The organism is Actinomycetospora straminea, assembly GCF_028737255.1.
Lineage (GTDB): Bacteria > Actinomycetota > Actinomycetes > Mycobacteriales > Pseudonocardiaceae > Actinomycetospora > Actinomycetospora straminea.
Window position 1 is genome coordinate 1 of record NZ_JAQZAN010000003.1, and the last position, 227,676, is coordinate 227,676.

Below are 227,676 nucleotides of genomic sequence, written 5' to 3' on the forward strand. Positions count from 1 at the left end.
GCCCCCACCCCACCAGCCCCTGCCGCCCCACGCGCCGCCGTACTGAGCGCCGACCGGAGCAGCGAGGGACGCCTCCGCTGCGCCGGACGCAGCGAGGGACGCCCTCGCTCCCACACCCGGCCCCGCGCACGGGCGGTCACGAGCGGGCGTGAACCCGCTCACCGCGGCGGTCGCGGCGCGCGCGGAGGGTTACCGTGGGCGCCAGTGATCGTCCGGTACCCGCGCGAGCGGGACGGGAACGAGCCGAACGAGTGAGGTGGCGCGTGGGCACCGACGCCGGCGAGGACGCCGGGCGGTGGGAGCAGACGTCCGGTGAGCCCGGGCCGTCCCCCACCCCTCGGGAAGGCTCACGACTCGCGGTGGGCGTGGTCTCCGCCGGCCGGGTCGGCGCGGTGCTGGGCGCCGCGCTCGCGCAGGCCGGGCACCAGGTCGTCGCCGCCTCCGCCGTCTCCCGCGCGTCGCGGGCGCGCGCCGAGGAGCTCCTGCCCGGCGCCGCGATCCTCCCGCCCGACGAGGTGGTCCGTCGCGCCGACCTCGCCCTCCTCGCGGTCCCCGACGACGTGCTCCCCGGCCTCGTCCGCGGGCTCGCCGCGTCCGACTGCCTGCGCCCCGGCCAGATCGTCGTCCACACGTGCGGCGCCGCCGGGGTCGGCGTGCTCGCCCCCGCCGCCGAGCACGACGTGCTGCCGATCGCCCTGCACCCCGCGATGACGATCACCGGGCGCCGCGAGGACGTCGCGCGCCTGACCGGCGCCTGCGTCGGCGTCACGGGCCCGGAGCCGACGACGGAGGACGCCGACGCGGCCTGGTTGGTCGGCGAGGCCCTGGTCGTCGAGATGGGCGCGGAGCCCGTGCGCGTCCCGGAGGCCGTGCGCCCGCTCTACCACGCCGCCCTCGCCCACGGGGCGAACCACCTGGTCACGCTCGTGCGCGAGGCCGCCGACCTGCTCGCCGGCGCCGGGGTCGAGCCCGCCGAGCGGGTCCTCGCCCCGCTGCTGTCCGCCGCGCTCGACAACGCCCTGCGCCACGGCGACCGGGCGCTCACCGGTCCCGTCGTCCGCGGCGACGCCGGCACGGTGGCGATGCACCTGCGCCACCTCGACGACCGCGCGCCCGCCGCGGCCCCGCTCTACCGGGCCCTGGCCCGGCGCACCGCCGAGCGCGCCCGCGACGGCGGACTGGTCGACCCGGCCGCCGCCGCCGACGTGGTGGCCGCCCTCGAGAGGCACTCCCCGTGACCCGACCCTCCAGCCTGCGCACCCACGACCTCGTCGGCCGCGCACGCCCGCAGTACGACGCCGGGCGCCTCACGGTGCACCGCGACCCGAACACCTTGCGCCGCGTCACCAAGGCCCTCCGCGGCGGCGGGCGGCGCGTCACGCTCGTGCCCACCATGGGCGCCCTGCACGAGGGCCACCGCGAGCTGATGCGCCGCGCCCGCGGCGTGCCCGGCGCCGCGACCGTCGTGTCGATCTTCGTGAACCCGAAGCAGTTCGGGCCGAACGAGGACTACGGGCGCTACCCGCGGGCCTTCGAGGGCGACCTCGAGATGTGCCGCGAGGAGGGCGTCGAGCTGGTCTTCGCGCCCGAGGTCGAGGACATGTACCCCGCCGGGTTCGCGACCTCGATCCACCCCGGCCCACTGGGCGACGAGCTCGAGGGCGCGATCCGCCCGGGTCACTTCGCGGGGATGCTGACGGTCGTCAACAAGCTCTTCGCGATCACGACGCCCGACGTCGCGTTCTTCGGCGAGAAGGACTACCAGCAGCTCACGCTCATCCGGCGCATGGTCCGCGACCTCGACATGGACCTCCACGTCGTCGGCGTCCCCACCGTCCGCGAGCCCGACGGCTTGGCGCTGTCGAGCCGCAACGCCTACCTGTCGGCCGACGAGCGCCACGCCGCCGTCGCGCTGTCCGCCGCCCTGTCGGCCGGCCAGCACGCGGGTGAGCAGGGCGCGGCGGCCGTCCTCGACGCCGCGCGCGCCGTGCTCGTCACCGAGCCGTCGCTGCAGGTCGACTACCTCGAGCTGCGCGACGAGGACCTCGGTCCCACCCCCGACATCGGTCCGGCGCGGCTGCTGGTCGCCGCCCGGGCCGGCACGACCCGTCTGATCGACAACGCCGCGGTGTCCCTCGTGAGGAGAGTCTGACGTGCAGCGCACGATGCTGAAGTCCAAGATCCACCGGGCGACGGTGACGGACGCGGACCTGCACTACGTGGGGTCGGTGACCGTCGACGAGGACCTGATGCGCGCCGCGGACCTCCTGCCCGGCGAGCAGGTCGCCATCGTCGACGTCACCAACGGCGCGCGCCTCGAGACCTACGTGATCACCGGGCCCGCGGGCTCCGGCGTCATCGGGATCAACGGCGCGGCGGCCCACCTCGTGCAGCCCGGCGACCTCGTCATCCTCATCTCCTACGGCGTGATGGACGACGCGGAGGCCCGCACCTACCAGCCGCGGGTGGTGTTCGTCGACCAGCACAACCGCGTCCTCGACCGCGGCGCCGACCCGGCCCACGTGCCCGACGCCGCGCCGACGACGTCGCTGCTGCGCCCGGGCACGGAGGCGACCGGCGCCCGTCCGGCCCGCCGGCACGAGGCCGCCGCCGGCCCGGCGATGACGACGGTCGGCGGGAGCTGGGGCGCCGAGCCGGCCCGCGACGAGCGTCCCGCCCGGCGCCGCGACGCCGCCGAGACCACCGACGCGCGACGGCTCGACGCGCTGCTCTCCGCGGACCACTGAGGGCCCGGGCAGACGCGATCACCAGTGCTCCTCTGCGTCGACGTCGGCAACACGCAGACCGCGCTCGCCCTCTACCCGCCCGAGGGGCCCGCGGTGTGGGACGCGCGCCTGCGCACCGAGCCCCGGGCCACCGGCGACGAGATCGCGCTGCTGGTCCGGGGCCTGCTCGGCGCCCGGGTCGGCGACGTGTCGGCGGTCGCCGCGCTGTCGACGGTGCCGGCGCTGATGCGCGAGCTGCGGGGGATGGTCGCGCGGCACTTCGCGGGCCTCGACCACCTGCTCGTCGAGCCCGGTGTGCGCACCGGTGTGCCGCTGCTGGTCGACAACCCCAAGGAGGTCGGCGCCGACCGCGTCGTCCAGGCCCTCGCCGTGTTCGAGCGCCACGGCGGGCCCTGTGTCGTCGTCACGTTCGGGACGTCGACGACGGTGGACGGGGTGTCGGCGCGCGGGGAGTTCCTCGGCGGGGCGATCGCGGCCGGGGTCGCGGTGTCCGCCGAGGCGCTCGCGGTGCGGGCCGCGGCGCTGCGCCCGGTCGAGCTGGTCGTGCCGCGTTCGGTGCTCGGGCGCAACACCGTCGAGAGCATGCAGGCCGGGCTGGTGCTCGGGGCGGCCGCGCAGGTCGACGGGCTCGTCGCCCGGGTGGGCCGCGAGATCACCGCGCGCGACCCCGAGGGCCGCGCGCCGGTCGCCGTCGTCGCGTCGGGCGGGCTCGCGCCGGTGGTCGTCGACGAGTGCGCGACGATCACCGACCACGTGCCCGACCTGACCCTGCTGGGCCTGCGCACGGTGCACCGGCGGTGGCAGGAGCGCCGCGACGACCGCGCCGCGAAGCGGGCCGCGCGGTCCTGAGGCGTCTCGGGCGCGGTTACTGGCCCGTATCGCTCGGTGGGCGAGCGATACGAGCCGGTAACCGCCGGGAGGCGCGCTCAGACCGCCAGCTCGTCGCGCCGCGGGTCGCCGGCGGGCAGGAGGTGGCGCAGGCGCTCGGCGATCTCCGGGTCGTCACCGGCGTCCACCTGCGCCAGCGCCCACAGCGCCTCGGCGTCGCCCCGGCGCAGCACCGCCCCGCGCACGGCGACCTCGAGGTGGTCGCGCTCCTCGCGCACGCCCGGGGCGTCGGAGGCGGGCAGCAGGGCGCCGCGGCGCAGCACCTCCGGCGGCGGCAGCCGGCGCGCCCGGAGGGCCTCGCGGACGTGCAGGAAGTCGGCGTCGACGCGGGCGCGCAGCCGGTAGGGCTGGGTGCTGATGATCGAGGACCCGAGCGCCGCGCGCAGCCGGTGCACCTCGGAGCGCACGGTCACCGGGTTGCCGGCGTCGCCGTAGAGCGCCTGGGCGAGCCCGTCGGCGGTGAGGCCGTCGGGGTGCAGGGCGAGCACGACGAGCATCTCGGCGTGGCGCAGGCTCAGGCGCACCGGACGGCCGTCGAGGCGGGCGACCGGGCGCTCGGCCCCGAGGAACGGCAGCACGAGGCTCGGCCCCGACGACGCCCGCGGCGCGAGGCGCAGCAGCCACCCCTCGGCGAGGGGCTCGAGGACGCCCTCGCCGCGCTCGCCGAGGTCCACGCGCCCGCCGCCCTCGGGGATCGCGACCCGCTCGCCGAGCCAGTCGGCGGGCTGCGCGTCGATCACCCGCCCGCCGGGCGCGAGCAGGGCCCCGGGCTCGCCGCGCAGGCCGTCGAGGTGGGTCCGGTTGCGGGTGCGCAGGCGCTCGTCGCGCTCGACGAGGCGCGCCCGCAGGTGCACCTCGGCGAGCTCGGCCGCCGCCCTCACCAGGGCCAGCGTGCTCGGGTGGAACGTGCGCAGCGGGCCGGTGAGGTCGATGGCGGCGACGACCTCGCCGCTGTCGGGGTCGTGGATCGGGGCCGCCGCGCACGTCCACGCGTGGTAGAGCCGCACGAGGTGCTCGGCGGAGTGGATCTGCACCGCCCGCCCCGAGGCGAGCGCGGTGCCCATCGCGTTGGTGCCGATCGAGTCCTCGCTCCAGCGCGTGCCCTCGACCAGCGCGACGTCGTCGGCGCGGCGCAGGACGTCGGCGTGGCCCTCGCGCCAGAGGATGTGCCCGCGCGCGTCGGTCACGATCATCATGTGCACGGCCTCGTCGGCGACGTCGAGCAGCGTGCGCCGCAGCAGCGGCAGCACCGGCGCGAGCAGGTGCCCGCCGCGGACGTCGTCGAGCTCGTGGGTGCCGAACACCTGCCGCGGCCGCCCGTGGTCGGGGTCGACGTGGGCGTCGAGCGAGCGGCGCCAGGACGCCGACACCACGTCGCGCGGCGAGGCGGGGCTCGCGGTGCCCGAGAGGACCGCGTCGCGGATGCGTTCGAGGAGGTGGGCGCGCTCGACCGGGTCGGAGGGTCCGAGCGGCAGCGTCCCCGGCACCGTCAGGCGGGGCGTGCCGCGCGCACGACGCTGGCTCCCCGGCATCGGCGCCCCCTGCGACCCGTCGACGGGAGGTGCCGCCGTGGCACGCGGCGTCCCGCCGGGGACGCGAGTCCCCGTCGGTCGATCGTGCTCCATCGTCCGGGGTAAGGCAACCCTACACCGAATCCTCGTGTGCGCCCTGCGAGGTCCGAAAGTGCCGCGGATGCGTTGCAACGCCCGTGCAACCCTCGCGTCCCTAGTGTCCGCGCTCACGTAGCCCACGACGTGGAGGGACACAGATGGCCACCTACGCGGCCCCGGGACAGGCGGACAGCGTCGTCTCGTTCAAGCCCCGGTACGACCACTACATCGGCGGCGAGTACGTCGCGCCCGCGAAGGGCCAGTACTTCGAGAACCCCACGCCGATCACGGGGCAGACGTTCACCGAGGTCGCCCGCGGGACGGCCGACGACGTCGAGAAGGCGCTGGACGCCGCCGAGGGCGCCGCGCCGGCGTGGGGCAGGACCGCGGTCACCGAGCGCGCGAACATCCTCAACCAGATGGCCGACCGGATCGAGGCGAACCTCGAGAAGATCGCCGTCGCCGAGAGCTGGGAGAACGGCAAGGCCGTCCGCGAGACGCTCGCCGCCGACATCCCGCTCGCGATCGACCACCTGCGCTACTTCTCGGGCGCGATCCGGGCGCAGGAGGGCCACCTCTCCCAGATCGACGAGGACACGGTCGCCTACCACTTCCACGAGCCGCTGGGCGTGGTCGGCCAGATCATCCCCTGGAACTTCCCGATCCTCATGGCGATCTGGAAGCTGGCCCCGGCCCTCGCCGCGGGCAACGCCGTCGTCCTCAAGCCCGCCGAGCAGACCCCGGCCTCGATCCACGTCCTCCTGGACGTCGTCGGCGACCTCCTGCCCCCCGGCGTGCTCAACGTCGTCAACGGCTTCGGCGTCGAGGCGGGCAAGCCGCTGGCGTCGTCGAGCCGCATCCGCAAGATCGCCTTCACCGGCGAGACGACGACCGGGCGCCTGATCTCGCAGTACGCCTCCGAGAACCTCATCCCGGTCACCCTCGAGCTCGGCGGCAAGAGCCCGAACATCTTCTTCGACGACGTCGCCGCGCAGCAGGACGCGTTCTACGACAAGGCGCTCGAGGGCTTCGCGATGTTCGCCCTCAACCAGGGCGAGGTCTGCACCTGCCCGTCGCGCGCGCTCGTCCAGGGCGGCATCTACGACGAGTTCGTCGCGCAGGGCGTCAAGCGCGCCGAGCAGGTCAGGATGGGCAACCCGCTCGACACCGAGACGATGATGGGCGCGCAGGCCTCGAACGACCAGCTCGAGAAGATCCTGTCCTACATCGACATCGGTCGGCAGGAGGGCGCCAGGGTCCTCACCGGCGGCGAGCGCGCCGACCTGGGTGGCGAGCTCTCGGGCGGCTACTACGTCCAGCCGACCGTGTTCGAGGGCCAGAACTCGATGCGGATCTTCCAGGAGGAGATCTTCGGTCCGGTGCTGTCGGTGGCGCGGTTCAGCGACTACGCCGACGCGATGGCGCAGGCCAACGACACGCTCTACGGCCTCGGTGCCGGCGTGTGGTCGCGCGACACGAACACCGCCTACCGCGCGGGCCGCGACATCCAGGCCGGCCGGGTGTGGGTGAACAACTACCACGCCTACCCGGCCCACGCGGCGTTCGGTGGCTACAAGCAGTCGGGCATCGGCCGCGAGAACCACAAGATGATGCTCGACCACTACCAGCAGACCAAGAACATCCTCCAGAGCTACTCGAACGACGCCCTGGGGTTCTTCTGATCGGTCCGCGGGTTCCCCGGAGGTGGAGGTGGTCGCCATGACCGAGATCAGCACCAGCACCGACGTCACCGAGCAGGTGCCGGAGGTGCCGGGGTCGGGCACCGGGCGGGTCGCCCTGTCGCCGCAGGCCGCCGAGCTCCTGGTGTCGCTCACCGCGGTCCACGGGCCCCTGATGTTCCACCAGTCCGGCGGGTGCTGCGACGGCAGCGCGCCGATGTGCTACCCGGACGGGGACTTCAAGATCGGGGGCTCCGACGTGCACCTCGGTGACCTGGTCGTGGAGGGCCTGGAGAGGCCGATCGGCTTCTACATGTCCGCCTCGCAGTACGAGTACTGGAAGCACACGCACCTCACCGTCGACGTGGTGAAGGGTCGCGGCAGCGGGTTCTCGGTGGAGGCGCCCGAGGGCGTCCGCTTCATCATCCGCTCGCGCCTGTTCACCGACGACGAGCTGCGCGAGCTGGGCGACCGGTAGCCGGTCGCTGTACGGGCACGATCCGACCGAGTAGGACCGAGGGGCGCCCCGGCTGCGTGCGACGCAGCGGGGGCGCCCCTCGCACGTCAGCCCCCGACGGCCCCCTGACGAAGGAGCTCGACGATGAGCACCCCCTCGACGACGCCCTCGACGACACCCTCGACGACCCCCTCGACCACGCTGCGCGAGCTGACGGGCATGCCCGCCGAGCCCGCGTCCCTGCGCGAGTCGGCGCTGGTCATGATCGACCTGCAGAACACCTACACCCGCGGCGTCATGGCCCTCGAGAACGTCGAGCCGGCGATCGACGAGGCCGCCGTCCTGCTCGACCGGGCGCGCAGCGCGGGCATCCCGATCGTCCACGTCCAGCACGACGCGGGGGAGGGCTCGCCGTACGACGTGCGGGCCGAGATCGGGGCGATCGTCGACCGCGTCGCGCCGCGCGAGGGCGAGCACGTGGTCGTCAAGAACTTCCCGAACTCCTTCGTCGGCACCGACCTCGAGGCGCACCTGCGCGGCGTGGGCGCGTCGAACCTGGTGCTGGCCGGGTTCATGACGCACATGTGCGTGAACTCCACCGCGCGCGGCGCGTTCAACGCCGGATTCGCGCCCTCGGTGGTCGCCGGCGCGACGGCGACCCGCGCCCTTCCCGGACCGGACGGTACGGTTTCGGCCTCGTCGCTGCAGCGTGCGAGCCTCGCTGCACTGGCCGACGTGTTCGCCGTCGTCGTTCCGGACAGCGCCGCGATCCCCGACTGACGCGGAATTGTCGGTATGCGCCGGGCATGAGGTGGTGAAATCGCGGCGTGGATCACTCGACAAACGCGTCGTCGCACAAATAAGGTCCGGCCACATTCCCGGTCGGTGTGCGGAGGTCGCGTGATGGCGCAGAAAGTCGTGGTGTCGCTCGTCGACGATCTGGACCAGTCGGAAGCCGACGAGACGGTCGAGTTCGGGATCGACGGCGCCACGTACGAGATCGACCTGTCCGAGGCGAACGCCTCGGCGCTGCGCGACGCGCTCGCCGACTACGTCGCGCACGCCCGGCGCAGCGGGGGCCGGCGCCGGTCGTCGTCGGCGTCCTCGTCGGGCTCCACCGGCGGGCGGCGGGGCAGCGGTGGCGGCGGGGGCCGGGCGGCGGTCGACCGCGAGCAGAACCAGGCGATCCGCGAGTGGGCCCGCAAGCAGGGGATGACGGTCTCGGAGCGCGGGCGCATCCCCAGCGAGGTCAGCGAGGCGTACCACAAGGCCCACTGACGTCCTCAGGCGTCGCCCGCGTAGGCGCCGAGCGCGGCGCGGTCGAGCGTCACGCCGCGCCCGCCCGGGTGCACGGTGACGAGGCCCCGGTCGGCCAGCGCGCGCAGGGCGGTGTTGAGCGTCTGCCGGGCGATGCCGAGACGCTGGGCGAGCAGGGTCTGCGGGCCGCCGAAGTCGACGACGTCGCGGCCGGCGGCGAGCTCGAGCAGCAGGGCGGCGAGGCGCCGGTCGACGGGCCGGCGCAGCTCGCTGCGGGCGCGGTTCTGCAGGCTCACGATCCGGACGAGGTCGCGGGCGAGGGCGAGCAGGGTGTCGGGGCTGGACCGGAAGGCGCGCAGAGCCGCCGCGGCCGGGACGACGACGACCGTCGAGTCGCGGACGGCCACCGCGTCCTCGGTGCGCGGACCGGGCCGGAGGACCTCGAAGTAGCCGAACGCGTGCCCCTCCGCGGCGACCCCGAGGTCGATGACGTCGCCCGCCACCGAGCTGAGCCGCGCGACGACCGCGCCCTGCCGCAGGACGAACATGGCGTCGCCGGGCGCGCCCTCGAGGAAGACCGGCTCGCCGGCGGCGTAGTGGCGGACCACCGACGCCGCGCCGAGCGCCCGGACCGTCGCGTCGTCGAGGCCCCGCAGCTGCGGGCACGCCCGCAGGACCCGTTCGGCGCGCGCGTCCGGCGCGGAGACCGTCACCGTCATTCCTGCGACCCCCTGTTGCTTCGGCTCGATGCTGTTCACCTGTCCGGCGCAGCCGTGCTGTCGTCGCCATGACAGCGCGTCGATCATGTGGCGCCCTACCGTCCGCGTCGACGGTCCGGTCGGAACCCCGACATCTCGGGCCGCGTCGGTCGAGCCCCGGGAGACGGCAGTGGGCGTGCGCAGAGGTGGGCGGGCGGCGGTCGTGGGCGCCCTGATCGCGGCGGTGACGGTCCTGGCGGCGTGCGGCTCCTCGGGTGCGGGGGCGGCACCACCGACGACACCGCCCCCGTCGGCGTCGCCCGCTGCCGGCACCGCGGCCGTCGAGGGGCCGTTCGGCGGGCCGTCGGCCGCGGACTCGGCGGCGGGCGGGCCGTCGGTGTTCACGCCGGTTACCGCGTCGGTGCTCCGGGCCCCGATCCCGGTACCGGCGACCGACGGCCGCGTCCACCTGGCCTACGAGCTCGAGCTGACCAACGTCCTCTCCTCGCCGGTCACGATCAACACGGTCGAGGTGGTCGGCGACGGCCGGTCGCTGCTGCGGCTGGAGGGCGACGCCCTCGCCGAGTGGATCAAGCCGTTCGGCGGCAGCCCGGGCACGCGCGACCTCACGGCGGGGCAGGGCGGCCTGGTCTGGCTGGACGTGGTGCTCGCCCCCACCGACCCCGTCCCCGCCCGCCTCGAGCACCGCCTCGACCTGGCCTTCGCCCAGCCGTCGCCGCCGCTCGTGCCGCCGACCCTGACCGCGACGCTCGCCGCGTCCGCGGTCGACCGGACCCCGCCGATCCGCATCTCGCCGCCGCTGCGCGGACCCGGGTGGCTCGACGGCGACAGCTGCTGCCGCCTCGGTGCGCACCGGGGCGCGGTCAGCCCCATCGACGGGCAGCTGTGGGCGCCGGAGCGCTTCGCCATCGACTACGTCCAGACCGACGCCGCGGGCCGGATGATGACCGGGCCGCCGACCGACATCGCCAGCTACCCGTACGTCGGTGCGGACATCCTGGCCGTCGCCGACGGGCCGGTCGTCGGGCTGGTCAGCGACCTCCCGCAGCAGCCGCCGGGCGCGAACCCGGGCGGTCTGACGCTGCAGCAGTACGGGGGCAACCACGTCGTGCAGGACCTCGGCGGCGGGCGCTACGCCTTCTACGCGCACCTGCAGACGGGGAACCCGCTGAACCTCGCGGTGGGGCAGCAGCTGCGTCGGGGCCAGGTGCTCGGCAAGCTGGGCAACTCCGGCAACAGCGATGCACCTCACCTGCACTTCCACGTGATGGACCGCCCGGACCCGCTCGCGTCCAACGGCGTGCCGTTCGAGTTCGACGCGTTCACCCTCGACGGGCGGGTGGTCTCCGAGGAGTCGCTGCAGCAGGGCACCGCGGGTCCCGTGCCGTTCGGCATCGACCGGGCCGGGGCGGGCCCGCGGGCCGGGGTGTCGCCGCTGGGCCTCGACGTCATGAGCTACCCGGCCGCGCCGTAGCACGGTGCCGCCGGCCCGCCCACCCGACCGGGGGGAGCCCCGGTGGACCGACCGGCCTCCTCGGCCGGGTGGTTCACCGGTGGCGAACACCTCGGCGGGATGACCCGGACGTCGGGGATGGTTGGACAGGACGGAAACGGGGAGGACCCACGACGGTCCGTCGCCGCGTGTCCGCCGTCACGGTGGTGCAACCGTCACCGTCCCGTGACGTCACGCGCGACGACTAGGATGGCCTTACGGTGCAGTGGCAGTTCGGGCACCGTGGGGGTCCCGATCCGTCATCGGGCACCAGCCAAGGGGCCACCGGGGCGTTCCTTCGGGGACACTCGGTGGCGGACCGCCGGCGCAGCAGTCAGGAGTGACGAATGTTCGAGAGGTTCACCGACCGCGCGAGGCGGGTGGTCGTCCTGGCCCAAGAAGAGGCCCGGATGCTCAACCACAACTACATCGGCACCGAGCACATCCTGCTCGGTCTGATCCACGAGGGCGAGGGCGTCGCCGCCAAGGCCCTCGAGTCGCTGGGCATCGCCCTGGAGGGCGTGCGCCAGCAGGTCGAGGAGATCATCGGCCAGGGCCAGCAGGCGCCCTCCGGCCACATCCCCTTCACCCCCCGCGCCAAGAAGGTGCTGGAGCTGTCGCTGCGCGAGGCGCTGCAGCTCGGGCACAACTACATCGGCACCGAGCACATCCTGCTCGGGCTCATCCGCGAGGGCGAGGGCGTCGCCGCCCAGGTGCTCGTCAAGCTCGGCGCGGACCTCAACCGTGTGCGCCAGCAGGTGCTGCAGCTGCTCTCGGGCTACCAGGGCAAGGAGCCCGCGGAGTCCGGCAGCCAGCGCGGCGAGGGCACCCCGTCGTCGTCCCTGGTGCTCGACCAGTTCGGTCGCAACCTCACCCAGTCGGCCCGCGAGGGCAAGCTGGACCCGGTCATCGGCCGGGAGAAGGAGATCGAGCGGGTCATGCAGGTCCTCTCCCGGAGGACCAAGAACAACCCGGTCCTCATCGGCGAGCCCGGCGTCGGCAAGACCGCCGTCGTCGAGGGCCTCGGCCAGGCCATCGTCAAGGGCGAGGTCCCCGAGACGCTGAAGGACAAGCAGCTCTACACGCTCGACCTCGGGTCGCTCGTGGCGGGCTCGCGCTACCGCGGTGACTTCGAGGAGCGCCTCAAGAAGGTCCTCAAGGAGATCCGCACCCGCGGCGACATCATCCTGTTCATCGACGAGCTCCACACGCTCGTCGGCGCGGGTGCCGCCGAGGGCGCGATCGACGCCGCGTCGATCCTCAAGCCGATGCTGGCCCGCGGTGAGCTGCAGACCATCGGCGCCACCACGCTCGACGAGTACCGCAAGCACGTCGAGAAGGACGCCGCGCTCGAGCGCCGCTTCCAGCCGATCCAGGTGGGGGAGCCCTCGGTGGCCCACTCCATCGAGATCCTCAAGGGGCTGCGCGACCGCTACGAGGCGCACCACCGCGTCTCGATCACGGACCCGGCGCTGGTCGCGGCGGCCACCCTGGCCGACCGCTACATCAACGACCGCTTCCTGCCGGACAAGGCCATCGACCTCATCGACGAGGCCGGCGCCCGCATGCGCATCCGCCGCATGACCGCGCCGCCGGACCTGCGCGAGTTCGACGAGAAGATCGCCGACGTCCGTCGCGAGAAGGAGTCCGCGATCGACGCGCAGGACTTCGAGAAGGCGGCGCGCCTGCGCGACGAGGAGAAGAACCTCATCGGGCAGAAGACCGAGCGCGAGAAGCAGTGGAAGTCCGGTGACCTCGACGTCGTCGCGGAGGTCGACGACGAGCAGATCGCCGAGGTGCTGGCCAACTGGACCGGCATCCCGGTGTTCAAGCTCACCGAGGAGGAGACCACCCGCCTGCTGCGCATGGAGGACGAGCTCCACAAGCGCATCATCGGGCAGGAGGACGCGGTCAAGGCCGTGTCGCAGTCCATGCGGCGCACCCGCGCCGGCCTCAAGGACCCGAAGCGTCCGTCGGGCTCGTTCATCTTCGCCGGCCCCTCGGGCGTCGGGAAGACGGAGCTCACCAAGGCGCTCGCGGAGTTCCTCTTCGGCGACGACGACGCGCTCGTCCAGATCGACATGGGCGAGTTCCACGACCGCTACACCGCCTCGCGGCTCTTCGGCGCGCCCCCCGGGTACGTCGGCTACGAGGAGGGCGGCCAGCTCACCGAGAAGGTGCGCCGCAAGCCGTTCTCGGTGGTCCTCTTCGACGAGATCGAGAAGGCCCACTCCGAGGTCTACAACACGCTGCTGCAGGTGCTCGAGGACGGCCGCCTGACCGACGGTCAGGGCCGCATCGTCGACTTCAAGAACACGGTCATCGTGTTCACGTCGAACCTCGGGACGCAGGACATCTCGAAGGCGGTCGGCCTCGGGTTCCAGTCCGGGCAGGACTCGGGCTCGAACTACGAGCGCATGAAGAACAAGGTGACGGACGAGCTCAAGAAGCACTTCCGTCCCGAGTTCCTCAACCGCATCGACGACATCATCGTGTTCCACCAGCTGCGCGAGGACGAGATCGTGCAGATGGTCGACCTGATGATCGGTCGCACCGAGAAGCAGCTGCAGAACAAGGACATGTCGATCGAGCTCACCGACGCCGCGAAGAAGCTGCTCGCGCAGCGCGGCTTCGACCCGGTGCTCGGCGCCCGTCCGCTGCGCCGCACGATCCAGCGCGAGATCGAGGACCAGCTCTCCGAGAAGATCCTCTTCGGCGAGGTCGAGTCCGGCCAGATCGTGCTCGTCGACGTCGAGGGCTGGACGCCCGAGCCCGACGAGAACGGGGTCACCAAGCCCGCGCCCGAGTCGGCCACCTTCACCTTCCGCGGTGAGGCCAAGCCGACCCCGGTGCCGGACACCCCGGAGGTCGCCGCGGCGGAGTGATCCGCCCGCCGCACGTCACCCGGAGCCCCGGTCCCCTCCCGAGGGGGCCGGGGCTCCGGCGTGTCTAGCCCCCGTACATCCCGGCGAGGGCGTGGGCGACGCCGGCCATCTGCTCCCGCAGGGCCAGGGGGGCGAGCACCTCGACGTCGGCGCCGAGGGCCAGCAGCTCGTGGCGGGCGTGGGCGATCGACTCGATCGGGATGACCGCCTCGACCCAGCCGTCGGCGTCGGCCGGCCACGTGCCCTCGGTCAGCGCGCGGGCGGTGTGGGGGGTGAGGACCACCGACGCGAGCTCGAGGGCCTGCGGCGAGAACCGCACGGTCGCCTCGGCCTGGTAGAGCGCGTCGGTGAGCTCCTGGGTGCGCTGGTGCCAGTACTTCCACAGGTCGAAGCCCTCGGGCCGCTCGAAACGGACGTCGAGGGTCTCGAGGTGGAGGATGCGCGCGACGCGGTAGGTGCGCGGCGTGGCGCCGGGCTCTCCGCTCGGCACGGCGACCAGGTACCAGGTGCCGGCCTTGAGCACGAGACCGAGCGGTTCCAGCTCGCGCTCGACCTCCGGCTCCCGCCCGCCGGTCGCCCAGCGCCGGTAGCGCACGCGCAGCACCCGCTGGTTCCACACGGCGTCGGCGACCCCGGTCAGGGTCGGGACGTGGTCGGCCTCGCGGAACCAGCCGGGGGCGTCGAGGTGGAAGCGCTCGGCGATGCGGCCGGCGCGGTCGGAGAGCTCGCCGGGCAGCGCCGCCTGGACCTTGAGCTGCGCGGCCGCGAGCACCCGCCCGAGCCCGAGCTCCGCGGCCGCCTCGGGCATCCCCGAGAGCGCGAGGGCGTCGGCCTCCTCGGCGGTCATGCCGGTCAGGTGGGTGCGGTAGCCCTCCAGCAGCGAGTAGCCGCCGTCCGGGCCGCGGTCGGCGTAGACGGGCACCCCGGACGCCGAGAGCGCGTCCATGTCGCGGTAGATCGTGCGGATCGAGACCTCGAGCTCGTCGGCGAGCTCCCGCGCCGTGAGACGGCCACGGTTCTGCAACAGCAGGAGCACGGAGAGGAGCCGGCTGGCGCGCACAGGTCAGTGGTACCCCATGACTGACAGGTCCTGTCAGGCACGTCCCCCGTCCGGCGCGACGGTTTCAGCCGGTTGCTCGGGTTGGAGCTCGTCGGGGATGCCGTCGGCGTCGTCATCCCGCAGCAGCGGGTCGCCGATGCCGGCCCGCGCGCCCTCCAGCTGCGCGGCGACCGCGACCCCGAGCAGCAGCGCGATACCCGTCACCGTCGCCCACAGCAGCAGGGCCATGATCCCGGCGAGCGGGCCGTAGGTCTGGCTGAAGTCGCCGGAGACCGCGACGTAGAGCGCCACGCACCCGGACGCCGCGAGCCACAGGATCACCGTCAGCCCGGCGCCGAGCGCGAGCCACGACAGGCCCGGCTGGTGGCGGCGGGGCGCGTAGCGGAAGAGCACGGTGACGGCGACGACGAGCGCGGCCAGGCCCACGGGCCAGCGCAGGACGTCGAACACCGTCTCGGCGACGTCACCCCAGCGGTAGACGTCCTCGACGGCGTCACCGAGCGGCCCACCAGCGATGATGAGCACCAGGCCGACACCGAGCGCCGAGCCCGCCGTCAGCGTCAGCACGGCCGCGCGGGCGTACTTGCGGACGAAGGGCCGGTCGCGCTCGGTGCCGTAGATGCGGTTGGTGCCGCGCTCGAGCTGGGCGATCGCGGACGTCATGGCCAGGAAGGCCGTGATCAGTCCCAGGGCGACGGCGATCTCGCCGACGTTCTCGCTGGGCGAGTCCTCGACCTCGCCGTCCTCCTCGGGCAGCTCCGCGGGGCCGCGGGCGACGACGTCGGCGAGCAGCTGGTCGCCGGCGCCCGGTGAGACCGCGACGACGGTGCGCGCCACGACCTGCGCCACCGACTCGGCGCCCACAGCTGTCGCGAGCCCGCTGCCGGCGATGACGAGCGGGACGACGGCGAGCGCGAGCTGCAGCGCGAACCCCCGCGCGTGGCTGAAGCCGTCGCCGAACCGGAAGCGCATGAGGGCGTCGCGCAGCAGTGTCACGAGCCCGATCCGGCGCGCGGTGTGCCACGCGTCGTCGGCCGACAGCAGGTCACCGTCCATGTCCGTGGTGACGGGGACCGCGCGCACCGAGCTCACGCCGTCATCTTCCCCGGATCCTGACCGGAGATGTCAGCAGCGGTACGGCAGGCTCACCGCATGGTCGAGACGCTGACCCGCGAGCAGGTCCTGGCGCACCGCGTCGCCGCGCAGGGCCTGCACCGCGACCGGCCGCTGGGGCCCCTGTTCTCGCTGGGTCTGCAGGACGCGGGGCCCACCGCACGGCTCGCGATCGCCGCACGGTCCGACGGCGACCCCGACCCGGTGGCGCTCGGGCTGGTCGACGGTTGGACCCACCGAGGCGCGCCGCACCACCACCCGCCCGCCGAGCGCCCCGCCATCGCCGCAGCCGCGCGTCCCTTCGACGACGCCGACGCGGCGGCGCGCCTGAACTGGAGCGGACCCGAGCAGCGCCGGGTCGGCATCCCCGCCCGCGAGGCGATCGACCGGGCGGCGGACGCGCTCGCCGAGGTCGTCACCGAGCCGATGACCAAGGGTGCCGCCAGCGGCGCGGTGACGGAGCTGCTGCCCGACGCCCTGCTGCGCGACTGCCGCGGCTGCGCCACCGTCCACGTCAACGAGCAGCTCTTCCGGCTCTCGGCGTTCCCGGTCGGCGTCGGCCTCGACCCGACGGGCCGGACGCTGCTGCTGATCCCGCCGCCGCCCGGCTGGGAGCGCCCCGTCGAGGGCGACCCGGCGCGGGCGGCGCGCCTGGTGCTCGACTACCTGCGGGTGCTGGGGCCCGCCGGGCCGCGCGAGGTCGCCGACTTCGTCGGGACGTCGACGGCGGCGTTCGCGCCCGCATGGGAGGCGGCGCTGCCAGAGCTGGTCGAGGTGGCCGTCGAGGGGCGGCCGGCGTGGCTGCCCGCCGACGACCTCGACGCCGCCCTGGCCGCCCCGGACCCCGACGTCGTGCGGTTCCTGCCTCCGCTCGACCCGATGCTGCAGGCCCGCGACCGCCCGCTCCTCGTTCCCGACGAGGCGCTGCGCAAGGACCTCTACAAGATCATCGGTAACCCCGGGGCGCTGCTGGTGGACGGGGAGATCGTCGGCACCTGGCGGCCCCGGGCGTCGGGGAAGAAGCTGACGCTCGAGGTCGCGCCCGTGGTGCCGCTCGCCCCGGACGTGCGGGCGCGCCTCGACGACGAGGCGGAGCGCGTGGCCGCCGCCCGGGGCCTGCGGCCGGCGGGGCTCACGGGGGTCTAAGTTCGCAGCGAACGTGGCGTTCGCTGCTCCTAAGCGAGCAAAGCCCCCGTTGATCATCCGGGGAGCGCGGCGTCGATCACCCGGGAAGCACGGCGTCGACCGCCTCGAGCGTCGCGCGGGCGCCGGCGGCGAGGGCGATACCGCGGCCGTGGCGGATGTCCGGCTCGCGGACGTTGATCCGCACGAGGGCGCCCGACGCCGCGGACGCGAGCTCCGCGTGGCGCCGCACGGTCGGCACGGCGGTGCCCGCGCCCAGCTCGAGGACGACGAGCCGCGACGCGTCCTGCGCGCGCAGCCAGGCCCGGTGCTCGGCCGCCTTCTCGCCGTGGTGTCCGGGCACCCAGGCGCCGTCACCGAACATGAGGATGTTGGGCCGCGTCACGCGCCCGCACCGGGGACACGCGGGCAGCGGCGGGCGGGCGCGCATCGTGTCCTCGTCGATGACGACGTCCACGTCGTCGGCGGGCCAGGTGCCGTCGTGGCAGGGCCGGGTGCACTGCAGCATCCCGATCGCGCCGTGGCACTCGGTGACGACGTCGTCGGCGAACCCGGCCGCCTGGAACGCGCCGTCGACGTTCGAGGTGAACACGCGCACTGGCCGGCGGTCGGCCCACCGCCGCAGCACCGCGAACCCGGCGTGGGGGACCGTGCGCCGGTAGAGGGCCAGGCGGTGGCCGTAGAACCCCCACGCCAGCTCGGGGTCGGCGTCGAAGTGCTCGGGATCGGCGATCTCCTCGAACCGCAGCCCCAGGCGCCGGTAGGGCGGGTAGGCGCGCCAGAAGCCCTCGGGCCCGCGGAAGTCGGGCAGCCCCGAGTCGACGCCCATCCCCGCCCCGGCGCAGACGAGCAGCGCCCCGGCGCCGGCCACCGCCTCCGCCGCGGCGGCGATGAGGGCCGGATCCGGAGCCTGGGGGCTCAGGACTCGCCGCCGCCCTTGCCGACGGACAGCGCGACCTCGAACTGCAGCAGGTCCGCACCCGTCACGACGGGCTGCTGGCGCTGCCCGGCGTGCGCGGCCTCGGCGGCACCGCCACCGCGCCACGCCTCGAACGCCTCGTCGGACTCCCAGCGCGTGTAGACGAAGTAGCGGTGCTCACCCTCGATCGGGCGCAGCAGCTCGTAGCCCAGGAAGCCGGGGGTGTCGAGCATGCTGTCGCCGTGCGCGGCGAAGCGCTTCTCGAGCTCGGGACCGCTGCCCTCGGGGACGTGGATGGCGTTGATCTTCACGACGGCCATGGCCGTCAGCCTACGTCGCCCGCCTCGCCCGGCAGCGCGAAGCGACCGTCGGCCAGCTGCTCGACGAGGCCGTCGACGAGCAGCGAGTCGAGACACCGCGAGCGCTGCGCCGGGTCGGTGAGCCAGGCCTTCTCGAGGGCCTCCGCGGTGACCGGTCCCGGAGCCCCGCGCAGGACGTCGAGCAGCCGCCCGCGCACCTGCCGGTCGGTGCCCGCCCAGGTCTGGGCCTTGGGCACCGGGCCGTCCCACGCCGGGCGCCCCAGCCGCTGCCAGGCGCACAGGCGCACCACCGGGCAGCCGCCGCACCGCGGCCCGCGGGCGACGCACACCGTCGCGCCGAGCTCCATCAGCGCCGCCGACATCGTCGCCGCGTCCTCGTCCCGCGGGGCGGCGAGGGGAGCAGCGAGGGTCACGTCCGCTGCGTCCGACGCAGCGGACGTGACCCTCGCCCCCGGCAGCAGGGCCTCGACGTCCGCGAGGTCCCGCGAGGCGGCCGGCCCGGCCCCGGCGCGCCCGTGGACGGCGCGGGCGACGACGCGGCGGACGTTGGTGTCGACGACCGGCACCCGCTGCCCGTGGGCGAACGCCGCGACCGCGCGGGCGGTGTAGGTGCCGATCCCGGGCAGCGACTCGAGGGTGTCGACGTCGGTGGGCACGACGTCGTCGTGGTCGGCGGCGATGGCCTGCGCGGCCGCGTGCAGGCGCAGCGCCCGGCGCGGGTAGCCGAGCTTGCCCCAGGCCCGCAGCACGTCGGCGGCGGGCGCGGCGGCCATCGCCGAGGGACGGGGCCAGCGCTCGAGCCACGCGCGCCACGGCTCCTCGACCCGCGCCACCGGCGTCTGCTGGAGCATGATCTCGCTCACGAGCACGCCCCACGGCGTCGTCCCGGGGCGGCGCCAGGGCAGGTCGCGGGCGTGCGCACGGAACCACGGGACGAGGACGTCGGCGAGCGGGGTGTCGTCGGCGGCGGGTGCGGCGGCGGCGGACGTGGTGGTGCCCATCGACCGCCGATCCTGCCCCGACCGCCCGCCGTCGCCACCGTCGGGTGAAACGGGCCGGCGACCGCGTGGTGGAGGATCGCCCTGCGCAAGGGCGAACCTACTTTCCGTGACGTGTGGGAGCCGGTCGGACCGCTCGCGCCGTCGGTCTACTGGCGGCGCCGGTTCCTCGCGCTCGGCGTCGTGACCCTCGTGCTCGGCGGGTTCGTCTGGGCCGCGATGGGTCTGGCCGGCGGTGAGCCGGAGCCGGCGACCGTCGAGGCTCGCGCCCGGGCCGCCGCGATGGCCGGGGCGGACCCCGGGAGCAGCGCCGCGGCGGCCGCCTCCGGCACGGACGCGCCGGGTCCGATCGAGGCGGCGCTTCCCGACGCCTCGGTCGACGGCCCGGTCCTGCCCGACGCCTCGGCCCCGCCCGGCGCCCTGCCGGCGCTCCCGACCGCCGGGGCGCTGCCCTCGGAGCCCGGCGCGCCCACCGTCGTCCCGCCGGGCGACGGGCCGGGTCTCGTGCCGACGCCGGTGCCCGACGGCGCGCTGCTCGTGCCCCCGGGCGGCACGGGGTTCCGCGGCTTCCTGCCGCCCGGCGTGCCGACGGGCTCCGCCGGCCCCCTGCTCGCCACGCCGACGACCACGCCGGCCCCGAGCACCCCGGTGCCCTCGACCACCACGCCCCCGACCACCACGCCCCCGACCACCACGCCCCCGAGCACGACGGCCACGACGCCCCCCGAGCCCCCGACCGCCGCCGTCCCCGAGCCCGGCCCGTGCGCCGACGGCGACCTGCGCGTCACCGCCCGCACCGACGCCACGAGCTACCCGGCGGGCAGCAAGCCCGTCCTGAGCCTCGTCGTCACCAACACCGGCGGCGTGCCCTGTGTGCGGGACCTGGACGCCGCGAAGCAGGCGGTGGCCGTGGTCCGCACGCCCGGCGACGGCCTGTGGGGCAGCAACGACTGCTCGCCGGGCGACACCGACGACGTCCGTACGCTCGCGCCGGGCGAGGAGGCCGTGTTCTCGGTGCGCTGGTCGGGCAGGACGTCGATGCCGGGCTGTGCGGGGGAGCGGACGGTCGTGCCGCCGGGGACCTACCAGCTGCTCGCGCGCCTCGACGGCATCGTCAGCGACCCGGTGTCGTTCACCCTCGCGGGCTGAGGTCCGGGTCCTTCTCCAGGGTCGTGCGCATGAGCGCGCCGCGGAGGTCGTCGACCGGGGCGGCCGTCAGCCCCTTCGGGGTGCGGACCTCACCGGGCGGGACGATCGCGCGGCTGATGCCGAGCCGGCCGGCCTCGGCGAGGCGACGCTCGAGGGCCACCACCCGGCGGACCTCGCCGCCCAGCCCGACCTCGCCGATGGCGACGAGCCCCGAGCGCACCGCCTCGCCGTGGTAGGCCGAGGCGATCGCGATGGCGACCGCGAGGTCGGCCGACGGCTCGCGCAGCTTCATGCCGCCGACCGTCGCGACGAAGACGTCCTTGTCGTGCAGGCGCAGCCCGCACCGCTCCTGGAGCACCGCGAGGATCTTGGCGACGCGGCCGCTGTCGAGGTCGGACACCACGCGGCGCGGCGGGGTGTCCGACGGCCGGGTGGCGACGAGGGCCTGCACCTCGGCCATCAGCGGGCGGCGCCCCTCCATCGCCACCGTCACGGTCTGCCCCGCGACCGTGCGCTCGAGGCCACCGGTGAACAGCCCCGACGGGTCGGTGACCTCGGCGATCCCGCGGTCGTTCATCTCGAAGCAGCCGACCTCGTCCGTGGCGCCGAAGCGGTTCTTCAGGCCGCGGACCAGGCGCAACGGCGAGTGCCGGTCGCCCTCGAAGGAGAGCACGACGTCGACGAGGTGCTCGAGCGTGCGGGGACCGGCCACCGCGCCGTCCTTGGTGACGTGCCCGATGAGCACCACGGGCAGGTCGCGCTGCTTGGCGAGCGCGACGAGCGCCGTCGTGACCGTGCGCACCTGAGAGACACCACCCGGCGAGCCCTCGGCCGTCGCGGTGCCGACCGTCTGCACCGAGTCGACCACCAGCAGCTCGGGGTCGACGGCCTCGACGTGGGCCGCGATCTCCTCGAGGTCGCCCGTGGCCGAGAGGAACAGGTGCGGCGCGAGACCCCCGGTGCGCTCGGCTCGCAGGCGCACCTGGCCCGCCGACTCCTCGCCCGTGACGTACAGCACGGTGGCCCCGTCGCGCGCCCGGCGGGCCGCGACCTCGAGCAGCAGCGTCGACTTGCCCACCCCCGGCTCGCCCGCGAGCAGCACGACCACCCCGGGCACGAGACCGCCGCCCAGCACGCGGTCGAGCTCGCCGACACCCGTCCGACGGGCCGTCGCGGTCTCGAGGTCGACCTGCCCGATCTGGCGGACCGGGCTGGCCGGGCGCGCCGCGGGAGTCGGCGCGACGCCGGGGCGTCCGCTGCGCCCCGCGGCTGGGGACGTGTCGGGGGCCTCCTCGACCGTGCCCCAGCCGCCGCAGTCGGGGCAGCGGCCGACCCACTTCGCGGCGGTGTGGCCGCAGGCGGTGCACTCGAAGCGGGCGGCGCGGGCGCGTGACGTCACGGGGGGCACCGTAGGACGGACCCCCGACAGTGCCGGGACGCGCGGCCGAGGCGTGCGCGGTTGTCGGCCCGGGGATCAGCCCACGGACGGGCCGGCGCCGACGACGATCGTCGGCACGGTGACGGCCCCGGCGCGCTCGAAGGTGAAGGTCACGGCGTAGGTCGGGCCGGGACGCAGCTGCTGGGTGACACCGGTGAGCGCGATGCGCATGGCGCCGGCGAGGCGGGTGTCGAGGCTGCCGGGACCGATCGGCACCGGCTCGGCGCCGACCATCCGCACGGCGTTCTCGGCGGGCAGCGCGAGCTGGCCCTCGGGGCGGGCGCCGACCGCGTAGGGCGTCGACACCGACACGAGACGGTCGGCCGTGGCGCCCTGGTTGATGAGCGTGCCGCGCACGAAGATCTCACCGCCCGCCGGGACGGACTCGGCCGGCCCGGCGTCGAGGGAGACGTCCTGGAGGACGATGTCCCCCACCTGGCCGCGTGCACCCGCCGCCTGGGAGACGATCGTGTCGGTCTGGGTGACGGCCCCGGCGCTGCACCCGGCGAGCGCGAGGGCCGCGGTGAGCAGGGTCGCGACGACGATCCCGGGTCGGGGCCCGCGCGGGCGGCGGCTCATGGGTCCGGGTGTCCTCTCGGGTGGGGGCGGTCTCCAGACGGCGTGCGACACCCTAGTACCCGCGGGGCGTCCCGGCCGTCCGGGCGACGGCCCTGACCGGGAAGCACGCGCCCCGGCGAGTTGTCAAGTCCCTGACCTGCGAAGACGGCGCAATCCCCTGCAATGCCCGTGCGTCGGACGTGTTAATCTGGATGCAGCGAAAGGGGCTCGGGACACATGGTTTTCAAGGTCGGCGAGACCGTCGTCTACCCGCACCACGGTGCCGCACTCATCGAGGCCATCGAGACCAGGACGATCAAGGGCGAGGAGAAGAAGTACCTCGTCCTCAAGGTTGCCCAGGGCGACCTGACCGTCCGGGTCCCCGCGGACAACGCCGAGATCGTCGGTGTCCGCGACGTCGTGGGCCAGGAGGGTCTGGACCGGGTGTTCGAGGTGCTGCGTGCGCCGCACACCGAGGAGCCGACCAACTGGTCGCGCCGGTACAAGGCGAACCTCGAGAAGCTCGCGTCGGGCGACGTGAACAAGGTCGCCGAGGTCGTCCGCGACCTGTGGCGCCGCGAGAAGGACCGCGGCCTGTCCGCGGGCGAGAAGCGGATGCTGGCGAAGGCGCGCCAGATCCTGGTCAGCGAGCTGGCGCTGGCGGAGGGCACCGACGAGGTGGCCGCCGAGTCGCTGCTCGACCAGGTCCTGGCCTCCTGAGGGGCGTCCCGGGTCGGTGACCGTCGCGGCGATCGTGCCGGCGGCGGGACGCGGTGAACGGCTCGGCCTCGGCCGGCCGAAGGCGCTCGCGGTCGTGGGTGGTCTGACGTTGGTGGCGCGCGCCGTCGACGGGCTCGTCGAGGGCGGGGTGGAGACGGTCGTCGTCGTCGCCCCGCCCGGTGACGAGGACGCGATGCGTGCGGCGCTCGGGTCGCGGCGCGCCGTGGTCGTCCCCGGCGCCGACGACCGCGTCGGCTCCGTCGCCGCGGGTCTCGACGCCCTGCCCGCCGACGTCGACGTGGTGCTCGTGCACGACGCGGCGCGGTGCCTGTGCCCGCCCGAGGTGGTGCGCGCCGTCGTCGACGCCGTCCGGGCGGGCCACCGTGCCGTGGTGCCGGTCACGGCCGTGGCGGACACCCTCCGGCGCACCGACCCCACGGGCGTCGTCACCGGCCTCGTCGACCGCACCGGCCTCGCGGCCGTCCAGACGCCCCAGGGCTTCGACCCGGCGACGCTGCGGGCCGCGCACCGCCGCGCCGGTGAGCGGCGCGCCGCGGGCGGACCCGTCGTCGCCACCGACGACGCCGGCCTCGCCGAGGACCTCGGCGTGGGCGTCGTCACGGTCCCGGGCGACCCGCGCGCGTTCAAGGTGACGACGCCGCTGGACCTCGTGATGGCGGAGGCGCTGGTGGCGACGGTGGAGCACGCGTGAGGGTCGGCATCGGGACCGACGTGCACCCGGTCCGCGCCGGCGTGCCGTGCTGGGTGGCCGGGCTGTTCTGGGAGGGCGTCGACGGCTGCGCCGGGCACTCCGACGGCGACGTCGCCGCGCACGCCCTGTGCGACGCGGTGCTCTCGGCCGTGGGGCTCGGGGACCTCGGCGCGGTGTTCGGCACCGGGCGCCCGGAGTGGGCCGGAGCGTCCGGGGTGCGGCTCCTGGAGGAGGTCCGCGCGCTGGTCGGCGCGGAGGGTTGGGTGCTGGGGAACGCGGCGGTCCAGGTGATCGGCAACGCGCCGAAGATCGGCACCCGCCGCGACGAGGCGCAGGCGGCGCTGTCCGCGGCCCTCGGCGGGCCGGTGGCGGTGTCGGGAACGACGTCCGACGGGCTGGGGCTCACCGGCCGCGGCGAGGGACTCGCGGCCGTCGCGACGGCGATGCTGCGGCCCGCCTGACTTTCCCGGAACCGCACCCACGCCCCGCTGCGTCTTCCTACGATCGCCGCGAGGAGGTGACCGGTGGCCCAAGGCGCCCCACCGTTCGGGACCAACTGGTACGGCGTGCCGCACCAGGTGATCTGGGACGCCCTGAGCGCGGGTCCCGGCTCGCCCGGCTTCCACGACGCGGGCGCGCGGTGGAACGAGCTGGCCGACCGGATGGTCGCGGTCACCGACGCGGTCGGCCGCGCCAACACCACGCTCGGCGTCGCGTGGACCGGGGACGCGGCGCTGTCCGCGCAGGAGCGCGTGGAGCCCCTGCGGCCGTGGATCGACCAGGCCCGGGGGCTCGCGACGGCGGTGCGGGGGATCGGCGACCAGCAGGGCGCCCACCTGCAGGCCGCCCGCGCCGAGATCGTGGACGGCAAGGAGCGGCCCGCGGACGGGTCGGCGTGGGACGCCGCGGTCAGCGGCTACCTCGAGGGGCCGCTGCTCGCGCCGGTCCCGGCGGTCGGGGGCGGCGCGCTGCCGGGCGGGGGCGTCGACGTCCTCGCCCGGGTGGTCGAGCAGCAGGCCGCCCAGTTCATGGCGCAGCGGGCGATGGAGACCTACCAGGGCGCCAGCGGCGACGCGATGAGCACGCTGCCCCAGTTCGCCGGCCCGCAGGCCACCGGTGTGACGCCGGCCGCCCTGCCGCCCGCGCCACCGGTGACGGCCGGCGCCGAGGGCGTGTTCGGCGTGCCCGGCGGGGTGGGTGGCGGCGCCGGCGTGCCGGGTGGCGGCGGGGTCGGCGGTGGCACGGGTGCCGTGCCCGGCGGCGTTCCCGGTCCGCTCCCGGGCGGTGGCGCGGGTGCCGGGGGTGGCGGTGCTGGCGGCTCGTCTCCCGGGTCCACGACGGCGACGGGTGTGCCCGGTGTCCCGGGCTCGCCGGGGAGCCCGGCGACGGGTGGCGCCGGTGCCGGCGGCGTGCCGGGCGGGGCGGGCCCCGGGGGTGTTGTCCCTGGTGGCCCAGGTGGCGCGGGGACGGGTGGTGCGGGCGCCGGGGACGGCGTGGTGCCTCCCGCGGGCGCCGTGCCGGGCGGCGGCGCGGGCGGTGCGGGACGCGTGCCGCCGGGGACGAGGCCCGGGTCGACGCCCGGCTCCGTCCCGGGCTCGACGGGCGCGGGTCGCGTCCCGGGCGTCCCGGGGCTCCCCGGCGGCCCGGGCGCGGGGCGGGCCGGGGGAGCCGGTGGCGTCCCGGGTGCGAGCGGCCTGCCGGGACCGAGCGGCGTGCCCGGCTCGAGCGGTGTGCCCGGCTCGAGCGGACTGCCGGGCTCGGGCGGTGTGCCCGGCTCGAGCGGAGTGCCGGGGTCGGGCGGGGTGCCGGGCTCGGGTGGCGTCGGCGGTGCCCGGCCGGGCACGGCGGTCGGTGCCGGGGAGGTGGGCAGCCGGCCGGGTGGAGGTCTCGGCGGCGGAGTCGGCGGCGGTCTCGGCGGCGCACCCGGGGGTGGTCTCGGCGGCGCGGGCGGTGGTGCCGGGAGTGGTGCCGGGAGTGGTGGCGGGAGTGGTGCCGGGAGTGGCGGCGTCGGGGCCGGTGAGCCGGGTCCGGGCGCGCGGGTCGGCGCCGGTGGGGGGGCCGCCGCGGAGGCCGCGGTGGCGCGCACGGCCGGGGCGGCGGCCGCGGCCGAGGGCCGCGGCGGCGCGGTGCCGATGATCCCGCCCGCGGGCATGGTCGGCGGTCCGGGCGGCGACGGCCAGCGACGGCGTCCCGACTACCTCGCCGAGGACGACCCCGACGCCATCGCCGGCGCGCTCCCCGCCACCACGCCCCCGGTGATCGGCGAGTGAGGGGCGTCCTGCCGATGACGCTGGGCTCGCGGTTCGCGGGCGCCCGGCTCGACGTCGGTCAGTACGTCGCGCTCTGGCGCCACCTCGGGTTCGACGCGCGCCCGGCCGCCCTGCACGTCCTCGACCACGGTCGCACCTACGCCGAGCGCGACGCCCTCGACGCCGCGGCCTGGCGGCGCCTCGCGGCGCAGGGGCTGCTCGACGACCGCGGCGCGCCCGACCCGGGTCTCGCCGACGCCCTCGGGGTCCTCGCCCGCCCGGCCTGCGAGCTCGACGTCGTGGTGCTCGCCGACGGGCACGCCGCGCAGCCGACGCTCGCGGCCGCCCGCGGGACCCTCGGCGTCGTCGCCCGCCTCGACACCGAGGGACTGCTCCTCGAGACCGTCGACCCGCACGACCTCGCCGGCGCCCTGCTCGCCCGCCTCCCCGACGCGCGCGCCGCGCCCGGGGTGCCGATGTCGCTGCCCGCCGACGCCCTGTTCGGCCCGGGCCTGACCCTCGACGACCGCTGCCGCCGGGTCCGGCGCGCCGGCGCGTCCGCGCACCACGTCGAGCGCCTGCGGGCGCTGTGGGCGCGCACCCCGGACCGCGCCATGACCTTCGGGGTGACCGCCCGCGACGCCGACGGCGTGCCGCGCCGGGGTCCGCGCACCGTCACCGTGCTCGACACCGAGGTCGGCCGCGTCGCCTGGGGTCTCGACGCCGGCGGTCGCCGGGTCCTCGTCCACCCGATCGACCGGCCGCGGCTGCGCCACGAGCTCGCGGCCCTGCTCGACGGCCACGCCACCGACGTCGTGCGCCGTCGCGGGTCGGCGTAGCAGCCCCCGCGGACCGCGACGATCCGGCGAAGGGCACCCCTCGCCCATCTCTCCGACCGACGGTGCCCTTCGCTCAGACACCGCGTCCGCCCCTACCGCAGCACCGCGCGCACCGCCGCCGGGGCGTCCGAGGGCTTGAACAGCGGCACCGACCGCCCGCCCCCGGCCGCGGCGAGGCGCGCGCAGGAGATCCGGGCCTCGTCGTCGTCGACCGTCACGAGCGTGTGCACCCGCGCCGGTCCCGACGCGCCGGCGACGGGCGCGGGGTCCTCGCCCTCGTTCCACGCCCCGTCGGTGAGGACGATGACGTCGGCGTGCGGCACCCGCGCCGCGGTGGCCTGGGCGAGCGCGGTGCGCAGGCCGAGCGCGAGGTCGGTGGTGGAGCCGCCGCGCAGGTCGAGCAGCGCGTCGAGCACCGCCGACGCGGGGGCGGGGGAGTGCAGGTGGCGCAGCAGCACCGCCCGCGACCAGAACGCCACGACGGCGAGCTCGTCGTCGGTGCGCAGGCCCGCGGCGAGCGCGCCGGCCGTCGTCACCGCTGTCGTCAGCGGCTTGCCGGCCACCGACCCCGAGGCGTCGACGAGCAGCACGATCGCCCGCCCCGGGGAGCGCCAGCCGCGCCAGCGCAGGTCCTCGGCGCGGATGGGGCGGTGCTCCAGGGACCGTTCGAGGGTGGCGTCGAGGTCCAGGTCGAGGCCGTCGCCGGCGACGGTCGCGAGCCGGCTCGACCCCCGCCGCTCCGTCTCGCCCGCGCGCGCCGGCGGCACGAGCAGGCGCACCGCGAGCCGCCGGGCCGCCGCGCGCAGGGCGGGGTCGGTGGCGCGGGCGAGGTCGGCGAGGAGGTCGACGGTGGCGTCGGGGTCCTCCTCGTAGGCGCCCGACACCGCGGCCTCGTCGAGCACCCCGACCGTCGGGGTGACCTGCTCGAGGTCGTCGTGGCGTCGCTGCAGGTCGGCGCGGGTCTCGGTGCGCCGGGACTGGTCCCGCAGGAGCTCCTCGACCTCCTTGGGGTCGGTGACGACGCGCGGCGGTGCCCCGGGCGAGCGGCCCGACCCGGGCGGGGGCGGCGCCGCGTCGGGGCTCAGGCTTTTCCCGGGTCACCGTCCTCGGAGCCGAACTCGTCGACCGGCGCGCTCGCCGCCCACAGCTCGGCGACGACCTCCTCGACCGTGCGCGTCGAGCCCTCGAGCAGCTGCACCCGTCCGGACAGCGCGGCCAGCGCGGCGTCGGTGCCCGTCGTCTCCGCGGCCGGGGCGAGGCGGCCCGCGAGCGGCACGTCGCGCAGCTCGGCGAGCGAGGCGGCGACGGCGACGAGGTCGAGCGCGCCGCGCACCGACGAGCCCAGCCGCAGGTCCCGGTGCTCCCGCGTCGCCCGCGTCGCCCGGACCGCGCGCTCCACGAACGCCGCGTCGACGACGCCGTGGTCGCGGCGCACGATCGCGGTCTCCTCCTCGGCGCTCTGGTGGGCGAACCCGACACGGCAGGAGCGGTCGTAGAGCGCGGGGGTGATGCGCCCGGTGCCGACGGCGTCCGAGGGGTTCATGGCCGCGACCAGCCGGAAGCTCGGCGCGGCGTCGACGACCCCGAGGCGCGGCACGTGCAGGCGCCGCTCGGAGAGCACGCCGAGCAGCACGTTGAGCGTCTCCTCGGGGACGCGGTTGAGCTCCTCGACGTAGAGCAGGGCGCCCGTGGTCAGGGCGCGCACGAGGGGGCCGGGCACGAAGTTCTCGGGCCGGTAGTCCTCGGTGAGCACGCGGGAGGGGTCGTGGTGGCCGACGAGGCGCGCCGGGGACAGCTCGGCGTTGCCCTCGACGAGCTCGAGGCCGACGCCGGCGCCCTCGGCGAGCGCGCGCAGCAGGGTCGTCTTGCCGGTGCCCGGCGGGCCCTCGAGCAGGATGCTGCGCCCGGCGGCGAGCGCGGCGGCGATGACCTCCGACTCGCGCACGCGCCCGACGACGCGCGCGCGGGACGCGTCGATCATCGCGCGCACCGGGAGGGGGCCGGCGGTGGGCAGACCGGGGACGGCCCCGGCGTCCACGAGGGACACCGGGGCCGCGGAACCGTTCGTCACGGGTGTCGGATACCTCGGATCGGGGTTCAGTCGAAGACCACGACGCCGCGGATGTTCTTGCCCGCGTGCATGTCCTCGTAGCCCTGGGCGATCTCGTCGATCTTGTAGCGCTTGGTGACCAGCTCGTCGAGCTTGAGCTTGCCGGCGTTGTAGAGGTCGAGCATGCGCGGGATGTCGGCCTTCGGGTTCGACGAGCCGAACAGCGCGCCCTTGAGCTGCTTCTCGAACAGGGTCAGCTCGCCGATCGGGATCGGCACCCCGATCTCGGTGATGTCGCCGAGGCCGGTGACGACGACCGTGCCCTGCTTGCGGATCGCGGCGAACGCCTCGCCCACGTGCTCGGGCTTGGTGATGCCGATGGTGACGAGCGCGGAGTCGGCGCCCTGGCCGTTGGTGAAGCCCTTGGCGATCTCGGTGGCCTCCTCCATCGACTCGACCGCGTGGGTCGCGCCGAGCTCGAGGGCCTTCTCGCGCTTGAACGCGACCGGGTCGACCGCGATGACGTTGGCCGCGCCCGCGTGCGCGGCGCCCTGGACGGCGTTGGCGCCGATGCCGCCGATGCCCTGGATGATCACCGTGTCGCCCGGGCTCACCGCGGCGGCGTTGACCGCCGTGCCCCAGCCGGTGCCGACCGAGCAGCCGAGCAGGCAGGTGACCTCGAGGTTGGTGTCCTGCGGGACCTTGATCGCCGAGTCGACGGCGACGGTCGTGTACTCGCTGAAGGTCGAGATGCCGCACATCTGGCCGACGTTGCTGCCGTCCTCGAGGTGCAGGCGGGTGGAGTCCTCCTCCCAGCGGGTGCCCGCGAGGAGGTTCGCCCCGAGGTCGCAGAGGTTGGAGTGGCCGGTCGCGCACCAGCGGCAGTGTCCACAGGCCGGCAGGAACGAGAAGAGGACCTTGTCGCCGACCTCGAAGCCCTTGGTGTTCGGGCCGACCGACTCGACGATGCCGCCGCCCTCGTGGCCGCCGGCGAACGGGTAGGTGCCGACGGGGATGTCACCGGTGGCGATGTGGTCGTCGGAGTGGCACAGACCCGAGGCGACCATCTTCACCCGGATCTCGTCCTGCCGCGGGTCGTCGACCTGGATCGTCGCCGTCTCGTACTTGCCGGGGGCCTGACGGACGAGAGACGTCCGGCACGTGATGGACAACGCTGACCACTCCTCGCGTAGCGAAACCGTCGAATGACTGGCGCGACTCTATGTCTGTCCTCACACCTTGGGAAGGGGCTTCCCGAACGATCGATCGGTTGGCGAGGAGGCGAGTCCCGACGTCTCGGCGAGGGCGGATCCGGCGTTCCGTAGGATCCGGGCGGTGAGCCTGCACCTGTACGACACCGCACGACGCGAGCTGCGGGAGTTCCGTCCGCAGCGCGCCGGTACGGCGTCGATGTACGTGTGCGGTGCGACCGTCCAGGGCGTGCCCCACGTCGGGCACGTGCGGTCGGGTCTCGACTTCGACGTGCTGCGCCGCTGGCTCACGCACACCGGCTACGACGTGCTGCTCGTCCGCAACGTCACCGACATCGACGACAAGATCCTCACCAAGGCCGAGGCCGCCGGCCGGCCCTGGTGGGAGTGGGCGGCGACGCACGAGCGCGCGTTCGCCGCGGCGTACGACGCGCTGGGCTGCCTGCCGCCGTCGATCGAGCCGCGCGCGACCGGTCACGTCACCGAGATGATCGAGCTCATCGAGCGGCTCATCGAGCGCGGGCACGCCTACGCGGCCGGCGGCGACGTCTACTTCGCGGTGTCGACGTGGCCGTCGTACGGCGAGCTGTCGGGCCAGCGCCTCGAGGAGATGGAGCAGGGCGAGGGTGCGGACCCGCGCGGCAAGCGCGACCCCCGCGACTTCACGCTGTGGAAGGCGGCCAAGCCGGGCGAGCCCGACTGGCCGACGCCCTGGGGTCGCGGGCGCCCCGGCTGGCACCTCGAGTGCTCCGCGATGGCCACGCGCTACCTGGGCCCGCGCTTCGACATCCACGGCGGCGGGCTCGACCTCGTCTTCCCGCACCACGAGAACGAGCTCGCGCAGTCGCGCGCCGCGGGCGACGGGTTCGCCGAGTACTGGCTGCACAACGCCTGGGTGACGATGGCCGGGGCGAAGATGTCGAAGTCGCTCGGCAACACGCTGACCATCCCCGCCGTGCTCGAGCGGGTGCGCCCGGTGGAGCTGCGCTACTACCTCGTCGCGCCGCACTACCGCTCGACGCTGGAGTACTCCGAGGAGGCGCTGGGCGAGGCGGCCGCGGCGTACCACCGCATCGAGTCGTTCGTGCACCGCGTGCACGACCGCGTCGGCGCCGTGCCGGTCGGGCGGGTGAGCGACGCGTTCGCGGCCGCCCTCGATGACGACGTCGCCACGCCCGCGGCCCTCGCCGAGGTCCACGAGACCGTCCGCCGGGGCAACGCCGCGCTCGACGCCGGGGCACGCGACGAGGCGCTGGCGCTCGCCAGCGCGGTCCGGGCGATGACCGGCGTCCTCGGGCTCGACCCCGTCGTCTGGGCGGAGGCCGCCGGCGCCGGCGGAGCGGGGGACGCCGCCCGCCAGGCCCTCGGCTCGCTGGTCGACGCGCTGCTCGAGCAGCGCACCCGCGCGCGGGCCGAGCGCGACTTCGCCCGCGCCGACGCCCTGCGCGACGAGCTGACCGCCGCCGGCGTCGTCGTCGAGGACACCGCCGACGGACCCACCTGGACCCTCAAGGACGGTGCGTAGCGCCATGGCCGGCAACTCCCGCCGCCCCGGGGCCCGTCGCAACCCGGGCTCGAAGAAGGGTCCGACGAAGGGCTCGGGCGGCAAGGGCCGTAGGAGCCTGGAGGGCAAGGGCCCGACCCCGCCCGCCGAGAAGCGCCCGAACCACAAGGCCTACCGCTCGGACGGCGCGTCGTCCTCGACGTCGCGGAGCTCGGCGACCCGCCGGCCCGCCGGCGACGAGCGCGGCCCCGCCCGTCGCGGCCCGTCGCGGCGCGAGGACCCGGACGGCCCGCAGGTCGTGCTCGGTCGCAACCCCGTGGTCGAGAGCCTGCGCGCGCACAGCCCGGCGACCGCGCTCTACGTCGCGCAGAACATCGACGTCGACGACCGCGTGCGCGAGGCGATCAAGATGGCGTCCGAGCGGGGCATCTCGGTGCTCGAGGTCCCGCGCGGCGACGTCGACCGGATGGCCGACGGCGCCCTGCACCAGGGGCTCGCGCTCGCGGTGCCGGCGTTCGAGTACCTGCACCCCGACGACCTGCTCGAGGAGGCGCGCCAGCGGGCGCACCTGGCGCGGGTCGAGCCGCTGCTCGTGGCGCTCGACGGCGTGCAGGACCCCCGCAACCTCGGTGCGGTGCTGCGCTCGGCGGCGGCGTTCGGCGCGCACGGGGTGCTGCTACCGCTGCGCCGCTCGGTCGGCGTGACGCCGGTGGCCTGGCGGACCTCGGCGGGTGCCGCCGCGCGCGTGCCCGTCGGGCGCGCGACGAACCTGTCGCGGACCCTGACCAGCTGGCTCGACGAGGGCCTCGTCGCGGTCGGGCTGGACGGCGAAGCGGGCACCGACATCGACCACCTCGACGACGTCGCCGGCCCCGACGCCGCCCGCGGTCCGCTGGTGCTGGTCGTGGGCTCGGAGGGCAAGGGCCTGTCGCGCCTCGTGCGCGAGACCTGCACGGGCGTGGTGTCGATCCCCATGGCGGGCGACGTGGAGTCGCTCAACGCCTCGGTGGCCGCCGGCGTGGCCCTGGCCGAGGTCGCGAGGCGCCGGCGCGGCTAGGGAGTGGCAGCGAACGGGCGGCTCGCTGCCTCTACGCGCCGGAACTCCCCGTTCGCTCGCGGACCTCCACGAGCGGGGTTCTGGCGGCGGGCGCCCCTCGCCCGTCTATCCGAGCGACGGGGCCCGTCGCTCGGCATCCTGGCGCGCGTCCCCGTGCCGCGCCTCGGCACCCTCGTCCGAACCCGGCCCCGCGCCCGACCCCGCGCACGCGCCGGCATGCTCGCGCGGCACGGCGAGGTCGGTCTCGCCCTCGCGGCCGCGCAGGACGCGGGCGTCGATGACCTGCCAGCGGTCGGCCTCGTCGCCCGCCCGGGACAGCGCCGCGCCGGACGCCAGGACGCAGCCGTCGATCTCCTTCGCCGCCTCGGTGAGCCGGGCCGCCTCGTTCACCGGGTCGCCGATCACCGTGTACTCGTAGCGCCGCGTGTCGCCGATGTTGCCCGCGACCGCCTCGCCCGCCGACACCCCGATGCCCGCGGAGATGCCGTCGAGCTCGGTGGCGATCCGCCGCGAGAGCTCGCGCCCCGCGCGCAGGGCGCAGCCGGCGGCGTCGTCGAGCGCGGTCGGCGCCCCGAACACAGCGAGCGCGGCGTCGCCCTCGAACTTGTTGATCCAGCCGTCGTGCTGCTCGACGACGTCGATGACCACGGCGAAGAACCCGTTGAGCATCTCGACGACCTCCTGCGGCGGGCGGGAGGCGGCGAGCCGCGTCGACCCGACGAGGTCGACGAACAGCACGGCGACCTCGCGGACCTCGCCGCCGAGCTCGACGTCGTTCTCCAGCGCGGTCCGCGCGACGTCCTCGCCGACGTGCCGCCCGAACAGGTCGCGCACCCGCTCGCGTTCCCGCAGCCCCGCGACCATCGTGTTGAAGCCGGCCTGGAGCAGCCCGAGCTCGGTGGTGTCGAAGACGGGGACCTCGGCGTCGTAGTCGCCGTCCTCGACCCGTCGCTGGGCGCGGCGCACGGCGAGCACGGGCGCGGCGGTCGAGGCCGCCGTGAGCACGGTGACGAGGAAGCCGACGACGAGCGCCACCCCGCCCAGCACGAGCACCACCAGGGCCAGCCGGTCGGTGGTGTAGCCGCCGAACGCCAGCGACGCCACGGCCGCCAGCAGCACGCCGACCAGCGGCACCGCCGTCCCCACCGCCCACGAGCCCACCGACCGCAGCGCGACGCCGGGCAGCACGCGGCCCTCGGGCGGCTTGTCGTTGAGCACCCGGGCGACCTCGCGGCGCAGCACCCGCTCGACGAGGCGGTAGGTCACCGCGACGGTCGCGACCCCGCCCAGCCCGACCGTGATCCCCACCGACACCCCCAGCCGCGGGCTGGAGAAGACGTTGATGAGCACGAACAGCACGAGCGCCGCCAGCCACAGCACCGTCTGCACCGTCGCGAGCCGCAGCGGCCCGCGCAGCACCACCCGGCGCACGCGCTTGCGGTGGCGGCGCACGGCGGCCTGGTCGGCGCCGGGCCCGGGCGCGCGCGGCACGCGCATCCGGAAGTGCCCCCAGACCGAGCCGACGACCACCGCGGCGAGCAGGTAGGCCCCGAACGCGACGAGGTTGCGCATCAGCGCGCCGGGGTCGTCCTCGACGAGCTCACCGAGCGGGAGCACCCAGGCGGCGACGACGAGCACGACGCCCGCGCCGACGATGTTGGGGGTGACGACGACGAGCGCGAGCGCCACCCGCGTCACCAGGCGCAGGCCGCGATCCTGGGAGCGGTCCTGGGAGCGGTCGGGGGTGTCGGCGTCCTCGGCAGCCCTGCCGCGCTGGGACATGCGCGGACTCTAGCGTCGCCCCGTCACCCGGACAGCGCAGCTCACGCGGTGGTGACGGCGACGCGTCGCCGGGTCCGCAGCGCGCCCAGGGCCCGGCAGACCAGGTAGATCGCGAAGGCGATCGAGGCGACGAACGGGCTGATCGGCAGCCCGGCGTCCAGCGACGCGACGATCCCGCCGATCACCGCGACCTCGGCGAACACCACCGCGAGCACCGAGGCCAGGGTGGGCGACGCCGTCACCTGTGCGGCCGCGGCCGGCGGCGTGATGAGCAGGCAGAGCACGAGCAGGGCGCCGACGATCTGCACGCCCAGCGCGACCGTGACGCCCAGCAGCACCGCGAAGACGATCGACAGCGCCCGCACCGGCACCCCGCGGGCGGCGGCCATGTCGGGGTCGAGGCTCGCGAACAGCAGCGGCCGGCGGACCACCGCCAGCACCCCGAGCACGACCACCCCGACCACGGTCAGCGTCAGCACGTCGCCGACGTCGACCCCGACGATCTGGCCCACGAGCAGGCCGAACTTGTTCGCCGACCGACCGGTGTAGAGCGCCTGGAACAGCACCCCGAGCCCGAGGCCGAACGACAGCAGCACGCCGATCACCGAGTCCCGCTCCCGCTGCGCCCGCCCGAGCGCACCGAACAGCAGCGCGACCAGCACCGCACCGACCAGCGCGCCCCACCCGATCGCCTCGGTGCCGAACACCAGCAGCGCGCCCGCCCCGCCGGCGAACGCGAGCTCGGCGGTGCCGTGCACCGAGAACGCCATCCCGCGGCCCACCACGAGCGGCCCGAGCAGCCCCGCGAGCACGGCCAGCACGACGCCCGCGACGAGGGCGTTGCGGACGAAGTCGAGCGCCAGCAGGTCGAGCAGGGAGTACGTCACCGCGGCCCGCCCCCGGTGTGCACGAGGCGGTCCTCGGCGCCGACGACGACGATGCGGTCGCGCACGCGCACCACGTCGACGTCGGTGCGGTAGAGCTCGGAGAGCGTCTCGGAGGTCATGACCTCGTCGGGCGTGCCGATCCGGAACTGCCCGTCGACGAGGTAGAGCACCCGGTCGGTGACGGGCAGGACCGGGTTGAGCTCGTGGGTCACGAACACGATCGCGGTGCCGCGGTCGCGGCGGCGGCGCTCGAGCAGGTCGACGACCGCCCGCTGGCGGGCCAGGTCCAGCGAGTGCAGCGGCTCGTCGGCCAGCAGCAGGCCGGGGTCCCCGACGAGCGCCTGTGCGATCCGCAGCCGCTGCTGCTCGCCGCCGGACAGCGCGCCCACCGGCGCGTCGGCGAGGTCGAGGGCGTCGACCTGCAGCAACGCCTCGCGGACCTTCCGGGCCCGCTCGGCGCGTCCGCGGAACGGCAGGCCGAAGCAGTGGCCGTCGAGACCCAGCCCGACCAGGTCGCGGCCACGCAGCGGGGTGAGCGCGTCCATGCTCGTCTGCTGCGGGACGTACCCGACGTCCGCGCTGCCCCGCCGCGGCGCCCGCCCGGCCACCTCGCACGTGCCCGCCGCGAGCGGCAGCAGCCCGAGCAGCACGGTCAGCAGCGTCGTCTTCCCGGAGCCGTTGGGGCCCAGGACGGTGACGAACTCGCCGGGCGCGACGTCCAGGTCGAGCCCGGTCCAGAGCGTGCGCCCCCCGCGGCGGACCTCCGCACCGGACAGGCGGATGGACGGCGTCATCCCTCGAACCTCACGCAGGGGCCCCCAGGGCACGGGCGAGCTCGGCGCGCGTGGCGTCGAGCCAGGTCAGGTAGTCCTGCCCGGCGGGCAGTGTCTCGGTCACGTTCACCACCGGCACCCCCGCACCCGTCGCGGCGTCGCGGAGCTGGGTCGTGATGGGGGTCTCGGTCTGCGGATTGAACACCAGCGCGTCCACGCCCCGCGACGCCACCAGCTGGTTGGTCTCCGCGAGGGTGGCGGCCGGCGGGTCGGTCTCGTTCTCGATCGCCTCGCTGAACGCCGGCGGGGTGGCGTCGGCGACGCCCGCGGTGGTCAGCAGGTACTGCGCGATCGGCTCGGAGGCGAGCACGCGGGCGCCCGGACGGGCCTGCCCGATCGACGCCAGGCGTGCGGCCTGCTCGTCGACGCGGCCGGCGAACGCGGTCGCCCGCTCGCGCAGGGCGGCGGCCTGGGCGGGCTCGACGGCGGCGAGGCGCTCGGCGACCTGGCTCACGACGCCCTTCACCGCGGTCGGGTCGAACCACACGTGCTCGTTCTCCTGCGCCTGGTCCCCGCGCAGCGCGAAGGCCTCGATCGTGCGGGACTGCAGGGCCGGGTCGGCCGCGAGGATCTGCTCGACCCAGTCGTCGTACCCCCCGCCGTTGACCACGACGAGGTCGGCGTTCGCCAGGGCCGCGGCGTCGGCGGGGGTGCTCTCGTAGGAGTGCGGGTCGGAGGCCGGGTCCTGGATGATCGAGCGCACCTCGACGCCCGGGCCGGCGATCGCGCTCGCCACCGAGCCCCAGACGTTCGTCGTGGCCACGACCGTCAGCGTGCGCCCCGGGCCCGGCGCGGGCGACGGCGGGGTCGCCGCCGGCGCGGGGGCGGCGGCGGGGGTGCCGCCGGAGCCGCCGGACCCACCCCCGCAGGCGACCAGCACCAGCAAGGCCCCGAGCAGTGCGGCCACCAGGGACACGGGACGGGCACGGACGGGCACGGAGCGGCTCCTCGGGAGTGGGACGGGTCGGTCGAACGCGTCGGCTTCGACCGCAAACGATAACGGTTATCGATTGCGAGTGGGAGCGTCGGTGTCCTCCGAGCAGGTCACACCCGGCGCTCGGGGACACCCATCGGTCGCGTGGAGTGGCCCTAGATCGAAACAGTCGATACGTTCGGGAGGTGGGTGAGGCACTCGAGGGTCGCCGGTCGCGGCGGACCGCCACGCTGGCCTCGCTGGCGGCCGAGCTGGGCGTGTCCCGCACGACGGTGTCGAACGCCTACAACCGCCCCGACCAGCTCTCGCCGGCGCTGCGGCGCCGCGTGCTCGACACCGCGCGCCGCCTCGGCTACCCCGGCCCCGACCCCGTCGCGCGCTCGCTGCGCACCCGCAAGGCCGGCGCGGTCGGTCTCCTGCTCACCGAGGCGCTGTCGTACGCGTTCCGCGACCCGGTGGCCGTCCAGTTCCTCGAGGGGCTCGCGCTGGCCTGCGAGGACAACGGCTCGGGCCTGCTGCTCGTCCCGGTGAGCCCCGAGGCCGACGACCCGGGCGCGGTCGCGCGGGCCGGCGTCGACGGGTTCGTCGTCTACTCGATGCCCGACGACGACGACAACTTCCACGCCGTGCTCGAGCGCCCGGTCCCGGTCGTCGTCTGCGACCAGCCGACCGCGGTCCAGGACGTCGACCGCGTCGGCATCGACGACCACGCCGCCATGGTCGACATGGCCCGCCACCTCGCGGGCCTCGGCCACCGCAAGGTCGGCGTGCTCTGCATGCGCCTGTCGACCGAGCGCAACGACGGCTTCGCGAGCGTCGAGCGCCAGCAGCGCGCCCGCTACGAGGTCCAGCGCCGGCGCCTCGCGGGCCTGCGCGAGGGCTTCGGCGAGGCGGGCGTCGACTGGACGAGGGTCCCCGTCGTCGAGCGCTACGACCACAGCGAGTCCGCCGGCGCCTCGGCCGCCGAGCAGCTGCTCGCCCAGCACGACGTCACCGCCGTCGTCTGCACCTCGGACATCCTGGCGCTCGGCGCGCTGCGCCACGCCCGCCAGACCGGTCGCTCGGTGCCCGAGGACGTGACCGTCACCGGCTTCGACGGCGTCCCGGCCGCCGAGCGCGCGGAGCTGACGACCATCCGCCAGCCGACCCTGGACAAGGGCCGTGCCGCGGGCGAGCTGCTGCTCGACCGCGGCGACCGTCAGCGCTCCCGCACGCTCCTGCTGCCCACCGAGCTGCTCGCCCGCGTGACGTCGGGCCCGGCCCGCGAGGTCTGAGTCGCGGTTACTGGCTGGTATCGCCCGCTCGGCGAGCGATACCAGCCAGTAACCGTCAGGACCCGACGCCCAGCGCCTCGAGGAACCCTGCGGCCCAGCGCTCGACGTCGTTGGCCAGCACCTGCTCGCGCATGAGGCCCATCCGGCGGCGGGACTCCTCGTGGTCCAGCGACGCCGCGGTGACGATCGCGTCGCCGACCGCGTCGATGTCGTGCGGGTTGACGAGGAACGCGCCCTCGCCCAGGTCGTCGGCGGCGCCGGTGAACTCCGAGAGCACCAGCGCACCGTCGCCGTCGGGGCGCGAGGCGACGTACTCCTTGGCGACGAGGTTCATGCCGTCGCGGTAGGGCGTCACGAGCATGACGTCGGCGGCCCGGTAGAAGGCGACGAGCTCGTCGCGGGGGGTCGACCGGTGCACGTAGTGGATCACGGGGTGGCCGATCGAGCCGTACTCGCCGTTGACGCGCCCGACGGTGAGCTCGATGTCGTCGCGCATCTCGGCGTAGTGCTCGACGCGCTCGCGGCTCGGCGTCGCCACCTGGATGAGCACGGTCTCGGCGGGATCGAGCCGCCCGTCCTCGAGCGTCTCGGCGAACGCCTGCAGGCGGACGTCGATGCCCTTGGTGTAGTCGAGGCGGTCCACCCCGAGCAGGACCGTGCGCGGGTCGCCGAGCTCGTGGCGCAGAGACCGCGCCCGCTCGGCGACCTCGTCGCCGCGGGCCGTCTCGTCGAGGTGCCCGGCGTCGACGGAGATGGGGTGCGCGCCGACGGTGATCGTGCGCCCGTCCGGCGCGGTGACGTGCCCCGACCCGCCGTTCACGGTGATCGGGGCGTCGTCGGCCGTCGCGTCGGTGAGCCGGGCGGCGACGCGCCGGAAGTTCTCGGCGCCCCCGACCGTCTGGAACCCGACGACGTCGGCCCCCAGCAGGCCCTCCACCACCGGGCGCCGCCACGGCAGCTGGGCGAACAGCTCGGCGGGCGGGAAGGGGATGTGCAGGAAGAAGCCGATGCGCAGGTCCGGGCGCCGGTCCCGCAGCATCTGCGGGACGAGCTGGAGCTGGTAGTCCTGCACCCAGACGGTCGCGCCCTCGGCCGCGGCGTCGGCGGCGGCCGCGGCGAAGCGCTCGTTGACCGTCCGGTAGGCCTCCCACCAGGAGCGCTCGAACCGCGGCCTCGCCACGACGTCGTGGTAGAGCGGCCAGAGGGTCGCGTTGGCGAAGCCCTCGTAGTAGGCGGCGACCTCGTCGGCGCTGATCGGCACCGGGCGGATGGCCATGCCCTCGTCGTCGAACGCGGACGGCGCGACGTCGGGCTTGCCCGGCCACCCCACCCACGCGCCGCCGCGCGAGCGCAGCGTCGGCTCGAGTGCGGTGACCAGGCCCCCCGGGGCGCGGCGCCACTCGCCGTCCTCGTCGAGGTCGAAGGGCAACCGGTTGGCCACCACCAGCAGGTCAGAAGACCCGGGGGCGTCCTCGGCGTGCGTCACGTGCTCTGTCCTCCGCGGTGACTCCGGGCAGCAGACGGCGGACCAGCCGCTGCAGGGGCCAGCCGATCTGCTCCCCGACCGAGACCCCGGCCGCGAGGGCGAGACCGAAGGTCAGGGCCAGCAGGATCGTCACCGCGCCCTGGGCGACGCTGCCGTACGCGAGCTGGGAGAACCCGCGGTACATCGTCAGACCCGGCAGGAGCGGCGTGATCCCGGCGATCACCAGCACCAACGGAGGTGTACCCAGTGCGCGGGGCAGGAGCATCGCCACGAGGCCCAGCGCCGCGGCCGCGAGCGCGGCGGCGACGACCTCGCCCGCCCCGACCAGGCCGAGGATCGCGTAGGCGGCCCACGCCGTCGCCCCGGCCAGCGCGGCCAGCGGCAGCGACCGCCACGGCGCGTAGGCCGAGAGGGCGAAGAGCATCCCGGCCGCCGCGGCCGCGAACAGCGACAGCGGGTGCAGCGACGGCAGCGGCCCCGGCGGGACCACGGCCGCGTAGGCGCCGGCGTCGGTGCCCAGGATCGTGCCGACGAGCTTGATGCTGACGACGACCCCGACCAGCAGCCCGGCCGACGCGATGACGACCTCGACGACGCGCCCCGCGGCCGTCAGCGGGAAGCCCGAGATGGCGTCCTGCACCAGGCCGACCAGCGACAGCCCCGAGAGCAGCACGACGATCCCGGCCGCGATGACGAAGACCGGCGAGTCGTCGAGCGTGCCGGTCCAGGCCAGCGACGTCGCGCTGAGCGTGACGATGGCGGCACCGACCATCTGTTGGAAGAACATGGGCACCCCGCGCCGGCCCAGCCAGCGCGCGACCGCCCAGATGACGCCCGTCGCGACGGTGGCCAGCGCGGCGACGACCCAGCCGCCGCCGAGCAGGAACGCGACCGCCCCGGCGAACAGCGACCGCGCGATCCCCGCGACGAAGCGCGGGTACGGGTGGTTCGCCCGCACGGCGTTGCCGAGCCGGGTGGTCGCCTCCTCGACGGGCGTCGGCTCCTCGCGGTCGACGATGGCGGTGATGATGTCGTCGACCTCGGTGAGGCGCGTGTAGTCCTGGGTCCGGTAGCGGACGTTGCGCATCGTCGTCACCGGACCGGCCTCGTTGCCGCGGTGGCAGCACATGGTGATCGTCGAGAACGCGATGTCGACGTCGCAGGTCGGCAGGCCGTAGGCGCGCGCGATCTCGATCATCGTGTCGTGGGCGACGGCCGCGCCGGCACCGGTCGCGAGCTGGACCTCGCCGATGCGCAGCGCGAGGTCGAGCACGCGCAGGACCAGCGCGTCCTCGGCGACCTGAGGGCCGGTGACGGCCGGCAGGAGGTTGTCGCGGACCGTCGGCGCGTCCACGGAGCGCCGCAGGTCGGGTGTGACGGGGAACTGTCGACGGAGCGAGCCTCGTGCTCGCTGGGCCACCCCCACGGGCGGACCTTCCTCTCCTCGCTCTCCGGTGTGCTCGGGCCGCGGACGGTGCACGCCGGGAATCTTCATCCAGCCACCTGCGCAGACGTGTGGGAGTCGATCGTGGTTGCCGGGCCGGGACGTGCCCCACGTCCCACCCGACCGGGCCCGCCAGGGGCCCCCGCCCGCCCACCGTGCCGACGCACGAGGTTACGGCCCCGCGCCTGTGGGCGGGGTCTCTCCGCGGGCTCCGGCTCTCGTACGATGGCCCGCGTGCCGGCGTAGCTCAATCGGCAGAGCGCTCGCCTTGTAAGCGAAAGGTCCGGGGTTCGATTCCCCGCGCCGGCTCCATCGTCGCAGCTCAGGCGAGTTGTTGGGTTGTGACCGCAGTGATCGACCCACGTCTTACTCACCGGATTCCTCCTCGTCGTGCCAGGCGTCGAGGGCCGCGGCCGCGCCGGGGTTGGCGATCCGTCGCCCCAGGTAGTGGTTCTGGGTCATCGAGACGTGGGCGTGACCGAGCTGGTCGGCGATGGCGCGAGGGCTCTGGCCGGCGTAGTCGAGGATCGTGGCGCAGGTCCGCCGGAACACGTGGGTGGTCACCCAGGCGAAGCCGTCGCTGCCTCGGGCCTCGCGGAAGGCCCGGCGCGTGTTGGACGGGTCGCGGTATCCGCCGAGGGTGTCCGGGAAGACCGGTCCCTCGGCGTCGCCGGCTCGGTAACGCCGCCCCAGCATCGAGCGGAGGAACCCCGGCAGGATCAGGAGCCGCTCACCGGTCTCGGTCTTGGTGGTCTTGCGGACCAGGCCGACACCCGTGACACGGATGAGCGTGTGCCCGACGTCGACGGTTCCGGCGTCGAGGTCCACCTCCGACCAGTCCACGGCCAGCGCCTCACCGACACGGACCCCGGTTCCGATCATGAACAGGCACAGGTCAGGGAGATCCTTCTCGACCGCTGTCTCGTCCGCCCTGAGCTGCTTGAGCCAGGCACGGCACTCGTCGAAGGTGAGCGCCCGCGTCGCCTTGCGTCGATTGGTGTTGATGCGGCCGACGTCCCGCACCGGATTCGAGGGGATCGCTCCGTGCCGCACGGCGACCCCGAGCACGCCCGAGAGCACCGTCCTCGTGAGCTTCGCGGCGGCCGGGCCCCGTTCCGTTCGCACGGTCTGGATGAACGCGTCGAGGACGGGAACGGTGGCCTCTCGCAGCCTCAGCTCACCGACGCCGGGGAGGATGATCCGGTCGAGCTGGCGCCGGTAGTGCTCGGCCGTGCTCGGAGACCGGTCGCCGGCTTCGGCCGCCACGTCGATCTTCTTCAGCCACTCGGGGACGACCTCGCGAATCCTGGTCTCCGCGGTGACTCCTGTGCCAGTTCGTGCTCGGTCCTTGAGCGCCGCCTTGAGGTTGTCCCTGGCCTTGGTCTTGCTGGTGCCCCGGCGCTCGACCTGCCGGGCCTGGCCATCCAGGTCACGGAACAGCGCTCGTGCGACGTAGTTGCCGGGCTCCCCGCGGACGGTGATCTGCCCGTAGCTCCCGATCGGGATCGAGGGTCGTGGCATGGCCGATCAGCCCCGCTCGGTGTCGTCAAGGCCCTCGAACCACGCTCGGACCTCGGCGGGGTCGTAGCGCAGGTACCGGCCCACACGCCTGCCGCGCGGGCCGTACTTGGTGTAGCGCCACTGGTAGATCGTCCGGAGCGGGACGCAGAGGAAGCTCGCGACGTCCTCGGCGCCCCAGAGACGCTCGGGGCGGGTCGACCGTGTCGCGGCCCTCGGTCGCTCACCAACGGGCCGGACGACATCGTGGGTGGTCATGGCTAGTCCTCCTGGTTCCGTCGTGCGAGGTGCGTGAGCTGGCCGAGGGCTCGCTCGAGGTGGGCCGTCACGGGCTCGAGGGCGGCTGCGGCCTCGTCGAGCTCCGACTGCGCCTCGAGCAACGTCATAGCGGGATCAGAGCCGCGGTCGTCGCGGACGCGGGCCGCCTCCGCACGCCCAACACAGCGGCCGAGGTAGCGCAGGAGCTGGGGCAGGCGACCGGCGATGGTGTCGAGCTGGAAGACCGCCGAGTGGACGGCGTGCACGTCGACCAGGCCGTGGTACGAGACGTGGTTGGCCTGGCTGATGCCGCGGGCTGCGCGGTCGAGCGGGTACCACAGCTCCTCGATCATGTGCGCGCTCCAGCCGAGGCGGCGGAGAGGGCGTCGCCGATGCCGGTGGCGATGGCGCCCAGGACGTCGCCGGTGCCGGTGACGAGGCCGGGGGCGACGACGGCGAGCAGGGCGACGGTGATGACGCCGAGGACGACGGCGGCGCCGACGGCACGGGTCTGGGCGGCGATCACCGTGAGCAGGGCGGCGATGATGACGGCGGCGATCACGGGCGCTTCCCTCCGGGCTCGGCGCGGTCGAGTCGGACCGCGTGGACGTGGTGGAGCTGGCGAGGCTCCGGCTGGGATTGGGGCGCGAGCTGGCGCTGGCGATGGGCTTCGAGGGCGCAGTCGGTGGCGGCGGTGAAGGCCTCCACCACGGGCGCCTCGCGGAGGGCGCGTCGTCGAGCTAGTAGGACCCAGCCGGCGGCCGTGAGGGCGCCGAGGACCAGGACGATGGCAACGCCCCAGCCGACGACGCGGTTGGCCTCGGCGGTGGTGGCGGTGATGCCGCGGACTCCGGCGTCCAGAGCGCGGTAGCCGGCCACACCGAGGACGACCAGCGCGATCAGGCCGACGAGTGCGCCGAGGCCTCCTGAGCGGCCGCGCGTGCTGGCGCCGGTGATGCAGATGATGTTGATCAGGCCGGTCTGCCTCATGCCGCCTGCCCTCCCGAGGTGGAGCCCCCGGAGCGCTTGGCGCGGGTGGCGAGCGGAGGGACGTCGACCCGCTCGGGCGCCGGATACTCGGCGGCCAGGTAGGCGAGCTCGGCGTCGGACACCCAGTCGGCGCGGACCTTGATCGGCTGGCGCTTGCCGCCGTCCTCGTCGACGACGAACCCCATCCCGGGGCAGGCCTCTGGGATGGCGTCGCAGCGCGCACCGCGGTCGTACGCCGAGTCGGAGAGGACCATGCGGGTCTCGACGTCGGAGTCCAGCCGCAGGGCGACGCGGTAGCCGAACATGTCGCGGAACGACAGGACTTCCTTGCGGGGGTCCTGCACGCACCCGATGACCACGACGCCCGGCGCGCGGCCCTGGGAGAGCATCCGGCGCACGGCGGCGCTGGCGCGATCCTTGAGCTCGCGGTTGGCGATGTAGGTGGTCAGCGCGAGCAGCTCGTCGACGAGGATCACGTAGAGCGGGTAGTCGCCGAACATCCGCGCGAGCAGCTTCCGCACGTTCCCGCCCAGCGCCTCGGCGCGCTGGCGCATCAGGTCAGCCGCGAACTCGAGGGCGGCCACGAGGTGCTCGTCGTCGCCGTAGGCGAGCATGTAGAACAGCTCGGAGACCATGCGGTACTCCATGCCGCCCTTGGGGTCGACCCCGACCAGGCGCACCTTCCCGGCCGCGATGGCCGGCGCGAGGGCGCGGATGATGCAGGCGACCAGCCCGGACTTGCCGGCGCCGGTCAGCCCGGCGATCAGGACGTGGGTGCCCATCAGGCGCAGCCACCAGGGTTCGCCGTCCTCGCGCCGCCCGACCCTTGCCCACTGGAAGTCCGGGGTAACCAGGTTGTCCCGCTCGTCCTCGTCCTCGGCGAGCATGTCGCGGTAGACGACCCGGAGCAGCACCCACCCTTCGCGGGTGGGGTGGGCCAGGACGCGGACCTCGAGGGCGCACCACTCGCAGGCCAGCGCGTCGGCCTGGCGGGCGATGACGCCGGGGGTGACGCCGGCGCAGAGCTGGACGTGGAGCTGGTCGACGTGCTCACCGAGGCTCACCCAGAGCAGGCGGGGGACGATGACGCGGTGGGAGGCGTCGGTGGCCTTGACCCCGGTGGCGGCGCACACGTCGTCCCAGGACCAGCGGTAGCGGGTGCGGCGCACGAACCGGCGCAGCCGCGAGACCACCCGGGTCTCCCACGAGGCGGGGGAGCTGCGCGACCACAGCCGCGCTACCAGCGCCCCGACCAGGACGACGACCAGCAGCCCCCACGGACCGAGCGCGAGCCAGGCGAGGGCAGCGACGGTGAGCGCGGCGCCGAGTGCGGGCACGTAGAGCGCCGCCCAGACAGTCATGACGGTGAGCCAGCCGGCCCACCAGCCGGCGGTGAGGCTCCAGCGAATGAGTCGGGAGCGCTCGTGGAGGCGCTCCATGCGCATCACGTCGGCGCGGGTGCGGATGGTCTGGCCGCGCCACAGTCGCGCGGTGGTGATCTCTCTCATCGGGCTCGCCCCCCGAGCCCGCGGCGGGTGACGCGGGCGCTGGGTCGGTCCTTGGGGGCGTGGTTGGCGAACTTGCCGCCCTTGCCGTTGCAGGCCCCGCACTTGCCGTAGGAGCGCTCCCAGCCGCGGGAGGTCCAGGTGCGCTGGGCGCAGGAGCCGGAGCCCTGGCAGGCGGTGCAGAAGTGGTAGCCGCCGGTCGTGAGGCCGGTGGCGCGCATCGGTCGAGCCATGATCAGAAACCCCTTCCGGAGTGGGACGAGCGGTGGGAGCGGCGGTTCTGGCGACGGCGGCGGACCTGCGCCGAGGGCGAGCCGGCGACCTGGACTTCGGTCACCTCCCAGGTGGAGGAGCCGCAGGCCGGGCAGACCTCGATCGACAGGGCGATCACGAGCCGGCCGTCGCGTTCGACGGGTGCGGGGGTCCACTGCGCGAGGCAGTCCCCGTCGCGGCAGGTCAGGACGAGCACGTCGAGCGCGGCCGAGGTGTCGACGTGCATCGAGGCCGTGGCGAGGGAGAACTCGGGCGTTCCGGGGCAGGGCAGCTGTCGGGTCATCACGCGGCCCTCCGCTCGACGCAGGCCGGGCACAGCTCCCCGTCGACCGCGGGCATCGGGAACAGCAGCGCGCAGGCCGGGCACGACGCGGCGTCGCCGAACGAGGCGGAGGCGCCAGCCAGGCGCAGCCGGCGCATCAGCCGACGCTCACCGGGGATGGTTGCGGCCCACACGCCGTGGTCCTCGCCGGAGTCGAGCGCCCAGGCCAGGCACTCTCTCTGCACCGGGCAGAACCGGCAGACGTGGCGGGCGGCGGCCACCTGCTGCTGCACGGCTGGCGCGTCGTCGAGGCCCTGGCCGTCGTCGGGCGGGAAGAACAGCTCCGGATCGTGGTTGCGGCAGGTGCCGCGGGTCTGCCAGCGCATCACGCGGCCTCGCCCTCGGCGGCGCGCCGATTCGGACGCTGAGGGCCGGCCACGGGCCGGATGGCCTCGGCGGAGAAGCTGACCTCGACGCCCTTGCCGCCGTTGCGGGCGGGCTTGACGCGGACCCACAGCCCGTCCAGCTCCACGGGCGAGTAGGGCGCCAGCTCGGGAACCTCGTGAGAGACGACCCGGATGCCGTGCAGCTCGTGCCGCCCGTCGCGGCCGGTCGGCAGCATCACGTCGTAGATGCGGACCGGGGCGCCGGTGGCCTCGTCGATGAGCGGCTGGCCCGAGGACCGGCGGCCGGTCGGGGTGTCCTCCCAGCGCTCCATGGTGGCGCCGTGGCCGGTCGCAATCGCGTCCAGCCGGCTCGTGTCGATCGGTGCGGAGATGTCGTACGCCATTTCGTTCGACTCCTGATGCGGGCGGCGGGGCCGCTTGTGTGGTGCATCACCAGGAGACGGCGGAGGCGGGGGACACCAGCACCACCAAGAAGGGACGTGACGGGACGTCCTCGCTCGCCTAAAGTGTCCCCATCGGCGACGAAACGTCCCAAGGAGTCCCTCATGGGAACCAACCAGCGTCTGCGCGGCTCGATCGTTTCGGCGGGTCTGAGGCCTGCTGAGCTCGCGGAACGGATCGGCGTGGACGCCAAGACGGTCGAGCGCTGGATCACGAAGGGACGTCTCCCGCACCGGACGCACCGGGTCGCCGTGGCGTCCGCCCTTGACGTCGATGAGGCCTACATCTGGCCCGAGGTGGTCGACGCGCCGGCCACGCAGTCAGCGAGCGTCGCCGAGCTCCTGGCGCTGCACCCGACTCGGGCGGCCATCCCGCACGACACGTGGGCTCAGCTCATGGTCGGGGCTCGCGAGGCCATCGACGTGCTCGTGTACGCGGGATCGTTCCTCTTCGAGCAGTACGACTTCACTGAGACCATCACGCAAAAGGCGGCCCAGGGCGTCCGGATTCGGATTCTCCTGGCGGACGAGAAGGCGCCGGCCGTCGCGCTCCGCGCCGAGGAGGAGGGCACGACCGGCGGTTTGCAGGGGCGCATCCAGCTCCACCGCCGCTATCTGCGACAGGTTCACGGCGTCCGCGGGGTCGAGGTCCGGACGCACGGGACGACGCTCTACAACAGCCTGTTCCGATTCGACCAGGACATGCTGGTCAACGGCCACGCATACGGTGCGCCGGCTGGCGAGTCGCCGGTCCTCCACTTGCGGCGTGTGCCCGGTGGGCGGATGTGGGACCACTACATGCGGTCCTTCGAGGACGTGTGGGCGGGCGCCCGTACGGAGCCCGCGCTCGGCAGGACCGGGAGTGGGGAAGCGCCACCGTTCGCCCCTGAGCTAGCTGTGGCACCCCAGCACCCTGCCGAGCCGACGTCAGACTAGACCGTGCGGCCCTTGATAACGGCCCACGTTGGCGGGAAAGCTAACGCGGCAAGAGGACGACTGGAAAGACTAACTTCTAGGACCGAACGGGTCAGCGAAGGGGCGCGTGGTTCAACGTAGCTCGAGCCAGGGTCAAGACGACCACGCGTTCATCTGACCTCGCGAGTAGAGGCAGGCCCACCTTGCGACACGCCAAGGTCATGTTCGCGGCGTGCATGGGGGTAGATCCATCTAGTCTCTCCTTCGACGGGCCCATCTACGAGCCCAGGAGATGCACCCTCACGAGCCTGAAGGCGAGAGAAATGGCGAGGCGGCCGAATTGGTGGCACCAGATGGTCGCATCAAAGAACGAGGCGACTCTCGCCGTCGATCTCTACAATCGCTCAGTGCACGATAGGCAAGTGGAGGCATTCGTCGTCCACATGACGCTCGCATGGCTGAAGTTGATTCAAGCTCTTTACATGCGGGAGACCGGCCCCTCTTACGACCTATATATTCGGGACGGGCGGAAACGGCGCCAACGGACGAAGGATGGCGATTGGCTGATGAAGCCATTGTCCTTATTGATCTCTGAGGTGATGTCAGAGCAGGACCCTAGACGCAAGAACCTCGAGTTTTTCATCGGTCTCCGCAACAAGATCGAGCACCGCTTTGACCACGAGATTGCAGCTCTCGTGGCCGGAAAGAGTCAGGCGCTCCTGCTTAATTACGAGAACTTCCTCGTGGAAAAGTTTGGGGCCACTGAAGGGCTGGCCGACAAATTGCGGTTCCCGCTATTCGTGTCGACGATAACGGGCGATGCGGTTGCCGCCGTAAAGGAGGTTCGGTCGCGAGTGCCTCGCGCTGTGCTGGATTACGTCCAGGACTTCGACGCGTCTCTTGACCCCGACACTGTCGCGGATCAAAGCTACGACTTCCGGGTTTACCTTCTTCCGAAGACCGGGCCGAAGACTCAGGCCGACGTAGCTATGAGTTTCGTTCGGCTAGAAGACCTTGACGCGGACCAACTGGCAGCCATGGACAAGATGCAGACGATCATTCGTGAGAAGCAAGTGCCGGTCTCCGGTCTTGGTGACTTGCTACCCACTACGGTCGTGACAACAGTACAAGCGCGGATCAAGAAGAAGTTTACGACGAACGACCACACCGCGGCCTGGCGATTCTGGGAGGTGAGGCCGCCCGAAGGCACCGACCATCCAGAACGGACGAAGGCAGACTTCTGTAGGTACAACGAACCATTCAAACGTTGGGTCTACACAGACGCATGGGTCGATTTCTTGACGAGAAAGATGAACGACCCAGAGACATATGAGGCTGTGACGGGTCGTCAGGCAACCGCACTTGAAGTCGATCAAGCCGAGCCGAGCTCGAAGGCGACGCTCACTGATGCTGGTAGGGCTATCGATGTAGACGAAGACGCAGGAGCAAACTAGCGGTGCCCCGTTACGATTCTATGCGCGTGCTCGTCACCGTAAAGGCCTATCCTCAACCGTCACGAACTTATGGGGAAACGGTATGTGTAGCCGGGGTCCGAATCGACTCCGCAGCGCCGAGTTGGGTCAGGCTCTACCCCGTTGCCTACCGAGAACTAGCCCTTGTCGATCGCTTCCACAAGTATCAGGTCGTCTCGCTTGACGCCTTTCGTTCCACTTCTGATAAGCGTCCAGAGAGCTACAAGCCTGTGCTTCCGAGTGCAGTCTTGGGCGATCAAATAGGTACAGGTGGACGTTGGGCAGCCCGTTGGACCTACCTCGATGCGCTCGCTGGCCAGACTACCGCTTGCGAACTTCTGCACCGACAGGGAAGGCCCGGGGCCCCGTCGCTGGGCTTGGTGAAGCCAAGAGCGGTGCACGACCTGATCGTTGAGCCGAATGAGGCGTTCACGGACGACCGCCGTCGGCTAGCCGAACTCGCAGCCCAAGGAGACTTGTTTAGCGATGATCGCTCGATCTTAGAACCCGCTCCCTTCCGGCTGAAGTACCGATATACATGCCAATCGACTCACTGTCGCAGCCACACACAAACTCTTGTCGACTGGGAAGCTGGCCAGGCAGCGCGGTCATGGCGCGAACTGTATCCGGCCGCGGAGCTACCGAGTCGCTTGCGCGACAAGTTTCTGCACGACCTCTGCTCGACGAATCGAGACACCTACTTCTTTCTTAGGAAATCAGCACCAGCATCCCACGAGCTTTCTAGTCCTCGGTGTCTTCTGGCCGCCATCGGGAAGCCGGCCTGACCCTCGACTCTTCGACTAAAGGTGCAGAACACTTAGCGACGGCTCCTGCCGAGCCAGCTCTTTCGTAACCATGTCACGATGGCAGGAACTCGCATCTCGCTCATAACAGAGCAGCACCACTGATTGGGATGCGGCGAGCGACCATAATTCGTCTAGGGCTGCCCTACCCGTGGTCGATCGGAGTATTGAGAGGAATCGCTCACGGGCTTCCGGGCACCCGACTCGATATGGCTCGCGATTATCTCTTGGGTTCCCAAGTGCAGGCATGTGCATGTACGAGACGCCCTCGCGCTCAAGGTGGTCGGCCAGCTTCCTCTTCGATAGACCGGCCTTGCGAGAGAGAGGCGTCTGACGCAGGTCGACTAACAGAGTGGCGCCGGCTGCCGCTACCGTCGTGACCAACTCCTCGGCGGTAGCGCCCTCATACCCAACCGTCGCCACTCTCACCGGTCGCTCCTCCACCATGAGTCGATCATGCCGTGTCAAGCTGTCCTCTGGTGGCAACATGCCGCCGAGAGTAGGGGCCAACTTTGGGTTGGCTCGGGCGGCAGAGCTGGACAGGAGGTTGAGGCCACCCACCCGGTGCTGGCAGAGCGCGTGGCTCCCGATCCGCCGACGTGGCGAGCTGCGGTCTAACGACCTGACGTCCAGCCTGGTTGGTCCTAGTGGTCGGCGCCGAGCAAGGTTCAGGAGCTAGCCACCCGCGCACCGTGTGGTTCCTAGCCAACATCTCCCCGCCTCCGAGGGATGATGGCCCCATGGCTCGCATCGACTACTACGACGACCCCGAGGCACCTCGGGCCAACAGCCTCGTCCCATCCGTGACCGCTGCGGTGCGAGACAGCGAGGGGCGCCTCCTCTTGATTCACAAGATCGACAACGACCGTTGGGCGCTGCCAGGAGGAGGCATGGACCTTGGGGAGTCGGTGACCGAGGCCGCGGTTCGCGAAGTCGAGGAGGAGACCGGCGTCCGCGTCGAGGTCACCGGGCTCGTTGGCATCTACACCGACCCCGGCCATGTCATGGCCTATGACGACGGTGAGGTCCGCCAGGAGTTCTCCGTGTGCTTTCACGCGCGCGTGATCAGTGGCGAGCCGCGCCAGGACGACGTCGAGACGAAGGCGGCCAAGTGGGTGGACGTCGCGGTCGTTCCCGAGCTCGACATCCATCCCTCAATGCGCCGGCGCATCGACGCAGCACTCAGGGCAAGCAGCGAGCCCGAGATCGTTTAGCCAGCTCGGAGCCGGGAGCTGGTGCGATCGATCGCGGCCTGAATCGACGGCTGTGCCTGCGACATCGCTCGTCCGACGATCGAGTCCGAGTCGTACCGAGCGAGAATCTCGGCGAGACGCTCGGAGTAGTCGAGTTCTTCGCCCCGGGGTCCGGTCGTCATGTCCGCGGTCCACAGTGCGTCGGGTACAGGCCCTTCCTCGCGCGGCCACTCCTCGAGATCAGCTTCGAGGCCCCTCTCTGCGGCTTCGAACGTCGCCGCCGAGTGGTGAGCGACAAGGCCGCACAGCCGCGGTGAGTGACCCTTGGCAGCCAGGTATCGGGCGCCGTCAACAGGGTGGAAGCCGGTCTGGACGAGGTCGGGTGCGTACCCAAGATCGTGCCACCAGGCCGCCACGACGAGTAACTCACGGTCCGACTGGGGTACAGCGGGCGTCAGCTCCTTTGCGCGAGCCGCAACCTTGACCGTGTGCAGGTACCGGTCGCCAAGCGGTGCCAGCAACTCGAAGGCCAGAGCAGCAGCGACGTCGCGTGCAGTCTTGCCGGAAGCGTTCACGTCCTCGGTACCTCGAAGATCAGGCCCACGAGCATCGTCCAGCACACACCACACGGTAGCCATCCCGTGCTCCCCACCGACCGGTCCGATCGCGGACGTGCAACCGGGAGCTCCGCAAGGGTCGAGGGCTACGGACGAGCGGCGGCATCGGCGCAGCGTGCTCGACGATGACTTCGTCAGCAACCTCATCGCCTCGACGGTCAGCGTCGGAGCCGCGTCCAGGTCAGCCACCCCATCTTGCATCGCGCAGGCCATCGACGGCGTGGCCCCGTTCCGCCGCCCCTACGACGCAAGCATGTCGCTGCCGTTCACGCCGCGGCTTGCGCTAAATCTGAGACCGCCCCACCTACCTGGTCGAGGACCGATACCCTCCCCTCGTGCGCGACCTCAAAGACCTCACCGCTGACATCGCACGTCGGGTTCCGGGGCGTCCCGAGGCGGAACTTCAGGCCGACATTCGGGAGTTCTTGCTGAGGTCAGGTCTCAATCTGAGCGACACTCAGGTGCTCGACGTGAACATGGAAACGCAACTGGGTGACGCGACGAGGCGCCGAATCGATGTTGAAGTTGGCAATCTAGTAATCGAAGTCAAACGCGATCTGTTGCAGGCAGGAGTTCGGGAAGAAGCGATAGAGCAACTCGCGGGGTACGTCGCGTCCCGCACTCAGAAGATGAAGTCTCGTTATGTCGGCGTTCTGACGGACGGTCGTCTCTGGTCTCTCTTCTACCTCGATGGCGAGGAATTAGAGGAGATCGCGAACTTAGAGCTTGTGGGCCCGCCTGAAGGTGACTTAGAGAATCTTCGTGTCTGGCTTGAAACCATCCTCGCCACGGTCCGCGACATAGCTCCTGTACCGGAGGAGATTCACCGGCGCCTGGGGGCTAGCTCAAACTCGCACAAGCTCGATCACGCAACCTTGGCGAGTCTCCTACACGCAAGCCAGTCGCCCGACGTTGAGCTGAAACGCCAGTTGTGGGCGACACTCCTACGCACCGCCTTCGGGGCGAACTTCGTCGACGATGAGCGCCTATTTATCGACCACACTTTGCTGGTCCTCTCGGCCGAGATCATTGCTCATGCGGCGTTGGGTTTCGACGTCTCCGATCCCTCGCTAACTCCGGAGGCGCTGGTCCGCGGCGACGCATTCGCGGACACACTCATCTACGGTGTCGTCGAACAGGACTTCTTTGACTGGGTTCTCGATGTCGAGGGCGGCCGTTCGTTCGTGGCATCTCTGGCTCGACGGCTGTGGCGGTTCGATTGGGCGAGCGTCGAGCACGACGTCCTCAAGGTTCTTTATGAGTCTGTGATCCAGCCCGAGGAGCGTCGGAAGCTCGGCGAGTACTACACACCGGACTGGCTAGCAGATCGAACTGTGGAGAAGGTCCAAGGCGAGAATCTAGAGCAGCGATTGCTCGACCCTTCTTGTGGCTCCGGAACGTTTCTATTCCACGCGATCAAGAATTACCTGGCGCACGCAACAGAGGCTGGTCTTTCATGCGAGGACACGCTCTCAGGTCTGACGTCAAGAATCATTGGCATCGATGTACACCCAGTCGCGGTAACACTCGCACGAGTCACCTATCTACTCGCAATAGGGTCGGGGCTTCTTAACGACGACGAACGCCCCGCGATCGCGATCCCCGTCTATCTCGGAGATTCTGTCCAATGGGACCAGCGAACTGACATACTCGGCAGCGATAAGGTGAACGTGCCAACTGCCGGGGACGACCTCGTCGACACCGGTCAGGGCGCGCTCTTCGGAGATGCTTTGGAGTTCCCTCGTTCGATTATCGCCGACGCGCGGTCTTTCGACTTGCTCGTGAACGAGATGGCCGAACGGGTCCAAAAGTACGACGGGAAGGGCGATTACCCACGCCTCGCGCCCTTGATTCGGAAGTACGGCGTTCACGAAGCCGATGTCGAAATGCTCACTGCCACCTTTCATACTTGGTGTCAGCTCCAGGCCAGAGGCAGGAACCACATTTGGGGGTACTACGTTCGGAACCTAATTCGTCCACTTTGGCTTACTGAGCCTGCGAACAAGGTCGATGCGCTCGTCGGTAACCCGCCGTGGCTTCGGTACAACAATATGCACTCGAACATGCAGCAGCGCTATAAGGAGATGTCTAAGGATCGCGGACTGCTTCAAGGCGGTCTGGGTGCCTCAGCGCGCGACTTGTCGTCTTTTTTCGTTGTTCGGTGCGTCGAGTTGTACCTTGAAGAAGAGGGTAGGTTTGCCTTCTTGATGCCGCGCGCTGCTCTCTCGCGTAAACCGTACTCTGGCTTCCGTTCAGGTCGCTGGGCTTCGTCTCAAGCCGGCCTGCTTGCAGCGCGCTTCGATACTGCGTGGGACCTAGATGGTGTTGTCCCAAATATCTTTCCGGTCCCAGCCGCCATGGTCTCAGGCACCTATAGCCCCAATCGTCCGCGAAGACTCTCCAGCGAAGTACTCGTCTGGTCGGGGCGGCTCCCGGCCGTAGCGGTCTCGTGGAAGGACGCGGAGGATCACCTCAGCATCACTCCAGGGGACATCTCGTCGACAACGCAAGGTGATCTCGATTCCGGCTCGAAGTACCGAACTAGATTTCGAGATGGCGCAATTCTATATCCGAGATATCTCCTTTTCGTTGAAGATGCGCCATCTGGACCGTTTGGTGCGGGCAAGGGACGGAAAAAGGTCCACTCGCGCCGGAGCGTGCAAGAGAAAGAGCCCTGGAAGCTGCAGCCTTCGCTCACTGGAACAGTCGAACGTCGATTCGTCTTTAAGGTTCATCTCGGCGAGACGATCGCACCTTTCCGTGCCTTGGAGCCGCTCGCTGCGGTTCTTCCTTTGCGCAACGATAAGATTATGGATCGCACTCAGATCGAGGACTACGCGGGCCTCAACACGTGGTGGGAAGAGGTGGAGGCGGCCTGGAAGGCTAATCGCGCCAAGACAGAACTCAACGACTTGGTCGATCGGATGGACTACCACAAGCAGCTGAGCTCGCAGCTGCCAGCGCCGTCCAATCGCGTGGTCTATTCCAAGGCTGGCAATAGCCTCTCGGCAGCCAGAGTCTCGGACTCTGAGTGCATCATCGATCACAAGCTTTACTGGGCCGCAGCCAGTAGTGCTGAGGAAGCTCACTACTTGGTCGCAATCCTGAACTCGCAAGCCCTTCTAGAGCGGGTGGCGCCGCTGCAGTCGAAAGGTCTCTTTGGGCCAAGAGATTTTGATAAGAACGTCTTTCGCGTAGCGATCCCGATATTTAGCCCGCTCGACGAAGATCACATTGAGCTTGCACGCGTATCAGCTGAGGCGGAGGAACTCGCCTTCCATGTCGAGATTAACGACAAGCTCACGTTCCAGGCCAATCGACGAAAGGTCCGAGAAGCTTTGACGGAAGCTGGGCTCGACGAACAGATCGAGAACCTCGTACGGCGTGTGGTTCCCTTTCCGGCGACGTAGCCACCTAGCATCGAGAACGATGGTGGTGCATCCTGGGACCGAGTCGGTAGCGTCGGCGTGACCCTGAGCCAGGCGGAACATCGCACCGATGGGCGGCCGGCCGTGGCTCAATGGGGGGTCTCGCTGCGTGGGCAAGTTGATGCGGTTCGGGGCCAAGTCGCCACCGGGAGTAGCTATGAACGCGACGTCGGGACCTGATCGGCGACCGAGGGGACCTCACTCAGAGCGAGGAGCACCAACGGAGCGGTCGGTGCCCTCGCCGAGAAGCACATCGGAGATTTACGGAGTGACCCACGAGCAGGTGGTCCGAGCACGCATGGCAGTCGCTCGCAACTCCGTGGACACCGACGACTGCCGCGCGCTGCTTGACATGCTTGGGCTGATCGGCGCGGGCGGCGATGCACCGCCCGTGCAGCACTAGCGCTCTCGGCGCGCGAGCGCCAGCGTCTTCGGGTGCGATGAAGATGGGGGAACCCGGACGAGCGTGGGGGAACCCGGACGAGCGGGAGGGACGCCGCTCGGCCGGGGCATCCCTAGGCTAGACGGCATTAGCCGACGATGCCGATTTCATGAGCGCCTAAGGCATTTTGCCCAAAGGTGGCCGCTCTGTCTCGTGCGTCCAGGCAAGGCCACGGATGGTTAGCCACGCCTTCGCCGCAGGTATTCCACCAAGCTCAGCGATACGCATCAGCTCAGCGCCTAGCTCTCCACGTTCCAGCGCATCCCACGTATCCATCGTCAACCCGAGACGTAGGTCGGCGTCGAGGTCCTCGGAAGCGATGTCCTCGTCCATGGGCTCGGCGCCGAGCCCGGCGAGCTTGCGCAGGTCCCGCGCGCCAATGGACCAGGTGAGTTGACGGCGGCCCTCTGATGCCTGTTCCCACTCCCACCATCGCGCCAGCGCGGATTCCTCGGAGGTGTCGACCGCGTCGGCGAGGAGCTGCATGGGGGTCCGCCCACCGGCGCGGCGGCCTTCCTTGCGGTGTGAGCCGGTGACTTCGTGGGCGATCTTGGTGAAGTAGTCGGCCAGGTCACCGTCGCCGAGCTGCACGCGTCGCAGGTCCCAGCCGTGTTCCTCCGACGCGTCGAAGCCCTTGCGCTCCAGAGCGGCCCGCCAGCGGGTGAACATGCGAGCGCCGACGCTGGCCGCGACGAGTTCGGCGGAGACCTGCTCGCCGAAGCAGAGCAGGGCGTGGATGTGGACGTGCCAGCCGTTGTCGCCGTCGGTGACCTCCACGACCCGCGCCCACCCGAGTAGCCCGCCGAACAGCTTCTGGTCGGCCTGCCACACCCCGCCAGAGGTGACCCGTGCCCACGCGTCGGATAGGACGTCCCAGCACCCGCGGGCGTGGCGCAGGGTCTGCTCCTCGATGGCCTCGGCCTCGGCTTCGCGTTCGTCGAAGTCCCAGTGGTTCGCGTTGGCCGCTTCGTAGAGCGAGCGGTTCTCCTCGAGGCAGCGCAGCCGGGCCCGCTCCTCCTTGCTCAGGCCAAGTCGATCGCCCCGAGCGTGGCGCATGGTCAGCGTCAGCAGGAACGCCGAGCCACCGGCTTCGTCGACTGCCCGCATCACCTTGGACAGCTCGTCGGCGCGGCGGGTGGCGATCTTCGCGGCGCACTGCGGGCACGCCCACACGGAGCCGCATGACGCCAGGCCTGAGTAGCCGGCCGACCGGGACCCGTCGGTGTTCGTCGTGACCGCGAGCGTGACCCCGCCGTCGGGATCGAGCGGTGTGCCGCAGTTCCGGACCCTCCGCAGGGTGGTGATGCCGCGAAGCTGCGACCGACGGGCCCACCGGCCTTCACGGCGATGTTGGGCCATCGCCACTCGCTCCGCGGGTGTGAGCCGTTCGTTCGGTTCGCGACGCGTCCGGGTCCTGTGAAGACCTGTTCGCCCATTACCGAGAGCCGGCCGCGTCATCGCACACCACCAGCGGTGAGGGCCGGCGCTGCCGCGCCGGTGCCCGGCCCCTTCGGGCCGGGCACGCTTCCGCTCCTGTCTCCGACCCGCGGCGCGCGCCCGACCCGGGGGCCGGGCCAGGGCACAATGGCGACGGCCTCCACCACGGCGGGGTACGACTCACGACGCGCCCACCATCGCCACAGGGACAGCTCATGACCCTCTCGCAGACAGCCAGCGCTCACACCGCACTGCGCGAAGCGACGCAGGCCCTCAGCGTCCGCCGCGACGACGGCGACACCGAGCTCTCGGTCACCGACCACCAAGCGCTGGCCACCGATCTCGCCGACACCCTCGACGCCATCGCCAGCCTGTTGCGCTCGGTCGGCGTCGGAGTCCAGGCGGACGGCACGGGCCACGGCTTGCCCGCTGTCGCTGAGTACGTGGACCGTGGCGCGCTCATGGCCCGTCGGGCCAGCGGTAACCAGGACGGAGACGTCCCAGAGGCGGCGCACCTCGACCCTGAGCGCTGCGGTACCGCGGACGACTGAGCGGTCACCTGCCCTGTCCATCCGGCAAGCACGCCTCCGGCGGCCAGACGCTCCGCCCTGGACCAGGGCACCGACCTCAGGAGAGCCCCCTCCAGCGACGATCTGAGGGATAGGGGAGTGGTTGTGGTCGGGGCGGGGACTCACCCACGACGGCGCGCCCGAGGGCTGCCAGACCGCCCGCACGGCCGCAAGCGCCACCAGGCACCAGACGCGCCGGCCATCGACGACGGGGGCGCTTGCACCCGCACGGGCGGCCCGGCAGGGCAGAGCCCGCGCCGCCGAGGGAGAGACCCCGACGCCGGTCCGCGTCCGTAGGGACCGAACGAATGCCCCATGCGGCGTCACCGTAGTCCGTCTGTCACGCTGGGGTGGACGGATAACGAACTCACCGTCCCAGAACGGGGCAGCGGTCAACCACACGGCCGGATCGTGAGCAGCGCGAACAGCGGTCCCGGGTGCGGTCAGTCTCGGGTCGCCGGGAGGCCGCCCGTGTCCGACACCGCCGCTGGGCAGGTACTGCCGCCTCATGCGATCACCAGCGCCACCGGCATCCTCATGGAGCGCTACGACTGCACCGAGGACGACGCCACGGAAGTCCTCATCGACTGGTCGCTCCGCACCGGTGTCGGCCTGACCGACGTCGTCGCCTGGCTGATCAAGGACGCCAGGAGCGTCCCGGCCGGCAGCTGACCCCAAGCCCGGTCGCCCACCCTCGGCACTCAGACCCTGGGCCCGCCGAGGGTCCGGCGACCGCACGGGATCCCACAGCGTCGGCTCACACCAGACGCCGACCGCCGGTGCACCACCCGAGCCGGCTCGAAGCTCACACCAGCAGCTTCGCGGGCAGGCCCCGTGCCGAGCATCCCCCCGCTTCGGCGCGGGGCCCGTCTCGCCTCCGCCCCGCCGTGGGTCGTGGCGGTCCGTGCCCCGAGCGCGACCCCGACGAGGAGACTCCATGCCCGAGCTCGGCCACCCCGGCGACGTCGACGACATCGACACGCCACCAGTCGGTGTCCCGACCCTGTCTGGATGGCTGCGAGACCGGGATGTGGTGGAGCTGGCGGGCGTGGCCCGCGATGCCCGCCTCGTCGGAGGCTCCTTCGGGCGCCACCTGCGCGAGCGCACGTAGCGCCCGTCCGACAGGGTGATCCACGCGGACTCAGGGCAAGATCGGCCCACCGCATATCCACCGGAATCGTCCCGCTCGCGTCCCGAGGTGCCCGGCAACAGCGAGAGGTGCAGCCAGACGTTGGTGCAGCTCAGGCCGGGCGTACGAGACTCACCGTGTAGTCGGGAGAACTCATCGACGAGATGCGAAAGGTCCGGGGTTCGATTCCCCGCGCCGGCTCCAGGTCAACGGCGGTGCTCCCGTCGTGATCCCTGCGGTGACAGCAGCGGTTCACCCCGGGCGTCCCTTCTCCCGCAGCGTGGTCAGCTCGGCGCTCTCGCCCGAGACGGGCACGGCCGAGGTCGCACGGTCGCAGCACCACCGAGCCGGTCGGTCGTGAGGGGCGACACTTCCGTCCGGGCATACCCCCTGGGGTACCTTGGTTGTACGGGATGCCGACCCGGACCGACGGAAGAGGAGCTCGCCATGCAGGTGCAGGCCACCGAACTCACCGATGTGGTTGCCCGCCTGCGTCGCGTGGAGGGCCAGATCGCCGGGATCGTGCGCATGATCGAGGAGGGTCGCGAGTGCAAGGACGTCGTCACGCAGCTCGCGGCGGCGTCCCGCGCCCTGGACAAGGCAGGCTTCAAGATCATCGCCACCGGGTTGCGGCACTGCATGACCGAGAACGACGACGGGGAGCGCGCCGTCGACGTCGCCGAGATGGAGAAGCTCTTCCTCTCCCTGGCCTGACCAGGCCACGAGACGTCGTACAGCGCTCCACGAGCAGGACGACCGACGAGCCGGGGCGTTCGACCTCCACGGACGCCCCGGTCGACGAGGACCGATCCAGGAACGGTAGATACCCTACCGGGTAGGGAACCCAGCATGATCGACGTGCAGACCATCGCCACGACGAGCCTCGGTGACCGCAGCTATCTCGCCCACGACGGCGACGTCGCGCTGGTCGTCGACCCGCAGCGCGACATCGACCGGGTGTTCGCCCTGGTCGAACGGCTCGGGGTGCGGATCACCCACGTCGCCGAGACCCACATCCACAACGACTACGTCACCGGCGGGCTCGAGCTCGCGGCGCGCACCGGCGCGGCCTACCTCGTCGACGCCCGCGACCAGGTCGGCTTCGAGCGCACCCCGGTCACCGAGGGCGAGGACATCGCGATCGGGTCGATGCGGCTGCGGCCCCTGGCCACGCCGGGCCACACCCACCACCACCTGTCCTACGCCCTGATCGACACCCAGGCCGACGACTCCGGCGCCGTGGCGGCGGTGTTCACCGGCGGCTCGATGCTCTACGGCACCACCGGTCGCACCGACCTCGTCTCGCCCGACGACACCGTCGAACTCACCCACGCCCAGTACCACTCGGTGCGCCGGCTGGTCGGCGAGCTCCCGGCCGACGCGGTGGTCTACCCGACCCACGGGTTCGGCAGCTTCTGCTCGGCCACCCCGCCCTCGGGCGAGGCGTCCACCGTCGGCGACCAGCGCACGGCCAATCCGGCGCTGACCCAGGACGAGCAGGAGTTCGTCGACACCCTGATCGCCGGGCTCGGTGCCTATCCCGCCTACTACGCGCGGATGGCGCCGACCAACGCCGCCGGACCCGCCCCGGTCGACCTCTCGGCCCCCGAGCCGGTCGCGCCCGTCGAGCTGCGCACCCGCCTCGAGGCCGGCATCGCCGCCGGGCAGTGGGTGGTCGACCTGCGCGAGCGCACCGCCTTCGCCGCCGGGCACCTGGTCGGGTCGTTGAGCTTCCAGCTCGCCCAGCCCTTCGTCACCTACCTGGGCTGGCTCCTGCCCGACGACGCGGAGCTGACCCTGATCGGTGAGACCAGCGAGCAGGTCGCCGACGCCCGCCGCGAGCTCGTGCGCATCGGCATCGACCGCATCGCGGGCGCCGCCACCGGCCCGGTCGACACCCTCGCCGACGACGCCCCCGTGGCGTCCTACCGTGTGTGCGACTTCGCGGGGCTGCTCGACCGCGACCCGTCCGCGGTGGTCGTCGTCGACGCCCGCACCGAGAACGAACGCGCCGGCGGCGGCGTCGCCGGGTCGGTGCACATCCCGCTGCACGAGATGCTCGCCCGTCGCGAGGAGGTTCCCGACGGCGAGGTGTGGATCTACTGCGGGTCGGGCTATCGCGCGTCGGTTGCGGCCTCCCTGCTCGCCGCAGAGCCCGGCCGCGACCGTGAGCTCGTCGTCGTCAACGACGACTGGCCGAACGCCGCCGAGTCCGGTCTGCCCATCGCGCACGACCGGACATCCGTGCCGGTCGGCTGACACCCGACCCTCCGGCAGCGCTCGGGCGTCCCCGGCCCCCCACTGCTCGAGCGCCGGGGTGGCCCGGCCCCCGGGTCGGGGCCACCCCACCTTCCGCGTGACGAGAGGACTGCGATGACCGGGCTCGCCGCGCTGTTCGGCGCCGTGATCGGTGCCCTGCTCGGCCTGGTCGGCGGGGGCGGCGGCATCCTCGCCGTCCCCGCCCTGGTCTACGGGCTCGGGTTCCCCGTCTCCGCCGCTGTCCCCGCCTCGCTGGTGGTCATCGGACTCACCTCCGCCGTCGCGGTCGCACCGCGGGTCCGTCGGGAGGTCAACTGGCGACTCGCCGCGATCGTCGGAGCCGCCGGCATCCCCACCGCGCTGCTCGGAGGTGTGGTCAACCACCGCCTCGACCAGGACGTGCTGCTGGTGGTCTTCGCCGCCATCATGATCCTCGCCGCGGTGCGGATGCTGCGCGGCACCGACGAGACCGGCGGGGTGTGCGACCTGCCCGACGGCGGGGTCGCCTGGCGGCGCTGCCTGCCCCGCGCGATGGCGACCGGGCTGCTGGTCGGGTTCCTGACCGGGCTCCTCGGGGTGGGCGGCGGGTTCCTGCTGGTGCCCGCCCTGATCATCGCCCTCGGGCTGCGGACCCCGATCGCCGTGGCGACCTCGCTGGTCATCATGGTGATCAACTCGGCGGCCGGGCTCGTGCCCCATCTCGCCTCCGGGGGCCTCGCCGCCGGGATGGACTGGCCGGTCATCGCCGTGTTCGCCCTGGCCGCCTTCGTCGTCTCCCTGCCCGCCGGCCGACTCGCCCGCCGTGTCCCCGCCGCCGTCCTGCGCCGCGGGTTCGCCGTGCTGGTCCTGCTCGTCGCCGCCGGCGTCACCACCCGGTCCCTCACCACCCTGATCGCCTGACCCACCGACCGAAGGAACATCGATGACCACCATCCGCGAGATCACCGTCGACGACCTCGCCGCCGCGCTCCGGGACTCGGACCCCCCGATGCTGCTCGACGTCCGGGGCCACGCCGAGTACGCCACCGGCCACGTCCCCGGCGCCGTCAACATCGCCCTCGACGAGCTCCCGGAGCGCCTGGGCGAGCTGCGAGGCAGCGCGCAGATCGCGGCGATCTGCCAGTCCGGGCGACGCAGTGCCCAGGCGGCCGAACAGCTCGGAGCCACCGGCATCGACGTGGTGTCGGTCGCGGGCGGGACGAGCGCCTGGGTCGAGTCGGGCCGTCCGACCCTCAGCGGCCGGCGACCGCCGGTTCAGCCTCACCCGGAGGAGGAGTCGTCATGATGGGTTCCCTGCCGATGCTGGGGTGGCTGTGGCCCTCCCTGATCGTGATCGGGCTGGCCCTGATCGCCGTCGCCACGGTCGTCCTGGCACGTCGCCGGCACGGGTCGGCGGCGCCCCGTCCGTCGACCGCCCGCGAGCTGCTCGACGCGCGGTACGCCCGCGGCGAGATCGACGACGACGACTATCAGCGCCGACGACCTGCTCCGATGACCGGGCGCCCCCGTTCCGGCGGTCGGATCAGCCGCCGACGAGCACTCGGGCTGCTCGGGCTCGGCGCCGCCGCGGTCACCGTCGGCACCACCGGGTGGGCGACCCTCGGGACCACCGGCACCACGCGTCCGAGCTCCGACCTGCCCACCGGTGAACCGCTGGCGCCACCGCCCGAACTCGCCAGCCGCCAGGGCCGGCTCGACGTCGCACTGACCGCAGCACCGGGCGCGTCCCTGGCCGGACGACCCGCCTCGAGCTGGGGGTACAACGGCTCCAGCCCGGGCCCCACCCTGCGGGTGCGGCCCGGCGACGTCCTCGCGATTCGATTGCGCAACGGACTCGACCAACCCACCAACCTGCACACCCACGGCCTGCGGGTCTCCCCCGAGGGCAACTCCGACAACCCGTTCATCCACATCGCGCCCGGCGAGACGTTCGACTACCGCATCGCCATCCCCGACAGCCACCCCGCCGGCACGTTCTGGTACCACCCCCACGCCCACGGCGACGTCGCCGACCAGCTCTTCGCCGGCCTCGCCGGAGCCCTCCTCGTCGACGACGCCGGCGAGCCCGCCGTCACGGCGGACCGGGTCCTGCTCATCACCGACACCACGCTCACCAGCGCCGGCCCCGCCGCCGCCGACACCGCGTCGCGCATGGTCGGCCGGCAGGGTGAACTGTTGCTGCTCAACGGCCAGCACCAGCCCGTCATCCCGGCCACCACCGGCGACCTGCAGCGTTGGCGACTGATCAACGCCACCACCTCACGCACCCTGACCCTGCACCTCGACGCCCACCAGCTGGCCCGCATCGCCCTCGACGGGAGCACCCTGCCGACCGCCACCATCGGCGACACCGTTCGGCTCGCCCCGGGCAACCGCACCGACGTCCTCGTCCGCCCGGACCGACCCGGCACCGTCGCGCTCACCGCCCACACCGAGCCGCGCCGCGCGATGGGCATGATGGGCGGGGCGGACACCGGAGGGGAGACCGAGGTCCTGGCCACGCTGGCGACCAGCGGCCCCGCCCGGGCTCCGAGCGCGCTGCCCACCTTCCCGGCCGGGCCCGCGCCCGACACCGGCGCGACGTCCCGCGCTCGCCAGCTCGCGTTCACCATGGGCATGGGCAGCGGGATGGGCCCGGGCGGGACGGGGTCGAGCGGCCAGGGCATGACCTTCGGCTTCGACGGTCGCGCCTACGACCCCGTCCGGACCGACCAGACCGTGGCCCTGGGCGCCATCGAGGAATGGACCGTCACGAACCCCACCCCGATGGCCCACCCGTTCCACCTGCACGCCTGGCCGGTCGAGGTCCTCGCCGACAGCGCCGGCACCCCGACCACCGGCACACTGCAGGACGTGGTGCTCGTACCCGCCCGCGGCTGGGCCCGGCTACGCATCCCGTTCACCATGATGCCGGGTCGCAGCGTCTACCACTGCCACATCCTCGATCACGAAGACCTCGGCATGATGGCCACCATCGCCGTCAGCTGAGCCGCAGCTCCACGCGATCGCCGGCGGCACCTCTGCCTGGACCGAAGCCGGCCGACCGACGAACTCCATCTGACCGTTCGGTTGCCTGGGAGGGACGGGCCGTGCACGACGACTCCACGATGACCGCCGCGGTCCTCACCGCCTTCGGCGGGCCGGAGGTCCTGGTCGTGCGGGACGACGTCCCGATTCCGCTCCCGGCGCGGGAGCAGGTCCGGGTACGAGTGAGCGCAGCGTCGCTGAACAACACCGACCTGTGGACCCGTGAGGGGAGGTACGGGACCGCCGAGGACCCCGACGCGCAGGCAGGCTGGCTCGGGCCGATCGCGTTCCCCCGCATCCAGGGCGGAGACGTCGCCGGGGTCGTCGACGCCGTCGGGGAGCACGTGGGTTCCGAGCTCATCGGGCGCCGGGTGCTGGTCGACCCCGCCCGCTACGCGCACGCCGGACCCGACGCGCCGATCGTCGCGGTGCTCGGTAGCGAGTTCGACGGCGGGTTCGCCGAGTACACCGTCGTCGACGCCGCACGCGTTCACGACGTCACCGGATCGCCCCTCACCGACGAACAGCTGGCCTGCTTGCCGATCGCGTCCGGGACAGCCATGGGGATGCTGGAACGCGGCGGGATCACCGCGGGCGAGACCGTCGTGGTGACAGGGGCATCCGGCGGCGTCGGGCTGGCCGTGGTCGGACTCGCCGCTGCCCGCGGAGCCCGTGTCACCGCGATCACCGAGCACGCGAAGGCGGGGCTGATCGAGGAGGCCGGCGCAGCGAAGACCGTGGACCGCTCCGAACGCGGTGGAGACGTGGTTGCGGCGGTCCGAGCAGCTCACCCCGATGGGGTCGATGCCGTGGTCGACGTCGTCGGCGGGGATCAGCTCGCACGCCTGATCGATGTCCTCGCGCCCGGTGGGCGGGCCGTCGTGGCCGGTGCCGTGGCCGGGCCGGTCGCCGAGATCGACCTCCGCCGGCTCTACCTGCACAACCGGCAGCTCATCGGCTCGACGATGCACACCGCAGCGCACTTCGCAAGACTGGTGGACCACGCCCGCGCGGGCGACGTCCGCCCTCGGGTCGCCGCACGACACGCCCTCGCCGCGATCCACGAGGCCCAGGCCCAGTTCGTGCGTCGCGAACACGTCGGCAAGATCGTGGTGCTTCCGGGGCCCGCAAGCTGATTCACGGTCCAGCGCGTGATCCCCACGCCGGGGAGCACCGTGCGTGGCGCATCGGGCACCCGCGGAAGTGGCGCCTGACGGCCGATGCTGCGCCGGTCGGGCTCGGGCACGCTGGTCCTCCTCGTCGAGACGGGAGCCACGGATGGACGCCACGAGCGCGAACCCCACCGGTGACAAGGCCACGTGCATCCGGGCCATGGAGCTGATGACCACGGGCACGGTCGACGACTTCGCCGAGGTCTACGCGGCTGACGCGCTCGACCGTGAAGCCGACGACCACCCCCCGCTGCGCGGGCCGCAGGGCCTGCACCGCAGCGCGGTCCGGCTGCGGGAGGCCTTCGCCGACATGCACTGGGAGGTCCACCGCGCCGTGCAGGACGGCCCGATCGTCGTCCTGCACACGACGATGAGCGGGCGGCAGCAGGGGACGTTGACGGCCTACGGGCCGGACGGCGCGGTCCGTGCGGTCTTCCCGTCGCGCGGCCGGTCGTTCGCCGTGACGCAGACGCACTGGTTCCGGATGGAGGGCGGCATGATCGCCGAGCACTGGGCGAACCGGGACGACATGACGATGGGCCGCCAGCTCGGCTGGATCCCGCCGACACCCGCCTACATCGTCAAGATGGTCCGGGCCCGCCGGCAGGCACAGCGGGCGACGAAGGTCTGACCCGGGGTGCGAGCTCGCCGACGGGCCTGATGCCGCCCGTGAGGTGACAGGGGCCTGCTCACCCCCCGACGAACCGTCCTTCTCGGACCGTCTGGCACGAATCGGGCGAGGTGAGCCTATCCTTCCCTCGTGCCCGACCACGCCGACGTGCCGAGCCGGACGACCGACCCGTCCGTGCGGGTCGAGGGCACGGACCTCGAGCTGGGGTACCGCGACCGCACGGTGGTCCACGGCGCCGACATCGCGCTGCGCGCCGGGCGCGTCACGGCCCTGGTCGGTCCGAACGGCAGCGGCAAGTCCACCTTGCTGCGGGCGCTCGCGCGCCTGCACCGACCCGACGCCGGCTCGCTGCGTCTGTCGGACGAGGACTCGGAGCCGGTCGACGCGCTGAGCCTCGGTCGCCGCGACTTCGCCCGCCGGGTCACCCTGCTCGCGCAGAGCCGGCCGACCCCCGCCGGGATCACCGTCGCCGACGTCGCCGGGTTCGGGCGGCACCCCTACCGCGGGCGCTGGAGCGGCGGGGACCCCGAGGGCCCCGCGGCCGTCGAGCGAGCGCTGAGCGTGACCGGCCTGACCGACCTCGCCGACCGGCCGGTCGACGAGCTCTCCGGCGGACAGCTCCAGCGGGTGTGGCTGGCCTCCTGCCTGGCACAGGACGCCGACGTCCTCCTCCTCGACGAGCCGACGACCTTCCTCGATCTGCGCTTCCAGGTCGAGATGCTCGACCTCGTCCGTGACCTGGCCGACGAGGGCGGCGTGGCCGTCGGGCTCGTCCTGCACGACCTGGACCAGGCGGCGGCGGTGGCCGACGAGGTCGTGCTGCTCGCCGACGGGCGGGTGCGGGGCTGTGGCCCTCCCGCGACCGTCCTCACCGCCGATCTGCTCAGCGACGTCTACGGCATCCCCGTCGACGTCGACCACGACCCGCGCACGGGTGCCCTCCGCACCCGGCCCGTCGGACGGCACCCGGCGCGCGTGCCGGTCGCCGCCCCCGGAAGAGGAGTGCCATGAGCCGTTCCCCGATCGTCGTCCTCGCCTGGGTGCTGGTCCTGCTCGGGCTGGCCGCCTGCGGCACGACCGAACCCGCCTCCGGCGGCGCCCGGTCCCCGAGCGCGCCGACCGGCGGTGAGATCGCCCTGACCGACGCACGAGGTCGGCAGGTCACCCTGCCCCGGCCCGCCACCCGCGTGGTCACCCTCGAGTGGAACGCCACCGAGCACGTCGTGTCCCTCGGCGTGATGCCGGTGGGCGCGGCGGACGTCGCGGGTTACGGGAACTGGGTCAAGGCCGCCCCGCTCGACCCGTCGGTGCGCGACGTCGGTGTGCGCGGCGAGCCCAGCGTGGACGCGATCGCGGCGCTGCGGCCCGACCTCGTCGTCGCCACCGACGAGCTGCCCGAGGGCGCGGTGGCGCAGATGGAGGCGTTCGCCCCCGTCCTGTTCCTCCCCGGCGGCGCGGTGGCCGACCCGATCGGGCAGATGAAGCGCAACATCGAGCAGGTCGGCCGCGCGCTGGGCAAGGACGCCGAGGCCGCGGCCCAGGTCCAGCAGTTCGACGCGCGCCTCGCCGAGGGCCGCGACCAGCTGGCCGGCCGCGCCGGGCAGCGCTTCGTGTTCGCCGACGGCTACGTCGAGGGCGGCCAGGTCTCCATCCGCCCGTTCACCGACGGCTCGCTCATCGGCGCCGTCACCACCGGGCTGGGCCTGACCAACGCCTGGACCGAGCCGGGTGACGCCACGTACGGGCTCGCGCAGACCGACGTCGAGGGACTCACCCGGGTGGGCGACGCCACGTTCCTCTACATCGTCAACGACGCCGACGGCGGCGACCCGTTCCGCAACGAGCTGTCCTCGAACGCCGTGTGGCAGTCGCTGCCGTGGGTGCGCACCAACCAGGTGGACCGCCTGCCCGACGGCATCTGGGTCTTCGGTGGGCCGGTCTCCATGCAGCGCTACATCGACGCCACCGTCGACGCGCTCAACCGGGCGTAGCCGCGGTGACGTCGGTCGCCGACCCCGCCCCGCCGACGGCCCCCGCCCCGACCCGCCCGTGGGGGGTGACGGGGGTCGTCGCGGCCGGCGTGCTCGCCGTCGTCGTCCTCGCGGCGGTGCACGTGCTCCAGGGGACGGCCACGGTCGGGATCGGCGACCTCCTGGGCCTGCTCGTCGGCGACGACGCCGAGCAGGCGGGCGCCGTCGTCGTCGCCTCGCGGGTGCCGCGGTTGCTCGCGGGGCTGGTGGTCGGGGTGGCGCTCGGCGTGGCCGGGGCGGCGATGCAGTCGCTGGCCCGCAACCCGCTCGCCGCCCCCGACACCCTCGGCGTGGACGCCGGCGCCTGGCTCGCGCTCGTGGTCGTCTCGGTCGTCGGGGTCACGCTGCCGATGCCGGTGGCCGGCGGCATCGCCTTCCTCGGCGGACTCGTCGCCGCGGCGCTCGTGCTCGCGCTCTCGTCCGGCGTGGGGTCCGGGCCGACGCGGCTGGTGCTCGCCGGCTCGGTGATCGGGCTCGCGCTGGAGGCCGTCGCGATCACGTGCATCCTGCTGTTCCGCGAGCAGACCACCGGCCTGTTCGCCTGGGGCAACGGATCCCTCGCCCAGTACGGGACGTCGGGCCTCGCCGCGATGGTCCCGGTCGTCGTGCTCGCGACCCTCGGGCTGCTGGCCATGTCCCGCCGACTGGACCTCCACGCGCTCGGTGACGACGCCGCCGCCGTGCTCGGGGTGGACGTGCGGCGGGTCCGGCTGGTCACGGTGCTGCTCGCGGTGCTGCTCGCCGCGGCCGCGGTGACCCTGACCGGCCCGCTCGGGTTCGTCGGGCTCGCCGCGCCCGCTCTCGTGCGGCTGCTCGTGCCGGTCGTTCCCGGACTGGCGCGCCACCGCGTGCTGCTGGTGGTGTCGGCACTGTCCGGCGTCGTCGTCGTGCTCGGCGCCGACGTGCTGGCCCGGCTGACCCTCGGGGCCCAGGTCGGCGGGGTGGAGCTCCCGACGGGCACGGTGACGTCGTTGTTCGGCGCGGCGTTCCTCGTCTGGCTCGCCTCCCGGTTCCGCTCGTCGGGTCCGACGCGAGCCGCGCCCGCCGCCCGGTCCGCCCGCCGGCGTGGGCGCACCGCGCTCGTCGTCGTCCTGGTCGCCGCGGGCGCGGCGACGCTGGTGGCCGCGACCGGCGGGGTCCTGCTCGGGGACGCGAAGCTGCTGCTCGGCGACGTCGCGAACTGGCTCACCGGGCGGTCCGGCCCGGTCGTGACCTCCGTCCTCGACGCCCGGGTCCCGCGCGTCCTCGCCGCCCTGGCCGCCGGCGCCGCGCTCGCCGTCGCGGGGACCGTCATCCAGGCGACGTGCCGCAACCCGCTCGCCGAGCCCGGCATCATCGGCGTCACCGGCGGGGCGGGCCTCGGAGCGGTCCTCGCCATCACCCTCGCGCCGACCGCGGGCGCGACCGGCGTGGCCGTGGCCGCCTTCGCCGGTGCCGCCGGCGCGACGGTGCTCGTGTTCGGCCTCGCCGCGCGCAGCGGCCTGGACTCCGACCGGCTCGTCCTGGTCGGCGTGGGGGTGTCGGCGGCGACCGCGGCGCTGACCACCCTCGTCATCGTGCTGTCCGACCCCTACAACGTCGGCAAGGCCCTGACCTGGCTCTCCGGCTCGACCTACGGGCGCTCGGCGGCGGACGTGGTGCCGGTGGCGATCGCGCTGCTGCTCCTCGGACCCCTGATCTGGCGGTCGCGCCGCGAGCTCGACCTCGTCGCCGTCGACGACGACACCCCGCGCATCGTCGGCGTCCACCTCGAGCGCTCGCGACCGTGGCTGCTCGGCCTCGCGTGTCTGCTGACCGCGACCGCGGTGGCGGCCGTCGGCGTCATCGCCTTCGTCGGGCTGGTCGCCCCGCACGCCGCGCGGGCGCTCGTGGGCGCCCGCCACGCGCGGGTCCTGCCGGTGGCCGCGCTGCTCGGGGCGCTGCTCGTCTCCGTCGCCGACACCCTCGGGCGCACGGTCATCGCGCCCGGTCAGCTGGCCGTCGGTCTGGTCACCGCGCTCGTCGGTGCGCCCTGGTTCGTGTGGCTGCTGTGGCGCTCCCGGGCCGCCACGCGGTGACCCACGCGGTGGGACCCGCCTCCGGCGCGGGTCCGTCCCGCCGCCGCCCGGGACGGCTCAGTTGCCGCGGCCCCGGCCCTCGCCGCCGCCCCCGCCGTTGCCCTTCTTCTTCCCGGGGCCGTCCTGGCCGCCGTTCCCCCGGCCGTCCTCGCGGTCGGCGGGCCCCTGCCGGCGGTCGCCGTCGACGGTGTCCGCCGTCGAGGCCGGCGCCCGCCGCTCCGACCGGGTCGGCGCCGCCGCGGCGACCTCGGTGAGCGGCGTCGAGGTCGCGGTGCTCGGGGCGGGCACGATCGGGGGCGCGGCGAGCGGGAGGGCCGGGGGCGCCTGCGCGAGGGCGGCCGCGGGCGGCGGCGGCGACGGCTCGGGGCTCGACCCGCTCACCAGGGAGACCAGCCCGGCCACGCCGAGGAGCCCGGCCAGCCCCGCACCCGCCACGACGCGGCGCGAGGGCCGGAACCAGCCCGCCATCACGACGCGGTGGCGCCCGGCGCCCGGCGCCGTGGGCTGCGTGCTCCCGAGCACCGCGTGGTCCCCGCCGTCGGGGACCCCGATCGCTGCGGCTCCGGCCGGGCCCGGCCGCTCGCCGTCCTCGATCGTGGCCGCCGTGGCGACGTGCTCGACCTCGTCCCCGAGACGGCGCGCGGCGGTCCGCGCCGTCGGGCGTCGCACCGGATCGAGGTCGAGCAGGGCGCGCAGCACGGTGCCGAGCCGCCCGGTCGCCGCGAGGTCAGCGGTCCCCGCCGGTCCCTCGAGAGGGTCGTCCGCCTCGGGTCGGGGAGGGGCGCCGGTGAGCGCGGCGTGGAGGGTCGCGCCCAGGGAGAAGACGTCGGCCTTGGCCGTGGGCGCCGCCCCGAGGGCGAGCTCGGGGGCCATGTAGCGGGGGGTGCCGGCCACGAGGTGGCTGTCCGCGCCGAGGTCGGCGCCCATCACCGCGATCCCGAAGTCGGTCACCGTCACCGCGTCGTCGGGGCCGATCATGACGTTCGCGGGCTTGATGTCGCGGTGCACCACGCCGGTGCGGTGCATGGCGGCGAGGCCCTCGGCGATCTGCGCACCGATGCCGGCGACGCGCTCCGCGGGCAGCGGCCCGTCCCGGTCCAGCAGGTCCGCCAGCGACGGTGCGTCCACGTACTCCATGACCAGGCAGACCTCGCCGTCGAGCTCGGTCATGTCGTAGATCGCGGCCAGCCGCGGGTGGTGCAGGCGCGCGGCCACGCGTCCCTCGCGGTGGGCCCGGTCCCGGACCATCCGGGCCCGGGCCTCGTCGAGCGCCTGGCCACCGTGCAGCCGCTTCACCGCGACCTCGCGGTCGAGCAGCTGGTCGTGGGCCCGCCAGACCGACCCGGACCCGCCCCGTCCCACCGGGGCCAGCAGCAGGTAGCGGCCGGCCACCAGGCGTCCGGGCTCGATGGTCGCCGAGGTGCTCGGCACCGTCGTGGGCGTGGACATGGCCCTCCCTGACGAGATCGACGGTGCGGCTCCTGGGGACATCGCTCGTCGTGACCGTCCCGTTACCTCGCTGCGGGAGGCGGTCCGGGCGCGGGGGAGACCGGGTGCTGCAGGTGCACGGTGGTGCCCGACGACCGGGCGTCGATGTCGACCGTCGCGGCGAGCGCGCGGATGAGGGGCAGGCCCCGGCCGCGGTGCTCCTCGGGGGCGGAGCCCTCGCTCCGCCAGCGGCCGCGATCGCTCACGGTGGTGGTGACGGCGGCGTCGGCGAACTCGGACAGGAGCGTCATCGGGCCCGCGGGCCGGCCGCGGTAGGCGTGGTCGACGACGTTGGTGAGGGCCTCGTACACGGCGAGCACGAGGTCGTCGGTGAGGTCGCGCGCGAGGCCGAGGGCGGTCGTCCAGGCGCGGACGGTGCGGCGGACGTCGCCCGCGTGGTCGGTCGTGGCGCCGGTGCAGCAGTACAGGGTCCGGGCCGTGGGCACGGTGGGCACCGTGGGCACGGTGGTCCGGGCGACGACCAGCTCGCCGGGTGCGGAGAGCGCACTCATCAGGGGAGCGGGACGCGGTCGGTGCTCGGGCACGGGTGATCCTCCGGCGCCGGGTGGCGTCGTCCGGCGAGGGTGTGGTGGGGGCGGGGTCGCGAGGCGTCGGGGCTCGTGGGCCAGGAGCCCTGACCGGCTGGGGTGTCAACCGGCCAGGGCCTGGAGTCGACGGACGGGATCGGGACGAGCCCCACCCCGGACGACGACCCTCCCCCGGGGTGGAGCCCGGGGAGATCAGGGAGCGCACCGGCCCGGACCGAGCGGTCGCTCGGCCCGGGCCGTCTCAGACCCGGGGCGCGGCGCCCGCGGCGGCGTCGTCGGCGAGTCGGCGGGTCAGCGGGCGGCCGGGGGCGCCCTCGCCGGCGCGCGAGGTGTCGGACTCGGTGCTCATCGCACCCGCCATCTCCCGCCCGGGGCCGTCGCCCCCGTCGCCCCCGCGAGGTCGGCTCGCAGCCACCACGCAGCGCGACGAGCAGGTCTGACCTCGGCCGGCGCCGGGACCTCTCCCCGGGCTCATCGGCGCGGCCCTCGGTGGGGACCACTCGCGGCCTGTCGTCAGGGCGCTGGTCGCCGAGCGTACGACTTGTCCACCCGTGGCGCGAACCAGGGGGCCGCCGGGAGGCGTCGCCTGACCCCACCGGCGCATCCTGGGCACCGTGATGGTGACGATGAGTGACCAGTACCACACGATCGGGCTGCTACCGTCGCTGTCGTGGAGCACGGACGTGCGCGGGCAGCGACGACACCGTCGCGCGTGTGCTCGTGGGCGCTCGCGGCGTCCTCCCTCGCGGTCGTCGCGGTCGCCGGGACGTTCGACGTCCTCGCCGGCGAGCGGCCCGACCACACCCTGAGCCTGGTCCTCGTCGCGCTCGCCGTCGGCGTGCTGCGGTGGTGCCTGCGGGGCCGGCTGCGCGGGGTGTTCTTCCTGGTCAACGTCGCCGTGGTGGCTCAGCCCGTCGCCCACGGCGTCGGCGAGCTGATCCAGGCGACCGGGGGTCCGCTGCCGCACTCCCACGACGTGCCCGAGGAGCTGTCCGGGCTGACCGTGCAGCTCGCCGTGGCGCTGCTGGTCACCGTGGTCGCCGGCAGTGAGCCGATCGTGGCCGTCGTGGCCACCACGGTGATCACGGCGGCGGCCGTCGTCGCGCGCGTGCCCGTGGCGGTCCCCGGTGGCCCGGCGCTGCCGCCCTCGCGTCCGGACCAGCGGCGACCACCCGACGACGGCGACGCGTCCACGCGGTGCCGTCCCCGTCGCGGTCCGCCGCCGTCGCTGGGGCTCACCGTCTGACCACAGACCGCCCGGCACACTCGGGTGGCCGTGCGCCGCGTGCGCGGGCGCATCGCGGTGCACCCCGTCGGTACCGACCACGTCCACCGGCCCGACCGCGGGCCATGCTTCCCCGAGGCGCATCCGTACCCATGTCCCTGCCTGCACCACGTCCCGTGCCGCCCGTCCCGGCGCCCGCCCGGCCGGGTGACGACGCCCCGTCCGGCCAGCTCCGGGGGCGGCGCGTGCTCGTCACCGGCGCCACCGGCTTCGTCGGGCGCCACCTGTGCCGGCGCCTGCGCCGGCTCGGGGCCGAGGTCCACGCGCTGTCCCGCGACCCCGGGCCCCACGTCGCGACCCTGCCCGGTGTGACGTGGCACCGCGGCGACCTGGCCGACGAGGAGGACGTCGCCGCGATCGTCGGGCGCGTCCGTCCGGCCGCGGTGTTCCACCTCGCGAGCCTCGTCCAGGGCGACCGGGAGAGCGCCCTGGCGCTGCCGATGCTCGAGGCCAACACCCGCGCCGCGGTGGCCGTCATGACCGCCGCGAACGACGTGCCCGGGTGCCGGGTCGTGCTCACCGGCTCGATCGAGGAGCCGCGCGGCGACGAGCCGCCGGTCTCCCCCTACGCGGCGGCCAAGAGCGCGGCCACGGGCTACGCGCGGTTGTTCCACGCGCAGTGGGAGCTGCCGGTGACGGTGCTGCGGCTCGCGATGGTCTACGGGCCCGACCAGCCCGACACCCGCAAGCTCGTGCCCTACGTGTGCTCCTGCCTGCTCGACGGCACGACGCCCGCCCTGAGCAGCGGCACCCGGCCGATCGACTGGGTCCACGTCGACGACGTGTGCGACGCCCTCGTGCGCGCCGCGACCACGCCGGACGCCGCCGGCCAGGTCCTCGACATCGGGTCCGGGCAGACGTCCACCGTCGCCGAGGTGGTGCGCACCCTGGCCGACCTCGCCGGCCACGACGGGCCCCTCGGCTTCGGCGAGGGCGAGGACCGCCGCCTCGACCTCGCGCACGTCGCGGACCCGGGCCCGGCCGCCGCCACCCTCGGCTGGCGGGCCACGACGACCCTGCGCGACGGGCTCGCGCGCACCCTCGCCTGGCACGCGGAGCAGCGCACGCGGCCGGTGGCGTGACGCTCCGGGGCCTGCGTCCCCGCGCCTGCGGTGTCCTCGCTGCTCGCATCGGGTGAAGCTCGCCGCCGGGCCGCGGCGGCGGGGCCACACTCGGTCGCACGCGAGCGGCGACCCGAGGAGCGCCCGATGCCGATGATCGTGATGGCCCAGCCCATCCCGCCCGAGAAGTACGAGAAGTGGCGTGATGCGATCAGCTCGTTCGGCGGCTCGCGCAGCGAGGAGTACACCGCGGCGCGCACCCGGCAGGGCGTCTCCCGCCAAGGCGTCTTCGTGCACCACACACCCGAGGGGCCGGTGGAGATCATGGTCATGGAGTCCGACGACCCCGGGCGGACGCTCGGGCTCATCGCGACCTCGCAGGAGCCGTTCGACGTCGAGTTCCGCGAGTTCCTCATGGACGTCTTCGGTCTCGACCTGTCGAGGTCGCCGTCGGCACCGCTGCCCGAGCAGCTGCTCGACTGGACCGCGCCCTCGCGCGTGCCCGGGCCCTGAGGAGCCCGTGTCCCTCGACGAGGTCCGTGCCGCCATCGACCGCATCGACGACCAGATCGTCGTGCTCCTCGCGCAGCGGCAGGAGCAGGTCCGGGCCGCGGCCGCGTTCAAGAGCGACGACGCGGCGGTGCGGGCGCCCGCCCGCCGCGCGGCGGTGATCGCCCGGCTGCGGCAGCGGGCCGAGGAGGAGGGCGTGCACCCCGACGTCGTGGCCGCGACGTACACGGCGATGATCGACGCCTTCATCGCCCTCGAGCTGGGTGTGCTCCACGCGCACGAGCACCCCGGCTGACGCGTCGCGAGCGCCCCGAAACCCCCGCCACCCCATGGGATGAACCGCGCGGAGATCCGCTAGCGAGCCCCTGAGCTGCGCCGACGTCTCCCGCGAGCGCCGAGACTCCGCGGGGAGAGCACATGATCATCGAGGCACGCACCGTCGTCGACGGGCCGGTCGTCGTCGTCCCGGCGCCGCGGACACCGCCGGCGCGTCCCGTCGCGGCGCCGCCCGCGCCGGTCCGCGCGGCCGGCGAGCGCGGGCCGGATGGCCACCCGGAGGACCACCCGGACGTCATCGCCGCGCGGCTGGTGTCCCAGGCGGCCGTGGTGTCGTCGGTCGGACGGCTCGTGCTGTTGCTCGCCCTCGGCCTGGCGACGCTGGTCGTGCTGCTCTGAGCAGCACCGGGCCGCAGACGCGTCGGGCGCCGTTCCCGGGCAGGGGACCGGCGCCCGACGAGCGTTCCGCCCGCGGCTCAGGGCGTGATGACGACCTTGAGCGCGAGGTTCGCGGCCGCGTCGGCGAAGACCGAGTAGGCCTCGTCGATCTGGCCGAACGTGAAGCGGTGCGTGCCCATCTTCTCGGCCGGGATGCGGCCGGAGGCGACCATCTTCAGCAGGGTCGGGATGGACACGGTGTCGACGAGACCCATGGTCAGCGTGACGTTCGAGATCCACATGTCCTGCATCGGCAGCTCGACCGGGGTGCCGTGCACGCCGACGTTGGCGATCGTGCCGCCCGGGCGGACCAGCGACGCCGCGGTCAGCAGGGTCTCCGGGTAGCCGACGGCCTCGATGGCGACGTCGACCCCGAGCCCGTCGGTCAGCGCGACGACGTCGCCGACCGTCCCCGGCCCGACCTCGACGACGTCGGTGGCGCCGAACTCGAGTGCCTTCTCCAGGCGGAACTTGTTCGAGTCGATCGCGATGACCTTCGACGCGCCCCACAGGCCCGTGGTCAGCACCGCCGACAGGCCCACCGCGCCCGCGCCGACCACGGCCACCGTGTGCCCGGGCCGGACGTTGCCGGCGAGCACGCCGACCTCGTAGCCGGTCGGCAGCGAGTCGGCGAGGAAGATCGCCTGCTCGTCGGTGACCTCGGACGGGACGGCGTAGAGCGAGGTGTCGGCGTAGGGCACGCGGACGTACTCGGCCTGGGTGCCGTCGATGAGGTGGCCGAAGATCCAGCCGATGCCGCCGACCGTCTGGCAGTGCGACGGCATGCCCCGCTGGCAGTACTCGCAGCGCCCGCACTTGGTGATCGCGGGGACGAGCACCCGGTCGCCGACCGAGAAGCCGCGGACGGCGTCGCCCACCGCGGTCACCGTCCCGACGGCCTCGTGGCCGAGGATGCGCCCGTCGGTCACCGCGGCGACGTCGCCCTGCAGGATGTGCAGGTCGGTGCCGCAGATCGTCGTCGTCTCGACCTTCACCACCACGTCGGTCGGCTCCTGGACCGTGGCGTCGGGGACGTCCTCCCAGGACTTGTTGCCGGGACCGTGGTAGACCAGTGCCTTCATCGCCGCTCCTCGTCGCTCGCGCTGCCGGGCGGCCCGGCCGCTCCCCCGCGGGCCGCCGTGCTCCGACGCTAGTGGCGCGGACCACAGTCGCCTGTCCCATCCTGGGACCACCCGCGCCGCCCCGGCCCCGGCGCCGTCGATCACTGACCCGGGACCGGGACACCCGGTGCGCTCCGCGCAGGTGAGCAGAAAGAAGTGCTGGAGCACTTCTTTCTGCTCACCTGCCGCAGGCACCTAGGCGATGTAGCTGATGCCGAACGCGTCGATCTTGCGGTAGAGCGAGGAGCGGGCGATCCCGAGCATCGCGGCGGCCTGGTAGCGGTTGCCGCGCGCCTCGTAGAGCGCCTGGATGATCGCGTCGGCCTGCGCGGTCTCGAGCATCGAGAGCCTCGGGGCGCGGCGCGTGAAGCACAGGGCGGGCAGGTCGGGGGCCTGGATGACGCCGACGGGCTTGCGCGCCACGACGTAGCGCAGGACGTCCTCGAGCTCGCTGACGTTGCCCGGCCACGCGTAGCCCTCGAGCACCCGCACGACCTGGTGCGACAGCCGCAGCGAGCGCCCGCCGCCGATCGAGCGCAGCACCGAGAGCGCGAGGTCGGCGAGCTCGTCGGCGCGGTGGCGCAGCGCGGGGATGCGCACGGTCTCGTGGAAGTGGCGCAGCAGCAGGCCGTAGGGGCGGCTGGTGTCCACCGACGCCGTGTCGAGGCAGGCCACGACCACGACGTCGCCGGTGCGCGCGAGCAGCAGGCGCAGCTGCTCGTCGAGGCGGCGCGCGACGAGCGGGGTCACGCCCTGCAGCCCGCGCAGCACGACGAGGTGCGGGCGGGTCGGCGGCCGGTGCACGAGGCGGGCGAGCGGCTCGGCGGCGCGCACCCCGTCGCCGGAGGCGTCCGCGGCGTCGGTCGCGATGACGGTGATCGCCCCGTCGCGGTGCAGCCGCCCGAACTGCTCGACGGCCATCGTGCGCTTCCCGACGCCCGCCTCGCCGACGAGCACCTGGTGGCGGCGCCGGGCGAGGTTCGCCGCGAGCTCCTGGCGGGCGCGCAGCGAGGGCGTGAGCAGGTCGCGGTTGGCGCGCACCCGGGCCTCGGCGTGCGCCCGCTCCTCGGACCCGGCGCCGCGCAGGTCGGCGGCGAAGTCGCGGCGGCGGGTGGGCGCGACGTGCGAGCCCTGCCGGCGGCGCGCCTCCGCCTCGCGGCGGCCCTGCTCGTCGCCCGCGGGGCCGGCGCCGACGACGCAGCCCACCAGGCGCTCCTCGTGGCGGACCTCCCGGACGGCCACCTCCGCGCACCCGCCCGAGGGCAGGTCGACGTGGTACGGCGCCTCGGGGCGCTCGAGGGCGAGGCCGGCGAGGGCGAGGTCGGCGAGGACCTGCTGGTCGGCGGGCGGGAGCCGGCGCGCGCCCGCGCCGAGCACGACGTCGTCGCCGTCGGTCGCCACGACCCACACCGCCCCGCCCGCGGCCTCGGCGGCCAGCGCGTCGTGCACCGCGAGGATGCGTCCCCGGCGTGCGCGGGCGTCCTCGTCGGCGATCTCGCGGGCCAGCGCCCGGACCAGCGGCAGGTCGCGCGCGGCGCCCTCGGCGGCGTGGCGGACGACGACGACGGCGTGCTCGCCCGGCTCGACCGGCGCCGCGGTCGCGGCGAGCACCCCGAGCGCGGGGTGCAGGTGCTCGGGGCCCTCGACCGTCACCGCGACGCCCTCGTGCAGCGCGACCGCGGCGGCGGTGGTGCCGACGTCCCGCTCGCCGTGGCGGCGGCCGGGCACGAGGTCGAGGGCGTCGAGGATCTCGGCGAGCGCCTCCTCGCCGTCGCGGCGCCGGAGCACCACGCCGTCGCGGTCGACGACGAGGACGGAGGCGTCGAGGTCGGGGTGGCGGGTGTGGACCTCGTCGAGCACCCGGGCCGCGCCCACCGGTGCCGGAGCCGTGGCGTCCGGGAGCGCGGCGGCCAGGCGCGCGGTGTCGACGCCGGCGCAGCGCTCCCACGACGCGAGGACCGCGGGCGCGACCACGCCCGGCCCGACCGCGTCCCGCCCGGTGCGCAGGAAGCGGCGCCGCGCGGCCTCCACCTCCCGGCTCACGGTCCTCGACGGTAGTGGCGCCGCGCGGACCGGGACAGGGGTCAGGCGCGCAGCGTCTCGCTGGGGGAGCAGCCGTACCGGCGGCGGTAGGTCACCGAGAAGCGCCCGGGGTGGGTGAAGTGCCAGCGGTGGGCGACGTCGGCGACGGTGGTCTGCCGCGGGTCGGAGGCCTGGAGCTCCTGGTGGGCCCGGGCCAGGCGGATCTCCCGCAGGTGGCCGAGCGGGGTGGTGCTGTGCCACCGGCGGAAGGTCATCTGCAGGCCGCGCACCCCCAGGCCCGCGGCGGCGGCGACGTCGGCGACGTCCACGTCCCCGGCCGCGTGCTCCTCGAGGAAGGCGATGGCTCGGCGGAGGGTCGCCGGCTCCGGGGCCCGTGGCGGGGTGTCGTCACCGGGGGGAGCCAGCTCGTCGAGGACGTGGCGTGCTGCGTCGAGGACCGTGCTCCCGGCCGACGCCGCGCGCTCGAGCAGTGCGTCGAGGCCGTCGAACGGATCGATCCCGAGCTGCCGGGCCAGCAGCGTGCCCGCCGTGAGCACGAGCGCGCGGGCGCGGGCGGCCGCCCGGGTCGCGGAGGCCGCTCCGTCCTGGGTGACGAGCGCGGCGCCGTGGGCGGCGATCTCGCGGGCGACGCCACGAGCCGCGTCACCGACGCCGTCCGTGGCGGCGAGGGCCAGGGTCCCCCAGATGCCCAGGGGCAGGACCAGGAACGCGTGCGCGGACGGCGAGTGCAGCTCGGGCCACCGGACGTCGCTGCCCGCGTCGTCGACGGTGACGGGGAAGCCGTGGCGGAGCACCTCGGCCCGCGGCCCGCGCGCGAGTGCCGTCGCCACCTCGGGAGCCAGGTTCCCGGCGGTCGCCTCCAGCACGGTGCCCTCGAGCACCGGGACGGCGATCTGCGCCCAGACGACCGACCCGGTGACCGCGAGGGCCTGCCGGGCCAGCCGCTCGAGGTCGGCCAGGGGGACGTCCTCGGTCGCCGGGCGCACCGCTCGACCCCGCCGTGTCTGCTCCTTCGCGCGCCGCGCGTCGTCGGCCGTCCCGCGCGCCGCACGCCGCACCTCGTGGACGTCGCCGCGCAGGGCGCGCGCTGCCGCCCGGGCGAGGGCGGCCTGCGTCTCGCGGACCATGCGGTTCTCGGTGGCCTCCGGCCCGTCGCCGGTCAGCGCGCGGCGATCGGGGCGGCTCGTCGCCTCGAGCTCGGTCGAGATGTCGTCGAGCATGTCGGCCACGAGGCGGGCGTCGGCGGTGTCGACCGGACGGCGGTGGGGGTCGGGGGCGCTCACGTCGCCGCTCCCGGCTCCGGGGCCGCCTCGCCCGACGTCGCGACGTCGACGTGGTCCATGAGGATGATGGCGCCGTCGGGGCGGCTCTCCCGCCCGGTCAGCGGCGACACCGCCACCGAGATCTGCACCGGCCGTCCCCGGCGGTTGATGGCCTCGAGGCGCAACGGGTCCTCGCGGGGGGCGGTGCCCTGCAGGACGTCCCGGACCAGGGGCCGGACGCGGTCGGTGGCCAGCCCGATGTCGAGGTTGAGCAGGTGCTGGCCGACGGCCTCGTCGCTGCGCACGCCCCAGAGGTCGTCGGCCCGCCCGTTCCACGCCTGCATGATCAGCTCCGTGTCCACCACGATCACCGCCGTCCTCAGGCTGCCCAGTACGGACTCCAGGAAATCGTTCGCGTGGTCGAGCTGCCCGGTGCGTTCGCGCATCTCGTCGTTCATCGACTGGAGCTCGTCGTTGGTGGACTGGAGCTCCTCGTTGGTGGTCTCCAGTTCCTCGACGGTGGACTGGAGCTCCTCGTTGGTGGTCTCCAGTTCCTCGACGGTGGACTGGAGCTCCTCGTTGGTGGTCTCCACCTGGCGGTGGGCCGACTGGAGCTCGACGGTCATGCGCCGGTAGCGGGTGACGTCGGTGAAGAACAGGGCGATCGAGACGCCGTCGTCGCTGTGCGCCTCGAGCGGCACGATCTGGATGTCGAAGACCAGGGTCTCGGAGGTCGAGCGGGGATATTCCGCCTCGTGCTGCCACATCGACGTCCGGTGGCGCCGCACGTCCTCGTACGACGAGCGCAGGCCCGCGATCCGGTGGCAGATGTCGAGATCGGGGAAGCGGCGCCCGATTCACCCGCTGGCGGAACTCCTCCACGCCGAGCGCCTCGGCGAACACCATCGCGAGGCCGTACGCCTCCTCGCCGCTCGCGCAGCCCGCGGACCACACGCGCACCGCCTCGCCCCGCGTCTTGGCGGCGAGCAGCTGCGGCACGATCTCCTCCTGGAGCTCCCGCCAGGCCTCGGGGTCGCGGAGGAATCCGGTGACGTTGATCAGCACGGTGTTGAACAGGTGGGTGAACTCGTCCTGGTCGACCTGGAGCACGTCGAGGTAGTCGCCGAACGTCGAGATCCCGAGGGTCTGCATCCGCCGGGTCACGCGCCGCCAGATGCTCGAGCGCTTGTACCCGGTGAAGTCGAAGCCGCGGCTCTCCTTGAGGAACTCGAGCAGCGTCTCGAACGCGGCGGCCTGCTCGGCCTGGTCGTCCGGCCCCTCGCCGTCCGTGGTGACCTCGTCCACGCCGTCGTCCTCGCTCATGCGCTGTCCCCGGCCTCGCGCTCGGCGAGGAGGTCACGGACGAGGCCGGCCGAGGCCAGCGCGTGGTGCGCGGCCTCACGGGCGCGGTCGGCGGTCCGCGTGGAGCCCCGCTCGGTCGCGGTGCGGGCGATGCGGTGCTGCAGGTCCGCCTTGTCCTCGAGGGCCTGCAGCGCCGTGAAGAGGGCCCGCTCGATCCCGTCGTCCTGCACGCTCGAGAGGCTCTGCTCCGACCAGGCATGACCGACACGGCACCGGTAGCGCAGCATGTTGCCCTCGCTGAGGTCGAACAAGGGTCCCGAGCAGTCGGGGCACACCAGCCCGGCCGCCGGCCCGTCCGGCCTGTCCTCGTCGTCCACGTTCGCTCCCGCTCTGCTGGCCGCCACCTCGCGCACGAGCCGGGGATCGGGTCGTCGTCCCCCGATCACCGGACGCGTGGCCAGGTCGGAGAACGCGGCTCCCAGCTCGGCCACCGACCGCACGATGGCGCCGGGCACCTGCTCGAGCGCCGCCTGCGGCATGGAGGCGTAGAGGGACTCGTCGGGATCCTGCACCATCGCGGTCCCCCCGTGGCGCACCAGCGCCAACAGGCCCGCCGCGCCGTCGTCGAGCAGCCCCGAGAGCACGCAGCCGATCCCGGCCGGTCCGGCCTCGACCGCGATCGAGCGGAACAGCGGGTCGATCGCCGGCCGGTGGCCGTTCTCCCGCGGGCCGCGTGTCACCTCGAGCCGGCCGCGGACGATGAGCAGGTGGTGGTCGGGCGGGGCGAGCAGGACGGTGCCGGCCACGAGGTCGTCCCCGTCCCGGGCGTGCCGGACCGGGAGCGCACAACGCTTGTCCATGAGGCCCGGCAGCACGGTCGGGGCGTCCGCGGGCTGGTGGAGGACGACGAGCACGGCGGCCGGCAGGTCGGCGTCGAGGACGCCGGCCAGCTCCAGCAGAGCCTCCACGCCACCGGCCGAGGCGCCCACCCCGATCACGACCGGGGATCCGTTCGCTGCCATGCGCGCCTACCTCTCCCGTGACACCGCCACTCCGACGGCGGCCGGTGGGACTCGGCGACGTCGCGCGGCTGGACGCGTCAACCGGGTGGCTGCGCCATGCTAGACGGGAGACGGTGGCACGGGGTGCACGGAGCGCGTCGTCCCGGCGTGGAGGACACATGGACGAGAGCGACCGGCACGTGGAACGCCACGTCATCGCCGATCTGAGGTCGGCCCGCGAGCACGCCGAGCACCTGCGGCGGCGCATCCAGAGCCTCGTCGAACGCATCGCCGAGTCGGAGGACTCCGTCGCCGACGTGTACGAGGAGTCGGCGCGGCTCCGGCCCCACGCCGCGGAGCGCCTGCGCCGCAGAGCACGCGAGGCGCGCGCGTTCGCCGCGCGCGAGCGGGCGTTCCTCCGCGACGGCCACGCGGGGTGGCTCGGCGCGCCGCACGACGGCGCTGCCCCGGACGTCGGTTCGGCGGGGTGACGGCGACCCGCAGACGGACACCGCGCGCCGCTACGCTGCCGCGCATGCCGATCGGGACGGCCGCCGACGACGGTGTCGTCCGCGTGCGCCGGGCCGGGTGGCTCGTCACCGGGGCCGCGCTCGTCGTGGCCGCGGCGACACTCCTGGTCGTCGGGCTGGTGCCGCCCGGCCCGGGGCGCACGGTCGCGGTGGTCGTCGCCGTCGTCCTCGCGTTCGTGCTCGCCGGGTGGCGGGCCGTCCGCGCGCGCCGGGACACCTCCCGCGTCGCCGGCCTGCGGCCCATCTCGAGCTGGCTCGCGGCCTTCGCCTGGGCGGTGACGGTGTTCTCGTCGCTGGTGGCCCTCGCCGACCCGACCGACGGGGGGCGCGCCGTGGTGGCGGGCCTGCTCGCGGGCTGCGTGCTCGTGCTGGTCGGGCGCGCGGGGGAGCACGTGGGCACGCGGAGCTGATCTCCCGGCTGAGGTCCCCGTGAGGGCGGGCACGCCAGCGCTGGCCGGTGCGCCCCGGCGGTGCCACGCTGAGCCGACCATGTCCGAGAGCGAGCACGAGCCCGTCGACGGACGGGCCGCGCGCTGGGCCGGACACCGCGAGGCCCGGCGTCTCGAGCTGGTCGACGCCGCCGTGGCGGCCATCGGCGAGCACGGCCCCGAGGTCACCACCGAGCAGATCGCCGCCCGCGCGGGCGTGTCGCGGCCCGGGCTCTACCGCCACTTCGACGGCCGCGACGACCTGCAGAGCGCCATCGCCGCGCGCTCGGTCGAGCGGCTGGTCCACGAGCTCGAGCCGGTCTGGCGCCCGTCGGGCCGGCCGTTCGAGATGCTCGCGAAGGCGCTGCGGGCGCACCTCGGCTGGCTCGAGGCGAACGCCAACGTCTACCGCTACCTCAAGCGGACGTCCTTCGGCACCGGCGGCGAGTCCGCCACGACGAACGTGCGCGCGACCGTGGCCGGCCACGTCGCGGGGATGCTCGTCGACGGCTCCCTGGGCGCCGAGATCCCGCCCCCGGTGGCGCACCCGCTCGCCTTCGGCCTCGTCGGGATGGTCGACTCGGCGAGCGCGCACTGGCTCGACGAGCCCCACGGCGCCTCCCGCGACCAGCTCGCGACCCAGCTGACCGAGTCGTGCTGGGCGGTCATCCGGGCGACGGTCGGTGCGGACCGTCTCGCGGTGGCCGACGACGTGTGATCGAGGAGTGATCGGCCCCCCGACCGGGGGAGGCCCGGCCGTGCGGGACGATGGAGGTCCCGCCGGAGAGAGGATCCGACGCATGGCGATGCGCCGCTCGTTCCCCACCGTCCTGTCCGACCGGCTGCCCGAGACGCGGGACTTCTACGTCGCCCTGCTCGGCTTCGAGGTCGCCTTCGACAGCGACTGGTACGTGGCGCTGCGCCGCATCGACGGCCCCGACGCGGACGACGTCCACGAGCTCGCGATCTGGGCCGTGGGCCACGAGCTGGTGCCGCCGCCGTACCGCGCCGACCCGGCCGGGGTGATCCTCACGTTCGTCGTCGACGACGTGGACGCCGTGCACGCCGAGGCCCGGCGGCTGCGGCTGCCGCTGGTCGCGCCGCCGCGGGACCTCTTCCACGGCCGCCGCCAGATGCTCGTCACCGACCCCAACGGGATGCTCGTCGACATCTCGAGCCCGAGCACGCCGTCGCCGGCGTTCACCGCCGAGATGGCGCGCCAGGGGCGTGCTCCCGGCCGTGCCCCGGAGACCACCGGTTGACCGTGCCCGACGACGGGCGGCCCGACGGCCGGGCCGGGGACGCCCCTGCGGGGCACGGGCCCAACCCTTTCACGGAGATCCTCGGCGGGAAGGGTCAGGCCCTCGACGCGACCGTGCCGTCGGTGGCGTTCGTCGTCGGGTGGCTCGTGGCCGGGGCGCTGGGCGCCGCGCAGCCGGTGCTCCCGGGCGGGCTGCTCGCGGTCGTCGTCGCGGGCGGGGTCGCGCTGTGGCGGCAGCGCCGTGGCGAGCGCCCGCGCGCGGTGGCCGTCGGGCTGCTGCTCGCGGTCGGCGCCGCCCTGCTCGCCCTCTACACCGGGCGCGCGCAGGATTTCTTCCTGCCACGCATCGTCGCGAACGCCGGCAGCCTCGCCGCCTGGCTCGTCTCGATCGCGATCCGGTGGCCCCTGCTCGGGCTGGTGGTGGGCGCGCTGACCGGCCGGCCGACCCTGTGGCGCCGCGACCCCGACCTCGTGCGCGGCTACTGCCGGGCGAGCTGGGTGTGGGTCGGCCAGTACGCCGTGCGGGTCGTGGTGTTCACCGGCCTGTGGGCCGCGGACCAGGTCGTGGCCCTCGGCATCGCCCAGATCGTGCTGACGTGGCCGCTCGTCGTGGTGTGCATCGCAGCGTCGTGGCCGTTGGTTCGCTCGGCCCTGCCGCCCGGGCACCCTGGCCCCTTGCGCCCCGTCGTCCCGCAGCCCGGCGAGGGGTCCTGAGCCGTTCGGTCGAGCGTTTGGGCCGGTCGGACGCGACTGACTTGCTCCGTGGGTGAACGCTCTCACGCACGGACAACGCGGGACGATGGACGGGCGTCGTCAGGTGTGGTCGGCGGGGGCGTCGGACGACGCGACGCGCCCGTCGGCACGCCAGGCCCGTACCAGCAGACCCCGATCCGTGTCCGGGAGCCATGTCACCAGCGAACCCCGAAGAGAAGTCCGACGCCTCCTCCTCGGCCGGGCTCGGCCTGACCTTCCCGCAGATCATCGCCAGTGCGCTGGCGGCCGCGACGGCGGCGATCCTCGGATCGTTCATCGGCGTGGTGGGCACCATCGGTGGCGCCGCGATCGCGTCGATCGTCAGTACGGTCGGCGCGGCGCTGTACCAGAAGTCGCTCGAGGTGACCCGGGACCGGGTCAAGCAGCGCCTCGTCGTGACGGGCGCCAACACCCGCGTGGCCACCGCCGTCGGCCGGGTCGCCGGCCGGCCCGGGGCGGCGCAGGCCCCGGCGGCGCCCACCCAGGTGCAGCCCGGCCGGCGGCCGGTGGGCCCGATGGGTCCGGGGGGTCCGCCCACGCCGGGCCCGGGCGTCCCGGTGCCGCCCACGCAGCGCCAGGTGCGGCCCGGCGCCCCGCCGTCCGACCCGACGCGGCGCGTCCCGGGCCCCGCGGGCCCGCCGACCGGTCGGCCCGGCCAGCCACTGCAGCCCGGACGCGTGGCGCTGCGCGCCGAGGGCGTCGGCGACCCGACCCGCGTGCACGCGCGGGTCGACCCGAACGGCCCGCCGACCTCGCTGGCGCCGGGAGCGCCCGGGGCGCCGCCGACCGAGGCCCGCTCCACGGCGTTCATCCCGCAGAGCCGCCAGCCGGGCACCCCTCCCGGGGGCGGCCCGACCGCGGTGATGGGCCAGCCGGGCCGGCCGACGGGCCCGGGTGGTCCCGGCGGCCCGGGTGGTCCCGGTGGGCCGGGCGACGTCACGCAGGTGGCGCCGCTCGAGCCGGAGCCGCCGCGCCGCCGCTTCTCGCTCGCCGGCGCGCTGCCCCTGCTCAAGGGGTTGGGCTGGAAGACGTGGGTGACGCTCGGCGGCCTCGCGGCCAGCGTGTTCGTCATCGCGCTGATCGCGACGTTCGGCGTCGAGACCGCGGCCGGTGGCCCGCTCTCCGGCGGGTCCAGCGGCACGTCGGTGGGGAGCCTGTTCGGTCAGCAGACCGACGCGAGCGAGGCCACCACGACGCCCGAGGACTCGGCGACCGAGGACACCGACGCGCCGACCTCCACGTCGAGCACTCAGGACCAGCAGCAGGACGAGCAGCAGGGCGGTGACACGGCGACCCAGCAGCCGAACACCAGCACCTCGCGGCCGACGACGCGGACCACGCCGGGCGGGGTCCTGCCCAACCTGCCGGGGACCAACGGGTCCGGCGGTGGGGCCACCAACGGCTGACATCGCGGCGCCACTCCCACCGACGATCGAGTGACGGGTCTCGGGCGGGCAGCGGGGGTGGGCATGGATCGGCGGGCGCGCGGGGGCCTGCTGGTGCTCCTGTCGGTCGTCGGTGTCCTGCTGGGCGCGGCGCCGGCTCCGGCGTCCCCGGCGGCTCCCTCGTCCCCGGCGGCTCCCGCGTCCTCGCCTGCCGAGCTGACCGCGGTCAAGGAGCGCCTCGACGGGCTCGCCGAGTCCCGTGGCGCGCCGCCCGCGGTGAGCGCCTGGTGGGTGGACCCGGCGACGCGCACCGTGGTCCTCGCGCTCAGCGCGCAGCCCCGCGACGCCCGGGGGGCGGCGTTCGTCGAGGAGGCGCGCCGGGTGGACGCCTCGGTGCGGGTGGTCGAGGGCGTCGCGGCGCCGACCCCGCGCGCCGACCCGCCCGTCTACGACCTCGTCGGCGGCGACATCATCCGCATCGGCCGGTCGCGGTGCTCGCTGGGCTTCTCGGCGCGCACCGCCACCGGCGAGCCCCGGCTCGTCACCGCCGGGCACTGCACCAACCGCGGCGGCGACGTCACCGGCGCCAACGCCGCGCCGATCGGCCCGATCCGCAGCTCGGTGTTCGACCGCACGGGCGACTGGGGCGTCGTCGACGTCGGCCCCGCCTGGCGCCCGACCCCGTCGGTGGCCGCCGAGGGCTCCACGACCCGCTCGATGACGGGCACGGCGACCGCGCCCGTCGGCGCCTCGGTGTGCCGCTCGGGGTCGACGACGGGGTGGCGCTGCGGCACGGTCACCGCGGTCGACGTCACCGCCAACTACGCCGCCGGCCCCGTCGAGGGCCTCGTGCTCACCACGGCGTGCAGCGAGGGCGGCGACTCGGGCGGGCCGTTCGTCTCCGGCGGCTCGGCGCTAGGGGTGCTCTCGGGCGGCACGGGCGACTGCACCGCCGGCGGCACGAGCCTCTACCAGCCGATCGAGGAGATCCTGCGCACCGAGCGCCTCACGCTGGTGGTGGCGACGTGAGGTGCGCTCCGCGCAGGTGAGCAGAAAAGAGTGCTGGAGCACTCCTTTCTGCTCACCTGCGCGACAGCGCACCCCGCAGGGCGCGGGCCGCGGCCTCCGGGTCCTCGGCGTCGGTGATCGCGCGGACGACGACGATCCGCGTCGCGCCGGCGTCGAGGACCTCGCCGAGGCGGTCCTGGTCGATCCCGCCGATCGCGAACCACGGCCGCGCGGGCGCCGCCGCGGCGGTCGTGCGCACGAGGTCGAGGCCCGGTGCCGGGCGGCCGGGCTTGGTCGGCGTGGGCCAGCAGGGGCCGGTGCAGAAGTAGTCGGCACCGGGCTCGGTGGCGGCCGCGGCGGCCTGATCGGCGTCGTGGGTGGAGCGGCCGATGAGCACGTCGTCGCCCACCACCCGGCGCGCCCAGGGCACGGGCAGGTCGTCCTGGCCGAGGTGCAGGACGTCGGCGCGGGCGGCGAGGGCCAGGTCGGCGCGGTCGTTGACGGCGAGCAGGGCCCCGTGCCGGCGGGCCGCCGCGCCGAGGACCTCGAGCGCGGCGAGCTCCTCGCGCGCCTCGAGGCCCTTCTCGCGCAGCTGGACGATGTCCACCCCGCCGCGCAGGGCGGCGTCGGCGAAGGCGGCGAGGTCCCCGCGGTCGCGGCGCGCGTCCGTGCACAGGTAGAGCCGGGCCTCCTGCAGGCGCGCGCGGCGGTCGGTCCGGTCGGTGGTCGGCGCACTCACCGTCGCGACGGTATCGCGTACCGTCCGTGACCGTGCGGGACCGGCTCGTCGTCGTGGGTGCGGGCGCGGTCGGGTCCGCGATCGCCTGGGCCGCCGCGCGGGAGCGGGTGGCGGGCGAGGTCGTGCTCGTCGACCCCGATCCCGGCTCCGGGGCCTCGCGGGTGGCCGGCGGCATGCTCGCCCCGATCAGCGAGGCGTGGCCCGGCGAGCGGGAGGTCCTCGAGCTCGGCGCGGCGTCGCTGGCGCGCTGGCCGGCGTTCGCCGACGCGGTGGCGCAGGACGCGGGCTCGCCGGTGGGCCTGCGCCGCGAGGGCACGGTGCAGGTGGCGCTCGACGCCGCGGACGTCGCCGACCTCGACCGCGTCGCCGAGCACCTGCGCGCCTGGGGTCGGGACGTCGAGCGGCTGTCCGGGCGGGCGGTGCGCCGGCTCGAGCCCTCGCTGGGACCGGCGGTGCGGGCCGGGCTCGCGGTCCCCGACGACCTGGCCGTCGACAACCGGGCGCTGCTCGCGGCGCTGACGGCGGCGGGTCGGCGGCGGGGGGTGGTGGTCGAGCGCCGGCGGGTCGAGCGGGTGCTCGACGACGGGGCGCGGGTGACGGGGGTGGCGCTGGCCCCCGCCGGCAGCTCCGGCAGCCCCGGCACCGTCGGCGGCTCCGGCGGCTCCGTGCTCGAGGCCGACCGGGTGGTGGTCGCGGCCGGGGCGTGGTCGGCGGCGCTGCACCCGGTGCTGGCCGACCGGGTGCGCCCGGTCAAGGGCGAGATCCTGCGCGTGCGGGCCCGGCGGTCGTCGCTGCCGCCGCCGTCGCGGACCGTGCGCGCGGCGGTGAGCGGCCGGCCGGTGTACGCGGTGCCGCGAGACGGGGGCCGGCTGGTCGTCGGCGCGACGCAGTACGAGGCGGGCTTCGACCCGGACGTGCTGGTCGGGGGCGTGCGCGACCTCGTCGCCGACGTCGAGCGGGTGCTGCCCGGCATCGCCGACTACGCGCTCGAGGAGACCGCGGCCTCGTTCCGGCCGGGCACGGACGACAACCTCCCGCTGCTCGGCGCGGTCGGCCCCGCGGGGCTGGTCGCGGCGACGGGGCACGGGCGCAACGGGATGCTGCTGGTGGCCGTGACCGTCGACGCCGTCACCGCCGTGCTCCGCGGGGAGCCGCTGCCCGAGGAGGCCCGCCCCGCGGCGGCTGCGCGTTCCTGACCGGCGCGCGTACGGTGAACCGGACACCACGGGAGCCCGGCCACGGGCTGAGAGGGAGCTGCGGCTCCGACCGTCGAACCTGATCCGGGTCATGCCGGCGCAGGGAGGGGGAGCGATGACCACCGTCTGGCTCAACGACGACCAGCGCGACGTGCCCGCCGGCACCACCGTCGCCGCGCTCATGGACGCGCACGGCGTGCCGGAGCGGGGCGTCGCCGTGGCCGTCGACGGCACCGTCGTCCCGCGCGCGAGCTGGGCCACCACGGCGCTGCTGGACGGCAGCCACGTCGAGGTGCTCACCGCGGTGCAGGGGGGCTGACGTGGACCCGCTGGAGATCGGTGGCCGCAAGTTCGGCTCGCGGCTGATCATGGGCACCGGCGGCGCGTCGGGGCTCGCGGTGCTCGAGCGTGCCCTCGTCGCGTCGGGCACCGAGCTGACGACGGTGGCCATGCGCCGCCTCGACGCCGGCGGCGGACCGGGCGTGCTGGCGCTGCTCGAGCGGCTGGGGATCGAGGCGCTGCCCAACACCGCGGGGTGCCGGACGGCCGCCGAGGCGGTGCACACGGCGCGGATGGCGCGCGAGGCGCTGGGCACGGAGATGGTGAAGCTCGAAGTCGTGTTCGACGACCGCACCCTGCTGCCCGACCCGATCGAGCTGCTCGACGCCGCCGAGCAGCTCGTCGACGACGGCTTCACCGTGCTGCCCTACACGAACGACGACCCGGTGCTCGCGTCGAAGCTGGCCGACGCCGGGTGCGCGGCGGTCATGCCGCTGGGCGCGCCGATCGGCACCGGGCTGGGCATCCGCAACCCGCACAACATCGAGATGATCACGGCGTCGGTGGACGTGCCCGTGGTGCTCGACGCGGGGATCGGCACGGCGTCCGAGGCGGCCCAGGCGATGGAGCTGGGGTGCGACGCGGTGCTGCTCGCCACGGCCGTCACCCGCGCCTCGGACCCGGAGACCATGGCCCACGCCATGCGCCTGGCCGTCGAGGCCGGCCGCGCGGCCCACGGCGCCGGCCGCATCCCCCGCCGGTACTGGGCCCAGGCCTCCAGCCCGGCGGTGGAGTAGGCGCCCCGGGGTGCGCCGAGGTCAGCGCAGGCCGACCGGGAGGGCGTCGACGCCGTAGACGATCGAGGTGGTCCGGAACGGCTGGTCGTCCAGCGTCCCGGCGTCGGGGGCCAGGTGCAGGCCCGGGAAGCGGCGCACGAGGGCCGGGTAGGCCGTGCGCAGCTCCATGCGGGCGAGCTCGGCGCCGATGCAGCGGTGGATGCCGTGCCCGAACGCGAGGTGCGGCGTCGGCGGGCGGCGGGGGTCGAACCGCTCGGGGTCCGGGGTCAGGCGCGGGTCGCGGTCGGCGGCCGAGAGCGACACGAGGATGCCGTCGCCCTGGCTGATCTCCACGCCGCCGAGGGTCATGTCCTCGGTCGCGAATCGCGGGAAGGCGATCTGGACGACCGTGAGGTAGCGCAGCAGTTCCTCGACGAAGCCGTGCACCGCGGCCGGCTCGTCGCGGACGAGCGCGAAGCTGTCGGGGTCGCGCAGCAGCACCATGGCGCCGAGCGCGAGCATCGAGGCCGAGGTCTCCAGCCCGCCGGTGAGCAGCCCGTCGGCGAGCTCGGCGAGCTCGTCGGTGTCGAGCTCGTCGCCGTGGTCGCGGATGAGCTGGCCGAGCAGGCCCTCGCCGGGCTCGGCGCGCTGGCGCTCGACCACGCCGCGCAGGTAGACCAGCGACTCCGAGATCTTGTCGAACGCCGCGGCGCCGCCCCCGAGCACGTCGAACCGGGCCGTCGACAGCGCCTGGAACTCGTCGCGCTCGTCGTAGGGGATGCCGAGCAGCTCGCAGATGGTCAGCGACGGGATCGGGGTCGCGAAGTCACGCACGAGGTCCACCGGCTCGCCGCGGGCGGCCAGGTCCTCCATCGCGTCGAGCCGGCCGTCGACGATCTCGGTGATCCTCGGCCCGAGGCGCGCGAGGCGGCGCAGCGTGAACTCGGGCGTCAGCAGGTGGCGCAGGCGGGTGTGCTCGGGCGGGTCGGTGAAGCCCAGGCCGCCGGGGTTCTGGCCCTCCTTGACCCCGGCCTGCCCGATGAGGTGGCTGAAGTCGTTGGACAGGCCCTGCGTGCGGCCGAGGACCGCGCGGGCCTCCTCGTGCCCGGTGACCAGCCACGCCGTCACCCCGAAGGGCAGCGGGAAGTGGCGCACCGGGGCGTCCTCGCGGGCCTCGCGCATCGCCGGCACCGGGTCGAGGCCCTCGCGGCGCAGCGGTGTCAGCGCGTGGTCGGGCAGCAGCGTGACGGGGTCGAGCCCGCGTCGGCTGCGCCAGGCGAGGTAGCGGCGAGCCGCCCAGCCCACGACGCGCGACCGCAGTGCGGCCAGGCGTGAAGGGTCCAGCACCGTGTCCACTCTGCCTCCCCCGCGCGCGACGACGCCGACCGGGGGCCGAGGCTAGGACGTCGGGGGGCCTGGTGGACCCGGTGACGGGGGTGTGTCACCCCACCGTTCGTCGGGGTCGACCCCGGCGGGACGTCCGGGGCCGGGCCCGGCTGCGTCGTCCGTTTCGTCCGCAAACGCCCCGGACGGTACGCCCCCGCGCGGCGCGCGGACGAGGGTCGGGCCCCGCAGCCCGAGACGGCCGAGCTCCATCTCGGCGAGGCGGGCGAGGACGCGGGGGTCACCGCGGCGCCAGCCGACGGCCGCGTCGGGCACCCGCGCGAGGCGGCGCGGCGAGCCGTGGGCCAGCGCGCGCAGGGCGAGCAGGTCGGCGTCGCCGACGCTCCCGCGCAGCCCGTCGCGCAGGGCGAGCACGGCCCGCGCCGCGATCATCCAGCGCACCCGCAGCACGACCCACGCGACGACGACGGGCACGGCGGCGAGCAGCCCGACCGTCCACGCGACCCCGGAGGCCAGCGCCTCGACCGCCGCGATCTCCTGCTCCCCGGCGGCGGCGATGTTCTCGCCGGCCCGGGTGCCGCCCGACAGGGCGCGGGCCAAGTCCTCGCCGACGAAGGGGAGTCCGCCGGCGGTCTCGGCGGCGCCGGCGAAGGTGTCGCGCACGTTCGCGCCCGCGTCGCCGAGCTGGCGCCCCGGGCCCTGCAGCACGAGGACGGTGTCGTAGAGCAGCGAGGCCGCCGACACGACGACCGCCACCCACGCGAGGACCGCGACGTCGGCGAGGAACTGGCGCGCCCGGCGTCGCGGGCGCTCGGCGTACACCGGCCACCCCGCGCGGGTCAGTCGCAGGACGGGCGCCGGGTCGGGGTCGGCAGGCACGGCGGGTGTGTGCCCCCGCACCCCCAGGGGCACACCCGGCCCGTGGCTCCGCGGAAGATCGCCGTCCTCGACGACTACCAGCAGGTCGCGTCCACCTACGCCGACTGGGACGCTATCGGCGCGGAGGACGTCACGTTCTTCGGCCAGCACCTCGGGGACGCCGACGGCGTCGTCGCCGCGCTCGAGCCCTACGACGTCGTCGTCGCCATGCGCGAGCGCACCGCCTTCCCGGCCGACGTCCTCGAGCGGCTGCCACACCTCGGTCTGCTCGTGACCACGGGACCCGCGAACGTCGCCATCGACGTCGCCGCGGCCCGCGAGCGCGGGGTGACGGTGTCGGGCACCGGCGGCGTGTCGAGCAACGCCCCGACCGTCGAGATGACCTGGGCGCTGATCCACGCCCTGACCCGACACGTGCCCGCCGAGGACCGGGCGGTCCGCGCGGGCCGCTGGCAGCACACGGTGGGCCGCGACCTCGCCGGGCGGCGCCTCGGCGTCGTGGGTCTCGGCGGGATCGGCGCGCCGGTGGCCGCCGTCGGGCTCGCCCTCGGGATGGACGTGGTGGCCTGGAGCGAGCACCTCGACCCGGACGACGCCCGCGGCCACGGGGTGACGCCGGTGAGCAAGGACGAGCTGCTCACGACCTCGGACGTCGTCACCGTCCACCTCAAGCTCTCCGCGCGCACCACCGGCCTGATCGGCCGCGACGACCTGGCGCGGATGAAGCCCACGGCGCTGCTGGTGAACACCTCGCGCGGCCCGATCGTCGACGAGGACGCGCTGGTCGAGGCCCTGCACGCCGGGACGATCGGGGGCGCCGGGCTGGACGTGTTCGGCACCGAGCCGCTGCCCGTGGACGCGCCCTTGCGCACCGCGCCGAACACCGTGCTCACCCCGCACCTCGGCTACGTCACCGAGGGCACCTACGAGGTGTTCTACCGCGACGCCGTCGAGGACATCCGGGCCTGGGCCGACGGCGCGCCGATCCGCGAGCTGGGGCCCGAGGACGGGGGCGCTCCGCGCTCGTGAGCAGAAAGAAGTGCTGGGGCACTTCTTTCTGCTCACCTGCGCGCAGCGCACCTCACACGTGCGCGTCCACCGCCCACAGCGGCGACACCGGGCCCACGCCCGCGCCCAGGGGGTAGGACTCGGCGACCGCGCGGCGGATGTAGCGCTCGGCCGAGGCGACGGCCTCGGGCATCGCGAGGCCCCGGGCCAGCGCGGCGCACGTGGCGCTGGCCAGCGCGTCGCCCGCGCCGTGGACGTGCGGGGTGTCGATCCGCGGGCCGGCGAACTCCCAGGTCTGCGAGCCGTCGAAGAGCAGGTCGGTGACCTCCGGCGACCCCCGCAGGTGCCCGCCCTTGACCAGCACGTACCGCGGGCCCAGCGCGTGCAGCGCCTTCGCCGCCGCGAGGGCGCTGTCGGCGTCGGTCACCGTCACGTCGACGAGCAGGCGGACCTCGTCGAGGTTCGGGGTCGCGAGCGCCGCGCGCGGGAAGAGCCGCGTGCGGATGGCCTCCATCGCGTCCTCGGCGAGCAGCGGCTCCCCGGCCATCGACGCCGCGACGGGGTCGACGACGAACGGCACGGCGTCCTGCGCGCGCCCGATCCCGACCTCGTCGACGACGTCGGCGACCGCCTCGATGATCGCCGCCGACGCGAGCATCCCGGTCTTCGCCGCGCCCACCCCGATGTCGGTGACCACCGCCCGCACCTGCGCCGCGACCGTCTCCGGCGGCACGAGGTGCACCCCGGAGACCCCGAGGGAGTTCTGCACGGTCACCGCCGTGACGGCCACGCACCCGTGCACGCCGCACGCCGTCATCGCCCGCAGGTCGGCCTCGAGCCCGGCGGCGCCGCCCGAGTCGGAGCCGGCGATCGTCAGCGCGCGGGGCGGGGTCTCGGCCATCACGACATCATCGCGTCAGGCGCCCGGCTCCCACGCGGCCACCGACCACAGCGACGACACGGGCCCGTGGCCGGCGCCCAGCGGGTAGGCGTGGTCGACCGCGCGGGTGATGTAGGCCTTGCCCAGCGCCACGGCGTCCACCAGGGCCATGCCCCGCGCCAGCCCCGCCGTGATCGACGACGCCAGCGAGTCCCCGCCGCCGTGGCTGTGCTCGGTCTCGCGGCGCGGCGAGGTGAACGCGCGCTCGGTGCCGTCGGCGGCCACGAGCAGGTCGGTGACCTCCGGCGAGCCGGTCAGGTGCCCGCCCTTGACCAGCGCCGCGCCCGCCCCGAGGTCGAGCAGCGCCCGGCCCGCCTCCCGCGCCGTGGCGTCGTCGACCACCTCGACGCCGACGAGCAGACGCACCTCGTCGAGGTTCGGCGTGACGAGCGTGGCGCGCGGGATCAGCACCGTGCGCAGGGTGTCGAGCGCGTCGTCGGCCAGGAGCTGGTGGCCGTGCATCGAGGCCGCGACGGGGTCGACGACGAACGGCACCCGCGTGCCCAGCCCGACCTCGTCGCCGGCCGCCGCGACCGCCTCGATGATCTCGGTCGACGCGAGCATGCCGGTCTTCGCGGCGTCGACGCCCATGTCGCCCGCGACCGTCCGGATCTGCGCGGCGACGACGTCGGGCGGGATCGCGTGGAAGCCCTCGACGCCGACGGAGTTCTGCACGGTCACCGCGGCGATGGCCACCGCGCCGTGCACGCCGCAGGCGGTGAAGGCGCGGACGTCGGCGGTGATCCCGGCGCCGCCACCGGAGTCGGTGCCGGCGATCGCGAGCGCGACGGGCGGGGTGCGGGCAGTCATCGGCGGCGTTCCTCCCATGCCGGCATGACCCGGCTGGTCCGGCGGTCGGCGGCCACCAGCCGCCCTCTCAGCCCGCTCCCGGCGGACTCCCGCGTGGTGCCGCCGGGGTGCCCGGCGACGGCGTGGACGCTAACCGCCGACCCGGGCGCCCGGCAACGCGACCGGCACGTGCGCGGATTTCCCGGCCCTGACCGGGAATTCCGCGCACGTCAGTGGTCGGTCAGCTCCGACGGCACCGCGAGCACGTCGACCATCGCCTCGCCCCGCAGCACCGTGACCGGCATCGTGCGCCCGATCGACGTCGCGAACAGCCGGCGCTGCAGGCCCTGCGCGTCGCTGACCGGCTCGCGGTCCGCCGACACCACGAGGTCGCCGGCGTGCAACCCGGCGCGCGCGGCGGGGCTGCCGGGCACGACCTCGGCCACGCGCAGCCCGCGCGGGCGGCCCAGGCGCGCGGCGATGTCCGCCGGCAGGGGCGCGGGCGCGCCGACCAGCCCGAGGTAGCCGCGCCGCACGCGGCCGTCCTCGCGGAGGCTCGCGAGGATGCGCCGGGTGGTCGCGGTGATCGGCACCGCGAGGCCCAGGCCCACCCCGGCCACCGCCGTGTTGATGCCGACCACCCGTCCCGACGCGTCGGCGAGCGCGCCGCCGGAGTTGCCCGGGTTCAGCGCGGCGTCGGTCTGGATGACGTCCTCGACGACCCGGCTCGCGGTCCCGCTGCGCACCGGCAGCGCCCGCCCGAGCCCGCTGACCACGCCCGCCGTGACCGAGCCGGCGAGCCCGAGCGGGTTCCCGACGGCCACGACGAGCTGCCCGACGACCAGCTGCCCCGCGTCGCCCATCTCCAGCGCGGGCGGGGTCGGGTCGTCGGTGGTCAGGACGGCGAGGTCGGAGAGCGGGTCGGTGCCGCGCACCGTCACCCGGCCCTCGCTGCCGTCGGCGTAGGCCACCTCGCCCGCGCGGTGCCCGCCGACGACGTGGGCGTTCGTGACCAGCACCCCGCGGTCCACGACCACCGCCGACCCGCTGCCCCGGCCCGCCCGCACCGCGGCGACCGACGGGCCCACGGCGGCCGCGACCGTGCTCACGGTGCGGGAGTAGGCGTCGAGCTCGTCCATGCCCTCGTGCTTACACCGTTGCACGTGTGCGGGCCGTCCTGTCCGCTGTGGGCGGAACGCGGGTGATCGACGGGGCGTTCCCGCACGTAGCGGGTGATCAACGGGGCGTTCGCGCGCGTAGAGGCAGCGAACAGCGCGTTCGCTGCTGCTCTTGCCGCCGGCCGCGTCAGTGACCGAACGGGTCCGGGTCGACGCCCGGCATCCACGAGTGGCCGGGGACGCCCCAGCCGTGGTCGCGGACGGCACGCTTGGCGGCGCGGCGGTACCGGCCGACGAGGCGGTCGACGTAGAGGTAGCCGTCCAGGTGATCGGTCTCGTGCTGCAGGCAGCGCGCCAGGTAGCCCGTGCCGGTGACGACGACCTCGGCGCCGTCGACGTCCGTGCCGCGGACCTCGGCGTACGCCGCGCGCCCCGTCGGGAACGACTCGCCGGGCACCGACAGGCAGCCCTCCTCGTCCTCGTCGGGGTCGGGCATGGTCCCCGGCGGCGGGTCGGCGGTCAGGACGGGGTTGACGACGACGCCGCGCCGGCGCTCCCCGCCCTGCTCGGGATCGGGGCAGTCAAAGACGAAGACCCGCCGGTCGTCGCCGATCTGGTTGGCGGCGAGGCCGACCCCATTCGCGGCGTCCATCGTCTCGAAGAGGTCGTCGACGAGCTCGCGCAGCGACTCGCCGCCCAGCTCCTCGGGCGCGACGGGCCGCGTGGGCCGGTGCAGCACCGGGTCGCCGAGGATCACGACGGGCCGAACGGTCACGGCGGGCACCGTAGTGCCCGCCGCCGGGCGCGTTCCCCCGCCGGGAGCGCACGCGTTGTCGGGGCGTCGTGCTGTAATGGAGGGGTCCGAATGACAGGCGTGTCATTCGGTTCGGCAGGCGTGGTGGGCAGGAGGCGAGGAGCGTGGCGGACGCCGTTCGGGTGCAGCCCCCGCAGGACGAGCCCTCGGACGGGCTCGACCGGCGCGATCGCGAGATCCTCGCGTTCGAGCGCCAGTGGTGGAAGTACGCGGGCGCCAAGGAGCAGGCGATCCGCGAGCTCTTCGACATGTCCGCCACTCGCTACTACCAGGTGCTCAACGCCCTGGTCGACCGGCCGGAGGCCCTCGCGGCCGACCCCATGCTCGTGAAGCGCCTGCGGCGCCTGCGCCAGAGTCGGCAGCGCGCCCGTGCGGCGCGTCGCCTCGGTGTGGAGCCTCGTTGATGGTCTCCTGACTCCCCGAACGGTCATCCGCTCGAGCGAGCGGCGAGGCGGACGCGACGTCCGCTGAGGGGAGCAGGAGATGACAGGGCCCGGGTCCGACGCCTCACGGATGCGGATCGCGGGCATCGTGCTGCTCGCGATCGCGGGTGTGGCGGCCGTCGTCGGCCTGCTCGCCCTCGGTGGCGAGGGGCCCTCCAGCCCCACGGCCGCGCCCGCGAGCCCCGCGCCGCCCCTGCCCGGCGCGACCGGCAACGGCTCGGCGGTCCCGCCGCCCCCGAACCAGGCCGGCGTGCCCGGCGCGCTCCCCGGCCAGCCCGGTGGTCCTGGTCAGCCGGGCCAGCCCGGTGCCCTCCCGGGCGGCGTGCCCGGTCAGCCCGGCGGCCCGGGTGCCCCCGGCGGTGTCGGTGCCGGCCCCGCGGTCGGCGCGCCGATCGTCCCCGGCGGCGGCGCCCCGATCGGCGGCGGCGGCGGTGCCCCGGCCGGCGGCGGTGTGGTCGCCGGTGGTGGCCCCGGAGGCGGTGGTGGCCCCGGAGGCGGTGGTGGCGGCGGCAGCGCCGGCGTCAACCGCGCGGTCGAGGTGCGGGTCTTCAACAACTCGACGATCGTCGGGCTCGCCGACCGCGCCGCCGGCCAGATGCGCGCCGAGGGCTGGAACGTCGTCGAGGTCGGCAACTACCCGAGCGGCGTCATCCCCGAGAGCACCGTCTACTACCGCCCGAACACGGGCGAGCAGGCGCCCGCGGAGGCCATCGCCCGCGACTTCGGGCTGCGCGTGATGCCGCGCTTCGACGGCATCGCCGGCGCCTCCCCGGGCGTCATCGTCATCGCGACGAACAACTGGGGCCAGAACCGGGGCTAGGGCGTCTCTGGGATCGTGGTCGTGAGCAGGGCCAGGGCGCGAGGTCGTGGGGGCCCGTGCTCACCCTGACCTCGTGACCGAGGGCTCCGAGGACCTGGGCACGTGATCGCGTCGAGTCGGACCGTCGGACTCGATGCGATCTTGCGCCGATGTCTCGTCGGTCGACTCGGCGGAGGCCGCGGCAGGGCCTGGCAACACCTCGACCCGTCTGACACACCCTAGTTCTCGCCGGCGTAGGCCTCGAGCTCGGCGAGCTGGCGCGGGTCCAGCGAGGGCCGCACGGCCTCGCGGGCGGTGGCCAGGTCCCGCGCCGACACCTCGGTCGACTCCAGCGACGTCCGCATCGCGGTCAGCGCCGCCTCGCGGACCAGCGCGGCGCAGTCCGCGGCCGAGTAGCGGTCGAGGTCCTGCGCGAGCGCGTCGAGGTCGACGTCGTCGGCGAGCGGGGTGTCGCGCGCCGCGGCCCGCAGGATGTCCGCGCGGGCGGCGGCGTCCGGCGGCGGCACGTACACGCGGCGCTCGAGGCGCCCGGGCCGCAGCAGCGCCGGGTCGATGAGCTCGGGGCGGTTGGTGGCCCCGAGCACGACGACGTCGCGCAGGGGCTCGGCCCCGTCGAGCTCGGTGAGCAGGGCGGCGACGACCCGGTCGGCGACGCCGGCGTCGGTCGAGCCGCCGCGGCGCGGGGCCAGCGCGTCGATCTCATCGAGGAACACCAGCGCGGGGGCGGCCGCCGCGGCGCGGGCGAACAGCGAGCGCACCGCCCGCTCGGACTCGCCGACGTACTTGTCGAGCACCTCGGCGCCCTTGACCACGAAGACGTTGAGCGACCCCGTGCCCGCCAGCGCCCGCACGAGGAACGTCTTGCCGCACCCGGGCGGGCCGTAGAGCAGCACCCCGCGCGGCGGCGAGACCCCGAGACGCGCGAACGAGTCGGGGTAGCGCAGCGGCCAGAGGATCGTCTCGGTGAGCGCCTGCTTGGTCTCGACCATGTCGCCGACCCGCTCGAGCGTCAGCCCGCCCGACGACAGCGTCTGCGACCCCGACGACAGCGACGCCGGGCGCACCGAGCTCACGGCGCCGAGCAGGTCGTCGGTCCGCAGCGTCGGGTCCTCCTCGCTCGCCCCGACCCGCAGCGCCGCCCGCACGGCCGCCTCGCGGCGCAGGGCGACGAGGTCGCCGGCCACGAACCCCGGGGTGCGCGCCCCGACGGCGGCGAGGTCGACGTCCTTCGCGAGCGGCACCCCGCGCAGCAGCACGCGCAGCAGCTCGGCGCGGTCGCGGTCGCCGGGGGCGGGCAGGGTGAGCTCGCGGTCGACGAGGTCGGCGCCGCGCAGGCGCGGGTCGAGGGCCTCCGCGCGCCCCGACGTCACCACCAGCGCGGTCCCGGGGGTCGCCACGGCCCGGCGCAGCGCCTCGAGCACGAGCGTCGAGAGCGGCGGCGGGTCCGTCGCCGGCAGCAGCACCTCGCCGTCGGTGACGAGCAGGACCGTCGGGCCGCTCGCGGTGGCGTCGTCGACGGCCTCCCGGACGCGCGCGGCCGCGGCGCCCGCCTCGATGGCCGCGGCGGCCGGGGCGTCGAGGCGCACCACCCGCGCGCCCTGGTCGGCGGCGACGGCGCGCACGAGCGTCGTCTTGCCGACCCCCTCCGGTCCGCTGACCAGCACGCCGAGGCGCGGCGCGGCCCCGAGCCGTTCGAGCAGGTCGGGGCGCCGGAACACGAGGTCGAACCACTCGCCGAGGCGCCGGGCGGGCTCGGCCTGGCCGATGAGGTCCGCGACGGCGACGGTCGGCTCGACCGGGGCCTCGGGCGCCGGGGCGGGGGCGGGCGCGGCGGCCGCCCCGGCGGAGCCGACGACCGACGCCGGCGACGTCCCCGCGCGCCGGGCCGCCCCGGGGCGCGCGCCGTCCCCGGCGTCCAGCGCCGCGGGCGCCGTGCCGGTGCTCGCCCCGTTGCGCCAGCGCACCACCGTCGTCGGCGCGACGACGAGGGCCGCGGACGGGTCGGCGCCGCTCGGTGGCTCGGCGGCGGTGACGGTGACCAGCTCGGTGGTCCAGGTCCCGCCGAGGGCCGCGGCGAGGCCGCGGCGCGCGCCGGCGGCGTCGGCGCCCGGGACGGGCGCGAGGTCCTGGGGCAGCAGGGAGAGCGTGTCGCCGGGCAGCAGGACCTTGCCGGTCAGCGCCAGGCGCAGCGTCTCGGGGGCGAGCGCGGCCGTGGCGAACCGGGAGCCCGCGAGCTCGACCTGGCGCGCGACGGCCACCGGGGCGGCCGCCACCCCGACCGTCGAGCCGTCGACGACGCCGGCGTTGACCATCGTGGTCTCGTCGAGCACCGCCGTGCCCGGGCCCGCGGGGTCGCCGGCCGGGGCGACGAGGGCCGCGGTGGTCCGCACCCCCGTCACGCGCACCGCGTCCCACGCCTCGACGCCCAGCGCGGCGATGACCTCGGGGTGCAGGCGCACCACCCCGCGGCGCGCGTCGCCGGCGGAGGTGCCGAGCCGGGCGAGGAGGTCGATGCCGGTCGGGGCGCTCACCGGCGGTCGTCCCGGTCGCGGCGCAGGCCGAGACGCCGGGACCCGCGAGGACGGGGTCGGCGGTCACGGGCACCGTCCCGCGCGCCGTCCCGGGCACCGTCGCGCGCGCCGTCCCGCAGCCCGTCGCCCCGGCCGTTGCGGTCGGCGGGCGGGACCGGCGGGGAGTCGCCCGGGAGGAAGCGGTCCCGGTCGCGGTCCCGCTGGTCGCGGTCGCGGCCGATGTTGCGGGCCGCGGAGCCCGCGCGGGCGGCGGCGCCCGCGACGCGCCGGCGCAGCGGGCGCCCGGGCGGCGCGAGACCGAGGCGACGGTGGGCGCGGCGCACGGCCCGGCGCTGGCGCGGCGGCACGTGCCAGACCTCCGGGTGGCGGCCCAGCCACCGGTAGCGGCTGACCGCGTAGGGGATGTGCAGCAGGTAGGCCGCGACGGCCACCGCGTAGACCACGAACGGGAACGTCACGAGCGCCGCCGCGGCGAAGGCGACCGCGACGAGCAGGGGCGCGACCAGCGGGGGCGGCACGCGGACGCTCTTGAGCGAGGCGGTCGGCACCCGGCTGATCATGAGCGTGCCGACGAGCACCGTCCACACGGCGACCACCACCGGCTGCGACCAGAACCCGGGCCCGAGCTGGATCTCCAGCGCCATCGGCGCCAGCGCCACGAGGGCGCCGGCGGGCGAGGGCACGCCGACGAAGAACTCGCCGGCGTAGGGCGGGGCCTCGTCGTCGTCGGAGAGCGTGTTGAAGCGCGCGAGGCGCAGCGCCGCGGACACGACGAGCACGAGCGCGACGACCCAGCCGATCCGGATGTCGTTCAACGTCCAGAGGAACAGGATCAGGGCCGGCGAGACGCCGAACGACACGCAGTCCGACAGCGAGTCGAGCTCGGCGCCCATCCGGCTCGTCGCGTCGAGCAGGCGGGCCAGGCGCCCGTCGAGCGCGTCGAACACCGCTGCGAGGGCGATCGCGGCCAGCGCGGCGACGCGGTTGTCCGAGATCATGAACTGCACGCCCGAGAGCCCCGAGCACAGCGCGAGGACGGTCACCGCGTTGGGCAGCAGCCGCACCCCACGGCCGCCGGGACGCCCCGCCACGGTCTCGGGGGTCATCGTGTGCCGTGACCGGGTCGGTCGGCGGGCGGCAGGTCCGCCAGCACCGTCTCGCCGCCCACGGCGCGCTGGCCGGGCTCGACGTGGATCGTGCTGCCCGGCGGCAGCAGCAGGTCGACCCGCGAGCCGAACCGGATGAGGCCGTAGACCTCGCCCGCCCGGACCTCGTCGCCCGGCGCGGCGTCGCAGACGATCCGGCGCGCCACGAGCCCGGCGATCTGCAGGACCACGAGGTCGTGGCCGCCGGCCTGCTCGGTGCCGTGCACCCACAGCGCGGTGCGCGCGTTGGTGTCGCTGGCGGCGGGGAGGTCGGCGGACAGGTAGCCGCCCGGCCGGTGCTCCACGGCCTGGACCTGCCCGTCGACCGGCACGCGCTGGACGTGCACGTCGTAGACCGACAGGAACACGCTCACCCGCGGACGGGGCCCCGGCGGCAGGCCGAGGGAGACGAGGTCCTCGGGCGGCTCGGCGGTGTCGACGAGGCTCACGGTCCCGTCGGCGGGCGCGACGGCGATGCCGTCGCGGCGCGGCGTGGTGCGCCGCGGGGCGCGGAAGAACGCGGCGACGCCCGCGGTGGTCGCCAGCGCGGCGAACGTCCCGCGGCCGCGCAGGGCCCGCAGGCCGAACGCGGCGGCCGCGACCGCCCCGATGACGGGGGCGCCGCCGGGGTGCAGCGGCGGGATCGTGTCGCGGACGAGGGCGAGTGCGTGCCGCACGGTGCCGGCGGGGCCGGTCGGGACGGCGTGCTGGGCGGGGGAGTGGTCGGACGAGACCATCGTCGGTACGGATCCCTCTTCTCGACGGCGCGCGCGGGCAACCTATCGGCTCGGGCCGTCTCGGGAGTGAAGTGGGAAGGCCGGGGATGGGGCCGGGGCCGCCATCCCCCGAGACGGCGACCCCGGCCGGGAACCGCTCGTCCGCTCCCCAGCGACAAGCGGTTGGTCTCACCCGGCGGCGTCAGGACACACCTGGGGCGGTCCATGACACCTGTCACACATGGTGCCCGATGTCGCGCGCGGGCGGAAGGCCGAGTCGCCCCAACGGTCCAACGGGGCCGCTCGACGGGACGCTCGACCGGTGCACGACCCGTCCGGCCGGGGGCTCCATGGAGCCACCCGGGACTCACCCGTCCAGGAGCCACACCTCGGCGGTCTCGCCGGCGTCGACGTGCGTGACCTGCTCGTCCACCACGATGAGGCAGTCCGCCCGCGCCAGGGCGGCGAGCAGGTGCGACCCCGCGCCACCCACCGGCGCGACCGTCCCCGCCACCGCGTCGATCCGCCCCCGACGGAACTGGCGTCGGCCCGCCGGCTTGTCCAACGCCTCCGCCAGCCGCGCCCGCACCCGCGGACGCTCCGGCTGCGGGTGACCGAACGCCGCGCGCAGGGCCGGGCGGACGAACACCTCGAACGACACCAGCGAGCTCACCGGGTTGCCGGGCAGCGTCACCACGGCCACCTCGCCCGCGGGGCCGGCGTGGAGCCCGAGGCCCTGCGGCATCCCCGGCTGCATCGCCACCTTGGTGAAGGTGACGCCGCGGCCCGTGAAGGCGTCCTTGACGACCTCGTAGGCGCCCGCGCTCACCCCGCCGGAGGTCATGACGAGGTCGACGGGGTCGTCGGCGCGCGCGGCGAGGGCGTCGTCGAGGGTGCGGACGAACTGCTCGACGTCGTCGGGCACGAAGCGCAGCAGCTCGGCGCGCCCGCCGGCGTCGTCGACCGCGGCGGCGAGCATCGGCCCGTTCGACTCGTGGATCTGCCCGTGGCGCAGCGGCTCGCCGGGCGCGACGAGCTCCGAGCCCGTCGAGAGCACGAGCACCCGCGGGCGGCGCCGGACCGGCAGCGTCCCGGACCCGACCGCCGCGGCCAGCCCGACCTGCGCCGGCCCCAGCAGCGTGCCGGCCTCGAGCACGACCTCCCCGGCCGTGACGTCGCCGCCCGCCCCGCGCACGTTCTGCCCCGCCTCGACGGCCCGCTCGACGCGCACCCGCTCGGTCCCGCCGTCGGTCCACTCGACCTGCACCACGGCGTCGGCGCCCACGGGCATCGCGGCGCCGGTCATGATCCGGTGCGCGGTGCCGGCCTCGAGCGCCGGGCCGTCGGTGCGCCCGGCCGGGACGTCGGCGGCGACGGGCAGCTCGGTGGGGGTCTCGGGGGACACGGCAGCCAGGTCCGCGCTGCGGACCGCGTAGCCGTCCATCGCCGAGTTCGCGAACGGCGGCAGCGGGTGCGGCGAGACGAGGTCCTGCGCGAGCACGCGGCCGCGGGCCTCCCCGAGCGGCACCCACTCCGTCGCGGTCGGGGCGAACAGCGCGGCGACGGCGGCGGCGTGCTCCGCGACCGGGCGCATCGCCGCCGGATCGCCGTGGTCGTGACCGTGGCCGCTCTCGCCGCCGTGGCCGTGGCCGTGGCCGTGTCCGTGGCCGGGTTCGTGGCCGTGTCCGCCCTGCCCGCCGTGACCGTGCCCGTCCTGCCCCTGTCCCGTCACGGCGGGCATCGTGCCGCCCGGGCCGGTGCTCCGCGATCCGGTCCGGTCCGGCGTGCTCGCGACGTTAGGGTCTGCGGCGTGGCGGACCGGAACACGCAGGACCTGACCGGGCAGCGGCTCGGCCACTTCCGCGTGGACGGCGTCATCGGCCGCGGCGGGATGAGCGTGCTCTACCGGGCCACCGACACGCGGCTCGGGCGCCGGGTCGCGCTCAAGGTCATCGACGAGGCCCTGGCCGCCGACCGCGAGTTCCGCGAGCGCTTCGTCGACGAGGCCCGCAACACCTCCGCCGTCGACCACGCCCACGTCGTCCCGCTCTACGACTTCGACGAGACCGACGGCCACCTCTACATCGCGATGCGCCACGTCGAGGGCCCCGACCTCGCGAGCGTCATCGACGGGCGCCCCCTGACCGTGGCCCGGACGCTGCGCCTGCTCGGACAGGTCGCCGACGCGCTCGACGCCGTGCACGCCCGGGGGCTGGTGCACCTCGACGTCAAGCCGGCGAACGTGCTGGTGACGACGCGGGAGTCGGCCGGCGAGCACGTCTACCTCGCCGACTTCGGCCTCACCCGCCGCGGCGCCACCGGCCACCGGACCTCCGGTGGCGACTTCCTCGGCTCGCCCACCTACGCCGCCCCCGAGCACCTGCGTGGCGAGCCGGTCGACGCCCGCACCGACGTCTACTCGCTGACCTGCGTGCTCTTCAGCTGCCTCACCGGGCGCGCGCCGTACCTGGGGTCGGTCACCGAGGTCATCGACGGTCACCTCGCGGGCGAGGTCCCGTCGATCGCCGACATCGTCGCCCTCGACCCCCGCATCGACGACGTCGTGCAGCGCGGCATGGACCCCGACCGCCCCCGACGCCACGACTCCGCGAGCGCCGTGATCGAGGCGGCCCGGGGCGCGCTGACCGGGCCGGGCCCGGCGCCGCTCGTGGGCCCGGGTCCTGGACCGGGACACGGCGTCGGCCCCGGCGGTGGTCGCGGCGGTGGTCACGGCGCCGGTGGCGGTCCGGGTGCCGGTGGCAGCCCGAGTGCCGGTGCCGGTCCGGCCGGCGGTGCCAGTCCCGCGCGAGGACCTCTCGCCGGCGCGCGGCCGCCGTCGGCACCGAGCGGCCCGCCGACCGGTCCCTTCGGCCGCGGGCTGCCGCCCGTGCCGGCGGGCCCCTCCTGGCGCGGCGCTCCGCCCGCACGCCCGGTGCCCCCGGTCGCGCCGGTGTCCCCGGTGGCTTCCGTGGCCCCCGTGCCTTCGGTGCCCCCCGCTCGGTCGGTGCCGCCGCCCGCCGCAGCGCCATCGGTGGGAGCGACGCCACCCGCCGCGGCGGCGCCCTCGGCCGGGGCGGCGCCGGCGTCCGGTGCACGGGCCGCGGACGCCGCAGCGGCTGGCGCCCTGCGCAACGGCCGGCCGGGCTCGACCCCAACCGACGACGCGTCGCCCGGGGAAACGCCTCCTGCCGCCGGCCCCGATCCGGCGGTCCGGGCCTCCGACACTGCCGACCCGTGTCCCGAGGACACGGGTCGAGCCCCTGCCTCGGCGACCGGCACCGACGGCCAGGGCGACGGACCGACGGCCGCCGCCGACGAGGAACGCGCGAGCAGATCAGCCGCCGGCAGGCCCGATGCGGACGCGGCGGGATCGTCGGGCGGACGGCCGACCCCACCGCCGACCACACCGCCGACCACACCGCCGACCACACCCCGCTCCGGACCGCCCGCGGCACCCCCGAGCGCCGCACCCCCGTCCGGCCCGTTCGCCGCCCCGGGTCCGGGGCCCGGCAGCGGTCCGTTCGCGGCTCCCGGTCCCGGCAGCGGTCCGTTCGCCGGCCCCGGCCAGGGCAGCGGCCCCCCGAGCCCCGGCGCCGGCCGGTCGGGCCCGTTCCCCGCGCCGCCCGGCACCCCGCCGGGCCCGTTGACCCGCTCGTCGGTCGCGCCGCCGATGCGGCTGCGCGACCCCCTGCCGCCCGACCGCGACGGTTCCTTCACCCGCGGCGGCGGGCCGGGTCCGCGGCCGGTGGTCCTGATCGTCGCGGGGGCGGTCGTGGTGCTGGTCGTCGTCCTGCTCGTGCTGCTCATCGTCTGAGCGGACCCCGCCCGACACCCCGTCGGGCTCGGTTGCACTCGCCCGACCCGAGTGCTAGCATGGGGTTGGCACTCGGTATCGTCGAGTGCCAGGTCGGGACGGTGAGGCCGGCGCAATGGAGCCGGTCGTCCGTCGCGGGCACCGCGCCTGGCCGAGCACACGTGTCTCTCATCGGAGGACCACCCGCATGGCCAAGATGATCGCGTTCGACGAGGAGGCCCGTCGCGGCCTCGAGCGGGGCATGAACAGCCTCGCGGACGCCGTCAAGGTGACCCTCGGCCCGCGCGGCCGCAACGTCGTCCTGGAGAAGAAGTGGGGCGCGCCCACCATCACCAACGACGGCGTCTCGATCGCGAAGGAGATCGAGCTCGAGGACGCCTGGGAGAAGATCGGCGCCGAGCTCGTCAAGGAGGTCGCCAAGAAGACCGACGACGTCGCCGGTGACGGCACGACCACCGCGACCGTCCTCGCCCAGGCCCTCGTCCGTGAGGGTCTGCGCAACGTGGCCGCCGGCGCCAACCCGATGTCCCTGAAGAAGGGCATCGAGAAGGCCACCGAGGCCGTCTCGCAGCAGCTCCTGAAGTCGGCCAAGGAGGTCGAGACCAAGGAGCAGATCGCCGCCACCGCGTCGATCTCCGCCGGCGACTCGCAGATCGGCGAGCTCATCGCCGAGGCGATGGACAAGGTCGGCAAGGAAGGCGTCATCACCGTCGAGGAGTCGCAGACCTTCGGGCTCGAGCTCGAGCTCACCGAGGGCATGCGCTTCGACAAGGGCTACATCTCGCCCTACTTCGTCACCGACCAGGACCGGATGGAGGCGGAGCTGGATGACCCCTACATCCTGCTCATGTCCTCCAAGATCTCGTCGGTGAAGGACCTGCTCCCGCTGCTGGAGAAGGTCATGCAGTCCGGCAAGCCGCTGGCGATCATCGCCGAGGACGTCGAGGGCGAGGCCCTCGCGACCCTGGTGGTCAACAAGATCCGCGGCACCTTCAAGTCGGTCGCCGTCAAGGCCCCCGGCTTCGGTGACCGTCGCAAGGCGATGCTGGCCGACATGGCCATCCTGACCGGTGGCGAGGTCATCTCGGAGGAGGTCGGCCTCAAGCTCGAGTCCGCCGACCTCAACCTCCTGGGCCGCGCCCGCAAGGTCACGGTCTCGAAGGACGAGACGACGATCGTCGACGGCGCGGGCGCCGCGGACCAGATCCAGGGCCGCGTCACCCAGATCCGCTCGGAGATCGAGCGCAGCGACTCCGACTACGACCGCGAGAAGCTCCAGGAGCGCCTCGCGAAGCTGGCCGGCGGCGTCGCGGTCATCCGCGCCGGTGCCGCCACCGAGGTCGAGCTCAAGGAGCGCAAGCACCGCATCGAGGACGCGGTGCGCAACGCCAAGGCCGCGGTCGAGGAGGGCATCGTCGCCGGCGGCGGCGTCGCCCTGCTGCAGGCCTCGGTCGGCGACGTCTTCTCGGGCCTCGGGCTCGACGGGGACGAGGCCACCGGCGCCAACATCGTGCGCACCGCGCTCGAGGCGCCGCTGAAGCAGATCGCCCACAACGCCGGCCACGAGCCCGGCGTCGTGGCCGAGAAGGTCCGTGGGCTCAACACCGGTGAGGGCCTCGACGCCGCCACCGGCGAGTACAAGGACCTGATCGCCGCGGGCATCATCGACCCCGCCAAGGTCACCCGCTCGGCGCTGCAGAACGCCGCGTCGATCGCCGCGCTGTTCCTCACCACCGAGGCCGTCGTGGCGGACAAGCCGGAGAAGGGCGGCGGCGCTGCTGCCGACCCGACCGGCGGCATGGGCGGCATGGACTTCTGATCCACGCCTGAGCTCGTCACGCGAAGGGCCCGCACCTCTCGGGGTGCGGGCCCTTCGTCGTGTCGCGAGCGGTGCCAGGGAGGGGAGCGAAGGACTCCCCGGCTGCCTCGCACGCAGCGGGGGAGTCGCTCGCGCCTCCTCCTCGGGGTTGCGCCGTCGCGTCGGGGCACGAACGATCCCGGGCGCGCGGTGCACGGTGCTCGAGGGCCCGAGAGCGTCGGGGCACGACCGACGGAGGAGCTCCCGGACGCCGCCGTGATCGACGGCTGGGTGACGGAGACGACGACCGTGCGGGAGGCCTCGTGACCACCACCGCCCCGGCGCCCCACGCCGTCAGCGGCTTCCCCGCGCCCGGCGAGGTCCCGGCCGATCTGCCGGACCTCATCGGCCGGCTCGCGCGCCGCGATCCCGAGGTCACCGCGGTGCTCGACACGACCCCCGACGGCGTCACGCACCCCGTCAGCCGCGGGGAGCTCTGGCGGCGCGTGCGCGCGCTGGCCGAGGAGCTGCGCGAGCACGGTCTCGGTCCGGGCGACGCCGTGGCGGTGTGGATGCCGAACTGGAGCGACGCGCTCGTCTGGCAGGCGGCCGTCGCCGCGCGGGGCGCGCACGTCGTCGGCGTCAACACCCGCTACGGCGTCGAGGAGGCCCTGCACCTCCTCGAGCGCTCGCGGCCGCGCCTCGTCGCGCTGGCGCAGGGCTTCCACGCCCTGGACCTGCACGAGCGCCTGCGGGCGGCCGTCGGGCAGTCGGGCGTCACCCCGGAGGTCGCCGTCGTCACCGGCCCCTCCGGTCCCGCGGCCGACCTCGCCGCCGCTGATGTCGGGGCCGGCGCCTGGGCGCCGCGGCGCGACGACGGCCCCGAGCCCGCGCGCTCGGACCCCGGCGCGCTCGCGGTCGCGTTCACCACCTCGGGCTCGACGGGCCTGCCCAAGCTCGCCGCGCACACCGGTACCGCGGTCCTCGTCCACGCCGTCGCCGACGCCGCGGTGCTCGGGCTCGCCGCGGGCGACGTGGTGCTCGGTGCGCTGCCGCTGTCCGGGGTGTTCGGCTACAACGCGGTGATGGCGGGGCTCGCGGCCGGCGCGTCGGTGCTGCTCGAGCCCACCTTCGACGCCGACCGCGTGCTCGACCACGTCGAGGCCCACCGCGTCACACACCTGGCCAGCGGCGACGACCTGGTGCTGCGCCTGCACGAGGCCTGGGTCCGGCGCCCCCGGGACCTGTCGAGCTGGCGCTGGTGGGGAGTCGCCGACTTCCAGGGCCGCTCCCACGAGCTCGCCGACTGGCTCGGCCGCGAGGTCGGGACGCGGGTCGCGGGCGTCTACGGGTCGTCGGAGGTCTTCGCGCTCGCCGCCACCTGGCCGGCCGACGAGCCAGCACCCGCCTGCTGGGCCGGCGGGGGACGGGTCGTGCACCCCGACATCGCCGTGCGCGTCGCGGACCCGGACACCGACGGCGTGCTCGCCCCCGGGCAGGAGGGCGAGCTGCAGTTCCGCGGCCCGAACGTCGTCGACGCCTACCTGGGCGCCGAGGTGCCCGAGGCGTGGACCGCCGACGGCTGGTTCCGCTCCGGCGACCTCGGCGTACTCGTCGACGAGGGCGCGTTCGTCTACGTCTGCCGGCGCGGTGACGCGCTGCGGCTGCGCGGCTTCCTCGTCGACCCCGCGGAGATCGAGCGACGGCTGGCCGCCCATCCGGACGTCGCCACGGCGAAGGTGGTCGGCGTCCCGGACACCGACGGCGCCACGCGGGCGGTCGGCTTCGTCGTCGGCGCGGCGGGCGCGGCGCCGTCGGGGGACGATCTGGTCGCGTGGTGCCGCGAGGTGCTCGCGGCGTTCAAGGTGCCGGCGGCGGTCCACGTCGTCGACGCCATGCCCACGACGTCCGGCACCAACGGCACCAAGATCAAGGCGGCGGAGCTGAGACGGTGGGCGCTGGAGAGGAGCTGACGTGCGCGGCGTGTACCTCCCGGGCGGCCGGCGGGTCGACCTGCGCGACGTGCCCGACCCGGAGCCGGGGCCCGGGCAGGTCGTCGTCGACGTCAAGGCCTCGACGATCTGCGGCAGCGACCTGCGCGCGATCTACCGCGAGCACCTCGGCGAGGGCCCGGAGGCCTACCAGGACGTGATCGGTGGCCACGAGCCGTGCGGGCAGGTGCTCGCGGTGGGGCCGGGCGTCGAGCGCATCCGCGTCGGCGACCGCGTCGTCGTCTACCACATCAGCGGCTGCGGCCAGTGCGACGAGTGCCGCCGCGGCTACCAGATCAGCTGCACCTCCGCCCGGCGCCGGGCCTACGGCTGGCAGCGCGACGGCGGGCACGCCGAGCGTCTCCTCGCCGAGGAGCGCGACCTGCTCGTCCTGCCCGACAGCCTCACCTACCTCGACGGCGCGTGCGTGGCCTGCGGGTTCGCGACGGCCTACGAGGCGCTCTGCCGGGTCGCGCTCGCCGGGGGCGAGCAGGTGCTGGTCACGGGCCTGGGGCCGGTGGGGCTCGCGGTCGGGATGCTCGCCGCGGCGATGGGCGCGCCGTGGGTCGTCGGCACCGACCCGTCGCCCGAGCGGCGCGCGCTGGCCCGCGACCTCGGGGCGGCGGACGTCGCGGTGGAGTCCGCGGAGGAGCTCGACGACCTGCTCGGCGGTCCGGCGGGCGGCGCCGAGGTCACCGTCGACTGCTCCGGGGTCGGCGCGGCCCAGCTCACCGCGCTGCGCCACACCCGCCGCCACGGCCGCTGCGCGCTGGTCGGCGAGGGCGCGACGCTGACCGTCGACGTGAGCGAGGTGATCATCCACCGGCAGCTGACCGTCCACGGGTCGTGGGTCGCGCCGACGTGGCGGATGGCCGAGCTCCTCGAGCGTCTCGCGCGCTGGGATCTCCACCCCGAGCGCGTGGTCACCGACCGGTTCGCGCTCGACGACGCCGCGCGGGCCTACGAGGTCGCCGACGCCGGGGCGGGCGGCAAGGTCGGGATCGTCCGCGACTAGCCGGTCGGCCGAATGCAGCCTGTACCCAGCGCGTCGGCTCGCCTACGGTGCGTCGACACAGGTGTGAGCGGGAGGAGCACGGATGAGCCAGGTGTCCGGTCAGACGAGTACCGAGCGTCATCAACTCCCGGTACGGACCCTCGTCGCGGCCAGCATCGGCAACGCGGTCGAGTGGTTCGACTGGACGATCTACGCGACGTTCGCCGTCTACTTCTCGTCCCAGTTCTTCGACAAGTCGTCCCCGACGCTCGCGCTCATCGGCACGACGAGCACCTACGCGCTCGCCTTCTTCTTCCGCCCGCTCGGCGGGGTGTTCCTCGGGCGCCTCGCCGACCTGCGCGGACGCCGCTTCGCGATGCTCGTGACGATCCTGCTGATGGCCGGCGGGTCGCTCGTCATCGCCGTCCTGCCGACCTACCAGGCGGTCGGGTGGCTCGCGCCGATCCTGCTCCTGCTCGCCCGCATCGCGCAGGGCCTGAGCCTCGGCGGCGAGGTCTCCAACGCGAGCGCCTACCTCGCCGAGATCGCCCCGCCGAACCGTCGCGGGCGGTACTCCAGCTTCTTCTACATCTCGACCGGCACCGCCCTGCTGGCCGCGAGCCTGCTGGGGCTGCTCCTGACCAGCACGCTCACCCGGCCCCAGCTCGAGTCGTGGGGCTGGCGCATCGCGTTCGTCGTCGGCGGCGTGCTGGGCCTCGTCGGGCTGTGGCTGCGCCGGACCCTGGCCGAGACCGAGCAGTTCGAGGCCAACGTCGAGACCGCCCGGGCGACGAAGAACCCGCTGCTCAAGACGCTGACCCACTACCCGAAGTCGGTGCTGCAGCTCTTCGGCTTCACGCTGCTCTCGACGCTCTGCTACTACACGTTCTTCAGCGCGCTGACCCCGTTCGCGGTGCAGTTCCGCGACGCGTCCGGCAGCGACGTGTTCCTCGCGCTGTCGATCGGCACCGTCGTGTTCATCGCCGGCCAGTACCCCTTCGGGGCCCTGGCCGACCGGTTCGGGCGCAAACCGCAGATGCTGGTGTGGTCGGGCGCCTTCGTGCTGCTCACGGTGCCGCTGAGCCTGCTCATCACCGACCGGCCACCGCTGATCAACCTGATCATCGTGTTCTCGGTCGGCCTCGGGCTCTACTCGGTGTTCTCCTCGATCGCGCCGGCGATCATGAGCGAGATCTTCCCGACCGAGCTGCGCGCCCTGGGCATCGGCGCCTGGTACAACCTCACGGTCGCCCTGTTCGGCGGCACCGCGCCCCTGCTCATCGCCGCACTGTCCGGCGCCGGACGACCCGACCTGTTCTTCTGGTACGTCTCCGGCGGCGCGCTGATCGCGTTCCTCATCATCCTCACGCTGCCCGAGACGAAGGGCCGCGAGCTGACGTAGGGGACGAACCCGGCGGGTGGTGGCAGGCTGGAGGGCATGGAGCTCCTCCGGACCGTGCTCAACCTCCTCTGGCTGGTGCTCGCCGGGGTGTGGATGGCGCTCGGCTACCTCGTCGCCGGCATCATCTGCTGCATCCTCATCGTCACCATCCCCTGGGGGATCGCGTCGTTCCGGATCGCGCTGTTCGCGCTGTGGCCCTTCGGCAGCCGCATCGAGCGTCGCTACGACGCCGGGGTCGGCTCGACGCTGGGCAACATCGTCTGGTTCGTCGTCGCCGGGTGGTGGCTCGCGATCGGGCACGTGCTCACCGCGATCCCGCTGGCGGTGAGCATCGTCGGCATCCCGTTCGCGTGGGCGAACCTCAAGATGATCCCGGTGTCGCTCACCCCGCTGGGCCGCCGGATCGTCGACACCGACGACCCCCGGGGCTTCGGCGTCGAGGGCCACCACGCCGCGCCCCCGGTGGGGACGCGGCGGTGAGGCCTCACGCGATCGGCAGGTCGTAGCGCCGGCGGATGCTCGAGCCGTGGCGGCGCACGTCCACGCCGTAGACGTGCAGCGAGATCGTCGTGGTCGGCGCCGTGTTGGTCACGCGGTGGATGTCGCCGGGCGGCAGCAGGCCGGTCACGCTGCCGGCCGCGGCGACGTCCTCGCCGTCGGGGACGAGGAGGTCGCCGACGCGCCGGTAGCGCTCCTCGTGCTCCTCGCCGGCGTGGACGCCGACCACGCACCACGAGAGGTGGTCGTGGATCGGCGTCGTCTGCCCGGGCAGCCACACCAGCGCCACCAGCGAGAACGCGCCGTCGTCGGCGACGTGCAGGAGGTGCTGGCGGTACCGCGCCGGGTCGCCGACGCACTGCTCGGGCGTGAGCAGGCGCGGGTCACCGAGGTACGGGGCCAGGGCGGCGCCCACGGCGTCGACCCGGGGCGTGCCCGGGTCGGCGTCGCGGACGGCGGCGTCCAGGTCGGTGGTCAGGGCGGTCAGGGCGGGGATGGTCGAGGTGGTGATGGTCGTGGTCACGGTGTGCTCCGGGCTGGTCAGGCGGCCGCGAGGCCGAGGACGCCGGCCCGGAGGTCGGCGGTGAGGGTGACCTCGTGGCCGTCGGTCTCGACCGAGACGATCGGCAGCACCGAGGCGAGCAGGACGCGCATCGCCGTGTTCTCGGCGACGACGTCGGCGACGAGGCGCGTGTAGCGCTCCTGGCGTCCGCGGGCGGCGACCGCCACGAGCAGCCGTCGCCCGATCCCGTGGCCCTGCCAGGCGTCGACGACCTCGATGGCGAGCTCCACCTCGCGCAGCCCGGTCCCGATGAGCCGCGCGATCCCGATGGGCGCGCCGTCGGGGCCGAACGCGGCGACGGCGATGTGGCGGCGGCCGTCGACGGCGGCGAGCGTGCGCCGCACCGCGCCGGTCAGCCGCGGCGTGGCGCCGTGGAAGCGCAGGTAGCGGCTGTGGTCGGAGAGGCCGGCGAAGACGGCGTCGAGGACGTCGGTCTCGCCGGGCCCCAGCTCGCGCAGCGTCACGCTGGGGGGTCGGTCGTGGGGGCGTGGCGCCGGTCTGTCCTCGACCGGGGTGGGCGCCGTGCCGGTGATCGTGCCGGTGACGGTCCTGCTGACGAGGCGCATGGCGTGTCCTTCCTCGCGGGGCCGGACCTCGCTGCCCGGCGACGTCACCGAGCGTGCTCCCCGGGACGGTCCCTCCTCGTCGGTGAGCGCTCCCCATGTCGCGCCGGCGGGGTACCTACGCCGGCGTCCCGGCCGGTCGCTGCGTGGGCGCCCGCCGGAGCTGGGCAGCGGGGGCGGCCGGGATGGGCAGGCGACGCCGATCCGGCCGCCGGGCGGTCTCCCTAGCGTCGGGACACACCGACGAGCAGGGGAGACGACATGGAAGCGATCGTGATCGGCGCAGGTCAGGCGGGTCTCGCGATGAGCCGGTGCCTCACCCGGCGCGGCGTCGGGCACGTGGTGCTCGAGCGGGGACGGGTCGGACAGCGGTGGCGTCGCGAGCGCTGGGACTCCTTCACGCTGCTGAGCCCGAACTGGCAGACCCGCCTCCCCGAGCGGGAGTACACGGGCGCGGACCCCGACGGGTTCATGACGGGCCGGGAGGTCGCCGCCATGCTCGCCGACTACGCGGCGCACACGGGTGCGGACCTGCGCGAGGGCGTCACCGTGCGCGCGGTGGACCCCGATCCGGCGGGCTGGCGCGTCACCACCGACCACGGGGAGCTGACGGCCCGCGCCGTCGTCGTCGCCACCGGGGACCTCGACCGTCCCGCGGTCCCCGCCCTCGCCGCGGGCGTCCCCGCCGGGATCACCCAGCTCCACACCCGCGACTACCGGCGCCCCGACGCGTTGCCGCCGGGCGGGGTGCTCGTCGTCGGGTCGGGGCCGTCGGGGCAGCAGATCGCCGGCGAGCTCGCGCGCGCGGGCCGCACGGTCCACCTCGCGGTGGGGCGCCACAAGTGCCTGCCGCGCCGCTACCGCGGACACGACACCTACTGGTGGATGGACCGTATGGGCACCCTCGTCCGCACCCGCGCGTCGCTGCCCGACCCGTCGGCGACCCGCACCCCGAACGCCGTGCTCACCGGCGGCACGCGGGACCTCGACCTGCACCGGCTGGTCGCCGACGGGGTCGTGCCGCACGGCCGGCTGGTGGACGTGCGCGCGGGCGTGGCGCGCTTCGACGACGGGCTCCCGGCGATGGTCGCCGAGGCCGAGGACAACGCGGTGCGGTTCCGCGCGAAGGTCGACGGGTTCGTGGCGCGCACCGGGCTGGAGGTCCCGCCCGAGCCCGCGCGCCTGCCGCGCCCGGCGCCCTGGGCGCGGGACGCCGACGGCGAGCTGGACCTGGCCGGCATCGGCACCGTGGTCTGGGCGACGGGCTTCCGGCGCGACTTCTCCTGGGTGCACGCCCCGGTGCTCGACGCCGCGGGCGAACCGGTGCACGAGCGCGGGGTCACGGCCGCCGAGGGCCTGTACTTCCTCGGTCTGAAGTGGCTGCACCGGCGCTCGTCGAGCTTCCTCGACGGCGTCGGGGCCGACGCCGCGTACCTGGCCGATCTGCTCGCCGACCATCGCGTGGCGCGCGGTCGTGCCCACACCGGGGCGAGGTGCCCGAGCCCGACCGCGCCCGTGACGGCGGCGTAGCGGCCGCCGCTCGGCCGCGTGACCTCACGGGTCCCCGACCCGGCGGGCGGCCTCCTCGCGCGAGGCGACGCCGAGCTTCGCGAGCACGGCCGAGACGTGGTGGTCGACGGTGCGCACGGACAGCACGAGGCGGGCGGCGATCTGCGCGTTCGTCAGCCCGTCGGCCACCAGCGCGAGGATGTCGGCCTGGCGCGGGGTCAGGCCCTCGGGGTGGGCGCGGGTCCCGGCCTGCGGCCCGCGCGGGATGCGCCGCACGCCGAGGGCCTGGAGCCGCCGGCGGGCGAGGTGGGCGGCGGGCGCGGCGCCGAGGTCGTCGAGCCGTCGCAGCCCCGCGGTGACCGACGCCTCGTCGCCGGCGTCGACCAGCTCGATGGCCCCCTCGTACGACCCCGCGGGCCACGCGGCGGCGGCCGCCGCCGGCTCGCCGGCGAGGGCGAGCGCGTGGCGGGGCCACAGGTCGTCGACGGGCTCGTCATGGGCGACGGGCAGCCCGCAGCGCAGGCCCTGGCGCAGCAGGTCACCCCGGGCGCCGGCGAGGCCCGGACGCCGCGAGCGCTCCAGCAGCGCGCGGATCCGCGCGTGCTCCCGGTCCCCGTCACCGTCGAGCCAGGCCTTCTCGGCGAGGCCGGCAGCCGTGGTCAGGAGCACGGGCAGGCTGTCCGAGCGGGTCGCGAGCGCCCAGGCGCGGCCGAGCACCGCGTCGGCGTCCGGGTCGCCGCGGCGCGCGAGCAGCCGCCCGAGCGGCGGCAGCGTCTCGCGGGCGAGGATGCCGGCCTCGGGGACGGTGTCGACGAGGCGGCGCAGGCCCTCCTCGGCGGCGTCCCACCGCCCGTCGTCGACCATGAGCTGCAGCCCGAACGCCTCGAGCGAGTAGCCGTGGGACAGGAAGTCGCCCGAGCGCGTGCTCGCCAGCCCCTCGGCGACGACCGCGGCGACCTCGCCGTCACGCCCGAGCCGTCGCAGCGCCTTGACCAGGCTCGTCCACCCGCGGGCGGCGTGCTCGCGCCGGCCCTCCGCGCGGGCGGTGTCCAGGCCCTCGCGGACGAGATCGGGGCCGTCGGCGTGGCCGAGGAACGCGCGTCCGAGGCCGCGGTACACGGTGCCGAGGGCGCTCGGGGGCACCGCGGCGAGCTCCTCGAGCCCGGCCTCCTCCTGGTCGGCGAGCACACGCAGTACGCCGCGGTGGGTGTGGGCGAGGGTCGGCTCGGCGTCGAGGGCGACGGCGCGGTCGAGGGTCGCGAGGGCGTCGGCGACGTCCCCGCGGATGTAGAGGTGGCGCGACAGCCCGACCAGCGCGCGGGCGGTCGCCACGGGGTCGTCGCCGGCGGTCCGCAGCGCGACCGCGTGGCCGGCGGTCGCGACGGCCTCCTCGACGCGGTGGGCGTTGTAGAGCTCCCAGGCGTGCTCCTCGGCGAGGGCGGCCTGCTCGGCGGGCGGCAGGGACTCCGCGTACGGCGCGAGCTGGGCGTACCAGGCGAGCGACTGCTGGTGGGCGCCCGCGGCGGCGGCGGCGCGGGCGGCCGCCGGCGCGTGGGCGAGCACCGCGTCGGCGTCCCCGCAGCGGGCCGCGTGGTGCAGGATGCGCGCCCGGTCCGGGGGGTCGTGCGCCAGCAGCGCGGCGAGGACGGCGCGCTCCAGCCCGAGACGGCGGATCGGGGGCAGCGCCTGCTCCACCGCCTGGCGGGCCAGCTCGTGGCGGAACGCGACCGCGCTGCCGGACAGCCCCACGATGCCGCGGCGCTCGGGCACCTCGACGTCGTCGCGCCAGGTGGGGCGCAGGACGTCGAGCAGCGTGCCGTCGGCGTGGCCGGGGACGACGGCGAGCAGGTCGAGCAGCTCCTGGGCGGCGCGCGGGAGGTCCGCGACCCGGGCGAGGACGGCGTCGCGCACCGACACCGGCAGGCCCTCGCTCTGCGCGGCCACCAGCTCGGTGACGAGGAACGGGTTGCCGAGCGTGGCCGCGTGGACGCGCAGGCCGTCGGGTCCGGCGAGCTCGGTGACCGCCCCGACCGACAGCGGGCGCAGCGCCGGACGCCGCGTCGAGGCGGCCGGCAGCACGCCGAGCAGGCGCTGCAGCTGCGAGCCCGGGTCGACCTGGTCGTCGCGGTAGCTGAGCACGAGCACCGCGGGCAGCCGGCCGACGCGACGGGCGGCGACCGCGAGGACGTCGAGCGTGGCCTCGTCGGCCCAGTGCACGTCCTCGACGACGAGGACGGTCGTGGGGGTGCTCAGCACGTCGAGCACCGCGTCGTGCACCGCGTCGGTGCGATCCACGGCGAGCGCCGTGCGCAGCGCCGGAGCGCTCGCGGCGGCGTCGTGGAAGGGCCCGAGGGTGCGGGAGGTGACGAGGTCGTCGCAGGCCCCCTCGAGGAGGTGGACATCGGCCAGCCCGCCGGTCCAGGCGCGCAGGACGGTCGTCTTGCCGAGCCCGGCCTCGCCGGCGAGCAGCACGGTGCGGCCCTCGCCGTCCCGCGCGTCGGCGAGGGCCTGGTCGAGCTCCGCGAGGACCTCCCCGCGCTCGAGCACCCGCGCCCCCACAGGACCACGGTAGGCGCCGGTGGCGGTCACGGCGGCAGCTCTCGGTGCATCCGGATCGCCGGACCGAAGCGCGTCGGCGCCGTGCCGACCGTCCGGAACCCGCAGCGCGCGTAGAACGCCTCGGCGTGCGGGTCGGCGGTGACGACCAGCCGCGCGGCACCCCCATCGCGGGCCCGGCGCGCGGCGTCCTCGACGAGCCGGGCGCCGATGCCGCGGCGCATCAGCGCGGGGCGGACGAAGAGCGCGTCGAGCTCGGCGTCGCCGTCGGGCAGCGTCAGCACGGTGGCGAAGCCGGTGACGAGGTCGTCGACCTCGTGCACGCGGACCCGCCCCGCGCGCACGTCCCGCCGCGGCACCTCGACGGCCTCGGGGTGGGCGAGCAGGTCGTCGCGGTGTTCGGGCCAGATCATCGACGCCTCGCGCAGGATGTCCTCGAGCGCGGGCACCTCGTCGACGCGGGCCTCCCGCAGGTGACCTCCTCCGGCGGCCATGTCCCGCCCCCTCCCGTCGTCCTCAGACGATCGTGCGCGCGCTGTCGAGCAGGTTGAGCGCCAGCGACAGCCGCCGCCCCAGCCGGCGCAGGTCGTCGAGGCGCGGCGTGCCGGGGGCTCCGGGCTCCGGGCCGGTGTGCTCGAGCCGCCACCGGATCGCGAGGACCGCGGCGAGACGGGCGCGCTCGGCGGCCGACGGTGGGACCAGGGACAGGGCGTCGACGACCTCGGGCGCGCCGGCGGCGAGGTCCCGGCCGACGGCGCGCCAGTGCAGGCCGCGGGCGACGTCGAGGGCGTCGGCCTGGCTCAGGCGGCGCCACAGGAACGCGGCGGTCGCGTACCGGTCGACGCGCTCGGTCTCGGCGGCGTCGAGGACGCCGAGACGGACGTCCAGTTCGGGGTCGATGACGGTGGGCACGGCGTCCTCCTCAGGCGGCGGTCTCGGTGGTGGGGGCGGTGTCGAAGCCGCGGATCTCGTCGACCTCGGGGCGCATGGCCCGGCTGAGTGCCGGCAGGAGCTCGCGCAGCTCGGCGAGGTCCCAGCGGTACGAGGCGATCCGCTCGGTGAGGGCGGCGACGTCGGCGGAGAGCCGGTCGCGGGTGTCCTGGTAGTCGCGCAGGGCGTCGGCGCGGGTGGGTCCCGACGATCCGAGCAGCGCGCGGGCGAGGAGCTCGGCGTCGCGCAGGGCATCGGTGATCCCGTGCGCGGTCAGCGGGTCCTTGAAATAGCCCGCGTCCCCGACCAGCGCCCACCCCGGCCCCCCGGCGCGGCGGACGAACCCGGGGACGCCGGGGAAGCCACGGACCCGCCGCGGGCCCGCATCGGGACCCCCGAGCCGGTCGCCCAGGTCGGGGGCGGCCTCGGCGAGCAGCGCCCGGTGGGCGCCCTCCAGGTCGCCGCGCAGGGCGTCGAACCGCGCGGTGGGGACGCCGACCCAGACGCAGGCCTCGTCGCCGGTGGTCGGGATGACGCCGGCGGTGAGCCCGGGCCGGTAGCACCAGCGGTAGCGGTCACGGGGCAGCCCGGGCAGGTAGGCGTAGAGGACGGCGCTCGACGCGGTCCCGGCGTGCTCGACCGGGGCGCCGACCGCGTCGGCGACCGTGGAGCGCCGCCCGTCGGCGCCGACGACGACTGCGGCGTGCGCGCGGACCGGGGTACGCGTCCCGCGCTCGACGTACTCGACGCCCGTCACGGTGCCGCGCTCGTCGCGCAGGACCTCGGTGACGCGGGCACCGAACACGACCTGCGCGCCGGCGTCCTGCGCGGCGTCCGCGAGGAGCGGGTCGAGGACCGTGCGGCGAGGCGCGCGCAGCGGCGTCGTCCCGGGGCGCGGGGCGACGGTCTCGACGTCGTCGCCGTAGCAGAACTCGGTGGCCGTGATCGCCGGGGCGCCCGCCGCGACGACGGCGGGCAGCAGCCCCCAGCGCTCGAGCTGGACCACCGCGCCGCGCATCAGCGCGTGGGTGGAGAGGGTGTCGGTGCCGGGTCGGGCGGAGTCGAGGACGAGGACGTCCTGGCCGCCGCGGGCCAGCAGCATCGCGGTGGCGGCGCCGGCGGGCCGGGCGCCGACGACGATCGCGTCGTACCGGCGGATCGGGGTGCTCATGGCGAGGGCCTCTCGGTGGGGCCGCCGGGGGCCGGGCGGGTCGCGCCCGGCCCCGGGCGGGTCTCAGTCGGTGATGACCTCGACCGACACCGGCACGCCGCGCGTGATGCTGTCGAACACCACGGAGCGGTCAGTGCCGCGCTGGACGACCTCGCGGAGCTTCTCCGGGGTCGCCTCGCCGGCGATGTGGACGGTGATGCGGATCTGCTCGAAGCCGTTGCGGATGCTGTCGTCGAGGCCCATGGCGCCCTGCACGTCCAGGTCGCCCTCGAGCGTCGAGGAGACCGCGGTGAGCTTCACCTTGCGGGCGGACGCCGCGTAGACGAGCGAGGTCGTCACGCAGGCGGCGAGGGCGTGCAGCAGGAACTCGGCCGGGTTGGGGCCGTCGTCCTCACCGATGAGGATCGCGGGCTCGCCGGCGTCCAGCGTGAACGCCGCCGCGCGGGAGGTGTCCTCGCCACCCGCCGCGTAGAAGTCCTTGATCGTGCTGCGGTTGTGCGAGCCGCCCATCCACTCGTTGCGGGCCCGGAACCGGAACCGCGCGAGCTCGGGCTGGGCCTTCAGCACGTCGAGGGTGGCGAAGAGGTTGGTGGTGTCCACGCCGTTGCGGACGGTGTGGGTGATCGTCTCGGTCATGGTGCGCTTCCGGTGGTCGGTGGGGCTGTTCGGCCTCACCACCGTCGGGCGCGGACCCCGCCCCGGACATCGGCAGCACCTGCCCAAGCCGGCGCGGTGGGTGCCCACGTCGCGCACGCCGTCACCGACACCGGCCGGCGCCGCCGGGAGATGGGTACCGGGAGTGCCGATGTGGGTGGTGCCGGCGCTTCACGGGGGCGCCGGAGCGTCCTTCACTCGACCTGTCGGCCTCGTCGAGGCCCGCACATCGCACCCGGGAGGACCCATGACCACCACCGACCTCGTCACGCGCCTGCTCGACCTCTGGTCGACCCCGCTGCCCGCCGACGACGAGACGGCGCTCCCCGGCTTCGCCGCGCTCTACACCGACCCGGTGACGATCAACGGCGCGGCGATGTCGCTCGCCGACCTGCTGGCCCGCGCCCGCGCGACCCAGACCGCCTACGGCGGGATCGAGCGCGAGGTCCTCGAGCGGGTCGAGGCCCCGGGCAAGCTCGTCGTGGCGTTCCGACTCACGGGCACCCACACCGGCCCGGTCGCGACCCCGCTGGGCGTCGTGCCCGCGACCGGCCGCCCCGTCGACCTGCGCGTGATCGACGTCCTCACGATCACCGACGGCAGGATCAGCGACGTCGTCATGGTGGCCGACGAGCTCGCGAACCTGCACCGGCTCGGCGTCCTCGCGCTGACCACCGACGGGACGGACGGCGCGGGGTAGGCGTCGCGGTCAGGTGGGGATGCGGGGTCGTCCGCCGGGTCGGGGTCTTCGGTCGGGGTCGATGATCCAGGGTGGGGTGAACCAGGGCCGGTCCTCGATCATCTCGATCTGCCAGTGGCCGTGGTGGATGAGCTGGTGGTGGTGGCGGCAGAGCAGGCACATGTTGTCCAGCGCCGTGGGTCCGCCGTCGAGCCAGTGGCGAATGTGGTGGGCGTGGCAGCGGCGGGGGCGGCGGGTGCAGCCGGGGAACGCGCAGCCGCCGTCGCGCAGGTTCAGTGCGCGGCGCAGGGCGTCGGGGGCGGTGCGCTGGGTGCGCCCGACGTCGAGGGGTTCGGAGCGGGAGCCGAGGATCATGGGGACGATCTCGGCGTCGCAGGCCCAGCGGCGCACGGTGGCGGGGTCGACGGCGTGCCCGGAGTCCAGGATGCCGTGGCCGCCGCGCTCGGCGAGGGCGGCGCAGAGCCAGCGGTGGTCGATGGTGATCGTGAGCAGCGCCCGCCCGGGCCGCTCGGTCCACCCACCCGTCGAGGGAGCCGGGTCGGGGCGGCGCGGCGCGGGGATCAACGCGAGCTCGTCGTCCTGGGGCTGGGCGTCCTGGGGCTGGGTGTCGCGGTGTTCGTGGCGGGTGTCGGTCACCAGGCCGCGGGGTCCGCGGGTGTCCCCGACGAGCTCGGTGAACGCGTCGGCCTGGCGTTTGACCAGGCCCCGCTCGTCGTCGGCGCCCGCGGGCGCGGCCAGCACCCCGAACACCTCGATGACCATCTCGGCGTCGAGGGGGTCACCGAGCCGGCCGGTGAACACCAGCGACCCGTCCTTGCGTCGCAGCAGCCGCAGCTCGTCGAGGGCGTCCTCGCCGTCGGGTGGGGCGGCGCCGTCGGGGTCGTAGAGGTCGACGAACTTCTTCGCCAGCACCCGCAGCATCCGCGGCGGCAGCACCTGGGCCTGCTCGGCCAGCGTGCGCTCCACCCCGGACCACTCCTGCGGTGGCGGTGGGGGCATCAGGGCGTCGAGATGGCGCATCGTGTCCCGGATGACCTTCACGTGCGCCGGGTCGATCGCCCCCGCGGCCAGCGCGTCCGCGGTGGCCGGCAGCCGCGCGGGCAACAGCTCGCCGTGCAGCGAGGTCCGCGCACACAGATCGGCGGCCTCAGCCACCAGGCGTTTCGCGTCGGCGCGGTCGAGGTTGTCGCGGTCGGCGACCAGCGCCTCGAGCGAGCGGTAGCCCGCGGCCACGACCGTGTTCAGGTCGGCGAGCGTGGCGATGGCCTGCAGGCGGCGGTGATAACCCGCGCGCTGAGCGATCACGTCCGCGCGGGCCCGCGCGAGCGCCTCCCGCTCGGCCGCACCCACCGCTTCGCTCACGTGTTCGACGGTAGCCCCGACCCCCGACAGTCCCGCCCCGCTGCAGGGGCGGCAACGGGGACCTGGGCGTGGCCGGCCACCGAGATGGGTGGCCGACGCCGTTGGCCCTACCGCCCCGGCGCCGCATCCTGGCCCGGCGACCGCGCCACGTCGTCACCGCCGGGAGGGAACCGATGAACGCCGCCCTGAGCTTCTACCAGCTGCTGACCACGGTGAGCTTCACCCTGCTCGGGCTGTGGTTCGTCGTGCTCGGGCTCGACCCGCGGTGGCGTCAGGACCCCACCCGGCACCGGGCGAGCCTGCACACCACCCTGATGTTCTTCCTGCCGGGCGTGATGGGACTCGGCTCGGTCCTCTCCGGGGGCGACGCGCTGTTCTGGCGGCTGTTCTTCGTCGTCGGCGGGCTCGTCGGGCTGGTCGAGGCGGTGGCGTACCTGCGGGCCCCGGCCGACGGGGACCGGGTGCTGCGGCCCCTCGAACCGCTGGTCTACGCCGCGGTCGTGGGCGCCGCGCTCGTGCCCGGGCCGGTCCTCGGACTGGTGCCCCTGCAGGTCGAGGGCCTCGCGACCGGGCTCGTGTTCGTCGGCGGCCTGGCCCGGTTGTGGCTGGCGCTCACCCGCAGCGCGACGCCGGCGCGGCCGGGGATCGGGGCGCCCGTCGGTCGCCCCCGGTAGGCACGACGCCGGTCGTGCCCGCGATGTGGGCAGTCCGGCCCGGGCAGATGGGCAGTGCACGCCCTCGGCCCCGACGACCGTCCTCCCTAGCGTCGTCGGTGCCCGGAGGACCCCGGGCCCGACGAGGGAGGTGCCCGACATGACGACGCCGAGCAGCGGGGCCGTGCCGCGGGTGGGCCAGCGGGCCGACCGGTCGCGGTTGGTCACCCGCCGCGACATCGAGCTGTTCACCGCGATCTCCGGCGACCGCAACCCGCTGCACTACGACGACGAGTTCGCCGCGGCGACGCGCTTCGGCGGCATCGTCGTCCAGGGCGGCGTCACCACGGCCGTCCTCAACGCCGTCGTCGCCGAGGACCTCCCCGGCCCCGGCAGCGTCTTCCTGCAGCTCGACCTGCGCTTCCTCGCCCCCGTCCGCCCCGGCGACGTGATCACCGGGTCGGTCGAGGTGACGGCCGCGCGCACCGACAAGCCGATCACCGAGCTCGCGGTGCGCGTGACCCGCGGCGACGACGTCGTGGCCGTCGAGGGCACCGCGGTCTGCTGGACCGCGCGGCCTCAGCCCACCGCGGCGGCCCGGGACGGCGCGACCACCTCGTCGGCGACCCAGCGCGCCACGCCCGCGGGCCAGGGCGCGGGCAGTCCGAGCACCAGGTGCGAGAACCCGGCCTCGACCGCCGCGGCGGCGGCGTCGCGGGTGGCGCCGGGGTCGTCGTAGGCGACCGGCAGGAAGATCGAGCGCGTGATCTCCGCGGGGTCCCGGCCGATCTCGGCGCAGTAGCGGTCGAGCAGGGCGCTGCGCTCGACGCAGTCTGCGAGGTCGCCGCCGGGGATGTTCCAGAGGTCGGCGTGGCGGGCGACCACGCGCAGGGTCGCCGACGCCCGGCCCCCGACGAGGATCGGCGGGCGGGGTCGCTGGAGGGGCTTCGGGTTGCCCCACGCGCCCGTGACCTGCACGTGCTCGCCGTGGTGGTCGAACGGCGCGTCCTCGGTCCAGATCCGCTCGATGACCGTGCAGGCCTCGTCCAGCGCGGCGACCGAGTCGCCGAAGTCGTGGTACGGCAGGCCATGGGCCTCGTACTCGCGGCGTGCCCACGGGACGCTCGGGCGGGAGCCGGCGCCGATGCCGAGGTCGAGCCGCCCGCCCGAGACGTGGTCGACCGTCGTCGCGATCTTCGCGAGCAGGGCCGGCGGGCGGATGCGGTTGCTCGTCACCATGACGCCGAGGCGCAGCCGGCGCGTGCGGGCCGCGAGCGCCGAGAGCAGCGTCCAGCCCTCGAGGATCGGGCCGTCCGGGTCGCCGCCGATGGGCAGCAGGTGGTCGAACAGCCACGCGTGCTCGATCTCGGGGACCTCGTCGGCCTCCTCCCACACGCGCAGCACGTCGGCGTACCCGACCTGCTGCGGCGCGGTCATGATGCCGAAGCTCGTCGCGGTCACGGCCGTCTCCCCTCGCCGGTGCGCGCCGTCTACCCTGACGAGACGGAACGCGGTTCCACCAACGTTACGGAACAACGTTCCGTTTGTCGACGACGGGGACGGGGATGACCGAGGGGACGGGGCGCGCGCCGCGGCGCCGGGCCGACGCGCGGCGCAACGAGAGCGCGCTGCTCGACGCGGCGGCGGCGGTGTTCGTCGCGTCCGGGGTCGAGGCGCCGGTGCGCGACATCGCCGCGAAGGCCGGCGTCGGCGTCGGCACGGTCTACCGCCACTTCCCGACGCGCGCGGACCTCGTCGTCGCGGTCTACCGCCACCAGGTCGAGGCGTGCGCCGTCGCCGGCGAGCAGGCCCTCGAGCACACCGACAGCCCGTTCGAGGCCCTGCGGGGCTGGATCGACGTGTTCGTCGACTTCCTCGTCACCAAGCACGGCCTGGCGGGCGCGCTGCAGTCCGACGACCCGCAGTTCCAGGTGCTGCACGCGTACTTCCTCGACCGCCTCCTGCCCGTCGGTACCCGGCTGCTCGAGGCCGGGGTGGCCGCGGGCGAGGTGCGCGACGACGTCAGCGCGATGGAGCTGATGCGCGGGGTCGGCGGGCTGTGCATCGGCCCGGCCGACGACCGCTACGACGTGCGGCACACCGTCGGGGTGTTCCTCGACGGGATGCGCGCCCCCTAGCTCTGCGGGTCCCGGCGCTCCGACTCCGGCTCGCCCTCGGTCTCGGTGCCCGGGATCGCCGGGCCGAGCAGGTCGTCGGCGTCGACGATGCGGTACGCGTAGCCCTGCTCGGCGAGGAAGCGCTGGCGGTGGGCGGCGTACTCGGCGTCGATCGAGTCGCGCGCGACCACCGAGTAGAAGTGCGCCTGCCGGCCGTCGCCCTTGGGGCGCAGGAGCCGGCCGAGGCGCTGGGCCTCCTCCTGGCGCGACCCGAACGTCCCCGACACCTGCACGGCGACCGACGCCTCGGGCAGGTCGATGGAGAAGTTCGCGACCTTCGACACGACCAGCACCGGGATCTCGCCCCGACGGAACCGGTCGAACAGGACCTCGCGCTCCTTGTTCTTCGTCGAGCCCTGGATCACCGGGGCGTCGAGGGCCACGCCGAGCTCGTCGAGCTGGTCGAGGTAGGCGCCGATGACCAGCGCAGGCTCGCCGCGGTGGCGCTCGAGGATGCTCTTCACCACCGGGATCTTGGTGTTGGCGCAGGCGCAGAGTCGGTAGCGCTCGTCGGCCTCGGCGGTGGCGTAGATGATCCGCTCGTTGTCGGTCATGGTCACGCGGACCTCGACGCAGTCGGCGGGCGCCACCCAGCCCTGCGACTCGATGTCGCGCCACGGGGCGTCGTAGCGCTTCGGGCCGATGAGCGAGAACACGTCGCCCTCGCGGCCGTCCTCGCGCACGAGCGTGGCGGTGAGGCCGAGGCGACGGCGCGACTGCAGGTCCGAGGTCATGCGGAACACCGGCGCGGGCAGCAGGTGGACCTCGTCGTAGATGATCAGGCCCCAGTCGCGGGTGTCGAAGAGCTCGAGCGCGCGGTACTCGCCCTTCGACTTGCGGGTCATCACCTGGTAGGTCGCGATGGTGACCGGGCGGATCTCCTTGCGCTCGCCCGAGTACTCGCCGATCTCGTCCTCGGTCAGCGACGTGCGCGCGACGAGCTCGCGCTTCCACTGCCGGCCAGCGACGGTGTTGGTGACGAGGATGAGCGTCGTGGCCCCGGCCTTCGCCATCGCCGCCGCGCCGACCAGGGTCTTGCCGGCCCCGCAGGGCAGGACGACGACGCCCGAGCCGCCGTGCCAGAAGCCCTCGACGGCGTCGGCCTGGTAGTCGCGCAGCTCCCAGTCGTCCTGGACCAGCGAGATGGGGTGCGCCTCGCCGTCGACGTAGCCCGCGAGGTCCTCGGCCGGCCAGCCGACCTTGAGCAGCGCCTGCTTGAGCCGTCCGCGCTCGGACGGGTGCACCGTCACGGTGTCGTCGTCGATGCGGTCGCCCAGCATCGGGGCGATCTTCTTGTTGCGCAGGACCTCCTCGAGGACCGCGCGGTCGTTCGACAGCATGACCAGGCCGTGGACCGGCGAGTTGGTCAGCTGGAGGCGCCCGTAGCGGCCCATGGTGTCGACGACGTCGACGAGCAGGGCCTGGGGCACGGCGTAGCGGGAGTACTGGACGAGCGCGTCGACGACCTGCTCCGCGTCGTGACCCGCGGCGCGGGCGTTCCACAGCGCCAGCGGCGTCACACGGTAGGTGTGGACGTGCTCGGGCGCGCGCTCCAGCTCGGCGAACGGCGCGATCGCCTGCCGAGCGGCGGGCGCGGCCTCGTGGTCGACCTCGAGCAGCAAGGTCTTGTCGGACTGGACGATGAGCGGTCCGTTGCCGGGCTGACTCAACCTCTCGACCTCCGGGCACGTGGACGGGTGGTCCGTCCCATTGTCCTCCGGGACACCGACAGGCCGTCGGGCGGAGCAGGGACACCGCTCGGGGAGCGCTGTGGAACGGCCGGTCATTCCCTGGGGCGCGACCGTTACAGTGGCCATGCCCTACCCACCCACGCTCGAGCCCGCCCTCGAGGAGTGACCACCGACCCGATGGGCTGACGGCGCCGCGCACGTCGGCGTCCCGGCCCGCCTGTTGCGTGGTCCCCGCGCGGCCCCGCCGCCCGTGGACCCCGCACCGACCGCCCTGGACGCCTGACCACGCTGATGCGCTCGCCCGCCCTGCTCCCCGTCCGTTGTGCCGACGTGTCACCACGCGGCCGCACGGTGTCACCCACGTGCCACCCCGCGCGGCGGTCGGAGCGCACCATAGCCCATCGCTCGTCACCCAGCGTCGACCAGGGACGCGTTCGGCGTGGGGGCGCGCCGGGCGACCTCCGACCGACCGGCGGAACCGGGAGGACCCGTCCGTGACCACCCACGAACGAGCACCCGAGCGCACGCCGGTGCGGTACCACGACCCGCACGACGGCCGCCCCGGCGACGACCGCGCCGGCGGCGACTGGACCGAACGCCTGGCGCTGCGCAACTGGAGCCTGCCGGTCAAGCTCGCGGCGGTCCTGCTGGTGCCGACGCTGTTCGTGCTGACGCTCGGCGTGCTGCGGATCGTCGAGGAGACGCGCGAGGCGGCGGCGTACGACAACGTGCAGCAGGCGGTGGCCCTCGAGGACAGCACCGCGCAGGTCCTGGGTGACCTCGCCGACGAGCGCTCGGCCGCCGCGGTCTACGTCGCGGCCAACCGGGCGGGCGGCTCCGGACCGGTCGAGGAGCGCATCGCGGCGACGACCGAGGCCGTCTCGCAGCTGCGCCGCGCGGCCGGGTCGGCCGACTCGCTCGACCAGCAGACGCGCACGGCCCTCGACCAGGCCGACGCCGAGTTCGAGCAGCTCGACCAGCTGCGCGACGACGTCATCGACGGTCGGACCGACGCCGCCGGCGCGATCGCGCGCTACACCGAGACCATCGACAGCGTCGAGATCTTCGACCGCTCGCTCTCGCGCGAGGCCGCCGACCCGAGCGTCGCGGGCCTCGCGTCCGGGCTCTACTCGCTCTCGGTGGTGCGCGAGGAGGACGCCTACGTCCAGGCCGTCGTCGCCGCCGGGATCGCCGCGGGCCGCATCGACGCCCCTTCGATCGACCAGGCGCGCAACGCGACGCTGCGCCGCTCGATCGCCGTCGACGACTTCCGCTCGGCGATCGGCACCGACAACGCCGCGCTCGCCGACGCCGTCGTCGGGCCGGACGTGAACAACCGCGACCTGCTCGCCCAGGTGGTCCTCGGCCGCGGCGCCGCGGGCCTCCCGCTGCAGGTCGCGGGGCCGGACTGGGAGCGCGCGTCGGCCGCCGTCGAGGACCGCGACGCCGCGACCGCCGAGCAGCTGCGCGGCCAGCTCCAGGAGCAGGCCGGCTCGCTGCAGGCCACCGCGCGGAGCAACGCCGGCATCTCGTCGGTGGTCCTGCTGCTCGCGCTGATGGCCGGTGCGGCCGTGGTCTTCTTCGTCACCCGCTCGCTGCTGCGCCCGCTGCGCCTGCTGCGCCGCACCGCGCTCGACGTGGCCGAGCGGCGCCTCCCGCAGGCGGTGCGCAGCCTGCGCGAGGGCGAGACGCCCGACACCACGATCGTCCCCACGCCGATCACCACGCGCGAGGAGATCGGGCAGGTCGCGCGGGCGTTCGACCAGGTCCACGAGCAGGCGGTCCGCCTGGCCGCCGAGCAGGCGGGCCTGCGCTCCGCGTTCAACTCGATCTTCGTGAACCTGTCGCGGCGCTCGCAGGCGCTGGTCGAGCGCCAGCTGCGCCTCATCGAGCAGCTGGAGAACTCCGAGGAGGACCCGGAGGCGCTCTCCAACCTCTTCCAGCTCGACCACCTCGCGACGCGCATGCGCCGCAACTCCGAGAACCTGCTGGTCCTCTCGGGCACCGACCTCTCGCGCCGCGGCAGCCGCCCGGTGCCGCTGGTGGACGTGCTGCGCGCCGCGGCGTCGGAGGTCGAGCAGTACCAGCGCATCGACCTCGCCCAGCTCCCGCAGGCCCAGCTGCTCGGCCGCACCGCGAGCGACGTCGTGCACCTGGTGGCCGAGCTCCTCGAGAACGCCACCACGTTCTCCGCCCCCGACACCCGCGTGCGGGTGCAGGCGACGCAGAACAGCGACGGCTCGGTGCTCGTCGAGATCCTCGACTCGGGTGTCGGCATGAGCGAGGAGGACCTGCACGAGGCCAACGTCCGCCTCGACTCGCCGCCGACCGTCGACGTCTCCGCGTCCCGCCGCATGGGCCTGTTCGTGGTCGGCCGCCTGGCCACGCGCCACGGGATCACCGTCGAGCTCCGCAACCGCGAGGACGGGGGCGTCGCCGCGACGGCGCTCGTACCCGCCTCCGCGGTGCTCGCGGTCGTCGAGCAGGGCGCGCCGGCGGTCGGTGTCGGCGCGGCCGTGCGCGGCGGCGACGGTGCCGTGGGCGCCGGCGCGGTGCCCGAGCAGGCGCGGGGCGGCGCCACCGGCCTGCCCCAGCGCACCCGGCGCGCGCCCGGCACGCCGAGCTCGTACTTCTCGCCCGCCCAGGAACAGGGTCGGCCCGCGCCCGACGGCAGCCCCAACCGCGGCACGAACGGCAGCCCGAACGGGTCGCCGGACCAGCGCCCGGTCCTGCCGCGCCGCGGCGCCGCGACCGGCGCGCCGGGGACCAACGGGCACACCCACGACCACCCGAACGGCGCCGGGCCGGGTGGACCCGGAGGTCCGGGTGGCCCGGCGGGTCCGGGTGGTCCCGGGCGTCGGCCCGCTCCGGCCGAGCCGGGGCCCGCCCAGCGCCCGGAACGGGAGCCCGCCGACGCCACGGTGGAGGAGCAGGAGGCGGTCGCCGAGGGTGCACCGGTCGACGGCGCGGTCGAGGAGCACCGCGGCGCCGCGCCCGAGCAGGTGGCGCAGCAGTCCTCCGAGCAGACCGAGCAGCCCGGCGACGCCCAGGAGGGCGGCCGGCACGGGTTCGTCGGCGGCGCGGCGGCCGCGGCCGGCGGTGCCGCCGCCCTGATCGGTGCGGCGGCCGCGCGCCGGCGCAGCCGACGGTCCGAGGAGCCCGGTCCCGCCGACGCGGAGGGGCCCGCGCACGACGACGAGGCCGCGGTCGAGGCGTCCGACGGTCACGAGGCCGACGCGGACGTCACGGAGCAGCCCGACGAGGCCGACGACCGGGGACGCCGTTCCGCCGGGGCGCCGTACGGCCCGACGCCCGGTGCCCGGCACGGCCCGCTGCCGGGACGCCCCGGCCAGCCCGGCGGCCCGGGTGGTCCCGGGGCACCGACGGGTCCCGGCGGCTACGGCAGCGGTGGCGGCACCGGCACCCCGGGGCCCGCGGGGCCCGCGGGCCCCGCCGGTCCCGTGTGGGGCCCGTCGCCCGGCGGTCCGGGTCAGCCCGGCGGTCCGGGTGGGCCCGGGGGCCCGCCGCTCGGCTGGCGTGGCGGCCCGCCCGGACGCGGCCCCGGTGGTCCCGGCAGCTCCGGTGGTCCCGGCGGCCCTGCTGGCCCTGGTGGCCCGAACGGTCCGTACGGCCCGCCGCGCCGGCCCGCCGCCGGGCCGCCCATGTGGAACGGCGCGCCGGTCGTGCCCCCGCCCGGTCCCACGCCGACCGACGAGGAGCAGGCCGACGCGGTCCCGGCGGACGAGGTCGTCGCTGACGAAGGCCCGGTCGAGGAGTCGCCCGAGGTCTTCGTGGACGAGGACCCCGAGGTCGAGGCGCTCGTCGACGACCGCACCGCGTTCGCCGTGCCCGAGACGCCGGCGGCCGGGGACGCCCCCGGTGCCGGTGGCGGGACCGGCGAGGAGACCGAGGGCGCGGACGCGGCGGCGGAGGGCCTGCCCTCCCGCATGCCGAGCCGGCGGGGCACGTTCCCGCTGCGCCCGCGCGTCGTGCAGACGCAGCGGCGACCGGGACTGGGTCCGGACACGCCGCACCCGGGGACCCCGGTGCCTCCGGCGTCCGACGGGCCGGCCGACGCCGAGCCCGAGGTCGCGGGCGCCGACGCCCCCGCGGCTGACACCTCCCCGGCCACCGCGGCCGACGCCGCCGACGCCGCCGACGCCACCGCCGCGCCGGAGGCCCCCGAGGCGCCGGCCGGACCCGAGCCGCTGCCGCGGCGCCGGGCCCCGGGCGCGCCCACGGGCGACCAGGACGCCGAGGACACGGGCCGCGGGCCCGGCGCCCCGGACGAGGCCGAGGAGGCGGCGCCGGGCGAGCCCCGCGGCATCCGTCCCTCCGGCCGACGGCTCCCGCCCAGCGGCGCGCCGTTCTCGCCCGGCATGGCACCGCGGCTGCGGCCGCGCCGCCCGGCGGGCGAGCCGACCGAGGAACGCGAGCCCGCGGAGTCGTTCGCCCAGGACCCGACCCAGGAGTCGACCCCGGAGCCGCCGGCACCGGAGGCGGCGGCGTCGGCCGAGGGCGCGGCCCCGTCCGCACCGTTCGACCCCTCCTCGCCGGCCGGCCCGGCCGCCCCGTACCCGGCCCGGAGCCAGGGGCCGGCACCGACCGAGCAGCCACCGGCCCCGCGCGGTGCCGGGTCGGGCCCGGCCGGCACCGACCCCGGCGCGCCCGTCCCCGGCGGCGGCCCGCTCCCGTCGCGGGCGCGGCGTCCGCAGGGCCCGGACGGCCCCCCGGCGCCGTTCGGTCCGCCGTCGGCGATGCCGGCCGGACCGGACCGCCTCTTCGACCCGACCCCGTCGGGCGAGGGCAACGGCCGCCCGCGCAACGGTGGCCGCACCCCCGGCCGGGCGGTCCCGGAGCGCCTGGCCGGGCGGGCGGGGGCCCCGCAGCGGGAGCGGACGCCGATCTACGACGAGGTCGCGTCCGCGTGGTTCCGCGAGGCACCGCCGTCCGCGGGGCCCGACGAGGCCGAGTGGGCCTCGACGTCCGGCGACGAGGGATGGCGGGCGGCCGCGGCCACCGCCGACGCCCTCGACGCCGGGGTGAGCGCGGATGGCACGACCGAGGCCGGTCTGCCGCGGCGCCGTCCGAAGGCCCAGCTCGTGCCCGGGGCTGCGCGCTCCGGGGGCGGGGCGCCCGGTGACGGTCCCGCACCCGCGGGTCCGCGTCGCAGCGCCGACGCGATCCGCGGCCGACTGGCGAGCTATCAGCGAGGTGTGGCCGACGGGCGGACGACTCGTGCGGCCCGACCCGCCGAGACCGAGGGCGAGCCGCCGGCGGCGCGTCCCGGGGACGAGGAGGAGCAGTGACCGGAGCCCAGTCGCAGCCGAGCCGCTTCGGCTGGTTGGTCTCGAACTTCGCCGAGCGGGTGCCGGGGGTGGCGCACGCGGTCGTCGTGTCGGCCGACGGACTGCTGCTCACGGCGTCCAACCGGCTGCCGCGCGACCGGGCGGACCAGCTCGCCGCGGTCGCGTCCGGCCTCATCAGCCTCACGCAGGGCGCCGCGCGCTGCTTCGAGGCGGGCGAGGTCGTCCAGACCGTGGTGGAGATGGAGCGGGGGATCGTGCTGCTCATGTCCATCAGCGACGGGTCGTGCCTGGCCACGCTGGCCGCGCCGAACTGCGACATCGGGCTGGTCGGCTACGAGATGACCCTGCTCGTCGACCGCGTCGGGCAGCTGCTGACCCCCGAGCTCCGCGCCGAGCTGCAGGGGTCAGCGGTGCGATGACCGTGTCGAGGGGGTGACGACCGGTGAGCGATGACCGCGGCGAGTCCTTCGCCGACGTCCTCAACGGGATCAGCGGGCCGCCGCCGAAGCCGCGCGGTGAACGCCGCGGGCTCTTCCGGCGTCGGCGCTCCGCCGAGCCCGAGGAGACGTCGCCGGAGGTCACGCCGGCCGGCCGCCGGGACGGCGGGGAGGACGGGGACGACGCTGCCCCCGGCCACCCGACCGGCGGTTCCGTCGCCCCCGACGGCTACCTGTACGGCGAGGGCGTGCCCGGGGGCCCGGACGGCGCCCACGCGCTGGCCCCGGGCGAGCCGCAGACCGCGCCGTACGGTGTCCCGCAGCCGGGCCCGCCGCGGCACGAGCTCCCCGAGCCCGAGGCACCGGGCGAGCGCGCCGAGGACGTCGCGATCGTGCGTCCCTACGCCTGGACCGGCGGACGGACCCGCCCGGTCTACGACCTCGCCGTCGAGACGCTGGTCTCGGTCGGCGGGGCGGGCCGCGACCCGTCGCGGATCCCCCAGTACGAGCACCGTGCCGTGGCCGAGCTGTGCCGCGAGCCCCGATCGGTCGCGGAGGTGGCGGCGATGATGTCGATCCCGCTCGGCGTGGCCCGGGTGCTCATCGGCGACATGGCCTCGCAGGGCACCGTCGTGGTGCACCAGACCGCCTCGACCTCGGGCGACGTCCCGGACCTGGCGTTGATGGAAAGGGTGTTGAGTGGACTTCGACGGCTCTGACGCAGCGGTCGCGGCCGAGCCGGTCCCGACCACCACGTCGGCCAAGATCGTCGTGGCCGGGGGGTTCGGGGTCGGCAAGACGACGTTCGTGGGCTCGGTCTCCGAGATCGACCCGCTGACCACCGAGGCCGTGATGACCGACGCCAGCTCGGGCGTCGACGACCTGTCGGCGGTGCCGAACAAGCGCACGACCACGGTGGCCATGGACTTCGGCCGCGTCTCGCTCGACTCGGACCTGATCCTCTACCTGTTCGGGACGCCCGGGCAGGACCGGTTCTGGTTCATGTGGGACGACCTCGTGCGCGGCGCCATCGGCGCGGTCGTGCTGGCCGACACCCGGCGCCTCGCCGACTGCTTCGCCGCGGTCGACTTCTTCGAGGACCGGCGGCTGCCCTACGTGCTCGGCGTCAACTGCTTCGACGGCGTCCTGCGCCACGACCTCGAGGACGTCCGCGAGGCGCTGGCCATCGACCCGTCGGTGCCGATCCTCACCGTCGACGCCCGCGACCGGGAGTCGACGAAGCAGACGCTCATCGCGCTCGTGGAGCACGCGATGCAGGTCTGGGCGGTCGGCGCCCGGGCCTAGTGGGTGGACGGTCCTAGGGCGCGCAGCAGGAGGTGAGGCCGTACCACGTGTCGGGGCTCTGTGCTCCGGTCACGACCTGACGAACTGCTTCCACCACGAGGGCCGGCTCGTCCTGGTAGATGTCGTGACCGCTGCGCGCCGCGCTGATGTGCCGGGCGTGCGGGGTGAGCGTGGCCAGGTCGTCCTGGAGCGCCTGCCAGCGTTGTTCGAGCTCCGCGACCGGGAACCCCGGCAGGGGGACGTCCACCGGACGGCCGCGGGTCAGCACCGCCAGGGGCATCGGCCGGAGCGGCCCCTCCGCGCGTGCTCGGGCCACGAGAGCGCCGGTGCGCTCGGTGTCGACCAGCTCGAAGTCGGGATACGTCTCCCGCAGCGAGGACGAGCTGCTCTGCACGTCGGCGAACTGTTCGGGCGTCAGTAGGCTACGCAGCTCGTCGTCGTACCGCTCGTGTGCGGCGTCGACGAGGACCATCCCCGCGACGTCGTCGGGATGGGCTGCCTGGAAGAGGCGGGCGTAGTGGCCGCCCAGCGAGTGGGCGGCGAGCACGTACGGGCCCGGGACCTGGGCAGCCTGCAGCAGGGAGTGCAGGTCGGCGACCGTCTCCTCGGCCGGGCGGGGTTGCGGCACCGGGTCGCTGCGGCTGCGGTCTGCCGGGTCGTCGATCGACTCGCCGATGGTGCCCGGGCGGTCGTACGCGCAGACCCGGGTGAACGCCGCCACCCCCGGGAGCACCGCAGGTGGCGGCACGCTGGGGGACAGGGCGTCCCAGGCGCTGCCGCGATTGCCGTAGCCGGCGATGAGGACGACCGTCGGGCCACCCGTGCCGCGGCACTCCAGGTACAGCCGCCGACCGCCGCCGATGTCGACGAGTCTGCCGTCGTCACCGTCGCCGGGGGCCGGTGCGCTCGCGGCCACCGAGCCGCATCCCGCCGCAGCGAGCAGGAGAGCGATCGCCGCGGCCACCAGCACACGACGTCCTCGCGGTGTCATCGTCCCGCTCCGCTGGTGTCCACACGATCACCTCGACACGTGATGTGACATCCAGCATCCTCGTCAGGACCGTACGGGGGAACCAGGGTCACGGAAGGCCGAGCAGTGGTGACCGTGGGGAGCGGACGGAGAACCTGTTAGCCGCCGCAACCCGGCTCGGCGCCGCCCGCGACTGATCAACGGGGACTTCGTACGCCTAGAAGCAGCGAGATACCCGTTCGCTGCGGCAGGCCTCGTCCGGCGACAGACCGACCTCAGCGGTCGGCGAGCACGCTGACCGAGGTGATGCGGTGCAGCGCGAACGACAGCGGCGCCCCGCCGACCGTGGCGCCGTTGGTCTCGCCGTCGTCCTCCCCGCTGTCCTCCACGCCCTCGAGCACCCCGCCCCCGACCCGCAGGGGGCGCACGACGCGCTGGGACGCCGTCCCGTGGGCGTCGACGTAGCCGATCCACACGCTGCGCCCGGACCGCGCGGCCTCGGCGAGGACGGCGACGGTGGCCGACGCCGCGGTGCGCCCCGGTCCGGCGACGGTGCCGCGGCCCCGGGCGGCGGTGGCGGCCCGGTCGCCGGCGCGGAGCTGGGCGACGAGCGCGGTGACCTGGTCCTCGGAGAGGGTCGGCGTGGTGCCGATCGCGCGCTCGGGGCGCCGGGCCGGGGTGCGCCGGCCGCGGGGGCGCAGGTCGAGCACGCCGCCGACGTCGTCCTCGGCGACCGGCGACAGGCCCGCCTCCCGCAGGGCCGCGAGCACCTCGACCAGCGGCTGCGGGCTGACGAGCACGGTCGGCGCGATGCGGCGCAGCTCCAGGCGCTCCGCCTCGGGGTGGGAGAGCACCTCGGCGACGAGGGCCTCGTCCTCCGAGCGCAGGAACGACGCGGCCGCCCCGCCGCGCAGGCGTCCGTGGCGGCGGGCGACGTCGTCGACGAGGTAGGTCAGACCCTGGGGGACCGGGGTGGCCGAGCGGGTGGCGAACAGCTCGTGCAGGTCGGCGGCCGTCTGCCCGAGGTCGAGCGCGCGGCGCACCGACGCCTCGCTGATCCGGTAGACGGTCGCGCCGCCCGCGGACTCGACGTCGGCGACGCGGTCGAGCGCCGCGGCGAGCTCGGGCTCGAGGCGCCCCGGGGCGACCGCGGTGAGGTCGGCCTGCAGGAGCACGTGGTCGACGGGGTCGGGCAGCGCCCGGCGCAGCGCGGCGGCGGCGGCGCCGTCCGGGTCGTCGCCGGGGCCGCGCGCGGGGACGAGCAGCTCGCGGGTCGCGGAGGTGACGGCGTCGAGCGCGACGAGCCCGATCGTCGTCGCCTCGCGCAGCACCGTCCGGATCATCTCGTCGCGCCGGCGCCCGCCCTTGCGCGGCGCGCGCCAGGCCAGGGAGGCGACGAGGTCGTCGGCGCTCGGCGGGCCGTCGCCGTCGTCGAACTCGCAGAGCCGGTCGAGCACCCGGCGGCGCAGCGCCGGCGCCCAGGGTCGGCGCGCCTCGTCGGAGAGCGGGCCGATGAGCTTGTCGCCGACGTCGCGCTCGCCCACCAGCGACGGGGCCCGCGGGGTCTCCAGCCAGCCCCGGGCCAGCGTCACCCAGCGCACGTCGGGCCCGGCGGCGAGCCAGCGGTCGACGGTGACGGTCGGCGTCCAGGCCGCGTCGGCGCCCTCGGAGACCGCGACGAGCCCCGCGCCGGCGAGCACCTCGACCAGCAGCGCCGCGTCCTGCTCGGTGAGCCCGAGGTCGCGGGCGACGCGCCGCAGGTCGCGCACGCCCAGGCCGCCGGAGCGCAGCACCGCGGGCGGCGCCGCCGACCACGCCGTCAGCACGGCCTCGGCGCGCCGCGTGAGCTCGAGAATTGCGCCGGCGGCGGTGGCGTCGACGTCGGCGGGGTCGTGGTGGCGCGGCGTGGGCATGGGGTCGGCGAGCGGGACGTCGCCGAGCGGGCGGTCGCCGCGCACCCCGAGGGCGGCCTCGCGGGTGAGCTCGACGGTCTCGTGGTCGACGCGGTGCAGCAGGCCCGCGGCGAGCAGGCGCCCGACCGGCCCCGGATCGGCGTCCTCGCCCGCACCCGGGCCCGGCGCGCGGCTGCGCCCGATCGGCCCGTCCGCGGACAAGGCGTCGACCACGGCCCGCTCGTCGGCGGGCAGCGCCGCGACGATCGTCGTGGGGTCGTCGGCGGTGGCGATCGCGGAGAACTCCGGCGCGGGCCGCCCGAGCCCGCCCGGGTAGCGCACGGACACCTCGCGCAGCGCCGGCACCGCGCGCAGCCCCGCGGTGGCCCCGGGGTCCCTGGCGTCGGCGCGCGGCAGGGCGGGCTCGACGTTCGAGCCGTCGGGCCACACGAGGGCGCGGGTCTGCAGGTCGGCGAGGGCGGCGCGCCCGGCGTCCGCGCGGTCGGGACCGAGGAGCGCCAGCACGTCGCCGGCGGCCGCGGGCGCCTCGTCGGCGCGCACGACGAGCAGCGCGTCGACCACCTGGAGCGTGAACGCGTCGAGGTCCTCGCACGCCCGTCCCACCGACATCCGCACGCTCGCCCGGGTGGCGACGACGCCGGTGTCGGCGGGCGCGGGCAGGGCGAGGTCCGGGCGGGCGCGCAGCAGCGCGCCGAGGGTGTCGTCGTCCTGGGCGCGCAGGTGCTCGGTGAGGGTCCGGCCGGACATCGCCTCCACGGTAGTCGGGCTCTCCCGCGGGCACCCCCGAGGTGCGGCAGACTGGGCCCGGTCGACCGGGAACGACCCGGGGCCCGACGCACCACGAGTGAGGAGCCAGCGAGATGGCCGACCACCGCGCGAGCGAGGACCAGTCGGAGGCGGGGGCCGCGGAGTCCCAGGAGACGCCCCGCCAGGACCCCTGGTGGCCGGAGGTCGACGGCGGTCACCCGATCACCGAGCTCATGGCCCCGACCCAGGGCTCGCCCTCGCCGTTCGGCGAGACCCAGTTCCCGCTGCCGGCCGACCAGCTCGGGTACGAGCACCCGGTCACCGAGATCAACCACAGCGGCTAGGACGAGCCGGACCATCGTGACGGTCGCGGGCCTGCTGCTCGCCGCGGGCGGCGGGCGGCGCATGGGCCGGCCGAAGGCCGCCGTCGAGCTCGACGGCGAGCCGTTGGTGCGCCGGGCCGTGGCGGCGCTGCGCGCGGCCGGTCTCGACCCGGTCGTCGTGGTGCTGGGCGCGGGCCTGCCCGAGGTCGCCGAGCTGCTCCCGGACGGCACGAGCTGGGTGCCGGCGCCGGGCTGGGACACCGAGGGCCAGGCGGCCTCGCTGCGCGCCGGTCTCGACGCCCTGACCGGCACCGAGGCCGCCGCCGCGCTCGTGGCGCTCGTCGACACCCCGGGGATCGGGCCGGCCGCGCTGGCGCGGGTCGCAGCCCGCGCCGACGGACCGGACGTGCTCGCCCGCGGCGCGGTGGACGGGCGGGCCGGGCACCCGGTGCTGCTCGGGCGGGCGCACTGGGAGGCTGTGCGGGCGGCGGCCACGGGCGACGCCGGGGCGCGGGGCTTCCTGCGCGGCCGGGACGACGTGGCGGTCGTGGAGATCGGTGACGTCGCGGTGCCCGACGACCTGGACACGCCCGACGACCTGCAGCGGTGGACCTCACGGGAGGAGGCGGGACGATGACGGTTCCCGGACCGGGCTACGCGATCACGGCACGCGTGGAGGCCCCGGCGAGCGCGACCGCCGCCGGCGACCTCGCCGTGGCCGTCGGGCGCGTCGGCGGGGTGATGACGGCGTTCGACGTCGTCGAGTCGCGCACCGACTCGATCATCGTCGACATCAGCTGCAACGCCCTCTCCGAGGAGCACACCCACCAGATCACCGGCGCCCTCGACGCCCTCGACGGCGTCCGGGTGCGCAACGTCTCCGACCGCACCTTCCTCGTCCACCTCGGCGGGAAGATCGAGGTGACCGCCAAGGTCGGCCTGCGGACCCGTGAGGACCTCTCCCGCGCCTACACCCCCGGCGTCGCCCGCGTGTGCCAGGCGATCGCGGCCCGGCCCGAGGACGCGCGGAGCCTGACGATCAAGCGCAACACCGTCGCCGTCGTCACCGACGGTTCGGCGGTGCTCGGGCTCGGGAACCTCGGGGCCGCGGCCGCGATGCCGGTGATGGAGGGCAAGGCGGCCCTGTTCAAGCGCTTCGCGGGCGTCGACGCGTGGCCGGTGTGCCTGGACACCCAGGACACCGAGGAGATCATCCGCACCGTCGAGGTGCTCGCGCCGGCGTACGGCGGGATCAACCTCGAGGACATCGCCGCGCCGGCCTGCTTCGAGATCGAGGAGCGGCTGCGCGACGCGCTCGACATCCCCGTCTTCCACGACGACCAGCACGGCACCGCGGTCGTCGTCCTCGCCGCCCTGCGCAACGCGCTGCGCGTCGTCGGCAAGGAGATGAACGACTGCCGCATCGTCGTCTGCGGCGTGGGCGCGGCCGGCTCGGCGATCATCCGCCTGCTGCTGCCGCTGGCGCCCGCGGACCTCGTCGCGGTCGACGTCGAGGGGATCATCCACCCGGACCGGCCGGGCCTGCACCCGAGCCTGGAGTGGGTCGCGGAGCAGACCAACCGCGAGCGCGCCACGGGCGACCTGCACGACGCGATGCCCGGCGCCGACGTCTTCATCGGGGTCTCGGCGCCGAACCTGCTGCGCGAGGTCGACATCGCGGGCATGGCCGACGAGGCCGTGGTGTTCGCACTGGCCAACCCGGACCCGGAGATCGACCCCTCGATCGCCCAGCGCCACGCCCACGTCGTCGCCACCGGGCGCTCCGACTACCCGAACCAGATCAACAACGTGCTGGCGTTCCCCGGCATCTTCCGGGGCCTGCTCGACGCCCACGCCCGGGGCATCACCGACGAGATGCTGCTGGCCGCCGCCGCGGCGATCGCCGACGTCGTCGCCGAGCCGAACCCGCTGTTCATCGTGCCCAGCGTCTTCGACAACACCGTCGCGCCCGCCGTGGCCGGGGCGGTGCGCAAGACCGTGGAGCGGGCACGCGAGGGGGGCGGGGGCCCGGTCGCCATCGGCGACGCCCTGGCCCTCGGCGAGGAGACCGCGCGCGCCGTGGAGACGTCGGATGAGTGAGCAGTCCGGTCTCACCCACGTCGACGCGACGGGCGCGGCGCGCATGGTCGACGTCGGCGACAAGGAGGTCACGCGCCGCACGGCGACGGCGACGGGCGTGGTGCGCACGACGCGGGAGGTCACCGCGGCGCTGCGCGACGACACCGTCCCCAAGGGCGACGCGCTCGGCGTGGCCCGGGTCGCGGGCATCATGGGCGCCAAGCGCACGCCGGACCTCGTACCGCTGTGCCACCCCATCCCGCTGGCCGGCGTCACCGTCGACCTCGACGTCGCCGACGATCACGTCACCATCACCGCCACCGCCCGCAGCGCCGACCGCACCGGCGTCGAGATGGAGGCGCTGACCGCGGTGGCCGTGGCCGGGCTGACCCTGCACGACATGATCAAGGCCCTGGACCCGGCGGCGACGCTGGACGGCGTGCGCCTCGAGCGCAAGGAAGGGGGACGCTCCGGTGTCTGGACCCGACCCGACGGACGCTGAGCCGACCGGGCCCGCCGACCCGACCGACCCGACCCGCCGCGCCCGCGTCGTCACGGCCTCCAACCGCGCGTCGTCGGGCGTCTACACCGACCGCGGCGGGCCGATCATCGTCGACTGGCTGCGCGCGATGGGCTTCACGACGCCCGACCCCGTCGTCGTCCCCGACGGCGAGCCGGTCGCCGTGGCGCTGCGAGAGGCCGTCGCCGACGGCGCGCACGTCGTCGTCACCACCGGCGGCACCGGCATCGCGCCCACCGACGCCACGCCGGAGGCGACCCGCGCGGTCGTCGACTACGAGGTGCCCGGCCTCGCCGACGCGATCCGGCGCGCGGGGGCGGACAAGGTCCCGACGTCGGTGCTCTCACGTGGCGTGGCCGGGGTGGCGAAGCGCACCCTGGTGGTGAACCTGCCCGGCTCCCCGGGCGGGGTGCGCGACGGCCTGGCGGTGCTCGAGCCCGTGCTGGCCCACGCCGTCGACCAGATCCTGGGAGGGGACCACCAGTGAGCGCTCCGGAGACCGCCCGCGTGCTGCGCGCGACCGTCACCGAGGAGCCCCTCGACGTCGCCGAGCACGCTGCGCTGGTCGACGACGCGGCCGCCGGCGCGGTGGTGACGTTCGCCGGCGTCGTGCGCGACCACGACCACGGCCGCGGGGTCACCGCCCTCGACTACGAGGGCCACCCCACGGCCGCCGCCGTCGTGGCGAAGGTGGCCGCGGACGTCGCCGGGCAGTTCCCCGGCGTGCGGGCGCTCGCCGTGACCCACCGCGTCGGCCCGCTCGGGATCGGCGACGTGGCCCTGGCCTGCGCCGTCGCCGGCGAGCACCGCCGCGAGGCGTTCGACGCCTGCAGCGAGCTCGTCGACGCCGTCAAGCGCGAGCTGCCGGTGTGGAAGCGCCAGGAGTTCACCGACGGCACCGAGGAATGGGTCAACTGCCCCTGAGCGGCTGACCCGGGGGAGCTGAGCGGCTGACCCGGGGGAGCTGAGCGGCTGACCTGGGGGAGCGTCAGCCCATCGCCAGCGTCTGACCCGGGAAGATCATGTTCGGGTCGGTGAGGACGTCGCCGTTGGCCTGGGCGATCGAGCGCCAGCTCGCCCCGTGGGACGCGGCGATCGAGCTGAGCGTGTCCCCGGCCCGAACGGTGTAGCTGCCCGACGACGGGGTGGCGCTGCGGACCTGGCGCGTGTCCTCGGAGCCGGAGCCGGAGCCGGACTCCTGGCTCCCGGCGTCGTCGTCGCCGGAGTCGTCGCCCGAGTCCGAGGACGAGCCCGACGACGAGCTCGAGGAGCCCTCGTCCGAGGACGGCACGCTGCTGTTGGGCGAGTCGTCGGTCTGGCCGGTCTTGCGCGAGCAGGTCGGCCAGGCGTTCATGCCCTGCTCGGCCTTGACCCGCTCGGCGACACGGATCTGCTCGCTGCGGCTGGCGTCCTCGGGCTGGCCGGAGCCGCCGAAGGCGCGCCAGGTGGAGTCGGTGAACTGCAGGCCGCCGCCGAAGCCGTTGCCGGTGTTGATGCCCCAGTCGCCGCCGCTCTCGCACTGGGCGAGGGCGTCCCAGTCGGTCTCGGCGTGGGCGGCCGGCGCGGCGAGCAGCGCGGCGGGGACGACGGGCGCGCCCGCCGCGACGACGGCGAGGGTGGCCCGGCCGAGACGGCCGGGGCGGCGCGGGGCGCGGTGACGGCCCCGCGCACCGGGAGCAGAGGGGGCAGAGGGCGCTGCGGGCAGCACGGTGTCCACGGATCTCCACGAGGCCGCGCCGATCCCCGCGCCGGGCCGTCGCGCGAGGGGGAGCGGACGGCGGGAGCACCGGCGGTCGGAGCCCTGTCCGGGCACGCTGCTGCGGGGGACGGGACCCGCCGGACAGGGCGGCGCGCGGGCTCCGGTCGGCGCCGCCGCGCGGGCCGACGCGACAACGGTAGATCTCCGCAGCGGTCACGGCCGGTGGCTCTCAGCTGTGTGAGCCCGGCCCGAGGTCACGAAAGGGTGACGAACGCGCAGCTCTCGGGCCTCGATGTGACGCAGCGCGAGCGCCCGCCACGGCCCGTCGCTGAGAGGTGTGTCGGGCTTCACAATGCCGGTGCGGGAGCGTTCGTCCGCGTGCACGCAGTGGTTCGAGCGTCCGCTCGACACTCCCTCACCCCGCTCGCGGCCCCGGCACCGCGAACGGGGAGTTCCGGCGCGTAGAGGCAGCGAACAGCGCGTTCGCTGCGACACCGCGCGCCCGACGCCGGTGCCGGCGCGGCCCGCCGGATCGCGAACGGGGAGTTCGGCCGCGTAGAAGCAGCGAACAGCGCGTTCGCTGCGACACCAGGTGCCCGCCCGCCGACGCGCACCCCACGAACGACGACGACCCCGGTCCAGCTCGGGGCAGGACCGGGGTCGTCGAGGTGCTCGGGGCGGGCGGTCAGCCCACCTTGAGCTGCTGGCCCGTCGCGAGGGTGTCCGGGTCGGCGAGGCCGTTGACCTGCGCCAGGGACGCGACGGAGGTGCCGTGGGCCGCGGCGATCCCGCTGAGGGTGTCGCCACTGACCACGGTGTACGCGCCGCCCGCGGCCGGGGCGGCCGGGGCCGCGCCCGCGGCGGAGATGCTCTCCGCGCCGGAGTCGCCCGAGTCGGCGGAGCTCGACTCCTCGTCCGACGAGGACGACGAGGACGAGGACGAGGACGAGGACGAGGACGAGGACGAGCTCGCGTTCGGGGAGTCGTCGGTGTTGCCCGTCTTCTTCGAGCAGGTCGGCCAGGCGTTCATGCCCTGCTCGGCCTTGACCCGCTCCGCGACCTGGATCTGCTCCTCGCGGCTGGCGTCCTCCGGGGCACCCGAGCCGCCGAAGGCCTCCCAGGTCGAGTCGGTGAACTGCAGACCGCCGCCGAACCCGTTGCCGGTGTTCGTGCTCCAGTCGCCGCTGCTCTCGCACTGGGCGAGCTCGTCCCAGTCGGTGTCGGCGGAAGCCAGACCCGTGCCGAGTGCGAGCGGGGTCGCCGCGATCGCACCGACCAGCACGAACTGCGCCGCGCGCCGTCCGAGGGCGCGCGCCAGCGACTCTTCGGTGTTCCGAGCCATGACCTCTCTCCGTACCGCGCCGCGCGGGCGGGGCCTCGCGAGCGGGTCGACGGCCGGTTCCACGCGGCCTCACCGCCCGTGGGTGCCGGGGCACCCGGGGCCTCTCGTTCCTCGCGCCCGTCCGGTCCGCCTCTTTCGTTTCGGGGCTCGTAGTCCCGGGGCCGCTGGACGGGCGTCGGCGCGGCGGCCCCGGGATGTGTCCGGTCCCGCACACACCACTCCGGCGTGTCGTCGGGAACCGCCGTCGAACGGTACGGAGCACACGCGGTCTTTCAACCCGTGCTCAGGCGACCGTCGTCACCCTCCTGCGACCGATCCGTGACCTGGTGAGGGACGGATCCGCAGGCGGGAGCGGGAGATGATCATGAATCGGTTGATGTTTCACCGATGTAGCACAGATCCACAGTGTGCGTGGCCTCACGGTGTCAACAGGGCCGTTCGGAGCAGGAACCCTCAGGTCGGGGGGCCTCCTGCCCGGTCGTCCGGTGGCTACCCGTTCGGCGCTGCGGGATGCTGGACGGGTGAGCGTGACCACCGAACCCACCAGCCCGGACGACCTGGCGCGCGCCCTCGACGGCACCGGCTACCTCGCCGACGCGGGCCTCGCCTCCGCGGCGTTCCTGGCGCTGCGCATGGGTCGCCCCCTGTTCTGCGAGGGCGAGCCGGGGACGGGGAAGACCGCCCTCGCCCAGGCGCTGTCCCAGGCGCTCGGGCTGCCCCTCGTGCGCCTGCAGTGCCACGAGGGCATCGACGCCGCCCAGGCGCTCTACGACTGGGACTTCCCGCGCCAGCTCCTGCACCTGCGCGCCCTCGAGGCCTCGGCCAGCGCGTCGCACACCGAGCTCGACGTCGACGCCGTCGAGTCCTCCCTCTACGACCGTCGCTTCCTGCTCGCGCGGCCCGTGCTGCAGGCGCTGCAGGACGCGCCGTGCGTGCTGCTCGTCGACGAGGTCGACCGCGCCGACGACGAGTTCGAGGCCTTCCTCCTCGAGGTGCTCGCCGAGAACTCCGTCACCATCCCCGAGATCGGGGTCGTGCGCGCCGAGACCCCGCCGCTGGTCGTCCTGACCTCCAACCGCACCCGCGAGGTGCACGACGCGCTCAAGCGCCGCTGCCTCTACCTCTGGCTCGAGCACCCCGACCTCGCCCGGGAGACGGCGATCCTGCGCCGGCGCCTGCCCGACCTGCCCGAGGCGCTGGCCGAGCAGGTCGCGCAGGCGGTGCACGGGCTGCGCGGGCTGGACCTGCTCAAGCCGCCGGGCGTGGCCGAGTCGATCGACTGGGCGCAGGCCCTGCAGCTCATCGGGGCCCGCCACCTCGACCTCGCGTCGGCCACCGCGACGCTCGGTGCGGTCCTGAAGTACCGCGAGGACGCCGACCGGGCGCGCGACAAGCTGGACGCCCTGCTCGCCTCGTGAGCACCGGCAGGCGAGCGGAGCGACGGGACATGACCATCAGGGACGGTGACCACCAGGGACGTGACCACGAGGGGCGAGCGGGGCGACGGGGAGTGACCACTGCCGACCGGGGCGGGAGCAGCGACGCGCCCGCCCCCCGCCAGCACGCTGGCGCGCTCCTGGCCGCCGGCGTCGTCGAGTCCCTCAGCAGGGACGGGGACAGCGGGGACGCCGACCCCGGGACCGACGCCGTCCTCGAGGACTTCGTCGCGTTCACCCGCCTCGTGCGCAACGCCGGCGTGCCGGTCACGACCGACCGGGTCGCGGCGTACCTGCAGGCCCTGCGCCTGTCCGACCTGCGCAGCGAGGTCGCGACCTACTGGGCGGGGCGCCTGACGCTGTGCGGCGACCCCGACGACGTCGTGCGCTACGACCACGCCTTCGCCGCCTGGTTCTCCGCCGACCCGCGCGACCAGCGCATGGGCCGCCCGGCGCCGCCGAAGCCGCGCATCTCGACGATGGCGGCGCTCACCGAGCCGCCGCCGGGCTCGGGCACCGGCGACGAGGACGAGGAGACCCCGGAGCTGCGGGTCGCCGCGTCCGGCGAGGAGATCCTGCGCGACCGCGACATCGCCGAGCTCTCCATCGGCGAGCGCGAGCACCTCAAGCAGCTGCTCGCCCTCCTGCGCCCGGCCCCGCCGAAGCGCCGGGCCCGGCGACGGCGCGCCGCCCGGCGCGGCGAGCCCGACCCGCGGCGCACGCTGCGCGCGGCGCTCGCCAACGGCGGGGAGATCACCGACCTGCGTCGCCGCGCCCGCCGGAAGCGCCCGCGCCGGGTGGTGCTGCTCATCGACGTGTCCGGCTCCATGAGCCCGTACGCGGACACGCTGCTGCGGTTCGCGCACGTCGTCACCCGGCGCACGCCGACGGCCGTGGAGACGTTCACGCTCGGCACCCGGCTGACCCGTGTCACCCGCGAGCTGCGCCAGCGCGACCCCGAGCGCGCGCTGGCCGACGCGGGGCGCGCGATCCCCGACTGGTCGGGCGGCACCCGGCTCGGCGAGGTGCTGCGGGCGTTCCTCGACCGCTGGGGCCAGCGGGGCGTGGCCCGGCGGGCGGTGGTCGTCGTGTTCTCCGACGGCTGGGAGCGCGGGGGCGCCGACCTGCTCGGCGAGCAGTCCGCGCGGCTGCGGCGCCTGGCCCACCGGGTGGTCTGGGTGAACCCGCACGCGGGCAAGAGCGGCTACGAGCCGGTGCAGGGGGGAATCGCGGCGGCCCTCCCGCACGTTGACCGATTGCTGGCGGGTCATTCCCTCACCACATTGGCCGAGCTCCTGGAGGTGCTGCGGGATGCGTGACGTGCTGCCGACCCTGGAGAGCTGGTGGGCCGACGGGCGCCCGACCGCGCTCGCGACCGTCGTCGGGACCTTCCGCTCCGCCCCGCGCCAGCCCGGCGCCTCGATGCTCGTCGGCGACGACGGCCAGGCGGTCGGGAGCGTGTCCGGCGGCTGCGTCGAGGGCGCGGTCTACGAGCTCGGGTCCGGCATCCTGGAGGGCACCGACGAGGCGACCCTGCAGCGCTACGGGGTCTCCGACGACGACGCGTTCGCGGTCGGCCTGACCTGCGGCGGCATCCTCGACGTGTACGTCGAGAAGGTCGACCGCGAGTCGTTCCCGCAGCTCGGGGCCATCGCCGAGGCCGTGCGGGAGCACCGTTCGGTCGCCGTCGCCACCGTCGTCTCCGGGCCCGCCGAGCGCCTCGGGCGCCGGCTGGTGGTCTGGCCCGAGGAGGTCGAGGGCACCACGGGCTCCGCGCGGCTCGACGACGCGCTGCGCGACGACGTGCGCGGCCTGCTCGCCGCCGGGCGCTCGGCGCTCGTGTCCTACGGCACCGACGGCGAGCGGCGCGGCGAGGGCCTGCAGGTCTTCGTCGAGTCGTTCGCCCCGCCGCCCCGGCTCATCGTCTTCGGCGCCATCGACTTCGCCGCCGCGGTCGCTCGCATCGGCACGTTCCTCGGCATGCGGGTGACGGTCTGCGACGCGCGCCCGGTGTTCGCGACCTCGAGCCGCTTCCCCGAGGCGCACGAGGTCGTCGTCGAGTGGCCCCACCGCTACCTCGCGAAGGAGGCCGAGGCGGGGCGCATCGACTCCCGGACCTCGCTCGCCGTGCTCACCCACGACCCGAAGTTCGACGTGCCGCTGCTCGAGGTGGCGCTGCGCCTGCCCGAGATCGGCTACATCGGGGCCATGGGCTCGCGGCGCACCCACCTCGACCGCCGCCAGCGCCTGCTCGACGCCGGGGTCGCCGAGGAGGAGCTGGCGCGCATGTCCAGCCCCATCGGCCTCGACCTGGGTGCGCGGACGCCGGAGGAGACCGCGGTGTCGATCGCCGCGGAGATGATCGCCCAGCAGTGGGGCGGACGGGGCACCCCGCTCTCGGATCGCGAGGGCCCCATCCACACCGAGTCCAACGTCGAGCCGGCGGTGTCGGCCGCGTCGCTGGACGCCGCCCTGCGCTAGACGACGCGGGCCGTCAGCAGCAGGTACTCCCAGTCCATGGTGAGGCCCTGCCCGTCGCGGGCGTGACGCTGCGCGACCGCGGCGATCTCGCGGTCGAGCTCCGCGGTGCGCTCCGCGTCCTCGGCGTTGTTGCGGTACGCCACGATCGTCGGCCCGTAGGTCTCCTTCCAGTAGGAGCGGAAGCCGTCGGGGGTGTCGAAGGCGTCCACGGTCACGGTCCGGCGCTCGGCCTGGACGTCGGTGACGCGGTCGCCGAGCAGCGCGCGGACGTGCGCCTCGTCGCCCCACAGCGGCGGCGGCTGGGCGCCGGGCGGCGGCGGGGGCGCGAACGGCTTCATCGTCTTGAACAGGTCGCCGACGAAGCCCTCGGGCGTCCAGCTGATGAGCCCGATGCGGCCGCCGGGCCGGACGACGCGGACGATCTCGTCGGCGGCCTCCTGGTGGTGCGGGGCGAACATGATGCCCACGCACGAGGTGGCGACGTCGAACGAGTCGTCGTCGTAGGGCAGCGCCTCGGCGTCGGCCTCCTGCCACTGCAGCGTGACGCCGGCGCGCTCCGCGGCCGCGCGGCCGGCGACGAACAGCTCGGGGGTGAGGTCGGAGGCCACGACGTCGGCGCCGGCGAGGGCCGCGGGCACGGCGACGTTCCCGGTGCCCGCGGCGACGTCGAGCACCCGCTCGCCCGGGCGGATGCCCGTGGCCGTGACGAGGACGGGGCCGAGCTCGGCGATGAGCCGGGCGGCGACGTCCGGGTAGTCGCCCAGGCCCCACATCGTGCGGTGGCGGGCCTTGAGCGCGGCGTCGGCGGCCTTGGCGTCGGCAGCGGCGTCGGTGGCGGCGTCGGTGCGGGCGGCGGTGGTCGTGTCGGTCATCTCGGTGTCTCCCGTCCGGTGGACCGGCGTCGTGCCGGCCGGTGGGAGAGAAGGCTCCGCTCACGCGCTGCAGTAATCATCGGGAGGACCTCCCTAGATTCCGCTCCGGCGACTAGGCCGATCGAGACATTCCGCTGGTGATGTCGATCACGTAGAGTCACGCCCATGGACCTGCTCGAGCGCGAGGACGAGCAGCGCCTCCTCGCGCACGCGTGGGCCGAGGCGCGCACCGGCCGGGGCTCGATCGTCCTGCTCGCCGGGGAGTCGGGCATCGGGAAGACGTCGCTGGCACGGGCCTTCGCCGCCGGCCTCGACGGCGGCTCCGACGACGCCCAGGTCCTGTGGGGCGTCTGCGACCCGCTGGGCGTGCCCCGCCCGCTGGGCCCGCTGCACGACGTCGCCGCCGACCTCGGCGAGCCGGTGACGCGCCTGCTGCACACCGGCGCCCCGCCGCACGAGATCCACCGCGCCCTGCTCGACGCGCTCGCCGCCCGCCCGTTGCTGCTGGTCGTCGACGACCTGCAGTGGGCCGACGAGGCGACCATCGACCTGCTGCGGTTCCTCCTGCGCCGTGTCGCGGGCACCCGCTCGCTGGTCCTCGCCACCTACCGCGCCGACGAGCCCGACCCCCAGCCCGCGCTGCGGGCCCTGCTCGGCGACGTGGCGCGCAGCCCCGCCGCCACGCGCCTGGAGCTCGGGCCGCTGTCGGTCGCGGCGGTCACCGCGCTGGTGGGGGAGCGCGCCATCGACCCCGCCCACCTGCACCGCCTCACGCGCGGCAACTCGTTCTTCGTCACCGAGGTGATCAGCCAGGACGGGGACGCGCTGCCCGCGTCGGTGCGCGACGCCGTGCTCGCGCGCACCGCGGGTCTCGACCCCGAGGCCGGGGACCTCGCGGACCTGCTCGCCTGCGCGCCGGGTCCCGTCCCCGACGCCCTGCTGCCCGCGCTCGGCGCCGGCATCGGTCCGCTGCGCACGCTCGACACCGCGGGCCTCATCGCCCGGGACCGGCGGGGCATCACGTTCCGCCACGACATCTGCCGGCTCGCGGTCGCGGGCGCCATCCCGCCCGGTGGGGAGATCGCCCTGCACCGGCGCATGCTCACCGCGCTCGAGACCCTGCCCGACCCCGACCCCGCCGTGCTCGCCCACCACGCCCTGGCCGCCGGCGACGACGCGCGCGTGTTCCGGTACGCCGCGCGGGCCGGGCGCGTGGCGGCGGGCGCAGGCGCCCACACCGAGGCCGCGCGCTTCTTCACCACCGCGCTCGAGCACGCGCCCGCCGACGCCCTCGGCGCCCGCGCGGGCCTCTGCGAGCTGCTCGCGCACGAGCTCTTCCTCACCAACCGGCTCGACGAGGCGATCGCCGCCTGCCACCGCGCCATCGGCTGGCACCGGGCGGAGGGCGACCTCGACGGCGTCGGCGCCGGACACCGGTCGCTCGCCTCGTTCGAGTGGTACCACGGCGACCGCGCGCGGGCCGTCGAGCACGCGACCACCGCGATCGAGGTGCTCGAGCCCCGCGCCGAACCGGGCAGCCGCGCCGCCGTGCTCCTCGGGCACGCGCTCGCGGCCCGCGGGTTCCTCGCGATGCAGGACAACGACCTGGCCACCGCGCGCGAGCTGCACGACCGGGCCCGCGCGATCGCGGACGGTGCCGACGACGAGGCCCTCGAGGTCCGGCTGCTCATGCTCGACACCGTGGTCCCGATGATGGCCGGCGAGAGCGCGGCGCGCGGGCGGCTGCTCGGCGCGCTCGAGGCGGTCGGCGACGACGTCAAGGTCGAGCACTCCACGTGCTGGACCCAGCTCGCGAACCTCGACGTCGAGCAGCGGCGCCTCGACGCGGCGGAGAAGGTGCTCGACCGGAGCCTGCCGCTCACCGTCCAGTGGGAGTACCCGATCTGCGAGCACTGGCAGCGCGGCGTGCGCGCCCGCCTGCGCGTGCTGCGCGGCGCCTGGGACGAGGCCGTCCACGACGCCCGCGGCGTGCTCACCGACAGCGGGTCCATGCTCACCCACACCTGGCCCTCGCTGGTGCTCGGGCTCGTCGCGCTGCGCCGCGGGGACGCCGAGACCGACGCGCACCTCGAGCGCGGCTGGGACATCGCGCGCCACTTCGGCGAGCCGCTGCGCCTGCTGCCCGCGGCGTCGGCGCTGGCCGAGCGCTGCTGGGTGACCGGAGCGCCCGACGCCCGTCTCGGGGACGTGCTCGCCCTGCTCGCCGAGGCCGGCGCGCGCCCGGGCACCGAGTGGTCCGCCGCCGAGCTCGCGGTGTGGCTGCGCCGGCTCGGGCACCCTGCAACCCCGCCCGTCCCGCCGGCCGAGGGCCCCTACCGCCTGCTGCTCGACGGCGACGCCGCCGGCGCCGCGCAGGCGTGGACCGCGCTCGGCGCGCCCTACGAGGCGGCGCTCGCGCTCGTCGACACCGGCGACACGACCGAGATCTTCACCGCGCTCGAGACGTTCGACCGCCTGGGCGCGGACGCCGTCGCGGCCAAGGTGCGCCGCGACCTGCGCGGGCGCGGCGTGACCGGCGTGCCCGCCCGCCCGCGCGCGACGACGCGGACCAACCCCGCGGGCCTCACCGCGCGCCAGGTGGACGTCCTGCGCCTGCTCGCCGAGGGCCTGACCAACGCCGGGATCGCCGGGCGCCTGTTCATCTCCGAGAAGACCGCCGACCACCACGTCTCGGCGATCCTCGCGAAGCTGGAGGTGCCCACGCGCCGCGAGGCCGCCGCGGCCGGCCGGCGCCTCGGGCTCGTGCCGGACCGTCGCGTCGCGCGGGCCTAGGTGGTCACGCAGCGCAAGATGGGGAGCGGGCACCGACGCCCTGACCGCGGGCCGGACGCGATCGTTCGGTCATGTCCATCACCGAGCGTCACACCGCTCCCCGCGGCGAGATCGCGACGGCCGTGCGCGACCTGGCGCCGGTCGCCCTCGGCCTCGCTCCCTTCGCCCTCCTCATCGGCGTCACCGGCGCCCGCTCGGCCGCCGGTGCCGGCACCGCGGTGCTCTCCTCGGTGCTGCTGCTCGGCGGCAGTGCCCAGCTCACCGCGCTGACCCTGCTCGCCGGCGGCGCGTCCGCCGGCGCGGTCGTCGCCACCGTCGCCCTCGTCAACGCACGCTTCCTGCTCTACGCGGCGGCGCTCGAACCCCGGTTCCGCGACCAGCCGACGTGGTTCCGCTGGCTCGCGCCGCACTTCGTCGTCGACCCCACCTACGCCATGGTCGCGGGCCGGGCCGACCTCGAGGACCCCGCGCGGTTCCGCCGCTACTGGCTGACCGCCGGCGGCGGGCTCGCGGCGGCCTGGGTCGCGATGACCGCGCTCGGGGCGGTGCTCGCGCCGGTCCTGCCCGCCTCCGCGGCCCTGACCGTGGCGGCGCCCGCGATGTTCCTCGCGATGCTCGTGCCCCACCTGCGCGCCCGGGCCGGGCGCCTCGCCGCCGTCGTCGCCGCGGTGGTCGCCGTCCTCGCCGCCGGCCTGCCCGACGGGCTCGGCCTGCTCGCCGCCATCACCGCCGGGGTCGTCACGGCCACCGTCGCCGAGAGCCTCACCGACCGGAGCCCGTCATGACCCTCCTCCTCGCGGCCATCGCCACCCACGGCCTGCGCACCGTCCTCATCACGCTCGTCCCCGCGCACCGACTGCCGGCGCTGCTGCGCCGTGGCCTGCCCCACCTCGCGCCCGCCGCGCTCGCCGGCCTGGTCGCGACGGCGCTGGTCACGACGACGGGACCCGCCGCCGGGTCCGCCGTCCCCGGCGTCACGTACGCGGCCCTCGCCGTCGCCGCCCTCGTCGCGTGGCGCTCCCGCCACCCCGCCCTGCCCGTCCTGGCCGCCGTCGCGGTCACCGTCGTCGCGGAGGTGCTGGCGTGACCCGCACCCTGCTCGGCGTCTGGGCCCACCCCGACGACGAGACCTTCCTGTCCTCCGGCCTCGTGCTCGCCGCGCGCGAGCGGGGCGACCGCGTCGTCCTCGTCACCGCGACCCGCGGCGAGCACGGCACCGACGACCCCGCCGCCTGGCCGCCCGCGCGGCTCGGGCGCCACCGCGAGCGCGAGCTCGAGGCGGCGCTGGCCGTGCTCGGCGTCGACGAGCACCGCTTCCTCGGCCACCGCGACGGCGCCTGCGCCGACGCCACCGAGCCGATGGCCGCGCGCGCGATCGCGACGATCATCGAGGAGGTGGCCCCGGACACGATCGTGACCTTCGGGCCCGACGGCGTCACCGGGCACCCCGACCACCGCGCCGTCGGCCGCTGGACGACCCGCGCGCGGAACGCCGTCGCACCCGGCGCCGAGCTGCTGCGCGCGGTCCTCGCGCCCGGGTTCACGCGCCGCTTCGCCGACGTCAACGCCGCCTTCGGGGTGTTCCTGGACGAGCCCGCCGACGAGGTCGTGCCCGGACTGCACCTGCGCCTGGACGGCGCCCACCTCGACCGCAAGATCGAGGCGATGCTCGCCCAGGACAGCCAGACCCGGCGCCTGGTCGACGGCGTCGGCCTCGCCGTGTTCCGCCGCTGGTGGGGCGAGGAGGCGTTCCTGGTGGAGGCCGGTTCCGGGGCCGGGGCGGGCGTGGCGGCGTCGGCGCGGGCGGCGTGAACGGGATGTGACCTGCGCCGCGGAGCCGTCCGATCGGGCGCGACCGAACCCGTTCGTCACCCTGCCGTCGCCCCGTCGTCGTCTGTAACGTGGGCCTCAATCGTCGCCGGCAGGAAGGGGGCAGCGTGGTCCTCGTCGACAGCGTGACCCGCGCGGGAGAGTCGGTCATCGCCCGCCGCCGCTCCGTGGAGCCGGTGGTCGGGGCGTCCGCCCTCCCGACGGCCCCCGCGGCCACCCCGGCCGAGCGGGCGGCGGCGCGGTCGCGCGCGGGGACCACGCGGCTCGCGAAGTTCCACGTCCCGGAGATCCTCTTCGGCCCCGGCTCGCTGCCGGAGGCGGCCCACGCGGCGGTGCGCCTCGGGGCCCGCCGGCCCCTGCTCGTCACCGACCCCGGGCTCTGCGCCGCCGGCTGGCCCACCCAGCTCGGCGCCCACCTCGCCGAGGCCGGCCTGCGCCCGACGGTGTGGTCGGGCGTGACGCCCAACCCCAAGGACCACGAGATCGCCGCGGGCCACGTCGCCTACCGCGAGCACGGCTGCGACGTCATCGTCGCCCTCGGCGGCGGCTCGGTGATCGACGCGGCCAAGGGCATCGCGCTGCTCGCGGGCAACGGCGGCACGATCCTCGACTACGAGGGCGTCGACCGGATGGCGCTGCCCATCCCGCCGCTGGTCATGGTGCCGTCCACCTCGGGCACGGGCGCCGACGTCTCGCAGTTCTGCATCGTCACCGACACCGCGCGCAACACCAAGATCACGATCCTGGGACGCGCCATGGTGCCCGACGTGTCGGTCGTCGACCCGTCGCTGCTCACGACGATGCCCGACTGGCTCAACGCCGCCACCGGGCTCGACGCGCTCACCCACGGCATCGAGGCCTACGTCTCGCGCGCCCACAACCCGCTGACCGACCACCACGCGCTGCAGGCGATCGCGCTGGTCGGCGAGCACCTCGTGCGCACGATGGACCATCCCGCCGAGGAGGGCGCCCGCACCTGCATGGCGCAGGCCGCGCTCGAGGCGGGGCTGGCGTTCACCAACGCGATCCTCGGCGCCGCGCACGCGATGAGCCACCAGGTCGGCGGCCTGCTCGACCTGCCGCACGGCGTCATCAACGGGGTGCTGCTGCCGCACGTCATCCGCTTCAACGCCGAGCCCGACCCGCACCGGTTCGTGCCGATCGCCCAGGCCCTGGGCCTGCCCGGGCAGATCGTGCCCGACTCGACGGCGGGTGCCGCGGAGGCCGCGGAGTGGGCGGCGGCCGAGGTCCGCCGCCTCGGCGACGAGCTGGGCGTGCCCAAGGGCCTCGGCGAGATCGGGGTGACGGAGGCGGACGTGCCGGTGCTGTCGGCGATGACGCTGGCCGACGCCTGCCTGTCCACCAACCCGCGCGAGGCCGACCAGGCCGACATCGAGACGCTGTTCCGCGCGGCCCTGTAGTCCCGATGTCCGTCGACCACCACGATCTGGACCAGCTCACCGGCATCCGGTCGGGCAAGCCGTCCTTCTACATCGAGTACCTGGCCTCGGCCGAGCGGCTGCGCCGGGTCATCCACGCCCTCGACCGGATCTCCCGGGCGCTGGTGCGCACCACCGAGGGTCCCGGCACGTTGGTGCGCGCGGTGGCCGAGGCGGCCGCCGATCACCTGACCGCGCACTGGGTGGTGTTCGCCCTCGCCGACGGCGCGCTCCCCGAGGCCGCGCCGCGTCACCTGGTGCTCGGCCCGGCGGGCGAGGAGGTCGGGGCCGACGACCCGGAGCTGCCGCCGTGGGTCGTCGCGCACCTGCGCGCGGTGCACGCCGGCGAGGGGCACACGCACGCCGTCACCCCGGCGTCGGACCCCGCGCACGACCCCCACCACCTGCACGTCCCGGTGCACCTCGACGGCGACGTCGTCGGCGAGATCGTGGCGTGGACGGGCGCCGAGCGGGCCATCGACGCCACCGACGCCTCGGTGCTGCGCGTGCTCGCCGGCCAGACCGCGGCGGCGCTGCAGAACTCGGCGCTGCACCAGCGCACGATGCGGCTCTACGGCGAGGCGAGCCGCCACGCCGAGGACCTCGCCGCGCGCAACGAGCAGCTCCAGCACACCCGCGACGCGCTGACCGTCGCCCGCCAGCGCGAGGTGCTCGACTCCGAGCGGCACCGCATCGCCCGCGAGCTGCACGACTCGGTGACGCAGTACGCGCTCTCGGCCGGCATGCAGATCGAGGTCGTCCGCTCCGAGATCCGCGACGAGCGCCAGCGCGAGCGCCTCGGGACGGCGAAGGCGCTGACGCGGCGCGCCGTCGAGCAGCTGCGCTCGGCGATCTACGCGCTCAACCACTCCGGCGACCGCGGCCGGCAGAGCCTGCCCGCCATGCTCGAGGAGCTCTCGACGGTCCACATGCCCTCGGACCTGCGGGTCCAGGTGCGCATCGAGGGGCGCCCGGTGCCGCTGCCGTCGGCGGCGGAGCGCTCGCTCTTCCGGGTCGCGGGCGAGGCGCTGTTCAACGCGGCGGTGCACGCCGAGGCGGGCGTGGCCGTCGTGCGCCTGGCCTACCGCAAGGACCGCCTGGTGCTCTCGGTGTCCGACGACGGCACCGGCGACCCCGAGCACGTGCGCCGCTCGCTGCGCGTGGCCGCCGCCGGCGACCTCGACGGGTCGCACCGGGGCCTGGTGAACATGGCCGAGCGCGCCCGCGAGATCGGCGGGACCCTGCGCATCCGCCGCGCGCCCCAGGGCGGCATCCGCGTCGAGGTCGGCGTGCCGCTCCCCGCGGCGCCCGCCGCGGCACCCACCAGCGACACCACCGACACTGCCGAGGAAGCCGGGAGCCGGTCATGACCGAGATCCGCGTGCCCGCCCGCGCCGCCGCCAAGCGCGGCGAGGTGCGCATCGTCCTCGTCGACGACCACGCCATCGTCCGCCAGGGCCTGCGCTCGGTGCTCGAGCGCGAGCCGCAGTTCGCCATCGTCGGCGAGGCGTCCAGCGCCGCCGAGGCGCTCGCCGTGGTCGCGCACCAGCGGCCGTCGATCGTGCTGCTCGACCTCAAGCTCTCGACGAGCTCCGACTCCGAGGGCCTGCAGCTGTGCCGCCAGCTCACCCAGGCCCACCCCGGCGTCGGCGTGCTCGTGCTGACGACGTTCCTCGACGACCGCCTGGTGGTGGAGGCCGTCCACGCCGGCGCCCGCGGCTACGTGGTCAAGGACGTCGACACCACCGAGCTCACCGCGGCGATCCGCGCGGTGTCGCGGGGCGAGTCGGCGTTCGACTCCCGCTCGGCGGCCGCCGTGGTGCGCTCCCTCAACGGGCAGCAGGCCCACGGCGACCCGCTGACCGGCCGCGAGCTCGACGTCCTGCGCCTGCTCGCCCGCGGCATGTCCAACCGCACCATCGGCCGAGAGCTGTTCATCTCCGAGACGACGGTCAAGTTCCACGTCGGCAACCTCATGCGCAAGCTCGACGTCACCCGCCGCGCCGAGGCCGTCTACGCCGCCTCGAAGATGGGCCTGATCTGAGGCACGGGGTGTGTCAGCGTGGCGTCCACGCTGGCACTCAACGCGAGGAAAGCCCCCACGATCACCGCAGCTCCACCTCGATCCCGGCGAGCACGTCCGGGTCGGCGATCATCTCGATGGCCACGATCCGCCCGTCGACGACGACGAGGTCGAACGCCGCGCGCACCTGCCCGCCCGGGGCGTAGGCCATCCCGAACGCGCCGTCGAGCAGCGCCGGCTGCGCGGCGGCGGCGCGGCCGCTGAACACGCGCGCCACGACCTCGGCCCCGCGCATGTCCTCGCAGACCGCGGGCGCGTTCGGGTTGGCGGCGGCCGCGGCGAGCGCGACCCGGTCGGCGCGCAGCTCGACGTCGGGGTCGAGGACGCCGAGCAGCCCGGCGAAGTCGCCGTCGCGGGCGGCGGTGAGGAAGGCCGCGACGACCTCGCGCCGCCGCGCCGGGTCGGGGTGGCTGTCGCCCGACCCGCCCCGCACACGCCGCCGCGCGCGGCTCGCGAGCTGCGGGCCGCGACCGGGCTGCGCTCGACGACCGTCGCGATCTCGTCGAACGGGACGCCGAACAGGTCGTGGAGCACGAACGCGAGGCGCTCGGCGGGCTCGAGGCGCTCGAGCACGACGTGCAGCGCGGCGCCCAGGGCGTCGGCCTGCAGGGCCCGGGTCTCGGGGTCGGGCTCCTCGTCGACGGCGGCCTCGGCCTCGGCGAGGTCCGACTCGGCGCGTGTCCCGCGCCGCTGCAGCATCGTCAGCGCCACGCGCCCGGCGACGGTCGTCAGCCAAGCCCGCAGGTTCTCCACGTCGGAGACGTCGGTGCGCGCGAGGCGCAGCCAGGTCTCCTGCACCGCGTCGTCGGCCTCGGACGGGCTGCCGAGCAGCCGCATCGTCACCGCGCGCAGGTGCGGGCGGTGGGTCTCGAAGGTCCCCGCCAGCTCAGCCAGATCGTCCTCGTCCATCGGTCACATCCTCGGTCCGCGAGACGTCTCCCTGGTGACCGGCGAGCGCCGGTCGACGTGACACGGATCGAGGAGATCATCATGGCCGGACGTCTCGAACACTTCACCCGCGCGCTGCCCGGCTTCGGTGAGGCGGTGGGGTCGATGATCGGCACCATCCGCGCCGCGGGCGTGCCGGACGCGACGCTGGAGCTCGTGCACCTGCGCGTCAGCCAGATCAACGGCTGCGCGTTCTGCGTCGACACGGGCACGAAGGGGCTGCGCAAGAACGGCGAGCCCGACGAGCGGATCGACATGCTGCCGGTGTGGCGCGAGGCGCCGGGCTACTCCGACGCCGAGCGGGCGGCGCTCGCGCTGGCGGAGGCGGCGACGCGCATCGCCGACCGGCCCGACCCGGTGTCCGACGAGGTCTGGGCCGAGGCGGCCCGGCACTTCGACGAGACGGCGCTGGCCGGGCTCGTCGCGCAGATCGCCCTGACCAACCTGTTCAACCACGCGAACGTCGCCATCCGCCGGCCGGTGGGCGCCTGGTGACCGGGCCATGTGAGCGGTATTCACGGTCCTGACCGTGAACTCCGCTCACGTGAGGCTCACGGCAGCGGCGCCAGGAGCCGGTGGGGGCGGCGCAGGGCGCGGCTGACGGCGTCGTCGCGCTCGGGGCGGGTGCCGTCGTCGTCGTCGGGGTCGAGCGCCCGCGTCTCCAGCGACGACGGCGCCGGCAGCGTCCCGCACGCGGGGCAGACGGCGCCGGCGGCGAGGTCGGCGCCGCCGGCCGGGCAGTCGGCGTGGCGGAACCGGCGCCGCCCGCCGCCGGGCCCCACGCGGTGCCGGTCGCCCCACCGGGCGAGGGAGAACAGCGCGGGCCACAGGTCGAGCCCGTCCTCGGTGAGCACGTACTCGTCGCGGCCGGCGGCGTAGGGGCGGCGTTCGAGGATGCCGGCGTCGACGAGGGTCGCCAACCGGTCGGAGAGCACGGCGCGGGGGATGTCGAGGTGGGCGCGCAGGTCGGCGAAACGGCGGACGCCGAAGAAGCAGTCGCGCAGCACCAGCATCGTCCAGCGCTCGCCGACGACCTCGAGCGCGCGGGCGAGCGCGCAGTCCTGACGGTCGTAGTCCTTGCCCAGCGGCACGCGGCCACGGTAACCGTCACCGCCGCTGAGGTTCAATGGCCGAACCACAACTGCTAGCGTGCTGCGACGTGACCCCGGTCGAACGCCCCCGCGCCGTGCTCGCCGTCGCCGGGACCGCCACGTTCCTCGCGCTCGTCGTCTTCACGACGCCGCTCGCGACGCTGCCCTCGACGGCCACGACGCTCGGGGCGGGCCCGGAGGCGCAGGCCTGGATCCTCAGCTCGATGAGCATCGGGCTCGGCGTCGCGCTGCTCTCGGTGGGCGCGCTCGGCGACGACCTCGGCCGGCGGCGGGTCCTCGTGCTCGGCGCCGGGGTGCTGGCGGCGTCGTCGGTCCTCGGCGCGCTGGCCCCGAACGCGCTCGTGCTCGTCGTCGCGCGCGTGCTGCAGGGCATCGGGGCGGCGGCGCTGGTCGCCTGCAGCCAGGGGCTCCTCGGCCACGCCTTCCCCGCCGGCACCCACGAGGCGCGCACGGCCAGCAGCGTGTGGGGGGCGAGCCTGGGCGCCGGGATCGCCGCGGGCCCGTTCCTCGCGTCGGGCCTCGACCGCGTCGTCGGCTGGACCGGCGCCTACTGGGCCGCCGCGCTCGCCGCGGCGGTCCTCGCCGTCGTGGCCGCCCGCGCGGTGCCGGAGTCCCGCGCCGACGTCCCGCGCCCGATCGACCTGCCCGGCGTCCTCGTCCTCGCGGCCGGCCTCGCCGCGCTGCTCGCCGGCCTCGTCGAGGGCCGCTCGGGGTTCGCCCGGCCCGGCGTGCTCGCGCTGCTGGCGGCCGGCGTCGTGCTGCTCGCGGTGTTCGTCGTCGTCGAGCGCCGGCGCGCCGCCCCCATGCTCGACCTGGGCCTGTTCGCCTCGCCGGCGTTCGTCGCCGCCACCGTCGGGGCGCTCGCGACGGGGATGGGCATCATCGCGTCGACCTCCTTCCTGCCCACCGTCGTCGAGCGCGGGCTGGGCAGCACCGCGCTGGTCGGGGCGCTGCTGCTGCTCGCGTGGTCGGGCACGAGCGTCGTCACCGCGCTGCTCGCCCGCCGCCTGCCCGCCGCGTGGTCGGGGCGGCTCCTGCTCGCCGCCGGCCTCGCCGTGGTGGCACTCGGCCAGCTCCTGCTGCTGGGGCTCGCGATCGGCGACAGCCCGCTCTCGCTCGTGCCGGGGCTCGCGGTCGCCGGCGCGGCGAGCGGGGTCGTCAACGCGTCGCTGGGCCGCGAGGCCGTCGCCAGCGTGCCCCCGGGCCGCGGGGCGATGGGCGGCGGCGCCAACAACACCGCCCGCTACGTCGGCTCGGCGATCGGGACCACCGTCATCGCCGTCGTCGCCACCCGCCCCTCCCTCGGCGCCGGCCCGGCCGCGCTGGTCGAGGGCTGGAACGACGCGCTGCCGCTGCTCGTCGCGTTCTCGCTGGTCGGGGCCGTCGCCGTGGCGGCTTGCCGACCCCGTCGGGTGCGCACCCCCGTGACGACCGGGTGACGCACGACCGATCACGGGGGAGACTCGCGGTCATGGACAAGACGAAGCTCGCCGAGACCCAGGGCCCGCTCAAGTCGCAGTACAAGGAGGACCCCGAGTCGGCGGTCGTCACGCTCAAGGCCGACGGCGACGTCGACGGCTCGGGCATCGCCTGCCGCGTGCAGACGTCCCAGGCGCTCGTCGAGGCCGGGCTGCACCCCGCGACCGGCGGCGACGGCACCCAGCTCTGCTCCGGGGACATGCTGCTCGAGGCGCTCGTCGCCTGCGCCGGCGTCACCCTGCGCGCCGTGTCCACGTCGATGGGCGTCGAGATCCGCGGCGGCAACGTGCACGCCGAGGGCGACCTCGACTTCCGCGGCACCCTGGGCGTCGCCAAGGACGCGCCGGTCGGGTTCCGCGAGGTCCGCCTGCGCTTCGACCTCGACACCGACGCCGACGCCGACACCCTCGCCACGCTGCACAAGCTCACCGAGCGCTACTGCGTCGTGTTCCAGACGCTGGCCAAGCCGCCGGAGCTCTCGGTCGAGATGACCCCGCGCCAGGCCGCCAGCGCCTGAGGGACCGCCCCGGGACGAACGAACGGCGCCGCTGCTTCGACGCAGCGGCGCCGTTCGTTCCTCCACGAGGCGCGGCGTCCGGGCGATCGACGTCGCCCGGGACGGCTCAGTCCGTGTGGTACGGGTCGTAGTGGATGTTGAGGAACGGCGTCCCGGCGTCGAGCAGCGCGTTGACGGTCGCGCGCACCATGGGCGGCGAGCCGCTGACCGTGATCTCCCGGTCGGCCCAGGCGCCGTAGCGGGCGACGACCTCGCCCACCGTGCCGGTCTCCGCGCCGTGGGCGCGGCCGTCGTCCTCGACCACGGGCACGACCGACAGCCAGGGGTTCTCCTGGGCGCTGCGGCGCAGGGCCTCGATGTCGTAGAGGTCGGCCCAGGTGCGCCCGCCGACGAACAGCGCGACCTTGCGGTCGGTGCCGTCGATGATGAGCTGCTCGATGATCGCGCGGGCCGGCGCGAGGCCGGTGCCGCCGGCGACCATGAGCAGGTCGGAGCGCGAGCGGGGGTCGAGCGTCATCTGGCCCATGGGCGGGCCGATGCGCCAGACGTCGCCGACGCGGGCGTGCGACACGATCGCCCGGCTGACCCAGCCGCCCGGGACCGTGCGCACGTGGAACTCGAGCACGCAGTCGGGGCCCGGCGCGTTGGCCGGGGACATCGAGCGCCACATCCGCGGGCGCTGCGGTGTCTCGACACTGACGTACTGCCCGGCCTGGTAGGGCACCGGCTGGCTGGTCTGCACCCGGACCACGGCGAGGTCCTGGGAGATCCGCCGGTGCTCCATGACGCGGGCCATCCACACCGCGGGGCCGCGCTCGGCGTCGGCCGCCTCGCGCATGGCCTGGGCGACGATCCCGTACGCGCCGCTCCACGCCTCCTCGACCTCGCGGGTCCACAGCGACGGCCCGGCCGTCTCGCGCAGCGCGCCGAGCAGGGCCTCGCCGACCTTGTCGTAGTGCTCGCCGATGACCCCGAACTTGCGGTGGTCGCGGCCGAGCTGGCGCAGGAAGACCGACAGCTCGTCGGGGCGGTCGACCATCTGCACCACGTGGACCAGCGCGCGCAGCAGCCGCGTGCGCTGCAGCTCCATGGTGACCGGGAACAGCTCGCGCGTCTCGGGCGCGATCCGGAACAGCCAGCCGTAGAACAGCTGGGTCAGCTCGTCGGAGCGCGGCGCGACCGCGGCGAAGCTCGACCGGATCAACGACACCATGTCGTGCACGTCGTTCGACGCGGCGGCCTCGCGCGGCGCCGGCAGCCCGACGCCCTCGGGCGCCCAGCCCGACGAGGCGTTCGGGGCCGGCGCGGGCGGCGCGGGCGGCGCGGGCGGCGGCGCGGTGGGGATCGGCGGCATCGACGACGGACCGTTGTGCCGGCCCCCGTCGTACCGGCCACCGTCGTAGGGGGCCGGCGGCGCGGCCGCCGGCGTGGACCCCGGATAGGAGCGCACGCCGGACTGCCGACCGTACGAGCCGGGCGGGTAGGTCATCGAGCTCCCCTCGGACGCCGAGCGGTAGGGATCCGGGCGATCGGATCCGGGTGTGGACGGTCGGTACGACGGGCCGTCACGGCGATCGTCGGCGATGTCGAAGACCGAGCTGTCGGTCTCGTCGGGACCGGCCGGGCGACCGGAGCCGAGGGGGCGGGAGAAGGGGCCGGAGGACGTCTCGTAGCCGTCGGGCTCGGACCGGCGGCCGTCGTGGGCCTCGGCGCCCCGCGGACCGCCCCGGTAGCCGTCCCGGGCCTCCATGCGGTGGTCGTCCCGGAGGTCACGGTCGCGGGCGCCCCCCGGCGCTGGTGACCGGCCGAGCGGTCCCCCCGCCAGGGATCGGTCGTCCCTCGCTGCGGTCACGTCTGGTCGACTCCTCGTCCCGGATGACTGATCTCCCCCGGCGTCGCGCCACCCTAGCGGCTGTCCTCGACCTGCGAACGCTACTCCCGGTCGCCTCCGGTACCGCTCCGTCGTGTCCCCGTGCGGTCAGCGTAGGGCCACGCCCGGTGAGCGGAGTCCGGCGACCCCCGGATCGGGTGACGCCGCCGATCGGCCGCGTCACCCGTCGTCGCGGGACGACCGCTCCTCGTCGTCGATCTCCGTGGTCCGCGGGGGCCGCGATCGTGTGTCGCCGGACGGGCGCCCGGCCGCGTCAGTTCGCGGTGGTGGATCCGCCGTCGAGGGGCGACGACGAGGTCGCGGACCCGTCGTCGACCTCGTCGAGGCCCCGGCTCCCGACGGCCGCGTCCTCCCGCGGGGCCGCGGCCTCGCCGCCGTCCGCGCGCGGGGTGGCCGAGGCCGTGGAGCGCGGGGTCGGGGTGGACGTGGTGGGGCGGTCGGGGGTGGTCGAGCGCGGGGTCGTGGCGCTCGGCCGGGTCCGCGCCGACGAGGTCGTCGCGCGCGGGGGTACGACCGGCTGCGGCGCGCGCCGGGCGTCGACGGCGACCGACGAGGGCTCGACGACCCGCACGGAGACGTCGGGCTCGAGCGCCCCGACGACGCCGGTGTCGACCGTCGGGACGGTGGTGGTGCCGTCGGTCTCCGGGACCGGTGTCGGCTCGGCCGGCACGTCGGGGAGACCGGGGAGCGCGATCTGCGCCCCGGTCCGTTGGGCGTCGAGACCGAGGGCGATGCCCACCCCGCCGACCGCGACGGCGGCGAGCACCGCGGCGGCCGCCGGCACCGACGACAGGCCGCGGCGCTCCCGGTGCCCGGTCCCGGGCGCGCGGGACAGGAGGCGCGCCATCTCGTCGGCGCGCGCCCGCATGTGCCGCGAGGGGCGGGGGCGGCGTCGGGCCGGGGGTTCCTCGGGGGCGCCGACGGCGTCGACGACGGCCGAGACGTCCGGGCGCCCGGGCGCGGCGATGTCGGCGATCGCGGGGACCTCCGGCAGCGCGGGCGCCGTGCGGCCCGTCTCGGCCGCGCCGACCACGGGCAGCACCGTGGTGTCGCACTCGTCGGCGGGCAGGGGCGGGGGCAGGGGCAGGGGGCCCGCCGGGCCCGGCCCGTCCGGCTCGTGGCTCGCGGGCCCCGGGCCTCGCGTCACGGTGCACCTCCCGACCCCGCGGTGCGCGCCGTCCCCGACGACGTGACGCGCTGTGTACGAGGTCATCACACGTTGTCGACGGGGCAGCGTGCCAGACGTGATCGACCGGTGACGAACGACCCGCTCCCGGAGGCCGTGTCCCGGATGGTCCGGGGAGGGACGGTGTGTGCTCAGGGTGCGCGCAGCACCCACTACAGTGGGCCCGCGTGGAGCCGTCACGGGACGCCGGCACGTCGGCGACGCCGCGCCGGGCACACCGCGTGGCGCCGGGGATGTCCGCCGACCCGATCGTGGAAACGCCGCCTGACGCTCTTCGAGAACCGCTCACCGTCGGCCAGTGGGGCGCGATTGCGCCGAACAGACGTTCACGATTCCAACGTCCGCCGGGTGATTGATCCGAACAGCGAGATCCGCTTCCGGGCACGGGGCGGCACAGTGGACGGCGGCCGCGCGGGGACGGCTCGAGACACGGAGGTGGCATGACGCGCGGCGTGGCGATCGAGGCCGTCGGCAGCGGGGACCACACCACGGTCCCCACCCCGCACCCGCGACCCCGTCCACGGCCCCGTGTGCCGTCGGTCGTCGGCACGGGCGCGCCCGTGTCCGCGGTGCCCCCGGAGGTGCCGTCGCCGGAGGTGCCCGAGGCGCCCGCCGGGGCGGAGGATCTCGTCGAGGCGCCCGTGGCCGTCGCGGCCCCCGACGTCGTCGAGGCGCCGGCGGCCGACCCGGCCCCCGAGCAGCCGGTCCGCGGCCGCACCGTCGACCCCGCCGAGGCCGAGGAGTTCCTCCGGCTCTTCCACGCCGAGAACCCGGCCGAGGGCCCCGTCGAGCCGCGGGTCGCCGCGGTGCGCGACGAGATCGCCCGCACCGGCACCTACGTCCACACCACCGCGGAGCTCGAGTTCGGCGCCCGCGTGGCCTGGCGCAGCTCCGCGCGCTGCATCGGGCGCCTCTACTGGCGCAGCCTGCACCTGCGCGACCGCCGCCACGTCACCGCGCCCGACGAGGTCGCCGCCGAGTGCGTCGGGCACCTGCACGAGGCCACCCGCCGCGGGCGCATCCGCTCCACGATCACCGTGTTCGCCCCCGACGGGCCGTCGGGCCCGGGGCCGCGCATCTGGAACGAGCAGCTCGTCCGCTACGCCGGCTACCGCGCCGGCGGGCGGGTGCTCGGTGACCCGCGCTACGTCGGGTTCACCGACAACGCCCGCGCGCTGGGGTGGATGCCGCCGAGCCCGATGGGCCGCTTCGACGTCCTGCCGCTCGTGGTCAGCGGCGGCGGCGAGCACGTGGCCGCGGGCCCGCAGGTCCACGAGGTCCCGGCGGACGCGGTGCTCGAGGTGCCGCTGAGCCACCCCGACTTCGGCTGGTTCGGCGACCTGGATCTGCGCTGGCACGCCCTGCCGGTGATCAGCAACATGCGCCTGGACATCGGCGGCATCTCCTACCCGGCCGCCCCGTTCAACGGCTGGTACATGGCCACCGAGATCGCGGCCCGGAACTTCGCCGACGCCGACCGCTACGACCTGCTCCCCGACGTGGCCGAGGCGATGGGCCTCGACACCTCCAGCGAGCGCACCCTGTGGCGCGACCGCGCGGCCGTCGAGCTCACCGCCGCGGTCCAGCACTCCTTCGACGAGGCCGGCGTCTCCCTCGCCGACCACCACGGCGAGTCCCAGCGCTTCCTGCGCTTCGTCGAGAAGGAGGAGGCCGCGGGGCGCACGTGCCCGGTGGACTGGAGCTGGATCGTCCCGCCGATCTCCGGTGGCCTCACGCCGGTGTTCCACCGGTACTACGACGAGCCCACCGACACCGGCCCGATGTTCCGCCTCGACGAGCAGGCCAAGGCGCGCGGACGCGGCTGCCCGGTGTAGGTGCGCTCCGCGCTCGTGAGCAGAAAGAGGTGCTGGAGCACGTCTTTCTGCTCACCTGGGCGTCAGCCCACCTCGATCACGAGCCAGCCGCCGTGGTCGTCGGCGACGGTGAACGGGCGCCCGGAGCGCTCGCCGAGCGCGTGCAGGGCGGCGTGGTCGAAGGTCCGGAGGTGGCCGTACACGGGCTCCGGCTCGTCCTCGTAGGGCACGGCGACCACGACGCGGCGACGCGCGACGCGCAGCGCCTCGTCGAGCACGCCGGCGGTCTCGCGCGGCGGCAGGTGCTCGAGCAGGTGGACCGCGGTGACGGTGTCGACGGCGCGGTCGGCGACGGGCAGGGTCCGGGCGTCGGCGACGACGGGACGCACGGCCTCGCCGCGGCGCCGGGCGACGGCGCCGAGCAGCCCCATGGTGCCCGGGGTGTGGTCGCTGGCGACGACGTCGAACCCCTCCTGCGCCAGGCGCAGCGGCAGGAAGCCGAAGCACGAGCCGACGTCGAGCACCGTGCGGCCGCGGATCTCGACGAGCGCCCGCTCGTGCACCGGCGCGAAGGCCGCCAGCGACGACTCGGGCGCGACGTCGGACGCCACCTCGTGTCCCGGCGCGCGCAGCACCGCGAGGCTGTTGGCGTAGAACGTCGACCAGGCCGTCAGCGGGTCGCTGATGGTCGAGCGGACGATGCCGGTGAAGATCCGCTCGAAGTCGCCGGCCGACGCGACGAGCCCTCCCAGCTCGACCGCGATCAGCCCGGCGATGTCGTCGTCGAGCTCGTCGGGCCGCAGCCGGTGCAGCACGAGCAGCCGCTCGCCCTGCCGGTGCACCTCGAAGTGCTCGGTGACCCGTTCCGGCGGCCGCGCCGCGACGAGGCGGACCGGCACCGCGCCCCGGTCGACGTGGCACACGACGACCCGCTCGTCCTCCCAGCGGCCCGGGTGGGACGGGGCGAGGGGGTCGATCCGGACGACCCCCGTGGCGGGCGCGTCCGCCAGCCCGGTCATCTGCCGATCATCTCGGCCGCCATGTCGTGGCTGACCTCGGAGAGCCCGGTGAGGTCGCGGACGACGCGGATGCGGTCGACGAACTCGGCGTAGCGCGGCAGGTCGCAGGCGCCCAGGCCCCAGGAGTAGCGGGGCTCCGGGGTCAGCCAGATCGTCTCCCGCGCGCGCCGGGTGATCTCGGCGAACGCCTCCATGTTCGCGTCGTTGCCGTTGCCCCGGCCGTCGCCCAGCACGATCACCGTGGAGCGCCGGTTCACCGCCGACCCGTGGTCGGAGAGGAACGTGCCGAACGCCGTGCCGTAGTCGGAGTTGGCGTCGACGTCGAGGAGGTCGCCGCCGAAGATCAGGCCGAGGGCGTCCTCGACGGTGTGGTCGGCGAACAGGTCGGTGACCTCCAGGAGGTCGGCGACGAACGCGAACGAGCGCACCTGGCCGAACATGTCCTGCAGGCCGTGCACCAGGTGCAGGGTGAAGCGCGCGGTGGCCCGCACCGACAGCGACACGTCGGCGAGGATCACCAGCCGCGGCTTGTCCTCGGTGCGCGAGACGGTCACCGGGCGGAAGGGCACGCCGTCGAAGCGCATGTTGCGGCGCATCGTGCGCCCGGGGTCGATCCGCCCGCGGGGGGACTCGCGGCGCTTGTGGGTCAGCGCGCCGTGCAGGGTCTTCGCGAGCCGGCGCAGGGAGTCCTCGAGCTGCTGGCGCTCGTGCTCCTCGGCGCGGTCGACCTCGGCTCGGTGCGCCTCCTCGTCGACGTGCCCGCCGTCGACGATCCGCTGCTCGATCTCCAGCAGCCGCTCGAGGTGGCGCTTGATGGCCTCGGGGAGGTTCTCGAGCATCCCGGCGAGCCGGCGTCGCAGCGCCATCGCGTCGGTCTCGTCGCCCTCGTCGGAGATGCCGTCCTCGACGCCCTGCAGCCAGCCGAGCAGGGCCTCCTGCTGGGCGACGTTGAGGTCGGCGTCGACCTTGGTGCCGGACTCGGTGGCGATGTCGCCGGGCAGGCCGCCGCCGTGCAGGCGGTCGGTCTCGATCTGCACCTTCTCGGTGGTGCCGGTCTGGTCGGTGGCGCCGTCCTTGGAGAAGACGATCTCGTCGGTCATCGCCGCGAGGTCGAGCTTGTTGGCCTCCTGGTGCAGGTTGTACTGCTGGGCCATGTCCTCGGGGTCGAAGAACTCCTTGATGTCCACCGGCTTGCCGTGGTCGTGACCCTGCTGCGGGGTCTCGCCGGGCTCCTCGGAGAGCGTGAAGTCCTCGAGCGTGCCGTCGTCGGACAGGTCCTCGTGGCCGTGCCCGTGGCCGTGCCCCCGCTCCTCGGCGCCGATGCGGACGAGGGCGAAGAACGCGTCGAAGATCTCGTCGAAGGTCGCCTCGTCCCGGATGTCCTTGACCAGCGCGACCCGCAGGGCGGCCCGCAGCGTCTCGCGGTCGGCGAGCACGCCGGGCTCGCGCGCGCAGCGCATGGCGTCGAGGACCTCCGAGGTGGAGATCCGGACCTGCCGGATGCGGAGCAGCCGGACGAAGCGGTGGATGCTGGCCTCCACGCAGGCCTCCTCTCGGGCGGGCTCTCGGGTGGGCTGAGCCAGGGGCTGAGCTAGAGAGCGCGCTTCTTGCCGAGCCCGAACGACCGGCTGCCCTGACCGGAGCTCACCGGCCGCTTCTTGGTGGGCTCGGCCTCGCCGGAGCGTGCGCGCTCCTGGTACTCCCGGCCCGGGGCGCCGTAGACGCCCGCGTGCCGGCCCTCCTGGTCCTTGGCGGCGCGGACGGCGCGCCCGTCGGGCCCGTCGTCCTCGTCGTCGTGCACGGGCCGCGCGGTCGCCGGCGCGGGGCCGCTCGAGTGCCCGTTGTCGTGCCCGTGCTCGTGCCCGTGGCCGTGACCGTGCCCGTGGCCGTGGCCGTGGCCGTGCCCGTGGGCGTCGTCGATCTCGGCGTTGGGGTCGACGAGCTTCGGCAGCGCGCCGAGGGCCTTGGTGACGTCCTTGTCGTACTTGACGACGACGGAGACGGTGTCGGAGAGGATCTGCGAGTTCAGCTCGTCGACGCCCAGCACGGCCAGGGTGCGGGCCCAGTCGATGGTCTCGGAGATGCTCGGCGCCTTGCGCAGTTCGAGCTCGCGCAGGCCGCGGACCACCTCGACGAGCTCGCGCGCGGCCGCCTCGGGCAGCCCGGTGTCCTTCGAGCGCACGATCTCCAGCTCGCGCTCGGCGGTGGGGTAGTCGAGGAACAGGTGCAGGCAGCGACGCTTCAGGGCGGCGGCGAGGTCCCGCGTGTTGTTGCTGGTCAGGATGACGTAGGGCGCGTTCTCGGCGGTGAACGTCCCGACCTCGGGCACCGAGATCTGGAACTCGCCGAGGGTCTCGAGCAGCACGGCCTCGAGCGCCTCGTCGGCGCGGTCGACCTCGTCGATCAGCAGCACGACGGGCTCGTCGGAGCGGATGGCCTCCATGAGCGGGCGCTCGGCGAGGAACTCCTCGGAGAAGAAGACGCTGTCCTGGTGGGCGATGCGCTCGACCGACGTCTTGATGTCGGGGGCGTCCTGGACGATCTCGGCGATCTTCTCGCGCAGCATCTGGGTGTAGAGCAGCTGCTTGCCGTAGTCCCACTCGTAGAGGGCCTTGGTCTCGTCCTGGCCCTCGTAGCACTGCAGCCGCAGGAAGCGCCGTCCCGTGGCCAGGGCGAGCATCTTCGCCAGCTCGGTCTTGCCGACGCCGGCCGGGCCCTCGAGCAGCAGCGGCTTCTCGAGGCGGGTCAGCAGGAACACCGTCGTGGCCAGACGCCGATCGGCGATGTAGCCCTGCGCGGCGAGCGCGTCCACGACCTCCTCGACCGAACCGAAGGGGTAGCTGGCGTCGGTGGTCGTGCTGGTCACGCGGTGTCCTTCCAACGGGTGGCGGATCGAGGGGAACACACCGGTGCCCGGTGGGCCAGCGCGAACGCCGACCTCACCGGGCACCGGACGTGGCGATCAGCTGAGCAGGTCGTCCAGGTCGCCGTTCATGCAGTGGTCGACCACGGGGCGCACGGTCGTGAACGTGCACTCCTTCGGGTTGCCCGGGGTGCAGGCGTCACCGAGGACGTGGTTGGTGATGCGGTCCACGTCGGCGTCGTTGCCCGTGATCGTCTTCTCGTTCTCGTAGAACTTGGTCGGGCCCTGGCCCAGACGGTTCTTCGAGTACGAGTCCTGGGTGACGTCGGTGAACTTCTCCGGGATGCCCACGTCGCGCAGCAGCCGGATGGACGCGGCGAGCGCGGCCTCGGCGGCCTGGACGTCGGTCATGTGCGTGGTGTCCACGCCCATGGCCTGGGCGATGCGCGCGAAGCGCTTGTAGGCCACCGGCATGTTGAACGCCCACACGCGGGGGAGCGCGACGGCGTTGTTGAGGCCGTGGTGGGTGTCGTAGAAGGCCGACACCGCGTGCGAGATCGAGTGGATGATCCCGAGGCCACCGGAGTTGAACGCCTGGGCGGCGATGTACTGCGCGTACATCATGCCCTGGCGGCCGGGCAGGTCCTGCCCGTTCCACACGGCCTCGCGCAGGTGCTCGTTGGTCAGCTCGATGGCGCGGATCGCGTTGCCCAGGCTCGGCTCGAAGTTCAGGCGCGAGACGTAGGGCTCGGAGGCGTGCGCGAGCACGTCGAAGCCGCACTGCGCGGTGAAGTCGACCGGGCAGTCGTAGTAGAGCACCGGGTCGTCGATCGCGAGGCTGGTCACCGAGGCGTCGTCGAACGCGACGTACTTGTGCGGGTTGTTGGGGTCGGTCGTGGTGTCGGTGATGACGTAGGCCCACGACGTCTCCGAGCCCGTGCCGGCCGTCGTCGAGACCGCGATGTGCGGCGGGTTCTTCGGGTTCTCGGACTGGTTGAAGCCCTCGAACTCGTTGACGTTGCGGCCGTCGTGCGCGACCGAGACACGGGCGCCCTTGCAGGCGTCGTGCGAGGAACCGCCGCCGATGGAGACGAAGCTGTCACAGGAGTTCTCCTGGTACAGCTTCACCGAGTCCATGACGTTGTAGTCCTTGGGGTTGGACTCGACCTGGTCGTAGATGACCGTCTCGATCCCGTGCCACTTCATGGACTCGGAGATCTTGTGGACGATGTCCGTGCCGCGCAGACCCGAGGTCATGATCAGCGTCTTCTTGAAGCCCATCTTCAGGGCCTCGGGGCCGATCATCTCGTGCGAGCCGGGCCCCAGCAGCGCCCGGGGGAAGGGGTGGAACTCCTTGATCGGGAACGGCTTGAGCAGCTCGTCGACCTGCATGGGTGTCCTCTCGTCGGTGCGGTCCTCGGAGCCCCGCCCCGACGGGCGGGCTCCTCGCGATCCGGCGCGACGCTAGGGGTGGCGCGGGTCACCGGGACAGGGGCGCGCGGTGATCCCGACCACGGCGACGGTGCCCGGCCTGCACCTTCGGACAGGGGGTCCGCCTGGCCATCGTGCGGCGTTGTCGCGATCCCGTTGTTGCCACTGATACGCGACAAGTCGTGGGGATGGACCCGACCGCCCGCGGGAACCTCGGGCCGGTGAGCTCCACCGACCTCGCCGGCCGCACCGCGCTCGTCACCGGCGCGAGCCGGGGCCTGGGCCGCGCCATCGCCGCCGGCCTGGCGTCCGCGGGTGCCGCGGTGATCGGGGTGGCGCGGGACGGGGACGCGCTGTCGTCGGCGATGGAGGCGGTCGGCGGGCGGGCGCTGGTGCACGACCTGGCCGACGTCGACGGGATCGCCGCGCGCGTCGAGGGTCTCGAGGTCGACGTGCTGGTCAACGCCGCGGCGGTGATGAGCAGCAAGCGCTCGACGACCCTCGCCACGACGCTGGGGGAGTGGCGCGACGTGCGCGCGGTCGACCTCGACGCCCCGTTCGCGCTGGTCAGCGCGCTGGTGCCGGGGATGGCCCGGCGCCGGTGGGGGCGGGTGGTCAACCTGTCGGCGTGCCTCGGGCGCCTGACCGGTCCGGGCACGGCGGGCGGGCTCGCGCCCTACCGCGTCGCGAAGGCCGGGCTCAACGCGCTGACCCGCAACCTCGCCCACGAGCTCGCGCTGGGCCGGCGGGGCGTCCTCGTCGACGCGACCTGCCCCGGCCACTGCCGCACCGACATGGGCGGGCCCGACGCGCCCCGGTCGATCGAAGAGGGCGCGGACACGGCGATCTGGCTCTGCCGCCGGGCGTCCAGCCCGTCCGAGCCGGCGCCCACCGGGCGGTTGTGGGAGGACCGGGCCGAGGTGCCCTGGTAGGGCGCGGCTCGGGCGGTTACTGGCTCGTATCGCTCGCGCGGCGAGGGATACGAGCCAGTAACCACCTCAGAGGAGCTCAGTGCCCGGGGTCGCTGCTCCATGCTCGGCGTGCCGCGGGAGCCTCCGCCAGTCCAGCTCGTCCGCGAACACGGCGGGTTCATCGTGCGGTCCGGCCGATGTCTCGGGCGGCGGTCCGGGATCGTCGTCGCGCTCCTCGACGAGGTGGAGGCCGTGTCCCTGGTCGGCGAGCCAGAGGCGACGGACGCGGTTGACGCCGTCGCCGTGGTCGGTGGTCAGGAGTTCCAGGATCTCGAGCATCGCGAGGCCCCGGGCGTGGTCGAGCGGGCGGGCACTCGAGTCTGAGCCGGCGGCGAGGTGCTCCAGACAACGGCGATACCGGACCTCGTCGACCTCGAGGATCGCTGCGGGACCGTTGGGCCTGCGCGGCTCGATCCGCACCGACGACGCCGCCACGTCTACGTGCGCGTCGAGACCGCTCTCGCGCAGGAAGTCCACCAGGCGATCGAGCTCGGGACTCGGCGACCCCGGCACGGCGCGAGACGCTGGGTGCCGTCGTGAACGCCCGGGGGTCAGAGGTCGGCCAGGGCCGCGCGGGCGAGGTCCAGCGCGCGCTCGCGCGAGACGCCCAGCGCCATCACCCGCCGCGCGTACTCGGCGGCCAGCTCGCGGGCCGGGTCGGCGGCCGACTCCCCGCCCACGACGAAGGTGCCGAGCCGCCCACGCGTCTCCACGACCCCGGCCGCCTCCAGCTCGCGGTAGGCGCGGGCGACGGTGCCGGGCGCGAGGTTGAGGTCCCCGGCGAGGCGCCGCACCGCGGGCAGGCGGGTGTGGGGCGCAGCGCGCCGGTGCGGGCGAGCTCGGTGACACGGGCGCGCAGCTGCTCGTAGGGCGGATCGGTCGAGTCGGGGTCGAGGTCGATGAGCTCCTCGGGCGCGCTCACGGCGACGAGAACCCCCGCGCCAGGGCGTCGAACGCCTCCTCGACCAGAGCGCCCAGCGCCGCCGCGTCCGCCTCCGGGCGCACGTGCCAGGCGCTGAACACCGCGCGCATCGCCGCGACGACCGCGCGCCCGAACACCTGGGCGCGCAGCGAGGCGGGGTCGGTGCCCCAGCGCGCGGCGGCATCGGTGGCGAGGGTCTGCTCCCAGTCGCGGTAGCGGACCGTGGCCCGCGCGGCGAGCTCGGGCACGTCCTCGATGAGCCCGAGGCGCCGGCGCAGGGCGGGGAGCTCGGCGTCGGCGTAGTGGTTGACCGCGAGGAAGGCGGCGCGCGCGGCCGCGACCGGGTCGTCGCCGGGCTCCTCGCGCAGCACCGAGGCCAGCGCGGCCAGCCCGTCGTCCAGCTCGCCGAGCACCACGTCGAGCTTGGTGGGGAAGTACCGGAAGAAGGTCCGCCGGCCCACCCCGCCGGCGAGGGCGAGCTCGTCGACCGTGGTCTCGTCGAAGCCCTGCGTCGCGAACAGCTCGAGGGCGACGTCCTCGAGGCGCCGGGCGACCGGCACCCGTCGCGCGCTCCTCGTCGTCACCACACGAGCATCCTCTACCAACCCGGGTGGTCCGCCGCCCCCACCGAACGGACAGGGCAATCCCGTCCGCCGGACGTCTGGTGGTGGCACCGAGTGCCGCTTAGCGTTCGCAGCGCCCGAGGCACCGCTGGTGAGGAGGACGCGATGGAGGAGCACGAGGAACTGGTCGAGGAGACCCTCGTCGAGGAGGTCTCGATCGACGGCATGTGCGGCGTCTACTGATGTCGACGACGGCGGCGGGGGCCGGCCCGCGAGCCACCCCCGCCGGCGTCGAGCACTTCGACGCCGACCAGCCGTACCGGATCTCCGGCTCGGTCTCGGTGCGTCCGGAGTCCTTCGGCGCCCTGGTCTACGACTTCCACACCCGGCGGCTGTCGTTCCTCAAGACCCGGCCCCTGGTCCGGGTCGTGGAGACGCTCGCCGACCACCCCGACGTCCACGGCGCCCTCGAGGCCGCCGAGGTTCCTGCACACCAGCGGGACCAGTACCTGAAGGCCCTGGCCGGCCTGGCGCAGGCGGGCACCATCCAGCGGCGCTTGCAAGGGGACACCCCATGAAACTCGTCGACCACTTCGTCGAAGGCCTGAACTCCCCGATCTGCCTGACCTGGGAGCTCACCTACGCCTGCAACCTGTCCTGCGTGCACTGCCTGTCCAGCTCCGGCCGTCGCGACCCGAACGAGCTCTCCACCGAGGAGTGCAAGGCGGTCATCGACGAGCTGCAGCGCATGCAGGTCTTCTACGTCAACATCGGCGGCGGCGAGCCGACGGTCCGCAGCGACTTCTGGGAGCTGCTGGACTACGCGATCGCCCACGACGTCGGCGTGAAGTTCTCCACCAACGGCGTCAAGCTCGACGAGGCGCGCGCGAAGCAGCTCGCGGCCACCGACTACGTCGACGTGCAGATCTCCCTCGACGGCGCGACGGCCGAGGTCAACGACCACGTCCGCGGGCCCGGCTCCTACGCCACGGCGATCCGGGCGATGGAGAACCTGTACGCGGCCGGGTTCGGGCAGTTCAAGATCAGCGTGGTGGTGACCCGCCACAACGTCGACCAGCTCGACGAGTTCAAGGCCATCGCCGACCGCTACGGCGCCCAGCTGCGGATCACCCGCTTCCGTCCCTCGGGTCGCGGCGCCGACTCGTGGGACGAGCTGCACCCCACCCGCGAGCAGCAGCGCCAGCTCTACGACTGGCTCGTCGCCCGCGGCGAGGACGTCCTCACCGGCGACTCGTTCTTCCACCTCTCCGCGTTCGGCCAGGAGCTGCCGGGGCTGAACCTGTGCGGCGCGGGGCGCGTGGTGTGCCTGATCGACCCGGTCGGCGACGTCTACGCCTGCCCGTTCGCCATCCACGAGCAGTTCCTCGCCGGCAACGTCCGGTCGCCGGGCGGCTTCGACACCGTGTGGCGGGAGTCGGAGCTGTTCGCCGAGCTGCGCGGACCGCAGTCCGGCGGGGCGTGCACGAAGTGCTCGCACTACGACGCCTGCCAGGGCGGCTGCATGGCGGCGAAGTTCTTCACCGGCCTGCCGCTCGACGGCCCGGACCCGGAGTGCGTGCTGGGCAACGGCGAGCGCGAGCTCGCGAAGCTCGAGATGGATACCGTCGTCCCCAAGCCGTCACTGGACCACTCCCACCGCACGACCCGGGGTCCGCGCAAGGACGGCGGGCCGGTGCCGCTGACGCTGTCGGTGCGCCGCCCCGACCGGGCCTGCGACTCCGACCCCCTCGCCGGCGAGGGCACCCGCCTGCCCGCCGGCATCCGTGTCGGCTGATCCTCCGGGAGCGGAGGGCGGTCGGTTGATCTCCCCCGGTGCCGCGGGCGATCCCCGCGGCGCCGGGGTGAGCCCCACCGGCGCCAGGGGACGACCGTGTCACGGGGAGACGCCTCCCTCTCGAGGCGTCGGTGCGGGCGGACCCGTGTCCCGAGGACACGGCTCCTGACCCTCGGTTCCCGGACCTAGTCCGACGAGCTGCTCGACGACGAGCCCGAGTCGCTCGACGACGACGAGCCCGAGTCGCTCGACGACGACGAGGACCCGGAGTCGCTCGACGACGAGCCCGAGTCGCTCGACGAGGACCCGGCGTCCGACCAGCTCGAGCCGGACCAGCCGGAGTCGGACCCGCCCGACCAGCCGCCGTGGTCGTGGTGGCCGTGGTGGTGGCCGTGGTGCCACGGCTGGTGGTGGTCGTGGCCGGGCCAGCCCGACGGGTCGTACCAGGGACCCGGGCCACCGCTGCCGCCGCCCCGGCCCGGCGCCCCGTACCCGCCGGCGGAGCCTCGCGGACCGCCGGCGAAGCCGCCCGGACCGCCGTCCCGGTGCCCGTACGGACCGCCCGCGACGGCGGACCGGGCCAGCCCCGTCATGCCCGCGAACATCCGCGCCCGGGCGAGGTTGATGAACGCGAGGCTCATCAGCGCCGACACCGCGGCGAGGCCGAGGACGGCGCCGACGAGGTGCCCGGTCGACGGTGAGCCGATGACGATCGTGACGACGGTGAGGACCGCCGCGACCTCGAGGACGATCGCGAGGACGACGAGCAGGCGCGCCCGGCGCACGGGGTCCGAGCCGTTCGGTGACGGGAACAGCGGGTGATCGGTCACGATGCGTCATTCTGGGGGGCGCATCGGGCCCGCGACAAGCGTCGATGTGACCGCGAGTAGTCATTGCCGGGATCTCCCCCGTCGGCTCCACCGCGCAGGGGACGTCGTGGCCCGCGGGCGTTCCTAGCGTCGGTCGACGCGCATGACCGCCCGAGGAGGCCGCCGTGACCACGACCGCCGCGACCAGCCCGACCCGCCCGACCCGCCGCACCGGCCCGACCACCACGCCGACGTCCGAGGAGCTGCGCGCCACCGCCGCGCGCCTCGTCGCCGGGTGGCGCGGCATCCTCGCCGCCGACGAGAGCCCGCGGACCATGTCGCGCCGCCTCGCCGACGCCGGCGTCGCCCCCACCGAGGAGCAGCGCCGGGCGTACCGCGAGCTGCTCCTGACCACCGAGGACCTCGAGGCGGGTGTCAGCGGCGTCATCCTGTGCGACGAGACGCTGCGCCAGCACCTCGCCGACGGCCGCCCGTTCCCCGCCGCGCTCGCCGACGCCGGCATCCAGACCGGGATCAAGGTGGACACCGGCACCGCGCCCCTCGACGGCGGCGAGGACGGCGAGACGGTGACCGAGGGCCTCGACGGGCTCGCGGACCGCGTCGCGGAGTACGTCGCGCTCGGCGCCGAGTTCGCGAAGTGGCGCGCGGTGCTGCACCTCGGCGCCGGGCGTCCGTCGCCCCGGGCGCTCGAGGCGGCAGCCGAGGCGCTCGCCGCCTACGCGCGCACCTGCCAGGTCGGCGGCCTCGTGCCGATCGTCGAGCCGGAGATCCTCAGCGCCGGCGGGCACCGCATCGAGGTGTGCGCCGCCGCGACCGCCCGCACGCTGGCCACGCTCGCCCGCGCCCTCGACCGCGCGGGCGTCGACCCGGCGGCGATGGTGCTCAAGCCGAACATGGTCACCGCGGGCGAGGGCGCGCGGCAGGCGGCCGGTCCCGCCGAGGTCGCCCGCGCCACCGTCGACACCCTGCGCGCGACGATGCCCGACGAGCTCGCCGGCGTCGCGTTCCTCTCCGGCGGCCAGCCCTCGGCGACCGCCGCCGCGAACCTCGCCGCGATCCGCCGCCTCGGCGGGCCCTGGCGGCTGACGTTCTCGTTCGGGCGGGCGCTCGTGTCGCCGGCGCTGCTCGCGTGGCGTGGCGACCCGGCCGCCGTCGACGCGGGCCGCGCGGCCCTGCGGCGGGAGGTCGACCGGGTCGTCGCCGCCGGAACAGCCGCCTGACCAGCTCAGACCCGCACCCAGCCGAGCTCCTCGTCCTCCAGCAGGTGGCGGACGAGGAGCTCGGTGCTGGCCGTGGCGTCGGGGTGGGTGACGAAGTGCCAGGGGCGCGCGATCGGGACGCCCGGCACCGCCAGCTCCACCAGCGCGCCCTCGTCGAGCAGGCGCGCGACGCCCTCGCGCGCCACCAGTGTCACCCCGAGCCCGGCCCGCGCCGCGGCGATCGTCGCGCCGTGGGAGCCGAGCACCATGCGGGGCGGGTCGCCGGGCAGGGCCTCGAGCAGGGCGGTGAGGGTGGCGCGGATGCCGGAGCCGGTCTCGCGCAGCAGCCAGGTCGCAGTCGCCGGGTCGAAGCCGGCCGCCGCGTCCGGGGCACCGACGACGGTCAGCGTGTTCTCGCGCCGCGCGCGCACCCGGCCGTCGAGGTCACCCGGCGGGCTCCCGGCGACGACGACGTCGAGCTCGTGGTGGCGCAGCATCGCCCACACCGCGGCGCTGGGGGAGACGTCGACGCCGACCCCGACGTGCGGGTGGCGGGCGCGGAAGGAGGCGAGCAGGGCGGGCAGGAGGTGCTCGCCGGCGGTGGTGACGGCGCCGAGACGGATGTGCCCGTGCTCCGGGTCGGCCTCGCCACGCGCGGCGGTCGTGGCCTCGTCGAGCAGGCCGAGGATGCGGCGGGCGTAGTCGGCGTAGCGGGCGCCGGCGGGGGTGAGGCGCACGCCGCGCCCGTCGCGCTCCAGCAGCGCGACGCCGACCTCCTCGGCCAGCGCGCGCACGGCCGCCGACACCGTGGACTCGGTGACCACCAGCGCCGCCGCCGCCCCGCGCACCGACCCCCGGTCGGCGAGCGCGACGAACGCCCGCAGGCGCGCGGTGGTGGTCACCCGCCGAACCTATGTGAGCGATATTCCCGGCTATAGCCGGGAATATCGCTCACATAGACCGTTCGCACCAACGAGGTCAGGAGCGGTGCCCGCCGGCGAAGACGCGGCTGGCGCGCAGGTCGGCGGCCTCGAGGGTGGTGAGGTCGGCGAGGCCGACGCGGCTGCCGCCCTCGGAGAGCCGCCGGGCCTGGCGCATGCGGGCGCGGTCGAGGGCGTTGCGCACGCTGCGGGCGCCGGCGAACCACTCCTGCTCGCGGCGCAGCGCCAGGTACTCCCGCAGTGCGGTGTGCGCCTCGGCCGAGAACCCCAGCCCCTGCTCGGCGACCATGCCCTCGGCGATCGTCACCAGCTCGTCGGCGCTGAAGTCCGGGAAGTCGACGTGGTGCGCGATCCGGCTCTGCATCCCGGGGTTGGCCTCGAAGAACGTCGCCATCCGGTCGGCGTAGCCGGCGAGCACGACGACGAGGTCGTCGCGGTGCGCTTCCATCGCCTGCAGGAGGATCTCGATGGCCTCGCCGCCGTAGTCGCGCTCGTTGCCCGGACGGTGCAGGTAATAGGCCTCGTCGACGAACAGCACGCCGCCGCGCGCCTTGCCGACGATCTCCTTCGTCTTGGGCGCGGTGTGCCCGACGTACTGGCCGACGAGGTCGTCGCGCGTCGCGGTGACGAGGTGCCCGCGGCGCAGGAGGCCCAGGCCCTTGAGCAGGTCGCCGATCCGCTGCGCGACGGTCGTCTTGCCCGTGCCGGGGTTGCCGGTGAAGCACATGTGCAGGGTCGGGCGGTCGGTCGTCACGCCGAAGCGCTCGCGGACCCGGTCGACGACCAGCAGCGCCGCCAGCTCGCGCAGCCGCTCCTTGACCGGCGCGAGGCCGACGAGCTCGCGGTCGAGGCGGTCGAGGACGTCGTCGACCCCGGCCTCCCGGCGGACGTCGTCGAGGTCGACGACGGCGTCGGGGGCGAGCGTCTCGGCGGGGGTCTCCTCGACGTCGTCGGGCGGCGAGGCGACGGCCGGACGGGACGCCCGCCCGGCCGTCGCGAAGGAGACCCGTCCGTTGTCAGTGCTGCCCATGGCCGGACCCGTGACCGTTGCTCCGCGAGCCGCCCCGGGCGCCGCCGTAGCGCGCGCCCGCGGGCCGTTCGGTGGCGTAGGAGTGGATCGAGTAGGTGACGCGCCGGTCCGCGCCCTCCTGGCGGTCGACGCGGAAGCCGGGCTCCTCGCTCGGCCGGTTGACCAGGAACGACAGCGCCACGGTCTGCCGTCCGAGGCTCGCGTCGTAGGCGTTGACGCGCACGTAGTGCTCCGGGTGCTCGCCGCGGCACGCGCGCACCTCGTCGAGCACCGCGGCGGGGTCGGCCAGGTCGAACAGCGGCAGGCCCCACATCTCCCAGTAGGTGTTCCGGGGGTGCGGGTCGTCGGTGTACTCCACCGAGCAGGGCCAGCCGTGCTCGAGCGCGTAGGCGATCTGCGCGGTGATCTCGTCGTCGGTCAGGTCGGGCAGGAACGAGAAGGTTCCCTGGGTGATGCGCACGGTGTCCTCCTCAGGCGGGCGTGGGGGTGGCGTCGACGGTGTCGGTGGACGCGTAGTCGAAGGTGACGTCGCCCCACGTCGACAGGGCCATGTCCAGCGGCTTGTTGCGCTTCGCGGCGTCGCGGAGGATCTCCGGGCCCTCGGTGAGGTAGTCGCGGCCCTCGTTGCGCGCCTTGATCATCGACTCGACGGCGACGCGGTTGGCCTCGGCGCCCGCGGCGATGCCCATCGGGTGGCCGATGGTGCCGCCGCCGAACTGCAGGACGGTGTCCTCGCCGAGGTGGTGCAGCAGCTGGTGCATCTGGCCGGCGTGGATGCCGCCGGAGGCCACCGGCATGACCGCGGGCATCGACACCCAGTCCTGCTCGAAGTAGAGGCCCTTCGACGGGTCGGCGTCGTAGCGGCCCTTGCGCAGCACGTCGTAGAAGCCGTGCACCGACGCCGGGTCGCCCTCGAGCTTGCCGACGACCGTGCCGGCGTGGATGTGGTCGACGCCCGCGAGGCGCATCCACTTGGAGATGACGCGGAAGCTCACGCCGTGGTTCTTCTGGCGGGTGTAGGTCGCGTGGCCGGCGCGGTGCAGGTGCAGGATCACGCCGTTGCGCCGCGCCCACTTCGCGAGCGACTGGATCGCCGTGTAGCCGACGGTCAGGTCGACCATGACGATGACGCTGCCCAGGTCGCGGGCGAACTCGGCGCGCTCGTAGATGTCCTCCATGTCCGCGGCGGTGACGTTGAGGTAGTGGCCCTTGACCTCGCCGGTCTCGGCCTGCGCCCGGTTCACCGCCTCCATGCAGGCGAGGTAGCGGTCCCGCCAGCGCATGAAGGGCTGCGAGTTGATGTTCTCGTCGTCCTTGGTGAAGTCCAGCCCGCCGCGCAGGGCCTCGTAGACGACGCGGCCGTAGTTGCGCGCCGAGAGGCCGAGCTTCGGCTTCGTCGTCGCGCCGAGCAGCGGGCGGCCGAACTTGTTGAGGTACTCGCGCTCGGTGACGATCCCGTGCGCCGGGCCCTGGAACGTCTTGACGTAGTGCGGCGGGATGCGCATGTCCTCGAGGCGCAGGGCCTTGAGCGGCTTGAAGCCGAAGACGTTGCCGATGATGGAGCTGGTCAGGTTCGCGATCGACCCTTCCTCGAACAGGTCGAGGTCGTAGGCGATGTGGGCGATCCACTGCCCCTCGACGCCCGGGACGGGCTCCACGCGGTAGCACTTCGCCTGGTAGTGCTCGAAGGTCGTGAGCCGGTCGGTCCAGACGACGGTCCACGTCGCCGTGCTCGACTCGCCGGCGACCGCGGCGCCCGCCTCCTCGGGGGGCACCCCGTCCTGCGGCGTCACGCGGAACGCGCAGAGCAGGTCGGTGTCCTTCGGTTCGTAGTCGGGCTGCCAGTACCCCATCTCCGCGTAGGGGATGACGCCCGCACTCCATCGATCGGCCATGGCCTGAGCGTGCGGGCCGACGATGCGCAGGACAATCAAGTGTTCCGGGCGGACCCTTCGCCGTTCGTCTCATCGTCGAGGGGGACGGTGACGGTCACCGACGTCCCGGTGCCCGGCCGGGAGATCACGCGCACGGTGCCGCCGACCAGCTCCGCGCGCTCGCGCACCGAGGCGAGGCCGTAGCCGCGCGAGCCGGCGGCGGGGTCGAACCCGACACCGTCGTCGGCGAGCACGAGGTGCACGCCACTGCTGGTGGGCTCGAGCCGGACGCCGACCTCGTCCGCCCGCGCGTGCTTGAGGACGTTCTGCAGGGTCTCCTGGGCGATCCGGTACAGCGCGACCTCGACGTGCTCGGGCAGGCGGCGGTCGTCGAGGTCGAGGACGACGCGCACGTCGGGCAGCCCGCGGGCCAGCGCGGCGAGCGCGCCGGCGAGCCCGAGGTCGTCGAGCACCGGCGGGCGCAGCGCCCCGATCGCGGCGCGGGCCTCGTCGAGGGTGGTGAGGACGAGGTCGCAGGCCGTCGCGAGGTCGGTCCGCGCGGCCTCCGCCTCGCCCCGGTCGAGGAAGGTGCGCACGGCGTCGAGGTGGAACGACAGCGTCACGAGCCGCTGCGAGATGCCGTCGTGGATGTCGCGCGCCAGCCGCTGCCGCTCGGCCTCCTGCGCCGCGACCATCTGCTCGGCGAACCGCCCGTGGGCCTCCTCGCGGGCGGCGAGCCGGCGGTGCATCCGGGCCTGGTGCACCGCGCCCGCCACGAGCCGCCCGATGGTGCGCAGCACGCGGACGTCGCGGTCGTCGAACTCGCGGCGCGCGACGGTGTGCACGTTGAGCACCCCGACCAGGCCCGCCGGCTCGCTCTCCATCGGCACCGACACCATCGACGTGTACGCCTCGCCGCGCAGCTCCGGGATGGCGACGTAGCGGGGGTCGTCCTGCTTGTCGGCGGGGATGACGACGGGCTCGCGGTGGCTCGCGACCCAGCCCGTCACGCCCGTCCCGAGGGGGAGCCGCACCGCGCCGACCTGGGCGTCGAAGGGCGGGGTGGCGCCGGCGAGGGTCAGCGAGGGCTCGGCGTCGTCGAGGACGTGGACGAAGCAGACGTCGGTGGCCGTGGCCTCGGTGATCACGCGGGCGACCGCGGCGGCCAGCGGCTCCACGCCCGGCCCGCTCGTCGCGGCCTCGATGATCGCGAGCAGGACGGCGTTCTCCCGCTCGGGATCGGCGAGGCCCAGGCCGCTCGTCACCGGAACACCCCCTCGCGCAGCGCCGCCGCGACGGCCGCCGTGCGGTCGGGCACCGCGAGCTTGCGCAGCAGCGAGCGCACGTGGCTCTTCACCGTCTCGTCGCCGATGACCAGCTCGGCGGCGATCGCGCGGTTGCTGTGCCCGGCGACGAGCAGCGCGAGGACCTCGCTCTCCCGCTGGGTGAGCCCGAGGTGCGCGCCCGGCCAGAACTCGTCGCGCTCCAGGCGGGCCGCCGACGCCGCGGCGCGCCCGGCCATCGTCGCGTCGACCACCGTCGTCCCGGACGCGGCGAGCTCGAGGTGGCGGACGAGCTCCTCGCCGCCGATGTGCTTGAGCAGGTAGCCGGCGGCCCCGGCGCGCAGGGCCTGGTAGAGGTACTGCTCGTCGTCGTAGACCGAGAGCAGCACGACCTTCTGCCCCGGCGCGCGCTCGGCGAGGCTGCGGCACAGGTCGAGGCCGCTGTCGCCGCGCAGGCGCACGTCGCACAGGACGATGTCGGGGGCCAGCGACACGGCGACGTCGAGGGCCTCGCGGGCGCCGTTCGCGCTGCCCACCACCCGGACCCGACCGGCGAACGGGGCGAGCATCGCCTTGAGCCCGACGATCACCATCTCGTGGTCGTCGACGAGGACCACGCGCAGCGGTGCGGTCCCCGTCATCCGGCTCACCCTAGGGACGGCGCTGCGCGGCGTCTCCCCCGTCGCACCCCCCGTCACGGGGGAGTAGGGGCCGGGCGGCGGTACCTAGCGTCCGGGTCGACGAAGGGAGACCTCGTGCCCGACAAGTCCCTGCGCATCCGGCGCGCCGGCGGTGTGCCGTCGTCCCGTCGCCCGGTGATGCTCGCGATCGCCGGGGACAGTGCCGCCGGCAAGACGACGATGACCCGCGGTCTGGTGGAGGCCCTCGGGCCCGAGCGGTGCGTGTCGCTGTGCACCGACGACTACCACCGCTACGACCGGGAGGAGCGCAAGGAGCTGCCGTTCACCGCGCTCCACCCCGACTGCAACCACCTCGAGATCATGGAGCAGCACCTGCAGCTGCTCGCGACGGGCGCGCCCGTGCTCAAGCCGGTCTACGACCACGGCACCGGCGAGCTCGTGCGCCCCGAGCTGGTCGAGCCCGCCGAGTTCGTCATCGTCGAGGGCCTCTTCCCGCTGTGGAGCAAGCTCTCCCGGGCCTGCTTCGACGTCACCGTCTTCCTCGACCCGCCCGAGGAGATCCGCCGCGGGTGGAAGGTCGCCCGGGACACGAGCAAGCGCGGCTACACCGAGGAGAAGGTGCTCGCCGAGCTCGAGCGCCGCGAGCCCGAGTCGGAGGCCTACATCCGCCCGCAGCGGGCCAACGCCGACCTCGTCGTGCGCTTCGCGCCGATCGAGAGCCGCGACGACCCGCCCGACACGCCGCTGTCGGCGACGATGATGATGCGCCCGACCATCGACCACCCCGACCTCACCGAGGCCCTGCAGCCGGGACTGTCGCGCGCCATGCACCTCAAGCTCGAGCGGGATCGCGACGGCCGGCCCGTCGAGTCGCTGCACGTGCACGGCTACGTGCCGCGCGAGGAGAGCCTCGCGGTGGAGAAGGCGATCTGGACCTCGCTCGGCGCGCCCGACACCGAGACCCCGGAGTGCCTGGGGCGGCTCGGTGAGGCGCGCAGCGAGCCGCTCGCGATCGCCCAGCTCCTGCTGCTCTACCACCTCACGGAGGCGGCGCGGTGATCCCCGATCTGCCCGAGGCCGTCGTCTTCGACGTCGACGGCACCCTCGCCGACACCGAGCGCGACGGGCACCGCGTGGCGTTCAACGAGGCGTTCGCCGCGCACGGGCTCGACCTGTCGTGGGGCGTCGAGCACTACGGCGAGCTGCTGACGATCACCGGCGGCCGGCAGCGGGTCGCGGCGGCGCTGCGGGCGCAGGGGGTCGACGACGCCGAGGAGCTCGCCGCGGCCGTGCACCGCACGAAGACCGACCTGTTCGTCGACGTGGTGCGGCGCGGCGAGATCGGCCCGCGCCCGGGGCTGCCCGCGCTGGTCGACGACCTGCGCGCTCGCGGCGTCCGCATCGCCGTCGCCACGACGGGCCGGCGGGCGTGGGTGGAGCCGTTGCTCGCCCACCTGTTGGGCGCGGGGACCGCGGAGGTCGTGGTGTGCGGCGACGACGTCGCGGAGCTCAAGCCCGACCCGGAGGCCTACCGGCTCGCGCTCGCCCGGCTCGACGTCGACGCCGCGCGGATCGTGGCGGTCGAGGACTCGGGGCCGGGGCTGCGGGCGGCGCTGGCGGCGGGGATCGCGACGGTCGTGGTCACGAACCACTACACCGCCGACCACGACGTCCGCGGCGCGGCGATCGTGCGCGAGGCCTACGACACCCCGACGCCGCTCACGGCCGCCGAGCTCGGCACCGCCCTCGCCCGCACCCCCCGCGCCCGCGCTCACTGACCGGGGCCAGCCTGGCGTCCACGCTGGCGTTGAACGCCAGTTTCTCCACCCGCTTGACCCCGCGGGAGTCACGCCACGTCCGGCCGAGATCGTGGTGGCTTTCCTGACGTTGGACGCCAGCGTGGACGCCAGGCTGCCACACCCCGGGCCTCGCTCGTCGGCTGCCGCTGGCTGGTTCTACTGCTGCTGCTGCTGGTCGGGCGGGGTCGGGGTGTCGTCGCCGGGGCTCTGGTCGGGGTCCTCGGGGCCGGGGTCGTGGCGGTCGGTGTCGTGGCGGTCGGTGTCGTCGCGGCCCTCGTCGTGCCGGTCGTCGCGGCCCTGGTCATGCCGGTCGTCGGGCCGGTCGTGCGAGCCGCGGGGGCGGTGCTCCGACGTCTCGGTGGGCGTCGTGGTGCTGGTGGTGGTCCGGGTCCGGGGGGTCACGGCGCGGGTCGTGGTGTCGGTGGTGGTGTCGGTGGTGGTGTCGGCGACCGAGGTGACCTCCGGCTCGGCCGTCTCCACGGGCTCGGTCGTCGTGGTCTCCGCCGCGACCGGCGCCGGCGGCAGCGGCGCGGGCGGGGCCGCGACGGCCGGGGACGCGGCGCCGAGCAGGGCGAGCGTGCCCCCACCGGCCGCGCCCAGCACGATCGCGGCCGCGGCGAGCCCGGCGGCCAGGCCCCGCCGCGGGCGCCGGCGCGCCGCACCGGCGGCGACCGGCCGGGCCGGCGACGGCGCCGGGAGGGCCGCGGCTCCCACGACGGCGGGCGCGGGGTGCTCGACGCGCACGGTCGCGGGCTCCGCGTCCACCACCGCACGGGGCGGCGGGGGAGCCGCCGCCCGGAGATGCGCGCCGAGCCGGGCGGCGCCGATCGCGACCGCGTGCTCCGGCTCCGGCCCGGCCTCGACCGGGCGGCCCAGCGCCGCGCCCAGCGACGCCGCCAGCACGCCCATCCGCGTCGTGCGTCCCGTGAGCAGGACGCCGTCGAGGTCGGCCGCGGCGAGGCCGGCGCTCGCGAGCGTCCGGTGCAGGGTGGCGAGGATGCGCTCCTCGGTGGGCTCGTCGTCGTCGGGGTGCTCGACGCTCTCGGGCCGCCCGAGGACCGTGGTCCCGCCGCCCGCGTGCGCCACCACGGTGGCGTCGAGGCTGCCGCCGCCGAGGTCGACGACGGCGAGCGTCCCGTCGGCGACGGCCCAGCGCCGCGCGAGGTGGTCGGTGACGGCCGCCTCCGGCGCGGTGACGAGGGCGACCGCGTCGAGGCCGAGCGTGGCCGCCACCTCGGCGAACGCGTCGCGGTGCGCCGCACCCCACGTCGCCGGGTGCGTGAGCACGACGCTGTCGGGCGCCCCGCCCTCGCGCTGCGCGACGAGGTCGACGACCCGGCGCAGCAGCACCCCGAGCAGCGCGCTCGCGGCGAAGGGCGCCCCGCCGAGCGAGAACGGCACGGGGTCGAGGAGGCGGGGGCGGATGCCGCGGGCGATGCGGGTCGGCTCGTCGGCCGCGCGCCGCTCGGCGTCGTCACCGATCAGCGGCGACCCCTCGGCCGGCCACAGCAGCAGCGACGGGATGGCCGCGCTGCGCTCGCCGAGGATGACGACACCGGCGCCGCCGGGACGGTGGACGGCGGCCGTGGTGGCCGTCGTGCCGAGGTCGACACCGAGGTGGTAGCTCATCGCGGTCTCCGGTGGGCGGGGGCGGGCGGGACGATCACGAGCTTGGGGCCGCCGGGGCGCGCACGGAGTAGGGAAGACCCGACCCCGCGCGGGGAGGACCCGCTGATCAGGGCGCGACCCACCGCGCCGCCCGGGCGCCCGCCGCCGACGCGAGCGTCTCCAGCGGCCCGCGCCCCGCGCTCGCCCGCCACGCGATGCCGAGCAGCAGCACCGCCACGACCTGCACGACGTAGCCGGTCACCGGCCCGTAGACGTCGACCGGCGAGTCGAGGAACAGGACGTGCAGCGTGTAGAAGGTCAGCGTCATCGCCCCGGCCGCCGCGAGCGGCGCCCGCACCACGGCGAGCACCGGGCTGCGCACGCGGTCGAGCAGCAGCATCACCCCGAGCACGGCGAGCGCGGTGCCGAGCGTGCGGGCGAGGTCGGGCGGCGTCGACGAATGGGGGCTGTCGACGGCGAGCCACCACCACGTCGTGGTCGGCGTCGTGCCGTCCGGGCCGATCGTCAGGGCCTCGGCGACGACGGCGGGGTCGAGACCGGACGACGCCGCCGTGATCCGTGCCAGCCCGCCGCCCGGCCCGAGCAGCAGCGCCGACGTCCCGGCCGCAGCGGCCGCGAGCGCGACCCCGCCCCCGGCGAGCCCGGCCGCCAGCCGCGGCGAGCGCAGCCGCGCCCGCCCGACCACGAGCCCGACGGCGAGGTAGGGCAGCCACGACAGCGCCGGGTAGGAACCGGTGAGGAAGAGCTCGCGCACGAGCCCGAGCGGGTCGGTGACGAGCCACGACAGCGAGGGGTTGCCCAGCTCCGGCAGGGGCAGCCGGTCCCGCACGAGGTGGCTGACGACGGGGAACCCCGCCGCGCCCAGCACGGCGCCCCCGACGAGCACCGGGGTCGGCAGCAGCACCAGCGGGATCGCGAGCAGGAACAGCACGGCGTAGGACGGGAGGATCACCGTCGCAACCTCGGGGTCCGTGACGCCCCCGACCGCGAGCCCGAGCACGCCGATCACGATCGCCCGCGCCGTCAGCGACGCGGCCGCGCGCCGGGTGTCTGCGCCGCCACGGACCCGCGCCCGCCCGGTGAGGACCGCGGTCCCCACGCCGGCGAGCACCGCGAACAGCGCTGCAGCGTGGCCCAGGGCGACCGTGCCGACCCAGGTCGGGCGGCCCTCGGCGTCGGCGACGTGGAGCGCGTGCACGGCCATCATCCCGAGCAGCGCGACGCCGCGGGCGGCGTCGACACCGAGGACACGGCCCTCGGACCGGGCGGGGTCGGGGGCGGGGTCGGGGGCGGGGACCGGCTCGGTGCGCGGCTCGGCGTCGTGGACGGCAGCAGCGGTCATCGGGGTGGGGCTCCTCCTCAGGTGGGCGGCAGCGCGCCGGCGCGGGTGGGCGCGTCGGTCACCGCGGGCAGGCCGGCGAAGGCGCGGGCGACGTCGTCGGGGGTCGCGACGCGCTGGGCGTGGTCGGCGACGTAGGCGCGCAGGGCGTCGTCGAACGCCGCGGCGCCGGCCCGCTCGCGCGCGGCGAGCAGCACCGCGGCGCCCTGGACGTAGACGCCGGTGTTGTAGGGCCCGAAGCCGCGCTCGGCCCACGCCGCCATGGGCAGGCCCAGGTCGTCGCGGTCCTCGTCGACGACGTAGCCCGACTCCGTGCCGGTGGCGCGGGCCTGCGCGTAGGTCGTGAACGCCTCGTCGAGCCACGGGTCGCGGCCCTGGTCGCTGCCGACGAGCGCGTAGAACCACTGGTGGGCGAGCTCGTGCGCGACGAGCTCGGGCAGCTCACGCGGGGCGGTGTCGCCGAACTGCAGCGCGCCCGGGTACTCGATCCCCGACGACTGCGACGGCGCGATGGCCACCCACAGGTCGGGCTGCGGCACCGGGCCGAGCAGGTCCTCGAGCCGCCCGAGCGCGCCGTCGATCTCGGCGGCCCAGCGCTCGGGGTCGACGCGGGTGCCGGCGAGCGGCGTGAACAGGTGCAGCCGGGTCCCGTCGGCCGTCTCCCGCTCGAGCACCCGGTAGGCGCCGACGGCGACCGACACGTCGCGGATGCCGTCGGCGCGGAAGGTGTGCGTGGTCGTGCCCGGGCGCGGGCCGGGCGCGGTGCCGTCGGTGCGGCCGACCCCCGAGACCGCCGCGGCCGCGGGGGCGGTGACGCGCAGGGCGTCGAGGCGGAACTCCTCGCTGACCGCGGTCTCGCCGGGGATGCGCACGGCGTCGTCGCGCACCCACCCCTGCCCGCGCACCCACGCGAGCATCGGGAAGGCCGAGCCGAACCACGCGGTGCCGGCCGACGTGCCGAGGCGCTCGTCGGCGTCGACGCCGAGACGGAGCGTGAAGCCGAGCTCGGCGCGCACGGGCGTGCCCGCGTCCACGCACGCCGGCAGCGGCAGCTCGACCAGCGTCCCGGGCGCCCCCGACGGCGCCCCCGCGGCCCGGACGACCGGCTCCGTGGAGCGTCCGTCGACCGCGGCGTCGGTGACCTGCAGCGCGTTGCCCTCCGACGCCGGCGACGGTGCGTTCGGCCAGGTCCGGAACACCAGCTCGCAGACCCGCCGGTCGGGCGTGAACGTCACCGACTCGCGGCCGGTGGCGCTGCGCAGGTCGGGCGCGAGGTCGTAGGACAGGTCGACGGACGGCCTCTCGAGCCACGGCGCGGCCTGCGCGGGCGGGGTGGCGCAGCCGGCCACCGCGAGCAGCAGGGCGACGAGGACGGTCAGGGCCCTCACGGGGCGCCCTCCAGGGTGTGGACGACGAGGTCGCGGGCCAGGTCGCGGGCGTCGGGGGCGACCGGGAGGCCGGCGTCGGTGAACCAGTCGGGGGTGGCCTCGGGGTGCGGGCCGACGACGCCGACGCGCCCGGCGCCGTACGGGGCGACGGCGGCCGCGGCCTGCCCGTCGGGGTAGCGGGCGAGCACGTCGGCGCGCCCGTCGACGAGCAGCGCGGCCGGGTCCTGGGCGAACACGGCCCGGCGCGTCCCGCCCCAGTCGAGCTCGACCACCGTGTCGTCCTCGGTGTCGAGGGCCTGGTCGGTGTCGCCGGGCAGCAGCCCGAACCCGGGGGTCGCGCCGGCGAGGTAGGCGCCGAGGCAGAACCCGACGTAGCGCCCGCCGCCGGCGACGAACCCCCGCACGGCGCGGCGGTGCCGGCGCATCCGCCGCCAGCCCTGGCGCAGGGTGCCGCCGCCGGGCTGGGCGTAGAGGTCGGCGCCGGCGAGCACGGGCCCGGTGAGCGCAAGGTCCTCGCGCGGCCCGACGTAGCGGACGTCGAGCCCGGCGCCGGCGAGCACGGACGCGACGGCCTCGGGGCAGCCGGGCAGGCTCGCGGGGCCGCGGTAGACCAGCGCCCTCACCAGGTCGCTCCCGCGAGGCGGGGGAGCTCGAGGGTCGGGTCGTCGGTCATCGGGTCCCCCGTCACGGCGTCGGCCGGCTCGGCGACCCCCCGCGCCGGGATGCCGCGCCAGCGCCCGCCCTCGCCGAGCTCCTCGCCCTTCATCAGCAGCGAGAGTCGGTCGAGGTCGACGTCCGCGCCGACGGTGGCGTCGTAGAGCACCACCGAGCGCGCGCCGACCGTGGCGCCCGGCGCGACCCGGACCGTCGACATCTTCATCACCCGGTCCTCGAAGAGGTGCGTCTGCAGCGAGACCGCGGGCCCGATCGCGGCGTCGTCCCCGATCTCGACGAGGTCGAACTCGGTGAGGTAGGTCGTCGCGATCCAGGTGCGCCGCCCGATGCGCGCGCCGAAGCGGCGCAGGACCACCGGCAGGAACGGGGTGCCGACGAGCATCCCGAGCAGCGTCGGGACCGCCGCCGCCTCGTAGAGCCCGGTGACGAGCTCCGTGCGCCGCACGAACGGGTCCCACAGCGGCGCGACCCGCGGCCGGTAGGTGCCGGCGACGTGCCGCTTGACCGCCACCACGTAGGCGACGATCGCGCTGCTCGCGGCGAGGGCGATCAGCGGGGCGACGAGGGCGACCGGCAGCAGGTCCCGGCCGCGCGCGACCAGCGAGAGCGCCAGCAGGTAGCCGTAGAGGCCGAGCCCGAGCAGCGACGCGGGCAGCGTGGCCCGCACCAGCTCGACGGCCAGGCGCCGGCGCACCCGCGCCCGGTCGGGGGCGAACGTCTCCTCCACGGGGTGGTCGCCCGAGTCCTGGCGCTGGGGCAGGTGCATGGCGGGCGAGCCCAGCCACGACGAGTCGTCGGGCACCCCCTCGGGCGGGGGCACGGTGTGCACCCCGACCAGCGAGCCGTCGCCGGTGCCGACGCCGGACGGGACGAGCGCGGCGTTGCCGACGAACGCGCGGGCGCCGACCCGGGTCGGGCGCAGCAGCATCCGCCCGTCGGCGTAGGTGGCCGCGCCGACGCTCGCCATGTCGGCGACGAAGCTCTGCTCGCCGAGCGTCAGCAGGTCGGGGTCGAGGTGGGCGGCCGTCGAGACCTCCGCGCCGCGCCCGACCCGCGCGCCGAGCAGCCGCAGCCACGGCACCGTGTAGAGCGTCGCGTAGAGCGAGTTGGTGAACGCGAGGCTGTACGCCAGCAGCGCGTCGGCGACCCACTTGCGCAGCCCCAGCGTCGAGCGCACCGGGTGGATGCCGACGGGCGTGCGCGGCAGCACGAGCCGGCGCCCGAGCGCGACCACGGCGCACACGGTCACGACGAACACCGGGCCGGCGAGCAGCGTCGCGACGAGCCCGGCGAGCACGCCCGCACCGAGCAGCGCACCCCAGACCACGAGCACCGACGGCACGACCATCCCCACCGCGGCGAGCTCGAGCCCGACGAGGCCGGCGAGCGCGGCGGGGAGGTGGCGCCGGCGCCAGCCGGGCAGCGGGCCCGCGCCGCGCATCGCGACGAGCGCGGCGTCCTGGTCGGCGACCTCCTGCGGCGGCGAGCCGGCCCACGTCGTGTCGGCGGGCACGACCTCGTCGCGGCCCAGCGCGGACTGCTCGGCCAGCATCCCGCGCGCGCGGACGCGGCTGCCGGGGGAGAGCACGCTGTTCGCGCCGGCGATCGCGCGGCGCTCGAGGTGGACCGGCCCGACGACGACCCAGCCGTCCTCGACCGCCCACGGGTGCAGCACGGCGCCGTAGCCGACGGCGACGTCGTCGTCGAGGCGCAGCAGGCGGGGCAGGGAGAGGTCGGCGGCGGCGACGTGCACGCGGCGCCCGACGCGCGCGCCGAGCAGGCGCAGGTAGGGGGCGAGGAACGGCGAGCCGGCGAGCACCGGCAGCGGCGACTGGCGCAGGACGAGGTCGAGCGTCCACAGCCGCAGGTAGGTGACGCCCCAGAGGCGGTACCGGCCCGGGCGGATGCCCGCCGCGAGCGGGCGGGCGAGCAGCACGGGCAGCACCCAGCGCACGCCGAACCACGCGGCGGCGCCGGCGACGAGCACCTGGGTCAGGACCTCGGTCGAGACCGTGCCGTCGTTCGCGGTGTACACCCAGCTCAGGGGCAGGGTGACGACGAGCAGCAGCAGGTAGAGCACGACGGCCTGCGCCGCGCCCGCCGCCGCGACCCGCCGTCCGGTGTGCCGGACCGGCCCCGGGCGGGCGGCGGCCGCGGTGACCTCGCCGGCGCCGGCGGTCCCGAGGTGGGCGGCCAGGGCGCGCACGCTCGGGTGCGCGTAGAGGTCCCGGACGGCCGGGCTGCCCCCGACCCCGCGCTCGCGCATCAGCGTCACGGTGGTGGCGGCGAGCAGGGAGTGACCGCCGAGCGCGTCGAAGAAGTCGGCCTCGACCGAGAGCTCGGCGGCGGGGATGCCGGTGGCCTCGGCCCAGATCGCGGCGAGCTGCTCCTCGAGCTCGCCCTGGGGCGCGACCACGGGCCCGGTGGCGGCGACGAGGCGCCGGCCCGCGGGTGGCGGGAGCTGCGTGCGATCGACCTTGCCGCTGGCCTGCGTCGGCAGCGCGTCGAGGACGTCGAGCGTCGTCGGGATCATGTAGGCGGGCAGGCGGTCGCGGGTCAGGTCGGTGAGGCGGGCGACCAGGACGTCGATCGCCTCGTCGGCGACGACGTAGGCCGCGAGGTCACCCTCCTGCAGGGCGACGACGGCGCTGCTCACGCCGGGGTCGGCGAGCAGCACGCTCTCGATCTCGCCGAGGTCGACGCGGTGCCCGCGGACCTTGACCTCCGCGTCCGCGCGGCCCAGGTACTCGACCTCGCCGTCGGGGGTCCAGCGGCCGAGGTCGCCGGTGCGGTAGATGCGTCCGCCGGGCCGCGCGAGGAACTTCTCGGCGGTCTTCTCGGGCATGCCCACGTAGCCGCGCGCGACGCCCGGGCCGGCCAGGGTGATCTCGCCGACCGCGCCGGGCGCGACCGGGCCGTACCCGTCGTCGTCGGGGTCGAGGAGCTCGACACCGTAGGTCGGCAGCGGGCGCCCGATCGTCACCGGTCGCCCGGGCACGAGCTCGCACCAGGTGGCGGTGACGGTGGCCTCGGTGGGGCCGTAGGTGTTGAGCATCCGGCGTCCGGGACGGGCCCAGCGCTCGACGATCTCGGCGGGGCAGGCCTCGCCGCCGACCAGGACGCTGCGGACGCCGGGCAGGTCGCGGGGGATCGTCGCGAGCAGCGTCGGGACCGCGTAGAGGACGGTGACCCGGGCCCGCTCGAGGTGGTCGGCGAGGTCGGCGCCGAGGCGGCGCTCGTCGTTCGGGCCGATGACGAGGGTGGCGCCGACCGCCCAGGTCGGCCAGATCTCCTCGATCGAGAAGTCGAAGGAGATGGTCATGCCCTGGTGCACCCGGTCGTCGGGGCGGACGTCGTAGACGGTGGGCACGACGGCGACGAAGTTCGTGATGCTCGACTGCGCGACCTCGACGCCCTTGGGGCGCCCGCTCGAGCCGGAGGTGTAGATGACGTACGCGGCGGGGTCGTCCTCCCCGGGCGGGCCGCGGCCGTCGGGGCGCCGGTCCGCCGCGCGGTCGAGGGTGGCGGACGCGGCGTCGACGGCGAGCCAGCAGCGGTCGTCGGGGACCGTCCCGCACAGCGCGTCGGAGGTGAGCACGAGGTCGACGTCGGCGTCGTCGAGGACGTAGGCGACGCGGTCGGCGGGAGACTCCGGGTCGATCGGCACGAAGGCCGCGCCGGCCTTGAGCGCCCCGAGCAGCGCGACGTAGGTCTCCGGTGACCGCTCCAGGAAGAGGGCGACGCGGGCGCCGGGCCGGACCCCGCGGTCGCGCAGGACGTGCGCGAGCTGGTTGGCCCGGGCGTCGAGCGCGGCGTAGGTCGTCGGCCGGCCCTCGTGCTCGATCGCGGTGGCCTCGGGCGTCGCGTCGGCGGCGCGCTCGAACACGTGCTCGAGCCGCGCCTCCGGCGCGCGCTGCGGGCCGAGACCGAGCGGGAGCTCCGTCGTCGTCTCGGTGGCGGTCACTGATCGATCACCGGGTGGATTCCCCCCTCCGACGCCCTCCCGGGGAGGTCGCGTCGGCGGTCGACAGCGGGACGGCCCGACGGTCCGAGGTGACGATGTCCGTGCGGGCCGTCGGGGGCTGTACCTCGCCGCCTCCGGCTGCGAAACGCGACCGAGGGGGACCGTCGATCACGTCACAAACGGGTAACACGGTAACGCTGGGTGATCAACAGGCCGGTGCGCAGGCGTGATCGACCACGATCGGGCGGCATGTGTGCCGAAGCTCGGCTCGCTCGCCACCCGGCCGACCTCGCCGCCGCGGACTACCGTGCCGCCGGTGCTGGGCCAGGAGATCGCGGTCGGCCGCCGCGCCGCGCCGAGCCGGGTGCTGTTCGGTCCGCACGTCACGCACCTCGCCGACCCGCACCACCCGCGCGCGCTCTCCGACGACCACGTCGCGCACCTCCGCGCCCGCGCGGCCGGCGGGGCGGGCGTCGTCGTCACCGAGGTCGCGTCGGTGGTCGCCGCCGACCACCCGTACGAGGACGCGCCGCTGGCCGCCTCCTGCCCGGCGGGCTGGGCCGCGGTGGCGGACGCCTGCCGGCCGTTCGGGACGCTCGTGCTCGCCGGCCTCGGGCACGCGGGCGGGCAGGGCTCGTCGGCGTACACCCGCGGGCCGCTGTGGGCCCCGTCGGCGGTGCCGGACCCGGCGAGCGGGGAGGTGCCGGCGGTGCTCCCGGCCTCCGGGATCGCCGAGGTGGTGGCGGGGTTCGCGGCCGGGGCGGCGGCGGCCCTGGAGGTGGGCTGCGACGGGGTCGAGGTCCAGGCGGGGCAGCACGCGCTGCTGCGGCAGTTCCTCTCCGGGCTGACCAACCACCGCGACGACGCCTACGGGACGGACCGTGCGTTGCTGCTGGTCGAGGTGCTGACGGCCGTGCGGGCGGCGATCGGGCCCGGGGTCCTCGGCCTGCGGCTGACCGTCGACGAGCTGGCGCCGTGGGCGGGGATCACGCCGGCGTCGGCCCGTCCGGTGCTCGAGCGGGTGGCGGGTCTCGTCGACCTCGTCGTGCCCGTGCGGGGCTCGGCGCTGACGGTCGGCGCGACCCGGCCGGACGGGCACACGGCGCCGGGGTTCCTGCGGGACGCCTGCCGGTCGCTGCGGGTGCCCGGCGTGGCGACGGTGCTGGCGGGCAGCGTGGTGGATCCGTCGCTCGCCGAGGACGTCCTGGCGTCCGGGGACGCCGACCTCGTCGAGATGACGCGCGCCCAGCTCGCGGACCCCGATCTGGTGGAGCGGGTGCGCGCCGGCCGGCGGGTCCGGCCGTGCGTGCTGACCAACCAGCAGTGCCGGGTGCGCGAGGTCCGGAACCCGCGGATCGGGTGCACGGTGGCTCCTCCTCCGGTGCTCCTCCCGCGGGGCGATGCCCCCGTGCTCGTCGTCGGGGCCGGGCCGGCGGGGCTGGAGGCGGCGCGCACGCTGGCGCTGGCCGGGGCCGCGGTGCGGCTGGTGGAGCGCGCCGACGCCGTCGGCGGGCTGCTGCGGGACGTGGCCGGGCTCCCCGGGCGGGCGCGGTTCGCCGACCTCGTCGCCTGGTACCGCGCCGAGCTCGCCGAGCTCGGGGTGGGCGTCGAGCTCGGAGCGGCGGCCGAGGTGCCGTCCGACGGGCTCGTGGTGCTCGCGACCGGCGGCGTCGACCGCCCGGGGCGCGGGGTGCCGATCGCGGCGGCCGTGCGCGACGGCGTCGCCCCCGGGCCCGTGGTGATCGAGGACCCGGTCGGTGACGGGGCGGCGGTCGCGCTGGCCGAGCGGCTCGCGGGGGAGGGTCGCGAGGTGGCGGTGGTGGCGCCGGGGGTGCTGGTCGGGCCGGGGCTCGCGCGCACCGGGGACCTCGTCGACGCCCAGGCCCGCCTGGCGCGCGCCGGGGTGCGGCGGGTGACGGAGGCGTCGGTCGTGGGGTTCGCGGAGGGGGCCGTCACGGTCGCCGACGTCGTGACGGGCGGGTTGTCGTCGTGGCCCGCGGCCGTGCTCGTCGACGCGGCCCCGCGGCGGGCGCCGGCGGTGGCGGCGCGGCCGGGGCTGGTCGTGGTCGGCGACGCGGTCGCGCCGCGGACCGTCGCCGAGGCCGTGCGCGAGGGGCACGCGGCGGCGCGGGAGCTGCTGGCGTGAGCGTCCTGGGCGAGCCGCTGCGGCTCGGGCCGCGCGTCGTCCGCAACCGGATCGTCTTCCCCGCACACCTGACGAACGCCGCCGTGGCGCGCCGGCCGAGCGCGCAGCACGCCGCGTACTACGGCGCCCGCGCGGCGGGCGGGGTCGGCATGGTGATCACCGAGGAGCAGTCGGTCGACCCCGCCGACCGGCCCTACGAGAAGCTCGTCGACGGCACCGACCCGGCGGTCGTGCCCGGCTACCGGGCGATCGCCGACGCCGTGCACGCCCACGGCGCGCTCGTGCTGGCGCAGCTCGGGCACAACGGCGGGCAGTCGTCGTCGCTGTACTCCCGGGCGCCGGTCGACGGCGCCGACGACGAGCCCGACCCGATGTTCCGGGAGGTCCCGCGGCCGCTGTCGGACGCCGGGCTCGCGCGGCTGGTGGACGGGTTCGGGCTGGTCGCGGAGCACGTGGTGGCGGGCGGGCTCGACGGCGTCGAGATCCAGTGCTCGCAGGCGTCGCTGATCCGGCAGCTGTTCTCGGCGCGCTCGTCGCGGGCGCTGCCGTTCCTGGTCGCGGTGCTGCGCGCGGTGCGGTCGGCGGTGGGTCCCGACGGGGTGCTCGGCGTGCGCGTCCAGGGCGACGAGGGGTTCGCGGGCGGGCTCGCCACCTCCGACGCCGTCGCGGTGGCCGTCGCCGTCGAGACGCTCGTGGACTACGTCAACACCGCGGTCGGCGTCGCCACCCGGACCCTGCCGCTGATCGAGCCACCGATGGGCGTGCCGGCGGGGTACGCGGCGCACGTGCCGTCGGCGGTGCGGGCGGCGGTGTCGGTGCCGGTGCTCGGGGTGGGGCGCTTCACGACGCCCGAGCAGGCGCGCGAGGCCGTGGCGTCGGGGTCGTGCGACCTCGTGGGCGTCGTGCGGGGGCAGATCGCGGACCCGGGGTTCGCGACGAAGGCCCTGCGGGGCGGGCGGGTGCGGCGGTGCATCGGCTGCAACCAGGAGTGCATCGCGCGCGTGGGGCTGAACCAGCGGCTGGGGTGCGCGGTGAACCCGGCGGCGGGGCGCGAGTCCTCTGTTGCAGCGAACGGGTATCTCGCTGCTTCTACGCGCACGACGTCCCCGTTCGCGCGCGTGCTCGTCGTCGGCGGCGGGCCCGCGGGGCTGGCGGCGGCGGTCGCGGCGGCGCGGGACGGGCACGCGGTGACCCTCGCCGAGCGCCGCGACGTCCTCGGCGGCCAGCTCGCCATCGCCTCCCGGGGCCCCGAGCGCCGGGAGCTGGCGAACCTCGTCGCCGACCTGGCGCACGAGGCCCGCGACCTCGGGGTCGTCGTGCGGCTGCGGACGCCCGTCGAGGACGTGCACGGGATCGACGCCGTCGTCCTCGCCACCGGCGCGCGCCCGGCGCTCCCGGCCTGGGCGGGCGGGCACGCGCGGGTCGTCGACGTCACCGAGGTGCTCACCGGGCGGGTCGCACCGAGCGGGCGGGTGCTGGTCGTCGACGAGGGGCGGGGCCACGCGGCGACGTCGACCGCGGAGCTGCTCGCGCGCCGGGGTGCGTCGGTGGCGACGTTGACCCCGGCGCTGGTGGTGGCGGGCGACCTCGCGCCGACCCTCGACCGCGAGCGCTGGCGCCGCCGCGCCGCCGAGGTGGGGATCGCCGAGTACACGGACCGGGTGGTGCTCGCAGCGCACGACGGCCTGGTGCTCGACGTGCTCCACCACCTCACCGGTGAGGTCACGCCGTGGCCCGCCGACTGGGTCGTGCACGCGGGGCCGCCGACCCCGCACGTCCCGGAGCTGGTCACCGACGTCCCGGTCTTCCGCGTCGGCGACTGCCTCGCCCCGCGCGGCATCGACGCCGCGGTCCGCGAGGGCACGGCGGTACGTGAGCGGTTTTCCCGGCTATAGCCGGGAAAATCACTCACATAGGGTCGGCGCCGTGCAGATCGGCGAGGCCCCGTGGGCGGAGTGCGCGGACGTCCCGCTGCTGCTGGTGCCGATCGGGGCCACGGAGCAGCACGGCCCCCACCTGCCCCTCGGCACCGACACCACCGTCGCCGCCACCGTCGCCGCGCGCAGCGGCCTGCCCACCGCGCCCGCGCTGCCCTACGGCGCGTCCGGCGAGCACGAGGGCTTCCCGGGCACCGTCTCGATCGGCACCGAGACCCTGGCCGCCGTCGTCGTCGAGCTCGGGCGCTCCGCGTGCCGCTTCGCCCGCCGCCTGCTGCTCGTCAACGGGCACGGCGGCAACGTCGGCGCGCTGCGGGTGGCCGTGCCGATGCTGCGCGCCGAGGGCCGCGACGTCGCCTGGTTCCCGTGCGGGGTGCCGGGGGCCGACGCGCACGCCGGGCGCCACGAGACGTCGGTGATGCTCGCGCTCGCGCCCGGCACGGTCCGCGACGACCTCGCCGTGCCCGGCAACACCGCACCGCTGCGCGAGCTCATGCCCGCGATCGCCGCCGGCTCGGTCCGCGACGTCAGCCCGTCCGGCGTCCTCGGCGACCCGACCGGGGCGAGCGGCGCCGAGGGCGCGGAGACGGTGGCCGTGATGGTGGCCGGCCTGCGCACGGCGTCCGAACGGTGGGTCGTCGACGAGGCGACCGGGCGCCTCACCTGAGCCCGGCCGCCCGGACGACCGCGGCCCGACCACGCTCGTCCTCGCGCCGTTCACACCCCCGGCGGACACTCGGGCAGCATGACCGGACTGCTCGCCGGCGACGATCTCCTGGCCCGCGCCGAGGCCGCGCTCGCGGTGGCGCTCCCCGACGCGCTGGGCGTCGAGTTCGTCGACCCGCACGCCCCCCTCGACGGCGTCGTCCTGCCCGTCACCGGCCTCGCCGTCACGCCCGCGGCGACGGCGCACGCCGCCGCGCTCGGCGCCGCCGTCGAGCTCGCCGCGTACCTCGCCGTGCTCCCGACGCTGACGCCGGCGCAGCACGCGGTGACCCACCAGATCTCCACCCAGTACCTGCGCCCCGCGCCGGCGGGCCGGCGCGTGCGCGTGGTCGGCAAGCTCGCCAAGCGGGCCCGCGAGGTCGCCTTCGTCAGCGTCACCGCGAGCCTCGAGGACGGGCCGGACCGGCCGGTCGCGCTCAGCCAGGTCACCAAGTCGATCGTCGGCGCCACCTAGCATCGGCGCGGTGCACCGCTTCGCCGACCGGACCGCCGCCGGGCACGCGCTGGGCGAGCAGCTGGCCGGCCTCGGGCTCGACCGCCCGCTGCTCGTCGGGCTGGCGCGCGGCGGGGTGCCGGTGGCGGTCGCGGCGGCGGCGGTGCTGGGCGCGGACGTCGACGTCGGGGTCGCCCGCAAGATCACCGCGCCGGAGCGGCCCGAGGCGGGGCTGGGCGCGGTCGCGGTGGACGGCGAGCCGGTGTGGTTCGAGCGGGCCCTGCACCACGCCGGGCTGACCCCCGAGGCGCTGGCCGACGCGGTCGCCGCCGAGCGGGCGGAGGCGGTGCGGCGCGAGGCGGCCTACGGCGCGGGGTGGCGCCCGCGCGCCGCCGGTCGGGACGTCGTGCTCGTCGACGACGGCATCGCCACCGGGGTGACGGTGCGCGCGGCCCTCGGCGCGATCGCCGCCGCCCGGCCGGCACGGCTCGTGCTCGGCGTGCCGGTCGCGTCGCCGCCGTCGCTGGCGCGACTGGGCGACGTGGAGGTCGTGGCCGTGCTGGTGCCCGAGGACTTCCGGGCGGTCGGCGACCTCTACGACGACTTCGGCCAGCTCTCCGACGACGACGTCCGGCGTGTGCTGGATCGCTGACCGGCGCGCGCCGGCTGCCTAGACTCGCCGGCCATCGCCACCCCCACGCTCGCCCCCGCCCGCCCCGCGCGTCTCCCGCCGGGGTGGACGGTCGTCCTCGACCGCCGGGTCCTGCGCGTCGACGGCGGCCGGACGCTGGTGGGCGGCTCGCCGCCACGGGTGCTGCACCTCGCGCCGGCGGCGGTCGCGCGGCTCGCCCGGGGCGGCTCCGTCCCGGCCGACGCGCGGCTGGTGGTCACCGACGCGACGTCCGCGGCGCTGGCGCGCCTGCTCACCGACGCCGGCGTCGCGCACCCGGAGCCGTCGCACCCCGACGCGCCGGACGCCGCCGACGTCTCGGTGGTCGTGCCCGTGCGCGACCGCCCCGCCGAGCTCGCGCGCCTGCTCGACGCCCTGCGCGGGTCCGGGGTCGGCGAGGTCGTGGTCGTCGACGACGGCTCCGCCGACCCCGACGCGACGGCCCGGGTGGCCGGCGAGCGGAACGCGCGCGTCGTGCGGCACCCGGTCTCGCGGGGCCCGGCCGCCGCGCGGAACACGGGGGCGGCGTCGTCGTCCGGCGCGCTCGTGGCGTTCCTCGACTCCGACGTGGTGCCCGAACCCGGCTGGCTCGCCCCGCTGCTCGGGCACCTCGCCGACCCCGCCGTCGCCCTCGCCGCCCCCCGCATCGTCGCCTGGACCGACGCGAGGTCCGGGGTTGCCAGCCTGGCGTCCACGCTGGCGTCCAACGTCAGGAGAGCCCCCAGCTCGTTCGCGGGGCGGGCGGTTGCCCGTTACGAGGAGCGCCGATCCAGCCTCGACCTCGGCGCGCGCCCCGCCCCCGTCACCGCGCGCTCGCGCGTCGCCTACGTCCCCAGCGCCGCGCTGCTCGTCCGCCGCGACGCGCTGGGCACCGGCTTCGCCGAGGACATGCCCGTCGCCGAGGACGTCGACCTCGTCTGGCGCCTGGCCGCCGACGGCTGGCGGCTGCGCTACGAGCCGGCGTCGCGGGTCGCGCACGAGCACCGCGACGCCGTCGGCCCCTGGCTCGCGCGCAAGGCGTTCTACGGCACCGGCGCGGCCCCGCTCGCCCTGCGCCACCCTCGTCGCGTGCCCCCGGTCGCCCTCGCCCCCTGGACCGCCGCCGCCGTGGCGCTCCTGGGCGTCCAGCGCCGGTGGAGCACCGCCGCGGCCGGCGCGGTGACGCTCGCCGCCACGGCCCGCTTGGCGCGAGGTCTGCACGACGCCCGAGCCGGCAAGCGAGCCGGTGGAAATCCTGACGTCGAACGCCAGCGTGGACGCCAGGCTGGCAACCCCCGGCTGTCACGAGCCCCCTGGCTGCCTGCCGCCCGGTTGGCCGCGGTGCTGGCGCCGTGGGGGCTGGGCGGGGCGGCGTGGCAGGCGGCGGGGGCGCTGACGCGCCACTGGTGGCCCGCCGCCGTGGCCGGTTCGCTCGTGTCCCGCCGGATACGACGAGCCACGATCGCCGCCGCCCTCGCCGAGGGCCTCGCCGACTGGTGGCGCTTCCGCCCGCCCGGCGCCGGTCCCGTCGACGCCGCGACGCACGTCGTCGCCCACCGCCTCGACGACCTCGCCTACGGCGCCGGGCTGTGGTGGGGCGCCTGGCGGCACCGCACCGTCGCGCCGTTGCGCCCCGACCTCTCCGGAAAGGCGCCGTCATGAGGATCCGCACCGTCGCCGTCGGCCGGCCGGGGGTCGTCCCGGGCCCCCGCGACGGCGAGACGACCAGCACCGCGATCTGGAAGGACCCCGTCGACGGGCCGGTCGAGGTCGGGCCGGAGGGCCTGGTCGGCGACGAGCAGGCCGACCGCGTCCACCACGGCGGCCCGGAGAAGGCGGTCTACGCCTACGGCGACGAGGACCTCGCCTGGTGGCGCAGCGTGGGTGACCTGAGGGACGACCAGGTGTTCGGCCAGAACCTCACCACCACCGGGCTCGACCTGCGCGACGCCGTCGTCGGCGAGCACTGGCGGATCGGTACCGCCGAGCTCGCCGTCGTCCAGCCCCGCATCCCGTGCTTCAAGCTCGGCCTGCGCGCCGGCGACCCGACCCTGCCCCGCCGCTTCGCCGCCGCCGACCGTCCCGGCGTCTACCTCCGCGTCGTGCGGCCGGGCACGATCACGCCCGGCGACGCCGTCACGATCACCGACCGGCCGGTCCACGGCGTCACCGTCGCCGAGGCCTTCGCGATCTTCCACCACGACCGCGAGCGCGCCGCCCGCCTGCTCGACGCGCCGGGCCTGCCGTCCTCGTGGCACACCTGGGCGCGCAAGCGCTTGAGCCGCACCTGACCACGCGATCCCGCGCACTCGGACGTGGTCCGTCGGCGCGAGGGCGTGCCAGAGTTCCCCGACGAGGACTGCGGGACGGCCGGACAGCACGGCAACGGGACGAGGACGGGACACATGACCAAGTTCGTGTACGACTTCGCCGAGGGTGACCGCGACCAGAAGGACCTGCTCGGCGGCAAGGGCGCCAACCTCGCGGAGATGACCAACCTCGGTCTGCCGGTGCCGCCCGGGTTCACGATCACCACCGAGGCCTGCCGCGCCTACCTCGCCGACGGCCGGGAGCCCGACGGTCTCGCCGACGAGGTCACCGAGCACCTCGTGGCCCTCGAGCAGACGATGGGCAAGCAGCTCGGCCAGGCCGACGACCCGCTGCTCGTCTCCGTGCGCTCCGGGGCGAAGTTCTCGATGCCCGGGATGATGGAGACCGTCCTCAACGTCGGGCTCAACGACCGCTCGGTGCACGGGCTCGCGACGCAGGCCGGCGACGAGCGCTTCGCCTGGGACTCCTACCGCCGGCTCGTCCAGATGTTCGGCGCGACGGTGCTGGGCATCGAGGCCGAGCACTTCCACGACGCCCTCGAGGACGCCAAGAAGGCCAAGGGCACGACGAACGACCTCGACCTCGACGCCGGCGACTTCACCGCCCTGGTCGAGACGTTCAAGGGCGTCGTGCGCGAGCACGCCGGGCGCGAGTTCCCGCAGGACCCGCGCGAGCAGATGGACCTCGCGATCCGGGCGGTGTTCGACTCCTGGAACTCCCCGCGCGCGAACGTCTACCGCCGCCAGGAGCGCATCCCGGCCGACCTCGGCACCGCGGTGAGCGTCTGCTCGATGGTGTTCGGCAACCTCGGCATGGACTCCGGCACCGGCGTGGCGTTCACCCGCGACCCCGCGTCCGGCGAGCAGGGCATCTACGGCGACTACCTGCAGAACGCCCAGGGCGAGGACGTCGTCGCCGGCATCCGGAACACGCTGCACCTCACCGAGCTCGAGCGGATCGACAAGGCCTGCTACGACCAGCTGCTCGAGATCATGTCGACCCTCGAGCGCCACTACCGCGACCTCTGCGACATCGAGTTCACCATCGAGCGCGGCAAGCTCTGGATGCTGCAGACCCGGGTCGGCAAGCGCACCGCCGCCGCCGCGTTCACCGTCGCGTGCCAGCTCGTCGACGAGGGCCTCATCGACATGGACGAGGCCCTGCAGCGCGTGACGGGCGCGCAGCTCGCGCAGCTGATGTTCCCGCGGTTCGACCGCGACGCCGAGAAGGACCTGCTCACGACGGGCATGAACGCCTCGCCCGGCGCCGCCGGCGGCCTCGCGGTGTTCGACTCGGCCACCGCGGTCCGGCGCGCGCGGGCCGGGGAGAAGGTCATCCTGGTCCGCCGCGAGACCAACCCCGACGACCTCGACGGCATGATCGCCGCCGAGGGCGTGCTGACCAGCCGTGGCGGGCGCACGTCGCACGCGGCGGTGGTCGCGCGCGGCATGGGCAAGACCGCGGTCTGCGGCGCCGAGGAGCTCGAGGTCGACGTGCGGGCGAAGAAGCTCACCGCCGCCGACGGGCGCGAGGTGCACGAGGGCGACACCATCTCCATCGACGGCACCAACGGCGAGGTCTACCTCGGCGAGGTCCCCGTGGTCGCGAGCCCGGTGATGTCCTACTTCGAGGGGTCGACCGGGCTCGCCGAGAACGACGACCTCGTGGCGGCGGTCGACCGGATCATGCGGCACGCCGACGCCGGTCGGCGGCTGCGGGTCCGGGTCAACGCCGACACCGGCGAGGACTGCGCGACCGCGCGCACGTTCGGCGCCGAGGGCGTCGGGCTCTGCCGCACCGAGCACATGTTCCTGGGCGAGCGCCGCGAGCTCGTGGAGGCGCTCGTGCTCGCCGAGACCCAGGACGAGCGCGAGAAGGCCCTGGCCACGCTGCTGCCGCTCCAGATCGAGGACTTCACCGCGATCTACCGGGCGATGGCGGGCCTGCCGGTGACGATCCGGCTGCTCGACCCGCCGCTGCACGAGTTCCTGCCCGACCTCACCGAGCTCTCGGTCGAGGTCGCCGTCGCCCGCGAGCGCGGCGAGCTGACCGAGGAGCGCGAGGAACTGCTCGCGAGCGTGCGGCGCCTGCACGAGCAGAACCCGATGCTGGGGCTGCGCGGCGTGCGGCTCGGGATCGCGGTGCCGGGGCTCTACGCGATGCAGGTCCGCGCCATCACCCGCGCGGCGGCGACGCTGGCCGCGGAGGGCACCACGGTGCTCCCGGAGATCATGGTGCCGCTGGTCGGCACGGTGCAGGAGCTGCAGGCGGTCGCGGCGGAGATCGCGCAGGTGGTCGCCGAGCCGGAGTCGCTGGTGGACGGCGAGCCCGTCGCCCACCAGATCGGCACGATGATCGAGCTCCCGCGGGCGGCGCTGGTCGCCGCGCAGATCGCCGAGGTCGCCCAGTTCTTCTCGTTCGGCACCAACGACCTCACCCAGACCACCTGGGGCTTCTCGCGCGACGACGTCGAGAGCTCGTTCTTCTCCGACTACCTGGAGTCGGGCATCTTCGGCGTCTCGCCGTTCGAGTCGCTCGACACCGAGGGCGTCGGCGAGCTCGTCGAGATCGCGTCGTGGCGGGGCCGCGAGGTGCGCCACGACCTCAAGCTCGGCATCTGCGGCGAGCACGGCGGTGACCCGGACTCGGTGCACTTCTTCCACCACGCGGGCCTGGACTACGTGTCGTGCTCGCCGTTCCGGATCCCCGTCGCGCGGCTCGAGGCGGGGCGCGCGGCCACGTCCCCGAAGGCCTGAGCGGGACCTCGGGGACGGCTCGCGCGGCGTCGCCGCGCGTGTGCTCCGCGTGACGGCGCCACCCCTCCGAACGGAGGGGGGCGCGGCTGTCCGGGACGCCTTCTTTCGGGCGGCGCCCACCGGCGCTCGGCCGTCGTCGTGCCGCAGGTACGGCGCGAGGGTTCCGGTGTCGCCGCGACTGCGGAAACAGCACTCGAACGGCCCACCACCGGGACGTTTACCGACCGGATCCGGGCCCCGAGTGGATGTTGCGCCACCCCGACGAGGGGGGTGTGATGTGTCCGCCACCACGCCGGAGTTGGTCGGCAACGCGTGCGCGCCGTCGCGACGGCGGCGGGCACGGTTCGCAACACCACCACCACCACGTCCTCGGTCACGTCCGTCGGGCTCCGGTGCCCCGTCGCGCGGCCGAGTGAGGAGTGAGGTCCATGGCACGCATCCGGACCACCGTCGACGGACTCGTCTACGAGGACGACGTCGAGCCCCGCATGCTGCTCGTCCAGTACCTGCGTGAGCGACTCGGCAAGACGGGCACGGTGATCGGCTGCGACACGAGCAACTGCGGGGCGTGCACCGTCCACCTCGACGGCCTGAGCGTGAAGTCGTGCTCGGTGCTCGCCGTCCAGGCGAACGGCAGCGAGGTCCTCACCATCGAGGGCCTCGAGCGGGACGGCCAGCTGCACCCCATGCAGCAGGCGTTCCACGACAACCACGCCCTGCAGTGCGGCTACTGCACGCCCGGCATGATCATGCAGTCGATCGACCTCCTGGGGGAGAACCCCGACCCGTCGGAGCAGGAGATCCGTGAGGGCATCGAGGGCAACCTCTGCCGCTGCACCGGCTACCAGAACATCGTGCGCGCCGTCCAGGACGCCGCCTCGAAGATGAAGCCGGGCGCGTCCCCCACCGCCGAGGCCGGCGCGAAGCAGACCGTCGCGGGCGGTGGCGCCTGATGACGACCACCGAGAACGCGCCCACCCAGGAGATCGGGCGGGACCGCCGCCGCAAGGAGGACCGTCGGCTCATCACCGGGCGCACCCGGTGGACCGACAACCAGGCCCTCACCGGCCTGCTCCACATCTCGGTGGTGCGCAGCCCGTTCGCGCACGCGGAGATCAAGGGCATCGACACGTCGGCGGCCAAGCAGGTCCCCGGCGTCGTCGCCGTCTACACGGCCGCCGACCTCGGCGCCGACCAGGTGCAGCTGCCCTGCGCGTGGCCGGTCACCAAGGACATGAAGGCCCCGCAGCGCCCGGCCCTGGCCGGCAGCCGCGTGAACTTCGCCGGCGAGGGCGTCGCGGTGGTCGTCGCCCGCAGCGCGGCGATCGCCAAGGACGCCGCCGAGCAGGTCGAGGTCGACTACGACGAGCTCGAGCCGGTCCTCGACATGGAGGCCGCCCTCGCCGACGGCGCGACGCTCGTCCACCCGGAGATCGGCACCAACGCCAACGCGCAGTGGGTGTTCGACTCCGGCGAGGCGGGCTCGGGCGGCAGCGTCGCCGAGGCGCTGCAGAAGGCCGAGTCGGACGACGACCAGATCATCGTCAAGCGCCGCTTCCGTCAGCAGCGGCTCGTGCCGGTGTTCATGGAGCCGCGCTCCACGGTGGTCGACCCCAGCGGCGAGCAGCTGGTCATGTGGTCGTCGACGCAGGTGCCGCACATCCTCAAGACGATGCTGGCGCTGACGCTCGGCCTGCCCGAGCACAAGGTCCGCGTCATCGCGCCGGACGTCGGCGGCGGCTTCGGCGGCAAGATCGCCGTGGCCCCCGAGGAGGTCCTGACGCTGCTGGTGGCCCAGAAGCTGGGCAAGCCGGTGAAGTGGACCGAGACCCGCTCGGAGTCCCTGCTCACCGCCCACCACGGCCGGGACCAGATCCAGGACCTGACGATGTCCGTCACCAAGGACGGCACCATCACCGGCCTGGACGTCAAGCTCCTCGCCGACATGGGCGCCTACCTGGGCCTCGTCGGGCCGGGCGTGCCGATCCTCGGCGCGTTCATGTTCAACGCGATCTACAAGATCCCGGCGTACCGCTTCGACTGCACCAACGTCTTCACCACCAAGACGCTCACCGACGCCTACCGCGGCGCCGGTCGCCCGGAGGCCACCTTCGGCATCGAGCGCCTGATGGACGAGGCGGCCCTCGAGCTCGGCATGGAGCCGATGGAGTTCCGCCGGAAGAACTGGATCAAGCACGAGGAGTTCCCGTACACCACGGTCAGCACGCTGACCTACGACACGGGCAACTACGAGGCGGCCACCGACCAGGCCCTGCAGATGTTCGACTACGACGGCCTGCGGCGTGAGCAGCAGGAGCGTCGTGAGCGGGGCGACGTCAAGCAGCTCGGCATCGGCATCTCGACCTTCACCGAGATGTGCGGTCTCGCCCCGTCCCGCGTGCTCGGCTCGCTCGACTACGGCGCCGGCGGCTGGGAGACGGCGGCGATCCGGATGCTGCCGACCGGCAAGGCCGAGGTCGTCGTCGGTGTCAGCCCGCACGGGCAGGGCCACGAGACCGCGTTCTCGCAGATCGTCGCCGACCAGCTCGGCGTGCCGTTCGACGACGTCGAAATCCTCCACGGCGACACGCAGTCGTCGTACCGGGGCCTCGACACCTACGGCTCGCGCTCGCTGGCCGTCGGCGGCATCGCCGTCGTCAAGGCGGCCGAGAAGGTCATCGAGAAGGCCAAGCCGATCGCGGCGCACATGCTGGAGGCCTCCGAGGGCGACCTCGAGTTCTCGGGCGGGAGGTTCACGGTCAAGGGCACCGACAAGGGCGTGGGCATCCAGGACATCGCGCTCGCGGTGTTCGCGGCCCACGACTACCCGGAGGGCATCGAGCCCGACATCGACGCCCACGCGACGTTCGACCCGGAGAACTTCTCGTTCCCGCACGGCACGCACCTGTGCGCCGTGGAGGTCGACACCGAGACGGGCTTCGTGCAGCTCTACAAGTACGTGTGCGTCGACGACGTGGGCAACGTGATCAACCCGCTGATCGTCGAGGGCCAGGTCCACGGCGGTCTCGCCCAGGGCATCGCGCAGGCCCTGTTCGAGGAGGCCGCGTACGACGACCAGGGCACCCTGCTCTCGGGCACGCTGGTCGACTACACGCTGCCCACCGCGGCCGACCTGATCAGCTTCGACACCGCGAACACCACCACCGCGTCGACCACCAACCCGCTCGGGGTCAAGGGCGTCGGCGAGGCGGGCACGATCGCCTCCACCCCGGCGGTCGTCAACTCGGTGCTCGACGCGATCCGCCACCTCGGCGTCAAGGACATCGACATGCCGACCACGCCCTACCGGGTCTGGACGGCGATCAACGACGCCAAGGGCACCGCGGGCCGCGGTGACGAGGCGAACGTGGCCTCGCCCGGTGCGGGCCTCGGCTCCACCGCCAGTGACATCTCGAAGGGCGACACCCAGGGAGGGCACCTGTGATCCCGGCCCAGTTCGACTACGTCCGGCCGACCACGGTCGAGGAGGCCGTCCAGGCCCTGCGCGACGGCGGCGACGACGCCAAGCTCCTGGCCGGCGGCCAGAGCCTGCTGCCGGTGCTGCGGCTGCGCATGGCGGACCCTTCGCTGATCATCGACCTCGGCGGCATCCCGGAGCTCAAGGGCGTCCGGGAGGAGGGCAACGAGGTCGTCGTCGGGGCCATGACGTCGCACTACGACGTCACCCGGGACGACACGCTGCGCCAGCACGTCGCCCTCATCCAGGAGGCGACGAAGACCGTCGCCGACCCGCAGGTGCGCCACAAGGGCACGCTCGGCGGGGCGCTCGCCCACGCCGACCCGGCCGGTGACCTCGCGGCGCCGGCGCTGGCCCTCGACGCGCAGTTCGTCATCGCGGGCCCCAACGGCACCCGGACGGTGGCGGCGGCGGACTTCTTCGAGGACTACTTCACCACCGCCATCGGCGAGGGTGAGCTCCTCACCGAGATCCGCTTCCCGAAGTACACCGGGTGGGGCGCGCGCTACGAGAAGTTCAACCGGGTCGCGCAGGCCTGGTCGATCGTCGCGGTGGCCGCCACGGTGAAGGTCGACGGCGGCACGATCTCCGAGGCCCGCATCGGCCTGACCAACATGGCGGGCACCCCGGTGCGCGCCCGGGCCGTCGAGTCGGCCCTGGTCGGGCAGAGCGCCACCGAGGACAATGTGCGCAAGGCCGCCCAGGCCGCCGCCGAGGGCACCAGCCCGACCGCGGACGCGGACGCCGGTTCCGACTACCGCGAGCACCTCGCCCGGGTGCTCACGGGTCGGGCCGTCCTCGCGGCCGCGGGCTGACCCCCGATCGACGACCGACCAGTCACGACGACGGCCCGCTCCCGCACCCCGCGGGGGCGGGCCTCCGTCGTGGACCGCACCCTCCCAGGAGGTACCGAGTGAAGCTCGAGAACGAGTTCACCGTCCCGGTGGACATCGACACCGTGTTCGACGCCCTGAACGACCCCGAGAAGGTCACGCCGTGCTTCCCGGGCGCCACGCTCGACTCCCACGAGGGCGACGACTTCACGGGCACCGTGAAGGTCAAGCTCGGCCCGATCTCGATGACCTACAAGGGCAAGGGCACCTTCGTCGAGCGGGACAAGACGAACCACAAGGTCGTCGTCGACGCCCAGGGCCGTGACTCACGGGGCAACGGCACCGCGTCGGCCAAGGCGACGCTGACGATGACCGACGAGGGCGGCAAGACCAAGGTCAACGTCCTCACCGAGATGCAGGTGACCGGCAAGCCCGCGCAGTTCGGCCGCGGCGTCATGTCCGACGTCGGCGACAAGATCCTCGGGCAGTTCGCGTCCTGCCTCGCCGACGAGTTCGGCAGCAGCAGCGCGGGCGGCTCCGCGGCGCCCACCGTCTCGGGCACCGACACCGCCGCGACCGGCGGCAACGGCACCGCGCCGGCCCCGGAGGCCGTGGCCTCCGGAGGGGACGCGGCCCCCGTCACCGCGCCGCCCTCGCCCGCCCCCGTCGCGTCGGGCTCCGGCGCGCCGACGGCCGCGGCGATGCCGACCACGGTGGCCGAGGCCGCCAAGGGCGACACGGGTGCGAAGCCCGGCGCCTCGGTCGGCGGCGCCACCGGCGCCGCCGGGGAGGCCGCGGCCCAGCCCGCCGGCCAGCGTCGCCAGCAGGTCGAGGCGATCGACCTGCTCGACAGCTCGCGCGACGCGATCCTCAAGCGCCTCGCCCCCGTGGGCATCGGCGCCGGCGTGCTCGCCGCGCTCATCGCGATCATCCTCGTGGTGCGCGGGCGCTCGTCGTAGGCACGTCCCTGTTCTGGGCGAAGGGCCCCTCCGGTCGATCTCCTCGACCGGAGGGGCCCTTCGCTCGTGTAGGGGGCGGCGCGAGCGGCAAGGCCCCCGGGATGAGCGAGTCCTTGCTGGACACGGTGCGGGAGCGGACCCCGCTCGTGCACTGCGTGACCAACCTCGTCGCCACGACGTTCTCCGCCAACGCCCTGCTCGCGGTCGGCGCCTCGCCGGCGATGGTCGAGGACGCCGAGGAGGCCGCCGAGCTCGCGGCCGTGGCCGGGGCGCTGGTGGTCAACACGGGCACGATGTCGCGGCCGCGCGCCGAGGGCATGCACGCGGCGGCGGGCGCCGCCCGGGACGCGGGGACGCCGTGGCTGCTCGACCCGGTCGGGGTCGGTCCGCTGTCGCTGCGCACGCGCGTGGCGTCGGAGCTGCTCGGGCTCGGGCCGACGGTCGTGCGCGGCAACGCCTCGGAGATCCTCGCGCTGGCGGGCCACGAGGGCGGGGGACGTGGGGTGGACGCGACCGCCTCGGTGGAGGCCGCCGCCGACGCCGCCGACGAGCTCGCCCGCACCCACGGCACGGTCGTGGCGGTCAGCGGCGTCGTCGACCGGGTCACCGACGGCGCGACGGTCCACCGCGTCGGCGGCGGCCACCCGCTGATGGGTCGCGTGACGGCGATGGGCTGCGCGCTCGGCGCGGTCACCGCCGCGTTCCTCGCCGTCGGCGACGACGTCCTCGCCGCCACCCTCGCCGCGCACGCCGTCGTCGGCGCGACCGGCGCCGCGGCCGGTGCGGTGGCGCGCGGGCCCGGCTCCTTCGTGCCGGCGTGGCTCGACGAGCTGGCCCTGTTCGACGGGGCCGGGGGCGCCGACGGCGCCGCGGCGCAGGCCCTGGTGGACCCGGCGTGACACCTCTCGACCCGCGCCTCTACCTGGTCCTCGACCCGGTGCACGGGCCCGCCGACCCGCTCGCCGTGCTGCACGCGGCCGTCGAGGGCGGGGTGACGGCGGTGCAGGTCCGGGCGCCCGCGGCCACCGGGCGGGCGCTGTACGACGCCACGTGTTCCGTCCTCGCCGCGCTCGCCGGCACCGGGGTCGCCGTGATCGTCGACGACCGCCTCGACGTCGCGCTCGCCGCGGGCGCCGACGGCGTGCACCTGGGCCGGCACGACGTCCCGCCGGCCGCGGCCCGTCGCGTCGCGGGGCACGGGCTGTCGATCGGCTGGTCGGTGACCGGGCCCGACGACCTGCACGCCGCCGACCCGGCCGTCGTCGACCTGCTCGGCATCGGCCCGGTCTTCACCACGGCCACCAAGCCCGACGCCGCGCCCGCGACCGGGCTCGACGGGCTGCGCGCGCTGGCGGACGGGGCGCGGGAGCTCGGCGTGCCCGCGGTGGCCATCGGCGGGATCGGCCCGCACAACGCCCACGCCGTGCTCGCCACCGGCGTCGACGGGCTCGCGATCAGCTCGGCGATCGCCGCCGCCCCGGACCCCGGTGCCGCGGCCCGGGCGCTGCGCCCGGCGCCTCTAGGCTGATCACCGTGCACCCCGGCGCCACCAACACGATCGTCGACGTCCCGGGCCTGCAGGTCGGGCACGCGGAGCTGACGGGGGAGGGCGCGCTGTCGGGCACGACGGTCGTGCTGCCCGGCCCCGACGGCGCGGTGGCCGGGGTCGACGTGCGCGGCGGCGGGCCGGGGACCCGGGAGACCGACGCGCTCGACCCGCGCACCCTCGTCGAGCGCGTCCACGCGGTCGTGCTCACCGGCGGCAGCGCCTACGGGCTCGCGGCAGCGTCGGGGGTGGCCGACGCGCTCGGCGCGCAGGGCCGGGGCTTCCCCGTGGGCCGGGGGCCGCTCGAGGTGGTGCCCGTGGTGCCCGCCGCGGTGGTCTTCGACCTGGGCCGGGGCGGGGACTTCGCCCGCCGCCCGACCGCCGACACCGGCGCCGCGGCGCTCGCCGCGTGCTCCGCCGAGCGGCCGGCGCAGGGCGTCGTCGGGGCCGGGTGCGGGTCGGTGATCGGCGGGCTGAAGGGCGGGGTCGGGTCGGCGTCGTCGGTGCTCGCCGACGGCACGGTGGTCGCGGCGCTGGTGGTCGCCAACGCCGCCGGGTCCGCGGTCGACCCGGCGACCGGCGAGCTGTGGGCCGCGCGCCACCTCGGCGCGGGCGACGTGGAGCCCCCCGCCCTGCCGGCCGACCGCACCGTGCTGCTGGCGACCCTGCGCGACGCCGCGGCTCCGCCGACGCTGAACACGACGATCGGGGTCGTCGCCACCGACGCCGGGCTCTCGGTCGCGCAGTGCGCGAAGCTGGCCGCCGTCGGGCAGAGCGGCCTCGCGCGCGCCGTCCGCCCCGCCCACGGCATGACCGACGGCGACACCTTCTTCGGCCTCGCGACCACCGAGCGCGCCGCGCCGGACCTCGCCGGCCTCCAGGAGCTGCTCACCGCCGGCGCCGACTGCGTCACCCGCGCCGTCGCCCACGCGGTGCTGGCGGCGCGCTCGGTGCAGACGCCGGGCGGGCGCTGGCTCGCGTACCGAGACCTCGTGGGCTGACGGCGTCCGGGGTCTCGTGGAGCGAGGGACGCCCTGGCTGCGTGGGAGGCAGCGAACGTGACCCTCGCTCCCACCCCGGGCACCATGGAACCCGTGGCGGGCTACCGCGAGCGGCGGGTGGCGCCGGGCGTCGTGCTGTGGAGCAGCGACGGGGCGCCGGGCACGATCCTGCCCGACGGGTGCCTCGACCTGATCTGGGACGGCCGCGGGCTCGTCGTCGCCGGGCCGGACGCGGCCGCGCGCTTCAACGACGGCGGCGGCCGGGCGCACGTGGGCCTGCGGTTCTCGCACGGGCGGGGGCCGGGGTTCCTCGACGTCCGCGCCGACCAGCTGCGCGACACCACCGTCGACCTCGACGCCGTGTGGTCCGCCGCCGCCGCGCGCGGGCTCACCGACCGGGTCGCCGACGACCCCGCCGGGGCACTCGCCGCGCTGGCCACGGCCACGCCACCCGCGGACGGCGAGCGCTTCGGCGCCCGGGTGTTCGCGGCGCTGGCCCGCGGGCACGACGTCGCGGGGCTCGCCGACGAGCTCGGCACCACGTCGCGCACCCTGCACCGGCGCTGCCTGCCGCTCTTCGGGTACGGGCCCCAGCACCTGGGTCGCATCCTGCGCCTGCAGCGTGCCCTGGCCCGCGCCCGCAGCGGGACGCCGTGGGCCGAGGTCGCCGCCGTCGAGGGCTTCGCCGACCAGCCGCACCTGGCCCGCGAGGTCCGGTCACTGGCGGGGACGACGCCGACGGGGCTACTGGGCGGGTAGCGGCGCGAAGAGGTCCACCGACCCGCCGTCGGGGTCCTGCACGGTCGCGTAGCGCTGGCCCCAGAACGCGTCCCAGGGCTTGCGCTCGCCGCGGTACCCGGCGTCGACGAGCGCCGCGTAGGTCGCGTCGACCTCGGCCGGCTCGTCGCACGCGAACGCCAGCGCGCTGCGGGGGCCGCCGGTCGGCGGGGTCCAGGAGGGGTCGAAGGAGCGGATCGTGGCCTCGGTGTCGAAGGCCAGCCGCAGCCCGCCGCCGAGGTCGACCTCGACGTGCGGCTGGTCGTCGGCCTCGGGCGGGGCGTCGATGCCGAGGCGTCGGTAGAAGGCGAGCGTGGCGGCCATGTCGGCGACGACCAGCTCGACGACGGAGAGTCGGGGTGCCATGGCCGTCACCGTAGGGACCACCCGTGCGGCCGGGCTTGGAGCGATCGGACATGCTCGGCTGGTGCACGTCGAGGAGCGCGCGCTCTCGTTCACCCCCCCGCTGTGCCCCGACAACCTCTTCGGCCACCTCGTCGCGACGGCCGTCCCGGGCGTCGAGGAGTGGCACGACGGCGCCTACCGCCGCACGCTCGCGCTGCCCGGCGGGCCGGGTGTGGTCGCGCTGCGGCCCGGCGCCGACGCGGTCGCCGCGACGCTGACCGTCACCGACCCCGCCGACGCCGACGCCGCGGCGCGGCTGGCCCGGCGCGTCCTCGACCTCGACGCCGACCCGGTGGCCGTCGACGCCACCCTGCGCACCGACCCGGTGCTGCGCCCGCTGGTCGACGAGGCCCCGGGCCGGCGGGTGCCCGGCGCGCCCGACCCCGACGAGTTCGCCGTCCGCGCGGTGCTCGGCCAGCAGGTCTCCACCGCCGCCGCCCGCACCCACGCCGGACGCCTCGTGCGCGGCCACGGCACGCCCCTGCCCGACGGGCTCGCCGGCCCCGGCAGCACGCTGACCCACCTCTTCCCGTCCGCGCCCGCTCTCACCGCCGTCGACCCCGACGAGCTCGGCATGCCCCGCACCCGCAAGCGCACGCTGCTGACGCTGGTGCGGGCGCTGGCCGACGGCGAGGTCGTGCTCGACCCGGGCGACGTGCCGGGCTCGCGGACGGCGCTGGCGGCCCTGCCGGGGATCGGGCCGTGGACCGTCGACTCGGTCGCCATGCGCGCGCTCGGCGATCCCGACGCCTTCCTGCCCACCGACCTCGGTGTCCGCGCCGCCGCCGAGCGCCTCGGGCTGCCGGCCCGCGACCGCGACCTCGTCGCCCGCGCCGAGACCTGGCGGCCCTACCGCGCCTACGCCACGCAGCACCTCTGGGCGGCGCTGGACCACGCCGTGAACACCATGCCAGGGTGATCGCGTGGACACGGACGACGCGCTGTGGGGCGCGCTCGACCGCGTGGCGGAGACGCCGACCCTGCTCGTGGCCTGCGCGTTCGACGGCGCGCTGGCCCCGGACGAGGGCGACCCCGACCAGGCCCGCGCCGAGCAGGTGTCGTCCGAGGCGCTCAACGTCCTCATGGCGCTGCCCGCCACCACCGTCGCCGTCGTGTCCGACCGGCCGGCCGACGAGGTCGCCGAGCTGATGTTCCTGTCCGGCTCGAAGGGCGGCGCACGCGTCGTCGCCCCGGCGGGCCTCGGCGCGCTGCGGGACGAGGTGGGCGCGACCGCGCTGGTCGCCGTGGGTGTCGCGGCCGACGGCGGCACGGGCGACGTCGTCGTGGGCGTGGGGGAGGACGGGGCCCCGGCGCCCTACGCGGTCGAGGACGTCGACGACGTCGCCGAGCTGCTCGAGGAGCTGGCGAGCCTGCGGCGCCGGCTCTCGATGTACTGACCGGAAAGGTTGGTCAAGCGGGTGATCGGGGTTGCCTGCCGATGGCGCTGTGGGGTCGGTGGTGGTTGTACTCGTGCAGCCAGCCCGGCCCAGCCCGCGGTCATGGTGCGGTGGAAGCGCTCGATCTTGCCGTTCGTCTGTGGTCGGTAGGGCCGGGTGGCGATGTCAACTGAAGTTGGCCCCGGGATGACAGTCCTCGTTGGCTCCCGCGGCGGAGGTGCTCGTGGTGCTGGGTGACGAGCCCGGCCGCTGTGCGGGAGTGGCTTGATCTCGACGGTTGTTGTCCGTCCAGCCACTGGAGTTCGCGGAAGGTGATCGTCGATGGTGGGTCGCTCGGCGCGCGGGAGCGTGCGTCGGCTCGCGGCTCGGGCCGCGGGCAAGCGTTGCTGGAAGGAGCGTGTTCTCGGTGGCGACGGGAGCCCCGGTCGATGGGTTCACCCTGAGCTTCGACCGTCTGGGATCGGTTGGTCGGCCGCCGGTGGTCCTGCTTCATGGTTGGCCCGGGGACCGGACAGACATGGCATCCGTCGCCGAGAGGCTCGGGGACGAGTTCGACGTCGTCGTGCCGGACCTGCGCGGTTTCGGCGCCTCGGACAAGCACCTCCGCGACCCCGGCGAGTACTACAGCCTGGTGGCCCAGGCCCGCAGTGTCGCGGGACTGATCGACGAGCTGGGGCTCTCCCACGTCGTGCTGGGCGGTTACGACATCGGCAGCAGGGTCGGTCAGCAGCTCGCGAAGGACAGGCCCGACCTGCTCAGCGCCATGGTCATCACGCCACCAGCTCCAGGCGTCGGGTCACGGATCCTCAGCGAGGGTCCGTTTCGCGAGTTCTGGTATCAGTCCTTCCATCATCTCGACCTGGCCGAGAAGCTCGTCGACGGGAAACCGGACGTTGTGCGGGACTATCTGGAGTACTTCTGGACGCACTGGTCCGGCCCTGACTTCATCGTGGACGCCGCCCGGCTCGAGCACCTGACGTCGGCGTATGGCCCCCCCGGCGCGTTCGTTGCTTCGATCGGGTACTACCGAGCGGCCGGAAGCGTCGTGGCGCGCTACCTGGGCGAGACGGTCCCCGACGAGAAGATCATGGTCCCCACGACGTTCCTGTGGGCCGAGCACGACCCCCTGTTCCTGCGCGCCTGGTCCGACCGCGTCGGAGAGTTCTTCGCGCAGGTCACCGTGCAGCTCGTGGACGGGGTCGGTCACTTCGTCCCGGTCGAGGCGCCCGACATCTTCGCCGGCGCCATCGTGCGAGCGAGCAAGTAGGCCCCTGACGGGTCGGTAGCCGGAGCCGTCTGAGACCGCGAAAGACGGCAGGGTCCGAAAGATTCAGATCGTGTCGTCACACGCGCTCAACCAAACGTGTCCGGTCAGTACATCGAGAAGAGCAGCGTGTCCCGGGCCTCGAGGTCGAGCAGGGTGCGCTTGCGCTCCAGGCCCCCGGCGTAGCCGGTGAGGCTGCCGTCGGCGCCGACGACACGGTGGCAGGGGACGACGATGGCCACCGGGTTGCGGGCCATCGCCCCGCCGACGCGCCGGGCCTCACCCGGACCGAGACCCACGGCCGCGGCGAGCTTCCCGTAGCTCACGGTCTCGCCGTAGCCGACCGCCGCGAGCCCGTCGAGGACGCGGCGGTCCCACGCCGGGTGCGCGGACAGGTCGACGGGCACGGTGAAGGTGCGCAGCGAGCCGTCGAGGTAGGCGTCGATCTCGCGGCGCGCGAGGTCGAGGACGTCGGCCGCGGGCTCGTCGTCGGTCTCGGGACCGGGGGAGAAGCCCAGCAGGGTGAGCCCCCGCGGCGAGGCGTCGAGGTGCAGTGGGCCGATGGCGGTGTCGTGGACGACGCTCATACCGGGAAGAACCCCGCGCGGTCCCACCGCGTGGCGCGTGTCAGCGACGTGCCGTCGCGGACGTCGAGTGTCCGCAACGGCACGTCGCTGACATCCACGCGAGCCCCTAGCCGCCGGCGAAGGGCGGCAGGACGTCGACGACGGCGCCGTCGGGCAGGACGGTGGCGCGGTCGTGCACCGCGACCTCGTCGAGCAGGAAGCTCGCGGCACCCAGCACGCGGGTCAGGGCGTCGCCGTGGTCGGCGGCGAGCGCGGTGACCAGGTCGGCGACCGTGGCGCCCTGGGGGACCGCGACGGTCTCGCTGCGCGTGCCGGCCGCGGCCTTGGCGCCGGCGAAGTAGCGGACGGTCACCGTCGCGGCGGGTGCGGTGGTCGCGCTCGTGGTGGAGGCGGGAGCGGTCATCATCCTCCGATCGCGCTCATCGGACGGTCGGGCTGCAGGAAACCGGGGTCGTCGATCCCGTGGCCGGGCTTCTTGCCCCACATGGCCACGCGCCACGCGTCGGCGATGTCGTCGTCCGAGCCGCCGCCGCGCAGCAGGCCCCGCAGGTCGTTCTCCGTGCCGGAGAACAGGCAGTTGCGGACCTGCCCGTCGGCGGTGAGGCGGGTCCGGTCGCAGTTGCCGCAGAACGGGCGGGTCACCGAGGCGATGATGCCGACCTTCGCCGGCGTCCCGTCCGGGGTGGTCCAGCCATCGACGAGGAACCGCTCGGCCGGGGCGCCGCCGCGCTCGGCGGGGTCCTCGGTGAGGGTGAAGCGGGTGCGCAGCGAGGCGAGGACCTGCTCGGCGGTGATCATGCGGTCGCGCTGCCAGGAGTGGCCGGCGTCGAGCGGCATCTGCTCGATGATGCGCAGCTCGTAGCCCTCCTCGAGGGCCCAGGCCAGCAGGTCGGGCGCCTCGTCGTCGTTGAGCCCGGGCATGAGCACCGTGTTGACCTTGATCGGGTCGAGCCCGTGCTCCCGCGCCGCGCGCAGGCCGGCGAGGACGTCGTCGAGGCGGTCGCGCCGGGTGATCTCGGTGAACCGGTCGCGCCGCAGCGTGTCGAGCGAGACGTTCACCCGGTCCAGGCCCGCGGCCGCGAGGGCGGGGGCGCGGCGGGTGAGCCCGAGCGCGTTGGTGGTCACCGACATCTCCGGGCGCGGCGACAGCGCGGCCGTGGCGGCCACGATGTCCTCGAGGCCCTTGCGCAGCAGCGGCTCGCCGCCGGTGAAGCGGATCTCCTGCACGCCCAGGCGCTCGACGGCCACGCGCACCAGGCGCACGACCTCGTCGTCGGTCAGCGCCTGCTCGCCGGGCATCCACTCCAGGCCCTCGGCGGGCATGCAGTAGGTGCAGCGCAGGTTGCAGCGGTCGGTCAGCGAGACCCGCAGGTCGGTGGCGACCCGACCCCACGAGTCGATCAACCGGGGGTCGGAGGGACGGCCCCGGGTGTCCGTGGTGGAGGTGGCGGCCCCGGGGACGGCCGGCACACCGAGGTCGAGAGCGGTCATCGCGCTCCACACTAACCGCGTCGCGGCGCTGTGGTGATCAGCATCTCTGCAGGTGGAGGGCTGTCTCCGCAGCTGCGGCGACCGCCACCCGAGATCGGGAGCACCTGCGGGACCGGGTGCGGAAAACAGTCCGATCGGAGGGGTCCCGCGACCGTGCCCGGCTAGGCTGCGGGACCCGACGCCCTCCACCGAAGGGGAGCCGTGGACTCCGCGATCGACCGCCACCTCCGGTGCCCGCGCACGCTCTCGCGGCGCGCGTCCGACGACTACCGGCCGCCGTTCCCGATCGTCGTCGCCCGCGCGCACGAGGACGTCACCCAGGTCGTCATGGCCTACCTGGGCGTCCAGTACCGCGGCGACGAGCACCGCGCCGAGGCCCGGGAGACGCTGCGGCGGATCGTCGGCCAGTTCGGGCTCGACGACGGCCCCGGCCACCACGACACGACCCACCACCGCGATGCGCAGGGCCGCGACAACCTCGTCGCCGTCGGCTACTGGCGCGACCCCGAGCGCTACCGGCGGTGGTCCGCGCGCCCGGAGGTGGCCGGCTGGTGGGACGCCGACGAGCGCCTGCGCGCGGGCGTCGGGGTCTTCCGCGAGGTCGTCATGCCGCGGGTCGACGGGTTCGAGACCCTCTACCCCTTCACCGACGGGCTGCCGGGCGTCGGCGCGGTCCTCGACGGCGTGAGCGACGAGGTCCAGGAGCACGCCTACTGGGGCGCGATGCGCGACCGGATCCCCCGCTCGCAGACCGACCGCATGACCGGCTCCGGCGAGCTCGAGGTCCGCGGCGACCCGGCCGGGCGGGCCGTCGTCGTCGGGCACGACGACGTGGCGCTGATCCGGTCGGGGCAGGACTGGTCGGGGACCGAGCCCGGGGAGCGCGAGCTCTACCTCGAGGAGGTCGAGCCCGAGCTCCGGGAGGCCATGGACTTCCTGCGCGACCGCGGCGAGCGCCTCGGCTGCTACAGCAACCGCTACGTGCGCAACGTCCACCTCGACGGCCGGCCGCTCGACGCGACCTACGCCATCAGCCACTGGCGCTCGCTCGACCGGCTCGAGCGCTGGGCCGAGTCGCACCCGACCCACCTCAGCCTGTTCGTCGCCTACGTCCGCCGCGCCAAGCGGCTGCCCCGGCTGCGGCTCTACCACGAGGTCTCCGTGGTCGGCGCCGACGACCAGTCCTACGAGTACGTCAACTGCCACCCGGCGACGGGTCTGCTGCGCGACGCGCGACGTCCCGACTGAGCCCTCACGGCGAGGGCGGCAGCAGCCCCTGGACGGCGGCGCGGGCGAGGGACCGGGCGGTGACGGTGTCGTCGGTGTCGGTGTCGGTGTCGTCGGCGGCGGTGGCCGGCGCGCCCCGGAAGGCGGTGAGGAACGCGGTCATCTGGCAGGCGCCGAGCAGGAGGGTCGCCGACGCCCGGGTGTCGCTCGTGGCGCGCACCCGGCCCGCGTCGGCCTCGGCGGCGAGGTAGGCCGCGAGCCCGTCGAGCGGCAGGTGCGGGCCGGTGCCCAGCCGGTCGAGGGCCGCACGGTGGGCGGCGAGGACGGCGGGGTCGGAGAACAGCGAGGCCGCGATCGGGAAGGTCTCGCGGTAGAACGCGAGCGCCTCGGCCGCGACCTCCGCCAGGGTCGCCTCGACCTCCCCGGTCCCGACGCGGGCGGGCAGCCCGTCGAGGACCGCCCCGAGCCGCGACGGCACCCGCTCCACCAGCACCGCCACGAACAGCGCGGTCTTGTCCTCGAAGTGCTTGTAGAGCGCCGCCTCCGAGAACCCGGCCTCGCGCGCGATCTCCTTGGTCGTGGTGCGGGCGACCCCCCGCGCGCGCATGACGGCCAGGGCCGCGTCGAGCATGCGGTCGCGCGTCGTGCTGCTTGACCGGGGCGGGGACACGCCGCCATCCTAGGTTGGTGAGCACTCACTAACCAGGGAGCGACCATGCGGCTCGTCGTGCTGGGGGCGTCCGGGCGGACCGGGCGCGAGGTCGTCACGCAGGCGCTCGCGGCGGGCGACGAGGTCGTGGCCGTGGCCCGGCCGGGATCGGACGTGCCCGAGGGCGCGACGGTCGTGCGCCTGGGGTTCCACGACGCGGACGCGGCCGACCTGCTCGACGGAGCGGTCCGTGGGGCCGGTGCCGTGGTCTCGGCGCTCGGCGCTCGGCGGCCGGGGGCGCGCGCCCACCACCGTCTGCACCGACGGCGTCACCGCGGCGATCGGCGCGATGCAGCGCACCGGGGTGCGCCGGCTCCTCGTCGTCAGCGCCGCGGTGCTGCCGGGCGAGGGCGACGACCTCGCGGTGCGCGTGCTGGTCAAGCCGATCCTGCAGCGGGTGTTCCGCCACCCCTACGCCGACATGGCGCGGATGGAGGAGGTGGTCCGGGCGAGCGACCGTGACTGGACGATCGTTCGCCCGCCGCGCCTGCTCGACGGGCCCGGCGCCGGCCGGCCCCGCCGCGCCCTCGACCGCCACGTCGCCGGCGGGCACCGCCTCGCCCGCGCCGACCTGGCCGCGGAGCTGCTGCGGCTCGCGCGCGAGGACGACGTCGTCGGGCACCTCGTCGCCGTCGCGGACTGAGCGCGCTGGGCCGCGACCACCGGACGGGTGACACGCCGGGCGCGCGCTTCCCCTGGTCGCGCGCCGACCGGCACTACGGTCGGCAGCCATGTCCACCGGTCGGCGCCGTCTGGGCGGGCTGCTGCCGACGGTGCTGGTGGTGGTGCTGCTCGCCGGTGCCATGACGGTCGTGGTCCTGCTGCGCGCGCCCGGGCTCGTGCGGGCCCCGGCGGCCGACGTCGTGCCGGTGGTGCGCGCCGACGTCGTCACCGAGGTCCGCGCGCCCGGCGCCGTCCGCACCGCCGGCGAGGCCGACGTGTCCTTCGACGTCGACGGCACGGTGACGAGCGTCGACGTCACCCCGGGCTCGGTGGTCGTGGCCGGCGACGTGCTCGCGACCCTCGACGACGCCACCGCGCGCGCCCGCGTCGTCGCCGCCCAGACCGCGGTCGCGAACGGTGCGAACGACCTCGCCGCCGCCCGCAACGCCGTGCCGCCCGACCCGCTGCTGCAGAGCCGGTTGGAGACGACGGCCGCCCGCGACCGGATGGAGCTGGCCGAGGCGAACCGGGTGCTCGCGGGCACGGTCCTGCGGGCTCCGCGCGACGGGACCGTGACGGCGGTCGCGGGGCAGGTCGGCGACCGCGTCGTCGCCGGCGCGCCCACCCCCGACGACGCGCCGAGCCGCCGGCCCTTCGTGCGCCTGGCCGACCTCGGCGCGCTGGTGGTGCGGGCCGCCGTCCCGCCGCGGGACGTCGCCCGCGTGGCCGCCGGGCAGTCGGCGTCGGCGAGCGTCGACGGGGTCGGCGAGCCGGTGTTCGGCGAGGTCGTCGGCGTCGAGCCCGCGCCCGGGCCCGACGGTGCCTACGGCGTCACGGTCGCCGCGCCCGTCCCGCCCCCGACGCTGCGGGTCGGGCAGGTGGCCGACGTGCGGGTGCTCGTGGAGCGCGCGATCGGCGTCGTCGTCGTGCCGCCCGCCGCGGTGCGGCGCACGGGCCCGGACCGCGGCACGGTCCTCGTGCGCCCCCAGGACGGGCGCAGCCCCGACCGCGTCGTCGCGGTGACGACGGGCCTCGCCGACGCGGTGTCGGTGGAGATCCGCGACGGGCTGCGGGCCGGTGACCGCGTCCTCGTGCCCCGCGACGCGGGACCGCGGCCGTGAGCCGCCCCGACGACTGGGAGACCGATCCCGGGTACGACGACTCCGCGTTCGACGAGCCGCCCGAGGAGCCGGCGCCCCTGCGGGAGCGGCCCCGCCCGCGGCGCTGGGTGATCGGGCTGGCGCTGCTCACGGTGTTCGTGCTGGGCGTGGTCGGGGGCGTGCTCGCGGACCGCTACCTCGCCGTCGGCTGCCCGTCCTGCCCGCCGCCGGCCGGGGTGGGCGTGCCGCTCGTGGGCACGCTCGAGAGCAACACCGACGGCGTGCTGGCCGTCCGCACCCCCGACGGCCGGCTCGTGGCGCTGCGGACGTCACCGGCGACCCGCGTCGTCGGGCAGGAGCCGCGCCCGGGTCCGGTCGGCGCGCTGCCGCGGGGAACGCGCGTGACCCTGCTCGGCGTCCCGGACCTCGACGGCGTGCTGACGGTGGAGTCGGTGGGCGTGCCGGGCTGAGGCCCGGGGTCGGGGGTCAGCGGTCAGGGCCAGCGTCAGAAGGCCCGGCCGAGCCAGGCGAGCAGGTCGGCGCCCCACCACGACTCCGGCGCCGCCGCCGCGGGGATCGGCCGCGCCGGCGGCAGGTCGGCGGTCGGCAGCGGCACGCCGGGCACCAGCGCGGCGGGCGGGAGCGGCACACCGGGCACCAGCGCGGCGGGCGGGACCACGGGCGTCGTGGTGGTCGTGGTGGTGGTCGTCGAGCTCGTGGGCCCGGTGTCCGGCTCGGTGGTGCCGGGCTCGGTGGTGTCGGGCTCGGTGGTGTCGGGCTCGGTCGTCGTGGTGGTCGTGGTCGCCGGCGTCGTGGTGGTGGGCCGGGGCGTGGTCGTGGGGCGGGGCGTGGTCGTGGGCCGGGGCCTCGTGGTGACGGGCCGGGGCCTGGGCGTCGTGGGCTCGACCGTGGTGGTCGTGGTGGTCGGCTCGGTGGTGGTCGGCTCGGTGGTGGTCGGTGGGGCCGTGGTCGTGGTCGTCGTGGGCGCGGCCGTGGTCGTGGTCGTCGTGGGCGCGGCCGTGGTCGTGGTCGTGGTCGTGCTGGTGGTCGGGCTCGTGCTCGTCGGCGCGGTGACGGTCGCGGTCTCGGTGCGGGTCCGGGTCTCGGTGCGGGTCTCGGTGCGGGTGGCCGTGGTCGGCGGGACGGCGGTGGTGGTCAGCCAGAGCCCGCGCAGCACCGGGCCCGCGCCGGCGTCCTCCCGACGCAGCAGCACGCGGACGGCGATCTCGGTGCTCGGGCCGCCGAGGCGCGCGGCGCCCTCGCGGGGCACGGTGACCCACGCGCCCCAGGCCCCGTCGCCGCGCAGCCCGCGGGCCTCGACGACGAGGGAGCTGCCGGCGGGCACGTCGGCGGACGGGACCCCGCGCACGGAGTCGACGACGCCCGCGGTCCGGCGGGGCGCGAGCACCAGCTCGCCGGAGCCCACGCCCGCACCCGTGAGGCGGATGGCGCCCGCGTCGAGCACGACACCGCGGTCGTCGCCGCCCTCGATCGCGAGCTCGGCGCCCCAGCTCTCGGTGCGTGGCACCGGGTCGGTGGCGGCCCCGGCGGGCACGGCGAGGACCAGGGCCAGCCCCAGCGAGCCGGCCGCGACCGCGAGCGCGCCGTGGCGGAACGGGTCAGCAGGACGGGACATCGCGCGCCTCCACCTGGTCGGCCGGGACGAACTGGGCGGGTCCGAGGCGCAGCCACCGGGCGCCGGCGCCGGTGCGGCCGGCGGCGGTGTCCACCGCGCAGTCGTAGGACACCCGCGCGTGCGGGGCGACGCTGCCGACGACGGCCGCGTCGGGGGCCGGTGCGGCGCGGACGTCGAGGCGGGCCTCGCGGTCGCGGGCGGGGGCCGAGGGGCCGGTGCCGGTCCAGAGGTAGGTGACCGTCACCCAGGCGTTGTCGCGCAGCCCGAGGTCGTCGCGGAACGTGCCGTCGGCGAGGTCGATGCCCGCCGGGTTGCGCACGCGGCGCCCGGAGCCGTCGCGGCCGCCGCGGTAGCCGTCGGTGAACGCCGCCTCGGCCTGCGGGCGCCCGCGGGGCAGGTCGCCGAACGCCTGGCGCTGCGGGCCCTCGCTCCAGTAGTCGTCGGTGGTGTTCCAGGGGCCGACGTCCCAGACGGGCGCCCAGGTGCAGCGGGTCTCCGTCGCACAGACGCGCACGGTGTAGTCGCCGGACTCCTGCGGCGCGAGGCTGCGCCGCGAGGGCAGGGCGACGAACCGGTCGTCGCGCTCCACCTCGTGGCCGTTGGCGGTGTCGTTGCCGACGAGGCCGATGCGGGTGGCGAAGACGCGGCTGGTCAGCGGCGTCGTCGGGCGCGGGACGCCGAGGCCGAGCGGGGCCCGGTCGGCGGTGAGCCACAGGCGGCGCAGGGCGGGCCCGGTGCCGTCGGGGGCGGCGACGAGGGTGACGCGCACCTGCACCTCGAACGTCGGCTCGTCGAGGCGTGCGGGGCTGTCGGGGCGGGCCTCGCGCCACTCGCTCCACGTGCCGTCGTCGCGGATGCCGCGCACCGCCACCACGACCTCCGCGCCGGCCGGGACGTCGGCGGTGACGTCGGCCGCGACCCGGTCGGTGATCGCGGCGGGCCGCCGGGGCGGGAGCAGGAGCGTGCCCTCGGCGGGGACCGGTCCGGCGCTGGTGGGCCGCGGGGCGAGGTCGCGCAGCCGCACCGCGTCACCGGACGCCACGACGTTCCCGTCGTCGCCGCCGGTCACCGCCAGCTCGGCCGACCACGACTCGGCCGCGGGCAGCGCCGCGGCGGGCGGCGCCGTGACGACCGCGGCGAGGACCGACGCGACCACCGCCCCCACCGCGACGGCGGCACCCAACGCGCAGCGAGGGCCGCGCGTCGGGATCGGCCGCGTCGCGCCGTGTCCGGTCCGGCCGTCCGCCATCGGCGCTCCTCGCGGGTCGGGTCCTCGGGTCGTTCGAGGACGTCGCGGGACATGCAAGGTCGTGGACTCTCCGTCGACAAGTGAAACGCCTGTCGACGCATGTGGGTGATACCCGGCCGGGCGACTTACAGCACTGTCATTTCGGTGATCGTCGCGCCGCGCGTCGTGTCGTCGGAGATCACCCCGATGAGGTACCTCTACCCGGGTGCGCGAGGACGGGGGGTCCGTGGAGACGTGCGTCGTCCATGACGAGCGTCCGCAGGCACGCCGCCGGCTGCGGCTGCTCGTCGACTCCGTCGCGGGCCCCGACGCCGTGGCCGTCGCGCGGGACGTCGACGACCTCATGGCGCACCTCGCGGCGACCCCGGGCGCGATCGCGGTGCTCGGGCTGGCCGAGACCGAGCCGACCGGGCTCGCCGCCGTGCGTCGCGTGCTCGCCGAGTCGCCGGCCACCGGTGTCCTCGTCGCGGGGTCGGCGGGCGCGCACGCACCCGCCCAGCAGGCGGTCGCCGAGGGCGCGGCGGGGTTCCTGCGCTGGGACGCGCCGCGGGCGATGATCCGCACGCTCGTGCGCAGCACCGCGGCCACCGCGGCCGGCGAGGACCTGGTGCCCCGCCCCGCGGCGCCCGCCGACGGCCCGATGGTCGGCGCGCGGTCCGACGGCCTGCACGACGTCGTGGTCGACCTCCAGGCCCAGCGGCGCCTGGAGCTGTCGGTGCGCGAGGTGCAGGTGCTCATCGGCGTCAGCCGCGGGCTGACCAACGCCGACATCGGCCGGCGGCTCTACCTCTCCGACCACACGGTGAAGTCCCACACCGGGCACCTGTTCCGCAAGCTCGGCGCGAGCGACCGGGCGCAGGCGGTCAGCCACGCCTGGCGCCTCGGGCTCTTCGTCCCCGCGCCCGCCCGGTGCGCTCCGCGCAGGTGAGCAGAAAGAAGTGCTCCAGCACTTCTTTCTGCTCACGAGCGCGTCAGCGCACCGGCCTCATCCGTGTGCCTTGAGCTCCTGGCGGGCGACGGAGCGCAGGTGCACCTCGTCCGGGCCGTCGGCGAGGCGCAGCGCGCGGGCCCAGGCGTAGGCGTAGGCGAGCGGGAAGTCGTCGGAGACCCCGCCGCCGCCGTGGATCTGGATCGCGCGGTCGATGACGTCGCACGCCATCCGCGGGCACACGACCTTGATCGCCG

Annotated in this window: 212 protein-coding genes, 2 tRNA genes, 7 pseudogenes and 1 riboswitch (1 of these 222 only partly in view); of the genes and pseudogenes, 123 read left to right on the forward strand and 98 right to left on the reverse strand. The window is 75.1% G+C overall.

Going from position 1 to position 227,676, the window contains the following annotated elements; genetic code table 11:
* Positions 1–263 precede the first annotated feature (263 nt).
* Genes PH190_RS05370 through PH190_RS05385 form a run of 4 tightly spaced genes read left to right on the forward strand, consistent with a single transcriptional unit; the run spans position 264 to position 3,596 of the window.
* The gene (locus PH190_RS05370; RefSeq protein WP_274230470.1) at positions 264–1,238 is read left to right on the forward strand and encodes a Rossmann-like and DUF2520 domain-containing protein; all 975 of its coding nucleotides are present in this window, start codon (positions 264–266) and stop codon (positions 1,236–1,238) included.
* Between the two features lie 14 nt (positions 1,239–1,252).
* A complete protein-coding gene (panC, locus tag PH190_RS05375) occupies positions 1,253–2,152 on the forward strand; it encodes a pantoate--beta-alanine ligase (RefSeq protein WP_274230838.1) in 900 nt (299 codons plus the stop codon).
* A gap of 1 nt (position 2,153) precedes the next feature.
* Positions 2,154–2,747 (forward strand): aspartate 1-decarboxylase, encoded by a 594-nt coding sequence (gene panD / locus PH190_RS30725; protein ID WP_420791585.1) that lies wholly within the window; start codon positions 2,154–2,156, stop codon positions 2,745–2,747.
* A 24-nt stretch (positions 2,748–2,771) separates the two neighbouring features.
* Positions 2,772–3,596 (forward strand): type III pantothenate kinase, encoded by an 825-nt coding sequence (locus PH190_RS05385; RefSeq protein ID WP_274230471.1) that lies wholly within the window; start codon positions 2,772–2,774, stop codon positions 3,594–3,596.
* 77 nt (positions 3,597–3,673) lie between these two features.
* Here the strand turns inward: PH190_RS05385 and PH190_RS05390 are convergent, their stop codons facing one another.
* Entirely contained in the window at positions 3,674–5,167 is a 1,494-nt protein-coding gene (locus PH190_RS05390) for a helix-turn-helix domain-containing protein (protein ID WP_274230472.1), read from the reverse strand.
* Between the two features lie 236 nt (positions 5,168–5,403).
* Between PH190_RS05390 and exaC the strand changes: the two genes are divergently transcribed.
* The 4 genes from exaC to PH190_RS05410 all read left to right on the forward strand — a co-directional run bounded on the left by exaC (position 5,404) and on the right by PH190_RS05410 (position 8,659).
* A complete protein-coding gene (gene exaC / locus PH190_RS05395; RefSeq protein ID WP_274230473.1) occupies positions 5,404–6,927 on the forward strand; it encodes an acetaldehyde dehydrogenase ExaC in 1,524 nt (507 codons plus the stop codon).
* Positions 6,928–6,964: 37 nt separating this feature from the next.
* On the forward strand, positions 6,965–7,402 hold the full coding sequence (locus PH190_RS05400; protein WP_274230474.1) for a DUF779 domain-containing protein: 438 nt from the start codon (positions 6,965–6,967) through the stop codon (positions 7,400–7,402).
* Positions 7,403–7,525: 123 nt separating this feature from the next.
* Positions 7,526–8,161, forward strand: coding sequence for a cysteine hydrolase family protein (locus PH190_RS05405; protein WP_274230475.1), 636 nt, complete (start codon positions 7,526–7,528; stop codon positions 8,159–8,161).
* Between the two features lie 123 nt (positions 8,162–8,284).
* Positions 8,285–8,659: a histone-like nucleoid-structuring protein Lsr2 gene (locus PH190_RS05410; protein WP_274230476.1), complete on the forward strand. Its 375-nt coding sequence runs from the start codon at positions 8,285–8,287 to the stop codon at positions 8,657–8,659.
* A 5-nt stretch (positions 8,660–8,664) separates the two neighbouring features.
* Here PH190_RS05410 and PH190_RS05415 read toward each other — a convergent pair whose 3' ends face one another.
* A complete protein-coding gene (locus PH190_RS05415; protein ID WP_274230477.1) occupies positions 8,665–9,357 on the reverse strand; it encodes a Crp/Fnr family transcriptional regulator in 693 nt (230 codons plus the stop codon).
* Positions 9,358–9,559: 202 nt separating this feature from the next.
* Between PH190_RS05415 and PH190_RS05420 the strand changes: the two genes are divergently transcribed.
* Positions 9,560–10,831 (forward strand): M23 family metallopeptidase, encoded by a 1,272-nt coding sequence (locus tag PH190_RS05420; protein WP_274230478.1) that lies wholly within the window; start codon positions 9,560–9,562, stop codon positions 10,829–10,831.
* Positions 10,832–11,196: 365 nt separating this feature from the next.
* Positions 11,197–13,734 carry an ATP-dependent Clp protease ATP-binding subunit gene (locus PH190_RS05425; protein ID WP_274201915.1) on the forward strand — a complete coding sequence of 846 codons (2,538 nt, stop codon included), beginning with the start codon at positions 11,197–11,199 and terminating at the stop codon, positions 13,732–13,734.
* Between the two features lie 64 nt (positions 13,735–13,798).
* Here the strand turns inward: PH190_RS05425 and PH190_RS05430 are convergent, their stop codons facing one another.
* Together PH190_RS05430 and PH190_RS05435 are read right to left on the reverse strand one after the other, a co-directional pair.
* Positions 13,799–14,794: a helix-turn-helix transcriptional regulator gene (locus PH190_RS05430; protein ID WP_274230479.1), complete on the reverse strand. Its 996-nt coding sequence runs from the start codon at positions 14,792–14,794 to the stop codon at positions 13,799–13,801.
* A 33-nt stretch (positions 14,795–14,827) separates the two neighbouring features.
* Positions 14,828–15,886 (reverse strand): YihY/virulence factor BrkB family protein, encoded by a 1,059-nt coding sequence (locus tag PH190_RS05435; protein ID WP_274230480.1) that lies wholly within the window; start codon positions 15,884–15,886, stop codon positions 14,828–14,830.
* 60 nt (positions 15,887–15,946) lie between these two features.
* On the opposite strand from PH190_RS05435, the gene PH190_RS05440 reads away from it, so the two are divergent.
* Entirely contained in the window at positions 15,947–17,053 is a 1,107-nt protein-coding gene (locus PH190_RS05440) for a DNA glycosylase AlkZ-like family protein (protein WP_274230481.1), read from the forward strand.
* Positions 17,054–17,129: 76 nt separating this feature from the next.
* Here PH190_RS05440 and PH190_RS05445 read toward each other — a convergent pair whose 3' ends face one another.
* The 3 genes from PH190_RS05445 to PH190_RS05455 form a co-directional block, all read right to left on the reverse strand.
* Positions 17,130–17,879 (reverse strand): SIR2 family NAD-dependent protein deacylase, encoded by a 750-nt coding sequence (locus tag PH190_RS05445; RefSeq protein ID WP_274230839.1) that lies wholly within the window; start codon positions 17,877–17,879, stop codon positions 17,130–17,132.
* Between the two features lie 89 nt (positions 17,880–17,968).
* Positions 17,969–18,289, reverse strand: coding sequence for an antibiotic biosynthesis monooxygenase family protein (locus tag PH190_RS05450; RefSeq protein WP_274230482.1), 321 nt, complete (start codon positions 18,287–18,289; stop codon positions 17,969–17,971).
* A gap of 5 nt (positions 18,290–18,294) precedes the next feature.
* Positions 18,295–19,290, reverse strand: a complete 996-nt coding sequence (locus tag PH190_RS05455) for an HhH-GPD family protein (protein WP_274230483.1) — start codon at positions 19,288–19,290, stop codon at positions 18,295–18,297.
* 111 nt (positions 19,291–19,401) lie between these two features.
* On the opposite strand from PH190_RS05455, the gene PH190_RS05460 reads away from it, so the two are divergent.
* A complete protein-coding gene (locus PH190_RS05460; protein ID WP_274230484.1) occupies positions 19,402–20,436 on the forward strand; it encodes a DUF4232 domain-containing protein in 1,035 nt (344 codons plus the stop codon).
* Here the strand turns inward: PH190_RS05460 and radA are convergent.
* On the reverse strand, positions 20,420–21,835 hold the full coding sequence (gene radA / locus PH190_RS05465) for a DNA repair protein RadA (RefSeq protein ID WP_274230485.1): 1,416 nt from the start codon (positions 21,833–21,835) through the stop codon (positions 20,420–20,422). The two genes, PH190_RS05460 and radA, sit on opposite strands and share 17 nt — an antisense overlap.
* A gap of 75 nt (positions 21,836–21,910) precedes the next feature.
* A complete protein-coding gene (locus PH190_RS05470; protein WP_274230486.1) occupies positions 21,911–22,453 on the reverse strand; it encodes a copper chaperone PCu(A)C in 543 nt (180 codons plus the stop codon).
* Between the two features lie 216 nt (positions 22,454–22,669).
* Between PH190_RS05470 and PH190_RS05475 the strand changes: the two genes are divergently transcribed.
* The 5 genes from PH190_RS05475 to PH190_RS05495 all read left to right on the forward strand — a co-directional run bounded on the left by PH190_RS05475 (position 22,670) and on the right by PH190_RS05495 (position 26,952).
* The gene (locus tag PH190_RS05475) at positions 22,670–23,152 is read left to right on the forward strand and encodes a CarD family transcriptional regulator (RefSeq protein ID WP_116707106.1); all 483 of its coding nucleotides are present in this window, start codon (positions 22,670–22,672) and stop codon (positions 23,150–23,152) included.
* A 16-nt stretch (positions 23,153–23,168) separates the two neighbouring features.
* Positions 23,169–23,864: a 2-C-methyl-D-erythritol 4-phosphate cytidylyltransferase gene (gene ispD, locus PH190_RS05480; RefSeq protein WP_274230487.1), complete on the forward strand. Its 696-nt coding sequence runs from the start codon at positions 23,169–23,171 to the stop codon at positions 23,862–23,864.
* On the forward strand, positions 23,861–24,325 hold the full coding sequence (gene ispF, locus PH190_RS05485; protein ID WP_274230488.1) for a 2-C-methyl-D-erythritol 2,4-cyclodiphosphate synthase: 465 nt from the start codon (positions 23,861–23,863) through the stop codon (positions 24,323–24,325). Before ispD ends, ispF begins: the two co-directional genes overlap by 4 nt.
* Positions 24,326–24,388: 63 nt before the next feature.
* Positions 24,389–26,134 carry a PPE domain-containing protein gene (locus tag PH190_RS05490; protein ID WP_274230489.1) on the forward strand — a complete coding sequence of 582 codons (1,746 nt, stop codon included), beginning with the start codon at positions 24,389–24,391 and terminating at the stop codon, positions 26,132–26,134.
* Positions 26,131–26,952, forward strand: a complete 822-nt coding sequence (locus tag PH190_RS05495) for an ESX secretion-associated protein EspG (RefSeq protein WP_274230490.1) — start codon at positions 26,131–26,133, stop codon at positions 26,950–26,952. Before PH190_RS05490 ends, PH190_RS05495 begins: the two co-directional genes overlap by 4 nt.
* 92 nt (positions 26,953–27,044) lie before the next feature.
* Here the strand turns inward: PH190_RS05495 and PH190_RS05500 are convergent, their stop codons facing one another.
* The 3 genes from PH190_RS05500 to PH190_RS05510 form a co-directional block, all read right to left on the reverse strand.
* Positions 27,045–27,854 carry a VWA domain-containing protein gene (locus PH190_RS05500; RefSeq protein ID WP_274230491.1) on the reverse strand — a complete coding sequence of 270 codons (810 nt, stop codon included), beginning with the start codon at positions 27,852–27,854 and terminating at the stop codon, positions 27,045–27,047.
* Positions 27,855–28,033: 179 nt separating this feature from the next.
* On the reverse strand, positions 28,034–29,023 hold the full coding sequence (locus PH190_RS05505) for an AAA family ATPase (protein WP_274230492.1): 990 nt from the start codon (positions 29,021–29,023) through the stop codon (positions 28,034–28,036).
* A gap of 26 nt (positions 29,024–29,049) precedes the next feature.
* Positions 29,050–30,174 (reverse strand): NDMA-dependent alcohol dehydrogenase, encoded by a 1,125-nt coding sequence (locus PH190_RS05510; protein ID WP_274230493.1) that lies wholly within the window; start codon positions 30,172–30,174, stop codon positions 29,050–29,052.
* A 163-nt stretch (positions 30,175–30,337) separates the two neighbouring features.
* On the opposite strand from PH190_RS05510, the gene cysS reads away from it, so the two are divergent.
* Entirely contained in the window at positions 30,338–31,738 is a 1,401-nt protein-coding gene (gene cysS, locus PH190_RS05515) for a cysteine--tRNA ligase (RefSeq protein ID WP_274230494.1), read from the forward strand.
* Positions 31,739–31,742: 4 nt separating this feature from the next.
* Complete coding sequence (rlmB, locus tag PH190_RS05520; RefSeq protein WP_274230495.1) at positions 31,743–32,774, forward strand: 23S rRNA (guanosine(2251)-2'-O)-methyltransferase RlmB; 1,032 nt, start codon at positions 31,743–31,745, stop codon at positions 32,772–32,774.
* A gap of 105 nt (positions 32,775–32,879) precedes the next feature.
* Here the strand turns inward: rlmB and PH190_RS05525 are convergent, their stop codons facing one another.
* Genes PH190_RS05525 through PH190_RS05540 form a run of 4 tightly spaced genes read right to left on the reverse strand, consistent with a single transcriptional unit; the run spans position 32,880 to position 37,213 of the window.
* Positions 32,880–34,556, reverse strand: a complete 1,677-nt coding sequence (locus PH190_RS05525; protein WP_274230496.1) for an adenylate/guanylate cyclase domain-containing protein — start codon at positions 34,554–34,556, stop codon at positions 32,880–32,882.
* A 41-nt stretch (positions 34,557–34,597) separates the two neighbouring features.
* The gene (locus PH190_RS05530) at positions 34,598–35,443 is read right to left on the reverse strand and encodes a metal ABC transporter permease (protein WP_274230497.1); all 846 of its coding nucleotides are present in this window, start codon (positions 35,441–35,443) and stop codon (positions 34,598–34,600) included.
* Positions 35,440–36,237 carry a metal ABC transporter ATP-binding protein gene (locus PH190_RS05535; protein WP_274230498.1) on the reverse strand — a complete coding sequence of 266 codons (798 nt, stop codon included), beginning with the start codon at positions 36,235–36,237 and terminating at the stop codon, positions 35,440–35,442. The genes PH190_RS05530 and PH190_RS05535 overlap by 4 nt, the downstream gene beginning before the upstream one ends.
* 10 nt (positions 36,238–36,247) lie before the next feature.
* Positions 36,248–37,213: a metal ABC transporter solute-binding protein, Zn/Mn family gene (locus tag PH190_RS05540; protein WP_274230499.1), complete on the reverse strand. Its 966-nt coding sequence runs from the start codon at positions 37,211–37,213 to the stop codon at positions 36,248–36,250.
* 182 nt (positions 37,214–37,395) lie between these two features.
* Here PH190_RS05540 and PH190_RS05545 point away from each other — a divergent pair, with 182 nt between their 5' ends.
* Complete coding sequence (locus PH190_RS05545; RefSeq protein ID WP_274230500.1) at positions 37,396–38,484, forward strand: LacI family DNA-binding transcriptional regulator; 1,089 nt, start codon at positions 37,396–37,398, stop codon at positions 38,482–38,484.
* A gap of 55 nt (positions 38,485–38,539) precedes the next feature.
* Here PH190_RS05545 and PH190_RS05550 read toward each other — a convergent pair whose 3' ends face one another.
* Both PH190_RS05550 and PH190_RS05555 read right to left on the reverse strand, forming a co-directional pair.
* Positions 38,540–39,970, reverse strand: a complete 1,431-nt coding sequence (locus PH190_RS05550) for an alpha,alpha-trehalose-phosphate synthase (UDP-forming) (protein ID WP_274230501.1) — start codon at positions 39,968–39,970, stop codon at positions 38,540–38,542.
* Positions 39,936–41,324, reverse strand: a complete 1,389-nt coding sequence (locus PH190_RS05555; protein WP_274230502.1) for a threonine/serine exporter family protein — start codon at positions 41,322–41,324, stop codon at positions 39,936–39,938. The genes PH190_RS05550 and PH190_RS05555 overlap by 35 nt, the downstream gene beginning before the upstream one ends.
* A 326-nt stretch (positions 41,325–41,650) precedes the next feature.
* Here PH190_RS05555 and PH190_RS05560 point away from each other — a divergent pair.
* Positions 41,651–41,726, forward strand: a tRNA-Thr gene (locus PH190_RS05560).
* Between the two features lie 54 nt (positions 41,727–41,780).
* Here PH190_RS05560 and PH190_RS05565 read toward each other — a convergent pair.
* From PH190_RS05565 to PH190_RS05610, 10 genes are read right to left on the reverse strand one after another with little or no spacing between them, the layout of a single operon-like run.
* Positions 41,781–42,935: a tyrosine-type recombinase/integrase gene (locus PH190_RS05565; protein WP_274230503.1), complete on the reverse strand. Its 1,155-nt coding sequence runs from the start codon at positions 42,933–42,935 to the stop codon at positions 41,781–41,783.
* A 6-nt stretch (positions 42,936–42,941) separates the two neighbouring features.
* The gene (locus PH190_RS05570) at positions 42,942–43,190 is read right to left on the reverse strand and encodes a helix-turn-helix transcriptional regulator (RefSeq protein ID WP_337993794.1); all 249 of its coding nucleotides are present in this window, start codon (positions 43,188–43,190) and stop codon (positions 42,942–42,944) included.
* A gap of 2 nt (positions 43,191–43,192) precedes the next feature.
* Entirely contained in the window at positions 43,193–43,543 is a 351-nt protein-coding gene (locus tag PH190_RS05575; protein ID WP_274230504.1) for a hypothetical protein, read from the reverse strand.
* Entirely contained in the window at positions 43,540–43,752 is a 213-nt protein-coding gene (locus PH190_RS05580; protein WP_274230505.1) for a hypothetical protein, read from the reverse strand. Before PH190_RS05580 ends, PH190_RS05575 begins: the two co-directional genes overlap by 4 nt.
* On the reverse strand, positions 43,749–44,180 hold the full coding sequence (locus PH190_RS05585) for a hypothetical protein (protein WP_274230506.1): 432 nt from the start codon (positions 44,178–44,180) through the stop codon (positions 43,749–43,751). Before PH190_RS05585 ends, PH190_RS05580 begins: the two co-directional genes overlap by 4 nt.
* A complete protein-coding gene (locus PH190_RS05590; protein ID WP_274230507.1) occupies positions 44,177–45,688 on the reverse strand; it encodes an FtsK/SpoIIIE domain-containing protein in 1,512 nt (503 codons plus the stop codon). Before PH190_RS05590 ends, PH190_RS05585 begins: the two co-directional genes overlap by 4 nt.
* Positions 45,685–45,918, reverse strand: a complete 234-nt coding sequence (locus tag PH190_RS05595; protein WP_274230508.1) for a hypothetical protein — start codon at positions 45,916–45,918, stop codon at positions 45,685–45,687. Before PH190_RS05595 ends, PH190_RS05590 begins: the two co-directional genes overlap by 4 nt.
* Before the next feature lie 2 nt (positions 45,919–45,920).
* On the reverse strand, positions 45,921–46,244 hold the full coding sequence (locus tag PH190_RS05600; RefSeq protein WP_274230509.1) for a hypothetical protein: 324 nt from the start codon (positions 46,242–46,244) through the stop codon (positions 45,921–45,923).
* The gene (locus PH190_RS05605) at positions 46,241–46,606 is read right to left on the reverse strand and encodes a WhiB family transcriptional regulator (protein ID WP_274230840.1); all 366 of its coding nucleotides are present in this window, start codon (positions 46,604–46,606) and stop codon (positions 46,241–46,243) included. Before PH190_RS05605 ends, PH190_RS05600 begins: the two co-directional genes overlap by 4 nt.
* Positions 46,606–47,010: a hypothetical protein gene (locus PH190_RS05610; protein ID WP_274230510.1), complete on the reverse strand. Its 405-nt coding sequence runs from the start codon at positions 47,008–47,010 to the stop codon at positions 46,606–46,608. The genes PH190_RS05605 and PH190_RS05610 overlap by 1 nt, the downstream gene beginning before the upstream one ends.
* A gap of 162 nt (positions 47,011–47,172) precedes the next feature.
* Here PH190_RS05610 and PH190_RS05615 point away from each other — a divergent pair, with 162 nt between their 5' ends.
* Positions 47,173–48,003 carry a helix-turn-helix domain-containing protein gene (locus tag PH190_RS05615; RefSeq protein ID WP_274230511.1) on the forward strand — a complete coding sequence of 277 codons (831 nt, stop codon included), beginning with the start codon at positions 47,173–47,175 and terminating at the stop codon, positions 48,001–48,003.
* 200 nt (positions 48,004–48,203) lie between these two features.
* Positions 48,204–49,436 carry a DUF3644 domain-containing protein gene (locus tag PH190_RS05620; protein ID WP_274230512.1) on the forward strand — a complete coding sequence of 411 codons (1,233 nt, stop codon included), beginning with the start codon at positions 48,204–48,206 and terminating at the stop codon, positions 49,434–49,436.
* Positions 49,437–50,254: 818 nt separating this feature from the next.
* Here the strand turns inward: PH190_RS05620 and PH190_RS30730 are convergent.
* Positions 50,255–50,746, reverse strand: a complete 492-nt coding sequence (locus tag PH190_RS30730; protein ID WP_420791586.1) for a DUF488 domain-containing protein — start codon at positions 50,744–50,746, stop codon at positions 50,255–50,257.
* A gap of 251 nt (positions 50,747–50,997) precedes the next feature.
* On the opposite strand from PH190_RS30730, the gene PH190_RS05625 reads away from it, so the two are divergent.
* Entirely contained in the window at positions 50,998–51,471 is a 474-nt protein-coding gene (locus tag PH190_RS05625; RefSeq protein WP_274230513.1) for an NUDIX domain-containing protein, read from the forward strand.
* Here PH190_RS05625 and PH190_RS05630 read toward each other — a convergent pair.
* Complete coding sequence (locus PH190_RS05630) at positions 51,468–52,070, reverse strand: HD domain-containing protein (protein ID WP_274230514.1); 603 nt, start codon at positions 52,068–52,070, stop codon at positions 51,468–51,470. The two genes, PH190_RS05625 and PH190_RS05630, sit on opposite strands and share 4 nt — an antisense overlap.
* Before the next feature lie 332 nt (positions 52,071–52,402).
* On the opposite strand from PH190_RS05630, the gene PH190_RS05635 reads away from it, so the two are divergent.
* Entirely contained in the window at positions 52,403–55,477 is a 3,075-nt protein-coding gene (locus PH190_RS05635) for an N-6 DNA methylase (protein ID WP_274230515.1), read from the forward strand.
* Between the two features lie 577 nt (positions 55,478–56,054).
* Here PH190_RS05635 and PH190_RS05640 read toward each other — a convergent pair.
* Positions 56,055–57,302, reverse strand: coding sequence for a rep family protein (locus tag PH190_RS05640; RefSeq protein WP_274230516.1), 1,248 nt, complete (start codon positions 57,300–57,302; stop codon positions 56,055–56,057).
* A gap of 287 nt (positions 57,303–57,589) precedes the next feature.
* On the opposite strand from PH190_RS05640, the gene PH190_RS05645 reads away from it, so the two are divergent.
* From PH190_RS05645 to PH190_RS05710, 14 genes are all read left to right on the forward strand, one after another.
* The gene (locus tag PH190_RS05645) at positions 57,590–57,925 is read left to right on the forward strand and encodes a hypothetical protein (RefSeq protein WP_274230517.1); all 336 of its coding nucleotides are present in this window, start codon (positions 57,590–57,592) and stop codon (positions 57,923–57,925) included.
* A gap of 489 nt (positions 57,926–58,414) precedes the next feature.
* A complete protein-coding gene (locus tag PH190_RS05650; RefSeq protein WP_274230518.1) occupies positions 58,415–58,615 on the forward strand; it encodes an ANTAR domain-containing protein in 201 nt (66 codons plus the stop codon).
* 265 nt (positions 58,616–58,880) lie between these two features.
* Entirely contained in the window at positions 58,881–59,054 is a 174-nt protein-coding gene (locus PH190_RS05655; RefSeq protein WP_274230519.1) for a hypothetical protein, read from the forward strand.
* A 134-nt stretch (positions 59,055–59,188) separates the two neighbouring features.
* Positions 59,189–59,276, forward strand: a tRNA-OTHER gene (locus tag PH190_RS05660).
* A 243-nt stretch (positions 59,277–59,519) separates the two neighbouring features.
* Positions 59,520–59,786 carry a metal-sensitive transcriptional regulator gene (locus tag PH190_RS05665; RefSeq protein ID WP_274230520.1) on the forward strand — a complete coding sequence of 89 codons (267 nt, stop codon included), beginning with the start codon at positions 59,520–59,522 and terminating at the stop codon, positions 59,784–59,786.
* 135 nt (positions 59,787–59,921) lie between these two features.
* Positions 59,922–61,331 carry an MBL fold metallo-hydrolase gene (locus PH190_RS05670; protein ID WP_274230521.1) on the forward strand — a complete coding sequence of 470 codons (1,410 nt, stop codon included), beginning with the start codon at positions 59,922–59,924 and terminating at the stop codon, positions 61,329–61,331.
* Positions 61,332–61,445: 114 nt separating this feature from the next.
* Positions 61,446–62,231, forward strand: a complete 786-nt coding sequence (locus PH190_RS05675; RefSeq protein WP_274230522.1) for a sulfite exporter TauE/SafE family protein — start codon at positions 61,446–61,448, stop codon at positions 62,229–62,231.
* 22 nt (positions 62,232–62,253) lie between these two features.
* On the forward strand, positions 62,254–62,616 hold the full coding sequence (locus PH190_RS05680; RefSeq protein WP_274230523.1) for a rhodanese-like domain-containing protein: 363 nt from the start codon (positions 62,254–62,256) through the stop codon (positions 62,614–62,616).
* Positions 62,613–64,319, forward strand: a complete 1,707-nt coding sequence (locus tag PH190_RS05685) for a multicopper oxidase domain-containing protein (protein ID WP_274230524.1) — start codon at positions 62,613–62,615, stop codon at positions 64,317–64,319. Before PH190_RS05680 ends, PH190_RS05685 begins: the two co-directional genes overlap by 4 nt.
* Positions 64,320–64,438: 119 nt before the next feature.
* A complete protein-coding gene (locus PH190_RS05690; protein WP_274230841.1) occupies positions 64,439–65,494 on the forward strand; it encodes a zinc-binding dehydrogenase in 1,056 nt (351 codons plus the stop codon).
* Between the two features lie 142 nt (positions 65,495–65,636).
* Positions 65,637–66,161, forward strand: a complete 525-nt coding sequence (locus PH190_RS05695) for an ester cyclase (RefSeq protein ID WP_274230525.1) — start codon at positions 65,637–65,639, stop codon at positions 66,159–66,161.
* Between the two features lie 129 nt (positions 66,162–66,290).
* Positions 66,291–67,172, forward strand: a complete 882-nt coding sequence (locus PH190_RS05700) for an ABC transporter ATP-binding protein (protein WP_274230526.1) — start codon at positions 66,291–66,293, stop codon at positions 67,170–67,172.
* Entirely contained in the window at positions 67,169–68,152 is a 984-nt protein-coding gene (locus PH190_RS05705) for an ABC transporter substrate-binding protein (RefSeq protein ID WP_274230527.1), read from the forward strand. Before PH190_RS05700 ends, PH190_RS05705 begins: the two co-directional genes overlap by 4 nt.
* Before the next feature lie 5 nt (positions 68,153–68,157).
* Positions 68,158–70,248 (forward strand): iron ABC transporter permease, encoded by a 2,091-nt coding sequence (locus tag PH190_RS05710; RefSeq protein WP_274230528.1) that lies wholly within the window; start codon positions 68,158–68,160, stop codon positions 70,246–70,248.
* Between the two features lie 57 nt (positions 70,249–70,305).
* On the opposite strand, the gene PH190_RS05715 is transcribed toward PH190_RS05710, so the two are convergent.
* Together PH190_RS05715 and PH190_RS05720 are read right to left on the reverse strand one after the other, a co-directional pair.
* On the reverse strand, positions 70,306–71,697 hold the full coding sequence (locus tag PH190_RS05715) for a serine/threonine-protein kinase (protein WP_274230529.1): 1,392 nt from the start codon (positions 71,695–71,697) through the stop codon (positions 70,306–70,308).
* A 62-nt stretch (positions 71,698–71,759) separates the two neighbouring features.
* Positions 71,760–72,248: an ATP-binding protein gene (locus PH190_RS05720; protein WP_274230530.1), complete on the reverse strand. Its 489-nt coding sequence runs from the start codon at positions 72,246–72,248 to the stop codon at positions 71,760–71,762.
* A gap of 706 nt (positions 72,249–72,954) precedes the next feature.
* On the opposite strand from PH190_RS05720, the gene PH190_RS05725 reads away from it, so the two are divergent.
* The 5 genes from PH190_RS05725 (at position 72,955) to PH190_RS05745 (ending at position 75,815) form a co-directional block, all read left to right on the forward strand.
* On the forward strand, positions 72,955–73,530 hold the full coding sequence (locus tag PH190_RS05725; protein WP_274230531.1) for a hypothetical protein: 576 nt from the start codon (positions 72,955–72,957) through the stop codon (positions 73,528–73,530).
* 155 nt (positions 73,531–73,685) lie between these two features.
* Positions 73,686–74,651, forward strand: coding sequence for an NAD-dependent epimerase/dehydratase family protein (locus PH190_RS05730; RefSeq protein WP_274230532.1), 966 nt, complete (start codon positions 73,686–73,688; stop codon positions 74,649–74,651).
* Positions 74,652–74,777: 126 nt separating this feature from the next.
* Positions 74,778–75,143 (forward strand): hypothetical protein, encoded by a 366-nt coding sequence (locus PH190_RS05735; RefSeq protein WP_274230533.1) that lies wholly within the window; start codon positions 74,778–74,780, stop codon positions 75,141–75,143.
* Positions 75,144–75,150: 7 nt separating this feature from the next.
* On the forward strand, positions 75,151–75,435 hold the full coding sequence (locus PH190_RS05740; RefSeq protein WP_274230534.1) for a chorismate mutase: 285 nt from the start codon (positions 75,151–75,153) through the stop codon (positions 75,433–75,435).
* A 122-nt stretch (positions 75,436–75,557) separates the two neighbouring features.
* Positions 75,558–75,815 (forward strand): hypothetical protein, encoded by a 258-nt coding sequence (locus PH190_RS05745; RefSeq protein WP_274230535.1) that lies wholly within the window; start codon positions 75,558–75,560, stop codon positions 75,813–75,815.
* A 77-nt stretch (positions 75,816–75,892) separates the two neighbouring features.
* On the opposite strand, the gene PH190_RS05750 is transcribed toward PH190_RS05745, so the two are convergent.
* The 6 genes and pseudogenes from PH190_RS05750 to PH190_RS05775 form a co-directional block, all read right to left on the reverse strand.
* Positions 75,893–76,936, reverse strand: a complete 1,044-nt coding sequence (locus PH190_RS05750) for an alcohol dehydrogenase catalytic domain-containing protein (protein ID WP_274230536.1) — start codon at positions 76,934–76,936, stop codon at positions 75,893–75,895.
* A gap of 234 nt (positions 76,937–77,170) precedes the next feature.
* On the reverse strand, positions 77,171–79,018 hold the full coding sequence (locus tag PH190_RS05755) for a helix-turn-helix domain-containing protein (protein WP_274230537.1): 1,848 nt from the start codon (positions 79,016–79,018) through the stop codon (positions 77,171–77,173).
* A gap of 41 nt (positions 79,019–79,059) precedes the next feature.
* Entirely contained in the window at positions 79,060–80,301 is a 1,242-nt protein-coding gene (locus tag PH190_RS05760; protein ID WP_274230842.1) for a helix-turn-helix transcriptional regulator, read from the reverse strand.
* Positions 80,298–81,047 carry a PAS domain-containing protein gene (locus PH190_RS05765; RefSeq protein WP_274230538.1) on the reverse strand — a complete coding sequence of 250 codons (750 nt, stop codon included), beginning with the start codon at positions 81,045–81,047 and terminating at the stop codon, positions 80,298–80,300. Before PH190_RS05765 ends, PH190_RS05760 begins: the two co-directional genes overlap by 4 nt.
* A gap of 178 nt (positions 81,048–81,225) precedes the next feature.
* Positions 81,226–81,603 (reverse strand): annotated as a pseudogene (locus PH190_RS05770) (protein-glutamate O-methyltransferase CheR); the annotation flags it as partial.
* Entirely contained in the window at positions 81,600–82,604 is a 1,005-nt protein-coding gene (locus tag PH190_RS05775) for a chemotaxis protein CheB (protein WP_274230539.1), read from the reverse strand. The pseudogene PH190_RS05770 and the gene PH190_RS05775, both read right to left, overlap by 4 nt.
* A 158-nt stretch (positions 82,605–82,762) precedes the next feature.
* On the opposite strand from PH190_RS05775, the gene PH190_RS05780 reads away from it, so the two are divergent.
* The 7 genes from PH190_RS05780 to PH190_RS05810 all read left to right on the forward strand — a co-directional run bounded on the left by PH190_RS05780 (position 82,763) and on the right by PH190_RS05810 (position 87,969).
* Positions 82,763–83,074: a hypothetical protein gene (locus tag PH190_RS05780; protein WP_274230540.1), complete on the forward strand. Its 312-nt coding sequence runs from the start codon at positions 82,763–82,765 to the stop codon at positions 83,072–83,074.
* 44 nt (positions 83,075–83,118) lie between these two features.
* The gene (locus tag PH190_RS05785; protein ID WP_274230541.1) at positions 83,119–83,523 is read left to right on the forward strand and encodes a hypothetical protein; all 405 of its coding nucleotides are present in this window, start codon (positions 83,119–83,121) and stop codon (positions 83,521–83,523) included.
* Positions 83,524–83,602: 79 nt separating this feature from the next.
* On the forward strand, positions 83,603–84,259 hold the full coding sequence (locus tag PH190_RS05790) for a TetR/AcrR family transcriptional regulator (protein WP_274230542.1): 657 nt from the start codon (positions 83,603–83,605) through the stop codon (positions 84,257–84,259).
* An 82-nt stretch (positions 84,260–84,341) separates the two neighbouring features.
* On the forward strand, positions 84,342–84,803 hold the full coding sequence (locus tag PH190_RS05795) for a VOC family protein (protein WP_274230543.1): 462 nt from the start codon (positions 84,342–84,344) through the stop codon (positions 84,801–84,803).
* 2 nt (positions 84,804–84,805) lie between these two features.
* Positions 84,806–85,516 (forward strand): DUF3159 domain-containing protein, encoded by a 711-nt coding sequence (locus tag PH190_RS05800; RefSeq protein WP_274230843.1) that lies wholly within the window; start codon positions 84,806–84,808, stop codon positions 85,514–85,516.
* Positions 85,517–85,707: 191 nt separating this feature from the next.
* Positions 85,708–86,961, forward strand: a complete 1,254-nt coding sequence (locus PH190_RS05805; RefSeq protein ID WP_274230544.1) for a hypothetical protein — start codon at positions 85,708–85,710, stop codon at positions 86,959–86,961.
* A gap of 63 nt (positions 86,962–87,024) precedes the next feature.
* Positions 87,025–87,969: a S1 family peptidase gene (locus PH190_RS05810; RefSeq protein ID WP_274230545.1), complete on the forward strand. Its 945-nt coding sequence runs from the start codon at positions 87,025–87,027 to the stop codon at positions 87,967–87,969.
* A gap of 52 nt (positions 87,970–88,021) precedes the next feature.
* Here the strand turns inward: PH190_RS05810 and thiE (PH190_RS05815) are convergent, their stop codons facing one another.
* Positions 88,022–88,687 carry a thiamine phosphate synthase gene (gene thiE / locus PH190_RS05815; protein WP_274230546.1) on the reverse strand — a complete coding sequence of 222 codons (666 nt, stop codon included), beginning with the start codon at positions 88,685–88,687 and terminating at the stop codon, positions 88,022–88,024.
* Between the two features lie 32 nt (positions 88,688–88,719).
* Here thiE (PH190_RS05815) and thiO point away from each other — a divergent pair, with 32 nt between their 5' ends.
* The 3 genes from thiO to thiG all read left to right on the forward strand — a co-directional run bounded on the left by thiO (position 88,720) and on the right by thiG (position 90,959).
* Entirely contained in the window at positions 88,720–89,883 is a 1,164-nt protein-coding gene (gene thiO / locus PH190_RS05820; RefSeq protein ID WP_274230844.1) for a glycine oxidase ThiO, read from the forward strand.
* Positions 89,884–89,901: 18 nt separating this feature from the next.
* Positions 89,902–90,006, forward strand: a riboswitch (TPP riboswitch).
* A complete protein-coding gene (gene thiS / locus PH190_RS05825; RefSeq protein ID WP_274230547.1) occupies positions 89,999–90,202 on the forward strand; it encodes a sulfur carrier protein ThiS in 204 nt (67 codons plus the stop codon). Its footprint overlaps the riboswitch before it by 8 nt.
* A 1-nt stretch (position 90,203) precedes the next feature.
* Positions 90,204–90,959, forward strand: a complete 756-nt coding sequence (gene thiG, locus PH190_RS05830; RefSeq protein WP_274230548.1) for a thiazole synthase — start codon at positions 90,204–90,206, stop codon at positions 90,957–90,959.
* 21 nt (positions 90,960–90,980) lie between these two features.
* Here thiG and PH190_RS05835 read toward each other — a convergent pair whose 3' ends face one another.
* Both PH190_RS05835 and PH190_RS05840 read right to left on the reverse strand, forming a co-directional pair.
* Complete coding sequence (locus tag PH190_RS05835; RefSeq protein ID WP_274230845.1) at positions 90,981–92,267, reverse strand: cytochrome P450; 1,287 nt, start codon at positions 92,265–92,267, stop codon at positions 90,981–90,983.
* Between the two features lie 69 nt (positions 92,268–92,336).
* Positions 92,337–93,161 (reverse strand): hypothetical protein, encoded by an 825-nt coding sequence (locus PH190_RS05840; protein ID WP_274230549.1) that lies wholly within the window; start codon positions 93,159–93,161, stop codon positions 92,337–92,339.
* A 42-nt stretch (positions 93,162–93,203) separates the two neighbouring features.
* Between PH190_RS05840 and PH190_RS05845 the strand changes: the two genes are divergently transcribed.
* On the forward strand, positions 93,204–94,190 hold the full coding sequence (locus PH190_RS05845) for a D-2-hydroxyacid dehydrogenase family protein (protein WP_274230550.1): 987 nt from the start codon (positions 93,204–93,206) through the stop codon (positions 94,188–94,190).
* A 52-nt stretch (positions 94,191–94,242) separates the two neighbouring features.
* On the opposite strand, the gene thiD (PH190_RS05850) is transcribed toward PH190_RS05845, so the two are convergent.
* From thiD (PH190_RS05850) to PH190_RS05865, 4 genes are all read right to left on the reverse strand, one after another.
* Positions 94,243–95,070: a bifunctional hydroxymethylpyrimidine kinase/phosphomethylpyrimidine kinase gene (gene thiD / locus PH190_RS05850; RefSeq protein ID WP_274230551.1), complete on the reverse strand. Its 828-nt coding sequence runs from the start codon at positions 95,068–95,070 to the stop codon at positions 94,243–94,245.
* 15 nt (positions 95,071–95,085) lie between these two features.
* A complete protein-coding gene (thiD, locus tag PH190_RS05855) occupies positions 95,086–95,919 on the reverse strand; it encodes a bifunctional hydroxymethylpyrimidine kinase/phosphomethylpyrimidine kinase (protein WP_274230552.1) in 834 nt (277 codons plus the stop codon).
* Between the two features lie 209 nt (positions 95,920–96,128).
* Positions 96,129–97,037: a S1C family serine protease gene (locus PH190_RS05860; RefSeq protein ID WP_274230553.1), complete on the reverse strand. Its 909-nt coding sequence runs from the start codon at positions 97,035–97,037 to the stop codon at positions 96,129–96,131.
* Between the two features lie 166 nt (positions 97,038–97,203).
* Positions 97,204–97,791, reverse strand: coding sequence for a peptide deformylase (locus PH190_RS05865; RefSeq protein ID WP_274230554.1), 588 nt, complete (start codon positions 97,789–97,791; stop codon positions 97,204–97,206).
* Between the two features lie 143 nt (positions 97,792–97,934).
* On the opposite strand from PH190_RS05865, the gene PH190_RS05870 reads away from it, so the two are divergent.
* Complete coding sequence (locus PH190_RS05870) at positions 97,935–98,234, forward strand: DUF3263 domain-containing protein (RefSeq protein WP_274201860.1); 300 nt, start codon at positions 97,935–97,937, stop codon at positions 98,232–98,234.
* Positions 98,235–98,313: 79 nt separating this feature from the next.
* Positions 98,314–99,093, forward strand: coding sequence for a LytR C-terminal domain-containing protein (locus PH190_RS05875; RefSeq protein ID WP_274230555.1), 780 nt, complete (start codon positions 98,314–98,316; stop codon positions 99,091–99,093).
* Between the two features lie 218 nt (positions 99,094–99,311).
* Here the strand turns inward: PH190_RS05875 and PH190_RS05880 are convergent, their stop codons facing one another.
* The 4 genes from PH190_RS05880 to moeA all read right to left on the reverse strand — a co-directional run bounded on the left by PH190_RS05880 (position 99,312) and on the right by moeA (position 105,079).
* Positions 99,312–101,624 (reverse strand): AAA family ATPase, encoded by a 2,313-nt coding sequence (locus tag PH190_RS05880; RefSeq protein ID WP_274230556.1) that lies wholly within the window; start codon positions 101,622–101,624, stop codon positions 99,312–99,314.
* Complete coding sequence (gene pssA, locus PH190_RS05885; RefSeq protein WP_274230557.1) at positions 101,621–102,730, reverse strand: CDP-diacylglycerol--serine O-phosphatidyltransferase; 1,110 nt, start codon at positions 102,728–102,730, stop codon at positions 101,621–101,623. The genes PH190_RS05880 and pssA overlap by 4 nt, the downstream gene beginning before the upstream one ends.
* The gene (locus tag PH190_RS05890; protein ID WP_274230558.1) at positions 102,727–103,506 is read right to left on the reverse strand and encodes a phosphatidylserine decarboxylase; all 780 of its coding nucleotides are present in this window, start codon (positions 103,504–103,506) and stop codon (positions 102,727–102,729) included. Before PH190_RS05890 ends, pssA begins: the two co-directional genes overlap by 4 nt.
* A 346-nt stretch (positions 103,507–103,852) precedes the next feature.
* Positions 103,853–105,079, reverse strand: coding sequence for a molybdopterin molybdotransferase MoeA (gene moeA, locus PH190_RS05895; protein WP_274230846.1), 1,227 nt, complete (start codon positions 105,077–105,079; stop codon positions 103,853–103,855).
* Positions 105,080–105,295: 216 nt separating this feature from the next.
* Here moeA and PH190_RS30935 point away from each other — a divergent pair.
* From PH190_RS30935 to PH190_RS05925, 6 genes and pseudogenes are all read left to right on the forward strand, one after another.
* Positions 105,296–106,414 (forward strand): annotated as a pseudogene (locus PH190_RS30935) (serine/threonine-protein kinase); the annotation flags it as partial.
* A gap of 1,072 nt (positions 106,415–107,486) precedes the next feature.
* Entirely contained in the window at positions 107,487–109,118 is a 1,632-nt protein-coding gene (gene groL, locus PH190_RS05905; RefSeq protein WP_274230559.1) for a chaperonin GroEL, read from the forward strand.
* Positions 109,119–109,420: 302 nt separating this feature from the next.
* Positions 109,421–111,070, forward strand: a complete 1,650-nt coding sequence (locus PH190_RS05910) for an AMP-binding protein (protein ID WP_274230560.1) — start codon at positions 109,421–109,423, stop codon at positions 111,068–111,070.
* A gap of 1 nt (position 111,071) precedes the next feature.
* Positions 111,072–112,103 (forward strand): zinc-dependent alcohol dehydrogenase family protein, encoded by a 1,032-nt coding sequence (locus PH190_RS05915; protein WP_274230561.1) that lies wholly within the window; start codon positions 111,072–111,074, stop codon positions 112,101–112,103.
* An 82-nt stretch (positions 112,104–112,185) separates the two neighbouring features.
* Positions 112,186–113,484, forward strand: coding sequence for an MFS transporter (locus tag PH190_RS05920; protein ID WP_274230562.1), 1,299 nt, complete (start codon positions 112,186–112,188; stop codon positions 113,482–113,484).
* 36 nt (positions 113,485–113,520) lie between these two features.
* Positions 113,521–113,964: a YccF domain-containing protein gene (locus PH190_RS05925; RefSeq protein WP_274230563.1), complete on the forward strand. Its 444-nt coding sequence runs from the start codon at positions 113,521–113,523 to the stop codon at positions 113,962–113,964.
* A 4-nt stretch (positions 113,965–113,968) separates the two neighbouring features.
* Here the strand turns inward: PH190_RS05925 and PH190_RS05930 are convergent, their stop codons facing one another.
* Entirely contained in the window at positions 113,969–114,505 is a 537-nt protein-coding gene (locus PH190_RS05930; protein ID WP_274230564.1) for a cysteine dioxygenase family protein, read from the reverse strand.
* A gap of 17 nt (positions 114,506–114,522) precedes the next feature.
* Positions 114,523–115,158, reverse strand: coding sequence for a GNAT family N-acetyltransferase (locus tag PH190_RS05935; protein WP_274230565.1), 636 nt, complete (start codon positions 115,156–115,158; stop codon positions 114,523–114,525).
* A gap of 210 nt (positions 115,159–115,368) precedes the next feature.
* On the opposite strand from PH190_RS05935, the gene PH190_RS05940 reads away from it, so the two are divergent.
* A complete protein-coding gene (locus tag PH190_RS05940; RefSeq protein ID WP_274230566.1) occupies positions 115,369–116,637 on the forward strand; it encodes an FAD-dependent oxidoreductase in 1,269 nt (422 codons plus the stop codon).
* Positions 116,638–116,661: 24 nt separating this feature from the next.
* On the opposite strand, the gene PH190_RS05945 is transcribed toward PH190_RS05940, so the two are convergent.
* The 5 genes from PH190_RS05945 to PH190_RS05965 form a co-directional block, all read right to left on the reverse strand.
* On the reverse strand, positions 116,662–119,175 hold the full coding sequence (locus PH190_RS05945; RefSeq protein WP_274230567.1) for an AAA family ATPase: 2,514 nt from the start codon (positions 119,173–119,175) through the stop codon (positions 116,662–116,664).
* A gap of 26 nt (positions 119,176–119,201) precedes the next feature.
* A complete protein-coding gene (locus PH190_RS05950) occupies positions 119,202–119,666 on the reverse strand; it encodes a GNAT family N-acetyltransferase (RefSeq protein ID WP_274230568.1) in 465 nt (154 codons plus the stop codon).
* Between the two features lie 22 nt (positions 119,667–119,688).
* Complete coding sequence (locus tag PH190_RS05955) at positions 119,689–120,084, reverse strand: hypothetical protein (RefSeq protein ID WP_274230569.1); 396 nt, start codon at positions 120,082–120,084, stop codon at positions 119,689–119,691.
* Between the two features lie 10 nt (positions 120,085–120,094).
* Positions 120,095–121,273, reverse strand: a complete 1,179-nt coding sequence (locus PH190_RS05960; protein ID WP_274230570.1) for an NAD(P)/FAD-dependent oxidoreductase — start codon at positions 121,271–121,273, stop codon at positions 120,095–120,097.
* Positions 121,274–121,336: 63 nt separating this feature from the next.
* Positions 121,337–121,909 carry an OsmC family protein gene (locus PH190_RS05965; RefSeq protein WP_274230571.1) on the reverse strand — a complete coding sequence of 191 codons (573 nt, stop codon included), beginning with the start codon at positions 121,907–121,909 and terminating at the stop codon, positions 121,337–121,339.
* Between the two features lie 265 nt (positions 121,910–122,174).
* On the opposite strand from PH190_RS05965, the gene PH190_RS05970 reads away from it, so the two are divergent.
* On the forward strand, positions 122,175–122,627 hold the full coding sequence (locus PH190_RS05970; protein ID WP_274230572.1) for an ester cyclase: 453 nt from the start codon (positions 122,175–122,177) through the stop codon (positions 122,625–122,627).
* Positions 122,628–122,636: 9 nt separating this feature from the next.
* Here the strand turns inward: PH190_RS05970 and PH190_RS05975 are convergent, their stop codons facing one another.
* Positions 122,637–123,989, reverse strand: coding sequence for an HNH endonuclease signature motif containing protein (locus PH190_RS05975; protein WP_274230573.1), 1,353 nt, complete (start codon positions 123,987–123,989; stop codon positions 122,637–122,639).
* 173 nt (positions 123,990–124,162) lie between these two features.
* Between PH190_RS05975 and PH190_RS05980 the strand changes: the two genes are divergently transcribed.
* Together PH190_RS05980 and PH190_RS05985 are read left to right on the forward strand one after the other, a co-directional pair.
* Entirely contained in the window at positions 124,163–124,663 is a 501-nt protein-coding gene (locus PH190_RS05980) for a hypothetical protein (protein ID WP_274230574.1), read from the forward strand.
* 139 nt (positions 124,664–124,802) lie between these two features.
* Positions 124,803–125,138: pseudogene (locus PH190_RS05985) on the forward strand (MaoC family dehydratase); the annotation flags it as partial.
* Positions 125,139–125,221: 83 nt separating this feature from the next.
* On the opposite strand, the gene PH190_RS05990 reads toward PH190_RS05985, so the two are convergent.
* Positions 125,222–126,079: an LLM class flavin-dependent oxidoreductase gene (locus tag PH190_RS05990; RefSeq protein ID WP_274230847.1), complete on the reverse strand. Its 858-nt coding sequence runs from the start codon at positions 126,077–126,079 to the stop codon at positions 125,222–125,224.
* A 128-nt stretch (positions 126,080–126,207) separates the two neighbouring features.
* Here PH190_RS05990 and PH190_RS05995 point away from each other — a divergent pair, with 128 nt between their 5' ends.
* Positions 126,208–126,780 carry a TetR/AcrR family transcriptional regulator gene (locus PH190_RS05995; RefSeq protein WP_274230575.1) on the forward strand — a complete coding sequence of 191 codons (573 nt, stop codon included), beginning with the start codon at positions 126,208–126,210 and terminating at the stop codon, positions 126,778–126,780.
* Here PH190_RS05995 and PH190_RS06000 read toward each other — a convergent pair.
* Entirely contained in the window at positions 126,777–128,489 is a 1,713-nt protein-coding gene (locus PH190_RS06000) for a DNA repair helicase XPB (RefSeq protein ID WP_274230576.1), read from the reverse strand. The genes PH190_RS05995 and PH190_RS06000 overlap by 4 nt on opposite strands.
* 515 nt (positions 128,490–129,004) lie before the next feature.
* Here PH190_RS06000 and PH190_RS06005 point away from each other — a divergent pair.
* From PH190_RS06005 to PH190_RS06020, 4 genes are read left to right on the forward strand one after another with little or no spacing between them, the layout of a single operon-like run.
* The gene (locus PH190_RS06005) at positions 129,005–133,819 is read left to right on the forward strand and encodes a sensor histidine kinase (protein ID WP_274230577.1); all 4,815 of its coding nucleotides are present in this window, start codon (positions 129,005–129,007) and stop codon (positions 133,817–133,819) included.
* Positions 133,816–134,238 (forward strand): roadblock/LC7 domain-containing protein, encoded by a 423-nt coding sequence (locus tag PH190_RS06010; RefSeq protein WP_133825801.1) that lies wholly within the window; start codon positions 133,816–133,818, stop codon positions 134,236–134,238. Before PH190_RS06005 ends, PH190_RS06010 begins: the two co-directional genes overlap by 4 nt.
* 23 nt (positions 134,239–134,261) lie before the next feature.
* Entirely contained in the window at positions 134,262–134,975 is a 714-nt protein-coding gene (locus PH190_RS06015) for a DUF742 domain-containing protein (RefSeq protein WP_274230578.1), read from the forward strand.
* The gene (locus PH190_RS06020) at positions 134,956–135,561 is read left to right on the forward strand and encodes a GTP-binding protein (protein ID WP_274230579.1); all 606 of its coding nucleotides are present in this window, start codon (positions 134,956–134,958) and stop codon (positions 135,559–135,561) included. The genes PH190_RS06015 and PH190_RS06020 overlap by 20 nt, the downstream gene beginning before the upstream one ends.
* A 13-nt stretch (positions 135,562–135,574) precedes the next feature.
* Here PH190_RS06020 and PH190_RS06025 read toward each other — a convergent pair whose 3' ends face one another.
* Complete coding sequence (locus tag PH190_RS06025) at positions 135,575–136,525, reverse strand: alpha/beta fold hydrolase (protein ID WP_274230580.1); 951 nt, start codon at positions 136,523–136,525, stop codon at positions 135,575–135,577.
* Positions 136,526–136,806: 281 nt separating this feature from the next.
* Complete coding sequence (locus tag PH190_RS06030) at positions 136,807–139,191, reverse strand: helicase-associated domain-containing protein (RefSeq protein ID WP_274230581.1); 2,385 nt, start codon at positions 139,189–139,191, stop codon at positions 136,807–136,809.
* Positions 139,192–139,304: 113 nt separating this feature from the next.
* On the opposite strand from PH190_RS06030, the gene PH190_RS06035 reads away from it, so the two are divergent.
* The 5 genes and pseudogenes from PH190_RS06035 to PH190_RS06055 all read left to right on the forward strand — a co-directional run bounded on the left by PH190_RS06035 (position 139,305) and on the right by PH190_RS06055 (position 143,037).
* Positions 139,305–139,535, forward strand: coding sequence for a hypothetical protein (locus PH190_RS06035; RefSeq protein WP_274230582.1), 231 nt, complete (start codon positions 139,305–139,307; stop codon positions 139,533–139,535).
* A gap of 16 nt (positions 139,536–139,551) precedes the next feature.
* Complete coding sequence (locus PH190_RS06040; protein WP_337993796.1) at positions 139,552–140,151, forward strand: nucleotidyltransferase family protein; 600 nt, start codon at positions 139,552–139,554, stop codon at positions 140,149–140,151.
* Positions 140,148–141,614, forward strand: coding sequence for an NAD-dependent malic enzyme (locus tag PH190_RS06045; RefSeq protein WP_274230583.1), 1,467 nt, complete (start codon positions 140,148–140,150; stop codon positions 141,612–141,614). Before PH190_RS06040 ends, PH190_RS06045 begins: the two co-directional genes overlap by 4 nt.
* Positions 141,607–142,095 (forward strand): cyclic pyranopterin monophosphate synthase MoaC, encoded by a 489-nt coding sequence (gene moaC / locus PH190_RS06050; protein ID WP_274230584.1) that lies wholly within the window; start codon positions 141,607–141,609, stop codon positions 142,093–142,095. The genes PH190_RS06045 and moaC overlap by 8 nt, the downstream gene beginning before the upstream one ends.
* Positions 142,067–143,037 (forward strand): annotated as a pseudogene (locus PH190_RS06055) (molybdenum cofactor biosynthesis protein MoaE). The gene moaC and the pseudogene PH190_RS06055 overlap by 29 nt, the downstream one beginning before the upstream one ends.
* A 64-nt stretch (positions 143,038–143,101) precedes the next feature.
* Here the strand turns inward: PH190_RS06055 and PH190_RS06060 are convergent.
* Both PH190_RS06060 and PH190_RS06065 read right to left on the reverse strand, forming a co-directional pair.
* The gene (locus tag PH190_RS06060) at positions 143,102–143,830 is read right to left on the reverse strand and encodes a LysM peptidoglycan-binding domain-containing protein (protein WP_274230585.1); all 729 of its coding nucleotides are present in this window, start codon (positions 143,828–143,830) and stop codon (positions 143,102–143,104) included.
* A 667-nt stretch (positions 143,831–144,497) separates the two neighbouring features.
* Positions 144,498–145,154, reverse strand: coding sequence for a LysM peptidoglycan-binding domain-containing protein (locus PH190_RS06065; protein ID WP_274230586.1), 657 nt, complete (start codon positions 145,152–145,154; stop codon positions 144,498–144,500).
* Positions 145,155–145,681: 527 nt separating this feature from the next.
* On the opposite strand from PH190_RS06065, the gene PH190_RS06070 reads away from it, so the two are divergent.
* From PH190_RS06070 to PH190_RS06080, 3 genes are all read left to right on the forward strand, one after another.
* The gene (locus PH190_RS06070; protein ID WP_274230849.1) at positions 145,682–146,572 is read left to right on the forward strand and encodes an AAA family ATPase; all 891 of its coding nucleotides are present in this window, start codon (positions 145,682–145,684) and stop codon (positions 146,570–146,572) included.
* A gap of 92 nt (positions 146,573–146,664) precedes the next feature.
* Entirely contained in the window at positions 146,665–147,909 is a 1,245-nt protein-coding gene (locus tag PH190_RS06075; RefSeq protein ID WP_274230587.1) for a vWA domain-containing protein, read from the forward strand.
* A complete protein-coding gene (locus tag PH190_RS06080) occupies positions 147,902–149,071 on the forward strand; it encodes an XdhC family protein (RefSeq protein ID WP_274230588.1) in 1,170 nt (389 codons plus the stop codon). Before PH190_RS06075 ends, PH190_RS06080 begins: the two co-directional genes overlap by 8 nt.
* Here the strand turns inward: PH190_RS06080 and PH190_RS06085 are convergent.
* On the reverse strand, positions 149,068–149,943 hold the full coding sequence (locus tag PH190_RS06085) for a class I SAM-dependent methyltransferase (protein ID WP_274230589.1): 876 nt from the start codon (positions 149,941–149,943) through the stop codon (positions 149,068–149,070). The two genes, PH190_RS06080 and PH190_RS06085, sit on opposite strands and share 4 nt — an antisense overlap.
* A 165-nt stretch (positions 149,944–150,108) precedes the next feature.
* On the opposite strand from PH190_RS06085, the gene PH190_RS06090 reads away from it, so the two are divergent.
* From PH190_RS06090 to PH190_RS06120, 7 genes are all read left to right on the forward strand, one after another.
* A complete protein-coding gene (locus PH190_RS06090; protein ID WP_274230590.1) occupies positions 150,109–152,736 on the forward strand; it encodes a helix-turn-helix transcriptional regulator in 2,628 nt (875 codons plus the stop codon).
* 71 nt (positions 152,737–152,807) lie between these two features.
* A complete protein-coding gene (locus tag PH190_RS06095) occupies positions 152,808–153,521 on the forward strand; it encodes an AzlC family ABC transporter permease (RefSeq protein WP_274230591.1) in 714 nt (237 codons plus the stop codon).
* The gene (locus tag PH190_RS06100; protein ID WP_274230592.1) at positions 153,518–153,823 is read left to right on the forward strand and encodes an AzlD domain-containing protein; all 306 of its coding nucleotides are present in this window, start codon (positions 153,518–153,520) and stop codon (positions 153,821–153,823) included. The genes PH190_RS06095 and PH190_RS06100 overlap by 4 nt, the downstream gene beginning before the upstream one ends.
* Positions 153,820–154,548 carry a PIG-L deacetylase family protein gene (locus PH190_RS06105; RefSeq protein ID WP_274230593.1) on the forward strand — a complete coding sequence of 243 codons (729 nt, stop codon included), beginning with the start codon at positions 153,820–153,822 and terminating at the stop codon, positions 154,546–154,548. The genes PH190_RS06100 and PH190_RS06105 overlap by 4 nt, the downstream gene beginning before the upstream one ends.
* Before the next feature lie 125 nt (positions 154,549–154,673).
* A complete protein-coding gene (locus PH190_RS06110; RefSeq protein WP_274230594.1) occupies positions 154,674–155,987 on the forward strand; it encodes an iron-containing alcohol dehydrogenase in 1,314 nt (437 codons plus the stop codon).
* Positions 155,988–155,992: 5 nt separating this feature from the next.
* Complete coding sequence (locus tag PH190_RS06115; RefSeq protein WP_274230595.1) at positions 155,993–157,375, forward strand: MadS family sensor histidine kinase; 1,383 nt, start codon at positions 155,993–155,995, stop codon at positions 157,373–157,375.
* Positions 157,372–158,049 carry a MadR family response regulator transcription factor gene (locus PH190_RS06120; RefSeq protein WP_274230596.1) on the forward strand — a complete coding sequence of 226 codons (678 nt, stop codon included), beginning with the start codon at positions 157,372–157,374 and terminating at the stop codon, positions 158,047–158,049. Before PH190_RS06115 ends, PH190_RS06120 begins: the two co-directional genes overlap by 4 nt.
* Positions 158,050–158,110: 61 nt before the next feature.
* Here PH190_RS06120 and PH190_RS30600 read toward each other — a convergent pair whose 3' ends face one another.
* A complete protein-coding gene (locus tag PH190_RS30600; RefSeq protein ID WP_337993801.1) occupies positions 158,111–158,521 on the reverse strand; it encodes a sigma-70 family RNA polymerase sigma factor family protein in 411 nt (136 codons plus the stop codon).
* 83 nt (positions 158,522–158,604) lie between these two features.
* Positions 158,605–158,997 (reverse strand): annotated as a pseudogene (locus PH190_RS30605) (sigma-70 family RNA polymerase sigma factor); the annotation flags it as partial.
* An 81-nt stretch (positions 158,998–159,078) separates the two neighbouring features.
* On the opposite strand from PH190_RS30605, the gene PH190_RS06130 reads away from it, so the two are divergent.
* A complete protein-coding gene (locus PH190_RS06130; protein ID WP_274230597.1) occupies positions 159,079–159,531 on the forward strand; it encodes a carboxymuconolactone decarboxylase family protein in 453 nt (150 codons plus the stop codon).
* Positions 159,532–159,587: 56 nt separating this feature from the next.
* Here PH190_RS06130 and PH190_RS06135 read toward each other — a convergent pair whose 3' ends face one another.
* Positions 159,588–160,127: a winged helix-turn-helix transcriptional regulator gene (locus PH190_RS06135; protein WP_274230598.1), complete on the reverse strand. Its 540-nt coding sequence runs from the start codon at positions 160,125–160,127 to the stop codon at positions 159,588–159,590.
* 68 nt (positions 160,128–160,195) lie between these two features.
* Here PH190_RS06135 and PH190_RS06140 point away from each other — a divergent pair, with 68 nt between their 5' ends.
* Complete coding sequence (locus PH190_RS06140; protein ID WP_274230599.1) at positions 160,196–161,587, forward strand: MFS transporter; 1,392 nt, start codon at positions 160,196–160,198, stop codon at positions 161,585–161,587.
* Positions 161,588–161,619: 32 nt separating this feature from the next.
* Positions 161,620–162,144 (forward strand): OsmC family protein, encoded by a 525-nt coding sequence (locus PH190_RS06145; RefSeq protein ID WP_274230600.1) that lies wholly within the window; start codon positions 161,620–161,622, stop codon positions 162,142–162,144.
* 106 nt (positions 162,145–162,250) lie between these two features.
* Here PH190_RS06145 and PH190_RS06150 read toward each other — a convergent pair whose 3' ends face one another.
* Both PH190_RS06150 and PH190_RS06155 read right to left on the reverse strand, forming a co-directional pair.
* Entirely contained in the window at positions 162,251–163,894 is a 1,644-nt protein-coding gene (locus PH190_RS06150; RefSeq protein WP_337993797.1) for an FAD-binding oxidoreductase, read from the reverse strand.
* A 394-nt stretch (positions 163,895–164,288) separates the two neighbouring features.
* Entirely contained in the window at positions 164,289–165,182 is an 894-nt protein-coding gene (locus PH190_RS06155; RefSeq protein WP_274230601.1) for a hypothetical protein, read from the reverse strand.
* 479 nt (positions 165,183–165,661) lie between these two features.
* Here PH190_RS06155 and PH190_RS06160 point away from each other — a divergent pair, with 479 nt between their 5' ends.
* Entirely contained in the window at positions 165,662–167,056 is a 1,395-nt protein-coding gene (locus PH190_RS06160; RefSeq protein WP_274230602.1) for a nitric oxide synthase oxygenase, read from the forward strand.
* Between the two features lie 62 nt (positions 167,057–167,118).
* On the opposite strand, the gene mftM is transcribed toward PH190_RS06160, so the two are convergent.
* The 4 genes from mftM to mdo all read right to left on the reverse strand — a co-directional run bounded on the left by mftM (position 167,119) and on the right by mdo (position 172,309).
* The gene (mftM, locus tag PH190_RS06165; protein WP_274230603.1) at positions 167,119–168,054 is read right to left on the reverse strand and encodes a mycofactocin oligosaccharide methyltransferase MftM; all 936 of its coding nucleotides are present in this window, start codon (positions 168,052–168,054) and stop codon (positions 167,119–167,121) included.
* Entirely contained in the window at positions 168,051–169,595 is a 1,545-nt protein-coding gene (locus PH190_RS06170) for a VWA domain-containing protein (RefSeq protein WP_274230604.1), read from the reverse strand. Before PH190_RS06170 ends, mftM begins: the two co-directional genes overlap by 4 nt.
* 50 nt (positions 169,596–169,645) lie before the next feature.
* On the reverse strand, positions 169,646–170,920 hold the full coding sequence (locus PH190_RS06175) for an AAA family ATPase (protein ID WP_274230605.1): 1,275 nt from the start codon (positions 170,918–170,920) through the stop codon (positions 169,646–169,648).
* Positions 170,921–171,016: 96 nt separating this feature from the next.
* Entirely contained in the window at positions 171,017–172,309 is a 1,293-nt protein-coding gene (gene mdo, locus PH190_RS06180) for an NDMA-dependent methanol dehydrogenase (RefSeq protein WP_274230606.1), read from the reverse strand.
* A 260-nt stretch (positions 172,310–172,569) separates the two neighbouring features.
* Between mdo and PH190_RS06185 the strand changes: the two genes are divergently transcribed.
* Positions 172,570–173,280 carry an SDR family NAD(P)-dependent oxidoreductase gene (locus PH190_RS06185; protein WP_274230607.1) on the forward strand — a complete coding sequence of 237 codons (711 nt, stop codon included), beginning with the start codon at positions 172,570–172,572 and terminating at the stop codon, positions 173,278–173,280.
* Positions 173,281–173,346: 66 nt separating this feature from the next.
* Here the strand turns inward: PH190_RS06185 and PH190_RS06190 are convergent, their stop codons facing one another.
* The 3 genes from PH190_RS06190 to PH190_RS06200 form a co-directional block, all read right to left on the reverse strand.
* A complete protein-coding gene (locus tag PH190_RS06190; RefSeq protein WP_274230608.1) occupies positions 173,347–173,832 on the reverse strand; it encodes a hypothetical protein in 486 nt (161 codons plus the stop codon).
* A gap of 38 nt (positions 173,833–173,870) precedes the next feature.
* The gene (locus PH190_RS06195; RefSeq protein WP_274230609.1) at positions 173,871–174,113 is read right to left on the reverse strand and encodes a GntR family transcriptional regulator; all 243 of its coding nucleotides are present in this window, start codon (positions 174,111–174,113) and stop codon (positions 173,871–173,873) included.
* Between the two features lie 124 nt (positions 174,114–174,237).
* Positions 174,238–174,825 (reverse strand): acyl-CoA-like ligand-binding transcription factor, encoded by a 588-nt coding sequence (locus PH190_RS06200; RefSeq protein ID WP_274230610.1) that lies wholly within the window; start codon positions 174,823–174,825, stop codon positions 174,238–174,240.
* A 93-nt stretch (positions 174,826–174,918) separates the two neighbouring features.
* Between PH190_RS06200 and mftA the strand changes: the two genes are divergently transcribed.
* The 3 genes from mftA to mftC are packed head-to-tail and all read left to right on the forward strand — an operon-like array spanning position 174,919 to position 176,599.
* On the forward strand, positions 174,919–175,047 hold the full coding sequence (mftA, locus tag PH190_RS06205; protein ID WP_274230611.1) for a mycofactocin precursor MftA: 129 nt from the start codon (positions 174,919–174,921) through the stop codon (positions 175,045–175,047).
* Positions 175,047–175,382, forward strand: coding sequence for a mycofactocin biosynthesis chaperone MftB (gene mftB, locus PH190_RS06210; protein WP_274230612.1), 336 nt, complete (start codon positions 175,047–175,049; stop codon positions 175,380–175,382). The genes mftA and mftB overlap by 1 nt, the downstream gene beginning before the upstream one ends.
* The gene (gene mftC, locus PH190_RS06215) at positions 175,379–176,599 is read left to right on the forward strand and encodes a mycofactocin radical SAM maturase (RefSeq protein WP_274230613.1); all 1,221 of its coding nucleotides are present in this window, start codon (positions 175,379–175,381) and stop codon (positions 176,597–176,599) included. Before mftB ends, mftC begins: the two co-directional genes overlap by 4 nt.
* A gap of 185 nt (positions 176,600–176,784) precedes the next feature.
* On the opposite strand, the gene PH190_RS06220 is transcribed toward mftC, so the two are convergent.
* Positions 176,785–177,429 carry a hypothetical protein gene (locus PH190_RS06220; RefSeq protein ID WP_274230614.1) on the reverse strand — a complete coding sequence of 215 codons (645 nt, stop codon included), beginning with the start codon at positions 177,427–177,429 and terminating at the stop codon, positions 176,785–176,787.
* Between the two features lie 164 nt (positions 177,430–177,593).
* On the opposite strand from PH190_RS06220, the gene PH190_RS06225 reads away from it, so the two are divergent.
* Positions 177,594–178,649 carry a class I fructose-bisphosphate aldolase gene (locus tag PH190_RS06225; RefSeq protein ID WP_274230615.1) on the forward strand — a complete coding sequence of 352 codons (1,056 nt, stop codon included), beginning with the start codon at positions 177,594–177,596 and terminating at the stop codon, positions 178,647–178,649.
* Positions 178,650–178,654: 5 nt separating this feature from the next.
* Here PH190_RS06225 and PH190_RS06230 read toward each other — a convergent pair whose 3' ends face one another.
* The 6 genes from PH190_RS06230 to PH190_RS06255 form a co-directional block, all read right to left on the reverse strand.
* The gene (locus tag PH190_RS06230) at positions 178,655–179,530 is read right to left on the reverse strand and encodes a LysR family transcriptional regulator (RefSeq protein WP_274230616.1); all 876 of its coding nucleotides are present in this window, start codon (positions 179,528–179,530) and stop codon (positions 178,655–178,657) included.
* 76 nt (positions 179,531–179,606) lie between these two features.
* Positions 179,607–180,599: an AAA family ATPase gene (locus PH190_RS06235; protein WP_274230617.1), complete on the reverse strand. Its 993-nt coding sequence runs from the start codon at positions 180,597–180,599 to the stop codon at positions 179,607–179,609.
* Complete coding sequence (locus tag PH190_RS06240; protein WP_274230618.1) at positions 180,586–181,059, reverse strand: ribulose bisphosphate carboxylase small subunit; 474 nt, start codon at positions 181,057–181,059, stop codon at positions 180,586–180,588. Before PH190_RS06240 ends, PH190_RS06235 begins: the two co-directional genes overlap by 14 nt.
* A 10-nt stretch (positions 181,060–181,069) precedes the next feature.
* Positions 181,070–182,494 (reverse strand): form I ribulose bisphosphate carboxylase large subunit, encoded by a 1,425-nt coding sequence (locus tag PH190_RS06245; protein WP_274230619.1) that lies wholly within the window; start codon positions 182,492–182,494, stop codon positions 181,070–181,072.
* 35 nt (positions 182,495–182,529) lie between these two features.
* On the reverse strand, positions 182,530–183,738 hold the full coding sequence (locus PH190_RS06250; RefSeq protein WP_274230620.1) for a GAF domain-containing sensor histidine kinase: 1,209 nt from the start codon (positions 183,736–183,738) through the stop codon (positions 182,530–182,532).
* The gene (locus PH190_RS06255) at positions 183,735–184,397 is read right to left on the reverse strand and encodes a response regulator (protein ID WP_274203653.1); all 663 of its coding nucleotides are present in this window, start codon (positions 184,395–184,397) and stop codon (positions 183,735–183,737) included. The genes PH190_RS06250 and PH190_RS06255 overlap by 4 nt, the downstream gene beginning before the upstream one ends.
* Positions 184,398–184,511: 114 nt before the next feature.
* On the opposite strand from PH190_RS06255, the gene PH190_RS06260 reads away from it, so the two are divergent.
* Together PH190_RS06260 and PH190_RS06265 are read left to right on the forward strand one after the other, a co-directional pair.
* Positions 184,512–185,456, forward strand: a complete 945-nt coding sequence (locus PH190_RS06260) for a phosphoribulokinase (RefSeq protein WP_274230621.1) — start codon at positions 184,512–184,514, stop codon at positions 185,454–185,456.
* Positions 185,453–186,175, forward strand: a complete 723-nt coding sequence (locus tag PH190_RS06265; RefSeq protein ID WP_274230622.1) for an HAD-IA family hydrolase — start codon at positions 185,453–185,455, stop codon at positions 186,173–186,175. The genes PH190_RS06260 and PH190_RS06265 overlap by 4 nt, the downstream gene beginning before the upstream one ends.
* A 177-nt stretch (positions 186,176–186,352) precedes the next feature.
* Here the strand turns inward: PH190_RS06265 and PH190_RS06270 are convergent, their stop codons facing one another.
* The 5 genes from PH190_RS06270 to PH190_RS06290 all read right to left on the reverse strand — a co-directional run bounded on the left by PH190_RS06270 (position 186,353) and on the right by PH190_RS06290 (position 195,191).
* Entirely contained in the window at positions 186,353–187,825 is a 1,473-nt protein-coding gene (locus PH190_RS06270) for an Hsp70 family protein (RefSeq protein WP_274230623.1), read from the reverse strand.
* Positions 187,826–187,931: 106 nt separating this feature from the next.
* The gene (locus PH190_RS06275; protein ID WP_274230624.1) at positions 187,932–189,167 is read right to left on the reverse strand and encodes a heparan-alpha-glucosaminide N-acetyltransferase domain-containing protein; all 1,236 of its coding nucleotides are present in this window, start codon (positions 189,165–189,167) and stop codon (positions 187,932–187,934) included.
* Positions 189,168–189,184: 17 nt separating this feature from the next.
* Positions 189,185–190,552, reverse strand: coding sequence for a M1 family aminopeptidase (locus PH190_RS06280; protein ID WP_274230625.1), 1,368 nt, complete (start codon positions 190,550–190,552; stop codon positions 189,185–189,187).
* Positions 190,549–191,175, reverse strand: a complete 627-nt coding sequence (locus tag PH190_RS06285) for a BPL-N domain-containing protein (RefSeq protein ID WP_274230626.1) — start codon at positions 191,173–191,175, stop codon at positions 190,549–190,551. The genes PH190_RS06280 and PH190_RS06285 overlap by 4 nt, the downstream gene beginning before the upstream one ends.
* Positions 191,172–195,191, reverse strand: coding sequence for a Pls/PosA family non-ribosomal peptide synthetase (locus tag PH190_RS06290; protein WP_274230627.1), 4,020 nt, complete (start codon positions 195,189–195,191; stop codon positions 191,172–191,174). The genes PH190_RS06285 and PH190_RS06290 overlap by 4 nt, the downstream gene beginning before the upstream one ends.
* 316 nt (positions 195,192–195,507) lie before the next feature.
* Here PH190_RS06290 and PH190_RS06295 point away from each other — a divergent pair, with 316 nt between their 5' ends.
* The 16 genes from PH190_RS06295 to PH190_RS06370 all read left to right on the forward strand — a co-directional run bounded on the left by PH190_RS06295 (position 195,508) and on the right by PH190_RS06370 (position 214,745).
* The gene (locus tag PH190_RS06295; protein ID WP_274230628.1) at positions 195,508–197,337 is read left to right on the forward strand and encodes an oxidoreductase; all 1,830 of its coding nucleotides are present in this window, start codon (positions 195,508–195,510) and stop codon (positions 197,335–197,337) included.
* Positions 197,334–199,232: an oxidoreductase gene (locus PH190_RS06300; RefSeq protein WP_274230629.1), complete on the forward strand. Its 1,899-nt coding sequence runs from the start codon at positions 197,334–197,336 to the stop codon at positions 199,230–199,232. The genes PH190_RS06295 and PH190_RS06300 overlap by 4 nt, the downstream gene beginning before the upstream one ends.
* Before the next feature lie 31 nt (positions 199,233–199,263).
* Positions 199,264–199,941 (forward strand): mycofactocin biosynthesis peptidyl-dipeptidase MftE, encoded by a 678-nt coding sequence (gene mftE / locus PH190_RS06305; RefSeq protein ID WP_274230630.1) that lies wholly within the window; start codon positions 199,264–199,266, stop codon positions 199,939–199,941.
* A 78-nt stretch (positions 199,942–200,019) separates the two neighbouring features.
* The gene (locus tag PH190_RS06310; RefSeq protein WP_274230631.1) at positions 200,020–200,454 is read left to right on the forward strand and encodes a PaaI family thioesterase; all 435 of its coding nucleotides are present in this window, start codon (positions 200,020–200,022) and stop codon (positions 200,452–200,454) included.
* A gap of 10 nt (positions 200,455–200,464) precedes the next feature.
* Positions 200,465–201,085, forward strand: coding sequence for a phosphoribosyltransferase family protein (locus tag PH190_RS06315; protein ID WP_274230632.1), 621 nt, complete (start codon positions 200,465–200,467; stop codon positions 201,083–201,085).
* A gap of 138 nt (positions 201,086–201,223) precedes the next feature.
* Positions 201,224–202,744 (forward strand): glycosyltransferase, encoded by a 1,521-nt coding sequence (locus PH190_RS06320; protein ID WP_274230633.1) that lies wholly within the window; start codon positions 201,224–201,226, stop codon positions 202,742–202,744.
* On the forward strand, positions 202,741–203,373 hold the full coding sequence (locus PH190_RS06325; RefSeq protein WP_274230634.1) for an MOSC domain-containing protein: 633 nt from the start codon (positions 202,741–202,743) through the stop codon (positions 203,371–203,373). Before PH190_RS06320 ends, PH190_RS06325 begins: the two co-directional genes overlap by 4 nt.
* Positions 203,374–203,487: 114 nt before the next feature.
* Complete coding sequence (ppdK, locus tag PH190_RS06330) at positions 203,488–206,169, forward strand: pyruvate, phosphate dikinase (RefSeq protein WP_274230635.1); 2,682 nt, start codon at positions 203,488–203,490, stop codon at positions 206,167–206,169.
* A gap of 428 nt (positions 206,170–206,597) precedes the next feature.
* Positions 206,598–207,122 carry a (2Fe-2S)-binding protein gene (locus PH190_RS06335; RefSeq protein WP_274230636.1) on the forward strand — a complete coding sequence of 175 codons (525 nt, stop codon included), beginning with the start codon at positions 206,598–206,600 and terminating at the stop codon, positions 207,120–207,122.
* Positions 207,122–209,614: a xanthine dehydrogenase family protein molybdopterin-binding subunit gene (locus PH190_RS06340; RefSeq protein ID WP_274230637.1), complete on the forward strand. Its 2,493-nt coding sequence runs from the start codon at positions 207,122–207,124 to the stop codon at positions 209,612–209,614. The genes PH190_RS06335 and PH190_RS06340 overlap by 1 nt, the downstream gene beginning before the upstream one ends.
* Positions 209,611–210,462: an FAD binding domain-containing protein gene (locus PH190_RS06345; RefSeq protein WP_274230638.1), complete on the forward strand. Its 852-nt coding sequence runs from the start codon at positions 209,611–209,613 to the stop codon at positions 210,460–210,462. The genes PH190_RS06340 and PH190_RS06345 overlap by 4 nt, the downstream gene beginning before the upstream one ends.
* 98 nt (positions 210,463–210,560) lie before the next feature.
* On the forward strand, positions 210,561–211,439 hold the full coding sequence (locus PH190_RS06350) for an SRPBCC family protein (protein ID WP_274230639.1): 879 nt from the start codon (positions 210,561–210,563) through the stop codon (positions 211,437–211,439).
* A 101-nt stretch (positions 211,440–211,540) separates the two neighbouring features.
* Positions 211,541–212,338 (forward strand): hydroxyethylthiazole kinase, encoded by a 798-nt coding sequence (thiM, locus tag PH190_RS06355; RefSeq protein ID WP_274230640.1) that lies wholly within the window; start codon positions 211,541–211,543, stop codon positions 212,336–212,338.
* Positions 212,335–212,967: a thiamine phosphate synthase gene (gene thiE / locus PH190_RS06360; protein WP_274230641.1), complete on the forward strand. Its 633-nt coding sequence runs from the start codon at positions 212,335–212,337 to the stop codon at positions 212,965–212,967. Before thiM ends, thiE (PH190_RS06360) begins: the two co-directional genes overlap by 4 nt.
* Before the next feature lie 5 nt (positions 212,968–212,972).
* The gene (locus PH190_RS06365) at positions 212,973–213,986 is read left to right on the forward strand and encodes a P1 family peptidase (protein WP_274230642.1); all 1,014 of its coding nucleotides are present in this window, start codon (positions 212,973–212,975) and stop codon (positions 213,984–213,986) included.
* Between the two features lie 57 nt (positions 213,987–214,043).
* Complete coding sequence (locus tag PH190_RS06370; protein ID WP_274230643.1) at positions 214,044–214,745, forward strand: helix-turn-helix domain-containing protein; 702 nt, start codon at positions 214,044–214,046, stop codon at positions 214,743–214,745.
* Here the strand turns inward: PH190_RS06370 and PH190_RS06375 are convergent.
* Positions 214,731–215,129 carry a VOC family protein gene (locus tag PH190_RS06375; protein WP_274230644.1) on the reverse strand — a complete coding sequence of 133 codons (399 nt, stop codon included), beginning with the start codon at positions 215,127–215,129 and terminating at the stop codon, positions 214,731–214,733. The genes PH190_RS06370 and PH190_RS06375 overlap by 15 nt on opposite strands.
* Positions 215,130–215,190: 61 nt before the next feature.
* On the opposite strand from PH190_RS06375, the gene PH190_RS06380 reads away from it, so the two are divergent.
* On the forward strand, positions 215,191–216,087 hold the full coding sequence (locus PH190_RS06380; protein ID WP_274230645.1) for a DNA-3-methyladenine glycosylase family protein: 897 nt from the start codon (positions 215,191–215,193) through the stop codon (positions 216,085–216,087).
* Positions 216,088–216,091: 4 nt separating this feature from the next.
* The gene (locus PH190_RS06385) at positions 216,092–216,565 is read left to right on the forward strand and encodes an HAD family hydrolase (RefSeq protein ID WP_274230646.1); all 474 of its coding nucleotides are present in this window, start codon (positions 216,092–216,094) and stop codon (positions 216,563–216,565) included.
* Here PH190_RS06385 and PH190_RS06390 read toward each other — a convergent pair.
* Positions 216,559–216,723 (reverse strand): annotated as a pseudogene (locus PH190_RS06390) (IS481 family transposase); the annotation flags it as partial. The gene PH190_RS06385 and the pseudogene PH190_RS06390 overlap by 7 nt on opposite strands.
* A gap of 248 nt (positions 216,724–216,971) precedes the next feature.
* Between PH190_RS06390 and PH190_RS06395 the strand changes: the two are divergent.
* Positions 216,972–217,832, forward strand: coding sequence for an alpha/beta fold hydrolase (locus PH190_RS06395; RefSeq protein WP_274230647.1), 861 nt, complete (start codon positions 216,972–216,974; stop codon positions 217,830–217,832).
* 104 nt (positions 217,833–217,936) lie between these two features.
* Here PH190_RS06395 and PH190_RS06400 read toward each other — a convergent pair whose 3' ends face one another.
* From PH190_RS06400 to moaA, 3 genes are all read right to left on the reverse strand, one after another.
* Positions 217,937–218,416, reverse strand: a complete 480-nt coding sequence (locus tag PH190_RS06400) for a methylated-DNA--[protein]-cysteine S-methyltransferase (RefSeq protein ID WP_274230648.1) — start codon at positions 218,414–218,416, stop codon at positions 217,937–217,939.
* A 106-nt stretch (positions 218,417–218,522) separates the two neighbouring features.
* Positions 218,523–218,822, reverse strand: coding sequence for a MoaD/ThiS family protein (locus PH190_RS06405; RefSeq protein WP_274230649.1), 300 nt, complete (start codon positions 218,820–218,822; stop codon positions 218,523–218,525).
* Positions 218,819–219,907 carry a GTP 3',8-cyclase MoaA gene (gene moaA / locus PH190_RS06410; protein WP_274230650.1) on the reverse strand — a complete coding sequence of 363 codons (1,089 nt, stop codon included), beginning with the start codon at positions 219,905–219,907 and terminating at the stop codon, positions 218,819–218,821. The genes PH190_RS06405 and moaA overlap by 4 nt, the downstream gene beginning before the upstream one ends.
* Before the next feature lie 201 nt (positions 219,908–220,108).
* Between moaA and oxdA the strand changes: the two genes are divergently transcribed.
* Positions 220,109–221,155 carry an aliphatic aldoxime dehydratase gene (gene oxdA, locus PH190_RS06415; RefSeq protein ID WP_274230651.1) on the forward strand — a complete coding sequence of 349 codons (1,047 nt, stop codon included), beginning with the start codon at positions 220,109–220,111 and terminating at the stop codon, positions 221,153–221,155.
* Between the two features lie 4 nt (positions 221,156–221,159).
* Here the strand turns inward: oxdA and PH190_RS06420 are convergent, their stop codons facing one another.
* Positions 221,160–221,804 carry a TetR/AcrR family transcriptional regulator gene (locus PH190_RS06420; RefSeq protein ID WP_274230652.1) on the reverse strand — a complete coding sequence of 215 codons (645 nt, stop codon included), beginning with the start codon at positions 221,802–221,804 and terminating at the stop codon, positions 221,160–221,162.
* 45 nt (positions 221,805–221,849) lie between these two features.
* On the opposite strand from PH190_RS06420, the pseudogene PH190_RS06425 reads away from it, so the two are divergent.
* From PH190_RS06425 to PH190_RS06440, 4 genes and pseudogenes are all read left to right on the forward strand, one after another.
* Positions 221,850–221,993: pseudogene (locus tag PH190_RS06425) on the forward strand (NADH-flavin reductase); the annotation flags it as partial.
* A 40-nt stretch (positions 221,994–222,033) separates the two neighbouring features.
* Positions 222,034–222,486 (forward strand): NAD(P)-dependent oxidoreductase, encoded by a 453-nt coding sequence (locus tag PH190_RS06430; protein WP_274230653.1) that lies wholly within the window; start codon positions 222,034–222,036, stop codon positions 222,484–222,486.
* Between the two features lie 88 nt (positions 222,487–222,574).
* Positions 222,575–223,627 carry an efflux RND transporter periplasmic adaptor subunit gene (locus PH190_RS06435; RefSeq protein ID WP_274230654.1) on the forward strand — a complete coding sequence of 351 codons (1,053 nt, stop codon included), beginning with the start codon at positions 222,575–222,577 and terminating at the stop codon, positions 223,625–223,627.
* The gene (locus PH190_RS06440) at positions 223,624–224,076 is read left to right on the forward strand and encodes a hypothetical protein (RefSeq protein ID WP_274230655.1); all 453 of its coding nucleotides are present in this window, start codon (positions 223,624–223,626) and stop codon (positions 224,074–224,076) included. Before PH190_RS06435 ends, PH190_RS06440 begins: the two co-directional genes overlap by 4 nt.
* Positions 224,077–224,111: 35 nt before the next feature.
* On the opposite strand, the gene PH190_RS06445 is transcribed toward PH190_RS06440, so the two are convergent.
* Both PH190_RS06445 and PH190_RS06450 read right to left on the reverse strand, forming a co-directional pair.
* Positions 224,112–225,242, reverse strand: coding sequence for a hypothetical protein (locus PH190_RS06445; RefSeq protein ID WP_274230656.1), 1,131 nt, complete (start codon positions 225,240–225,242; stop codon positions 224,112–224,114).
* The gene (locus tag PH190_RS06450) at positions 225,226–226,491 is read right to left on the reverse strand and encodes a hypothetical protein (protein ID WP_274230657.1); all 1,266 of its coding nucleotides are present in this window, start codon (positions 226,489–226,491) and stop codon (positions 225,226–225,228) included. Before PH190_RS06450 ends, PH190_RS06445 begins: the two co-directional genes overlap by 17 nt.
* A 226-nt stretch (positions 226,492–226,717) precedes the next feature.
* Between PH190_RS06450 and PH190_RS06455 the strand changes: the two genes are divergently transcribed.
* Entirely contained in the window at positions 226,718–227,419 is a 702-nt protein-coding gene (locus PH190_RS06455) for a response regulator transcription factor (RefSeq protein WP_274230658.1), read from the forward strand.
* Positions 227,420–227,476: 57 nt separating this feature from the next.
* On the opposite strand, the gene PH190_RS06460 is transcribed toward PH190_RS06455, so the two are convergent.
* Positions 227,477–227,676, reverse strand: the end of a protein-coding gene (locus PH190_RS06460) for an acyl-CoA dehydrogenase family protein (RefSeq protein ID WP_274230659.1). It continues 1,006 nt past the right edge of the window; only the last 200 of its 1,206 coding nucleotides appear in the window; its start codon lies beyond the right edge, outside the window; its stop codon occupies positions 227,477–227,479.

What these genes read in the sequence shown, in the direction of transcription:
- PH190_RS05670 (WP_274230521.1), top strand. Translation starts at nt 59,922, where the DNA reads ATGATCGACGTGCAGACCATCGCCACGACGAGCCTCGGTGACCGCAGC.
- PH190_RS06035 (WP_274230582.1), top strand. Translation starts at nt 139,305, where the DNA reads ATGGCCGACCACCGCGCGAGCGAGGACCAGTCGGAGGCGGGGGCCGCG.
- PH190_RS06095 (WP_274230591.1), top strand. Translation starts at nt 152,808, where the DNA reads ATGTCCATCACCGAGCGTCACACCGCTCCCCGCGGCGAGATCGCGACG.
- PH190_RS05705 (WP_274230527.1), top strand. Translation starts at nt 67,169, where the DNA reads ATGAGCCGTTCCCCGATCGTCGTCCTCGCCTGGGTGCTGGTCCTGCTC.
- PH190_RS05920 (WP_274230562.1), top strand. Translation starts at nt 112,186, where the DNA reads ATGAGCCAGGTGTCCGGTCAGACGAGTACCGAGCGTCATCAACTCCCG.
- PH190_RS05775 (WP_274230539.1), bottom strand. Translation starts at nt 82,604, where the DNA reads ATGGCAGCGAACGGATCCCCGGTCGTGATCGGGGTGGGCGCCTCGGCC.
- PH190_RS05685 (WP_274230524.1), top strand. Translation starts at nt 62,613, where the DNA reads ATGATGGGTTCCCTGCCGATGCTGGGGTGGCTGTGGCCCTCCCTGATC.
- PH190_RS06275 (WP_274230624.1), bottom strand. Translation starts at nt 189,167, where the DNA reads ATGACCGCTGCTGCCGTCCACGACGCCGAGCCGCGCACCGAGCCGGTC.
- thiD (WP_274230551.1), bottom strand. Translation starts at nt 95,070, where the DNA reads ATGGCCGAGACCCCGCCCCGCGCGCTGACGATCGCCGGCTCCGACTCG.
- PH190_RS05690 (WP_274230841.1), top strand. Translation starts at nt 64,439, where the DNA reads ATGACCGCCGCGGTCCTCACCGCCTTCGGCGGGCCGGAGGTCCTGGTC.
- PH190_RS05750 (WP_274230536.1), bottom strand. Translation starts at nt 76,936, where the DNA reads ATGAAGGCACTGGTCTACCACGGTCCCGGCAACAAGTCCTGGGAGGAC.
- PH190_RS05440 (WP_274230481.1), top strand. Translation starts at nt 15,947, where the DNA reads ATGGTCGAGACGCTGACCCGCGAGCAGGTCCTGGCGCACCGCGTCGCC.
- PH190_RS05925 (WP_274230563.1), top strand. Translation starts at nt 113,521, where the DNA reads ATGGAGCTCCTCCGGACCGTGCTCAACCTCCTCTGGCTGGTGCTCGCC.
- PH190_RS06325 (WP_274230634.1), top strand. Translation starts at nt 202,741, where the DNA reads ATGAGGATCCGCACCGTCGCCGTCGGCCGGCCGGGGGTCGTCCCGGGC.
- PH190_RS06100 (WP_274230592.1), top strand. Translation starts at nt 153,518, where the DNA reads ATGACCCTCCTCCTCGCGGCCATCGCCACCCACGGCCTGCGCACCGTC.
- PH190_RS05675 (WP_274230522.1), top strand. Translation starts at nt 61,446, where the DNA reads ATGACCGGGCTCGCCGCGCTGTTCGGCGCCGTGATCGGTGCCCTGCTC.
- PH190_RS05795 (WP_274230543.1), top strand. Translation starts at nt 84,342, where the DNA reads ATGGCGATGCGCCGCTCGTTCCCCACCGTCCTGTCCGACCGGCTGCCC.
- PH190_RS06030 (WP_274230581.1), bottom strand. Translation starts at nt 139,191, where the DNA reads ATGTCCGGCCGGACCCTCACCGAGCACCTGCGCGCCCAGGACGACGAC.
- PH190_RS06400 (WP_274230648.1), bottom strand. Translation starts at nt 218,416, where the DNA reads ATGAGCGTCGTCCACGACACCGCCATCGGCCCACTGCACCTCGACGCC.
- PH190_RS05470 (WP_274230486.1), bottom strand. Translation starts at nt 22,453, where the DNA reads ATGAGCCGCCGCCCGCGCGGGCCCCGACCCGGGATCGTCGTCGCGACC.
- PH190_RS05400 (WP_274230474.1), top strand. Translation starts at nt 6,965, where the DNA reads ATGACCGAGATCAGCACCAGCACCGACGTCACCGAGCAGGTGCCGGAG.
- thiM (WP_274230640.1), top strand. Translation starts at nt 211,541, where the DNA reads ATGAGCGAGTCCTTGCTGGACACGGTGCGGGAGCGGACCCCGCTCGTG.
- PH190_RS05655 (WP_274230519.1), top strand. Translation starts at nt 58,881, where the DNA reads ATGCCCGAGCTCGGCCACCCCGGCGACGTCGACGACATCGACACGCCA.
- PH190_RS06450 (WP_274230657.1), bottom strand. Translation starts at nt 226,491, where the DNA reads ATGGCGGACGGCCGGACCGGACACGGCGCGACGCGGCCGATCCCGACG.
- PH190_RS05940 (WP_274230566.1), top strand. Translation starts at nt 115,369, where the DNA reads ATGGAAGCGATCGTGATCGGCGCAGGTCAGGCGGGTCTCGCGATGAGC.
- moeA (WP_274230846.1), bottom strand. Translation starts at nt 105,079, where the DNA reads ATGCGCCCGGTCGCGGAGCACGCCGCCGCCGTCGCCGCGCTGTTCGCC.
- PH190_RS06080 (WP_274230588.1), top strand. Translation starts at nt 147,902, where the DNA reads ATGCGTGACGTGCTGCCGACCCTGGAGAGCTGGTGGGCCGACGGGCGC.
- PH190_RS05455 (WP_274230483.1), bottom strand. Translation starts at nt 19,290, where the DNA reads ATGGGCACCACCACGTCCGCCGCCGCCGCACCCGCCGCCGACGACACC.
- PH190_RS06130 (WP_274230597.1), top strand. Translation starts at nt 159,079, where the DNA reads ATGGCCGGACGTCTCGAACACTTCACCCGCGCGCTGCCCGGCTTCGGT.
- PH190_RS05965 (WP_274230571.1), bottom strand. Translation starts at nt 121,909, where the DNA reads ATGACCGAGACGATCACCCACACCGTCCGCAACGGCGTGGACACCACC.
- PH190_RS05950 (WP_274230568.1), bottom strand. Translation starts at nt 119,666, where the DNA reads ATGGCCGCCGGAGGAGGTCACCTGCGGGAGGCCCGCGTCGACGAGGTG.
- PH190_RS06245 (WP_274230619.1), bottom strand. Translation starts at nt 182,494, where the DNA reads ATGGCCGATCGATGGAGTGCGGGCGTCATCCCCTACGCGGAGATGGGG.
- mftM (WP_274230603.1), bottom strand. Translation starts at nt 168,054, where the DNA reads ATGACCGGGCTGGCGGACGCGCCCGCCACGGGGGTCGTCCGGATCGAC.
- PH190_RS05525 (WP_274230496.1), bottom strand. Translation starts at nt 34,556, where the DNA reads ATGTCCCAGCGCGGCAGGGCTGCCGAGGACGCCGACACCCCCGACCGC.
- PH190_RS06405 (WP_274230649.1), bottom strand. Translation starts at nt 218,822, where the DNA reads ATGATGACCGCTCCCGCCTCCACCACGAGCGCGACCACCGCACCCGCC.
- moaA (WP_274230650.1), bottom strand. Translation starts at nt 219,907, where the DNA reads ATGACCGCTCTCGACCTCGGTGTGCCGGCCGTCCCCGGGGCCGCCACC.
- PH190_RS05595 (WP_274230508.1), bottom strand. Translation starts at nt 45,918, where the DNA reads ATGGCTCGACCGATGCGCGCCACCGGCCTCACGACCGGCGGCTACCAC.
- mdo (WP_274230606.1), bottom strand. Translation starts at nt 172,309, where the DNA reads ATGCAGGTCGACGAGCTGCTCAAGCCGTTCCCGATCAAGGAGTTCCAC.
- PH190_RS05390 (WP_274230472.1), bottom strand. Translation starts at nt 5,167, where the DNA reads ATGCCGGGGAGCCAGCGTCGTGCGCGCGGCACGCCCCGCCTGACGGTG.
- PH190_RS06375 (WP_274230644.1), bottom strand. Translation starts at nt 215,129, where the DNA reads ATGGCACCCCGACTCTCCGTCGTCGAGCTGGTCGTCGCCGACATGGCC.
- mftC (WP_274230613.1), top strand. Translation starts at nt 175,379, where the DNA reads ATGAAACTCGTCGACCACTTCGTCGAAGGCCTGAACTCCCCGATCTGC.
- PH190_RS05960 (WP_274230570.1), bottom strand. Translation starts at nt 121,273, where the DNA reads ATGAGCACCCCGATCCGCCGGTACGACGCGATCGTCGTCGGCGCCCGG.
- PH190_RS05735 (WP_274230533.1), top strand. Translation starts at nt 74,778, where the DNA reads ATGCCGATGATCGTGATGGCCCAGCCCATCCCGCCCGAGAAGTACGAG.
- PH190_RS05805 (WP_274230544.1), top strand. Translation starts at nt 85,708, where the DNA reads ATGTCACCAGCGAACCCCGAAGAGAAGTCCGACGCCTCCTCCTCGGCC.
- PH190_RS05695 (WP_274230525.1), top strand. Translation starts at nt 65,637, where the DNA reads ATGGACGCCACGAGCGCGAACCCCACCGGTGACAAGGCCACGTGCATC.
- PH190_RS05615 (WP_274230511.1), top strand. Translation starts at nt 47,173, where the DNA reads ATGGGAACCAACCAGCGTCTGCGCGGCTCGATCGTTTCGGCGGGTCTG.
- exaC (WP_274230473.1), top strand. Translation starts at nt 5,404, where the DNA reads ATGGCCACCTACGCGGCCCCGGGACAGGCGGACAGCGTCGTCTCGTTC.
- PH190_RS06115 (WP_274230595.1), top strand. Translation starts at nt 155,993, where the DNA reads ATGTCCGTCGACCACCACGATCTGGACCAGCTCACCGGCATCCGGTCG.
- PH190_RS05605 (WP_274230840.1), bottom strand. Translation starts at nt 46,606, where the DNA reads ATGCGCTGGCAGACCCGCGGCACCTGCCGCAACCACGATCCGGAGCTG.
- pssA (WP_274230557.1), bottom strand. Translation starts at nt 102,730, where the DNA reads ATGACCCCCGAGACCGTGGCGGGGCGTCCCGGCGGCCGTGGGGTGCGG.
- PH190_RS05445 (WP_274230839.1), bottom strand. Translation starts at nt 17,879, where the DNA reads ATGGGCGTCGACTCGGGGCTGCCCGACTTCCGCGGGCCCGAGGGCTTC.
- PH190_RS05790 (WP_274230542.1), top strand. Translation starts at nt 83,603, where the DNA reads ATGTCCGAGAGCGAGCACGAGCCCGTCGACGGACGGGCCGCGCGCTGG.
- PH190_RS05780 (WP_274230540.1), top strand. Translation starts at nt 82,763, where the DNA reads ATGGACGAGAGCGACCGGCACGTGGAACGCCACGTCATCGCCGATCTG.
- PH190_RS05980 (WP_274230574.1), top strand. Translation starts at nt 124,163, where the DNA reads ATGAACGCCGCCCTGAGCTTCTACCAGCTGCTGACCACGGTGAGCTTC.
- PH190_RS05890 (WP_274230558.1), bottom strand. Translation starts at nt 103,506, where the DNA reads ATGGTCTCGTCCGACCACTCCCCCGCCCAGCACGCCGTCCCGACCGGC.
- PH190_RS05475 (WP_116707106.1), top strand. Translation starts at nt 22,670, where the DNA reads ATGGTTTTCAAGGTCGGCGAGACCGTCGTCTACCCGCACCACGGTGCC.
- PH190_RS05765 (WP_274230538.1), bottom strand. Translation starts at nt 81,047, where the DNA reads ATGTGGCAGCACGAGGCGGAATATCCCCGCTCGACCTCCGAGACCCTG.
- PH190_RS06045 (WP_274230583.1), top strand. Translation starts at nt 140,148, where the DNA reads ATGACGGTTCCCGGACCGGGCTACGCGATCACGGCACGCGTGGAGGCC.
- PH190_RS06235 (WP_274230617.1), bottom strand. Translation starts at nt 180,599, where the DNA reads ATGGGCAGCACTGACAACGGACGGGTCTCCTTCGCGACGGCCGGGCGG.
- PH190_RS05990 (WP_274230847.1), bottom strand. Translation starts at nt 126,079, where the DNA reads ATGACCGCGCCGCAGCAGGTCGGGTACGCCGACGTGCTGCGCGTGTGG.
- PH190_RS05570 (WP_337993794.1), bottom strand. Translation starts at nt 43,190, where the DNA reads ATGACCACCCACGATGTCGTCCGGCCCGTTGGTGAGCGACCGAGGGCC.
- PH190_RS05995 (WP_274230575.1), top strand. Translation starts at nt 126,208, where the DNA reads ATGACCGAGGGGACGGGGCGCGCGCCGCGGCGCCGGGCCGACGCGCGG.
- rlmB (WP_274230495.1), top strand. Translation starts at nt 31,743, where the DNA reads ATGGCCGGCAACTCCCGCCGCCCCGGGGCCCGTCGCAACCCGGGCTCG.
- groL (WP_274230559.1), top strand. Translation starts at nt 107,487, where the DNA reads ATGGCCAAGATGATCGCGTTCGACGAGGAGGCCCGTCGCGGCCTCGAG.
- PH190_RS05745 (WP_274230535.1), top strand. Translation starts at nt 75,558, where the DNA reads ATGATCATCGAGGCACGCACCGTCGTCGACGGGCCGGTCGTCGTCGTC.
- PH190_RS06160 (WP_274230602.1), top strand. Translation starts at nt 165,662, where the DNA reads ATGACGCGCGGCGTGGCGATCGAGGCCGTCGGCAGCGGGGACCACACC.
- PH190_RS06340 (WP_274230637.1), top strand. Translation starts at nt 207,122, where the DNA reads ATGACGACCACCGAGAACGCGCCCACCCAGGAGATCGGGCGGGACCGC.
- PH190_RS05785 (WP_274230541.1), top strand. Translation starts at nt 83,119, where the DNA reads ATGCCGATCGGGACGGCCGCCGACGACGGTGTCGTCCGCGTGCGCCGG.
- PH190_RS05860 (WP_274230553.1), bottom strand. Translation starts at nt 97,037, where the DNA reads ATGGACGAGCTCGACGCCTACTCCCGCACCGTGAGCACGGTCGCGGCC.
- PH190_RS05405 (WP_274230475.1), top strand. Translation starts at nt 7,526, where the DNA reads ATGAGCACCCCCTCGACGACGCCCTCGACGACACCCTCGACGACCCCC.
- PH190_RS05875 (WP_274230555.1), top strand. Translation starts at nt 98,314, where the DNA reads ATGACAGGGCCCGGGTCCGACGCCTCACGGATGCGGATCGCGGGCATC.
- PH190_RS06435 (WP_274230654.1), top strand. Translation starts at nt 222,575, where the DNA reads ATGTCCACCGGTCGGCGCCGTCTGGGCGGGCTGCTGCCGACGGTGCTG.
- PH190_RS05715 (WP_274230529.1), bottom strand. Translation starts at nt 71,697, where the DNA reads ATGTCCACGCCCACGACGGTGCCGAGCACCTCGGCGACCATCGAGCCC.
- PH190_RS06150 (WP_337993797.1), bottom strand. Translation starts at nt 163,894, where the DNA reads ATGGAGGCCCGGGACGGCTACCGGGGCGGTCCGCGGGGCGCCGAGGCC.
- PH190_RS06090 (WP_274230590.1), top strand. Translation starts at nt 150,109, where the DNA reads ATGGACCTGCTCGAGCGCGAGGACGAGCAGCGCCTCCTCGCGCACGCG.
- thiS (WP_274230547.1), top strand. Translation starts at nt 89,999, where the DNA reads ATGACCACCGTCTGGCTCAACGACGACCAGCGCGACGTGCCCGCCGGC.
- PH190_RS06270 (WP_274230623.1), bottom strand. Translation starts at nt 187,825, where the DNA reads ATGAGCTACCACCTCGGTGTCGACCTCGGCACGACGGCCACCACGGCC.
- moaC (WP_274230584.1), top strand. Translation starts at nt 141,607, where the DNA reads ATGAGTGAGCAGTCCGGTCTCACCCACGTCGACGCGACGGGCGCGGCG.
- PH190_RS06310 (WP_274230631.1), top strand. Translation starts at nt 200,020, where the DNA reads ATGACCGGACTGCTCGCCGGCGACGATCTCCTGGCCCGCGCCGAGGCC.
- PH190_RS05585 (WP_274230506.1), bottom strand. Translation starts at nt 44,180, where the DNA reads ATGAGGCAGACCGGCCTGATCAACATCATCTGCATCACCGGCGCCAGC.
- PH190_RS06255 (WP_274203653.1), bottom strand. Translation starts at nt 184,397, where the DNA reads ATGACGGGGACCGCACCGCTGCGCGTGGTCCTCGTCGACGACCACGAG.
- PH190_RS05720 (WP_274230530.1), bottom strand. Translation starts at nt 72,248, where the DNA reads ATGAGTGCGCTCTCCGCACCCGGCGAGCTGGTCGTCGCCCGGACCACC.
- ppdK (WP_274230635.1), top strand. Translation starts at nt 203,488, where the DNA reads ATGACCAAGTTCGTGTACGACTTCGCCGAGGGTGACCGCGACCAGAAG.
- PH190_RS05610 (WP_274230510.1), bottom strand. Translation starts at nt 47,010, where the DNA reads ATGGCGTACGACATCTCCGCACCGATCGACACGAGCCGGCTGGACGCG.
- thiD (WP_274230552.1), bottom strand. Translation starts at nt 95,919, where the DNA reads ATGACTGCCCGCACCCCGCCCGTCGCGCTCGCGATCGCCGGCACCGAC.
- PH190_RS05645 (WP_274230517.1), top strand. Translation starts at nt 57,590, where the DNA reads ATGACCCTCTCGCAGACAGCCAGCGCTCACACCGCACTGCGCGAAGCG.
- PH190_RS06120 (WP_274230596.1), top strand. Translation starts at nt 157,372, where the DNA reads ATGACCGAGATCCGCGTGCCCGCCCGCGCCGCCGCCAAGCGCGGCGAG.
- PH190_RS05810 (WP_274230545.1), top strand. Translation starts at nt 87,025, where the DNA reads ATGGATCGGCGGGCGCGCGGGGGCCTGCTGGTGCTCCTGTCGGTCGTC.
- PH190_RS30730 (WP_420791586.1), bottom strand. Translation starts at nt 50,746, where the DNA reads ATGTTGCCACCAGAGGACAGCTTGACACGGCATGATCGACTCATGGTG.
- PH190_RS05575 (WP_274230504.1), bottom strand. Translation starts at nt 43,543, where the DNA reads ATGATCGAGGAGCTGTGGTACCCGCTCGACCGCGCAGCCCGCGGCATC.
- PH190_RS05565 (WP_274230503.1), bottom strand. Translation starts at nt 42,935, where the DNA reads ATGCCACGACCCTCGATCCCGATCGGGAGCTACGGGCAGATCACCGTC.
- PH190_RS06145 (WP_274230600.1), top strand. Translation starts at nt 161,620, where the DNA reads ATGGACAAGACGAAGCTCGCCGAGACCCAGGGCCCGCTCAAGTCGCAG.
- PH190_RS05425 (WP_274201915.1), top strand. Translation starts at nt 11,197, where the DNA reads ATGTTCGAGAGGTTCACCGACCGCGCGAGGCGGGTGGTCGTCCTGGCC.
- PH190_RS05665 (WP_274230520.1), top strand. Translation starts at nt 59,520, where the DNA reads ATGCAGGTGCAGGCCACCGAACTCACCGATGTGGTTGCCCGCCTGCGT.
- PH190_RS05535 (WP_274230498.1), bottom strand. Translation starts at nt 36,237, where the DNA reads ATGACGCCGTCCATCCGCCTGTCCGGTGCGGAGGTCCGCCGCGGGGGG.
- PH190_RS05680 (WP_274230523.1), top strand. Translation starts at nt 62,254, where the DNA reads ATGACCACCATCCGCGAGATCACCGTCGACGACCTCGCCGCCGCGCTC.
- PH190_RS05970 (WP_274230572.1), top strand. Translation starts at nt 122,175, where the DNA reads ATGACCACCACCGACCTCGTCACGCGCCTGCTCGACCTCTGGTCGACC.
- PH190_RS06335 (WP_274230636.1), top strand. Translation starts at nt 206,598, where the DNA reads ATGGCACGCATCCGGACCACCGTCGACGGACTCGTCTACGAGGACGAC.
- mftB (WP_274230612.1), top strand. Translation starts at nt 175,047, where the DNA reads ATGTCGACGACGGCGGCGGGGGCCGGCCCGCGAGCCACCCCCGCCGGC.
- PH190_RS06085 (WP_274230589.1), bottom strand. Translation starts at nt 149,943, where the DNA reads ATGACCGACACGACCACCGCCGCCCGCACCGACGCCGCCACCGACGCC.
- PH190_RS06445 (WP_274230656.1), bottom strand. Translation starts at nt 225,242, where the DNA reads ATGTCCCGTCCTGCTGACCCGTTCCGCCACGGCGCGCTCGCGGTCGCG.
- PH190_RS05410 (WP_274230476.1), top strand. Translation starts at nt 8,285, where the DNA reads ATGGCGCAGAAAGTCGTGGTGTCGCTCGTCGACGATCTGGACCAGTCG.
- PH190_RS05620 (WP_274230512.1), top strand. Translation starts at nt 48,204, where the DNA reads ATGTTCGCGGCGTGCATGGGGGTAGATCCATCTAGTCTCTCCTTCGAC.
- PH190_RS05625 (WP_274230513.1), top strand. Translation starts at nt 50,998, where the DNA reads ATGGCTCGCATCGACTACTACGACGACCCCGAGGCACCTCGGGCCAAC.
- PH190_RS05450 (WP_274230482.1), bottom strand. Translation starts at nt 18,289, where the DNA reads ATGGCCGTCGTGAAGATCAACGCCATCCACGTCCCCGAGGGCAGCGGT.
- PH190_RS06065 (WP_274230586.1), bottom strand. Translation starts at nt 145,154, where the DNA reads ATGGCTCGGAACACCGAAGAGTCGCTGGCGCGCGCCCTCGGACGGCGC.
- PH190_RS05415 (WP_274230477.1), bottom strand. Translation starts at nt 9,357, where the DNA reads ATGACGGTGACGGTCTCCGCGCCGGACGCGCGCGCCGAACGGGTCCTG.
- PH190_RS05590 (WP_274230507.1), bottom strand. Translation starts at nt 45,688, where the DNA reads ATGAGAGAGATCACCACCGCGCGACTGTGGCGCGGCCAGACCATCCGC.